The organism is Rodentibacter sp. JRC1 (assembly GCF_020521555.1).
Lineage (GTDB): Bacteria > Pseudomonadota > Gammaproteobacteria > Enterobacterales > Pasteurellaceae > Rodentibacter > Rodentibacter abscessus.
Window position 1 is genome coordinate 865,073 of record NZ_BPWA01000001.1, and the last position, 230,686, is coordinate 1,095,758.

A 230,686-nucleotide genomic window follows, 5' to 3' on the forward strand; every position below is an offset into this window, starting at 1 on the left:
AACTTTCATTGCTTATCCTTTTATATTAATCAGACAATTATTGTCCTAAACCTTTAAGGTTTGCTTTTTTCAACGCAGATTCATACTGAGAAGACATTAAGTGACTCTGAACCTGCACGATGAAATCCATAATTACAACGACAACGATCAAAAGAGATGTACCACCAAAGTAGAACTTAACATCCCAAGCCGATGTCATAATATAAGGAACCAAACATACAAACGTCACATAAAGACCACCGATTAAAGTTAAACGAGTCATTACTTTATCAATGTAACGCGATGTTTGCTCGCCTGGTCTAATTCCTGGAATAAATGCACCAGATTTCTTTAAGTTATCTGCCGTATCACGCGGATTATATTGCATCCCTGTATAGAAGAAACTGAAGAAAATAATTGCGATTGCATAAACAAGCAAATACAAAGGCTGTCCAGGATTTAGCAACATTGATAAATTATTCAACCATTCAAATTTATCATTTTGACCAAACCATTGTGTCAATGTGGCAGGGAATAAAATAATGCTTGATGCAAAGATTGCAGGCATTACATTAGCCATATTAACTTTTAGCGGTAGGTGTGTTGAATGTCCACCTAAAATCTGACGACCTTGTTGACGTTTAGCATATTCAATTCTAATTCGACGTTGTCCTCTTTCTACAAAAACAACAAAATAAGTTACCGCAAAAACAATTGCTGCAATTAGTAAAAGAACTAACGGATGCATTTGTCCTTGACGAGCTTGCTCAATCGTTTGCAAAATAGCTGAAGGTAAACCTGCTACGATACCGCCGAAAACAAGAATTGAAATACCATTACCAATTCCTCTTTCCGTAATTTGCTCACCCAACCACATTAAGAACATGGTTCCAGTTACTAAGCTTACTACTGAAGTAAAATAAAAACCGAATCCAACATTTGGAACCAGTCCCGGCAACATATTAGGTAAACCGGTGGAGATAGCAACTGCTTGAATAGTAGCAAAAACTACTGTCGCATAACGAGTATATTTCGTAATCTTTCGCTGACCCGCTGCACCTTCTTTTTTTAATTCAGCTAAAGCAGGAGAAACCGTTGCTAACAACTGTATAACAATGGATGCCGAAATGTATGGCATGATACCTAGCGCAAGAATCGATGCACGGCTTAATGCACCACCAGAAAACATGTTAAACATATCAATGATGGTGCCTTTTTGCTGTTCAACTAATTGAGCAAGTACGGCTGCATCAATACCAGGAACCGGAATAAACGAACCAATACGATAAATAATCAGCGCACCTAAAACAAAAAGCAATCTACTTCTTAGTTCACTTTTACCGCTATTAGTACTTCTAGTTTGATAACCTGGTTGTTTAGCCATATGCTAATTATTCCTCAACTGAACCACCGGCAGCTTCAATCGCTGCTTTTGCACCTTTAGTTACTTTTAAGCCACGAACGGTAACCGCCGATTTTAATTCACCTGCTAAAATAACTTTAGCAAATTGGATATCTTTAGTTAAAATATTCGCTGCCTTTAAAGCTTCTAGAGTTACCACATTACCTTCTACTTTGGTTAATTCATTTAAACGAACTTCTGCAGTTACCGCAGCTTTCATTGATGTGAAACCAAATTTTGGTAAACGGCGATATAATGGCATTTGACCACCCTCGAAACCACGACGGACACCGCCCCCAGTACGAGATTTTTGACCTTTGTGACCACGGCCACCAGTTTTGCCTAATCCTGAACCAATACCACGACCAAGGCGTTTAGCACTATGCTTCGCACCTTCAGCCGGAGATAGAGTATTTAAACGCATCTCTTACTCCTCCACCTTAACCATGTATGAAACTTGGTTAATCATACCACGTACTGCAGGCGTATCAATTAACTCAACAGTGTGGTGCATATGGCGAAGACCTAGACCACGCAAGGTAGCCTTATGCTTCGGTAAACGAGCAATTGAGCTACGAACTTGTGTTACTTTAATAGTTTTAGCCATTATTAATTACCCCAAAATTTCATCAACAGTTTTACCGCGTTTTGCAGCAACCATTTCTGGTGATTTCATATTTGCTAATGCATCAATAGTTGCACGAACAACGTTAATTGGGTTAGTAGAACCATATGCTTTAGAAAGCACATTACGTACACCGGCAACTTCTAATACGGCACGCATCGCACCACCTGCGATGATACCTGTACCTTCGCTAGCTGGCTGCATAAATACGCGGGAACCAGTGTGAACACCTTTAACCGGATGTTGCAATGTACCTTCGTTTAAAGCAACGTTAATCATATTGCGACGTGCTTTTTCCATCGCCTTTTGGATTGCTGCCGGAACTTCGCGCGCTTTACCATAACCAAAACCTACACGGCCGTTACCATCACCTACTACAGTCAATGCAGTAAAACTCATAATACGACCACCTTTTACGGTTTTTGATACACGGTTTACTGCGATTAGCTTCTCTTGCAGTTCACCAACTTGTTTTTCGATGTTTGACATCTCAATTTACCTCATTAGAACTGTAGACCAGCTTCACGAGCAGCGTCCGCTAAAGTTTGGACACGACCATGATATTTAAAACCGGAACGATCAAAAGCAACGGCCTGAACGCCTTTTGCCAATGCACGCTCTGCAACAATCTTACCAACTACTGCTGCAGCATCTTTGTTACCAGTGTACTTTACTTGCTCACGAATTGCTTTCTCAACAGTTGAAGCAGCGGCAAGCACTTCTGAACCGTTTGGTGCAATAACCTGTGCGTAGATATGACGCGGAGTGCGATGAATAACCAGACGGGTTACTCCCTGCTCTCTCATCATATGACGTGCACGAGCTGCACGACGGATACGAGCTGATTTCTTATCCATAGTGTTACCTTAATTATTTCTTCTTAGCCTCTTTCATACGCACAACTTCATCAGCGTAACGTACACCTTTACCTTTATAAGGTTCAGGACGGCGATAAGCACGAATATCTGCTGCAACTTGACCGATCAACTGCTTATCAGCACCCTTCAACACGATTTCGGTTTGAGAAGGACACTCAGCAGTAATACCTGCCGGTAAAGTGTGTTCTACCGGGTGAGAATAACCTAGACTTAATGCAACAACATTGCCTTTAAGCTGTACTCTATAACCTACACCAACTAATAGTAATTTCTTAGTGAAGCCTTCTGTAACACCGATAACCATTGAATTAACCAATGCACGAGCAGTACCTGATTGAGCATTAGCCTCAACAAAACCTTCACGAGGAGAGAAAGTTAGTTGACCATTATCATGTTTAACTTCAACTGAATTATGAATTGTGCGAGATAACTCGCCATTTTTACCTTTTACTGTTAATAACTGTCCGTCGAGTTTAACATCAACTCCGGCAGGAATACTAACAGGTGCTTTTGCAACACGAGACATCTTCCTACCTCTCTACTAAGCTACATAACAGATGATCTCACCGCCTAAACCCTCTTGACGGGCTTTGCGGTCAGTCATTACACCTTTAGATGTAGAAACGACAGCAACACCTAATCCACCCATTACTTTCGGTAACTCGTCTTTACGTTTATAAATACGAAGACCAGGACGGCTTACGCGTTGGATGCTTTCTACAACCGGCTTACCTTGGAAATATTTTAAAACAATTTCCAATTCAGGTTTTACGCCTTCTAAAACTTTAACGCTTTCAACATAACCTTCTTCAGCTAATACATTGGCAATTGCCACTTTTAGCTTGGATGAAGGCATACTGATCGCAACTTTGTTCGCAGCTTGACCGTTACGAATACGGGTCAGCATATCTGCGATTGGATCTTGCATACTCATTGTACTTTCTCTCCGATTCCAAAATAAAGTGGTTATTACCAGCTAGCTTTTTTAAGGCCTGGGATCTCACCGCGCATTGCAGCTTCACGAACCTTAATACGGCTTAAACCGAACTTACGAAGAACACCGTGAGGGCGTCCTGTTTGGCGGCAACGGTTACGTTGACGAGACGGACTGGAATCACGTGGTAAAGTTTGTAACTTTAACACTGCATTCCAACGTTCTTCGTCAGAGGCATTTACATCAGAAATGATGTTTTTCAACGCGACACGTTTCGCATAGAATTTTTCAGCCAATTTAACGCGTTTTACATCGCGTGCTTTCATTGATTGTTTAGCCATTATAACCTGCCTTATTTACGGAATGGGAAATTAAAGGCAGCAAGTAGTGCTTGACCTTCTTCATCATTCTTAGCAGTAGTTGTGATAGTGATATCTAAACCACGCACACGATCTACTTTATCGTAATCGATTTCAGGGAAGATGATTTGCTCACGCACACCCATGCTGTAGTTACCACGACCATCAAATGATTTCGCACTTAAACCGCGGAAGTCACGAATACGTGGAACAGCAATTGTAATTAAACGTTCAAAGAACTCCCACATACGCTCACCGCGTAGTGTTACTTTACAACCGATCGGATACCCCTGACGGATCTTAAAGCCAGCAACAGATTTACGAGCTTTAGTTACTAAAGGTTTTTGACCGCTAATTGCCGTTAAATCCGCTACTGCGTTGTCTAGCAATTTCTTGTCGGTCAATGCTTCACCCACCCCCATATTCAGGGTAATCTTTTCGATTCGTGGGACTTGCATGACAGATTTGTAGCCGAATTTATTTTTTAATTCGTTTACTACTTGATCTCTGTAGTAATCATGCAGTTTCGCCATCGCATTACTCCAGTTTGTTAGATAATTTCATTGTTAGATTTGAAGAAACGCACTTTTTTGCCGTCTTCGAATCTAAAACCTACACGGTCAGCTTTGTTTGTTTTCGGATTGAAAATCGCAACATTTGAAGCGTCAATCGCCGCTTCTTTTTTCACTAAACCGCCGGCTTTACCCAATGCAGGAACCGGTTTTTCGTGTTTAGTAATAATGTTGATACCTTCAACAAACACCTTACCATTTGGTAACACTTTAGTTACCTTGCCACGCTTGCCTTTGTCTTTACCAGCAAGCACGATTACTTCATCGTTTTGACGAATTTTTGCAGCCATTTCTCACTTCTCCTTACAGTACTTCTGGTGCCAAAGAAATGATCTTCATAAACTTCTCAGAACGAAGTTCACGAGTCACAGGTCCAAAAATACGAGTACCGATAGGTTGCTCGGTGTTATTGTTTAAAATTACACAAGCATTACCATCGAAGCGAATGACTGATCCATCTGGGCGACGAACACCCTTCTTGGTGCGCACAACCACTGCTTTTAACACATCACCTTTTTTCACTTTACCACGTGGAATTGCTTCTTTTACGGTAATTTTGATGATGTCGCCAATTGCAGCATAACGACGGTGCGATCCACCTAGAACCTTGATACACATTACGCTGCGAGCGCCTGAATTATCAGCAACATCCAGCATAGTCTGTTCTTGGATCATATTAGTGCTCCGTTAAGTTTAAAAAAACACCCTTTCGGGACGAACCTGCTTACATCATACAGATGCAAGAGGTTGCGGAATATAGCACAAAGCACTAGGTAAATCAATAAGATTTATGTACACAAAAGACGAAAAGAAAAATAATAGGAGAAAGCATTGGTTTATAAGGCGATTTGTGGAAAATATTGCTCGGTAATATCCACAAAATGAGATAAAGAAATTAATCTAATTTGGTTTCCTTTGGGTAAAAGTGCGGTTAAATTTCTTGCCAAAATATCTTGTTCCAAAGCAAAGCAATATCCTTTACAATTTTCAAAATATTGAGGTGATTTTATCGCCAATAGTACCCCATCTTGCCAAAGCACAACGGCATCCTTTTCAGTGATATGTGAAAAATAATCGGCCAGTTCATCATTGTTGTAAACGGCTTTAGAAAAGCAGTAGAGCATATCTATTCCTTAAAATGTCAGCAATTTTTCCGCTTGATTCAACTTCATCATCAACGAAGTGCGGTCAATTTTTTCTGCGGATATAATCAAATTCTCTTCCGCTATGCCTGATTTCTCAAGAGAATCTTGGCAAATAAAGCGTTGCTCAATTTCATACAAATCCAGCAACTTGAATGTACGAATAAAATCTTTTTGTAGCAAAAGCGCCGGCTGCTGCCCCTTTAGTAAATTAAAAACGCCATCATTAATAAAAAAGACACCGATATCTTGTTCATCACAAAAAGCCGTTGCCGCAAGCAAAGCATCAAGCCCTTCTCGTGAAACGGATGAGCCATGCGGTGCAGAATGAAATAAAAAAGCGATCTTCATAATGTTATCACCCTATCTGCTTTTAATGTTGCCGCAATAAACTCACCCAATCCTGAAATAATAAAACCTTTAGCCAAATTAAAATGCGCCGCTTGTTTTGCCGTTGCTGCATCCACCACGCCACGACGTTGTGAGGCTGCCACACACAGATGTAAGGGTACGCCATACTTCTGAGAAAACACCTGCCAAGATTGCATTAAATTTACTTCATCATTGGCTGGGTAAACAAAGGCATTACCGTTGCTCCCCCCCTCCTGAAAGAAAAAAATCTGTGTGACGGTATGTCCTTTTTTAATTAGGGCTTCCGCAAATTGATAAGCAAGATAAGCACCTTGCTTACCATAAACCGGACTTTTCACTGCAAGAACATAGTTCATTATTCTTGATCTTGTTTAATTTGACGAATATAGAGATAAACGGTATGGCGAGAAATATTCAAACGTTCCGCCACCAAATTGATCGCATCTTTAATATCAAAAATGCCCTTTTCATATAATGAAGTCACAATTTGGCGATTTTTATTATTATTTGCCAACGTGCGATCTACATTAATTTCTTCAATGGTTTTTTCAATCGTTTGAGAGACCAATTCCTCAACGGAACTCGCAAAATTAACCGAAGAAGTTTCATCACTCTCCACAACAGGCATAAAGGCTTGAATAAATTGAGAAACCGGCGCATCTAAATTTATGTTGATACAAAGCAACCCAATCATTCTCTGATTTTTATTGCGAATGGCGATAGTCACCGATTTCATCAGCACATTGCCTTTCGCCCGAGTAAAATAAGGTTTAGAGACGCTTTCACTTTGCATATTGCGCAATGAACGCAAAGCTAAATCGGTAATGGGTGAACCTACTTGACGATTGGTATTATGACCGTTTGCAATACAAATCGCCGAATGTTCAATATCTTCGAGGGAATGCAAAACGATTTCACAATGCCCGCCAATGAGCGCACTAACCCCATCGACCACGGCTTTGTAAGAATTCAGAATCGTGCGATCTTCATCCGTGAAAATATGCTTATCATATAACATGAATAGGTTCCAAATCTATGCTAAAAATAACCGCACTTTTGTGCCAAAGAAAAAATAATAAAGCACAAACCAAAGCCTGTGCTTTTATCAAATAGATTAATTTTTTACTTTAGGATTTACATCTAACACTTCAACTTCAAAATAAAGGGTAGAATTTGGCGGAATGGAAGCACCGGCACCTTGTTTACCATAGGCTAACTCCGGCGGAAGTACTAATTCGATTTTGCCGCCTTTTTTCACTAATTGAAGGCCTTCCGTCCATCCTTTTACCACTTGATCCAAACGAAATTCCGCAGGTTGCCCACGTTCAACAGAACTATCAAACACTTTGCCGTTCGGTAACTTACCTGTGTAATGTACTTTCACCGTATCCGTAGGTTTAATAACTTCACCTTTCCCGGCTTCAACAACACGATATAACAAGCCTGATTGTGTTGTTTTTACACCTTCTTTTTTCACAAAATCCGCACGATATTTATCGCCTTCATCTTGCGCTTTTTGAGCAATTTCTTTCATTTTTGCCTGCTCACGCGCAATCATTTTCTGTTCAAACTGCTCTAAAGTCTTCGCTAACTCACCGATTTTTTCTTCATTTAATTTACCGCTTAATACATCCGAAACCGCTTTATTGACTTGCGTTTCGTTTAATTTAACCTCGCCTTGTTCCGCCATTAATTTTGCTTGTGTGATCGAATAAGCCGCCAACGCATAAGAAACATCGTCATTAAATTTTTTATCCGTTTTCTCATCAGCCAAAACACTACCGGAAATAACCGCACTTACCATAAACGCAACGAATGATAATTTTTGAATTTTTAACATTTTTATTAATCCTTTATAATAGAGACACGCCGGATAGATTAAATCGGATTTAACCTATTCTCAACTTTTTTTTAAAATTTAGAGAAAAATTATGCAAATTCAACAAGTGTTAGAAAATCGCATTGCCGAACTTGAAACAAAAGTCACATTCCAAGAACAACTTTTAGAGGAATTGAACCAAACATTAGTTCAACAACAATTTGATATGGATAAGATGCAAATGCAATTACGTTACATCGCAAGTAAATTAAAAGACATTCAACCTTCAAATATTGCAAGTCAAGCGGAAGAAACACCGCCACCGCATTACTAATAAATTAACAACAAGGGGAATTTTCGGTTCTTCCCCCGCCTCAAATATTTGTAAAAATCAACCGCACTTTACTGCACGATCATGACACCAATACAGCCCATATCCGCTAACATTAAATTGGATGAGCCGAAAATGAATGGGTAGGTATTCGAAGAAAGTTGGTCAAAGCGCACTAGAATTTGCGTTTTACCTCGCACCCACACCGTATCTTTCCACGCCAATTCACTTTCTTTTGATGCGCCGTTTTCATCGCTTTCAACAATAAACTTTGCACCTTGAATACTAAAACCAACGGGTAAAGAAGCACTCAAAGTCCAGCGTTCTACCGTCCCTTGTCTTGCTACAACGTCCACTCGACGCGGATCAAAACGTTTTTGATTAATCAGCCCGTTGGTGACATCCAACACAAATTCTCGCTCTTGCACTATATGTGCTTTTAGCATAGAAACCGCATCGGTATCAAACTGTATATTCATTTTTTGCGTAAATACGGAAAGTGCCCCTTGAGGGCGCAATTCAAGCACGGTGTTATCCGCCAATTCAGCAGAGGAAGAGAAAACACTTTTAATTTTATCGAAGACACCGCGTTTATGTCCGGCAATGAGCGAAGTGCCATCACCTTCACTTAAATCAATCAAAATTTCCGTACGTTCTCCCGGAGCCAATACAAAAGATTTCACAACCTTGCCTTGTGGAAGAAAGCCTAAATCTTTGGCTATAACGGTTATGTCTTGATCGTTATCCAAACGCAAATCATAAGCTCGCGCTAAAGAGGCATTTACCAAACGCAAACGCACCCAGCCGCGGGGCACATCCAAATAAGGGGCTTCCACCCCATTCACTAACAATCGGTTGCCGACAAAGTGCGGTTGATTTTGTTTGAATAATTGCAAACCATCGCCATTCAATTCCATATCTTGCAGAATTAACGGAATATCATCTACACCGTATTTTCGAGGGAGAGATGATTTTAGGCTTTGTTCATCGTCAATTAACCACATTCCCACTAATCCACGATAAGTTTGATAAGCGGAATTTGCCAATGTTGCAGAACGATACCAACAAGTTGCCGCAGGTTGGTCAATCGGTACAATCGGAGCCCAAGATTCGCCCTTTTTCAGTATGCGTGCCGCACCGCCGAATAATTCACCGGAAGCCTGTAAACCTTGAATGGAAAGCGAAACATGCTGAGGTAACTTATTGTGATAATTCAATTTTGCAAAACTACCTGATTTTATCTTGATTGTCGGGCCTAAATAATTACCGTTAAAGCCCCAAACGCTCACTTGATGCTGACCATCCAACTTATAACCCATCTCTTCCATCGTCAAAATAATCGGGCGACCACGGCGTGCCTCTATTAAAGGCGGTATAACCAACTGAGGGCGAGAAGCTGCCATTAAAGGTATAGGCACAGCCGCAAGTGCGGTCGAAATTACCGTTGTTTTTAATAATTGACGGCGGGAAAGTTTAGGCATTTCGGCTTTCCTTAGAAGTTTTTGCTATTTCCGCGTCTAACTCCGCAATGCGTTTTTCCATCAAATCATGGCAATACGCCGCTAAGTCACGTACCGTTTCTTTCGTGTAGTCGCTTGTATCAATGGGCTGCATCATTTCACAAATGACTTTACCGTTATCCCAACGGTTTAAATTGATTTTATTATGGGTTGTTGAACATACCACCGGAATAATAGGCACACCCGCTGCCACTGCGGCATAAAACGCACCGGTTTTAAAAGGCAATAAACCGCGCCCGCGACTGCGTGTTCCTTCCGGAAACATCCAAATAGAAAGGTTATCTTTATTGATACGTTCTGCTAACTGTGTCATCGTACCGTGTGCTTTAGAACGATTCTCACGATCAAGAAAAATATTACCCGTGACCCAATATAAAATCCCGAAGAAAGGTATCCAAATTAGGCTTTTTTTGCCCACGCTCACCGTGCGTGGCAACACCATATAAGAAATCGTCACCATATCGTAATTATTTTGGTGATTGCCGATATAAATCGCACGTCCAAGATTTTCTTTATTTTCCGGAAAACGATGTTCCACCTGCAATCCGAAAAGCGGATACAAACGCCCGAACCAGCGTGCCATCACCCCTACATTGCTCGGATTTTTAAAGCGAATAAAAGAATAAATTGTGCCAAGCACACAAATGAGAATACAGCAAATCGTTACGATGATAATTCTAGCCAGTTTTAACATATCAATACCTATAATAAAATTTCGCCGAAGTATAGCAAATAAGAGGGAATTTTGTGCTAACCTAGGCAAAAAATTACGGAAATTTTATGAAAAAAACCTATTTCATTTCAGATCTTCACCTCAGTGAAACACAGCCGGAATTAACCGCACTTTTCTTGGATTTTATGCAAAATCTCGCACCAAATGCTGAGCGTGTTTATATTCTTGGTGATTTATTTGATTTTTGGATTGGTGACGATGAGCAATCAAGATTAATCGAAAAAGTAAAACTCGCGATAAAAAACATCACAAAAAAAGGCGTGCTTTGCTATTTTATTCACGGCAATCGAGATTTTTTGATCGGTAAACGTTTCGCCCAAGAAACCGGCATCACACTACTTCCGGATTACCAATTAATCGATCTTTATGGAACGTCAACCCTACTTTGCCACGGTGATACCCTCTGCACGGACGATGTAAAATACCAACGGTTTCGTCAAAAAGTGCATCAAAAATGGCGTCAATGGATTTTCTTGCATTTACCATTAAAAGTGCGGTTAAAAATCGCCGAGAAAATTCGAGCTAAAAGCAAGCGGGACAAAATGAGTAAATCAAGTGAAATAATGGATATCAATCTCCCCTTCACATTAGATACTATGCGGCAATTTCACGCCCCGCTTTTGATTCACGGACATACTCACCGTGAAGCGATTCACCAATATGAAAACAAAAAACGCATTGTACTTGGTGATTGGCGAACCGATTATGCCTCTATATTGGTTGCGGAAGAAAATGGTGAGTGTTACTTTCTGAAGTGATTTCAAAGTGCGGTTGAAAATATGGTTAATTTTTCAATTGCACATTGCTCCATTTACCTTTTTTAATGACTTAGATCTATTATGATAAAGCGACTCATCAATTTGACAAGTAAATTTATTCCGCCAAACCATAGCGCAAACGTTTTCGTTTTTGGCGTTTTCCTTTATAATGGCGCACAATTTTCGTTTCCATTCAAACTCAAAGGAAATCTTTATGTTTCAAATTTTTCGTGGCTCTCCTGCCCTTTCTGAATTCCGTATTAATGGTTTAATGCACAAGTTCCGACAAAATGATGTGCCGGTGCAATCCGTCTATGCCGAATACGTGCATTTTGCGGAACTCAATACGCCACTTTCCGCCGAACAAGAAAGCAAACTTAAAGCCTTACTCCACTATGGACCGACCCTCACAGAACACGAAGCAAAAGGTGAAACTTTCATTGTGATTCCGCGTATCGGTACGATTTCCTCTTGGTCGTCAAAAGCGACTGACATCGCACATAATTGCGGCTTAAAAGAAGTGGCTCGCATTGAGCGGGGATTGGCGTATTATTTCGAATTTAGCCAAAAGTTAGATGAAAAAACACAAGAAAAATTAACCGCACTTTTACACGACAGAATGATGGAAACCGTTATTCGTGATGCAAAAGAGGCGGAAATTTTATTCCGCCATCAAGCGCCAAAACCTTTCACCACGGTGGATATTTTAGGCGGCGGTCGTAAAGCATTAGAAGCGGCGAATATTGAATTGGGTCTCGCATTGGCAGAAGATGAAATGGATTATTTGGTGGAAAATTTCACCGCACTTGGACGCAATCCGAACGATATTGAACTTTATATGTTCGCCCAAGCCAATTCCGAACACTGTCGCCACAAAATCTTTAATGCAGACTGGGTCATTGACGGCGAAAAACAAGATAAATCCCTGTTCAAAATGATCAAAAATACCTTTGAGAAAACCCCCGATTTCGTACTTTCAGCCTATAAAGATAATGCGGCGGTGATGGAAGGCTCAAAAGTCGGTCGCTTCTTTGCCGATCAAGACGGGCAATATCGTTACCACAACGAAGATACCCACATTTTAATGAAAGTCGAAACCCACAACCATCCGACTGCAATTTCTCCATTCCCGGGAGCGGCGACAGGTTCCGGTGGTGAAATTCGTGATGAGGGCGCAACCGGTCGCGGCGCAAAACCAAAAGCAGGCTTAACCGGCTTTTCCGTATCAAATTTAGTGATTCCAAACTTTGAACAACCTTGGGAAAATCCTCTTTCCAAACCGAATCGAATTGCTTCGGCATTAGATATTATGCTCGAAGGCCCACTCGGCGGTGCGGCTTTCAACAATGAATTCGGTCGCCCGGCATTACTCGGTTATTTCCGCACCTACGAAGAGAAAGTAAACAGTTTCAACGGTGAAGAAGTTCGCGGCTACCACAAACCGATTATGTTGGCGGGTGGTATCGGTAATATTCGTGCCGAACACGTGCAAAAAGGTGAAATTCCTGTCGGCGCGAAACTGATCGTATTAGGCGGTCCGGCAATGAATATCGGTTTAGGTGGCGGTGCCGCTTCTTCAATGGACAGCGGCAAATCCAAAGAAGATTTAGATTTCGCCTCGGTTCAACGTGAAAACCCTGAAATGGAACGCCGCTGCCAAGAAGTGATCGACCGCTGTTGGCAACTAGGTGATGACAACCCGATTTTATTCATTCACGATGTGGGCGCCGGCGGTTTATCCAATGCTATGCCGGAATTGGTGCATGATGGTGAACGTGGCGGTAAATTCGATTTACGTTCTATCCTTTGCGATGAAAAAGGAATGTCGCCGCTCGAAATTTGGTGCAATGAATCGCAAGAACGCTATGTACTCGCCGTTGCACCGGAAAAACTTGAATTATTCACCGCACTTTGCGAACGCGAACGTGCGCCCTTTGCAGTAATCGGTGAAGCGACCGAAGAAAAACACTTAACCTTGCATGATAGCCATTTTGGCAATGATCCGATTGATTTGCCTATGAACGTATTACTCGGTAAAACGCCGAAAATGACCCGCAACGTGCAATCAAGTGCGGTCAAAAATTCCCCTGTTTTACAAGACGACATTGAATTAAAAGAAGCCCTTCACCGCGTGTTACGTTTACCTGTCGTAGCTGAAAAAACCTTCTTAATTACTATCGGAGACCGTTCGGTAACCGGTATGGTGGCACGCGATCAAATGGTAGGCCCATGGCAAATTCCCGTATCTGATGTGGCGGTAACCACCGCAAGCCTTGATAGCTATCACGGTGAAGCAATGGCAATGGGAGAACGTGCGCCGGTCGCATTACTTGATTTCGGCGCATCGGCTCGTTTGGCTGTCGCAGAATCCATCACAAACATTGCCGCGACAAATATCGGTGATATTAAACGTATCAAACTTTCTGCAAACTGGATGTCCGCCGCAGGACACGGCGGTGAAGATGCCGGTCTTTACGAAGCGGTGAAAGCCGTGGGCGAAGAACTTTGTCCTGCACTTGGACTTACCATTCCGGTGGGTAAAGATTCGATGTCGATGAAAACCAGCTGGATTGACAATGGCGAGAAGAAAACCGTAACGGCTCCGCTTTCCTTAGTTATCAGTGCATTTGCCCGTGTAGAAGATGTGCGTAAAACAATCACTCCACAACTTCGCACCGATAAAGGAACATCCCGCTTATTATTAATTGATTTAGGCGAAGGAAAAAATCGCCTTGGTGCGACCGCACTTGCTCAAGTTTATAAACAACTCGGTGACAAACCTGCCGATGTCGTGAATGTAAACAGCTTGAAAAATTTCTTCAATGCGATGCAAACCCTTGTCGCAGAAGGTAAATTATTGGCTTACCACGACCGCTCGGACGGCGGTTTAATTGCCACCTTGGCAGAAATGGCGTTTGCCGGTAACTGTGGTGTGGAAGTAGATATTTCGGCACTGGGTGATAACGATCTTGCCGTGTTATTCAATGAGGAATTAGGTGCTGTAATCCAAGTAGCGGAAAACGAACTAAGTTCGGTACGTGAAATCTTAAAAAACCACGATTTATTGTCTCTCACGCACGAAATCGGCACAGCCACTAACGATAATCGAATTGAAATCGCACGCGGCAACAAAAAATTACTCAGTGAAAAACGCTCCGAATTACGTGGTATTTGGGCAGAACTCACTCACCAAATACAACGATTACGTGATAACCCTGAATGTGCCGATCAAGAATTTGAAACGAAAAAAGATCAGGAAAACAAAGGCTTATCCGCATTCTTAACTTACAATCCGAATGAAGATATTGCCGCCCCTTACATCGCCAAAGGAGTGAAACCTAAAGTCGCCGTATTACGTGAACAAGGGGTAAACAGCCACGTAGAAATGGCAGCGGCATTTGACCGCGCCGGCTTTGCGGCGATCGATGTTCATATGAGCGATTTAATGGCTGGTCGTTATCATTTAAACGACTTTAACGCAATGGTTGCTTGTGGCGGCTTCTCTTACGGTGATGTACTCGGTGCGGGTGGCGGTTGGGCAAAATCAATTTTGTTCAACCCACAATTACGCGATCAATTCAGTCAATTCTTCGCCAATGAAAACACCCTTTCATTGGGCGTGTGTAACGGCTGTCAATTTATCTCAACCCTTGCCGAAATTATCCCCGGTGCAGAAAACTGGCCACGTTTCGTTCGCAACAAATCCGAACGTTTTGAGGCACGTGCGGCGATGGTGAAAATCAACGACACCGACTCCTTATGGTTCCAAGGTATGGCAGGTTCACATATGCCGATTGCCGTATCTCACGGAGAAGGGAGAGTAGAATTTAAAACACCGGAAAATTTAACCGCACTTCAAACCCAAAACCTGATTGTGGCACAATACATCGATAGCCGTTTGAACGTTACCGAAACCTATCCGGCAAACCCAAATGGTTCCGTTTTAGGTATTACTGCAATCACGAACGCAGACGGACGCATCGCCGCTATGATGCCACACCCGGAACGCGTATTCCGAGCCGTAAGCAATTCTTGGTATCCGGAAGATTGGAGCGAAGACGGTGCTTGGATGCGGTTGTTTAGAAATGCGAGGGTCGCATTAAAATAGTGATAAATATTATTTATTGTTAAATTCAACTTACTGAAAAAGGGAAAGCCAACATTTAATTGGTTTTCCCTTCTTATTTAGATAACTTATATTCGGTGTAATGGACAAAATCTAACCGTTCTCTAAAAATTTAACCAAAACATCAAGGTTCATTTTCGATACTTCATTGAACCCAGCTATTCTAATTGTAGGCATCGCCCAACTTATGAGAGCAACTCAAAGTGCGGTCACAAATCTTTAAATTTTGAATACCGGCTTGCCAACATTGTCGTGAACATAACAATCGTTCAAAGTGATTGTGTATAATTTTCTGAACGTTTTAATTCACCATTTTCTTTAACTGATACAAATAAGCCAAAGCTTGTTTTGGGCTGAGTTCATCGGGATCGAGTTTTTCAATGGCTTCACGTAAAGCATCATTTTCTTGTTCAAACATTAATTCCCCTTGATTTTGATTGGTTTCACGCAAAGCTTGAATTTGCTGATCCGCCGAATGTCCTGAGATTTTCTCTAGGTGAGTTAATCTTTGTTTTGCCAATTTAATGACGGATTGTGGCACGCCTGCCAATGCCGCCACCGCCAAACCGTAGCTTTTGCTGGCTGCCCCTTCTTGTACCGCATGCATAAAAGCAATGGAGTTGTTATGTTCTAAGGCATCCAAATGCACATTTTTAATGCCTTCAAACTGTTCCGGTAGGGCGGTGAGTTCAAAATAATGCGTGGCAAATAAAGTGAGGGAACGAATTTTTTTCGCCAACCATTCCGCACAGGCCCAAGCAAGAGAAAGCCCGTCATAGGTGGAAGTTCCACGCCCTATTTCATCAATAAGAACAAGGCTTTGAGCCGTAGCTTGATGAAGAATATTTGCCATTTCCGTCATTTCCACCATAAAAGTGGAACGACCGGAGGCGAGATCATCCGAGGCACCGATACGGGTGAAAATGCGATCGATTATGCCGATTCGTGCGCTATCTGCCGGCACAAAACTGCCGATATACGCCATCAGTGTGATCAATGCGGTTTGGCGCATATAAGTGCTTTTTCCCCCCATATTAGGGCCGGTGATAATCAACAGATGGCGATCCGAATTTAATTCAACGGGGTTCGCAATAAACGGTTCTTTTAGAACCTGTTCAACAACAGGATGACGACCGTTCTCAATGCTTACACGAATGTCATCACTGAAAGTCGGCATCACGTAGTTTAAGGTATCGGCACGCTCTGCCAAGTTCACCAATACATCAAGCTCCGACAACGTCAGGCTGGCTAGCTGCAATGCACCTAAATGCGGTAACAATAAATCAAACAATTCATCGTAAAGTTGTTTTTCCAATGCCAATGCCGCTCCTTTCGATTTCAGTACCTTGTCTTCATATTCTTTGAGCTCGGGGATAATATAACGCTCGGCATTTTTCAACGTTTGGCGGCGTACGTAATGAATCGGTGCTTTATGCGCTTGACCTTGGCTGATTTGAATGTAATAACCGTGCACCGCATTAAAGCCGATTTTAAGCGTATCGATTCCCGTACTTTCGCGCTCACGTTTTTCAAGATTTTCAAGATATTGTGTTGCACCGTCAGAAAGGGCCCGCCATTCATCCAATTCACTATTGTAGCCTTCTGCAATCACGCCGCCATCACGAATTAATAAAGGCGGTGTCTCGATAATCGCACGTTGGAGCAGATCGTATTGCTCGCTAAAATCACTAATTTGATTGAAAAGTGCGGTTAAAAACGGGGGTGTTTTTTGTTGAATAATAGAACTTAACTCAGGAATTTGAGCCAATGCGGTGCGCAAACGTGTTAAATCACGCGGACGTGCGGAACGCAATGCAACACGGGCTAAAATACGTTCCATATCCCCGACTTGTTGTAAATAAGGTTGCAATTCACCAACAAGATCAAAGTTAAGAATTTCCGCAATAGTTTGTTGCCGTTGTTGTAATTTTTGCATATTGCGAATAGGTTGATGAATCCAACGTTTCAACAATCGGCTCCCCATTGGGGTAACACATTTATCCAATACGGAAGCCAAGGTATTTTCTGTTCCGCCGGCAAGGTTTTGTGTAAGTTCTAAATTACGGCGTGTTGCCGCATCAAGTTGAACACAGTCTTGATTTTGAATCACACTGATACTTTGAATGTGCGGTAATGCCGTGCGTTGGGTTTCTTTTGCGTATTGCAACAGGCAGCCTGCCGCACTCAAACCAAGCGGTGATTTTTCCACCCCAAAGGCGTGCAAATCTTTTGTTCCAAATTGACGGTTTAACAAGGTGATCGCGGTGCTGAGTTCAAATTCCCAAATAGGTCGGCGACGCAAGCCTTTACAATGTTCAATCGCTGCCATTTCACTGAAATCTTCACAGTAAAGCAGTTCAACCGGCGCAATGCGTTGCAATTCTGCCCGTAAGGTTTCTTTATCTGAAGGCTCACAAAGTTGAAAACGCCCGGAAGTCATATCCAATGTCGCCAAACCGAATTTATCTTTTTCTTGGTACACGGCGGCAATCAGATTATCCTGCCGTTCCGGTAATAAGGCTTCATCACTCACTGTGCCTGGTGTAACAATGCGTACGATTTGACGTTCAACAGGCCCTTTACTTGTAGCAGGATCACCTACTTGTTCACAAATAGCGACAGGTTCCCCCAACTGCACCAATTTCGCCAAATAGCCTTCCACCGCGTGATAAGGCACTCCCGCCATAGGAATTGGTTGCCCTGCCGATTGCCCTCGCTTCGTTAAAGAAATATCCAATAGTGCGGCGGCTTTCTTCGCATCATCATAAAACAGCTCATAGAAATCCCCCATTCGATAAAACAACAAAATATCCGGATTCTCCGCTTTAAGCTTGAGATATTGCTGCATCATTGGGGTGTGTTGAGAAAAATTTTCTTCTGAAATCATTAAGTTACCTGTTTTAGACTAAGAAAATAGACAAAAATATGATGAATAAATGTAGGGTATTTTAGGACTTGAGAAAGAAAAAAGCCAATAGCAATCAAGAACAAATTCAAATTATCCCTTTTCAAAAAATTGAGTTATTTGGTTCATCACTTTTGATCTTAACTCATCCCGTTCAAATAAAATCTCGTGTTTCGCGTTCTGTACCGGTTCACAATGTGCATTGGGGAAAAGTGCGGTCAGTTTTTCTAAAGTTTTGTTATCTACGATTTTTTCTTTTTCCGATTGTAGTATTAACACCGGAATTTCAATACGCGGGAGAACGGTGGGTAATCGCTTAATCGCATTGAGACATAAATGTACCCAACGAAAAGTGGGGCCGCCGAGGTGAAGCTCGGTATATTTTCGATTTATCCGATTCATCCACTTCATTCGGGTTTTACAAAAACTGAGTTCGTTATTCTCTAACTGTGCTGGCTTATAAGCGCCTTTGCCAAAAACATAACGGGTTCCCTGCCCAAGCAAATTCATTGCCGCGACAATGAGTTCATCACGAATCGGATGTTTTAGCGGTACACCGAAAAACGGGGAAGATAATACGACTTTTTCGATGTGATGATCACAATTTGCCAAATAATAGGTAGCAATTAACGAACCAAGAGAATGGGCAAGCAAATGTCGAGTTTGATACTCAAAAAGTGCGGTCGTTTTTTCAATCACTTTTGCCATATCATCGACATAGAAACGAAATTCATCTAAATGCCCTTTTTCCGTATCTTTTAAAAGTCTTCCCGAATAGCCTTGTCCGCGGTGATCAAAAAGCAGAACGTCATAGCCTTGATGATAAAAATCATAGGTAAGCTCCGACCATTTCAACATATTCTCCGCTCTGCCATTAACTAAAACCATCAATTTTCTGACCGCACTTTCGTTGTGTGTGAAATGACGATAGGCAATGTTGATGTTGTTTTTTCCCACTAGAAATTGCGTGGGAAATTGCTCGAAGAAAGGCAAAAGTTCGACTAAGGCAAATTGGGTAAACTTTGGTTCTCGGATCATAAATACTTCAAAAAAATCTCGATAAAATAATATTCGGAGATGAGAAAGGTGCATGAAATTTCGTTTCACACACCCGATGATTTATGCCACCAATTGTTTTAAAATACGGCGAACCGGCTCTGCCGCTCCCCATAATAATTGATCGCCCACAGTGAAAGCCGCCAAATATTCCGATCCCATCGCCAATTTGCGCAAGCGACCGACTGGTACGCTTAATGTACCGGTTACTTTTGCCGGAGTTAATTCGCGCAATGTGGTTTCTTTATCATTTGGAATCACTTTAACCCATTCATTATGTGACGCAATAATTTGCTCAATTTCTTCCAATGGTAAATCTTTTTTCAATTTGATGGTAAATGCTTGGCTGTGGCAACGTAATGCCCCGATACGTACGCACAAACCATCAACAGGAATCGGGTTGTCACTTAAACCCAAAATTTTGTTGGTTTCGGCATAACCTTTCCATTCTTCTTTGGTTTGCCCTGTTTCAGGAAGAAGTTTGTCGATCCAAGGAATGAGACTGCCGCCTAACGACGCACCAAAGTTTTCTGTCGGGAAGCTATCGGAACGCATTTCTGCCGTTACTTTACGTTCAATCTCTAAAATTGAAGAAGCCGGGTTTGCTAATTCCTCTTTCACAGCATCACGTAATAATCCCATTTGTACAAGTAATTCGCGCATATTTTTCGCACCCGCCCCCGAAGCGGCTTGGTAAGTTGCTACAGAGATCCATTCTACTAAGTTTTTCTCAAATAAACCGCCGATTGCCATTAACATTAAACTCACCGTACAGTTACCACCCACGAAAGTTTTTATGCCGTTTTTCAAGCCTTCGGAAATCACGTGCTGATTCACCGGATCTAATACGATAATCGCATCATCTTTCATACGTAATGCAGAGGCTGCATCAATCCAATAACCATCCCAACCGGTAGCTTTTAATTTTGGATAAATTTCATTTGTATAATCACCGCCTTGACAAGTAACAATGATGTCTAATTTTTTTAGTTCTTCAATATCAAAGGCGTTTTTCAATTCACCTGCATCTTTGCCACCGAATACCGGAGCTTTTTGTCCCGCTTGTGATGTGGTGAAGAAAATTGGGTTTATACCCACAAAATCATTTTCCTGCACCATACGATCCATTAATACGGAACCAACCATTCCGCGCCATCCGATAAAACCGACATTTTTCATAAATTTTTCCTTTGTTATGTTGTGTTTGAATGGTTCTATTAATTACAAGATAGAGTAATCAAAATCAAGTGTTTTTATCGGTAATATCAATAAATTTGTGAATTCATTAATTCCGGTCAATAAAATTCTCTTTCGGCGATTTTTTAAATAGGACAGCCTCTTCAGGAATTTTAACCGGTTATATCGGGTAAATTTTATTTGCTTTATGCCGCCCTTTTAGTAGAATCTTTCCAATTCACTAATTTATATTTTCCTACATTATTCAAACATGACTATAGCTCACCGTACTCTTCTAGGTTTACGTCCCCTAGCCTTTTATACTTCAATTGGACTTATTTTTACTCAACAAGCTTTGGCAGAAAATGCTCCCTCGCCCCCCCGCTCACTCTATCAATCAGCCCAGCAAGAGCTAAATGAACTCGAAAATCAGCTCCTCCAACAACGACTAAGCAAGCAAAAATACCAATCCACCACTGTCGAAACTGATACGCACACTTATAACCAAACCTGTTTGCCCTTTGATGAAATTGAACTGCGTGGTATTACACTGATTCCTACCGAGCCATTGCTCCCACCGCCGGGGAAATGTATCAATGAAGACTATCTGAACCAACTTAGTCAAAATGTCACAGCGGCGTATCTGAAAGCAGGTTATCTGCATAACCCATTTCAATTTCAAAGTGATGGTACACGCCGGCTGATTATGCAGGTAGTCGAGGGCAAGCTGACGAAGATTTCGGGTGAAAGTAGTATTGTGAATGCCAAAATGCTTTTTCCAAATTTAATCGGTAAACCCTTAAATGTGCGGGATCTCGATCAAGGGCTGGATCAAACCAATTCATTACTCGGCAGCACGGTAACGGTGGATGTCTATCCTGATTCACAAGGTAATATTGAATTGGCACTACACAATGCTTATCAACAACGACTATCGGGGCGGTTTTCAGTGGATAATGATGGCACTAAAAGTACGGGTGAGTGGATTGGACGTGGGTATGTCAATATTGATAGCCCTTTCGGGCTATCGGATAGTCTAAGCCTTAGTGGTAGCCATTCGTTACGTTCGGGGTTTTACCCTTACAATCGTAGCCTTGCTCTCTATTATTCCGTCCCTTATGGCTATTGGCGGTTTAGCACTTTTGGTTCGATGTCTCAATATAAAGCGGATTTAACCTTAAATCAGAACACTCTTGTCCAGCACGGGAAAACTTGGCAGTGGGGCATACGGGCAGAAAAGGTCTTTCATCGAGGGACGAATAGCGTAACTACCGCTTATGCCCAATTCGACCACCTCAATGCTAAAAACGGGCTGGCGGATGTGATTTATGAAATTCAAAGCCCAACCATAACGAGCGGTACAATCGGGCTAAATCATCTCCAACTACGGGAAAACGGGCTGATTTTAACCGATATTAGCTACGAATACGGTAAACCGTCCTATCGCCATAATCTTGAGCAATTCTATAAGCCTTACCATAAATTCAATGCAAGCCTTGACTACATTCAATATCGGTATTTTTTCGGGCAAACCTTTCGTCAGCAACACCGTTTGCAAGGACAATATAGCCAACGGCTTCTCCCGAGTCTAAAGCAACAAGATTTGCTTGATCGCTATAATGTACGGGGGTTTCGGACGTTTTCTTCTGCCACAGAGAAAGCCTTGAGCCTACAAAATACGCTAGTTTGGGTTAAGCAATGGAAGAATTGGCAAATTGAACCTTATGCGGGGATAGATATGGGGATACAGCGAAATGTATCGGCAAACCACGCTCAAGAGTTTACCCCAAGCCATTCAACTAAAGCGATTTCAGGCATAGTTGGGTTTCAACTCCAACAAAAAGATCGCTACACACTTCGCCTCGAATGGGCAACAGGTAAATACTTCGCTCCCAATGAGCAAAAGAAATCACACCGATTCAGCACGAATGTGAGTATTCAGTTTTAACCGTAAAAAAAGTTGAAAAAACAAGCGGTCAAATTTCTTGGCAAATTTGACCGCTTGTAAACGTTTATAGAGGAGGAAAAACCATTTTCCTCCTATTTTTCAGATCAGCAATTATCTACGTCTCATAAAACGCTGGCGACGTTTTATCATTTCTAGGCGTTTTTTCGCTTCTTGTTCTAAGCGTTCTTTCACATTCGTGGTTAATTTCACATCGGTTTTCACCTTTTGATCTTTTACCACTTGTGGTTTTGGTGGGTTGATTCCACCTTGTTTGACCGTCTCTTTTTTGGTGGCATCGACTTTCACATTGACATCGGCTTTTACGCCTGCAATGGTGCCATTATTCCAGTCTTTTTTGACACTTTCTTGCCAATTATTCGCAGGATAAGGGGTGAATTTACCACTGCCGTTAGCGGAAAGATGTACGCTGGTTTCGTTGATTTTATCTGTAACAGATGTGCTACTCACGCTACCTGTTAGCTGATTTTTCACATTTTGAGCGTTAATGCTGCTGCCGTTAAAGTGAGCGTTGTTGCCTGAAAGGGTCGCATTTTGGGCGGTTAAATCTGTGGTGGTATGGGTTTCATTACGCACAACATCAACATTTAACTTGCCTGAACCACTACTTGGCGTCCAAGTGTTGCCACTTAAACCGCCGTTTAAGCCTAAGCCCGCTTCTACATCGGTTTTATTGACGTTATTTTTGGCGGCATTTAAGTGGAGATCCCCCTTGCCTGCATCGAGGGTAAGGTTGGTGCTATTTGAGCTAACTCCTGTTAAGTTCACCCCATTTTCGGCTTTGATATGGACGTTTTTACCGTTAATAGCGACACCTTGATGTGTTGTGCTATTTTCGTGATGCACCTTCACATTGCCATTAATGCCTAAACTCGCACCGTTCGCACCGACATTTACGCCCCCCCCAACACTGACATTGAGGTCTTGCACGTTGCTATGCCCAGGTTGCACATTGACGGTGTTTCCACTAATCGCCACATTATTGCCTGCTTGAACATTCGTGCCTTGAAGGTTTACCTCGCCTTTGCCGTGAATGCCGACATTATTGCCGCCTTGAACATTATGTAATACCGCATCAAGACGGTTGCCTTTATGCCCATTAGCGGTGAAATTGACATCGACAGAAGGGGTTGCCGCTCCAGCAGACGGAATGACTAAAGCACCCACGCCAACATTTAAGGTGAAGCCACCGCCTTTATGGGAGCTTGTATTTTGGGATTGTGTGAAATTCGCCGTGTTGGCAGTGATATTCACATCATTTTTCGCCGAAATATCTGCTTGGCTATTCAGTTTGCCCGTGTTGATATTGACATTATTACCTTGTACGTTAGCAATATGAGCCGTTGTTGAGTTACTTTGATCTTTTTGGAAATGGATTCCAACATTGACCGCCGCATTGGCTGTGGCTAAATCTTTGGAGCTCGCACTCACACCAATGGTTAAGCCACCACTGACTTTTTCATTTTGCTTGGTGTTTTGAGCCGATTGGATACGATGCTCTTGTGAATTTAAATTCACATTTTTGCCTGCGGTATATTGTGTGCCAACATCAGTGAGTTTGTCTGCATTCACGTTGATATTTTGACCCGCTTGTAATGCCGTACTCTGTGCATTCGTTTGTGCATTATTTTCACGACCTCCCGAAATGCCTAGCACTAGGCTACCACTTAAGGCTTTATTTTTATCCACTGAGGTTGTCAAAGATAAACCTAAATCAAAGTGTTTTTGCTTACTTTCTTCAGTGCTATATTCAGGCGTGTGGCTGACCTTTTGCCCATTTTGGGCAAGATTTCCGCCCGCAGTGAGGCTTGTGCCTTTGTGCTGAATCTGATTGTTCGCCTTGATTATTAAATTATTTTGAGCGGCTAATTGGCTTCCTTGTGGCGTACTACCTTGTTTAAGAGTATTTTTGTGGGTAATCCCTAAATCAACTTTATTTGTAACCGCACTTTCTGTTACGGTTACGGTGTTGGTGATACCAAAAGCGGTATTCACATTTGAGTCATAACCACTATTATGCTGTGCTGAGGTGGCGACATTATTTGCGTTGATGTTAAGATCGCCCGATGTCGCACTAATTTTACTGCCACTGACCTTAACATTATTCGCAGAAAGTTGGGTTGTGCCGCCACTGACTTCTGAAGGTGTGTGCGTGGTTTCGCCAACGGATTGGGATTTGTTATAAAAACCTAAGGTCGCACTGGCTTGACCTTTAAATTTCAGATTATCTTTCACATTATCCGCAAGACCTTGAGCCGCTTGATCCATATTGATCTTGCCCGTAATCAAATTTTTCGTGGTTTCAAGCGTGGATTTAGCAACACCCTCATAATCTAATGAGAGTGTAGGTTTCTCCACTTTGGTGCTAAACCCAATCCCAGATTGATGTAAAACTTGTCTAAGTTCGTTTCGGCTTCCTCGTACATTGATATCTCCTTTTGCAGAAATATCTAATAATCCGGCCGCTTGAACACGGCTACCGATAATATTGACATTTTTATTGGTAACAAGCTGTAAATTGGATTGGGATTTTAAATCTGAACCTTTTGACGTATAGGTGGTTTTAAAGCCTCGATGACGTTCTTTAGTAATATCGAAAATGATACCTTTACGCCCTTTTTCTGAGTAGGAATGATAGTCTTGCACCGTATCTAAGGTTACACTGCCGTCATTGGCTTTGACTAACGCATCTTGACCGGAAATCACACGGCTACCAGAAATTCTTACCCCTTGTTGAGCATCCGCTAGAATGGTCCCTTTTACGGTAAAATCCGAACCTTGCTGTTCAAAATCATTACGGGTCGAGGCTAGTGCTTTTGAACCTGCTAAACCGCCCCAATACTTCTCTTTATCATCAACAACGTGGGAATTTTTCACTTCCTCAGAAACGAAAGAGAGTTTGCCTTTATTCTCAATGACTAAATCGCCATCAATCCGCCCAATAGTACCGGCAAAATCAACGTGATGACCTGAAATCACTAAATCATTTTTCACATTCAGCTCGCTGGCAACATATTTATTAGCAATCGCCGTTTGGGTACTTATCCCCGTTTTACGCTTTTTAGGTTCATTACGGAAATTAGCGATGGCATCATATACATTAATTTCTTGATCGCCTTTAAAAGAGACCCCTTTTTCGCCGTGTAACGCTACGCTATTGGCATTGATTTGTAGTGCTGTTCCACTTAATTTCTCTTTTGTCGCAACCAGTTTAACGTTATCGGCATTGACCACTGTTTTATGGGCGGTTTCTATTTTGCTATTGTCTTCCTCGTGGCGTTTGAAGTTCCCCTTAAACCGACTTTCAGTTGATGAGTGGCGATCTACGGTTTTCGTTGAACCTAAGTGGGTATTCTCTCCTACAATTACCACCTCTTTAGCATTAATCTCTGTGCCTTTAATTTCTGCCTGATGAGAAGCGACAATGGCAACGTTATCCGCCTTTATTGTCGTTTTTTGGAAAAGCTCCTTATCTGCCCATTTTGAATTAGAACCCACGACTTTATTTGGCTCTTTAATCTCCCGATGGGTATCCGTTGATTTTTTCGTGATTGTTCCGTTTAACTTGGCATTTCCGGCAGTAATCACAACTTCTTTCGCACTGAGATCGCTTCCATTAATGGCTAAGGTTGCTCGCTCATCGGTGGAGTGAATACGAATCCGCCCCGCTTGGATACTGCCTGCGACTTTACCGTCTAACACTTGCCCTTGCTGTGGCGAAACTGTTACGGTTAATTGCCCGCTTTCATCACGTTTAACCTGATTACGCCCCATCAATACATTGACATCCCCCTCGGCATTGAGCTTACCTGAAACACTCACCGTTGGGGCAATTAAATCAATATTTTCACCTGAAATCGCCCCTTTGGCTGTTAGGCTCTGATTACCTTCTATTTGATAGCCCGTTAATTTACCGCTTTCAACGGTGGCTTTCCCCACCACTAAAGAGGCTCTTGGCGTATTAATAAAACCACCACCGTCAACCGAAATCCCGTTTGGGTTAACCAAAACATAATCGGCTCGCTGCCCCACAATTTCTTGTTTACCTGCAAGGTGTGAAGGATTACGGCTGACGACTTCATTTAAAATGACTGTCGCCGATTGCTGACGCAAATTAGGGTTTGCCGCAATCTGACCCGCTAATTGAGATTGGCTTGCTTGACGGGCATTGTTTAGCACAGCCCCTGCCTTATCAACATTAAACTTATTATATTGGTTATGGGATAAACCCGCGTGGCTTGGGGTGGCAATATTGACAATTTCTACCCCTTTTTGGGTTGAAATTTGAGTATTGCCGTTAGCAACTTGAATATCAGCATAACTATAAGAGGCGTAGCACACAGACAAGGCTATCGCTATTTTTGAAAGTGTCATTTTTCGCATAGAAAATCCAAATGAAGAGAGAAACATTAACCGGTAAGCACTAGTTCAAGCTTATCCGCTACGAATTGTTGGTTTTTGTCTACACTGACAAACCAAACCATTGAGCCGTAATACACAATCATCTGTTAAATAAGAATGATTATCTCGCATCAAATGCGTATTCTATGCGAAGAATGTGAAAAAATTATGAATTATTTTTGTGAAAATTGTAAAAATGTGAAATAAATCACAAAATACAAGCAAATTTGTCCAAGCTCCTTTTACTTATCCACAAAATTTTTTTGGTTTATTTTTAACCTCTAAAATTTGACTATTACGAAGAATGAAGCAAATTCACATTGCTGACAAATTCATATTTTTCAAACGACTCAATTAAAGTGGAATTTATTCCTGATAGTAACCAAATAACTGTCGACATAATTTTGTACAAGCACGGGGAGCAACATCAGGGTAGACAGCCACTCTAAAAGAATGAAAGTACGGATAAATTCAAAGATACTCAATCTGATTCTAAAAGTAGTTTTCGGGATAGGTGATTAGATTACTCATCATCTAAAGAACATATTAGAAATTTATGGACATTTCTTACACCGATATTTCCTTTAATACATCAATAAAAAACCCCTAGACAAATATCTAGAGGTTTTATCAACGATGCGAAACCCCTTTTAGGGATTTTTAACTATTTTCCGGTTTCTTCGTGGTTTTCCGGAATTTTTCTTTTCCGTAGATTTACCTTCGGATTTGACCGCACTTTTTTACTTGTGGTTTTCGCCTCAGCGGTTTTTTTTGTTGTTGTCTTCCTAGCCACCGTTTTTTTCTTCGGTTTCTCACCTAAATTTGCGACTTTCCACTCCTCGAATTTTTCCAATAATACTTTACCCATTGGGCTTGGATCTCCGGTAAAGAGTGTTTTCAAACCATTGGTTTCAATAATATGACGGCGTAAAGCTAAACGTTCTTCGTGATTTTCAGCCAAGCGTATTGCACGTTCTACATATTCATCAACAGTGTTTGCAATTAACCATTCCGGCAAACCTAAACGTTTAAATAAACCTTCATCAATGTGTTCATGTACTTCCGGACCGGTTTTACAAACACCCACTAAACCAAGGGTTACCATATCGATAATGCCATTAGTATTGCCAAATGGGAACGGATTCACCATCATATCGCAATTATGTAAAATTCTGAGATATTCGTGATATGGAGAATGGGCATGTGCGGTTGCATCATTGCCTAAATAAGTTTTAATAAAACGCTCAACATACGGGTGTGTGATACCGCTTGATTGACCCAGAGCAAAGTGAAAATGCACTTTTACTTTTGCACGATCACGAATTGCTTTTAATGCTTCCAAGAAATACGGATTTAATTTCATCGTTGTCGAAGCAATACCGATATTCACTACTTCAGGATTTTCACGCAAGCGATACTCTACATTTTGTGGAGCAAGAGCAGACGGCACATAAGGAAGCGCATCTTTTGGCAGACGTAATAGGGTTTCACTAAAACAATCTTCAGAACCGACATAATCATCCTCTACGATAACATATTCAATGAAATCGGAATGTGTTGTTGCCGGATGACCTAATGCAATCACTTGAATCGGCGCAAGTCTTGTATTACTTGCAAAAATGGTGGTGAGATCCATACCGATACTCGGCATATAAAACACCGCAGCTCCATTTTCATTACAAATATTCTTTATAAAGTGTAGTTTATCAAAGATATTACTACCCTCTAATAAATGAAATTCATCAAATACAGCTCTGCCCGCTTCATCTACCGCTTGACCACCAATACCAATTAAATGGAAACGATCACGTGCCGCAATCATTGAGGTTGAATGCGTACGATAAATAGAATGCGCAGAATGGAAATGCTCAAGCAATACCACCATCACCGGTTTGCCGTTCCGAGTATCTATTTTGGTCACATCACGATCTTCCCAACCTAATTCAAGCAAATGACGACGAATAACTTGATTTAGTGCTTTTTTCACTAAATGTTTATTTGAATTAATATCATAACTACAATGCATATACACATCGTGAGAGATACCACTAGGAAGATTATTTAAGTTATTAATCTGAGCTAATTTTTCAGGGAACCATTGTAATAAAGCACCGCGTTTACCGAATGATTGTTGCGTCCCGATAAAACGAGGAGACTGCAGTGCAAAGCAAAGGGAGGCGCAAAGTTCCGGATCAATATCCCATAACGCATCCAAATTCAGATTAACGTTTGATTCCGGTAAATATAAAATACAGAATTTAATTACTGCGGATTTTGAAGAATCCAAATGAATATCCAATGGGTTTTCCGGGGCAGGATTACGATTATACGTTTGTAAAATATGATCTGCATTCACGAAAGGCGATGCAGCAAAAATCAGGTTTAACCAGCGTTGTAATGTTAAGAAACGTTGTGCACCGGAAAGAGAAATTTCTAATTTCGGATCACTAAATAACTGAGTAATCGCCACTGCCATACGTGTACAAAAATAAACGGTTTTATCTTGCGCAAGTGAATTTAGTTGCTCAGGGCAATCAAATTCAATATCTTGAATATCACCGAAATTCGAATCAATTTTACCAAGAATCTCAAGCAATTCTACACAGGCTTCTTCATAATTTTTAGCCGCCACTTCTTTTTCAAAACGAGCAACGCTCGGTTTTTTAACTTCAGACATTTTATTTACCTTTTACTTTTAATTAACAAGTTCCCCAAAGATCGTATTCATCCGAATGGGTAATATTTACTTTAATGATGTCACCAACTTTTATATTGATACCACTTAAATTATCAACATAAACTAAACCATCGACTTCCGGTGCATCGGCTTTAGAACGTCCGATAATGCCGTCATCATCAATTTCATCGACTAAAACATCAATGACCTTTCCGATTTTTTGTTTTAAGCGATTAGATGAAATTTCTTGCTGTAATTGCATGAAACGGTGGAAACGTTCTTCTTTTACTTCCTCCGGTACTTGCTCTTCCATATCGGTGGCAGGCGCACCTTCAACAGGGCTGAATTTAAAACAGCCTACTCGGTCAAGCTGTGCTTCTTTTAAGAAATCAAGCAATAATTGAAAATCTTCTTCCGTCTCTCCCGGAAAACCCACAATAAAGGTTGAACGCAAAGTTAGATCCAGACAAATTTCACGCCATTTTTTAATACGCTCTAAAGTGCGGTCAATAGCGCCCGGTCTTTTCATCGCTTTAAGAATTTTCGGGCTGGCGTGTTGGAGAGGAATGTCCAAATAAGGTAATAAAATACCTTCTGCCATTAATGGAATTAAATCATCTACGTGCGGATACGGATAAACATAATGCAAACGTACCCAAATACCAAGTTTTCCCAATTGTTTACAAAGGGTCATTAAATCATTTTTAATTGGCATTCCATTCCAAAAGGCGGTTTTTGCTCCCCCTTCTTGACGTTTAACATCCATAGCATAGGCGGAAGTATCTTGCGAAACAACAAGCAACTCTTTCACTCCCGATTCAGCTAAGCGTTTGGCTTCGTCCAACACCTGTGTGATAGAACGACTTTCCAAATCACCACGCATAGAAGGAATAATGCAAAACGTACAACGGTGATCACAACCTTCAGAAATTTTTAAGTAAGCATAATGTTTTGGTGTGAGCTTTACACCCTGTTTCGGCACAAGGCTAATATAGGGATTATGCGTAGGTTTCGGCACATATTTGTGCACTTGTTCCATCACGGCTTCATAGCTATGCGGCCCGGTAACTTCTAACACTTTCGGATGCACTTCGCGGATGCGATCTTCTTTTGCGCCCAAACAACCGGTTACAATCACACGTCCATTTTCTTCCAGTGCTTCTCCAATAGCTTCTAAAGATTCTTGAACCGCGCTATCAATAAAGCCACAGGTGTTTACAATTACTAAATCGACATTTTCATAGCTCGGTACGATGTTATAGCCATCGCTGCGTAATTCCGTCAAAATACGTTCGGAATCCACTAAATTTTTTGGACACCCAAGACTCACAAAACCAATGTTTGGAGTAGAAGTTTGCATAAATTCTATCTCTCTGCTTATTTTTAACGCGCGATTCTACTCAACTTCCTATCTAAAGTCGAACAGATAAACGTAAAATATTGTAAATTTGAGTATATTTTCATTTTTCAAATCGTTAGAATTTCCCCCATTATCATCAAGCAATCTTACATTATGGAAAATCCACCTCTTATTTTGACCGCACTTTTAGCGTCTCTTCACTTAACCATTCTCGGAAAAATGTTTTTGGCGTTAATCTTAGGTAGTATTATCGGGTTAGAACGTGAACTAAAACACAAACCGGTCGGCATTAAAACCTGTGCTATTATTGCTATCACAACCTGTACACTCACTATTGTTTCTATTCAAGCCGCGGAACATTATGCCCAAGTATCCGAAAATATTCGCACCGATCCAATGCGTCTTGCCGCTCAAGTCATCAGTGGTATCGGTTTCTTAGGTGCCGGAGTGATTTTACATAAAAAGAATGATGCTATTTCAGGTTTAACGACCGCAGCAATTATTTGGGCGGCAGCAGGTATCGGGATTGCTACCGGAGCAGGGTTTATTTTTGATGCCTTTATTGCCACGGCAATGATCCTAATCGCCATTCGCTTTAGCCCGCTGGTACAGCGTTTAATCCGCCGAAAAGGTCGCAAAAAGAAAACCAAAATTAGTATCCATCTCCGTTCATCCGGTGCGATAGCTATCATCGCAAATTTATTGATCCAAAACGATTACCGTATTGAAAATCTTGCGGTAAAAGATTTGGCAAATGGCGAAGTACGCGTACAAATTCGGTGTTTCGCCATTGATAATACCATAATCAAAGATGTTTACTCTTTACTCAAAACGGAAGAGGATGTATTAAGTGTGGAATTGTTTGAAAACTAACTGCCTCCTCCCCTTTTTCCTACTTGTAATAAAATAGGGTAGAACCTTTATCGTTTTACCCTATTTGGCTTAAAAATTATGGTGAAACCCGATTTATGCCCAGTATTTGTCTATTTCCGCACGAATCGCTTCAGCGGTAGCTTTACCTTTTTCACCGACCAAAGCACGTCCTGCAATAAAGGCTTTGGCGTTTTTGATTTCTTTAAATAAATGAATATCTTCCGGTACGATACCGCCTGTAATGGAAAGCTCTAAACCAAGTGCGGACAATTTTTTCATCAATTCTACATCTTCTTCAGTCCAACCTTTACCGGCAAGTTCTGCATCACGAGAACGATGATAAATAGCTTGTTTAACGCCCAAATCAATCCATTCTTCGGCATCTTTTTCAACCGTCCAGTTGCCATAAATTTCAATTTGAATTTCTTTTTTCACTTTAAGTTCCGGGTGAGCGGCATTAAACTCATCCGCTACTTTTTTACAAGCGGCTTTCGTTGCAGGATGAGCGGCTGCGGAAACGGTAAGCCAGTCAGCCCCGGCTTCAAATGCCATTTTAGCTAAAATAGCACCGCCATCCGTTGTTTTTAAATCGCACACGATAATATGATTCGGGTGTAAAGCACGCAATGTACTCACTGCTTTCATTCCCTCTGCACAAGCCAAAATGGTACCAACTTCAATAATTTCCACTAAGGATTCCGCTTGTTTGGCATCGGCAACGGCTTTTTCAAGACTTAATGAATCAAGGGCGATTTGGAGTAATGGTTTAGACATAGTATGTTCTCTCTTAAAAGTTTGGAATAAATCGGTAGGATAAAACAACCCTACATCTCGTTGTTAATTAAGCATTTAGTGCTGTATCAATGACAGCAAATACATCTTCTTTGGTTTTGCAATCTAAGAATTTTTGAATGTTAATACCGTCATCATTATCGGGATCATCAAAAACTTGTGTGATTTCCATAATACCTTGCATATGGGTGTCGGAATCACTACCGGCGAGCGTAACAAGTACAGAAATCATTTCACCATCAAAATCTACCGGTTCTGCAAGAGTGGTTAATGCAAATGCTGTACGGATAACGCCTTCTTCAGGGCGAGCGTGCGGCATTGCAAGTCCCGGGGCAAGCACGATATAAGGTCCCATTTCTTTAATTTTACTGACAATATTGTCGTAGTAACGAGGTTCAATCGCCCCTGATTCCACTAATAAATCCGTACCGATTTTAATGGCATCTTCCCAGTTAGTTGCATGCTGATTAAGTTTGATTGAGTTATTTTCGATAAGGGATTGTTTTAACATTGTTTACTCCTTCGCTATGAGTTTTGTCCCGAATAAGTGCGGTCAAATTTAACTGAAAACTGACCGCACTTTGGGTTATTTATTTTGGAATTTATTAATCAATTCGATTAATTCATCACCAAATGAATTTGGATTGAGCATATTTTGTACGCCTAATACATATTTGCCGTCGCCCACTTGGATTTCACCGGCCAAATGTTTTGAGGATACAATGATATCTGTACCATCTAATTTACCTTTATAGTCGGTAACCGCACAGGAATCCATCACATTCGGAATGCCACGTTTATCTAAATAACCTTTAATCTTCATTTTCATCATCATTGATGAACCTTGACCTGAACCGCACACCGCAAGAATTCGGATAGGTTTCACGGCTTCAGAAACAGCGTTATTTTCGACCGCACTTTGCTGTGCATTTTGTGTTGTATTTGCCATAACAGGTTCATCTGCAACCTCATCAACACCGTAACCGTCCATTTGCTCAAGAGTTTTGCCCGCAGCAGCGGCAGCAGCTTCGGCAGCACGTAATTTTTTCGATGCAAACGCCATATAAACGAATGCGGCAGCTAAGATAACAAAGAAGAAGAACGGAATGCTTACGATACCTTGTAATACCGGAGGGAAGAATAACGCCCAGTCCGCCATGCCCATCCAACCGTTAAAGGTTGCACCTTGTGTTGATAATAAGTGAATGACCCATGCAGAACCTAAGACTTCTACAATACCCATAACGAAACAGATTTTCATTACGGCTTTCCAACCACCGAAATGGTTAGCGAATACACCGATGGTTGCATTAGAGAAGAACATTGGAATAAAACCAGGAATGATAAGAACAGAGGCATCAAAACCAAGTAATAAACCAACTGCCACGAACTGACCGATCGCCCCCCACATAAAACCGAATACCATTGCATTTGGTGAGAAAGCGTAAATTGCCGCACAGTCAATGGCGAGTACAGCATTTGGAATAACACGCTCAGAGATCCCTTTGAACGCTTCGGAAAGCTCAGCAACGAACATTCGCACACCGATAACGATCACTTGAATGGCAACAGCAAATTTTAAGCCTGTTTCAAAAATATAGATCGCCCAATGGGTTTTGCCCGCCATTGTTTGCAGATTATCTAAACCGAAAGAAAGTAAGATAATACCGAAGAACACAGTCATCACTAGCACGGTTGCGGAGATGCTATCGTGGAAAATATGTAACCATTTTGGCAACTTCATATTATCAACGCTGTCTTCTTTATTACCGAGTTTCGGAGCAAGTTGAACGGCGATCCAAGAGGCGATTTGTTGTTGGTGTCCGATAGAAAAGCCCGCTCCGCCTGTTACCGCTTGAGTCGGTTTATACATAATATTAGAAGAAATACCCCAATATAACGCCATAATGATTGCGGTATAAATGATGGTTTCCATCATCGAAGCACCGATTAACATATAGAACACTGCAACTAATCCTGCTTGTTGGAACATAATATGTCCTGTAAGCATAATGGTGCGGATACCGGTAAAACGTCTAAACATCACCAATAAGATATTCAGTGCCAATGCTAGTAGCACCGCATAACCAACCCAAGCATAATTATCCGCCATAGTTTCAATGGTCGCCTGCATACTGGTGTAAGGATCAATCACTGCACCGGTTAAACCGTGATATTCGGAGAGTTTTTCAATGATAGGTTTGAAGCCTTTAACTAATTCACCCGCCCCTACTTGAACCAACATAAAGCCAACAATAGTTTTAATTGTTCCTTTGATGACGGTTGTGGTGTCTTTACGTAAAAGAATATAACCGATACAGGCAACAATCCCCAATAAAAGCGGTGCTTTATTGAGTACCTGATCTCTGAAGATGATAAATAGATCTAATAATGTTTCCATAACAGAACTTCTGTTGCATTGTTTAAAAACGGCTTAGGAGTTGGTTTCTCTAATGGGTGAGAAATCAAAACAGGCAAATAATAACAACTCCATATGAATAAAAAAGATTATTTTTGATATTTTGTGAGATTGATCACAATTTATTTTCATTTTTCACAAAATCTCAAAAACTCACTTAAAAATGACCGCTCTTTACTATCTTTTTTATTAATTTTTAACAAAAAAATATAACCGATTGAAAATACTATCTTTATTTTTTGGGTAAAAAAATAAAGCATGATCTAGATCACAAAATTAAAAAAAATCATTTTACAAAACAAAATGATTATATATGATTAATTTTGATTATTTAGTTCCTCTATTTCTACTAACAGGAGTTTACAATGAGCAAAATCCAAGAAATTACCCGTGAAAGCTGGATTCTTTCTACTTTCCCTGAGTGGGGCACTTGGTTAAATGAAGAAATTGAGCAAGAAGTTGTGCCGGAAGGTAACTTTGCCATGTGGTGGTTGGGCTGTGTAGGTGTTTGGATTAAAACTCCCGGCGGAGCTAACCTTTGTATGGATTTATGGTGCGGTCGTGGTAAATCTACGAAGAAAGTAAAAGATATGGTGCGTGGTCACCAAATGGCGAATATGGCGGGTGTACGCAAATTACAACCTAACTTGCGTGCTGCACCAATGGTGCTAGACCCATTTGCAATCAACGAAGTAGATTTTATTCTTGCTTCTCACTACCATAGTGATCACATTGATGTAAACGTGGCTGCAGCTATCGTGAATAATCCAAAATTAGATCACGTGAAATTTGTTGGTCCTTGGCATTGTGCGGAATTATGGAAAAAATGGGGTGTGCCGGAAGAACGCATTATCATTGTAAAACCGGGTGATGTGGTGAAATTAAAAGACGTAGAAATTCACGCTTTAGATTCTTTCGACCGCACTTGTTTAGTGACTTTACCTGTGGAAGGTGCGGAAGAACAAGGTGGTGAATTAGCGGGTCTTTGTCCTTCTGATGAAGAAATGGGACGCAAAGCAGTGAACTATGTGTTCAAAACCCCGGGCGGTAATATTTACCATGGTGCTGACTCTCACTTCTCAATTCAATTTGCCAAACACGGCAAACAGTTCGATATTGATGTAGCATTAAATAACTACGGGGAAAACCCGGTCGGTATCGCCGATAAAATGACTTCGGTGGATTTATTACGAATGGCGGAAAGTTTGCGTTGTAAAGTGATTATTCCGGTTCATCACGATATTTGGACAAACTTTATGGCAAGTACTGATGAAATCATTGCATTGTGGAAAATGCGTAAAGAGCGTTTGCAATACAAATTCCACCCGTTCATTTGGGAAGTGGGCGGAAAATATGTTTATCCACGTGATAAAGATCTCATTGAATATCATCATCCGCGTGGCTTTGATGATTGCTTTGAACACGAACCGAATATTCAATTCAAATCAATGCTATAACAACAAAAAAGCCACCTTTGCACTTGAAGGTGGCTCATTTTTTGTTCATTATTAGCAGTCATAAAAATAGCAAGGAAAATATAATGAACGAAAATTACCGCCACCGGCGGCTTTTACAATTATTATTTGAAAAAAAAGCACTTTCCACGGCTGAAATTATTGAATTGCTAGAAGTTTCTCCGGCAACAGCGAGACGTGATATTAATAAATTAGCAGAACAGGGACGTTTGAAAAAAGTGCGTAACGGTGCGGAGGCGCTCCCCCCCTCAACCCCAGTTAATCCCTATAATCGAACAATTAACAATCTTGATGAAAAACAACGCATTGCAATGGCAGCGAGTCGTTTATGCCAAGATGGAGATTCGATTATTTTGACCTGCGGATCAACAATGCAGATGTTGGGGGAACGGTTATGCGGCAGAAAATTACAAATCATCACGAATTTTCTACCATTGGCAAACCAACTGATTGCAAATAACCACGAGGATATTGTCATCATGGGGGGACAATATAATCGCAATAAAGCTATTACCCTTTCCCTTAACCAAAATGAAAGCCCTTATGCAGCCAATATTATGTTTACCAGCGGTAAAGGTTTTACGATAGACGGGCTATATAAAACGGATATGATTATTGCCAATTCAGAGCAACGTTTATCCAGTAAAGCCAGCAAATATGTCGTGCTGTTAGACAGTACCAAATTGGGGCAACAAGTAGGAATGTTATTTACCGACCTAAAAAATATTGATTTATTAATTACAGGCAGGGAAGCTGATTCCAATATGATTAATGCCCTAAAAGAAAAAGGTTTAGAGATAATATTGGCATAAAAGTGCGGTCAGTTTTTACCAAGAATTTGCAACAACACAAGAAGAATTTAATGAAATAAACGATTGGGTAAGTGGGTACCCAATATCGCTGTAAAGAAACACTAAGGAGTTTCCCGTGAGAAAACATAAACTAGGTATTTATGAAAAAGCCTTACCTAAGAATATTAGCTGGCAAGATAGACTTTCTATTGCCAAAGCCTGCGGATTTGATTTTGTTGAAATGTCTATTGACGAAACCGATGAACGTTTGGCCCGTCTTGATTGGAGCAAAAAAGAACGCTTAAAATTAGTGAAAGCGATTGTGAATACAGGGGTTACCATTCCGTCAATGTGTTTGTCAGGGCATCGCCGTTTTCCATTTGGTAGCAATGATAAGCTAACCCGTCAAAAAGCCTATGAAATTATGGAAAAAGCCATTCAATTTGCGGTAGATACGGGGATTCGTACCATTCAATTGGCCGGCTATGATGTCTATTATGAAGAACAAGACGAAAGCACGATTGAGCGTTTTCAGCAAGGCTTAGAATGGGCGGTGGAATTAGCGGCTAGCAATCAAGTTACTCTCGCAGTAGAAATTATGGATACGAAATTTATGAGTTCAATTTCCCGTTGGAAAAAATGGGACGAGATCATCAAATCCCCGTGGTTTACCGTTTATCCTGACTTAGGAAATCTCTCCGCATGGAATGATAATGTTGCCGAAGAACTCAAATTAGGCATTGACAAAATTTCCGCTATTCACTTAAAAGACACTTACAAAGTAACCGAAACCTGCAAAGGTCAATTCCGTGATGTGCCTTTCGGTGATGGTTGCGTGAATTTCCCGGCCTGTTTCAAAACCTTAGCGGAACTAAATTATCGTGGTGCGTTTTTAATTGAAATGTGGACAGAAAAAGCAGACGAGCCTATCGCAGAAATTATCAATGCACGCCGTTGGATCGAACAAAAAATGCAAGAAGGAGGATTTACCCTATGAGCCAATTAACCGAATTAACCCCTGCATTGTTAGCAATGCGTGAACGTGTTTTTAAAGCAAATTTAGAATTACCTAAATATAAATTGATCACTTTTACTTGGGGCAATGTAAGCGAAATTGACCGTGAAACAGGCATTGTTGCAATCAAACCTTCAGGGGTTGAATATGACACAATGAAAGTAGAAGATATTGTTTTGGTCGATCTGCAAGGCAATCGGGTATATGGCGATAAAAAACCGTCTTCTGATACCCCTACCCACTTAGAGCTTTATCGCCAATTTACTGATATTGGCGGTGTTGTGCATACCCATTCCCGCCACGCTACCGCTTGGGCTCAAGCAGGGGAAGATATTTTGGCTCTGGGCACAACGCAAGGAGATTATTTCTATGGTTCGATTCCTTGCACCCGCAAAATGACTCCTGAGGAAATTGCGGGCGAATATGAATTAGAAACCGGGAAAGTGATTGTCGAGACGTTCCGTAAACGCCGGATTGAACCAAAATCCGTGCCTGCGGTACTGGTTCATTCACACGGACCGTTTACTTGGGGCAAAGATGCTTTTGATGCCGTACATAATTCTGTCGTGTTGGAAGAAGTGGCTTATATGAACTTTGTAAGCCACCAAATTCGCCCGAATATCGGTTCAATGCAACAGGAATTATTAGATAAACATTACCTACGTAAACACGGTAAAGATGCCTATTATGGGCAATAATTAAGTAACAGATAGACTAAAGAGGCAGTATTTACTGCCTCTTTCAACAAGAAGGAATGAGAATATGAATTATAAAGTGGTCGCCTTTGATCTTGATGGCACATTACTCAATGGACAAGGTCAAATTTTGGCTGAGAATAAAAAAGCAATTCAAACACTACAGGAAAAAGGTATTCAAGTAATTTTAGTAACAGGCAGACACCACACCGCCGTCAAACCTTATTATCGGGAATTAGGGTTAACCACACCGATTATTTGTTGTAATGGCACTTATGTTTATGACGTTGAAACCGATAGCACACCTTTTGCCAATCCCCTTTCCAAACAACAGGCACAACTGATTTTTGATGTGGCGGAAAAACATCATTGTCATCTCTTAATGTACTCAAGAGATTCAATGAATTATGCCGAACTCAACCCGCATATGACAAAATTTATTCAATGGGTAGAAAGTTGCCCGCCTGAAGTCCGCCCTGATGTGCGTAAAGTGGCGAGTATTCAAGATGTGATTGATCACGATCAGCCAATTTGGAAATGTGTTATTTCCGCCCCTGATAAAAATATAATGAATGCCGTTGTTGCAGACTTACCACAGGACGAATTTAGCTGTGAATGGTCTTGGGTTGATCGCATTGATATTGCAAATGCAGGCAATACCAAAGGAGGAAGATTGTTGGCATTATTAGCAGAGTGGGGAATTGATCCACAGCAGGTTATTGCCTTTGGTGATAACCATAATGATATTAGTATGCTTAAAGCCGTAGGACTAGGCGTTGCAATGGGCAATGCAGAAGATGAAGTGAAACAGCAGGCAAAATTAATTACTCGTAGCAATAATGAAGCGGGTATTGCCGATGTATTGAAAACGTATTTTTCGATTTAATTCAATAAAATAAAAAACCGACTAAACACTAAAAGTCGGTTTTTTAATATCGTTTTCAGCGAAAATCTTTCGCGTAGTTCTTCTAAGCAAAAGCGACCAAAAAATCCGGTCGCTTAAATTTAATTCGCTCTATTACGCTAATTTTTCTTTTAAGAAATCTAATAATTGTTCTTTTCCAATCATTTCTTTCCCACCGCTACGGCGATTTTTATATTCAATTTCGCCGTTCGCAAGATTTTTCTCACCAATGACGATCATATGCGGCACACCGATAAGCTCCATATCCGCAAACATTACACCCGGGCGTTCTTTACGATCATCAAAAATGACATCCACACCTTGAGCCTGTAAAGTGCGGTACAATTCTTCGGCATATTGTTGCACGCTTTCGGATTTATGCATATTCATCGGCACAATCGCTACGGTAAAGGGTGCGATTTCATCTGTCGGCCAAATAATGCCGCGTTCATCATAATGCTGCTCGATCGCCGCCGCCACAACTCGGGTTACTCCAATACCGTAGCACCCCATAGTAACAATCATTGGGCGACCGTCTTCCCCCTGAACCGTAGCATTCATCGCTTCTGAATATTTTTTTCCCAGCTGGAAAATATGCCCGACTTCAATACCGCGCTTAATAAGCAACGTACCTTTTCCATCAGGGCTTGGATCACCTTCCACGACATTACGAAGATCGGCGACTTTCGGTAAGGCGACATCACGTACCCAGTTAATATTGAAATAATGTTTGCCATCAATATTCGCACCGGCACTGAAATCGGACATCAATGCCACCGAGCGATCAACAATCGCCGGAATGGTCAGATTTACCGGTCCTAACGAACCTACGCCTGCGCCGATTTTTGCCTTAATTTCCGCCTCATCGGCAAATTCCAACGGCGAGGCAACTTCCGCTAATTTTTCCGCTTTGATTTCATTTAACTCGTGATCGCCACGAATCACTAACGCCACAAGAGGCTGTTCTTCACTAGCCCCCTTTACAATCAAGGTTTTCACGGTTTTTTCAATCGGTTGATTAAATTGTTCCACTAATTCCGCAATCGTTTTTGCATTCGGCGTATCAATAAGTTCCATCACTTTGGTTGGTTCGCCACGCTCACCGATAGCAACCGCTTCGGCAAGCTCAATATTTGCCGCATAGTCCGATTCTGTGGAGAAAATCACATCATCTTCACCGCTATTTGCCAACACTTGGAATTCATGAGACGCACTACCACCGATAGATCCCGTATCTGCTTGAACCGCACGAAAATCTAAACCTAAACGATTGAAAATATTGCTATAAGTTTGATACATCACATCATAAGTTTGTTGTAAACTTTCTTTATCAGTGTGGAAAGAATAGGCATCTTTCATTATAAATTCACGACTGCGCATCACGCCGAAACGTGGGCGAACCTCATCACGAAATTTAGTCTGAATATGATAAAGATTAATCGGTAGCTGACGATAAGAGGTGATTTCACGTCGCATTAGATCCGTAATAGCCTCTTCATTTGTCGGTCCAATAACAAAACCACGCTCGCCACGATCGGTAAAACGCAATAATTCCGGACCATATTGATCCCAACGACCGGATTCCTGCCAAAGTTCCGCCGGTTGCACAACCGGCATTTTAATTTCAAGTGCGCCGCTTTTATCCATTTCTTCGCGAATCACTTTTTCGACTTTACGAAGCACCCGCCAACCGGTCGGCATCCAGTGGTATAAACCTGAAGCCAGAGGGCGAATCATCCCTGCACGCAACATCAGTTGATGGCTCACAATCGCCGCTTCGGCCGGTGTTTCCTTTAATGTAGAGAATAAATATTGACTTGTACGCATCGAATTAACCTTAAATACTTTAAATTGAGAAAAAATCGGTATTATGTAGCGCTTGCACAAGGTGAAAAGTAGGGTGTGTTAGGCTTGCCGTAACGCACCGTTAAACCCAAGTTTGGTGCGTTACGGCAAGCCTAACACACCCTACTTTTCACCTTGTGCAACGATACATAATAATGGAAAAAATTGGCGAGAGTATAACAAAAAGTGCGGTCATTTTTAACCGCACTTTTTTGAAAGAAGAAATTAATTGGTTTTCAATTTATTCCAATATTTTTCGTAAATATCAATCGCTTCGCCCACATCTCCTTGCATAATGCCCTTTTCCACCTGCTCAGGAGGAGGAAATAAAGTCGGATCATTGGCAAGTTCGGGATTCAATAGCGCTTTCACACCGTTATTCGGCATCGAAAAGCCCATACGTTCTACCACTACTTTTGCATTTTCCGGACGAAGTAAAAAATCAATAAATTTATGCGCACCTTCTACATTTTTTGCAGTTTTTGGAATTGCGTAATTGTCCATCCAAAAAATTGCCCCTTCTTTCGGATAAATAAATTGTAAACTTGGATTTTCTTTATGCGCCAAATACGCAGAACCGTTCCAAATCATACCGATTGCTGCTTCGCCTTGTACATAAGGCACTTCCGGAGAATCCGAATTAAAGGTTACCACGTTAGGTAATAAATTAACCAAACGTTCATAAGCGGCTTTGATTTCGTCCTCATTTGTGGTGTTCGGTGATTTACCATCTAATAATAAAGCGATATGAAAAACTTCGCGTGCGTCGCTGGTCATCAATACCTTGTGCTTAAACTCCGGTTTCCACAAATCCGCCCAACTTGTAATCTTGTTCGGTTCGATCTCATCCGAGTTCACCTCAATCCCGGTTAAACCATACACATACGGCAAAGAATATTTATTTTCTGGATCAAATTCCTTGTTTAAAAGATGTGTCGGCACTTGTTTTAAGTTACTCAGTTTACTGTGATCTAAAGGTTGCAACATATTCTCTTTGATCATTTTATTAACGTAATAACTCGATGGAAAAACCAAGTCGTAGCCTTGTCCGGCATTTTCCGTTAATTTTAATTTTGCATACATTTCTTCATTACTTTCAAAGGTGGAATAAATCACTTCCACACCGGTTTCTTTAGTAAATTGAGCAACAAGATCGGAAGGCACATAGTCCGTCCAGTTATAAACATAAAGTTTGTTGTTGGCAAAAGCTGATGTCGCAAAAACAGCGATTGCCGAAAGGAAAAGAGATTTGATTGAGAGAACAAAGGATTTTTTCAATTTATTGACCTCCGAAGGAATAATTAATAATCAATGCGCCAAATTCACGCAGACGGAAGTATAACATTTTTTCGCAAAGGGTTTGACATATTTACCCATAGGGGTAAGATTTCGCCAACTTTTATTCACGAGATTTTTTATGCTGAATTTTGCCCATCAAGAACACGTACCTTCTTATTATTTCGATTCACGCAATCAAGATTTCCAACTTCCCGCTTTAACACAGGTTGAACAAGCGGATGTGTGCGTAATCGGTGCCGGTTTCTTCGGTTTATCCGCCGCATTAGAACTCGCCGAAAAAGGAAAAAAAGTGATCGTACTGGAAGGTGCGCGCATAGGATTCGGCGCTTCAGGTCGAAGCGGCGGACAAGCAATTAACGGCTTTGAAGAAGGCATTGATGAGTACATCAAAGAAGTGGGCTTTGATAAAGCCCGCAAATTATGGGAAATGTCCTTAGAAGCCATCGATATTATTGATGAACGCATTGCCAAATACGGCATCCAATGCGATTGGAAAAAAGGTTACGCCACCCTTGCGCTGAATGATCGCCGTATGGACGATCTCATCGCAAACGAAAAAGCCAGCCATGAAAATTTTGGCTATAAAAATATGCAGCTTTGGGATAAAGCTAAACTCAAACAACATTTGGGCAGTGATATTTACGTGGGCGGTTTATACGATAGCAACTCAGGGCATTTGCACCCGCTTAATTATTGCTTAGGGTTGGCAAAAGCCTGCTTGGATCTCGGCGTACGGATTTTTGAGCAATCACCGGTCGTGGATCTGATTGAAAAAAACGGCAGTATCGAAGTAAAAACCACACAAAGTGCGGTCATTTCTCAAGATGTTATTTTAGCAACCAATGCCTATATTGATGTGCTACCCAAATCAATTCATCACGGTATTAATCGCAAAATTATGCCGGTAGAAAGCTTTATCATTGCCACCGAACCTTTAAGTCAAACCCTTGCCGATTCAGTGATTAATAATGGTATGTCCGTGTGTGATAATAATTTATTACTCGATTATTATCGTCTAAGTGCGGATAATCGCCTTCTTTTCGGCAGTGATTCCAGCTCGGAAAAAGATATGGTTGCCGTAATGCGGCAAAATATGCTGCACGTATTCCCGCAACTTGAAGAAGTTAAAATCGATTACGGCTGGGCGGGGCCAATCGATATGACGATGAACTCTACCCCACATTTTGGTCGGATTTCTCCTCATATTTATTTTGCTCACGGCTATTCCGGACACGGCGTTGCATTAACGGGGCTTGCCGGTCGCATTATCGCTGAAGCCATTTTAGGCGATGATGAACGCTTACGAATTTTCGAGGAACTGAAAGTGCCATCCGTTTATGGCGGAAAGATCGTAAAAAATTTAGCCACTAAAATCGGTGTGCAATATTACAAATTTTTGGATCGTTTTCGCTAGAAATTCACTCAAAATAACACGCAATCGCTTGAAGCGATTGTTATATCTTAAGGCACGATTGGCAAATCTAAAGGTTTTTTGACCGCACTTTAAGGCGTTGTATTTTAATTTCACCAATAATCGGAAAGTCCATTATTGGTGAAATTAGATACCTAAAACACCTAAGGTTTAATATCCCTCAAGATAGGATTTTGCATTGAAATCAAAGTCTCGGTAGATTGAATTTCATCAATTAATTGAATTTTTGTCGCTAATACCGAGTGTAATTCGGCAATAGTGTGCGTCATCACCTTAATGAAAATCGAATAATTTCCCGTCGTATAATAGGCTTCGACCACTTCATCAAAAGTTTCCAGTTTCTTGATAACCTTCTCGTAATCTTTCGCGCTCTTCAAAATAATACCGATGAAACAACATACATCATAACCAAGTTTACGTTCATCAATAATCACTTTTGTCCCTTCAATAATACCTGATTGACGCATTTTTTCGACACGAACGTGAATCGTACCGGGACTAACACCAAAATTTTTCGCCATTTCAGCATAGGGCGTACGGGCATCTTTGGTGAGAACGCGGAGAATTTGTTGATCCAAATTATCGATATTGTGCATAAAACATCCTCCTTTATAAATCATCTAAAAAACCATCATTTAATTAGATAATATTTAAACTTAATGGAAAAGTAAACAAAATACTTGAAATATAATCTGATTTTATTGAATAATACCTAAAAATTTCACTTAGTATTAAAACAGGCGGAAAATATGAAGAAAACATTTATCTTACAACAACAAGAAATTAGCTTTGTAAAAAACACCTTTACACAAAACTTAATTGAACAACTTGGCATCATTGAAGTGCAGGGTCCTATTCTTAGCCAAGTGGGAAACGGTATGCAAGACAACTTATCGGGAATTGAGAAAGCGGTTCAAGTAAACGTAAAACAAATTCCGAATGCCGTATTTGAAGTGGTTCACTCTTTGGCGAAATGGAAACGCCACACCCTTGCCCGTTTCCATTTTAAAGAGGGAGAAGGATTATTCGTTCATATGAAAGCATTGCGTCCGGACGAAGATTCATTAGATTCAACCCATTCCGTTTATGTGGATCAATGGGACTGGGAAAAAGTGATCCCTGCCGGTCGCCGTAACTTTGCTTACTTAAAAGAAACCGTAAACTCAATTTATCGCGCAATTCGTTTAACCGAACTTGCCGTAGAAGCCCGATTTGACATTCCTTCCATTTTGCCAAAACAAATTGCCTTTGTTCACAGCGAAGACCTAGTCAAACGTTACCCCGATTTAAGCAGTAAAGAGCGTGAAAATGCAATTTGTAAAGAATACGGTGCCGTCTTCTTGATTGGTATCGGCGGAAATCTCTCCGATGGAAAGCCACACGATGGTCGCGCACCGGATTATGATGACTGGACAACAGAATCTGAAAACGGCTATAAAGGTTTAAACGGCGATATTTTGGTGTGGAACCCGGATCTTGAAAAAGCTTTCGAACTTTCTTCAATGGGGATTCGTGTTGATGAATCGGCACTTCGCTTGCAAGTAGGTTTAACCGGCGATGAAGCCCGCCTAGAAATGGATTGGCATCAAGAATTGCTCAACGGCAAATTACCGCTCACGATTGGCGGCGGCATAGGTCAATCCCGTTTAGCGATGTTCTTATTACGTAAAAAACATATCGGCGAAGTGCAATCAAGCGTATGGCCAAAAGAAATGTTAGAGCAGTATCAACACATTCTTTAATCTTTTTAAACAAAAAGTGCGGTGAATTTCACCGCACTTTTTTTCGTTTCAACGATCTTAATACAACACGCGCGCGCGAATCGTGCCGTCAATTTCACGTAATTTTGCCAATAGTGGTGCAGTATCTTCCGTTTCCACATCCACCACAACATAACCTATTTTCGGATCGGTTTGCAGGTATTGCGCAGCAATATTCACATTTGCCTCTACGAAAACTTGGTTAAGTTTATTAAGAATACCCGGGCGATTTTCGTGAATATGCAATAAACGTTTAGTGCCTTCGTGTTCCGGCAAAGAAACTTCAGGGAAGTTTACGGAAGATAAGGTTGAACCGTTATCGGAATATTTCACAAATTTACCCGCCACTTCAAAACCGATATTTTCTTGTGCTTCCGCCGTTGAACCGCCGATATGCGGCGTTAAAATCACATTATCAAATTCACGCAACGGAGAAACAAATTCTTCATTGATCGATGCCGGCTCGACAGGGAAAACATCAATTGCCGCACCTTGGACTTTTCCTTCTTTTAACGCTTTCGCCAATGCGTCAATATCTACCACCGTACCACGTGCCGCATTAATTAAAATGGAACCCTGTTTAAGTTGCGCTATACGTTCTGCACTCATTAAATTACGGGTTGACGGCAGATCCGGTACATGTAAGGAAATCACATCACAAGCCCCAAGTAATTCTTCCAAATCACGAATCTGTTTTGCATTCCCTAACGGTAATTTGTTTTCAATATCATAGAAATACACATCCATTCCAAGTGACTCTGCAATAATACTTAATTGAGAACCGATATGACCATAACCGACAATCCCCAATTTTTTACCGCGTACTTCGTGAGAGCCTGCTGCAGATTTATTCCACACACCACGATGTACTTCTGCATTTGCTTGCGGCACATTACGCATAAGTAGCAAAATTTCACCGAGTACTAATTCCGCCACAGAGCGTGTATTTGAGAACGGCGCATTAAATACCGGAATACCACGCGCTTTTGCTGCATTCAAATCAACTTGATTAGTACCGATACAAAAACAGCCTACCGCAATAAGTTTTGGAGCGGCTTCTATCATTTCCGCAGTTAAGTGCGTACGCGAGCGTAACCCAATAAAATGCGCATCTTTAATCGCCGCTTTAAGTTCATCGCCATCAAGCGCCTTTTTATAATAATCAATATTTGTATAACCTGCCGCATACAAGGTATCTAGTGCACTTTGATGTACACCTTCCAGCAACACAAATTTGATTTTTGATTTATCAAGTGAAACTTTGTTTGTCATATTTGCATCCTTATAATTTATATTATGAATTAATCGATAACCTTCGCACCTTCAGGCGTTCCGACAATCACGACATCTGCACTACGTAAAGCGAATATGCCGTTAGTCACCACACCGGCAACGTTATTTAATTCTTTTTCCATTTCCACCGGATTTAAAATTTTAAAGTTATACACATCTAAAATCACATTGCCGTTATCGGTAACCACACCCTCACGATATTCCGGCGAGCCGCCAAGTGCAGCCAATTTTCTACCGACTTGCGAACGCGCCATCGGGATCACTTCCACCGGCAATGGGAATGTAGAACCCAATACATCTACTTGTTTACTGGAATCAACGATACAAATGAATTTTTTCGCCAATGCCGCCACGATTTTTTCGCGAGTGAGTGCCGCACCGCCGCCTTTAATCATCATTTTTTGCGGATTGATCTCATCAGCTCCATCAACATAAATATCTAATTCGGAAACCTCATTAGCACCGAATACTTCAATACCTTGTTTGCGTAACAACTCTTCCGAAGCTTTTGAAGCAGCCACCGCACCTTTTATTTGGTTTTTCATTGCGCCTAATGCTTCAATAAAACAGTTCACCGTTGAACCGCTCCCGACCCCCACAATCGTATCCGCTTTCACATATTGTAATGCGGCTTGTGCCGCAAGTTTTTTCATTTCTAACTGATCCATTTCTTTTCCTTACTTGAATTAAGTATAGTGAATTAAATTTAAAACAGACACAAAGCCGCAAGCCGAAGACAGTACAAGTAGTACGGCGAGGCATAGCAATGCAGTAGATATTTTAAATTTAATTCAATATAAACGATTGCTTTACTTTAATACGACTCATTTTGATAAACAAGTGCAAATATCATTCTTCCGTTAAAAATAATTCCAACAATTCATTTAAGAATAATTTCCCTCGTTCTGTGATTTGCCAAGTTTGAGAAGTTTCTATAAGGTAGCCTTGTGTGAGCGCAAAATCGATTTGATTTCTAACCGCACTTTGCGGCAAACCGGTGTAGACTTCAAACTCAGTTTTCGGTACGGCTTCTAATAAACGAAATCGGTTCATAAAAAATTCAAAAGGGCGGTCGATTTCGGGGACGTTTTTTTCCTCATATAAATATTCGCCGCGCAAATAACCTTTCGGATGCTTGGTTTTAGAAAAACGCAAAATTTTTCCCTTCGGAAAAGTGAGTTTTCCATGTGCGCCACATCCAATCGCCAAATAATCCCCAAAACGCCAATAATTTAAATTATGTCGGCATTGAAAACCCGGCTTAGCATAGGCTGACGTTTCATATTGTTGATAACCGGCTTCCGTCAACAATTTATGCCCTTGTTCAAAAATATCCCACAGTTCGTCATCATCAGGTAACTTCGGGGGACGATAAGCAAACATTGTGTTGGGTTCGATGGTAAGTTGATACCAAGAAAGATGCGGAGGAGAAAGCGCAATCGCTTGGCGTAAATCATCTAAGGCTTCATCTAACCTTTGGTTTGGCAATCCGTGCATTAAATCCAAATTGAAACTTTTTAAGCCGGAAACGCTTGCTAAATTGACCGCACTTTTCGCTTCAAGACAATTATGAATACGTCCTAAACGCTGAAGTTTGTCATCGCTAAAACTTTGAATCCCCATGGAAATACGTGTTATTCCGGCTGAAACATAACCTTTGAAACGTTCCGCTTCCACCGTGCCGGGATTGGCTTCAAGTGTTATTTCAATATCATCTTCAAAAGGAATACACTTTCTGATTTCATTCAACAAAGTGGCAATGCTTTCTGCTGAAAATAAACTCGGTGTGCCACCCCCGATAAAAATCGAATGTAATTTACGATCTTGAACGGAGTCTTTAAAGCGCACTAAATCCAGCTGTAAATCTTGTAGTAAATGATAAATGTAGTCGCTTTCCGGAATGTTACCTTTCTGAGCGTGTGAATTGAAATCGCAATAGGGACACTTTTGTACACACCAAGGAATATGAATATAAAGCGAAAGTGGGGGAAGTGTAAGCATGATAATTGATAGATTAAAAAAATATATTGCGCTATTCTATGCCATTATAAAATACAACGGAAAAAATTTTAAAAGAGGAAGTCTTTAGCTATCATCTTAATTTTAAGTAAGTTAAAGGCGGAGAAACGATTTATTAGGGAAAATAATAGGCTCCACATTGAGAGCCTATTACGTCTATACCAACATATTGTTTAGTTATGGAATTGAAAAATAAGTTAATGAGCCCGGCCCAACAGGTAAACCAAACGCAAAAACCCAAAGGTAGAAAAGTGTTATCCAACCAATGATAAAAATAAATGAATAAGGAATCATCATTGCCATTAGCGTCCCCACCCCCGTATCTTTCTTATAACGAACCGCCACAGCCATAATCAAGCCAAAATAACTCATCATCGGTGTAATAATATTCGTTGTTGAATCACCAATACGATATGCAGCCTGAATTACTTCCGGTGCATAACCGACCAACATCAGCATCGGTACAAAAATAGGTGCGGTTAATGCCCATTGTGCTGAAGCGGAGGAAATCATCAAATTAATAAATGCACAAACCAAGATGAAACCGATAAAAAGCATCGGACCTGTTAAACCAAGATCAATGAGTAGATTAGCCCCTTTTACAGCAATAATTGAGCCTAAGTTCGTCCACTTAAAAAATGCCACAAACTGTGCTGCAAAGAATACCAACACAATGTACAGCCCCATTGAGGCCATACCTTGCGACATCGCTTTTACGATATCTTGAGAAGATTTCATTGAACCGGTAACCCGTCCATAGATATAACCGGGAATAGCAAAAAAGATAAAAATGAAAACAACAATTCCCTGTAAGAAAGGTGAACCAGCCACTAACCCTGTTTTGGGATTACGCAAAATGCCATCTTCGGGAACAACTGTCCACGCAAGTAACGAGGAAAAAATTAACATTGCAATTCCGGCCCACATCAACCCTTTTTTCTCATTAGGTGTTAGTTTCTCCACTTTATTTTTAAGAATTGAAGAATCATCCGCATCTTTAGGATCATATTTTCCTAACTGTGGTTCAACGATTTTTTCAGTAACCAAATAGCCTAAAATACTTACTAAAAACGTACTGACAAACATAAAATACCAGTTTGCTTCAGGCCCAACCACATAATCTGAATCAATTAAACGGGCCGCTTCTTGAGTAATTCCCGATAAAAGCGGATCCACCGTACCTAATAGCAAATTAGCGCTATACCCGCCGGAAACACCGGCAAATGCGGCTGCAATCCCTGCGAGCGGATGACGACCAAGTGCGTGAAAAATCATCGCAGCAAGAGGAATTAACACCACATAACCAAGTTCTGCGGCTGTATTTGAAATAACCGCAGCAAATACAATAGTGAAGGTCACTAATTTTTTCGGTGCACCAACAATTAAGCCCCTCAACGCCGCAGAAATCATACCCGAGGATTCAGCAATAGATACCCCAAGCATTGCTACTAAAACTGTACCAAGTGGCGCAAAACCGGTGAAATTTTTTACTAAACTACTGACCATATAAGAAAGCCCTTCTTGGCTAAGTAGGCTTTTCACGATAATATCAGCAGAATGATTAGGGCGAGGATCCAAGACTCTCACATCAAAATAATGCAAGATTGCTGAAAGTATGATCAAAATACCACACATCAACATAAACAAAATGATAGGGTGCGGCAATAAATTTCCAAGCCACTCTACCCCTTTTAAAAAATGCTGAATTCGGCTGTTTTTTTGAGAAACGGTTGATGACATGCGCATATCCTTTTACTTTGGTTAAAAAATAGGCTTCATATTCGCATATTTTTTATCAAACTCAAAAATAAAATTCCATTTCTGCAACAATAACGTTACATTTTTTTCACAACTTTGCTTGAATCATCAAAAAATTAGAATTTAAAGATACAAAAAAGGCTTGTTTCACAAGCCTTAAAAAATATTCAATTAATTGACCGCTCTTGTCGTTTTTGTTGTTGATTTGCGACGTGGCGCTTTCGATTTAGCTTCCACTTTCACGAATTCAACTCCTTCCGGAGGATTTTCCAAAGCCAAGCCAAGCACTTCATCAATGGTTTCAACGGCGTGAATGGTAAGATTTTCTTTTACGTTATCCGGAATTTCTTCCAAATCTTTCACATTCTCTTTTGGAATCAACACGGTTTTAATTCCACCGCGATGTGCTGCCAATAGTTTTTCTTTTAAACCGCCAATCGGCAAGACTTTACCGCGTAAGCTGATTTCCCCCGTCATCGCCACATCGGCACGAACAGGATTACCGGTTAAACAGGAAACAAGCGCCGTACACATTGCGATCCCAGCACTCGGACCGTCTTTCGGGGTTGCGCCGTCCGGTACGTGAATGTGAATATCGCGTTTTTCGTGGAACTCTGGATTAATGCCGAGTTTATCAGCACGAGCGCGTACCACCGTCATTGCTGCTTGGATCGATTCTTTCATCACATCACCAAGAGAACCGGTAAAGGTGAGTTTACCTTTACCAATAACAGAGGCGGTTTCAATCGTTAATAAATCCCCACCCACTTCTGTCCAAGCCAAGCCGGTAACTTCCCCTACTCGATTTTGAGTATCCGCTTTGCCAAATTCAAAACGTTTTACACCGAGATAATCATGAAGATTATCGGCATTCACGGTGATTGATTTCAGTTTTGGATTAACCAGTAAGTTTTTCACTGCCTTACGACAAATTTTAGAAATTTCACGTTCTAAATTACGCACACCGGCTTCACGGGTGTAGTAACGGATAATGTCTAAAATCGCACTTTCTTCCACCACCAATTCGCCTTTTTTCAAGCCATTACGTTCCATTTGTTTTTCTAACAAATGACGCATCGCTATATTGAGTTTTTCATCTTCCGTATAACCGGAAAGACGAATCACTTCCATACGGTCAAGCAATGGCCCCGGAATATTCATCGAATTTGAGGTTGCCACAAACATCACATCCGACAGATCGTAATCCACCTCTAAATAGTGATCGTTGAAAGCGGTATTTTGTTCAGGATCAAGCACTTCTAATAAAGCGGAGGCGGGATCACCACGCATATCCGATGCCATTTTGTCGATTTCATCAAGCAGGAATAACGGGTTCTTCACGCCCACTTTCGCCATTTTTTGGATCAATTTTCCCGGTAAAGCGCCGATATAAGTCTTACGATGACCGCGAATTTCCGCCTCATCACGTACGCCACCGAGCGCCATACGCACATATTTACGACCGGTCGCATTGGCAATAGATTGTCCCAATGAGGTTTTCCCCACTCCCGGAGGGCCTACCAAACAAAGAATCGGTCCTTTTACTTTATTCAAACGAGCTTGTACCGCAAGGTATTCCAAAATGCGCTCTTTCACACGCTCCAAACCATAATGATCCGCATCTAATATTTGTTGTGCTTTTGTAATATCTTTTTTTACTTTAGTGCGTTGATGCCAAGGCACTTGAAGCATCCATTCCACATAACTGCGCAACACTGTGGCTTCCGCCGACATTGCGGACATCATTTTGAGTTTTTGTAATTCGTTTTCTACTTTCTCACGAACGTCCGCAGGCATTCCCGCCGCCTCAACTTTTTGACGAAGTTGTTCAACTTCATCAAGCGTATCTTCACTTTCGCCCTCTCCCATTTCTTTGCGAATCGCTTTAATTTGTTCGCTCAAGTAATAGTTACGCTGGCTTTTCTCCATTTGTTTTTTCACACGGCTACGAATGCGTTTTTCCACTTGTAGAATATCCGCTTCCGATTCCATCATACCAAGCAAATATTCTAAACGTGCTTGCACATCAGCAAGCTCTAATACGTTTTGCTTATGGCGAACCGTTACCGGCAAATGCGCTGCCATCGTATCCGCTAAGCGATCCGCCTCTTCAATACGTTGAAGCGCACTTAATACATCAGCGGGTACTTTTTTATTTAAGGTAAGATAGTTTTCAAACTCTGCCAGTACCGCTGTTTTCACCACGTTTACTTCTTGTTCATCGCCATAGGTGGACTCAATCGGAGTAATTTGGGCAGAAAAGAAATTTTCGCCTTCTTCCAAACTGTTAATTTTTGCGCGTTGTTGACCTTCCACCAATACTTTCACCGTACCATCCGGCAATTTCAATAACTGGATAATATTGGCAATCGTCCCCACATCAAATACGTCATCAACCGTCGGTTCTTCTAAATCCGCTTGTTTTTGTGAAACTAAAAGGAGCTGTTTATCTTCATTCATCGCCTCTTCAAGTGCATTGATAGATTTTGCCCGCCCCACAAAAAGCGGCATTACCATATAAGGGAAAACCACGACATCGCGTAACGGCAATACGGGCATCGTGCGTTGTGTTTTTTTGGCTTTCATATTTTCTCTCTAATCTGTCTTCGTAATTTGGGGATATATGGGGGTTGGGTGAATAAATTCAAGGGAAACGAGCGATAAAAGTGCGGTCAAAAATAACCGCACTTTTGTTGAAAAGCTAAAGAATTTCCAGTAATTTGCCAAAATCGTCAAATACCCAATCCGGGTCGGATTCGTTGATAGGAATATTATAGTTATAGCCATAGGTTAACCCCACCACCGCACAACCCGCCGCATGTGCGGCAATAATGTCATTTTTGGAATCACCGACAAATAACACTTGGCGTGGCTCAAGCCCAAACTTTCCGCATAAATAATAAAGCGGCCCCGGATGCGGCTTAATTGCAGGTAAAGATTGACCGCCTAAGGTTTCGCTAAATAAGTGATCAATACCAAATGCGGATAACACCGGTTGAACGTGTTTAGTCGGTTTATTGGTAACAACGGCAAGAGTATAACCTTTAGCTTTTAAGGCTTCTAGGGTTTCTTTTACATTAGGATATAAATGACTGATATTACAGAGGTTTTCACCATAATAGTGACTAAAACGAGCTTTTACCGTTTCGATTTCCGCCTCGCTTAGCGTTCTACCTGTTTGCTCATAAGCCCATTCTAAAGCACGTGCAATAAGTACCGGTGCACCATTGCCGATCCAAGTTAATACCAATGCTTCTGAGGCTTGCGGTAAATCCAACTCCGCTAAAGCGGAATTCACGGACAAGGCTAAGTCCGGCAAGCTATTAACTAAAGTACCGTCCAAATCAAAGCCGATAAGTTTAAATTGTGTGTTCATTATTTTTCTATTTCCTTGTAAATCAGTCAAAAAAGGCGTGATATTTATTCACCACAAACCGTTTCGAGTTGTTGTCTCATTTGATCAATCACCTGTTTGTAATCAGGTTGGTCAAAAATGGCCGAACCGGCAACAAACATATCTGCACCGGCTGCTGCAATTTCCGCAATATTGTTGATTTTTACGCCGCCATCCACTTCAAGACGAATATCTAAGCCGCTATCATCAATTATTTTGCGTACTTGTTGTAATTTTTTCAGTGTGGACGGAATGAAAGATTGCCCGCCAAATCCCGGATTTACCGACATCAATAAAATCAAATCCACTTTATCCAATACGTAATCCAAATAGCTCAACGGCGTTGCCGGATTAAACACTAAGCCGGATTTACAACCGTGATCTCGAATAAGCTGCAATGTACGATCAATATGTTCTGAAGCTTCCGGATGAAAACTAATATAATTGGCACCGGCTTTCGCGAAATCAGGAATAATTCTATCCACCGGTTTTACCATTAAATGAACGTCAATCGGTGCGGTAATTCCGTAATCACGCAAAGCTTTACACACGACGGGGCCGAAAGTGAGGTTCGGCACATAATGATTATCCATAACATCAAAATGAATCACATCCGCACCGGCATTCAATACATTTTGTACATCATCACCAAGGCGGGCAAGATCGGCAGAAAGAATTGAGGGAGCAATAAGATAAGGTTTCATAGTCATCTCCAAAAGATAGTAATCACTCTAGTTTACTACGTTAAGGTATAAATTGCCTTGATTATTTCTTGGAAAACACCGAAAAAAACAACCGCACTTTGTTTCCTTTCCGAATAAAACAAAGTGCGGTCGGTTTTTTAAGAAATTTTATTTATTCACTTGGCTGCCAATCAAACCACCTAATGCCGCCCCACCTAATGTTGTTGCCGCATTGCCTTTAATCATATAGCCGGCGGCACCACCAATTGCAGCCCCCACCGCGGTATTTTTTTGGCTACGGCTCATATTTCCGCAAGCTGCTAATGAAACGGCCGTCATACCAATAATCAACGATTTTGTGATTAACTTCATAGGATTTCTCCGTGTAAAACTAAAAACTATCAACAGCGATAGCGTTCTGTAAGACAAACCCGACCGAATAAAAGTTCATAAAAATAATCTCATCGTGATGAGAGCAAAATAGGAGAGGAATTTCAATGATCTAAAATTACCGTGATCACTTTTAAATATTCAATGGCAAGACGCTGCTGATCGGCACTCGCATTAAAAATAAGATCTTCCGAAAGTACGCCGCAAGGTTGATCTTTGGGAATTTTACCTTGCTCATAGGCTTCGTAATCATCACGCCAATCGCCGCTAAAATAATATTTTTCCAAGAATTTCATTTTCGGTAAGAATGTTTGCCATTTTTCAAGAAACCATTGTGCTTCCGCAAGAAAATCCGTTGATTCATTCAAAATAGCTTCCATTTCGACAATTTGCGCTAAACGTTCTTTGGGTAGCATTATTCTCTCCAAAACTTTCTAAAAATAAACCGCACTTCCGGTTGAAAGTGCGGTCAGTTTACAGCGTATTTTTACAAACTACACATCATAAGTGGTTGATGCCGTATTACCGCCACGCCCTGTCCAATTGGTGTGGAAAAACTCGCCGCGTGGTTTATCTGTACGTTCATAAGTATGCGCACCAAAATAATCACGTTGTGCTTGCAATAAGTTTGCAGGTAAACGAGCGGAGGTATAACCATCGAGGAAAGTGATGGCTGATGCCATACAAGGCATTGGAATACCGATTTCGATAGATTTCGCCACAACTTTGCGCCAATCATCCATGGAATTTTCCAAAATTCCCTTGAAGTAGCTGTCTGAACCTAAGAAAATTAAATCCGGATTCGCTTCATAAGCATCACGAATATTACCTAAAAAACGACTGCGAATAATACAGCCTTCACGCCATAATAGTGCAGTGTTGCCGTAGTTGATATTCCAGTTGAAATTTTCAGAAGCCTCACGAATCAACATAAAGCCTTGTGCATAAGAAATGATTTTGGAAGCCAACAATGCTTTGCGTACGGCTTCAATCCATACTTTTTTATCACCTTCGACTTTACCGATCGTTTTGTTGAATAATTTGCTTGCCGCAACACGTTGATCTTTAAATGCAGACACACAGCGGGCGAACACGGATTCGGTGATTAAGGTCAATGGAATACCAAAATCTAACGCATTGATTCCCGTCCATTTACCCGTCCCTTTTTGACCTGCCGTGTCTAAGATTTTATCAACCAAACGTGCACCGTCTGCATCTTTATAACCTAGAATATCAGCAGTAATATCAATCAGATAGCTATCTAATTCGGTATTGCGCCACTCATTAAAAGTTGCTTGCAATTCATCATCAGATAAGCCAACGCCCTCTTTTAAGAATTGATAAGCTTCGCAAATTAATTGCATATCGCCATATTCGATACCATTGTGAACCATTTTCACAAAATGGCCTGCGCCATCTTTACCCACCCAATCACAACAAGGCTCGCCTTGTTCGGTTTTAGCGGAAATCGCTTGTAACACAGGTTTGACGAATTGCCATGCTTCTTCGTTACCACCCGGCATAATTGAAGGCCCGTGGCGAGCGCCTTCTTCTCCACCGGAAACGCCGGTACCGATGAAACGAATCCCTTTTTCACGCAACGCTTCTACACGGCGATTGGTATCAGGATAGTTGGAATTACCGCCGTCAATGATAATATCGCCTTCTTCCAAATGCGGGAGTAACGCATCAATAAATTGATCCACCACCTCTCCGGCACGCACCATTAACATGACTTTGCGCGGTTTTTCTAATTTAGCGGCTAAATCTTCTAACGAATACGCACCGATAATGTTCGTTCCTTTCGCTGCGCCTTCCAAAAACTCGTCCACCTTAGACGTGGTACGGTTATATGCCACCACTTTAAAGCCATGATCATTCATATTTAAAATGAGGTTTTGCCCCATCACGGCTAAGCCGATGACACCGATATCGCCTTTTACTGACATTTTTTTCTCCTGTTGGTGAGGCGCAACTTACTTGCACCTTTTTAATTAAAACTTCTTACATAGTTAAAAGCATATGGGAAGAATAAACGCACTTTATCTACTAAAATTGAAAACTACGTAAATATAAAATTTTGTTTTGCACGCTCATTAACCCTTCCCTCAAATATCATCAATTCACAACAAATTCTGCAGCCATTTGTGAATGTAATTTTGCCGTATCAAAAAAAGGTAACGGAGAATCACTTTGATTTACTAATAATCCAATCTCAGTACAGCCTAAAATCACCCCTTCCGCACCTTGTTTCTGCAATGTTTCAATCGTATCTAAATAAAACGCATTTGATTGTGATAAAAATTTACCTACACATAATTCATCAAAAATAATACGGTGAATTTCATTTTGAATTTCTTCATTCGGCACAATAGGGACAATTCCGCGTTGAATAAGTCCATCACGATAAAAATTATCACTCATAGTAAATTTTGTGCCTAGTAACGCCACTTTTCTGATGTTTCTCGCCTTTATCGCATTTGCCGTTGCATCCAAAATATGCAAAAAAGGAATAGAGATTGCCTGTTGAATTTGAGTTGCAACTTTATGCATCGTATTCGTTGCCAACACAATACCTTGAGCACCAACTACTTCTAGCCTTTTGGCTGCCTCTGCTAAAATCTCTCCTGCTTTTTTCCATTCACCCCGTTTTTGGTATCGTACAATTTCCTCAAACTCTACACTTACCATCACGATAGGTGCTGAAGTATTGCTACCTTTTCGTTGATTAACCAAGCGATTAATTTCCGTATAATAGGTTGCAGTGCTTTCTGGGCTCATTCCTCCGATAATACCGAGCGTTTTCATTTATTCTCCTTTCTTCATAGAGATACGCAAAATTTCTCTGCTTATTAAAGGGATATAGTAAGTACAAATCAGCACACCTAGAACGACATTATCTTGCTCCCTCATAACCTATGTTATTGGAATTTCTAATTAATTCAAATTCATTTTTCTCTCAACCACTCAGGTAAACTTTTCAACCTCAGTAATCGTTGCTGATAGTCCAAGCATTGTCTGCTAAAGTAATTCTGCAAGCTATAAGTTTCAATTCTCAACGCTATCGGGACAAAAAAAGCATCAACCGCAGTAAAGGCTTCACCTGTAAGAAAATCACTACCGAATTGGCTTAATCCCTGCCGCCAAAGTTGATCCAAACGAGCCAATTCTTGTGCAAGTGCGGTAGAAATTGACGGTGTTTTTAACCGTTCTAATGGACTGAAATCACAAATTTCCCTCAATTGTTCAAACCCAGAATGCATTTCTGCACAAGCTGATCTTGACCAAGCTCTCGCCGATTTGTCTTTTGCCCAAACTTGTGGAAAGATTTCGGCTAAATATTCAATAATAGCAAGACTATCCCAAACGGTCATACCGTTATGTTCCAACACTGGGATTTTACCTGTGGGGGAAAATTGTAAAAAATGTTGACGTTGCAGTATTTTATCTTGCAAATAATGCACATTCACTTGTTCAAAAGGAATATTAAGCTGCTTCATCAAAATCCACACACGCAAAGACCAAGTAGATTTTGGCGGATTAACATAAAGTTTGAACATTTTCCTTCCTCTAGCATTTACGGTCAAAAGATTTTAACCTTAGTTCCAAAAACTACAAAAAATAGGCAGCAAACGCCAACACCGCCGGTAATCCCTGTTTAAACAAAATCCCTTTGTTCGCCGTAATTGCGCCATATATTGCCGCAATGATAACGCAAATAAGGAAGAAATAGGTTAGCGCAACTTGCTGAACCGACAAGGAAAACACTAGACCTGCGGCAAGAAAGCCATTGTATAACCCCTGGTTGGCAAACAAAACTTTGATCTTAGGATTAGCAAGGTCTTGTTCGGTTAATTTAAAAATTCGCCGTGCGACAGGGCTATTTAAAGCGAACATTTCCAAATAAAGAATGTAAAAATGTTCCAATGCCACAAGTGCGGTCAAAATAGAGGCTAAAATTTCCATTAAATTTCTCGAATTAATGAGTTGCCCTGTTCAAGGCTATCCAACCACTGCCATTTTTCATTGCCGATTAATTTTCCTGCATTGATAGAAAAAGTCGTACAACAACGCCCAAATCTGTTTTCTAAAGATTGATTTAAATGCTGATAAGTAAATTCAATCTGCATTTCACCGGTCTTTTTTCCAATTAGAAAACCTTTTAGAATTTCACCACCACTATACTCAGCCCAAACCATCTTTCCTTGTTGGTGGTAATGAAATTGGGTTTGGCAACCCACTTCACCATTTTCAGTATTCTCTACCGCTACAAACTTTTTGTTATTTAAATTCAACATTAAAGTAACTTCGCCGCCGCTTTATCCAAATACCATTCCGTTATGCCGTTCTTGGCGTGAATTTTAGCTGCCGGATAAGGTAATTTTTCCGCAGATGTGGTTTGAATTTCCTTAAGGATTTCCGCTTTACCTTCGCCTGTTACTAAGTAAGTAATACGTTTTGCCTGCTCAATGAATTTGGCGGTTTTGGAAATGCGGGTTTGTCCTGTCTCGGGGTGTTTCGCGATCACTGCAAGATTTTCATCATCAAAATCGGTTTGGTTCGGAAATAACGAAGCCGTGTGTCCGTCCGCGCCCATACCTAAAATAATCCAGTCAAAAACACCGTCAAAAATGACCGCACTTAATTCTTCTTCAAAACGTTTCAATTCTAAGATCGGCTCGTTTTCACCACGGATACGGTGAATATTTTCTGCCGGGATATGAATATGATCAAACAGCAATTTTTGTACTTCACCATAATTACTTTCAGGATTCTCAGGGCTCACCATTCGCTCATCGCCCCACCAAAAATGCAAATTTTTCCACTGCACTTGTGAAGCATAAGGTTCCGTTGCTAAGGTTTTAAATAATAATTTTGGGGTGGAACCGCCCGATAGGGAAATATGCACAGGACGATTAAACTCGCTATAAAGTTGAAATTCTTGAGCGATTTTTTCAACCGCTTGTTGAGCTGTTTTAAAGATAATCGTATTCATCGTTTTCCTTAGTTTGGGAGGGCAAAACAACCTTTGCCCACTTCAATCACATTGCCTCCCACGAAAATCGTGTTTTCGTGATCTACTCGAATAGTCAGCCTATTTGGGCGTTGCATTTTATCGCCCTGATGAATGACCCATTCAAGCGGTGTTTTTTTACGTAAAATTTGCAAGCCCGCCAGATTTGCCGCTGCCGAGCCGGTACCGGGGTCTTCCAATATCGCCCCGGATTGAACGAAAAACATTCTTGACGTAACCTGCTCATTTTCACGATGCCATAAATAGCATTGAGAGGGAGCAAAATCACTTTTTGTTTTCGCTAAAAATGAGGCGCTATTTGGCACGGCATTATGTACCGCCTGTGAGTGGGTTAATTCCGCTAATAACTGCCACGTCCCAGTATTGACCCACACAGGCTCATTTTTTACCTCTTGTGGCGTTAAGCCGAGAAATTCCGCTGTTTCCGCCACGCTCAAATGAGAGGGTTGCGTTTTCACGCCATTTTTTAAGGCGAATTCCACGCCTGTTCCTCTATGTGAAATATCAACCAAACCGGCTTGAGTTTCGATGGTGTAGCGTTTTTCCGCTGAATAATGGCTGTGCAAAATAAAACTCGCCCCTATCGTCGGATGTCCTGCAAACGGCATTTCATAATCGGGGGTAAAAATGCGATATTTTTTGACCGTTTGTGGCTGCTTGGGTGGCAGAATAAATACCGTTTCAGACAAATTAAACTGGCGAGCAATCAACTGCATTTGCTGATCGCTTAACCCCTCAGCATCAGGAAATACCGCCAACGGATTACCGCCGAAATGGCTTTCAGCAAATACATTCACGAGGTAAAAATCGTAATAATTCATCTGTACTTCCCTAAAGTGAGCTACACTTTTTTCTTCATCAAACCGCTTGGTTTACGCCATACACGACCACTTTTCGCAATAAGTTTCTCTGCGGCTGTCGGCCCCCATGTACCTGCTTCATATTCGTGGATTTTGCCCCCGTTCGCTTTGTAATTTAAAATCGGTTGTACAAAACGCCACGCCGCGTGAACTGCATCGGTACGGGCGAACAAGGTGGCATCGCCTTTCATTGCATCAAGCAATAAGCGTTCGTATGCGGTAAGTACTTGCGAACCGGCAAGATCGGCATAACGAAAGTCCATAGAAACTTCCTTAGCTTCAAAACCCGCGCCCGGTTTTTTCAACCCGAAACGCATAGAAATACCTTCATCCGGTTGAATGCGAATAATAAGTTTATTTTCCGGTGCATCTTGGCTAAATACAGGATGCGGAGTCGTTTTAAAGTGAATCACAATTTCCGTAACGCGAGTCGGTAAGCGTTTACCGGTACGGACATAAAAAGGCACGCCAGCCCAACGCCAGTTTTCGATTTCACAACGCAACGCCATATAGGTTTCAGTCTGAGAATCTGCCGGCACACCTTTTTCTTCCAGATAACCTTTCACCGTTTTACCGTTAATTTCTGCAGCGGTGTATTGCCCTAAAACAAGGTTATGTTCCACATCTTCTTGCGTTAACGGGCGTAAACTGTGCATGACTTTTGCCACTTCATCACGCATAGAATCGGCATTAATTATCGCCGGTGGTTCCATCGCCACCATTGCCAGCACTTGTAATAAGTGATTTTGGAACATATCCCGCATTGCGCCGGAACCATCGTAATAACCGCCCCGCTCCTCAACACCGATAGATTCGGCACCGGTGATTTCTACATAATCAATGAAATTGCGATTCCAAAGCGGCTCGAACCAACCGTTAGAAAAACGTAATACGAGCAAGTTTTGTACCGTTTCTTTACCAAGATAGTGATCGATACGATAAATTTGCTGCTCTTCAAAGAAACGGTGAATTTGCACGTCTAATGCCTGTGCGGTTTTTTCATCATAACCGAACGGTTTCTCCACAATGATACGTTTCCAACCGTATTCTTCGGTATTCAGACCGTGTGCGGCCAAACATTCCGGAATCACACCATAAAGACTTGGCGGCGTGGACATATAATAAAGCGTATTGCCGCAGGTTTGATATTTATCATGCAGTTCGTCCAAACGAGGAACAAGTTTGCCGTAATCGGCGGCATCCGAAGTGTTGATAGCTTGATAGTAAAGATGCTGACAAAATGCGTCTAAAGTTTCTGCAGTAGTCTCTTCATTATGAAGTAAGGTTTCACGCATTTTTTCACGGAAAGTTTCATCATTTAAATCGGAGCGTGCGACACCAAGCACCGAAAAATTCTCACTCAATCGTCCGATTTTATACAAATTATAGAGTGCGGGAATGAGTTTACGGTGCGTTAAATCACCGGATGCGCCAAAAATGACGATACAATTATTATCAGTTTGCATAATGATTCCTTATTAAAATACCCGAGCGTTGCGAAATGATGCGCTATTCTAACGAAAATTGCCAATCGAACCAATCAATTAAATTGAAAGATCGATTGCCAATCCGCCGATTTATCCGCCACCATGACAAAATGAGGGTTAATCAACGTTTCACGCCGATTATAAGTCAGTCGCCCAAAGTGCGGTGTGAAAATCGCTCCGCCTGTTTCGCCCAGTAAAACTTCCGCACCTGCCGTATCCCATTCTCCGGTTCTCCCAAGACGGACATAGCAATCTACAACGCCCTCTGCGACCAAACTGCTTTTCAGGCTACTTGAGCCTACTACCACAAATTCACAATCAAAATCTTTCGATAAAATTGACCGCACTTTTTCCTGTGAAGTGGTCGCCCCCACTGCAATGCGTAAAGTGCGGTCGAAATTGAGGGTGTTTTTTGTCAGCTTTTTCACTTGCTCATCTTGTTTTTTGTATGCACCGAAATCCTTCATTGCATAATAAGTAAGGGATAAAACAGGCGCATGAATCACGCTCAATACCGGCTCGTTTTTGCGAACAAGTGTGATTAAAACTGAAAATTGATCCGTACGATTTATAAATTGTTGCGTACCATCAAGGGGATCAATCAACCAATATTCTTCCCAGGTTTGGCGTTCTTCAAAAGGAATATGGCAATTTTCTTCGGAAAGGACTGGCGTGTTCGGGAAAAGTGCGGTCAATTTTTCCGTTAAAAATTGACTAACAAAAAGATCGGCTTCTGTAACGGGCGTATCGTCTTCTTTCATTTTTACATCAATATGCTGCCGATAAAAATGCAGGAGATGATTGCCTGCTTGATAAGCAATCAAGAGAATCTGGTTAAGTAAGTGTTCATTCAGCATCAGCATACAGCCCCCTTATGATTGTGATGATTTTTCTTTCGGCAACAACCACGGTATCACAAACAACGAATAAAATATCATACCGCACGTACTTAATAATCCCAATGACAACCCACCTTCGCTCATCCATTGCCAAAATGTGGGCTCTTCTTCGCTCATCACTAATAAATAAAAATAGGAAGCGACATTACAATAACAGAAAGTAATCAATGACGAGCATAGCACGATTGCGGCGATATTATGCCGAACATAACGAAATTTCATCGCCACTAAAGCGATCAAAAACGCAGGAATCGTGGCAAGAAAAAAAGTGGTAAGCAAATAACGACTAAACGGAACCGCATCAAAATCCGCATCTAAAAACCAAAGTAATGCGGTTGCCAGCAATTGCAAAATCAAGGGAAATAGGATAAGTGTTTTGAGATAAGGTTTCATAAAAAGCAGGTGATTGGGAAAGATGGCCTATTTTATAGGAAAGTCGCACGCTTTTACAGAATCATTATGTTGATGTTTTGGAGGAGCGTTGAGACATAAGGTTACTTAGGATAGAATGGGAAACAATAGCTTTTTTAGAGAGGAAAAGAAATGAAAAACTTAAAATTATCCGCTTTATCTTTGGCATTGGTAAGCTCATTTACGATAAATGATGTAATGGCTGTAGCAAACGAAGAAATAACAGATGAACATTCTACAATCAACGGAAGTAGAGCTTCTTACAGCTATTTCTATACAAATCCTTCCCTAAGCCTTTCTACAAGTTTCCGTAGGGTTGAAAATGGAGCACTAAATATTATTGATTCTTTAATTTCACTAAATGTTGCTGCTAACTCACCAAGGCAGGATAGTCTTTACTCATATTTTTACGAACTCAATAATTCAACGATAAATTTAAAGGATAGCTCTACTATTTATCACCTACACCCAAATTCAAATGGTGTTTTTTTATTAAAAAATTCCACTGCAAATATCATAGATTCAAGTGTTATTTCTAAGGGGGAATTGGGAGCAATCGAATTTACACAAAGTACCGTTATTTTAAATAATGCCTCCATTTCCGCCCCCAAAGAATCCTCAGCATTCATGTATTCTGATAAAAATAATGTAGTGAAAATTGAAAATAACTCGACTATTTCTTCAGGTGAGTTTCTAGGGAGTAATTGGCTGGTAGATGATATTCAACAAGGAAACATTTCTTCCCAAGAAGGAAATATTAATATTGAAATAGCAAATTCAAAAATTATTTCTGATGTATTCGCCTACCTTACTCCAAGTGACGATGAAGTAGGTAAAATTAAAGAGGCGATTACTATTACTGCCGAAAATTCCACTTTATCAGGGCTAACGAAAGCTGTTGATGCCCCAGATTCAACATTGAATTTAACCTTGAATAATTCTGTGTGGAATACTTCACAAACGGAGATTGACGGTAAAACACTATTGGATAGTAGCCTCACGAACCTATCTTTGCAGAAAGGTTCAGTAAATTTTGTCAATACTCTCGGGTTTCAAACTCTTACAATCACTGGCGATTTATCAGGCTCAGGAAATTTCACCCTCAACACTAATCTTGCCAACCAAGAATCCGATAAGATCGTAGTACAAGGCAAAGACAGCGGTCAATTTGGCTTAGATATTCGTAATAGTGATGATGAACCCAACGCCCCAAACGGCAAAGTAACCCTTGTTGAAACACAAACAGGCGAAGCACAATTTAGCTTGCTGAATCGTGAATATGTCGATGCAGGAGCGTATCGTTATCGCTTGAATAAAGAAGGGACAAACTGGGTACTTTCTAACCGTGCAGGAGAAAAGACAACTTCAACACCTGTTGCGCCAACAAATCCGCCTACACCGAAAATCCCAACCAAGCCTACACCATCTGTAGAGGATAACATAGCAGTTCAGCCAATCCCCCCAACAACTCCAAGTGAAAACACGGCACCACAACCGCCGATTATTCCGCCGGTGATTGTACCACCAACAACCACCGAACCGGCTAACCCACAACTTGCCTTAAGTGAAAAATCTAACGCACTGGTTTCACTCCGCCAAGCTCAATTACACCTTGTTGAACAAGGCTTAACGGATTTACACCACCGCCTAGGCGAATTAAAACGTGGCGAACAAGGCAATGTATGGGTGAAAAATGTAAATTCTCGTTCAAAACTGACCGCACTTTCAGTTTCCTCAAATAGCCAATCATCGGGTTTTGAACAAAATATTCACAGCCTACAACTGGGGGCAGATGTTGCATTGAGCGACAATTTCCGTTTGGGCGGATTTATCGGCAATGCCCGTTCCGATGTGGATTTTAATCACGATTATGGTTCAGGCAAAGTTAAAGGACAATCATTCGGGATCTACGGAACCTATCTCGCCGACAACGGTTTCTATTGGGATAACATCGCCAAATACGACCGCTTGAAAGCAGAAAACCCTGAAACAGGCAAACGCAAATATCACGGCTACACCCTTTCCAGCGAAGTGGGGCGGATTCACACACTCGGTTCAGGTTGGACAATCACACCACAACTTCAACTTGCGTGGACAACCCTTTCAGGACAAAGCGATGAAGATCGCCTGAATGCCTACACGGGACGAGCAGGTGTGCGTGTTGCCAAAACGATTGAATTCAACGGCTGGAATATACAACCTTACGCCGAAATTAATGGCGTAAAAACGAAAACCCGCCACAATCAAGTACGTGTCAATCAATACGCATTTGATGTTGCTGAAACAGGTAGCCGTTTTGAAAGTGCCTTGGGTTTAAATGCCCAATTCGGGCAACACCGATTCGGACTTGAAGGCGGTTTCACAAGCGGTAAAAAACTCGACCAACCTTACAAAGTGCAATTGACGTATCGGTATAGTTGGTAGCTACAAACACGTTTAAAAAAATCCCCCTGCTGTTGTACAGGGGGATTTTTCTTTCCAGCCAATCTTATTGTTATCCTAGCATTGCCTGTTTAAATCTCGTAAAATTTCGACCGCACTTTTGCCGATAAACAATTTCCCTTTGGCAACCGCACCCGATAAAGTCGTGTCACCACCGCTGGTGAGGCTGATGGTTTCACTGTCTAAATGGCTGTTGTTTTGAATTGTATGGCGTTCGTCTTATTTGCCCTTGCTAAAACCACCTTCAGGCGGATTGTTTAAATCATGAAACAAACTTATGATCCTCATACTCCCATTCAAAATATTTTCTTAATTTACGCAGTATATCCTCCCAAGTCTCACCTTCAATAGAATTGACTAGAATTTTCAGTTCTCTTTCTAAATCATCAAAATCATCAAAATCAACAATAATTGTTTTTTCTCCTAATAATATCTTGTCTTTTTCTATCCAGTGTTTTACCCAATTAAGATTAACTACATGAACTAAAAAATAATCTGCCGAGATATTATCTTGCTCACCTATAGATAAAGATAAGGTTAAGCAGTATGTAGGTTCTAACATTGCTAATTGAGCTTCATATTTATTAGAAACAGTGTAAAAATAAATATCTTTTAAATCAGCTCTTAACATAACTAATCCTTAATATTAATATGCAAATTACTCTCTGAAATGAATTTTCCTTTTTCATTTGTATATCCCCTTTCAAAATTAGCTTGAATACCTGTTTTGGCATAAGGAGAATTAAGCTTGCTATTTGCAGGTCTATATCTCCTTGTTCCATCTAAACTTGTCAATCCACCATCACTATTGCGAATTGCACCATCACCAACCCATTCTGATGCCAATCTCTCCGTCTCTTTACGAGTAAATATTCCATTAACAGTTAAATTCCCTTTTCCAAACGCAGCATGATCCAATACAGGATTTTTAGTTACCGTATTCTGGAGATTTTCCTTAATCAATTGTTCTTTCAACTTCGGATACAACGCCACATTTTCAGCCCCTGACGGATAATCACTATCCCCAACCATCTTACGCTGATGCTTATCCATTCCTGAAGCAGGGTAAGCTTTATTTTTCTCACTGACTAAGTTTTTGACTTTATTAAATCCATCCTTAGCCAAACCACCTACCGCACCAATTGCAGAGCCTGCCTCTATCGCCGTTAAACCTAACTTTGTTGCGCTAGAAAGTTTACTGAAACTTTCCGCATTTTCTTTATCCACCAAGTTTGATAAGGTTATGCGATTCGCTGAATTGAGGTCATTCGGGTAATACACCATCATACTACTGAAAAAACCTAGGTTGTTCTCTAACTCTTGGGCACCGGTATTCATTTGATATAAATGCGCACTTTCACAAAGGACATTACCTTTACAAGCGATTAATTCCTTACGATTTTTTTCACTGAGTCCTTTGTATTTTTCAAAAATCGGCTTAGTATCCCGACCTTCTTTCTGCGCTTTATCCAACTCCCGAATGAGATTTTCTACATCAATATTACTAAAGTAGTTATTCTCCACCGCACTTTTCGCCGTTCTCATACCTTGTAGCGTGGAAGCGGTATTACCGCCTGTCACATTGCCCGCTAATGCCCCCGAAAGCTGTCCTGCTAGTGAAAGAAGATTGCGCTCTTCTTCCGTCAGTTGACTTGCCGATTTGTTAAACACCATCTCAGAAAGCAACATCGCACTTGCCTCACCTGCTACACCGGAGGCTGCTCCGGCAAAGGCATTGTTTCCGCTCGCTTTGGCTTCAAGTGCGGAAAGCGTGGCGTGTGCCAGTAAATTCGCCAGTCTGCTGTCTTTAGTGTATTCGTGAATTTTGGCATTTAGCTCCGGAGAAAGGGCTGATACTGCTGCTTCGCCTGCACTACCTCCCGATAAAATCGTACCCAATGTCATCACCGCCGCATCAAGTTTGCGTTTTGACGAGCCACCTGTCTGCCAACTTTCGGCTTCCGCTTTTGCTTGATTGTATATGTGCGTTAAGTTTGATAATTCCTCTTTTGACGCGTTTTCGGCTTTTGCTTTAGTCAGTGCTTTTTCTGCCTTTTTAACTTCTTCTTGAGCCGCTTTTTGTTTCTGCTCAGAATAGGTCGTAACCGCTTCCGACATATCTCCCACAGCTCCCGCTATGACTTGCTGCTCTTTAAGCTTTTGTTTGATATCAAAGGTTGTTTTCACTTGGCTGTTGGCTTGGCTAAGCTCGGTGTTTATCCCCAATGCCTTCGCGGTGGTTTCAGTCGGTTGGCTATCCTTATTTAAGATAATCTTGCCTTCCGTTAAGGTCGCTTTGGTGATGCTGCTATCACTTTCACTAGCATATAACGGGATTGCCGGGTTAATACTGTTGCTTTGTGGCGTCCCCGTAAGCTTGGCAACTTTTGCTTGTTGCTCTGCTTCCTCAGCGGTTTAAATCTCGCAGAATTTAGACCGCACTTTTGCCAATAAATAATATGTGCTTTTGGCAAAAGTGCGGTCAGATTGAGCTGATTCTTTAACAAGATCAGAAATCTAATTTTATAAATGGAAACTCCTTTTTAAACCTTTCTAATATATGAGGATTTTTTTCTAAAGCTGATAAAGCTTCTTTTTTTGATACTGGACTATCAAACATACTTCCGAAACGCTTTATTGCTATTCCATATATTGAATTATACTCCTTATCATTTAATATTGGATCGGGTGTAAACCCGATAATCTTTAATAAATCATAGAAAGAGCCATCAAAATCAATTAAATCGAAAATATATAATGGTAATTCTTCTATACTACTATCATTTATAACTAAACTAACCCACTCTCTAAATTCGATTCTATTAATTGCTCCAGTAATTAAACAGGATTTAACAAATCCAATATCTTCACTGGACTCCCGTGTTAATTTAAACTTATTTACCATCTTTTATTCCCTCCCATCCTATGTGACCTGTATTTTTATGAATATCAGAATCAATTAATTGCATCTTTCCTGTATCCTGATTGTGATGCCATGTAAATCCTGGTATTTTACTTTCTCCTCTGTAAATAGCTTCTAATTGAGACGGAGTAAATTTATTTTTACTAACATATCCATTATTGATAGCATTTGCTAAATCTCTACTAGCCATCCGCATTTGCTCTTGATAAGAAGTATTCCTGAAATCAGTAATATCTAATTTTTTGCTCGGCGTGATATTTTTCAGTGTTTTGACGGCTGATAATCTCAAGCCCTTTAAGGTCGGCTTCCCAACGCTCTGCCTTAAGGTTGGCTGCATCCAAAGTCAGTTTGCCATCTGGGCTATTGGTTATAATCGTGCTGCTGTGTAATAAGCTGTTTTGCCAAGTATTCATCTTAAAAATCTAATTTTATAAACGGAAACATTTTCTTATATTTATCCAAAATATAAGGATGTTTATTTAAAGCTATAATAGCATCATCCTTAGAAACACAAGGGTCATATAATACTTTAAATCTTTCATATGCAATATAATATAATGCATAATCCTCTTCTTTAGATAAATCATTATTAAATTCAAAGCCAATTACATCATATATTTTAAATAGCGAATCATTAAAAAATAATAAATCAAACATAAATAATGGTATTTCATCACTCTCTAAGTCATTAATCACTAGTTCTACCCATTGTTTAAATTCATCTAAATTGACCGCTTGATTGTACAAGCAAGATATTGCAAAATTTAGATCACTTGCATTATTTTTATATATTTTCCACATAATTATTTTCCTTTTTGGATACTGTCACCACCAATATGCCCTGTTTTTGAATGAATTCTCTCATTTATAAGTTGCATTCTCCCCGTATCTTGATGATGATGCCATGTTAAATGAGGAATTTTACTTTTTCCTTTCTTGATTGCATCAAGTTGCTCTATGGTAAATTTATTTTTATCAATATGCCCTTTTTCAATAGCTTTAGCTAAATCTTGTGTTGCGAGCTTCATTTGCTCTTCATAAGATATAGATTTGAAATCTGAAATTCTAATTTTAGTATCATACTTCGCTATATCATCAAAAATAGGAAAACCTTTATTATCAAATGGAACATCTGTCACAGGATGTTTTTTACCTGCAAGTTTCACATTTTTGGAATTTAAAGGCGGAACCGTTGTTGATTTAACATTAGATTTACCATAAACCTCTTCAAAGCCTTTTCTAAGCTCCTTAGAGTCATAAATCCCATTGACCGAATTATTTATATAACGAGCCGCTTCTTGTTGATGTTTAACGACTTCCGCTATATTCCCTACTTTTTCTGCAGCCTTCGCCTTTTGAATTGAAACCTTCGCTGCTTTAAGCGGTTTGGTAACAAAATCTGCCCCCGGAATAATCCCTATTGTCGCTAACGCATAATCAATTCCATCTTCTGCTTCAACAAAGGATTTCGCATCACCAACAACCGGTGTTAAATCTGCAATAAAACCTGCAATATTACCCGTTGTTTTAAGGTTTTCGATAAGCTCAGGATGTGCTTTTTCAAATTTCTCAATAGCGGCTTTTTCTACATCTGTAGCGATTTGTTTTGCTTGCTCTGCTTGAGCTAGGCTATTAAGAACCTCTGGTGAATAACCAAATAAATTATTCTCCACCGCATTCTTCGCTATCGCTGAACCCGTGCTGACTGCATTCAAGGTTTCTGCACTGTTACCTTTAGTTGCCGCCCCTGCCGCTACACCGGCTAAGGCTTTGGTGATTTCAAGCACTTGCTCTTTTTCTTCAGGGGTGAGTTCGCTCGGGTCTTTTTGGTAAATGCCTTGGGTTAAGGCTCTTGCACCGAGCTCTGCCGTTGCCGCTGAAATCGCCCCCGTACTCGCTTTACCGCCCGAAAGCTCTGCTTCGATTGCGCCCCATAATACATGCGCCGCAATATTCGCCGTTTCGCTTTGTGCCGTGAGCGTTTTTATCGCTTGGTTTACATAAGGGGAGGCTGCGCCCGCCGCAATAGCTTCGGTCGGTTTACCTGCCAAGGCAAGGCTAAGTGCGGTCGTTACCGCCTCCACTTTGCGTTTATGTTCTCCCGAGGTTTGCCATTTCTCCGCTTCTTGTTTCTTCTGAGCTGCCTCTGCGATTTTTCCTGCTTTAGCCAGTTCTTCCGCTTCTTCATTCAGTGCCTTCGCTTTACTTTCCGTATAAGCCTGAGCCGCTGCGCCGATTTCCCCTATTGCATTACCAATCACCTGCTGTTCGCTAAGTTTTTGTTGGATATCAAAGGTTGCTTTCACTTGGCTGTTGGCTTGGCTAAGCTCAGTGTTTATCCCCAATGCTTTCGCCGTGGTTTCAGTCGGTTGGCTATCCTTATTTAAGATAATCTTGCCTTCCGTTAAGGTCGCTTTGGTTATGCTGCTATCACTTTCACTAGCATATAACGGGATTGTCGGGTTGATACCATCACTTTGTGGCGTCCCCGTAAGCTTGGAAATTTTTGCCTGTTGTGCCGCTTCTTCCTCAGTTTTGGCTTCTACGCCGCCGAGTTTATTGAGATTGGCTGAGCCACTGATGCTGCCACTGATGGCTCGGCTTTGGCTTTCGTTTTTAATGTCGCTAAAGGTCAGGGTATTGGTTTTCAGTTCACTGTTATTTGGGTTGGCGCTGGCGATTGCTCCGCCTTTAAGTTGAACGTGGTTCGCATTAATATGGTAACCGCCTTCTTCTGTAAATAAGCCCGACTGCTCAGCCACTTGTTTGCTGCTTGACTTGCCGCTTGAGGCATTGCCGTAACCGCTTGCTCCCCATCCCGTTCCCAATGACACCTGTATTCTTCCGCCGAAGCCTGCGCTACTGCTTTGGCTGTGATGTTCATCTTGGCGGCTTTCTATCTTCAAGGTACCGCCCACATCGGTGTGAATTGTCTTGGCTTTCGCTACCGCACCCGCTAGAGTCGTGTCGCCACCGCTGCTGAGGCTGATGCTTTCACTGTCTAAATGGCTGTTGTTTTGAATAAGATGACGTTCGTCTTGTTTACTATTGCTAAAGCCGCCTTGCGCATAAACGTAAACGCCTGTTTGAGCACCGATGGCGACACCCGCACCCACTTCCACTCCGCTACTTTGTTGTCTGCCTTTTTGCGTTGCCGTACTTTGACTTGATTCAAGCACGAGCTCTTTTGCCGCATTTAAGCGAATTGAGCTGTCCGCTAACCGCTTGCCTTCCGCATCTCGACTCGTGAAATCCGTCTGTTTCGCACGAATATCACCACGGCGGGATTTGATGTCGATATGTTGTGCATTAAGCAGATTGCCTTGCGCTTCTGCCTGTTTCGATTCAAGTCGTTCTCGGCTGTGGCTATAGCCCGTCCCCGCTTCCACCCGTAATAATGCACCGCCGGCGGCCGCATTGGCGTAGGTGGAGTAGGCTTTCGCCGCCACATTTACATCTCTTCTAAGAGTACCAATTTGAATGCTCACTCTATTTTTTCTTATTTTTCATCACCCTCTCTGCATATTTATTTAACTTTTTTTTTCCTCCATATTTATATAAACATAAATTTATTATAAACCAAGGGGTACATATTATAATAGTAGTTTGGAACGCTTCTAATAATGAGAAGTTTATATAGAACTCATCATAATATATATATATACTAACAAATATATCCCTAATTAATAATAATAAAAAAATACCTAAAAAATACCCCCCCCATGATATATAAAAATTTTTTTTCATTTTAATTCCTGATCCTTAATTAAAGCTTTCTTCCTAAAATCCTCTACATTAGATTTTATTTCATCTTTATTACCTAAATATTCACTGACAGTCTGAGAAAGTACTGGTTTGAATAGTATATTTCCGTAGGATGAACCAAAGTTTATTCTTGATACAGATTTAGAGCCTAATGTACTTAAAACTGCCCCTGCCGCATTCCAACCATAGTCATTATGATCTGTTGTTCCCAATGTACTTATCCCCACATTGATACTCACTTGCTGGCTTAATGACCTGCCTCTTGTGAGTACCGTGGAAAGCTCGGCTTGAAGTAGGTTGTAAGGATCGTATTTATCATTTTTGGAAAGTTGATAACCCGTATTAGCGACTGCTGTAACAGCAATATCGGAAGCAAGTGGATATTTCTCCGCGGCATTCGCTAAGCTTTTGCCTATAAGTGGGGCTTTACTTAATACTGAGGCACTTGTGACACCAACGCCTCCTGCTAACGTTAATCCATCCATTACAGAGCGGCTTAACTGTCCGTGGAATGAGTTATTATGCACATCTACAGTATTCAGATCTTTACTCACTGAATAATAGAGATTTTCTAATTTCGATTTATTTTCATTACGCCAGCCTAAAGCATTTTTATGCTCCGCAGATAAATTATCGACATATTGTCGTTTCATTAGACTACTTCCCGCATAAGGATAAGAATAATCTTTCTGATAATCACCTTTCAGATAATTCTTCTCAAATTGCTTTATCGCATTATCTTTACTCATTGATTGAGCGAGTTTTACTCCCGTTGCGGTATTACCCGTCATGGTTTCTTTAATATAGCGGTTTAGATAGCTATCTAACGCTTGTTGTTCTGGTGCGGATAATTTGCCTCCTTTCTTAACGATATCCAGTAGTGCATCGCTAATTTGGTCCGATTGGGTTAAATGAATAAACTCACGCTTTTCTTTTTCTGAAAGGCTATCAACGCCTTGCTCTAAGGCTTTATCCCTTAATTGATTAAGACGTTTTCTTGAAGCATCGCTTAGGAAATTATTCTCCACCGCATTCTTCGCTATCGCTGAACCCGTGCTGACTGCATTCAAGGTTTCTGCACTGTTACCTTTAGTTGCCGCCCCTGCCGCTACACCGGCTAAGGCTTTGGTGATTTCAAGCACTTGCTCTTTTTCTTCAGGGGTGAGTTCGCTCGGCTCTTTTTGGTAAATGCCCTGCGTTAAGGCTCTTGCCCCTAATTCAGCGGTTGCTGCTGAAATAGCACCTGTACTCGCTTTACCGCCCGAAAGCTCCGCTTCGATTGCGCCCCATAATACATGCGCCGCAATATTCGCCGTTTCGCTTTGTGCCGTGAGCGTTTTTATCGCTTGATTCACATAAGGGGAGGCTGCGCCCGCCGCAATGGCTTCGGTCGGTTTGCCTGCAAGCGCCAGGCTAAGTGCGGTTGTTACCGCCTCGACTTTACGTTTATGTTCGCCTGAGGTTTGCCATTTCTCCGCTTCTTGTTTCTTCTGAGCTGCCTCTGCGATTTTTCCTGCTTTAGCCAGTTCGTCCGCTTCTTCATTCAGTGCCTTCGCTTTACTTTCCGTATAAGCCTGAGCCGCTGCGCCGATTTCCCCTATTGCATTACCAATCACCTGCTGTTCGCTAAGTTTTTGTTTGATATCAAAGGTTGTTTTCACTTGGCTGTTGGCTTGGCTAAGCTCGGTGTTTATCCCCAATGCCTTCGCGGTGGTTTCAGTCGGTTGGCTATCCTTATTTAAGATAATCTTGCCTTCCGTTAAGGTCGCCTTGGTGATGCTGCTATCACTTTCACTAGCATATAACGGGATTGTCGGGTTAATACTGTTGCTTTGTGGCGTCCCCGTGAGCTTGGCAATTTTTGCCTGTTGTGCCGCTTCTTCCTCAGTTTTGGCTTCTACGCCGCCGAGTTTATTCAGGTTGGCTGAGCCACTGATGCTGCCACTGATGGCTCGGCTTTGGCTTTCGTTTTTAATGTCGCTGAAGGTCAGGGTGTTGGTTTTCAGTTCACTATTAGTCGGGTTGGTACCGGCAATCGCGCCGCCCTTAAGTTGAACGTGGTTCGCATTAATATGGTAACCACCTTCTTCTGCAAATAAGCCCGACTGCTCAGCCACTTGTTTGCTGCTTGACTTGCCGCTTGAGGCATTGCCATAACCGCTTGCTCCCCATCCCGTTCCCAATGACACCTGTATTCTTCCGCCGAAGCCTGCGCTACTGCTTTGGCTGCGATGTTCATCTTGGCGGCTTTCTATCTTCAAGGTACCGCCCACATCGGTGTGAATTGTCTTGGCTTTCGCTACCGCACCCGCTAGAGTGGTATCACCACCGCTGGTAAGGCTGATGTTTTCACTCTCTAAATGGCTGTTGTTTTGAATTGTATGGCGTTCGTCTTGTTTCGCATTGCTAAAGCCGCCTTGCGCATAAACGTAAACCCCTGTTTGAGCACCGATGGCGACACCCGCACCCACTTCCACACCACTACTTTGTTGTCTGCCTTTTTGCGTTGCCGTACTTTGACTTGATTCAAGCACGAGCTCTTTTGCCGCATTTAAGCGAATTGAGCTGTCCGCTAACCGCTTGCCTTCCGCATCTCGACTCGTGAAATCCGTCTGTTTCGCACGAATATCACCACTGCGGGATTTGATGTCGATATGTTGTGCATTCAGCGTATTGCCTTGCGCTTCTGCCTGTTTCGATTCAAGTCGTTCTCGGCTGTGGCTATAGCCCGTGCCGGCTTCCACCCGTAATAATGCACCGCCGGCGGCCGCATTGGCGTAAGTAGAGTAAGCTTTTGCCGCAATGCCTAAGGCTTGTGCCGCTTTCACCCGGTCGTTCGCTTCTTTATTGCCTACGGTTCGTTCCACCGCTTGCACCAAATCAATTATCGGGGAAGCCACGCGGGCAAATGTCCCCATTTTTAAATCGCTTTGGTGGCTGGCGCTTTCGCCCGTATTGTGTGCCACGTCAAAGGTGACGTTTTCCGCTTCAATGTCGATGCGTTTTTTCGCTAAAATTTGACCGCTCTTTTGGTTAAAATCTTTGCCGGCATTAATCTCGACATTGCCGTTAAGACTTGCCACCATTGCACCGCTGTGGCTGACGCTTTCTGCATTTTCACTGTTTAATTGACGGTGATAACCCGAGAAACGCTCCGTTTCCGAAACCACCGCTTCACCGATACGGTGTTTTTCACCGGAAGTCGACTGCCCCGTCCGTTTTTGTGCCGTGCTTAACACGACATTCCCACCTGCGGAAATGCGGTTATCCTCCTCACTCACCAATTGCGTACCCATCAAACGCACATCACCTTGTTGTGCACTGAGTTGGCTATTGCCGCCAAAGGATAAAACGCTCGCCCGTTCTATCAGTGTATCCCCCGCACCCAGCTCTTTTTCACTAAATACCCCTGCCGCGGAAGTCGCCCCTTTCGAACTGTCAAACGACACGCCTTTACGGCTTGAACGGTTATTTTGTGTCGTGGACGAGCGAGCAACATCCAGCACGATGTCCTTCTTCGCCCATAAGCTGCCGTCACCTTTGGCTGAAAGTTGCGTACCTTATCAGCAAAGCGAACTCTTTGTACTTATCTCTTAAACCAAGAAAAAAAGCCTTTTTTCTTGGTTTTTTCTTCCTGCTCTTTGGCTATTCGCATTCTCTCGTGCCACATATCTATCCATTCTTGATGTGGGCGAGAAAAATCATATTCCTTCATAAAATCATAAGGATCTTCATATTTATCCAAAGGCTTATATTCAATCAACTCTTTTGGGGCGATTGGGCTGTCGATACCTAAATCAAATCCGTGGATCGCTGCTATTTTTGCATACATAACCACTTGCATTTGCAGATAAAAATCAAACCAAACATTGTTATCATACACCGCCCTTCTAGCGAGTTTCGGTTCTAATAATTTATTTAATGCAGTTCGCATTTCATCAATAGATTGATTACAAAGCCCTACATAAAACTCGTGATCGGGAATTCTTTTTTCATCCGCTTTTTGTTTTTTGGGATCGTTTAAAAATAATAAAGCTCTTTCTTTTAAAAGTTCCCAATCGCCAGCTAGTGCTAATAAAGTATTTCTTAAAAAGAAAGAATAAGTATCTGTATCCTTTTTTTCATACAATATGTCAGCTCTATAACTATCTTTACATTTCTTCAAGTAAGTAAGTAATTCTGGACTATCCGACATAATTGGTGTAAAAAAACAACTCGTATTATACCCCCAAATCCAAGCATTATATTCTTCAGATCCTAAAATATAAAGTTTAGATGCAATGTAAGCATTATACTTAAAGCTATTAATATCTGAATTAAGTAACAAATTAAGTGATGATTGAGCAACATAATAATTTGCGATTCCAGTCATACAAGCAAATGGATTTCCTAATCCTGTGTGTATAATATTCAATTGTTCTTTTAGTGTGTTTTTAGCTACTTTTCTTGGCATGGCTATATTTCTTTTAAAATCATAGTCATATAAATCACAATACCCTATACCTTTAAGGTAATTTGCACTATTTTTAACATGTTCAACACTTTCTTGATAATTTCTTTTTGCTGAACTTATTAAATAAACACTATAATTTTTACTCATTATAAACAATCCCCTATTTATTATTAACTTTAACTGGTATTAATTTTATTGTTGAATCAGACCGATCAACTCCAGTTATAATTGTTCTAATAGGTTTATTATTATAATATGCATTAGTTATAGCAATCTTAATAGGATCACCATCTGGTAATTGGTTAGATACTGCATTGATCCAATTTTCAGATAATTGAGTAGTTTTTTCACCACCAAAACTTGCTCCTTTATTACTTAACTGAACTCTTCCATTCCTAATTTGCTTACTATCAATAATGACAACTGTTCCGTCTTTTCCTAATAAGACATGATCAAATCCATTGTTATTACCATATTTTCCCCCTTTTAACGGGGTATAACCTGAACGTCTTGCAAGATCGCCAATTAATTGTTCTGTTTTAACTCCTTTCGGGTCTCCATTCTTAACAATATCATTAATTAAATCTCGTTCTTTCGCACTCGTTGGTTTTAGCTCACAAGCAGCTCCACACACTTTTGATTTACTGATAAAACCTTTATCTGTTGAAATGGCTACATTATCAACTTCATCTATCACTTTATTTAATACCGAGTAATTTTTTACTCGATTAACTTGATGACCAACATGTTGAGGAAGCACTTTTGACACTTTCGCAACCTGCTGAATACTTTTTGCCAAAGCACCGCCAACAACCAAACCAGAAGCAGGCACGCCACTTATATTGCCGTCCAGATAGCCCAGCATTTCTCCTGCTAAAGCTGGATCGTTTTTCATGGCATAATTGAACGTTTTTTTCCATTCTTCTACTGAAAGCGAAATACGTTCCACAGTTTCAGTCGGGTGAGTAACAACATAAGCCAGATTTTTTACGGTTTCATCTAAATGAATAATGCTGTCAAAGGTATCTACAACACTATTAATTATTCCTTTTCCATCACCTTTTCTATAGCCTTGTAGGAAAGCAACGGCTTCTTCATCAGTAAATCCATACATTGCTTTTATAATGTCTATTTTTTGGGATTCCGTAAATTTATCATTATCAAATGCTAATGCATTATTCTCCACCGCATTCTTCGCTATCGCTGAACCCGTGCTGACTGCATTCAAGATTTCTGCACTGTTACCTTTAGTTGCCGCCCCTGCCGCTACACCGGCTAAGGCTTTGGTGATTTCAAGCACTTGCTCTTTTTCTTCAGGGGTGAGTTCGCTCGGCTCTTTTTGGTAAATGCCCTGCGTTAAGACTCTTGCCCCTAATTCAGCGGTTGCCGCTGAGATTGCACCGGTACTCGCTTTACCGCCCGAAAGCTCTGCTTCGATTGCGCCCCATAATACATGCGCCGCAATATTCGCCGTTTCGCTTTGTGCCGTGAGCGTTTTTATCGCTTGGTTTACATAAGGGGAAGCAGCTCCCGCCGCAATAGCTTCGGTCGGTTTACCTGCCAAGGCAAGGCTAAGTGCGGTTGTTACCGCCTCCACTTTGCGTTTATGTTCTCCCGAGGTTTGCCATTTCTCCGCTTCTTGTTTCTTCTGAGCTGCCTCTGCGATTTTTCCTGCTTTAGCCAGTTCGTCCGCTTCTTCATTCAGTGCCTTCGCTTTACTTTCCGTATAAGCCTGAGCCGCTGCGCCGATTTCCCCTATTGCATTACCAATCACCTGCTGTTCGCTAAGTTTTTGTTGGATATCAAAGGTTGCTTTCACTTGGCTGTTGGCTTGGCTAAGCTCAGTGTTTATCCCCAACGCTTTTGCCGTGGTTTCTAGCGGTCGGCTGTCTTTATTTAAGATGATTGTGCCTTCCGTTAACGTGGCTTTGGTCACACCGCTATCGCTTTCGGCTGCATACATCGGTATGCTTGAGTTGATGCTGTCGCTCTGTGGCGTCCCCGTCAGTTTGGCAATTTTTGCCTGTTGTGCCGCTTCTTCCTCAGTTTTGGCTTCTACGCCGCCGAGTTTATTCAGGTTGGCTGAGCCACTGATGCTGCCACTGATGGCTCGGCTTTGGCTTTCGTTTTTAATGTCGCTGAAGGTCAGGGTGTTGGTTTTCAGTTCACTATTAGTCGGGTTGGTACCGGCAATCGCGCCGCCCTTAAGTTGAACGTGGTTCGCATTAATATGGTAACCACCTTCTTCTGCAAATAAGCCCGACTGCTCAGCCACTTGTTTGCTGCTTGACTTGCCGCTTGAGGCATTGCCATAACCGCTTGCTCCCCATCCCGTTCCCAATGACACCTGTATTCTTCCGCCGAAGCCTGCGCTACTGCTTTGGCTGCGATGTTCATCTTGGCGGCTTTCTATCTTCAAGGTACCGCCCACATCGGTGTGAATTGTCTTGGCTTTCGCTACCGCACCCGCTAGAGTGGTATCACCACCGCTGGTAAGGCTGATGTTTTCACTCTCTAAATGGCTGTTGTTTTGAATTGTATGGCGTTCGTCTTGTTTCGCATTGCTAAAGCCGCCTTGCGCATAAACGTAAACCCCTGTTTGAGCACCGATGGCGACACCCGCACCCACTTCCACACCACTACTTTGTTGTCTGCCTTTTTGCGTTGCCGTACTTTGACTTGATTCAAGCACGAGCTCTTTTGCCGCATTTAAGCGAATTGAGCTGTCCGCTAACCGCTTGCCTTCCGCATCTCGACTCGTGAAATCCGTCTGTTTCGCACGAATATCACCACTGCGGGATTTGATGTCGATATGTTGTGCATTCAGCGTATTGCCTTGCGCTTCTGCCTGTTTCGATTCAAGTCGTTCTCGGCTGTGGCTATAGCCCGTGCCGGCTTCCACCCGTAATAATGCACCGCCGGCGGCCGCATTGGCGTAAGTAGAGTAAGCTTTTGCCGCAATGCCTAAGGCTTGTGCCGCTTTCACCCGGTCGTTCGCTTCTTTATTGCCTACGGTTCGTTCCACCGCTTGCACCAAATCAATTATCGGGGAAGCCACGCGGGCAAATGTCCCCATTTTTAAATCGCTTTGGTGGCTGGCGCTTTCGCCCGTATTGTGTGCCACGTCAAAGGTGACGTTTTCCGCTTCAATGTCGATGCGTTTTTTCGCTAAAATTTGACCGCTCTTTTGGTTAAAATCTTTGCCGGCATTAATCTCGACATTGCCGTTAAGACTTGCCACCATTGCACCGCTGTGGCTGACGCTTTCTGCATTTTCACTGTTTAATTGACGGTGATAACCCGAGAAACGCTCCGTTTCCGAAACCACCGCTTCACCGATACGGTGTTTTTCACCGGAAGTCGACTGCCCCGTCCGTTTTTGTGCCGTGCTTAACACGACATTCCCACCTGCGGAAATGCGGTTATCCTCCTCACTCACCAATTGCGTACCCATCAAACGCACATCACCTTGTTGTGCACTGAGTTGGCTATTGCCGCCAAAGGATAAAACGCTCGCCCGTTCTATCAGTGTATCCCCCGCACCCAGCTCTTTTTCACTAAATACCCCTGCCGCGGAAGTCGCCCCTTTCGAACTGTCGAATGATACGCCTTTACGGCTTGAACGGTTATTTTGTGTCGTGGACGAGCGGGCAACATCCAGCACGATGTCCTTCTTCGCCCATAAGCTGCCGTCACCTTTGGCTGAAAGTTGCGTACCTTGCGCAGTTATTGAACCCTCTCTTGCTTCAATGGTTAAATTACCGCCCGCATTGACTTCTCCTACAACCGCTGTGTGCGCTTCACTGTTTTTATTCAATGTGCTTTTCTGTGCTTTCAGATAAGGACTGCCCGGGCTTGCCATTTGATTGGTGGTTTTGCCCACGGCTTCCGCCGCAGTTAAAATTTTGCCGATAATCCCGACAGCAGAGCCTTGATTTGCTTGCTCTCCAAAATTATCTTTTGCCACTTGGAGCGGGTTATAAACTGCACTTACCCCGAATCCGGCAGATTTTACCTGATGACTGAATTGGTTAGTCTGATGTTCTGTCATCGCATTTAACCGAACGTTATTACCATCGATAATGACATCTTTTCCAGCATTGATTTGGGCAGCATTGCTGATAACATCGCCATTGCCGGCAGAGATGATAAGGTTACCGGAGGCGGCATTTAAAACGGTTGTCGCAACACTCGTTGCCGCATTGTTATCCCGCATATCCGATTTATTTTTTGAATAACCGACAGAGGCGATTCCCCGACTTGCCGAAGCAGACAGCCCGCTCTTTTTACGGATTTCTTTTGAACTGTTCGTCTCACGATTCACCGCAGCATCTAATAGGATATCTTTCTGTGCAAACGCACTAATATCATTTAACGCCACAATCTCCGCCGCCGTTAAATGAATATTGCCTTTGCGTGAAGCCAAGTAAACATCGTTACCCGCAATCACTGTACCTTTATGCTGTGTCGTCTCTTGAGTTTGTTTCTGTTCTAAACTTGAGGAACCAAGCACATTGCGCTTTTTATATTTATGATATTCCTCATATTCACGAGAACCTAATGCCGTACCTAGCACCAACTCATTTTCAGCCAACGCAGTTAAACGTGCTTTTGCGCCTAACTCCGCCCCTTCCGAATAAAGATTATTCGCCGAAAGCACAACATCTCCTTTACCCGACACTCGGCTAACAACCACATCATCCACTTTTTCATTACGATAGTGATTGCCACCGCCCATCTTCTCATCAAAGCCGACGGAAAGTGCGGTCAAATTCAGGTTATTTTTGGCAGACAGATAGGTTTGTCCTTCGCCGTCATTAATGATATCTGCACCACTAATATCAATGTTATTCGCCCCGATTTGTAACACGCCGTTTTCACCTTTGACGTGTAACAGCCCTTTACGACCAATCCTTGTATCTGTGCGTTGGTAGCCTTTTTCATTCACATTGGTCGTGTGTAAAGTGCTTTGGTGGGTGAAATTGCCGGCAACATCCAACAAGATGGCACGGTCGGCTTCAATCGTGCCGCCGATATTTTCAACATCACCTGAAATATTTCCAACAATCGCACTGCCGCTTAATGTGCCGGTGTTACGAATGGCTTCACTGTCAAATTTCACCAATTCACGCCCTGAAACCGTGCCGCTATTGATAAACTCTCTGCCCTTATGAGTGATTTTATTGGCTGAAAGTAGCGTGCCGTTGCCGGTGATGTCGCCTTTTTTCGCTAACGCATAAATTCTAGGCGCAAGCACTTGGGCAGCAGCTCCGTTAGGCAATCTTACCGATTGCGGTTCAAACCACACAATATCGGTGGTGAGTTGGGCAACTTGGCTTGGTGATAAGGCAATGCCCGGGCGTAAATTAAATTTTTGTGCGAAAGTCACCCCCGCATCCATTAACCCACGGTATTGGCTATCAAAATCCCGATAATCCCCCACAAAGTTTCGACCTGTTAAGCGGTTGATTTGCTCACGCACTAATCGCTGTTCATAAAACCCATCGCCCAAGCGTTTTTGCATTTGATTCGGCTCATAACGCAAGGCGTTGAACATATAATCACTGCTTAACCAACGTTTTCGGTTGGTGAAATCCGGGTCGGTTTCGATTAATACGTGACTATTCGGATCAGGATTTACTCGGTAAAGCACATTTTGCGGCACGGCTAGGTTCGGCTGAATACTGCGTACTTCAATATTATCCGCCAAACTAATGCGTTCTAACTTGCGTGTTGAGGCATCACTGGTATTCACCGGTCTGTTATCACCGTTTAATTCTGTAAATAATGCCGTATCTTTCTTCTCCAACTGCCCTAACGACTGTGCATTGGCGGCGGATAATGTTTGGTTGCTGTGATTTTCCACCCCGGTTAAGCGCAGTTGATGGGGCGTACGGGTTTTAATGCCATCATCGGTACGTTTGTTGTCTTGGTAACTGACGTTTTCTTCCTTACGCCAAACGTCCATCTCAAATGGGGTTTCGATGATGCGTTTGTAAGGACCGCTATTTTCCCATTTACGTTGATGGTAACGTTTGAAGCCGCCACGCCATTTTTCAAAGGTATAGACTTTGTCACCCGTATCGGTAATTCGATGTAACCCTCTTTCCCCTATGTTTTCAATATCCTTTTTTAAGGACATTGCTTGACCGGCAATCACATTACTACGCTCATTGATAAAGGATTGGCTATCAGAAGTGATCTGCCCTCCTGCAAGAATCTGCCCCGGCACAGTTTTCAGCACGGTGCTTTCATCAACGCGATGATTGCTAATGTGTAAACGCCAAAAATTGCGATAATGTATCCTTTGAAGATCCCCTAAACGTGCTTTATTGTGCTTTTCAATTTCTTTATCGAGAGGATTAATACTTTCGCTGTATTTCGCTTCCCAATCTTCTAACGGCTTAATATTTTTGACATAGTAATCCCATTTGATTTTTTGTTCTTGATACTTCGATCTATCTATAAAAGGGTGTGGTCTGCGAGGTCTTTTAAATTTCCCTTCTTCATCAAACCAGTCCTTTTCAACAAACCAAGGTTGTTCAGCTAAATCATCAAAAGGGAATGGAGGTTGTGCTTCTGCCGGTGCGGTGATGTTAAAATACGCCCAAATCGGGTTATCCGGACCATACTGACCGGCCTCCGTATAGCTACAGCTTCCTTTTCCGGCAACATAATCACAAACCATTTCATTGCGAATCGCAAGCGGCGTATCTTTGGTGATCTCATCGCCCAGTTTTAACACAACAGGCTCCGCACCATCACTTTTATACACTAATTGACCGGCACGGCTCCATCCTTCCCAACGCAGCAAATCCATTGAGATGTGAGGATCGTCCTCATTAATTGTTGATTTATCGCCGTTTAAAGGATTGGTAAACTCTGTTTTTAAATTACCACGCTCATGTTTCCCCATTGGCACAATATAGGTTTCATTTGTTTTTTCATCTAAGCGTTTTGTTATTTCCGTCGGCGCTTCACCCGTTTTCACATGCTCAACCTCAAAGAGCGTATTATTATTGTGAATGCGGTTGATATTGAAGTGAATATGTTGTTCGGATTCCAGTACGCTACTGTTATTGCGTAGCACCTCGGCATTGCCTTGTGCCCGATTTTCTGCGTTTAAGGTACGTCCGAAGGTCATATTGCCGACACTAAAGAGGGTTGCACCGACTTGATGGTCGGATAAATAATGTGCCGTGTTGTTTTCAATTTCTCGTGCGGCAATATCCAAACGCCCACGGGAAGCCACAACGGCAGATTTCATCTCACCATTGCCGTAATCTTTATCGCTGTTTTCAATTTTATCCGCTTGCAGCGCAACATTATCGCCGTAAATACGCCCCTTGCCCGTATTAAGCAGAAGCCCACCGGCTTTCACCACCGTTTGGGCATCCTCTGTCGGGCTAATACTGTTAATCAGTCCTTCATTGATGAGGTTGCCGTTAGCATGAATTTGCGTATTTGCACTACTTATTCTTCCATCACTATTGTTGGTAATATGGTTTGCCGTTAATGTGACGCTTTCATCGGCATACAAATTATGCTGATTAATCAGATTTCCTTTTGTTGTCACTGAAAGATGGTGATTCGCATTAATGTGGTTGCCGGTAACAAAGTCTTTCTGTTGGGTAATTCGGATTGTTTTACCTTCGATATGCCCATTGGTGGTCACTTCATCGGCGACAATGGATAAAGTATCCCCTGCTTGCAAACGCCCGTTTTGGTTATCAATATGTAATTTTTCACCTTTAATCGAAACAAGACCATTTCCCGTCACTTTACCTTGGCGATTATCTAAGTTTTGTTGTACCCTCAAGTGGCTTTCTTTGTGGCTATGAAGTTGCCCTTGTCGGTTATCAATCGATTGCGCAGAAATGTTCAATACCGCTGCTAAAATCCCTTGCGTCATTTTTTTTGATGTCGCTTGGGTATCGCTGTTATCAAGTTTTCCGGTGTTTAAGGTTAAAGCATGACCACTTTCAATAAATGAACCCGTTGTCCCCACTTTTTGATTATTGATACTTGTTGTTACATCTAAAGTAAGCTGATCTTTTGTGCGAATCTCTCCGCCACGGTTATCCACGCTATTCGCTTGAATAGACATTTCACCTAAACCGTGAATTTTACCCTGTTGTCGGTTATCAATCGCGCCGATAACTTGAAGGTTGCCCTGTTTCTCTGCATAAATCGCCCCGTTGTGATTCGTGATTGCCCCACTTTCAACCAGTAGATTCTTTTTACTAATCACTTTACCTTGTTGATTTTCCAGTGCTTGTTGTTTTAAGTTGAGGTGAAGTAAGCCTTGCTCGTTATACAGGGTACCTTGATGATTATTGATGCCATTGGCAAGGAGGGTAATATTTTGTTTAGCCGTGAGATAACCAAAGGCGTTATTGAGTTTTTCTACGGTTGAAAGCAATAAGTTTCCTGTAATGGCATTCACATTTCCTTTTTGGTTGTTTAGGTTATTTGCTTGGATTTCAACTTTATCATTGGCATGAATCCGTCCTTCTTGGTTATTTAAATCACCTAAGGTTTGGATACTAAGTGATGAATTGCCTTGTAACACCCCCGATTGGTTATCAAGAGAAGTGGCGGTAATAGTTGCCGATTCCCCACTGATTCTCCCCTGTTTATTGCTAATTTCTTGATTGACCGTAACTTTTTGAGAACCAAGTGAGGACAACACACCCGAATCATTTTGTATAGATTGTGCCGTGACGGTTTGATGCTCTTGGCTTAACACGTAGCCCTGTTTATTCAATAATTGTTGTGTATTTACAATCAATTTGCCTAAGGAAATGATTCCTTTGTTTTGCGGTTGATCCGTAGATTGTGATTCACCTTTCGTTTCTTGATTATTTAAGTTGCCTTGGTGAGTGTTAATCAACATATCCTGACGACTTTGGATTAAGCCCTCTTGGTTATCTAATTGACCGCTTTGAATCGTAAGACTCGCCCCGGCGCTTAGTTTACCTTGTCGGTTTGCGAGTGCCTGCTTGCGAGTATCTATATTAAGATGACCTTGCTCTGCAATAAGAGTCGCATTGGTATTATTTAACCGTTCACTACGAATAACGGCATTATTTTTGGCAACAATTTCAGCTTGCTGATTATCTAATTGCCCTGCAGCCGTAATATTAATGTTTTGTCCGACCAATTGGCTATGTTGAGTGGAAACAATCTCACCACTTGCTAGAACATTTAATGATTGTTCCGCTTTAACGGTACCCTTTTGTTGGTAAAGATGGGTAATAGTGGCATTCAAGTTATTTTTCGCAACAACCGAAGCATTATTATTATTTACAATGCCTGTACTGATGTTTAAATCCGTGCCGGCATAAATGACGCCGTCCTGATTGGTGAGTTTTTGTCGGTGTGTATCAATCGTTACCTTATTTTGTAAACTACTGATTTCACCTTCTGTATTATCAATCGCCTGACTTGAAATCGTTAAAGAATCCGTATCCGATTGAATAAGGCTATTGATGTTTTCTAATTGATGAGCAACCGTTAAGGCTATGCTATTTGCAACGATTTGGCTTTTATCCGTACTCTTAATATTTTGGGCTGAGAGCGTAACTTTATCCGCATTAATAACGCCATTTTGCTGATTTAAGTTACCGGACAATGTAAATTCCGCCGGTTTAACGGCATAGATTTGACCTTGGCTATTCGTAAGGTTAGCCGTCTTTAAAGCGAGATCTTGTTTCGTATAAATTAAACCTTGTCTGTTGTTAATCTCAGAGGTCATTAAATGTTGTTTACCTCGACTCACAATCCGACCTTGTTGATTTGATAGATTCGCCGACTGAATATCAAGTTCACCAAGTGCCACAATCCCTTTATCTTGTGCTTTCGTTAAGGTTTGTTGGTTAGAAAGGTTTTTTCCCTGAGTATTAATCGTTATATTTTGATTTGATTGGATCAAACCGCCGTCATTCAGTAATTCCCCTGAAGTAATTTCAACACCTTGATTTGCAAGCATAACCCCTGAAGTTGAATCCACTTTACCTTGGGCGGCATCAACCTGTAGTTTACCCTTGGCAATGAAACGCCCTTGTTGGCTATCTATACCCTGCGCCTTTACGGTTAAATCACCTTGGTTTTTAAACGTACCGCCTTGATTTTGGAGTTTATCCGCAACTTCGAGTTTTAACTCGCCCGAACCTGTTTGCTCCCAGGTCGCTTTTCTGGTATTGAGTGAAGATTGTGTGGTTGTTATCCGTTCTGCTTTTAAATAGCTTTCCTGCGTTTCAAGCAATATCGGCGTCTTCAATTTTAAATCTTTCTCTGCAATGAGTTCGGCTTGATTGGCTTGGATTTTACCTTGAGAAGCATCAACGGAAATTGAGTGGGCTAACGTGCGACTATGATCTAAATCGGCTTCTGAAGCGGCAACATCGATTTTACCCGATGCGATATTTTTACCTTGTAAAGTCGCTTTCTGTGAGGTCTTAACCCTGATATTTTTACCCTGTGCGGACATTTTCTCGATTGTTCGCGCTTCACCTTTTGGCGTATCTTTAACATCAACATCCGCCGCAATCAATGAACCGGGCGAAGCATTCACATTTTTTGCTTGGTAGATAACTTCGCCACGTGCAACGGTTTCACCACGTTGAGTAATGTCTTGTTCCGCATTTTTCAGAATATTGCCGCCACGAGCTACAATAGAACCGTCATTTTGAATATTTGCCGGGGTCTTCAGCTGAATATCACCTTGTTTATTCTCTATTTTTCCTTTGTTCTCAATATTTTGGCTTGCCGTAAGCGTGACAGGTTTATTCGCATTAAGCGTTCCTGTATTTACAATACGTCCTTGGCTATCAATTTTTAAGGTTTCAGCACTCGCACCAATATGCCCTGCATTACGTACTCCAACACCTTTTTCCGTACCAATAAGATGGATTTTTCCTGAATACATTCCTCCTAATTCACCGACATCTACGGCAAATTTAGGTTGATTTTCCTCGGCAAGCGTTTGGGAAGTATGAATAATTTGTAGATCTTCCGTATTATTTGAACGCTTGATCGTATTCTTACCGGTGATAACTTTCGTTTCTTTCTTAGACCAGATCCCCGCATTGACTTCCATCTCTCTTGCTAGAATTTCCGTATAATCTACACGGCTGTTATCTAATCCTTTACCTAAAACTTTAACTTTGCCTTTTTCCACCACAAAACTTTCAAGGTTGCCATTCTGAATTTGTGGTTTACCTGTGGTAAAGGTAGTTCGATCAGAATTAATTACACCACAACCTTCACAATGAATGCCGTTAGGATTTGCGATAATGACATCCGCTTTTTTACCGGCCACCTCCAGGTAACCTTTTAATTGACTCGGATTATTGGAAGTGACTTCATTTAAAATTACCTTGGCTTCACCACGTGCAAGATAAGGGTTGCCCTGCACCCAACCACCCTGTTGGGTTTGGGTGTTGGTACGGCTATTGTTTAGAATCGCCCCTTTGGTATCAACATTAAAGTGATTGTATTTATTATGGGAAAGTCCTTTATCATTCGGGGTTTGAATATTGACTTGCGGTAAACCATTGGCGGTTTGCAAAACAATAGGTTGTTGGTTTTTCGGTGCGGTTTTATCCGCTTGAATAATCAATGTTTCCGCCAATACATTATCAGAAAATGCGACAAAGCCTAATGCACAAAAGAGGCTAAAACTAAGGGGCTTAAGTGCAGCAAAAAGTGCGGTCATTTTTGAGCAAGTTTTTTCACCCTGAGCCTTATTCTGCGATTTGGCTAACTCCGACACCACTACAAAACGTTGTAAGGTTTTACTGAAAATGACACGGAAACATTGTTTATTCATATTTAATCCTATTTATTGCTATTGTTAATAAGTAAGCAGCATCATGTAGCACTTGCACGAATCATCGTATCGTGCCGTTAGGCGAAGCCGTAACGCACCGATAGAGGGTTTAATGATGAAATGGTGCGTTACGCAAAGCCTAACGCACCCTACCTCCGATAAATATCGGATATAAAATCCTCTTTGTGCAACTGCTACATAATACTGTAACCAAGGGCAGCTTGTCCGATATTAGAAAGCGTAATTTAAACTAAAGCCGGCAACGGTATGGGATGTTTTAAATCCATTCGGTTTACTGAGAGGTGTACCGATGAAAACATCATAAGATAGATTGCGAATATTCCCACGTAAACCTAATACCGCCCCCATCAAATGATGTCCTAGCCGTTGTTGATCAGATTGCCCCATCACTCGACCTCCATCTAAAGCAGCATAAAGTTGATGACCAAGACTATTCACATTCCAAGCCAATTCATTTCGCCATAGCCAACCACGTTCACCAGAAAGCGTTAATTCTCCATCAAATCCACGTACGGTGTAACGCCCACCGATACTAAACCTATCTTGCGAAATAAGCGGTGTTTTATTCCATTGACCGTTCCAACTTGTATTGAATTGCCATGGCTGTTTTCCCCATATAAAAGGCTGGGTAAAATTAATCGAGGCCGTAATAATACGTGGGCGTGATGTCCCCTCATTCCAGAGTTCTTCAGGTGCAGATAATGCACCTCTAGCACCTGTTCCCCGTTTATAGTTTCCTGACAATTCAAGTGTTGCATCGCCCATATATTCTTTATGAGAGAAACCGGCTTCCCAACCGGCCATACGGCGTTTTTGTACATCAATTTCACCACCATCGACATAATTTCGAGATTGACGAGACCAAAAGCTCCCTGATACTGACGTTTTACGTTTACTATCCCGATAAAGTAAATAGGAAAGTGTTGCTTTGGTCGTGTTGCTTTTACCTGAATACAGATAATTATTATCAAAGGCACCAAAAACAGCTTGATGATAGCGGCTATATGTTTGTGAAGCGGATAGCGTCCAATAACCAAAAGGAACAGAATAATAGAAGGTGAGATTTTTATTGGCTCGGCTACCTTTATCATCATTGTTCGTTTTTAAGCTATGAGTGAAAGACGTATAGAAAAGATCATTCGCTGAGAAAATATTATCAACGGATAACGTACCGCTGGCTTGAAACTTCCCTGTTGAGGTAGAACCTGCATCATCTATCCCTAAATTTAGTCGAAAAGGAAATTGTTGTGTATAACTTATTTTTAGATCGCTTTCGCCTACCAAAGCAGAATCGTCTTCACTTGGTAAAATTTCAATATTTGCATCGACAGTTGGCACTCGTTTCAAATTTTCAAGAGTTTGCTCAATATCACGTACATTTAAAAGATCACCTTTTCCAAAAGTAAAACCCGTCAAAGCACGAAGTTTGGTAAACGGTGAGATAACGATGCTACTATCGGCAACAATCGTATTACGCACTTTTCCCAAAATCACGGTTAAATTCAGCTTACCGCCACGCAAGTCCTGTTCCTCGGTAACGACTCGCGTTGTCACATAACCTTTTTCAATAATATTATTTTGAACTTGCTTCATTAAAATACCTAATCCTTCACCGCCAAAACAGTGGGGTAAGGTTAATTTTAAGTCACGTGAAGCTTTATCTAATGCCCATTGGAATCGGCTTGTTGATGATGTTGAGCCGTAGTCGCTCAAAGAAATGTGTGAAATAGGATAGCAAGGAGATTCTTGTTTTAAAAACGAGAAGGGTTCTTTAACATCAGTATCTAACCGAACATCGGTCTGCCGCTGTAATTGTTGATCTTTCGATTGTTGATATTGCTGTTGCCTCTGTTGCTGGCTTGCATCAAGTCTATTTAATTCTGATAAACTCGGGGGCTGATTTGCCAAAACGGTAACGGAGATAACGCTAAATGTTATACTGAGGAATTTTTTTTGAAAGCCCATAAATTTTTATATCCGATTCACTTAATCAATGTGATCCGGATTCTATATGATTATTCGTGGCATATCAAATGAGAAACATATAAATAACAGATTGTTTTTGTTATATTTATCCAACCGTATTGTTCAAAATATGTCATACTCTACCTATTTCCCATAATTACATTAATCACTATCTTGTAATTGACGTTATTTATGTTCATATCCTTAAATAGTTTAAAGAGGATGATTGATTAGTTCTATAAATATACTGATTATGATAAAAAATATAAAAAAATAAGCGTTTCCTATTTAACTTTAATTAGGAAACGCTTATTTTATATATTGTAAAAGTTAGAATGTTCTACTTGCTTCAATAAATACCTGAGATTTATCATAACTATAAATTGGAATATTACTATCGGTTTTTGTATAATTCCAAGTAATTCTCGGGGTAAAACCGGCATAGTGAAATTCTTTATGCCACAAAGATAGTGATGATGAAAATTCATTATTTCTTTGCTTATTCCCAAAAATAAAAATATCTTTGTATTGGCGTTTTGCAATCCCTAAAGTAAAACTTGATGAAACACCCAAAGGCCACTCTTGCCCCCACGTTAATCTTGTTCCATAGCGGTAATAGGCGTTTGTTTTATCTTTAGCATCCTTATTAATATAATCTATAGAAACATTCCAATATTGTCTAGGGCTGGTAAAATACATTAATGAATTTGTTATTTGATGCAATACACCATCATATAATCGGCTTTGTAGTTTCTTATCATACTTTTCATAACCATAGTTATAGAATAATGAATATTTTAGTGTCGGTGTAATCCAATAACTACCTGAAAGCAATGAACCAAATGTCTTGGTATAACGTTTTAGGGAATTAGAACCATTTAAACCACCACCATACCAACGTTGTTCAATATAAGGTGTAAATTCAATATTAAATCTTGCCGTGGAATATCCCATACCAAAATCAAAATGTGCATTTACATCATTGTATTTCTTATTATTCCAATAATATTTGCTAGAGGTATTTAAATGAGTAATTAAATATTTCCCATTTGATAACGCCCATTGTTTATCTACTCCAAACCATAAAGAAAGCCCTTTACCTGATTCTTTTTCTGTATCATAACTTAGCACTCTACCATTAGGTAATGTTACTGTTGTGCCTTTATCCGCTGAATTTCCGAGGTTAGGATCATTTAAAAATCTAGCTCCAAAAGAAAAATTCCACTTATTTCTATTATTAATTGCCTCAATATATCGATCAAAAACCACTATATCTTGTGGCATAACCACTGAACTTGATCTGAGCTTTTCAAACTGATCTTTAGCCGCTTCATATTCTTGATTAATAAATAATGATTCTGCTAATTGAAAGCGAATAAAATTATTATCTGGAAAATGAGAAATCAGTTTACGATATAAATTCACCGATTTATCCACATTTTTATCTTTAGCTAAAATAGCATTTCCCCAATCAATTAATGAATGATCTGGATTTGGTGTTAATTCATAAATCTGAATATAAACGGGGAGTACCGCTTTATTTTGTCCTATCAAGGCATCTACAAATAGCTTTTCTAAAATTTGAGGATTTTCTCTTAACTGTTTTCCAGTATAACGAATTACTGATTGTTCCTGAGATTTTACAGAAGGAAGGGATTGATTTCTTAATTGAGCTTCCTTTAATTCATTAGCATTAACGGTAGAAAGTGGGTTTACCTCTGTTTGGATAGGATCTCTCTCAAAACTATGCTCTGGCACTGATATACTATTCGCATATACTGACGGAATAAAACCACCGATCATTATTGCCAAAGTGACTTTGTTTAACATAAAACTTTCCTCTTAAAGCAGATTATAGATTTTAAAATACTCAGATATAAATATTTTAAAAACAATAATAGGCAAAAAATAGCCCACAAAAGTGGGCTATTTAAATTTAGCACGATAAACCTAAATTATTTAAGTGGGTTATTCGCATTATTTTGGTCAGTAGACTCTTCCCAAGAATATGTTGGAGCCTCTGGAGTTGGTCCATTTGGTTCTACATTTTGAAGTTTAGCACCGAATGAAGCACCCCAGTTATTTGTAGTATCAACACTTGCAATTGCACCACCTAATTCAGTTGCTTTTGCACCAAATAAACTTGCATTAAATGTTCCTGCAGCACTATCTACCGTACGAGTAGAGGTACCAGAAATACTACCATTATTTGCTAAGTTACCGTTGAAACTCGCTAATTCAACTTTTGCGTACTCTTTGCTACCAGAAACACCGTGTTCCCAAGTATTGTATAAGTTACCTGTAACTTGTTTTGTTGCAAGATCAATGTTTGCATTAACGTGTGTACCACTCACTAATTGTTGCTCATAACCAATAGCGTTTGGAATTCCACCTGCTCTTACAAAATCACGATCAAGATTGTAGGTTACCGCATGACCACGGTAGTTTAACGTACCGCCAGTTGCATCTTTACCAAAGTAAGTATCCTTTAAGGTATTTGCTAAATTAGCATCGTAGCTAGTTCCGTTCACGCCACGGTAGAAGTAGTTATCTTCTGTACCCTCATTACCCTTGCTACCGAAACTTGCAACAACGGTACCATCAGCACCAATTTTCTTACCTTCTTTTAAGTTAGCCGGGTTTACATCACTTAAGCTAGAAGTTACACGACCATATTGAACATAGTGAAGTTGTGAACCAGCAACAAAACCTTCATTTTGGCTGTTTGCTGCTGCTGAAGTTGTATCTTTTGCAGTAAATGGTGCATTTGCTAATGTAGCATCTTGACCTGTACCCTCATTTTTAAGTTCAGAATCGCCCGCTAAGAAAGTTCTGAAACCATAAACTTCTGCTACAGAACCTTTTAATTTCGCATCTGTACGAGCCGCTTTCGTATCTAGAACATCGTCGCCTTCTTGTTTATGAGTGTAGTTTACACGGTCCTGCTCATATACATAAGAAAGCCCTGTATCTTCACCTTTTGTTGCAGTTTTAGTTTCAGATTCGCCATCCGCACGAGCTGTACCTACATTGAGGGTTACTTTTTTATCTTTATAGATATGTTCTAAAGTATGCTCACCTGATGTGTTATCAACATTTCCACGGAAATCAAAATCTTCTAAATAAGCTTGTTTTGCACTACCTTTTACACTTGGTGTTGCAACAACAATTGTATCTAGACTTGGATGAAGCTTAACTGTCATTCCAGTTACTTTATCTGAAGAAGTGCTATCTTTAGCTGTGCCATGACCTACATTTAAGTTAGAGTCATTTTTCTTAACAAATTTAGCACCAACATCTTCTGTCGCTTTAACTAGAGCCTCAGCTTCTGCTGCTGCTTTTTCTGCTGCTGCTTTTTCTGCTGCTGCTTTTTCTGCTGCTGCTTTTTCTGCTGCCGCTTTTTCTGCCGCTTGCTGTTGTGCAGCCTTTTCTGCTTCTGCATTATTGCTTGAACCGCCTGATGAACCACAAGCAGCTAAAATACCTGCAGCAACAAGAGTTAAGCTAAATTTAATTAAATTGTTCATATAAGGTACCTATATTAAATCATAGTTAATTAAAAACTGTGCCTACTGTGACCTAAACAATTGAAAGTAAAGCACGTATTCTTATTTTAGAAAAAGAAAAATCCATATTTCTCTTAATCTTTCTTGATATTAAAGATTCGTTAACTTAAATGACATTAAACCTTGCTGCTCCAGCACACAGTTCCCCATCCGATCGAAATACGATCAAACAGATCTCGTTGCCTAAAGCTAAAAATAGCCATTAACTCATTGAAATTACGAAGTTTTAATACCATTTCCTCACCCTCAGATATTCCTTAAAAAAAGTTTAGCAGAGGGTGTTGTTATCTCTGTAAAGAGATAACAACAAAGAGTATACTCTTTGGGATTTTTTAACTTTTTATATAAAAAACCTTATATAAAAGAAGAACTACCTGTTTAAAATTGTCTTTCTTAAACTAAGGGAACACGATATGGATAAACCTTATAAATAAATTTAAGTATGATGAAAGAAACGTGATATAGATACCTTGAGTAAGGTTTGTTTATAACGATTATATTGGGAAATAATAAGTACCTAGCGATAGCAAAAAATCCACCTTCTACGAAGGTGGATTTTTTGCTGAAATTTAGCCTAAACCTAGGCTAAATATAAATAGTAAGAAACATAATACTGAAGGTTTAAAGTTTAGTGTTGCATAACATCACGGATTAATCGGATTTTTTCGCACGTAATACACGAAGTGCAAAAATCACGATACCGATGATAAACACGATCAAACCTAATACTTCGCCGATGGTGTCCCAGTTCTCAAGATTGAGTGCAAGTGGTGCTTCAGAACCACCGGAAGTAACGGAAGCGGCAATAACGAAAGCCAACACCACGCCCATTAAGCTTTCTCCCACAATTAAGCCTGCGGAAAATAACGTGCCGAAACGCTCCGCTTTGGCGGAAATAGCTTTATTGCCTTGTTTAGCAATATGTCGATTGATAAACCACGCTAAGAATGCGCCTATAACCAACGGCATATTAATAGACGGAGGTAAATAAATACCGATTCCAACCGCCAATATCGGTAATGCAAAAGCATTACGGCTTACTTTTTTCAAGAAAGCATCAATCACGATCAAGCCGGCTCCTAACCCTACACCGGTTAAAATATAGGTCCATTCCAATTGATTTGTGAAAATACCTTGTGAAATGGTTGTCATAATGGTGGCTTGAGGTGCCGAAAGTACTTGGCTCGGATCCATATCCGGACGCGGTAATGCACCGCTAAAACCGTAAGCGTGGTATAAGATTTCCAATACCGGTGCAATCACAAGCGCTCCCACAAAGCAGCCGATGATCAAGGCGACTTGTTGACGCCACGGAGTTGCCTCAACCAGCAAGCCTGTTTTCAAATCTTGTAAGTTATCATTAGAAATGGTCGCTGTCGTAAGTACGATTGAGGCGGTAAAGAGAGTAAGTGCGGTCAAAAATTTCTGCCCGTCTACGCTCTCAAACAAGCCTGAAGCATTGCCGATAGAGACCAGTACAAGTGAAATGACGATCACAGAGATAATTCCAATACCCGAGATAGGACTGGATGAAGAACCGACTAAACCAGCCATATAACCGGATGCCGCTGCCACAAAAAAGCCGATAAACACAGCTAAAAATGTACAAACCACCACCAACAAAATAGAAAGCTCAGGTGAAATCGGGGCGGCTGCAATAAAGTGATGTAAAGAAATCACAATCAATACAACCGTTGCGATTAAAATATAAATCATCGTTTTCGGAGAAAGATCGATATCAATACGATGTTCGGACTCCGTATGCTGTCCTTTCAACATACGGAATGAATACAACATTCCTTCTACCATTGGCTTCATTAACACCAGCAATGTCCAAATTGCCGCAATCCCAATCGTTCCTACACCGATAAAACGCACTTTCGTTTTCCAGATACTCATAGCGAAATCAATCAAACTCATACCTGTAGGTACATCGCTCGATACCATAAAAAACGGCACGGCAACGCCCCAAGTCAACATTATACCGACTAATATTGCGATACCGCCGACAATACCGACAAGATATCCTGCGCCAAGCAATGCTAACGAGAACCCCATCGGCAATTGAAACGCCACTTTAGTTGTTTGAATCCATGCGCTTGCACCATCTGCTATAACTCGTAAACCATTTGTTAAAAATGCCGCTAAACCGGCTAACACACCGCCATAAGCAATATCTTTTACGCCGCTGTCACCATCTTCATGATTGCCGGCTTTCAGAATTTCAGCCGCCGCAACACCTTCAGGATAAGGTAAATCGCTATTTACCACCATTGCACGGCGCAATGGAATGGTAAACAATACACCCAACGTACCGCCGGAAGCACAAATCAGCATTGTTTGCCAGAATGGGAAATCATTCCAGTAGCCCATCATTAATAAACCGGGCAACACAAAAATAACGGAAGAAAGCGTCCCTGCTGCGGAAGCTTGGGTCTGCACCATATTGTTTTCCAAGATACTGGAATCTTTAAAGAATTTCAGCACTGCCATAGAAATAACTGCGGCAGGAATGGAGGAAGCGAAAGTCATTCCGACTTTTAAACCTAAATAGACGTTAGAGGCGGTAAAAATCACCGTAATTAACGCCCCGAGAATAATCCCACGAAGCGTGAGTTCTTTTAAATTTGAATGAGGCATAATTTTTTCCTAGGTTAAATAAAGATATAACCTTGGCAAAAAATTATGAAAAATTCAAGAATTGTTTAAGGTTTCTTTGATTTAATTAAAAAATATTAGAAAATATTCAATAAATAATCGGTTTACTGAAAATTATTAACTAACACGAAGCTCGGTTGTTTAAATAATCCCTTAGCATATAAAGTGCGGTCAAATTTCGGGCTTCATTAAAATGAGGCTCGGCAAGCAATTCATCTAATTTCGTTAATGGGAAACGTACTATTTCCAGTGGTTCGGGTTCATCTCCTTCAAGTTTGCAAGAGTAAAAATCCTCAGCAATAACAATGTTCATAACACTTCGCATATAACTTGGGTTGGTGATGATTGTACGTAAAAAATGAATCTGTTTCGCACCAAGCCCGATTTCTTCTTTCAATTCACGATTTGCCGCCTCTTCCGGGGTTTCCCCTTCATCCATTCCACCTTTTGGAAATCCTAGTTCATAACGCTCCGTACCAACCGCATATTCTCTCACCATCAACAAATCTTCCCCATCAATCGGGATTATCATTACCCCTTGGTGGATACTCGGTTTAAAGCGCTCATAAATACGTTGTTCACCATTGGCAAATTCTAACCCCACCGATTGAATTTCAAATAAACATGATTTTGCCACCGTACGCTGAGACAAAATTTTGGGTAATGCTTTTTGAATATTGGATGACATAGGCTTTCCTTATTTTGTGATATTATCAACACAAACTTTATCATAAATTATAGTGAATTAAATTGAGAAACGTCTACTGCATTGTTGCCTCTCGCTATACTTTGAACAGCCTTCGGCTTGCAGTTTTGTATCTGCTTTAATTCACCCTCTACAAAGAATCATCTCAAATGGAAGAAAAAGAAGTTAGACTTGATAAATGGCTTTGGGCGGCCCGCTTTTATAAAACACGCAGTATCGCAAAAGCGATGATTGAAGGCGGAAAAGTGCATTACAACGGACAACGTGCCAAAGTGAGTAAACTTGTTGAAGTGGGCGCAACCCTAAAATTACGCCAAGGCAATGAAGAAAAAGAAGTGGAAATATTGGCAGTAAGCGATCAACGTCGTGGCGCACCCGAAGCGCAACAGCTCTATCGTGAAACGGAACAAAGCGTGAAAAAACGTGAGCAAATAGCGTGGGCAAGAAAAAATAATGCACTTTCAATGCCTCACCCCGATCGTCGCCCAAATAAAAAAGAACGGCGGGATCTATTGAAGTTTAAGCATCAGGAATAACGGAAAGTGCGGTTGAAAATTTCGATATGATGTATCACTTACATAAAAGTTTTTTTATTCAAATGTAGGGGTGTTAGGCTTGCCGTAACGCACCAAACTCGGGTTGAACGGTGCGTTACGCCTTTGGCTAACACACCCTACTCAGTTTTGTGCAACTTGCTACATAATAATAGAAAATTTAACTGTTTTTTCAACCGCACTTTTTGTAACTGATTTTACGAATTGCTTAAACAACAGATTCCAACACCCAAAGTTCTTGTAAACTTTCGCGACGACGGATTAAATGGGCTTTATCACCGTCCACCAATACTTCTGCCGTACGCGGGCGGGAGTTATAGTTGGAAGACATACTTGCGCCATAAGCACCGGCGGAACATTGTGCAATATAATCCCCTTCGGCAATCGCCAATTCACGTTGTTTACCCAAAAAATCCGAAGTTTCGCACACAGGGCCGACCACATCATAAACGGCTTTTTCGCGCTCTAAAGTGCGGTCAATTTCCACAATATTCATATAGGCTTCATACAACGCAGGACGAATCATATCGTTCATTCCGGTATCAGTGATAGCAAAATGACGGCTTTCATTGCTTTTGAGGTATTGCACTTTTGCCACTAAAATCCCTGCGTTAGCGGAAATCGCTCGTCCCGGCTCAAGAATAATTTCGAGATCTTTATAATCTTTCAATTTTTCTAACAATGCCTTTGCATATTCGCTCGGATGAGGCGGATTTTCGTCCATATAAGTTACCCCTAAGCCACCACCTAAGTCTAAATGCGTTAATACAATACCATCTTGCTTAAGCTGTTCCATCAATACGATCAAACGATCAGCGGCATCTAGAAACGGTTGTAATTCAGTAAGTTGTGAGCCGATATGGCAATCCATACCGATAATTTTCACATTTGGTAAATCGGCTGCCAGCCTATAAACATCCCGAGCTTCATCTACACTTATTCCGAATTTATTTTCTTTCAACCCTGTGGAGATATAAGGGTGAGTGTGTGCATCAACATCAGGATTTACACGCAAAGAGATCGGGGCGACTTTGCCCATTTCACCTGCAATTTGATTAATATGTTTGAGTTCGGAAACCGATTCTACATTAAAGCAGCGAATCCCCACCGCCAAAGCTCGCATAATTTCTTCACGGGATTTCGCCACACCGGAAAACACCACTTTTGAGGCATCACCGCCTGCGGTAAGCACGCGCTCCAATTCTCCCTGAGAAACAATATCAAAACCCGATCCCAATTTTGCCATTACGCTCAATACACCAATATTGGAACAAGATTTCACCGCAAAACAAATTAAATGCGGATGATTTCCTAATGCCGAATCAAAAGCATGCCAGTGGCGTTCTAATGTTGCGCGGGAATAAATATAAAGCGGTGTACCGAATTGTTCCGCAAGTTGCTGAACCGGCAATTGCTCGGCATAGAGTTTTTCATTTTGATATTGGAAGAAATTCATTACTCGTCCTTCTTAGGGGATACTTCTGATTATTGATTTTTCTGCGCCTGTTCTTTTTCAGGGAAATATAACGGCCCTTTTACGCCACAGCCGGTCGCTAAGGCACAAATTGCACTTAATACTAAAACAGATAGTAATTTTTTCATTTTGAGCTCTCGATTCAGGTAGGGGACAATATTTATCTATAAAATTTGCGTAGATTTATAATCTGATCACCCTACGGGATTGTTGGAAAAAGCAGCCGAAAGGCTTTATAATCCGCTGCATTCTATCAGATTTACAAGGAAAAACTTTATGAATGTTGCAGAATTTCACCAAAATATTGAACAAATTTGGCAAAAAATCGAAGAAGAATTAGAAGAACAAGGAGCTGATGCGGATTGTGAAATCCAAGGCTCGGTATTCACCATCACTTTCGGCAACCGCACCCAAATTGTGATTAACAAACAAGAACCCCTACTTGAGCTTTGGCTTGCCGGCAAATTAGGGGGCTTTCATTTTTCTTTCCAAAACGGAGAATGGATTTCTAATGACGGAAAACGTTTTTGGGATCGTTTAACCGAAACTTGCTCAGCTCACGGTGAAAACATTCAATTCTAAAATGACGGCCTCTTCCCCTTCACTAAAAACACCTGAAAAATCGACCGCACTTTCCGTGTTAAATTCGGTATTTGGTTACCAATCTTTCCGTAAAGGGCAAGAAGAAGTAATAAATGCTGCGCTGGATGGGCAAGATACGTTGGTGGTAATGGCGACGGGGAATGGGAAATCGCTTTGCTATCAAATTCCCGCTCTCTGTTTTGACGGGCTAACACTAGTGATTTCACCGTTAATCTCTTTAATGAAGGATCAAGTGGATCAGCTTCAAGCCAACGGTATCGAAGCTGATTTTCTCAATTCAAGTCAAACGCAGGAACAACAGCAGCAGGTACAAAATAAACTCATCTCAGGACAACTAAAACTTCTTTACGTCTCCCCTGAAAAAGTGATGACGAACAGTTTTTTTCAATTGATTTCCTACTGCCAAGTGAGTTTTATCGCCATTGATGAGGCTCATTGCATCTCCCAGTGGGGGCACGATTTTCGCCCGGAATATACGCAACTTGGTGGTTTAAAATCCAGTTTTCCGAATGCGCCGATTATGGCATTGACGGCGACGGCAGATTATGCCACACGGCAGGATATTCTCACACATCTCAAACTCAAAAATCCGCATAAATATATCGGTAGCTTTGATCGTCCGAATATTCGTTACACTTTAGAAGAAAAATTCAAACCGATGGAGCAACTCACCCGTTTTGTGCTGGCGCAAAAAGGCAAAAGCGGAATTGTGTACTGCAATAGCCGTAGTAAAGTAGAAAGAATTGCAGAAAGCCTACGTAACAAAGGGGTATCTGCCGCCGCTTACCACGCGGGAATGGAAAGCTCTCAGCGTGAACGGGTACAACAAGATTTTCAGCGCGATAACGTACAAATTGTCGTAGCGACAATTGCTTTTGGTATGGGAATTAATAAATCGAATGTGCGCTTTGTCGTACATTTTGATTTACCGCGCAGCATTGAATCTTACTACCAAGAAACCGGCCGTGCGGGACGTGATGATCTACCGGCTGAAGCCGTATTATTTTACGAACCAGCAGATTACGCTTGGCTACAAAAAATTCTGTTAGAAAAACCGGAAAGCGCACAACGTCAAATCGAACAACACAAATTAGAAGCTATCGGTGAATTTGCCGAAAGCCAAACTTGCCGCCGTTTGGTACTACTCAACTATTTCGGTGAACAACGCCAAACGCCGTGCAATAATTGCGATATTTGTCTCGATCCGCCGAAAACCTATGATGGCTTAGTGGATGCCCAGAAAGTGATGTCCACGATTTATCGCGTAGGGCAATGTTTCGGTGCACAATATGTGATTAGCGTACTACGCGGAATGCATCACCAAAAAATTATCGAACGCCAACACGACAAACTCAGTGTCTATGGTATTGGTAAAGATAAAAGTAAAGAACATTGGCAATCCGTGATTCGCCAACTTATTCATCTTGGTTTTGTTCACCAAGTTATTGGTGATTTCAACGCCACATTGCAGCTCACAAAAAGCGCAAAAGCAGTACTAAAAGGTGAAATAACATTGAAACTCGCAATGCCACGTATTTCTGCAATTCAAAAAATCGCTCACAGCCCACAACGCACAACATTGACAAATTACGATAAAGATTTGTTTGCCCGCCTGCGTTTTTTACGTAAGCAAATCGCCGACAAAGAAAATATCCCTCCTTACATCGTGTTTAATGACGCAACTCTACAAGAAATGGCACAATATATGCCGATCTCCAACATTGAAATGTTGCAAATTAATGGCGTCGGTTCGATTAAACTCGAACGTTTCGCTCAACCTTTTATAACATTAATTAAGGAGCATAAAGCGATTTTGGAAAAGGCACAAAAGAATAACGGTGAATCAGCCGGTGAAAATGAATTAATGCTTAATTAAACCATTAGAAAGAAGATAAAAAAATCCGATTGATTCAACATCAATCGGATTTTTATAAGTAGTGCGGAAAACATCAAAAATATTGACCGCACTTTAAAGATTAGAATTTCCAACCGACTGCTGCGCCACCGGCATAATCACCGGAATTATTCGCACTACCTCCAATCTTAATGACAATTCTACCATTGTCAGTTACACGGGAGTAGCCAACGGCAACAGCCGATGCGCCACGGTAAGTACCTCCCCCTACGCTCACGATACTTTCGCCGGCACGGTAGGATTGTGGTAGCAAGCTCATTGCTACTGCAGAAGCAATACCACTACGTAAACGACGATCCACCTTATGAATTCGATTATGTACTTCACCTAAACCTAATGAAAGTTGTTTATTGAAGAAACCTAAATTCACTGCATCATTTGGTGCGATCGGATCGGCTACATTGGTCAAACGTACCGGTTTATCTTTATCTTGACCATTCAAGCCGACAACATTGGTACGGGTTCTGGAAACATCTCCCTTATCATCAATATAGAGTAATGGACCGGAAATTTGTAACTGTGTTAACGCATCAGTTAATTTTTTCTTACTATCATCACCATAAATATCAAAGTTACCTTCAATATCTGAATTGCCTAAATCAATTTTTGCATTTTCAGATAAGGTTAGCGATTTGTTAACTACCACATCACCTAAAGTTGTCGTACCGTTAATCGTCACATCTTTCTCAAAGATTGCATTACCTTTGGTTAAACTATCACCTTCAACGGTTGAGTTACCTTTAATTAGGTTATCTCCTTCAACTGTCGCGTTACCTTTCGTTAACGTATCTTTCTCGAAGGTCGCATTGCCTTTCGTTAGGCTGTCGCCTTCAACGGTTGAATTACCCTTAATTAGGCTATTACCTTCAACTGTCGCATTCCCTTTCGTTAACGTATCTTTCTCAAAGATTGCATTACCTTTCGTTAGGCTGTCGCCTTCAACGGTTGAATTACCCTTAATTAGGCTATTACCTTCAACTGTCGCATTGCCCTTCGTTAACGTATCTTTCTCGAAGGTTGCATTACCTTTCGTTAGGCTGTCGCCTTCAACGGTTGAATTACCCTTAATTAGGCTATTACCTTCAACTGTCGCATTGCCCTTCGTTAACGTATCTTTCTCGAAGGTCGCATTGCCTTTCGTTAGGCTGTCACCCTCAACGGTTGAATTACCCTTAATTAGGCTATTACCTTCAACTGTCGCATTCCCTTTCGTTAACGTATCTTTCTCGAAGGTTGCATTACCTTTCGTTAGGCTGTCACCCTCAACGGTTGAATTACCCTTAATTAGGCTATTACCTTCAACTGTCGCGTTACCTTTCGTGATCGTGTCTTTCTCAAAGGTTGCATTGCCTTTCGTGGTTAAATCACCACCAATGGTTGCATTGTCCGTCACATTCAACGTTTTCGTCGTCGTTGTGCCATTAACCGTCACATCTTTCTCAAACGTTGCATTACCTTTCGTTAGGCTATCGCCTTCAACTGTCGCATTGCCCTTCGTTACCGTATCTTTCTCGAAGGTTGCATTGCCTTTCGTGGTTAAATCTCCACCTATGGTTGCATTTTCTGTGACATTTAACGCTTTGGTTGTTGTCGTTCCGTTAACCGTTACGTCTTTTTCAAAAGTTGCATTACCTTTCGTTAAGGTGTCTTTCTCGAAGGTTGCATTGCCTTTCGTTAGACTGTCGCCTTCAACGATTGAATTACCCTTAACCGTACTGTTTCCACCCACACTGAGATCTTTTGCGATACTAGCGTTATTCGTAACATTTAGGTCCTTGGTTGTGGTTGTACCGTTTACAACTAAATTGCCACCAATACTTGCATTACCTGTCGCTGTTAAATTATTAAATACCGGATTTTTTGACATCAAAATTTCAATAGCTCCGGTCGTAATATTGGAAATCGTACGAATATTACTACTATCGGCGTCCTCTGTATCGGCAAGACTACCTTTAATCGTTAAGGTATCACCCAATTTACGATTAACGATTTCACCATCATTACCTGTAAAATTCATCCCTTTATCTGTCATATTGTTAAAGTTTTGAATTGTGGTATAAAGCTGTCCGCCGGTTACCGCATCAGAACTGCCACTTGTGATATTTCCTTCGCCAATATTGCTAATAACATTGCCACCCATATTGACTTTTGTGCCATTAGCGATAGTAAAGCTGCTATTAACCCCTCCAAGAGTCGTATTGCCTTGAACTGTCAAATCTTTACCAATAACTGCGCTATCTGTTACGTTTAAGTCTTTAGTTGTAGTTGTGCCATTCACGGTCACATCTTTCTCGAAAGTAGCGTTACCTTTGGTTGTTAACTCACCATTGATTGTTGCGTTTTCTGTCACATTCAACGTTTTCGTTGTCGTTGTTCCATTTACGGTCACATCTTTCTCGAAAGTAGCATTACCTTTCGTTAACGTATCTTTCTCAAAGGTCGCATTGCCTTTGGTTGTTAACTCACCATTGATTGTTGCATTTTCTGTCACATTCAACGTTTTCGTTGTCGTTGTTCCATTTACGGTCACATCTTTCTCGAAAGTAGCGTTACCTTTCGTTAACGTATCTTTCTCAAAGGTCGCATTGCCTTTGGTTGTTAACTCACCATTGATTGTTGCATTTTCTGTCACATTCAACGTTTTCGTCGTCGTTGTGCCATTTACGGTCACATCTTTCTCGAAAGTAGCGTTACCTTTCGTTAACGTATCTTTCTCAAAGGTCGCATTGCCTTTGGTTGTTAACTCACCATTGATTGTTGCGTTTTCTGTCACATTCAACGTTTTGGTTGTCGTTGTGCCATTTACGGTCACATCTTTCTCGAAAGTAGCGTTACCTTTCGTTAACGTATCTTTCTCAAAGGTCGCATTGCCTTTGGTTGTTAACTCACCATTGATTGTTGCATTTTCTGTCACATTCAACGTTTTCGTCGTCGTTGTGCCATTTACGGTCACATCTTTCTCGAAAGTAGCGTTACCTTTCGTTAACGTATCTTTCTCAAAGGTCGCATTGCCTTTGGTTGTTAACTCACCATTGATTGTTGCGTTTTCTGTCACATTCAACGTTTTGGTTGTCGTTGTGCCATTTACGGTCACATCTTTCTCGAAAGTAGCGTTACCTTTGGTTACACTTTCACCTTCAATTGTTGAATTACCTTTAACCGTACTGTTTCCGCCCACAGTGAGATCTTTCGTGATATTAGCGTTATTCGTAACGCTTAAATCTTTGGTTGTGGTTGTGCCATTTACGGTCACATCTTTCTCGAAAGTAGCGTTGCCTTTGGTTACACTTTCACCTTCAATTGTTGAGTTACCTTTAACCGTACTGTTTCCGCCCACAGTGAGATCTTTCGTGATATTAGCGTTATTCGTAACACTTAAATCTTTAGTTGTCGTTGTTCCATTTACGGTCACATCTTTCTCGAAAGTAGCGTTGCCTTTGGTTACACTTTCACCTTCAATTGTTGAGTTACCTTTAACCGTACTGTTTCCGCCCACAGTGAGATCTTTCGTGATATTAGCGTTATTCGTAACGCTTAAATCTTTAGTTGTGGTTGTGCCATTTACGGTCACATCTTTCTCGAAAGTAGCGTTGCCTTTGGTTAAACTATCTCCTGCAACAGTTAGGTTTCCACCGATATTTGCGTTTCCCGTTGTATTTAAAGTTTCAAACTCAGGATTTTCTGCAATTTGAATTTCTACTTTGCCATCAGTCACAACGGTTTTCACATTTTTCGAACTGTAGCTACCCGTAGTCGTTCCATTGCCTGAAATATTTAGGGTTTCACCTAATTTACGGCTTGTATTACCTTCGTTACCAACAAAAGTTAATGGGTTATTAGTTAAGTTGCTTAAATTCTTTGATACCGCATCTAACTGACCTTTATTAACCGCATCAGTTGAATTTGTTCCATTTGCTACACCACCAACAACATTATTTCCCATATTAATGGTTGTACCATTCGTAACAGAGAAGTTTTTACCCGCTCCACCGATAGTGGTATTACCGGATAATGTTGTTTCACCTCTAGAAACTAGAGTTGTATTAAATGTGCCATTATTTGCCACAATATCTTCAGCATTGAGCTTAGTAATATTGGCATTGGTTGAATTTAAGTTTGTGATCGTACCATTAGTTGAATTCAAGTTAGTGATCGTACCGTTAGTAGAATTCAGGTTGGTGATCGTACCATTGGTTGAATTCAAGTTAGTAATTGTACCGTTCGTTGAATTCAAGTTAGTAATTGTACCGTTCGTTGAATTCAGGTTGGTGATCGTACCGTTGGTTGAATTCAAGTTGGTGATCGTACCGTTGGTTGAATTCAAGTTAGTAATTGTACCGTTCGTAGAATTCAGATTAGTAATCGTACCGTTGGTTGAACTGATATTAGTTGCATTAGTCGTTGCATTTGTGATCAAGCCTTTAACATCAGCCAAAGTTGTCGCATCATTATCATTTTGAGCTTTACCAATATTGCTTAAAACAACGCCATTGCCGTCAAATCTACTTCCCGTTTCTAATTTGATAGTCTTGCCCGAACCACCTAAAGTTACATCACCTTTCGCAATAAAATTGTTCGTAGTTAATGTTCCGGTAACTTCAGCATTCTTCGCTGTTAAGTTATTGGTGACATTCGCATCTTTTGCAGTTAATGTTTCCGTAACATTTGCGTTCTTCGCTGTTAAGTTATTGGTGACATTCGCGTCTTTTGCTGTCAATGTTTCCGTAACGTTCGCGTTCTTCGCTGTTAGGTTGTTGGTGACATTCGCGTCTTTTGCTGTCAATGTTTCCGTAACGTTCGCGTTCTTCGCTGTTAGGTTGTTGGTGACATTCGCGTCTTTTGCTGTCAATGTTTCCGTAACGTTCGCGTTCTTCGCTGTTAGGTTGTTGGTGACATTCGCATCTTTTGCTGTCAATGTTTCCGTAACGTTCGCGTTCTTCGCTGTTAGGTTGTTGGTGACATTCGCATCTTTTGCTGTCAATGTTTCCGTAACATTTGCATTTTTTGCCGTTAGGTTGTTGGTGACATTCGCATCTTTTGCAGTTAATGTTTCCGTAACATTTGCGTTCTTCGCTGTTAAGTTATTGGTGACATTCGCGTCTTTTGCTGTCAATGTTTCCGTAACGTTCGCGTTCTTCGCTGTTAGGTTGTTGGTGACATTCGCATCTTTTGCTGTCAATGTTTCTGTGATATTCGCATTCTTCGCAGTAATATTTTCAAATTCAGGATTGTCTGCAATTTGAATTTCTACTTTGCCATTAGTTACAGCAGTTTTTACATTTTTACCTGAATATGAACCGCTTGTTTTACCTTCACCAGTAATAGAAATTGTGCTACCTAAAAGTTGCTTAGCCGTACCGTTATTCCCAGCAAATGTAATACCATCGTTTTTTAATTTTTCATCTAGTCGATTAGCTGTCGCATTAGCAGTATTCGCTGTTGTATTCGCATTATTAGCTGTGCTATTTGCCGCATTCGCAGTGGTATTGGCGGTGTTTGCCGTGGTATTTGCTGCATTCGCAGTGGTATTGGCAGTGTTTGCTGTACTATTTGCCGTATTCGCCGTAGTATTGGCATTATTTGCTGTGGTATTTGCTGCATTCGCAGTGGTATTGGCAGTGTTTGCCGTGGTATTTGCTGCATTCGCAGTTGTGTTCGCTGCCGTTGCAACAGTATTCACCGCATCTAACTGGACTTTATTAACCGCATCATTATTTCCCGTACCATTCGCAACATTGGTAATGCGGTTGTTACCGGCATTTACTGTTGTTCCCGAGGCGATAGTTACGGATTTACCGCTGCCGCCTAAATTCACATTACCGCTTAAATTCGATGTGCCGGTTGCAGTTAAATCGGTGAAAGACGGGCTATCTACCGTTTTAACAGTGATTGTGCTACCGTTACGGCTAACATTAATATTCTTCCCTTCTTTAATAGTCAGTGTTTTATTTCTTGAGATCTTCTCTCCATTGGTTTCACTATTGGCTTTTAATGTGAAACCACTGTTATTTAATGCGCTATTAACGGCGGTTGCAACCGTGCTTGCCGTTGTAAGACCTGCTGTACCACTTGTTGAGGCGTTACCATTGTTATCAACAGTAATACCTTGTGTAACAGTATTGATTTTAACCGTTCCTGAATTGCTTACACTTGTTGTGGTATAATTGCCATTCGCAAAATTCACCACTTTATTATTACTAATACGACTTTTATTTGCTCCATTTTCCTGAACATTAAAACCACTATAAGTCAATACCGCATATAATTGGCTACCATTTACAGCATCGGTTGAATCAGCCGTCACAGCACCCGGTGCAACATTAACAATTTGGCGAGTTGCCGTGTCATTTCCGACAGAAACAACCCCAACAGCTGTTCCCTGATAAGAAGCTGTCTGATTCTGTCCTGTGTCATTACGATAAGTGAATCCCGTCACTGTCGAAGCTGCTTTTGTCGTAGCATTTGAACCTAACGCAACGGAATCTTTATGACTTGCTATCGCTTTATAACCAAGTGTGGAGACATATTCTGCTTTCGCCTCACTCATATAACCTGCTACGATAGAACCTCTTTGATCCGCCTTACTACCGGCGCCCAGTGCGGTAGACCAACCTACTGAAGCGCTTGAACCTTGACCGATTGCTGTCGTTTGTCCACCAGCAGTTCTAGTATCAGGGCCTATAGCCAAAGTTAATTCACCTGCTGCGGTAGAATTAGGACCTATCGCTATAGTCGCCCTTGCCGTACCATTTGCTACCGCACCATTACCTATCGCAACACCACGACCTGCCGTGGCATTCAATCCCATTGCGACACCGCCATAGGCGACTACACTCGTATTAGTACCAAAAGCTGCGCCATTCCCACTAATTACATTTGAATTATTCCCAATTGCAATAGCTCCGCCAGCCAGAGCTTTACTGGATGTCCCGATACCAATACCACCTTCTTCGGTAACATTCGCCTCACGACCAATCGCAACCGAGGCACTGCCAGCCGCCTTAGCTCCACTACCAAATGCAGCTGAATCAGTTCCCGTTGCCTCGGCGTTTGAACCTATTGCCGAGGATGACTCATTTTTTGCCTTAGCTTTATAACCCAATGTTATACTCGTTCTTCCTTGAGCATGGGCCCCTGTACCAATCGCAATTGCCCCAGCACCTGATGCAGTTGCCCTATTTTCTCCCAAGTCAGCTCGTCCTTCCGCTCCAATAGCTAAGGAATTAGAGTCAGATTCCCCATTCGTCCGGCCACCAGCAATAGCAATTCCTTTTTGTTGCCGATCTCGAATTTCAGACTTAATTTGAGTCCGATCAGCATCTACAGCCCAAGTATTCTGTGTAATAATAAGTGCTATTCCACCGGTTATCGTTCCCAAATGTAATAATTTTTTCAATCCTAAAGTTGGCTTTTTCTCAGACTTGGTAGAGGATTTCACATGCCCCTTTGCTAACTCAGATACAACCACCCAACTTTGGGTTGCGTGACTAAAAATGATTTTGAAGATTTTATTCATAATGAAATACCCTCTACTAAACTAAAATTAATAATTAAGATGAATACTACCGAAAAGAGTTATTAACATAACTTTAGCAAAATATAGAACTCAGTTCCCAGAGATTTTAATAGATAATTTTTTGACAAACAATTAATTTTAAAAGCCCTTAAATGTCATTAATCCTTATATAACGAATGGAGATACGTTCACACTACCACGAACAACTGGTCTGATCTCTACAAATCTGTATATAAAAACAACAAGAAAATTCCGTATCGCTTAGGCGATATTGCTGCTTCAATACCGGTCCGCAAGAATTAGAACCTATACCGCTCATTTTATAATCCACGCAAAGAATCGTTGAAGTACATTCCTGTAAATTATAACAATGCGTTTTTTGCGTCATTTCCTCTTGAGTATAAGGTGAAAGATTAAAACTAAACGGTGCATCTGCGGTAATCATTAAATCTTCTAATGAAACAAAATGCGTACCATAATGGCTTCCATTTTCTTGTGGCTTGATATATGGCATTTTGTAATTTGATACCTCCACAACATAATTGCCAAGCCGAGCGAGATGATGTTTATCAATATAACTTTCTTGTTCACCATAGCCGAAATACTGCGCTTGGGTGCAGTCTTTAGGCAAGAAAAACCGTAAGCCGAAGCGTGGTAAATAAGGTAAATTAGCGGGGCGTTTTGCATTTATTTTAATGCTCAATTTTCCCTCTTTTGAAAGTAAATAACATACGGAAAGCTGCAAAATTCGCATTTTTGCTACGGCAACAATGCCGATTTCAGCATCAATTTGTACCTGCTCTCCCAAAGGTTTCCAGCTTACCTGATATGCTCGGCTGAATACGTTGTCATAACCCGCGTTTTGCCAAAATTCCCGAATCAAGCGATCGTTATCCGTTGGCGCACGCCATATATTGAAATCCAACGGCTGTTGAATTATTGCCTGTCCATTTTTATGAATTTCAGTAAAAATGCCTTTGCTTTTATCTAAAACAAATTTAAATCGGTTGTTTGTTAAATATAAATGCGTGTTCGTCTCTTCTATTTCAAAGGCTGAAAGTGCGGTCAGATTTATCGATGTTTTTTGCGGACGAACGAGATCTTGCCCGTAAATAATCAGTTGATCAAAACCCAAAGAATGATCTTTTGGTAGCAGTTCACTTGGTTTTCGGTTGACATAATGTAAATCCAACGTCAAAAATCTTCCCCGATAAGAGGGAATGGTAAGAGGTAAAAACACAGTATTTTTCGGCGGACAAGAAATCTCAAGTTCACCTTCTTCAAAGATTTCACCATTCTCGATAAAGGCGTATCGAATATGGAGATTATCTTTAAGATCCGTGAAATCCCAATAGTTTTTTATTTTTACCTGATGATTAATAAATTCCGCCCGTACGGGGCGATTCACATTTTTTAATTCCAGCAAATTACTATGAGGTATGCGATCTTGTGATACCAAACCATCCATACAGAAATTGCCATCATTCGGCGTGTCACCGAAATCCCCACCATAACCCACTTTACCAGATCCATCCGGTAAATAAGGGGCGTGATCACACCATTCCCATACAAACCCGCCGCAGGATTTTTCATTACGTTCAAAGGCTTGCCAATAGTCTTCCGCATCGCCATTAGAATTTCCCATTGCGTGAGAATATTCGCACAATACATAGGGTTTAATTGCGGGGCTTTGATTGTAGCTATCCAAGGATTGTGTCGGCGCATACATCTCACTGTAAAAATCAAGATTGCTCAGGTTATTTTGATGGTTTTGGTGTTGATAAATCGCACTTTCATAATGCACCAAACGACTTGTATCACGTTGTTTAATCCAAGCGGCGGCAGCTTCAAAATTTTCTCCGTAACCACTTTCATTACCAAGCGACCAAATGACGATGGAAGTTCGATTTTTATCGCGTTCCACATTCGCAAAAGTGCGGTCTAAAATTGCCGATTTATAATTCGGCGAGCGTGCAAAATAACAGAAGTTATCAATTGTTTGTCGACGAATTTCTTCATCTTGGTTGATGCGCTTTTCATTTAAGAAAATACTCTGTTCCGGCAAGGCGACATATTGCATTGCCGCACCGTGGCTTTCAATATCGCTTTCCGAGATAAGATAGAAACCGTATAAATCGCATAATTCACTAAACCAAGGCGCATTAGGATAATGAGCGGTACGAATGGCATTGATATTATGTTGTTTCATCAATTTCAGATCGATCAATGCTTGCTCGGGCGAAATCGCATAGCCTGTTTTGGGATCACTATCGTGCCGATTTACCCCTTTAAATTTTATCCCTTGACCGTTAATTTTTAAGACGGCATTTTCCACATAAATTTTTCGAAAACCGATTTTTTGTTCAATTACTTCATTGTCGGTTTGCAATGTTAAGCTATAAAGTTGTGGGTTTTCCGCATTCCATAAAACCGGATTCGGCAAATCAAGTGAAAAATCAACCGCACTTTTCCGAGTTATTTCATTACCTTGGGGATCATAAAGCACGAATTCTATCGCTTGTTTTTCACCTAAGAATTGGGTTTCAACATTTAATGTTGCTTGGGTGAAATCACGGTTTAATTCGGTTTTAATAAAGAAATCTTGTAAATAATTACTCTCACGTTCCAGCAAATAGACATCACGGAAAATACCCGACATTCGGAATTTATCTTGATCTTCCAAATAACTGCCGTCACACCATTTCAATACCACCACATCAAGCTGATTTTTACCGGCACGGAGATTCTCGCTAATATCAAATTCATTCGTGCTGTGGCTGATTTGCCCATAACCGACAAATTGTTGATTAACATAAACAAATAAACAGCTATCTACCCCTTCAAAGTTTAGTAAATAACGTTTGCCTGATTTTGGGGTGAAATCAAATTGATGTCGATAATGCCCGCAAGGGTTTTCTTTTGGCACAAAAGGGGGATCAAAGGGGAAAGGATAATTGATATTGGTATAGTGATGATGATCAAAGCCGTGATTTTGCCAATTGGCGGGTACCGGAATTTGCGTTTCTAGCGGACGGGTTAAAAACGCTTCGGGTAAATCCTGCACACTATTGTAATAGCTAAAATCCCAGTTTTTCCCCGAAAGTGCGGTAAAAAATCGGGACGTTTCCCGTGCAAGCTGATCAGGTTTTTGATCAATTGCAAAGGGTACAAAATAAGCGTGATGGGGCTGGCGATTGACCTGTAAAATCTCAGGATTCTCAAAATATGACGGTAAAATCATCGTTGTTTCTCCTCTGCAATTTCTTAACGTGAACGTAAATTACTTTTATGTAACCGATAACGTTCATCAATAGGCATTTTTCCGGTTAACGTGAACATAGAAATGATGGTAAATATTATGGCGATACAACCAAGAATAAAATAAGTGTGCTGAAAACCATATAAATCATAACCTGCGCCAACAATTGGTGAAACAATCATATTAACCGTAAAGCAAGCCATCGAACAACTAATATCTCACCGTCCGAACGCCATTATTATTGCGCGCAATGGATTAAAAACGATAAAAATTCCTAAAAAGTTACATCAATTTCCCATTGCTCTGGCAAATTGTGTAACGGATGATTTACCGCTTGCCAGCTACATTCCCGATGATTTCCAAGGACAATATAAAATTGGAAAATTATTAGCGGAAAAAGGATATAAAAAGCCACTATTTCTTCATATTCCACGCAATTATATTGCGACAAAAGCACGTAAAGAAGGGTTTGAACACGCATTTCTTGCTCAAGACTTAGAGGATAAAATAAAAATTGACTACTATTTTATGCAGGAAGATGGGGAAAATTATTTTGAAGGTGCTAAACCACTAATGGAAATACTGCAACATAAAAAAAAGTTAGACTATGATGTCATTGTTTGTGGAAATGACCGAATCGCTTTTGTGGCGTATCAATTACTATTAAGACATGGATATCGTATCCCCGAAGATATTGCCGTAACGGGATACGATAATACAATAGGGATCGCACATTTGTTTATTCCCCCACTCACAACTGTCGAATTACCACACTATGCAATGGGCGAACAAGCCGCTTTACATTTAATTGAGGGACGTAAAGATGTAGATTGTCATAAATTACCCTGTCCATTAATTATGGGAGATTCTTGCTAAATAAAAATAGGTTGTATGAAATTTAACAATAATATATAAAGCCGAAACACCAAGTATGGTGTTTCTTTTATAGAATAAAACAAGACTAATATAGAATAAGATAGCAGTGTTCGGCTGAATATCTAACAAATTAAACGCAGTTCGGGCGGTAACTTCGGCAATAAAGAATTCAAGTAGCTTTAGTCGCTTACATTCACTTAATTTACAATGGGTTATATTCATTTTTGTAATATAACATTTTTTACTAATCAACTAAATCCCCTAAAATAAATCTAGAATCAGTAAAACTTGCAGATAGCATCACTTATCCCCCCTCACAAACCATTGACATACAGAAAACGCTTTGCAATATCTTATAATCGCAAAAAATAGCTACATTCCTCATTGAATTAAAATACAAAAATAGCAATAACTGACTTAGAACAGTAATACTTTGTACCTTTATTTAGCTAAATAGGCAGTCAATTTTGTGACATATCTCAAATTTTGAACAAAAAATATACAAATCTAATTGACAACAAACCACATAATAATAATGATTTTCATTATTCAAACAACAATTGTTACTAACCAAAAACCTTAAAGAGGTGTATATGAAAGAATTAGCACTAAAAGACTTAGTCTATGTGTCCGGTGGTAGTTGGTGTGAAGAATGTAATGGTCCTGATCCTAGCAAACAAAATAAATCTGATTACAAATATGAGAACCCTGTCAATTTTGGTCCTATTGGCGGTCCGGGAACAACGGTAGGGTCATTAATTGGAGGTAGATTAGGATGGGCTGGTTCCGTTGCAGGGAGTGCTGCCGAATATGTTTTATACGATTCTATTGATTATAACAAAGTAGGAAATAATTATGTAGGATATGTTACGTCTGAGTTAAAAAATGGTAATATCCCGGCGGACTAATTATGAAAATATCAATTTGGCTTTTAAATACATTTAGCCTTCTTATTGCTCTAAGACTTTTATCCTTTATAAGAGATACATTAACTTTCACTGTTCATCCATTAATAGATGTTATTTTTTCTTTACTTGTTATTAGTTTATCAGTGAAGTTTATACCTATATTTATTTTATTTTGTTTTTCAAAGCTAAAAGCTATGCGTGAAAAAAGATAAATATAACAGGGGATTAATATTAGGCGCTGTATTAAATCTACACCCAAAATTCTAACTCATGGGTGCAGATTTTTTGTCTATAATCATCCTTATTTAGTAAGTTGAAAATTTTTTGTGACAAACATCACAAAAATGAAAATAAATTATTTCATATTTTTACCGGTATAGTAAACAGTCGTAAATTGATATTTATTGTAAGGATGGGAGTTGACGGAAATTAAATATATAATGCGAGCAATTGAAATAGTAGCTTTATTTTTATCTATTATCTTATCAAACAAATATGGTCCATTAATTGCTTTTTTGGGCCGCTTACCATTAGGCATTTTATGGAATCTAATAAGAAAATACGGAGAACAAAATGAAAGAGGTAAATAATCATGAAGTTCAAAATATAAGTGTTTTTTCAGTAGTATCATCAAAACTATTGACTTGGTTGTATGGTAGAGGACTAATTGATAAAGTAATTAATATAACAAATTAGTTATATATTTAAATTTTTAAAGGGTAAAAATGGAAATTATATTAAAATATATTAAGATCATCATAAAACAATTATTTTTTATTTCGTCATATACACCATATCGTATATATTATCATCTATTTTCAATATCCATGTTGCTTATTTCTATATTGCATTAGTATTATTAGACTATTTTTTGGAAAGAAATAATTTTTTTTCAAAATTCAAGAAAAAAAATGAAAGAACTTAAAACTAATGACTTATCTTTAGTTGTTGGCGGTAATCCCATACTTAAAACAGGTATAACAGTGGCGGACTACATTGCAACTCGTGAGGTTATAGCCCATTTATGATTAGAATTAGAGAACATATTGTAAATTGGCAGTTAGCTTATATTGGGATATTAAATTTGAGTTAACTTATGTTATTTAATGACACCACTATTTATTCTCATAACAATAGAGAAGTAAAAAGGAGGATAAAATCAGTAATAGTAAACGAATGTTAAAAACTACCATTGGCGTTATAGCATTTATCATTGCCTTTATGTTGAAGGATTTTGCAAGACCTTTCAGTATGTTTGCTATATTCAGCATTATGGTATTTTTATGGCATTGTATTGATAAATATAGAGGGGAAGATTAGAAAGAATTAATTTCTCAAGAAATCCCAAATTCTCTTTATGGATGAAGCGACCAGCCATTTAGATGAAGAAAACGAGAAAAAGACCAATCAAGCTATCGCTCAATTAGCGATAACCAGAGTGATTGTCGCTCACAGAAAATCAACTATTGATAGTGCCGATAGGTGTGTGAATTTATAAGCCAAGTACTCAACAATTAGCCTCCCTACAAAAAGTGCGGTCAAATTCAACCGCACTTTTTTAGATACACTAAGCCTCCATTGACATACAAAGCAAGGTTAGCGGATGGATACAGGTTACGTTAGATGACATATCAATTTGCCATTTACAGGTTTGGCATTCGGAAATCACGAAATCAAACCCACCGTCGTTAATATGATCGAACAAATGCTTACCAATGGATTGGGAAACATCATAATTTTCCGCTTTGAAACCGTAAGTACCGGCAATGCCGCAACATTGAGACGGCAGCATAATGATTTCCAAATTCGGAATTTGTTTTAGCACTTCAAGGGTATAAGGCGCCCAACCGGCTTTCTCCACGTGGCAAGCGGTATGATAGGCTACACGTAATTTCAAAGGTTTGAGCGGTAAGGTTTTGCCTTCTTTAAATAATTGATACAAGAACGGCGTTACCATATGAATATGCGGACGCACTTTTGCATTATTAATGCCTAAAATATGATGATATTCATCACGTAAATTCAAAGTGCAGCTCGAGGCTTCGCTAATTACCTCCAAGCCGTTTTCATCCACCATTTTGCCGATGTAATCCGTGTTGAACTGTGCAATGCTACGTGCACGTTTAGGAAAGCCGTTTACGCTTAAGGGTAGACCGCAGCATTTTTCTTTTTCCAACAACATTACGCCGATGTTCATCGCATTAAATACTTTCAAAAAGGCTTTGCCCAGTTGCGGATTATTATAGTTTACGTAACAGCCGTGAAAATATGCCACTTTACGTTCAAATTTTTTCTGCTCGTCCAACGCATTTTTCATATACCAGCTACGAAATGTGCCGAAGGAATATTTCGGTAACGTTCGTTGTTTACTAATATTAAGCGTTTTTTCTAACACAAACTTTGTGGCACTCAATCCTGTAATCGTATTTACAATCGGCGCAAGCGGTGTGTTGAGTTTGCCCATCATATCCGTATTGCTCAAAATGGCATCACGCAATTTGTGCATTAACGGTTTTTTCTGTTGCGCCAAATGATTGTTGCGCGCACGCACGATCAGATCGCCGATTTTTACATCGGACGGGCAAGCCACTTCGCAACGTTTACAGTTAGTGCAATATTTCAGCGCTTCGTCATAAAGCTCGGCAGATTTTAAACGTAAACGTTCACCGTCCGGCCCGGATTGTTTTGGGCCCGGATAAAGCGGATTATTACGTGAAACGGGACAGACGGCAGTGCACGCCGTACATTTAATGCAACTTTCAAAACTTTCATCGATATATTGATGACTTGCCGGTGAATTGAGAGATTGTTTTGCACTATCGATTAATTGCTGAATATTCATAGCCGTATCTCCCTTTACTTCGTCAAAATTTCATCCGCAACGGAAAGTGCCGTGACCACCGCTACTCCGGAACCGCAACCGAGTTCTAATGCATTAAAACCGCCAATCACATTGCCGATAGCATATAAATTCGTTAAAAATCGACCGCACTTTTGCACTTGGCAATAGCGGTTAATCGCCACACCGGCGGATTGATAAGGCTGAGGGTTAGAAAAACGGGAATCCGTCCAGCTAAGACGATCTTTATCGTTGAAACCCTCCACGCCGATAATATCGGCTTCAAACACCGGTTCATAAATTTTATCAAATTCAGCCACTAAGCCTTTACTGAAGAAACTGCCTGATGCCAACACGAAATTGTCGGCAGTGATTTCTTCATTTTCGTGTAAACGTGTCATAATACCTCGTACACGATCCCCTTCAAAACGGGCTTCTAATGCGCTGTCGCCGTTCATCATTAAGCCGCCTAGCGATTCAAATTGACGGCGCAATTGAATACGTTGGCGCATACCAAGTAATGAGGGCGGCAAAGTCGGTAATTCAAAAAGGGCAAGTTTGGTCGCGCTACGAAGTGCGGTCATAAATTCCTGATTTTCCAAGCCGAAACAGGCCGGTAAGAATACCGCTTCCGCACCTTGAGCAGATTCCACAATTTCTTTTACTAAATCGTCAAAGGCGAGTTTGTGCTCTAAAAGTTGAGCGATATTTACACTACGAAACTCGCGTGCATTTTGACGAAGTTCGTCTAATTGCGGAATATTCAAAAAACCGCCGTTCACTTCACAATGCGTAAATTGCGGATTAAGCACAAGGTTTGCCGCTAATAACTGCGGTTGGAAATCGTGATAGCCTTCAATACCAAGAACCGCAATACGTTTATGTGGAAAGGCATTATTTCCTTGCACCATCGGCACGCTATTAGGCGAAAGCCACGAACCGCGTAAACCGCCTAAGCCGGTTACACGCAAGTGGTTTTTTTCACAAGAACCGATTAAATCTAAATTAAGTGATTCCGCCAATACTTGGAATGCCCCTGCTTTCTCAAGCACTTTTTCTGCGCCCAATAAACTATAAGGATGTGCCGGCAATATGTTGCAAAGTGCGGTGAGATTTTCTTTTAAATTTTCGACCGCACTTCCTGAAGGCATACGGCTTAATAAATCAAGAGAACCGGAGGCAAAATCAATTGCAGCCTGACCGTTATTGATAATCACGCAGCGTTTGCCACGTTGTTGAAGGGCGATGCCACAGGTTAACCCCGCCAATCCGCCACCGATAATGACTACATCAAAATTCATTGCTATCCGTCCCTTGTTGCACTTGTTTTTCGAGTGGTTTTACATCATTTAAGCCTAATACGCTACCATACATCCAAGAGGTAAATTCGGCTTCACGAATCGCTTCGCCCCAAGCAATCGGCTCAATACCACGCCAGCGTTCTTCCATAAAGGAGGAAAGTTGAAGGGTGGATTGTCGAGCTGTCGCCACTTCAAAACGATTCATTAAACCGGCGGCCCGACAAGCACAAAGTTCCGCTTGGCAGGTTCCCATTCCCACACGGGTGCGGCGGCGTAAATCCACTAGATTGTTTACGTCTAACTCATCTACGGCATAGCGAATTTCTCCCGCCGTTACCGCTTCGCATTCACACACCATAGAACGATCTAAACGTGTTTTATCAAGCAAACGGGTGGCTCGTGAGCCGTGACGATACACAGCAGAATAACGAATGGTACTTGGCAATGAAATCACTTTTTGGTTGGTTTCTTGACGACTTTCATTTGAACCGGGCAATGATTGCTCAGCCGTTACACAACGGGCGGTTTTATTGAGTTTCTTACAAATGAGATCTGTCGCCCATTCCGCCATTAAACGATAAGTCATCAGCTTACCGCCGGTGATGGTAATAAAGCCGTCTAATCCATCGCGTTCCGTGTGATCCAGCAATACAATACCACGGCTCACATTACGTCCGGACGGATCATCATCGCTGGCAACCAACGGACGAACACCTGCATAAGCACGTAACACGCGGGTATGACGCAAACTCGGGGCGAGTTTCTCGCCCTCACGGAAAAGAATATCCACTTCTTCCGGTGTAACTGACATATTATCGATTTGATCGTAAGGAATACGGCTAGAGGTTGTTCCGATAACAGAGATGGTATCGCCCGGCACGAGGATATCCGCATCAGCCGGTTTACGGCAGCGATTAATCACCATTCTATTAATTCGATGTCCCATTACAAGCAATGCACCTTTTGCCGGGAACATTTTGATTTTAAGATCAGCATATTCGGCGATACCTTGTCCCCAAATTCCCCCTGCATTTACCACAAGGGGGGCGAAAAACTGACGTTCCGCTTTATTTTTATGATCATAAACTTTCACGCCAATAACTTTTCCACCTTCACAAATCAAATTTTTGACTTCGCAATAAGTAAACATTTTTGCGCCGTTTTCCGTGGCATCAAGCATATTAGAGGCGGTTAAACGGAAGGGATCGATAGAGCCGTCCGGCACAACCACTGCACCGACAAGGTTAGGATTGACGGACGGTTCCATTATTTTGGCTAAATCAGGCTCAATTGCCACCGCTTCAATACCGGATTTGGCACAGCTTTCAAGAAAGGTTTTTTGGTAATCCATGGAATCTTCGGGAAGCGTAATAAATAAACCTTCCGTTTCATCCACACAGTGGCGCGCAATATTCCGCAAAATACGGTTTTCTTTAATACATTCTTGCGCGGATTCTTGGTCGTTCACCGCATAACGCGCGCCGCTATGTAATAAACCGTGGTTGCGCCCTGTCGCTCCGGTTGCGATATCACGGCGTTCTAATAAAATGCAATCAATACCACGTAGGGCACAATCGCGCGCAATACCCGCACCGGTAGCACCACCGCCAATAATAATCACATCCGTTGATAAGGGAGAAAGATCTCCGACATTTCGATATAAATTAGGCGATAATCCCATGTTTACCCCCAACTCCCACAATATATAAAAGAAAATACAAAATCAGATTGATTGTAGAGAATAATGCTTAAATTAACAACATTTTGAGCGAAAAAGAAAATGATTTTGTGAAACGGATCACAGAATTTTCAAATTCACTCAAATTAATATCGAAATTTTGTGAATTAGTTCACATTTTTGAATAATCCTTCTTTCTTATTTTTTATTTTCTTTTATTATCCCCCGCTAAGCTCCTTTCTTTCTGACCGATGTAAAGGAGAGACTATGAGTAAAAATGTTGGAGAAAAATTATGTTCGGACCATTTAAACCCGCCCCGCACATTGCGGAACTTCCGGCGGAAAAAATTGATTCCACCTATAAGCGCCTACGTTGGCAAGTATTCGCCGGAATCTTCTTCGGCTATGCCGCTTATTATTTTGTGCGGGCAAACTTTGACTTAGCACAGAAAGGGTTAATCGAGGCAGGAATGTATAACAAGGCGGAATTAGGTCTTGTGGGTACGGCTGCCGGTTTGGCTTACGGTTTGTCAAAATTCTTTATGGCGATGCTTTCAGATCGTTCTAACCCGAAAGTATTCTTACCATTCGGTTTGTTGCTCTCTGGTTTATGTATGACGATGATGGGGTTATTCCCTTGGGCGACATCCGGTATCGTAATAATGTGGATTATGATCTTCTTAAACGGTTGGTTCCAAGGTATGGGTTGGCCTCCGTGTGGTCGCACTATGGTTCACTGGTGGTCTAAATCCGAACGCGGAACGATTGTTTCTATTTGGAATACCGCTCACAACCTTGGTGGTATGGTACCAGGTGCAATGGTGCTGTTAGCCGGCGCAATTTACTTCAGCACACATGGCGTGGAAGCTACCGCCAAAGATGTATGGCAACAAGCACTATACTATCCGGGTATTGCAGCGATGATCATCGCAATTCCGATTTACCTTGTAATGAAAGATACGCCACAATCTTGCGGTTTACCACCGGTTGAAAAATGGCGCAACGATTATCCTGATGACTATAACGAAAAAACCTATGAGCATGAACTTTCTACTAAAGAAATTTTTATGACTTACGTGTTAAAAAACAAATTGTTATGGTACATCGCCATTGCTAACGTATTCGTTTACTTAATCCGCTACGGCGTGCTGAAGTGGTCGCCGGTTTATTTGGGCGAAGTAAAACACTTCAATATTAAAGGAACGGCTTGGGCATATACCATTTATGAATTAGCGGCAATTCCGGGAACATTATTATGCGGTTGGGTATCCGACCACGTATTCAAAGGTAAACGAGGCTTAACCGGTTTCATCTTTATGATTTTAACAACCCTTGCTGTTGTTGCGTTATGGAAAAATCCGGCAACACCTGAGGCTGAAATTGCAAACTATTCGGCCTGGTATCAAAACCCATATCAATTAACGGACTTTATCTTAATGACCACAATCGGTTTCTTAATCTATGGTCCGGTGATGTTGATTGGTCTGCACGCGCTTGAACTCGCACCGAAAAAAGCGGCGGGTACGGCTGCCGGTTTCACCGGTTTATTCGGCTACTTAGGCGGAACGGTGTCAGCTTCTGCGGTTGTCGGTTGGGCAGCTGAATATTACGGCTGGGACGGCGGTTTCTACGTGATGATCGCAGGCGGTATCTTAGCGGTGTTATTACTTCTTAACGTAATGATTGAAGAAGGTAAACACAAAGCAAAATTAGGTGATACCTACGGCACGAAATAATTAACTTATGAAAAGGCGACAAGTTAGCTTGCTCGCCTTTTTTGTCATCTAAATTTAATAAAGGCATGGTAGGATTTACTCCGCCTTGCAAATTACTCTAAAAATTAACCGCACTTTCAAGGAGAATAGTGATGAAACTCAAAACATTAGCCCTTTCTTTATTCACAGCAGGTGTATTAGCCGGCTGTAGTAACCAATCTTCAATGGTAGCAACCGATATGAAATCAGAGAAAATTATCATTGCTCATCGTGGTGCAAGCGGCTATTTACCGGAGCATACGCTTGAATCCAAAGCACTTGCCTTCGCACAACAAGCCGATTATTTAGAGCAAGACCTAGCAATGACGAAAGACGGACGCTTAGTGGTCATTCACGATCATTTCCTAGACGGCTTAACCGATGTGGCAAAAAAATTCCCAAATCGTCATCGTAAAGACGGTCGTTATTATGTGATTGATTTCACCTTAAAAGAAATTCAAAGTTTAAATATGACCGAGAACTTTGAAACCAAAGACGGTAAACAAACCGCCGTATATCCGAACCGTTTTCCGCTTTGGAAATCACACTTCAAAATTCACACATTTGAAGATGAAATCGAATTTATTCAGGGCTTAGAAAAATCTACCGGTAAAAAAGTCGGCATCTACCCTGAAATTAAAGCCCCTTGGTTTCATCATCAAAATGGCAAAGATATTGCGCTTGAAACTCTTAAAGTGTTGAAAAAATACGGTTACGATAAGAAAACCGATAGCGTCTATTTACAAACTTTCGACTTTAACGAACTCAAACGTATTAAAACCGAGCTTCTCCCTAAAATGGGTATGGATTTAAAACTTGTTCAACTTGTCGCTTACACCGATTGGCATGAAACAGAAGAAAAAGATGCGAAAGGCAAATGGGTAAACTACGATTATGATTGGATGTTTAAACCGGGCGCGATGGCAGAAGTGGTGAAATACGCTGACGGCGTAGGCCCCGGCTGGTATATGTTAATCGATAAGGAAAAATCCAAAGCGGGTAACATTGAATACACCCCTTTAGTAAAAGAATTGGCACAATATAATGTGGAATTACATCCGTACACTGTGCGTAAAGATGCACTACCGGAATTTTTCAGCGATGTAAATCAAATGTATGATGCTTTATTGAATAAATCCGGCGCAACCGGTGTATTCACAGACTTCCCAGATACCGGTGTGGAATTTTTAAAAGGCAAAAAGTAATTCTCTAATGTAAAAACACAGAACCCAATTTTTATCAAATTGGGTTCTTTTTCTATCAAAAGTGCGGTTAATTTTTACGTTGTTTTTTCATCGTAGAAATTGGTACTATGCTTGTTATCCTCACATCACAGCCGCATAAACCGCTGCTGCCAATAATGAGCCGATCACAGGGCCTACAACAGGAACCCAACCATAACCCCAATCCGCTTTGGTATTTAATTTACGGCTTAAGAAAATTCCTAACGTTAAGCGCGGGCCTAAATCCCGAGCAGGATTAATGGCATAACCTGTCGTACCGCCTAAACTTAAACCGATTGCCCAAACAAGAATTGCGACGGGTAATGCGCCGATAGAGCCTAAGCCAATAGGTGTGGTTTCATTTGAACCCGGGAAAGTAATATTTGCACCGGCAAGATAGAAAATAACGAAAACAAGTACAAAAGTACCGATAATTTCACTGATAAGGTTACTTGAATAATTACGAATCGCCGGTTCAGTACAAAAACAAGCACGTTTTGCCCCTTCATTTTCGGTGGCAAGGAAATGATCACGATACATCACGTAAACTAAAAACGCCCCCGTCATACCACCTACAATTTGTGCTATAACATAACCCGGAACGGATAGCCAATCAAAAGCACCTTTTGCCGCAAGCCCTAATGTTACTGCCGGATTCAAATGCGCACCGCTATAAGGCCCTGTTACAACAACCGCCACATACACGGCAAACGCCCAAGCGGTAGTAATAACAATCCAACCGGAACTTTGTCCTTTCGTTTTATCAAGACAAACGTTAGCAACCACACCGTTTCCTAAAAGAATCAACAGTGCGGTGCCGAAAAACTCTGCGAAATAAGCATTCATAAGAGAACCTCCATACAATGAGTATTTGAAAACGGTTTTATACTGGCAATTATGTTCGTTATTCAAAAATATGAAATACTCAATACGAGCTCAGCCATTATCTTCCAAAAACCCTACACTTCAAGTAGGTATTACAACTAAATTTCAGAAATGAGAAGCAGATCACATAATTTAGCGAAAAAGAAAAAAATTCCGTGACACCCATCACAAAACCGCAAAATAGGTATTTTCATTTGAGTTAATTTTTATTAGGTTGGGCGCGCAATTTGTTCGTTTTAAGTTCAAAATATTCGTTTACAACTAAAAAGCGTACCGCTAAGGAAGGAGTGTTTCTATGACCGGCAAAAAATACATCATTGCTTTAGACCAAGGCACAACCAGTTCAAGAGCAGTATTACTCGATCATAACGCAAATGTGGTCGAAATCGCTCAACGCGAATTTACCCAAATTTACCCTCAAGCAGGCTGGGTGGAGCATAATCCGATGGAAATTTGGGCGACTCAAAGTTCTACATTAAATGAAGTGGTGGCAAAAGCCGGCATTACATCAGATGAGATTGCAGCAATCGGGATCACCAACCAACGCGAAACAACGATTGTTTGGGAAAAAGCCACCGGTACACCGGTTTACAACGCGATTGTTTGGCAATGTCGCCGTACCGCTAATATCACAGATAAGCTCAAAGCCGATGGTTATGAAGATTACATTCGCCACACCACAGGGCTTGTGGTGGATCCGTATTTCTCCGGCACAAAAGTGAAATGGATTTTAGATAACGTAGAAGGTGCGCGTGAAAAAGCGGAGCGCGGCGAACTCTTATTCGGTACGGTGGATACTTGGCTTGTGTGGAAATTAACTCAGGGCCGTGTGCATGTTACCGATTACACCAATGCTTCACGCACAATGTTATTCAACATTCACACGAAACAATGGGACGACAAGATGCTTGAAATCTTGAATATTCCACGTTCAATGTTGCCGGAAGTTCGTAATTCTTCCGAAATTTACGGACAAACCAACATCGGTGGTAAAGGTGGTGTGCGAATTCCTGTTGCGGGTATCGCAGGCGACCAACAAGCAGCACTTTACGGTCATTTATGTGTACATGCAGGGCAAGCGAAAAACACTTACGGTACGGGCTGCTTTATGTTACTTCATACCGGTGATAAAGCCATTACTTCAAAAAACGGCTTACTCACCACTATTGCCTGTAACGCCAAAGGCGAGCCTGAATACGCCTTAGAAGGCTCAGTATTTATCGCCGGAGCTTCCATTCAATGGCTGCGTGATGAGCTCAAAATCGTTCACGATAGTTTCGACTCCGAATACTTCGCCCAAAAAGTACCTGATAGCAATGGCGTGTACGTTGTTCCTGCTTTCACCGGCTTAGGTGCGCCATATTGGGATCCTTACGCTCGTGGTGCAATCTTCGGTTTATCTCGCGGAGCTAATCGTAACCATATCGTACGTGCGACTCTTGAATCCATTGCCTATCAAACCCGCGACGTATTAGAGGCAATGCAATCGGACTCTGGTGAACGCTTACAATATCTTCGTGTAGATGGCGGGGCAACAAACAACAACTTCTTAATGCAGTTCCAAGCGGATATTTTAGATGTGAATGTGGAACGTCCTGTCGTGAAAGAAGTGACCGCACTGGGAGCTGCTTATCTTGCGGGTCTCGCAACCGGATTTTGGAAAGATTTGGATGAACTCCGCGATAAAGCACGTGTAGAACGCACTTTTACGCCGGATGATGACAACGAAAAACGCGAACGCCGTTACAAAGGTTGGAAAAAAGCAGTAAAACGCTCCTTAGAGTGGGCGAAGGAAGAGGAAGAATAAATAAGGCTTATTAATTCCTAAATATAAGTAAAAGTGCGGTGAATTTTCACTGCACTTTTTATTTACACACTACTAATTTTGTTTTTGTGCTTTGTAAATATTGGTTAATTGAAGGAGGAACATCATCCGTAAACAGATATTCCACATCCTTTAGTTCTCCCAAGCGCACAATCGCTTGCCGCGTAAACTTTGAATGATCGGCAACCAATAAGGTTTGGCGCGAACTTTCAATAATCGCACGTTTAACTTGTACTTCATGGAAATCATAATCAAGTAAAGAACCATCGGGATCAATAGCACTAATCCCTAAAATCCCAAAATCCAAGCGGAACTGAGAAATAAAATTCACGGTGGCTTCGCCGATAATCCCGCCGTCCATACGTAATGATCCGCCGGCCATAGTGATATCAAAACTTTTATTTTGACGCAATAAATGGGCGGCATTGAGATTATTCGTTACAATGCGTAAATATTCATGATTAAGTAACGCATTTGCCACCGCTTCCGGTGTCGTACCTATGTCGATAAATAACGATGCACCATTTGGAATGAGCTTTACGACTTCTTGTGCAATACGATTTTTTTGAGAAGAAAAGAATTGTTTGCGATCGACATAATCGGAATTTTCTACTGAGGAAGGCGAAGCGGCACCACCATGGTGACGGCGGATTAAATCAAGTTCGGCGAGAATATTTAAATCTCGGCGAATCGTTTGAGGACTTACTTCAAGTTGGCTAACTAAATCGTCCGTACTTAAATAACCATATTGGCTCACCAACTCAATAATTTTTTGATGACGAATAGATTGTTTCATATTTTGTTCCTTAAGATTTGGTGCGTTACGGCAAGCCTAACGCCCCCTACGCATCTACATATCTAATTGTTTGTAACCGACAAGAAAAGAACAGTTAAAACCCGGTATTATGGCGTTGTTACAACAATGTAGGTGCTGTTAGGCGAAGCCGTAACGCACCGTTAAAACCTTACTCTACCCGATTGAAATAAATTTTACTATCGACAAATCCCCAAATTAATCCCACCAATAAGCCTGAGATATGAGCGGCATTACCGATATAAATATCAAACAAAGGGCTAATAAATCCAAATGCCAAGCCGACTAATAACATTGTGAAAAAACCTTTCGGTAAATCAAAAAGATTGGCGTTAAGCTTATCCATCACGAAAACATAACTCAACACGGCATACACCACACCGGATAAACCGAAAAAATCAGGGCCGGAAAAATAATTCTGCACAACTCCGCTAATCACTGCAGAGACAAAAAACAATAAGAGTAATTTAAAACCGCCAAAATAGCGTTCAATCACACCGCCAAACAACCAAAACCACGATAAGTTTGCAATAATGTGAATGTTCGATAAATGTACTAACGAATGTGTTATATAACGCCATAACTCTCCGTCTTGGTTGGGATAAATAGGATAATGGAAGGCTTCCATAATGTCTTCTTCAAATCCCAGCTGTTGCAGGATATATACAACAATACAAATCGCAGTGATGAGGTGTAACGGCGTGAGATAACGGGATAAATTCAGATTCTGCATAAAATAAACTTCTCTAAACAAATTCTTAATGATAACGGTGCAACTTATTGCAAATCTTTCAGCGTATTAAAATTCACAAACGTCCCCTCATTGGGGGCAAATTTCACTGCGACACCGCCGTTTTCTTGCATAAAGCGTAATAAACGGCGTTCTCCAGAGGCAAGATAATCACGGAGTTTGTCTTTTAATGAAGCGGACATTAAACAAAAAGTCGGATGTTCACGTTCTTCATTGCACGCATAAGCAATCAAAGTGCGGTCATTTTCGACCGCACTTTTCAATTTTACGAGGAGATTTCCCGGAAAGAAAGGGCTATCACAAGGCGTAAACAATACGAAATCGGTGTTTGCTTTTTCCAGAGTTGTCAGCATTCCGCTTAACGGGCCTTGGAAATCCGGTAATTCATCAGCAAAAACGGGAAAACCAAATTTCTCGTATTCTGAGTGATTGCGATTGGCATTGATCGAAATTTCTTGAATTTGCGATTGTAAATTTTCAATCATATGCAAAATTAAAGGTTTTTCATACAAAAGTTGTAAACCTTTGTCACGCCCCCCCATTCGACGCGCTTTTCCTCCGGCTAAAATAACCGCACTTATTGTGATCGCCATATTTTATTCCATTTTTATTTCCAGTATTATGTACCAATCGCACAAAGAGATTTTATATCCAATATTTGTTATGGTAGGGTGCGTTAGCTTTGCGTAACGCACCCTACCGTGTTTTGTTCAACGGCTACATCATAATACCGCTCACTTCAAGTATGATTTAGCCTTATTTTTCTACATAGGAAAGGAAATAGCAATGAAATGTAAGCGTTTAAATGAAGTTTTGGAACTTTTACAACCTTATTGGTCTAAGTCGCCTGACTTAAGTCTAATGCAAATTTTGCAAAAAATCGCTGATGAATCGGGTTTTAACAAACCGCTCAACGAGTTAACCGATGAGGTCATTATTTATCAGTTAAAAATGGACGGTACGGATAAACACGAACCGATTCCGGGCATCAAAAAAGATTATGAAGACGATTTTAAAACGGCGATCTTAAAAGCGCGCGGTATCATAAAATAAGGAGATCAAATGAAAAAATTTTTATTCGCATTAGGTGCATTCATTTCCATCAATGTGTTCGCCACAGATTTAAAAGAAGGTAAACAATACGTTCAAATCAGTCAGCAAGCTTCCCCGCAACAAGAAGTAATCGAATTTTTCTCTTTCTATTGTCCGCATTGCTATACTTTTGAGATGGAATATAAAATTCCACAACAGGTAAAAGAAAATTTACCTAAAGACGTTGCCTTTAAACAATATCATGTGAATTTCTTAGGTCGTCAATCGGAAAATTTAACCCGTGCTTGGGCATTAGCCATGGCATTGGGGGCAGAAAGTAAAGTAAAAGCGCCATTATTTGAAGCGGCACAAAAAGATCGTTTAGCCTCTATGGAGGATATTCGTGCGATTTTCCTAGATAACGGCATTAGTGCAGAACAATTCGACGGTGGCATTAACAGCTTCGCCGTCAATGGCTTAGTGAATAAACAAGTAAATGCAGTGGATCAGTTCGGTGTACGCGGCGTACCGGATTTTTATGTAAACGGTAAATTCCGTGTGAATCCGGAAGGATTGAATTATGATGATTTTGTCAAAGATTATGTGGAAACCGTAAAAGGTTTATTGCAAAAATAATGAAAAATTGGTTTAATGCCCGCCGTTTTTAGTAAATGAAAAAAGAGAGATGATCATGGCTGCAAGTTTCAGTGTTACCCGTCGTTTTTTTGACGATAAAAACTATCCGCGCGGATTTTCACGTCACGGTGATTACACCATTAAAGAATCGCAAGTGCTTGAACAATACGGTCAAGCCTTTAAAGCGTTAGATTTAGGCGAACGTGAACCTGCGACAAAAGAGGAAAAAGAGTTTGTTGCGTTCTGTCGCGGTGAGCGGACACCGGAAACTTTCTTTGAAAAAACATGGAATAAATACCGCACCAAAATCAATACCACCAAGCGCGTCTATACTTTATCAAGTGATGTGAGCGATGCAGCCTCCGGCGGTGAAGATTATTCCGGCGAATAAGAAAATAAGCAAGGCAGGCAAAGGTCTGCCTTTTGTTTTAATACGTAATTCCAAATTATTCACGCCTTACAGAATACAATCAAGATGCAACTACCCGTTTCCCAATACACTGAACTTCTTCAAAAAAAACAGGAAAAACTGACCGCACTTTTACAACCGTTTAATGCGCCTGAAATTCAAGTTTTCGATTCGCCGACATCTCATTATCGTATGCGTGCGGAATTTCGTATCTGGCATGATAAAGACGATTTCTATCACATTATGTTCGATCAAACTACGCATCAACGCTATCGTGTGGATACGTTTCCGATTGCAAGCCAACTCATTAATCGAATGATGGAAGCCTTGCTCCCTCTGCTCAAAAAACAGGAAATCCTACACAAGAGATTGTTCCAAATCGATTACCTCAGCACATTAAGCAATAAAATCATTGTTAGTTTGCTCTATCACAAATCCCTTTCGGAAGAATGGCAAAAAGCGGCACAAACCTTGAAAACACAGCTAATCGAACAAGGCTTTGAAGTGCAGATTATCGGGCGGGCAAGCAAGCAAAAAATTTGTTTGGATCAGGATTATATCGATGAAATTTTACCTGTTTTGGGGCGTAATTATGTGTATCGACAAGTAGAAAACAGTTTCACCCAGCCGAATGCGGTGGTGAACTGCAAAATGCTGGAATGGGCGATTAATTGCACTCGAAATAGTACGGGCGATTTGTTGGAACTCTACTGCGGCAACGGTAATTTTTCTATCGCATTGGCGCAAAATTTCCGCAAAGTTTTAGCTACTGAAATTGCCAAACCTTCCGTGGCGGCAGCGCAATTTAACATTGCTGAAAATGCTGTGGAAAATTTACAAATTATCCGAATGTCGGCGGAAGAGTTTACCCAAGCCATAAACGGCGTGCGTGAATTTAATCGTTTGAAAGGCATTGATTTAAGTGCTTACCAATGCAACACGATTTTTGTCGATCCGCCACGTGCGGGTCTTGATCCCGACACGGTGAAATTGGTGCAAAATTATGAGCGTATTTTATATATTTCCTGCAATCCTCATACATTGTGCGATAACTTAACGGAACTCTCTAAAACCCACCGCATTGAAAAAGCGGCGTTATTTGACCAATTCCCTTACACTGATCATATGGAAAGCGGCGTATGGCTGGTTCGCAAGTAAAAATTCAACTGATTTCTGAATCCACGGAAAAAACGTTGCAGGAATTGACCGCACTTTGCCTTCCTCTTGGCATTGAACATTACCACGAAAGCCCGCTTGCTTTAGTGCAAACTAACGAACGTTTAGAACTACGTAAACTTGATGAACCCAAACTTGGTGCGGTATATGTAGATTTTGTCGGCGGAGCGATGGCTCATCGTCGAAAATTCGGCGGTGGCAGGGGGGAAGCGGTGGCAAAAGCCGTCGGCATTAAAGGCAATGAATTACCCACCGTGATTGATGCCACCGCAGGGCTTGGGCGTGATGCATTCGTACTGGCAAGCCTCGGTTGCCAAGTTCGTTTGGTGGAACGACACCCCATTGTACATTTATTATTACAAGACGGCTTGAAACGTGCCTATCAAGATGAAGAAATCGGTACAATGTTACAGCGGAATTTGCGTTTGTTGAAGGTTCGTCATATTAATGAACTCAATCCTAAAACGGATTGTGCGGATGTGGTATATCTTGATCCGATGTATCCACATAGGCAAAAATCCGCTTTGGTGAAAAAAGAAATGCGTGTATTCCAGCATTTGATCGGTGCGGATCTAGATGCAAATGCATTACTTGCTCCGGCACAACAATTAGCCAGAAAACGGGTTGTAGTGAAACGCCCTGACTACGCAGAATTTCTCTGTGAAAAACAACCGCACTTTAGCCGCGAAACAAAAAATCACCGTTTTGATATTTATATGGGAGAAGCTCGATGTTAAAAGAAAGTGCGGTCGTAATCGGTTATGAAAAAGGTATGGCGCGCGTAAAATGCCAATCACAAAGTGCTTGCGGCCAATGTGCGGCAAAAAATAGTTGCGGTACATCCGGTCTTTCCGAACTCAATGGCAAACGCGGCGAACATATCTTCAATATAGAAACGCTAATGCCGTTACGGGAAGGACAAATAGTGGAAATCGGTTTGGAAGAAAAATCGGTGCTGTTTTCCGCTTTATTAATGTATATCGTTCCACTGTTCACTTTACTTTTCTCAACTTTGCTTTCCGATTACATCAGTGAAAATGAAATCATTCGTGCCGGATTAATTTTCCTTGTTACCGCGCTCTCTTTCTTCGTGGTTAAAAATTATACGAGAAAGTTAGGACAACAAACGGAATTTCAACCTGTTTTGTTGAGAGTGTTGTCTTAAATGTTCGGTATTATGGTAGGGTGGGCAACATTTTGCCTACCCTACACGACTTTTATTATTTTTAGGGTCATTGTGATGAAAACTTCCATTCCTCTATTTGGTATTACCGGTTACAGCGGTAGCGGTAAAACCACATTATTAGAAAAACTGATCCCCGAACTTATTTCACGGGGAATTCGTGTTTCGGTGATAAAGCACAGCCACCACAATACACAAATAGATAAAGAAGGCAAAGACAGTTGGAGAATGAAAGATGCCGGTTCGGCACAAGTGATTTTAGCCTGTGATAATCGTTGGGCTATGATGACAGAAACCACAACATCCGTATCACTTGAGTACTTGGCGCAGCAGTTTGATCACCGATTAACCGATTTGGTATTAGTGGAAGGTTTTAAGCAAGAACCGATTCCCAAAATACTTTTACATCGCCAAGAAATGAATAAATCATTACCGAACATTGATGAAAACGTTCTGGCTATAGCCGCCGATTATTCCCTTGAAACCGACCGCACTTTGTTAAATATTAACCACATTCCTCAGATTGCCGATTTTATTGAACATTGGTACAGACAAAAAACCAACGGTAATTATTCATAGGGAATTAAATCTTAGATCAATTTGTTATAATCAAGACGATTTTTTTATTTAAGAAAAAGCGGATTTGCTTATATCTTAATGGCATTTTAGTTGAGTAAACTTAATCCAACATTCATTATCACTGATAGGATTAATCGGTTATTATGTAGTACTTGCACAAAACATTGTAGGGTGCCGTTAGGCGAAGCCGTAACGCACCGCTTCATCATTAAATCTTGTTGTTGGTGCGTTACGGCTTCGCCTAACGACACCCTACCCCAAGAAATTATTGGAGATAAAATTCTCTTTGTGCAACTGCTACATAATATCGGATTAATCCTGTCTTATGCAATTCAAGGAGCGAGAATGAAATTAAAAGCAACCCTAACCCTTGCCGCGGCATCATTATTTTTAGCCGCTTGCGACCAATCCGGTTCTGCCGATAAAAACACGCAAACCACCAATAATGCAAAGCAATCAAATAAAACCTTCGTTTACTGTACGGCAAAAGCGCCGTTAGGTTTCAGCCCGGCACTCGTGATGGAAGGCACTTCTTACAATGCGAGTTCACAACAGGTATATAACCGTTTAGTGGAATTTAAAAAAGGTTCTACCGATATTGAGCCTGCGTTGGCAGAGAGTTGGGAAATCAGTGATGACGGTTTAACTTATACTTTCCATTTACGCAAAGGGGTGAAATTCCATACCACCAAAGAATTTACACCAAGCCGTGATTTTAATGCAGATGATGTGTTGTTCTCATTCCAACGTCAGCTAGATCCGAATCATCCGTATCACAACGTTTCAAAAGGGACTTATCCGTACTTCAAGGCAATGAAATTCCCTAGTTTATTGAAATCCGTAGAAAAAGTGGATGACAACACCATCCGTATTACCTTAACCAAAAAAGATGCCACTTTCTTGGCAAGCCTTGGTATGGACTTTATTTCCATTTATTCCGCAGAATATGCCGATGCCATGTTAAAAGCAGGTAAGCCAGAAACCATTGACAATCGCCCGGTGGGAACAGGTCCGTTTATTTTTGTAGATTATAAAACCGACCAAGCGGCGCAATATGTGGCGAATGAAAATTACTGGAAAGGTCGTACTCCTCTCGATCGCTTAGTGATTAGCATTGTACCTGACGCCACCACACGCTATGCCAAACTACAATCCGGTTCTTGTGATTTAATCCTGTTCCCGAACGTGGCGGATCTCGCCAAAATGAAAACCGATCCGAAAGTCCAATTATTGGAGCAAAAGGGTTTGAATGTGGCATATATCGCATTTAATACGGAAAAAGCCCCATTTGATAATGTGAAAGTACGCCAAGCATTGAATTATGCGGTAGATAAAAAAGCTATCATTGAAGCGGTTTACCAAGGCGCGGGAACGGCAGCGAAAAACCCATTACCACCAACAATCTGGAGCTATAATGATGAAGTTCAAGATTACCCGTACGATCCGGAAAAAGCGAAACAGCTTTTAGCGGAAGCAGGTTACCCGAACGGCTTTGAAACGGATTTTTGGATTCAACCGATAGTGCGTGCATCTAATCCGAATCCAAAACGCATGGCAGAGCTTGTGATGGCAGACTGGGCGAAAGTGGGCGTAAAAGCGAATCCCGTTACCTACGAATGGGCAGATTACCAAAAACGAGCAAAAGCCGGTGAATTGACCGCAGGAATTTTCGGTTGGTCAGGAGATAACGGTGATCCTGATAATTTCCTATCACCATTATTGGCAAGTGTTAATGCAGGGAACTCAAATTTCGCCCGTTTCAAAAACCCGGAATTTGATGCTTTGTTAGAAAAAGCATTAAGCTTAACCGACAAAGAAGAACGCGCAACACTTTATAAACAAGCGCAAGTCATCGCTCACGAGCAAGCTCCATGGATTCCGGTGGCTCACTCCGTTGGCTTTGCACCGCTTAGCCCGAGAGTGAAAGGCTATGTTCAAAGCCCATTCGGTTATGATGCCTTTTATGGTGTGAGCGTTGATGAAAAATAATAAATTTCTGCAAAGTAGTATATACATATAATCGATATGAAATCGGTAATATCAAAAATGATATATCACAAGTCTCATTGACGAACCCCTTTGAAGGTTTGTGTAGGGTGGGCAAATTTTTGCCCACCGTTTCCAACCGCTACATTTTGGTGGGCAACAGTTGCCCACCCTACATATCTTAACGTACAATTCGATTATCACCCCTGTAAATCGGTGCGTTACGTCTTCGCCTAACAGCACCTTACCGATGATTTGTGCAACTGCTACATAATCATGATTTTTCCCTATTTTTAAGGAGGAAAAATGGATCTTCACAATATCCGAGAAGAATACCGTAAACGGGCACTCTCACAACATGATTGCAATGAAAACCCTATTTCACAATTTGAATTATGGATGAATGAAGCCATTACAGGTCAAGTTAATGAGCCCACTGCAATGAACTTGGCGACAGTAAATCAAGATGGAAAACCAAGTAGCCGAATGGTGTTATTAAAAGAAGTGAATAAACAAGGTTTTGTATTTTTTACGAATTATCACAGCCACAAAGGGCGAAATATTGAACATAATCCTTATGTCGCCCTCACTTTCTTTTGGGCGGAATTAGAACGCCAAGTACGCATTGAAGGCAAAGCAATAAAAATACCTGCCGAACAATCCGATGAATATTTTGCAACCCGCCCTTACACCAGTCGTATCGGAGCTTGGGCAAGCGAACAAAGTGCGGTTATTTCCGGCTATAAATCTTTACTGGCGAAAGCCGCACTGATTGCCGCCAAACACCCTATCAGCGTACCACGTCCCGAGCACTGGGGAGGTTATTTAGTCGAGCCGGATTGCATTGAATTTTGGCAAGGCCGCCCAAGCCGTTTACACGATCGTATTCGTTATCGTTTGGAAAATAATGATTGGATTCGTGAACGCCTTTCACCTTGATATAGTAAATTAAATTTTAAAATATTGACGATCATTGCTTCGCCTTACCGTGCTATCTGCACTGTGTTCGGCTTGCGGCTTTGTATCCATTTAAATTTAATTCACTATAAAAATAAGAAAAATGACCGCACTTTCTAAACTTGATCATCTTTATGTACCGCTGCACCGCCTTATTCCTTTTTCGAATGTGGAAGGACAAGGCAATCGTACTAGTATTTTTCTGCAGGGTTGTAAGCTTAATTGCCTGTATTGCCATAATCCGGAAACAATTCCACGCTATGCCGAAGGGGTGAAACAAGTGAGCCTTCGCTATCTTTACGATCAAGTAATGGAGGCCACGCCTTTTATTCGTGGCGTAACGATTTCAGGCGGAGAACCTACGCTTCACTATAAAAAACTTCTCCCTCTCTTTGAAGCATTACGCTTGCAAGGTTTAACCTGCTATCTCGATAGCAGTGGTTTTTTTGATTTCGAAAAGATCCTCCCGTTGATTAATGTTACCGATAAATTTCTGTTCGATCTAAAAGGCGAAGGCTTAGGCTTACAATCCCTTTGTTTTGACAGACAAAATCGTAGCGGTATGGTTTATCATCAAATAATTCCGACGGAACAGCGAATTAAAACGGATAATCTTACGCACAACTTAACCAACCTTTCAAAACTACTTTCCCTCAATAAGGTGGAAGAAGTGCGGTTGGTTTTTATAAAGAATTTTTTTGATGCTTTCAAACTCATTGAGCAAACCGCTCGGTTACTTAAACCTCACCCACAGATTCTGCTAAAAATTATTCGTGTTCACACTAAAGGTGTGCGTGATGAAGAAGGATTGAAACCTTTTGTACCGACTCAGGCAGAAACGGATCAACTGGCTGATTACGCCAAAAAATGTGGACTCAATCACATATTGACAATTTATTAGAGGATTACATTACATTTTTTGGAAAAAGTTCACACAATTTAGAAAAAAAACAGTAAAATTACGCCGATTTTTATCTTTAGCGATTGTGAGGTGTATATATGAGTGTTTTAATGAGTATTCTTGGTATGGTGGTATTAATTGCCATCGCATTTTTGTTATCAAATAATCGTCGATCGATTAATTGGCGAACCGTATTAGGGGCGTTTGCAATCCAACTTGGATTTGCCGCCCTTATTTTATATGTGCCGGCAGGCCAAAAAGCATTAGGTGCAACGGCAGATGCGGTGGCAAATGTTATTGCTTACGGCAACGAGGGAATAAACTTCGTATTTGGCGGACTTGCCGATCCAAGCAATCTTGGTTTTATCTTTGCCGTAAAAGTACTTCCTATTATCGTCTTCTTCTCCGGCTTAGTCTCTATACTTTATTATTTAGGCATTATGCACGTAGTAATAAAAATCATCGGTGGCGCATTACAAAAACTATTAGGTACGTCAAAAGCGGAATCGCTGTCTGCCGCTGCAAATATTTTCGTTGGTCAAACCGAAGCGCCATTGGTGGTAAAACCTTATGTTAGCCGAATGACCGAATCTGAGCTTTTTGCCATTATGGTGGGCGGAACCGCCTCCATTGCAGGTTCAGTAATGGCGGGTTATGCCGGAATGGGCGTGCCTTTGACTTACTTAATCGCCGCCTCATTTATGGCTGCGCCGGCAGGTCTATTATTTGCGAAAATTCTTTACCCTCAAACGCAGCAATTTACGGATATTCAACCTGAATCGGATAATGAAGCAAAACCGTCTAATGTCTTAGAAGCAATGGCCGGTGGTGCAAGTGCCGGTATGCAATTAGCATTAAACGTCGGCGCAATGCTTATCGCCTTTGTGGCATTAATTGCGTTAATTAACGGCATCTTGGGCGGTATCGGTGGCTGGTTCGGTTATGGCGAACTCACCTTACAGTCTATCTTCGGTTGGATCTTTAAACCTCTCGCTTACTTAATCGGCGTATCTTGGGAAGAATCCGGTATCGCAGGTCAAATGATCGGAATGAAATTAGCGGTAAACGAATTTGTCGGTTATCTTGAATTTGCTAAATATTTACAACCGGATACCACTGTCGTATTAACAGAAAAAACCAAAGCGATTATTACTTTCGCACTTTGCGGTTTCGCCAACTTCAGCTCTATCGCAATCCTCATCGGTGGTTTAGGCGGTATGGCACCGAATCGCCGTGGCGATATCGCCCGTTTAGGCTTAAAAGCCGTTATTGCCGGTACGCTTGCGAACTTAATGAGTGCAACCATTGCCGGTCTTTTCATAGAATTAAGTGGTGCCGTACTCTAAAAGTGCGGTCAAAATTCGGACTGTTTTTGCACCACGGTTACACGTGGTGCCTTTATTTTAATTCAATCAAAAGAGGGAAATACAATGACTCCACATATTAACGCACCTGAAGGCGCATTTGCTGATACCGTACTAATGCCAGGCGATCCGCTTCGAGCAAAATATATCGCAGAAACATTTTTAGAAGATGTGAAAGAAGTGACGAATGTACGTAATATGCTTGGTTTCACCGGCACTTACAAAGGCCGCAAAATTTCGGTGATGGGACACGGTATGGGTATTCCGTCTTGCTCTATTTACACAAAAGAATTAATCACAGAATACGGCGTAAAAAAAATCATTCGTGTAGGTTCTTGCGGTGCAGTAAAAATGGACGTGAAAGTTCGTGATGTAATCATTGGTTTAGGAGCTTGTACCGATTCTAAAGTCAATCGCATTCGTTTCAAAGATAACGACTTTGCGGCGATTGCCGACTTCGGTTTAACCAGCGCAGCGGTTGAAGCGGCGAAACAAAAAGGCATTGCAGTAAAAGTGGGCAATCTTTTCTCTGCCGATTTATTCTACACACCGGATGTAGAAATGTTCGATGTAATGGAAAAATACGGCATTCTCGGCGTTGAAATGGAAGCTGCCGGTATTTATGGCGTTGCCGCTGAATTTGGCGCACGAGCGTTAACCATTTGTACGGTTTCCGACCATATCCGCACACACGAACAAACCAGCCCTGAAGAGCGTCAATTAACCTTCAATGAAATGATAGAAATCGCGTTAGAAAGTGTGTTAATTGATGATAAAAATGCCTAATTTGTGCAACTAAAGTACGGTATTATTTAGCGCTTGCACAAAACAGAGTAGGGTGTGTTTTAGCCAAAGGTGTAACGCACCATTAAACCCAAGTTTGGTGCGTTACGGCAAGCCTAACGCACCCTACATTTGAATTAAAAACAGCCTTTTGTGCAACCGCTAAAATAGAGAAAGAGCGGTCAAATTTGATCTGCCCCCCAAAAGTTGGACAAAATAAACCAACTTAGTCAGGGGCAGATTTTATGACCAAATACAATCAAACATTCAAACAACAAGCCATCGATTTTTATCTTAAAAATCACTTAGATGTTTCACTTACAAAAAAACAATTTCAACTTTCCGACACCACCTTAAGACGTTGGATTACCCAATATCAACATTCAGGCAATGCAGGGCTTGCCCTATTGCCCGGCAAACGCATTTATTCCGCTGAATTTAAATATCAAGTCATCCTTGCCGTTCAAAAAGGGGATTTCTCTGCAAGGCAAGCGACAATCCATTTCGGCATAAGTAATTCAGGTCTTATCAGCCAATGGTTGAAAGCCTTTGAAAAAGACGGTATAAACGGTTTACACCCCAAACCGAAAGGAAGACCGACAATGTCCCCGAAAAAACCAAAATACGCCAAAATGCCACCGCCGCCGAAGACCGAAGAAGACCGCTTACGGTTAAGGATTTTGGAGCTTGAAGCGGAGGTGGCATTTCTAAAAAAGTTGGACGAAGTGATACGGGAGGAAGAAGCCGAACGGCGGCGATTATCCAAAGATTGAGAGGGACGTTTCCGCTTAACATCTTGCTTTCATTGGCAAATTTGTCTCGTAGTGTGTTTTTCTATCATTTAAAGCCGAAGGCGGATAAAAATACCGCACTTAAAGCGGAAATCAGGCGGATTAAAGCAGAAAATCCGGCGTATGGTTATCGCCGAGTAAGTGCGTTATTGAAAGGCGTTAATCACAAACGGGTACAACACTTAATCCAACAAATGGGGCTACAGGTGAAGGGCAAAAAAGCGAGAAAGTACGCCGCCTATCGCGGTGAAATCGGAAACATCGCCCCAAACCGCTTACAACGGGATTTCACCACAACCCGACCAAACGAAAAATGGCTTACCGACATCACGGAAATCAAAGCCAAAGACGGCAGTAAATGTTACGTCTCACCGATTTTAGACTGCTTCAACTCGGAAATCATCAGCGTTGCTATCAGTCGAAGCCCGAATTGGCAACAAGTGAAAGTAATGTTGCAACAAGCGGTCGAAAAATTACCCAAAGAGGCGAAGCCGATACTGCATTCGGACCAAGGTTGGCAATATCAAATGTGTGCGTATCAACGCATCTTACAAGAAAACGGCATAGTGCAGAGTATGTCAAGAAAGGGAAACTGCCTAGATAATGCGATGATGGAGAGCTTTTTCGGGCGGATGAAAACGGAATGTATCTATGGTAAGCATTTTGACAATGCCGAGGAGGTTGCACAAGCGGTGAGGGAGTATATACGGTATTACAATGAGGAACGAATACAATTAAAATTAAACGGCTTGAGCCCGATACAATATCGAACTCAAACCATGTGTTAAATGGTCTAACTTTTTGGGGTCAGATCAATTCGACCGCTTTTTCATATCATTTTATCGTCTTGGTAAATAACGAACCGGATCCACCGATTTACCTTTGTAACGAATTTCAAAATGGAGTTTCACACTATTGGTACCCGAGCTTCCCATTTTGGCAATTTCTTGACCCGCTTTGACTTCTTGCTGGTCGCTGACAAGGATTCTATCGTTATGCGCATAAGCACTCAAGAAATCATCATTGTGTTTAATAATGATCAAATTGCCGTAACCGCGTAATGCGTTACCGGCATACACAACACGCCCTGCCGCCGCCGCTTTCACCGCTTGTCCGCGCGAACCGGCAATATCAATCCCTTTATTGCCGCCGTCCGAGTTAGAGAACCCTTGAATAATATTGCCACTTGCGGGCCATAACCATGAGATGTTAGAAATAACCGGAGCCGCTACATTTGCGTTTACCGGTGTGGTATTTCCTGTCGCTGCAGGCGTTGTAGGAACATTTGCTGGTGTGTTATAAGCCGGTGCAGAGGAAGGAACGCCTGCACCGGATTTAATTGGCCCTATAATCGTACCATCAGAGCCTATTTTCGTACCATTTGCACCGGCGGTATAAGTCACCGCTGGTTCAACAGGTTTTGCCGTAGAAGCAGTTTCCGTTGCATTAACCGGCACAGTAGTTGTTACCGTTTTAGTAGTACATTTACCGATTTTTAAAGTTTGACCGATACTTAAACTATAAGGCTCTGACATATTATTCATTGCCGCAAGTTCTTTTACATCCATTCCTGCCAAGTAAGCAATAAGGAACATCGTATCGCCTTTATTCACTTTATAAGTGCCGCCTTTGTAAGAGCCTTTTTGAATTTGGCTATAATCCGGCGCATTGGTATTCGGATTTCTCGGCACATTGATTGCAATGGAATTGGTACAATCCGAAACGGTCTTTGTAATGGTTTTGGTTTGTGACTGTGTTGGCGCAATCGGTGCTGTTACTGTCGGAGCCGTAGGCTGAACCGGTTGATAAGTCGGCTGAAAATTCGGTTGCGGTGTTTGCGTTCCAGTTGGAACATTACTACCTACGTTGTTTGAACCCATCGTATTCGGCATATTACTTCGTTGAATCTCAGGCTGCCAACTTCCGTTACGGTTTCCATCAACCGGTTGCATAATTCCCGGAGACAGTGTCCCATCGGCATTTTCAATAGGTGCTTGCGTGTTTGATGAACACGCAGTTAAAATCGCAGCACTCAGGGGTAATAATAAAAACGATTTTTTCATTTATTCTTCCTTTTTATTTCATTGTATTTGGCATAGCTTGATGTTCGATTTCCGGCATAAAACTGCCGCCTGCGACAGCGCCCGTCCCTTCCACCGGCTGCATAATACCGTTCGGTAACGCATTCGGATCTTTCACCTCAGGCGAAGAGCAAGCTGCTAAAACTAACGTCATAGACAACGCAAATAAATATTTATTCATAACATATCCTATTATTTCAAAATGAGGTAAGCGGCCACAGCAAGGGCAACAACCGACCAACCGATAACTTCAATCGATTTACGTAATTTCGCTGCAAATTTTTCGCCTCCCCAAGCAGCCAATTTCGCTACAAGTAAGAAACGTGCCGCACGGGAAACAAATGCCGTGATCACAAACGGAAAAAATGCCATTTGCATTACACCGGCGCAAATCGTAAAAACCTTATAAGGGATCGGGCTGAAACCGGCAACAAAGACAACCAACACGCCCCATTGTTCAAACCAACTCACCGCTTTTGCCCAATGTTCGCCGTAGCCCCATTGTTGAACGATACCTTGTACCCAATCCGTTGCAAAATAACCTATGCCATAACCTACGATACCACCAACGGCAGAAGCAATAGCCGTATAGAGCGCAAATCTGACCGCACTTTTCGGCTTTGACATCGACATAGGGATTAACATCACATCAGGTGGAATCGGAAAAAAAATGGCTTCAATAAAACTAACAAAAGACAACCAAAATGCCGCAAAGCGATGTTTTGACCATTCCATTGTCTTATCGTACATTGCACCAAAAATATTCATTCAATATACCTTATGTCCTAAATTTAGCCAAAGCGCCACATTATTCACGCTCCAACCAATCTTGTAAAGATTGAATTGAGTGATGCGCCGTCATATCCGCCTGAATTGGCGTGATTGAAACATAACCGTTCTTCACTGCGTGAAAATCCGTCCCTTCTTGTTCATTTTCAGGCAAGCCGGCAGGCCCGATCCAATAGATTCGTTCGCCACGGGGATCTTCTTGCTTAATCACTTCCGCCGCAGAAGAGCGATAACCTAAATGACAAACTTTGTAGCCTTTAAGTTCTTCGAAAGGTATATCAGGAACATTGATATTAATGATTTCACGTGGGTTTAATAATTGATGGTGTAATTTAGGAATCAAATCTACCACGACACGTGCCGCCGTTTCATAATGTAAACGTCCGTCTAAAGACACGGCAATTGAAGGTAATCCCAAATGGCGACCTTCTAATGCCGCGGCGACCGTGCCGGAATAAATCGTGTCATCCCCCATATTACAGCCGGCATTAATTCCAGAAACCACCAAATCAACTTGTCCGGATAAAAAACCGTTCAATGCCAAATGCACACAATCGGCCGGTGTGCCGTTAACACAATAATCACCATTATCCAAATGACGAGGGCGTAACGGCTCAACTAAAGTAAGGGCGCTTGAAGCCGCACTGCGATTACGATCCGGTGCTACAATCACGACATCGGCGATTTTGCGCAATTCCGCCGCTAAAATTTGAATACCTTCTGCGTGAAAACCATCATCATTACTTAATAAAATTCGCATTATATTTCCCTCTAATTCAATTCACTATAATTCACTAATTCTCGAACCAATGCCGTCGCATAAGAACCTGCCGGCAAATAAAAATACAGTTTTAAACCGACATCGGTAAATTGCCAATGAAGATCCTGCGCCTGCATTAATAACGGGCGACGTGCCGCTTTCATTTTCTCTTGTTTCATTAAAGATGAAAAAACATTGTGTTGTTCCACAATGGCGTTTTCAACCGAGGAAGCCATCAAATTTTCTTCGCCGATCAAAGGCGCGGTGAGTAAAATATCCCGTTGTGCCAATCGAGTTTGCAGCGCAGCCAAATCTTCCGATTCATCGGCTTTAAACCAACTGTGGGAACCGGTTAACTGCACAATATCATTCGGCAGAACTTCCTCTGTTACACCTTGTTCAATACGTGCCGCCACAACCAAATTAAAAATTTCACTGCGTGCGGCTGAAAGATAAAAACTGCGTTTTTTACGATCTTTCACTTTAATTTCGCCTTGCGCCCAACGCAATGCCTGCGTGAGATTATGACCGTCACGTCCAAAGCGTTGTTCCGTAAAATAATTAGGAAAACCGACATTTTTCACAAAATCTAAGCGCACTTTTAATTCATCGGTTTCTTCCGCACCACGCAGTAAAATTTCAAAATAATTACCTTGCAGACTACCGGTTCGGATCTTCCGATTATGGCGCGTAACCTCTAAGATTTCTACACCTTCCAATTGAAATTGACTAAAATCCGGCGTTGCTTTTCCCGGCATTTGTAAGCAAAACCATTGTTCCGTAACGGCTTGGCGATCTTTCAAACCGGCATAACCCATATTTCGTTCCGACACACCGGCGAATTTTGCCAGTTTTTCCCCCACAAATAAGGTGTTACAGCCTGTTTTTCTTATTTTTAACGCCACAAATTCCCCCTCACCCGACATTTCATAGCCCAGCACTTCTTTCACAATGAAATCGGCACATTCCAGCTTTAAAAGTGCGGTCGATTTTGGTGGCGTTTTTAAGGTGAGATAAGGAAGTTGTTCAAGCATAATTTTGAGGTGTTTTGATAGAAAATAGCCGTGCGAAATTTTATGCGACTTTTGGGGATTTATCCACTAAAATAACCGCACTTTTATTTCAATTAAGGAATTAATTATGACAGATTTTGCCGAACTTCAAGCGGAAACCCGCGATATTATCAGCGATTTATTAAACGATGGTAGTGATCCGACGGCACTTTATATCATTGAACATCATATCGCTCACTATGATTTTGATTTATTAGAAAAAATTGCGGTAGATGCGTTCAAAGCGGGCTATGAAGTTTCTGAAGCCGAAGAATTTGAAGATGACAACGGCAAAGCGATCTTCTGTTTCGATATTATTAGCGAAGTGGAATTAAAAGCGGAAATTATTGATGCACAACAAAAAGAATTGTTGCCGCTCATTGAGAAACATAAAGGCATTTATGACGGTTGGGGCACGTATTTTGAAGATCCGAACGCTGATGACGATGAATATGGCAATGACGGTGAATTTTTCGATGAAGATGAGGTCGAAGACCCACGCTTACACTAATCTAACCGCAATGAAAGTGCGGTCATTTTTGAGAGAAATTATGAAATTAAAAACACTTGCTCTTGTAGTTTTAGCTCTACCTTTCAGCACGGCGACATTAGCTGAAAATACGACAACCAAACCCGCTCAAATCGTTTCCTTTAACACGGAAGTTGAAACGGAGATTGAACGGGATTTATTACAGGTTCGACTATTCTATCAAGTTGATGGTAAAAACTTAGCCGACTTAAATAAAACCATTTCCGAACGCTTAAATAAAGCAGTGGCAATCGCAAAGGCACAAAGTGCGGTCGAAATTAAAGGCAATTCCCGTAATACCTCCGTTCGTTATGATGCACAAGGCAAGAAAAACGGTTGGATTGCTCGTGCCGAATTGGTATTGGAAAGTAAAGATTTCCAAGCGATTTCTAACCTCATATCCACACTAGATGATGTAATGGCTGTGGAAGATATAAACGCCTCTGTTTCTTCCGAAAAACTAATGAGCGTAGAAAATGATTTAACACAAGCTGCGATTGAAAAATTCAAAAAGAAAGCCGATTTGATTCAAAATTCGTTGAAAATGAAAGATTACCGAATCTTAGATTTAGATATTTCCTCTGTAAACGAACAATCGCCGATCCGTGCTTATAGTGCAGCACGTGCTGCAAAAGTCTCGATGTTATCTGCGGACTACGCCGAAGCAGATCAAGCATTCCTAGAAAATGGGAAAGAAACCGTTCGCATACGGGCAAATGCACGAATCGAATTACTCAAAGACGATACAGTGAATTAAATTAAAATGGATACAAAGCCGCAAGCCGAAGGCAGTGCAAGCAGCACGGCGAGGCGTAGCAATGCGGCAGGCATTTTTAAATTTAATTTACTGTAATTCCTATACAATTCTTTTTTATTCTATACAATGACAACATTTTTTACACTGTAAGGAAACCTCAATGAATGTAGCAAAAAATGTGGTGGTGAGCATTGCTTACCAAGTCCGCACCCAAGATGGTGTATTAGTCGATGAAGCACCGGCAAATCAACCGTTAGAATATTTACAAGGACACAACAACTTAGTCGTAGGGCTTGAAAAGGCCCTTGAAGGCAAAGCGGTTGGGGATAAATTTGAAGTTCGCGTACAACCGGAAGAAGGTTATGGTGAGTACAACGAAAATATGGTTCAGCGCGTACCAAAAGAAGTATTCCAAGGGGTTGATGAACTTGTTGTAGGTATGCGTTTCTTAGCGGATACCGACATAGGCCCTGTTCCTGTGGTGATTACCGAAGTTGATGGGGATGAAGTGGTTGTTGATGGCAACCATATGTTAGCCGGTCAAGAATTGCATTTTACCGTTGAAGTTGTAGCAACACGTGAAGCGACTTTAGAAGAAATTGCACACGGCCACGTTCACGGCGCACACGATCATCACGATGAAGAGGGTCACGGTTGTGGTTGTGGCGGTCATCACCACCATCACGATCATGAACACGAGGGCTGCTGTGGCGGTGGTCATAAACAGGGTCACGGTGGTTGCGGCTGCGGCGGTCATTAATCACTAAAAGGAAAACAAAAAAGGCAACGAAATGTTGCCTTTTGTTATTAAACAATGTTTCCACATAACAAAAATGCCACTTTTCGGTGGCATTTTTATTTAATCATTATTCGGTTGCGTCTTTTAATGCAACTTCAGGATCAGGTTGACCTGTGATTCGGTTACGTAAATCACGGCGAATCACTTCAATCGTCCAGAACCAGAAAATGTGTCCGACTAATTCGGAAATATGTTCATATGGTGGCCACTCGCCAACCGGTGGGGTTAAGCCTAACAATGGGAAAGAGATGTAATGTACAGCGATATTAGCAAGAATACCTGCGCCAATCCCTTGCCAGAATTTGATTTTCGGAAAACGCTCCGCTACCACACAGTAACCGATGGCGAATACCAATGAGAAAAGTATATGGGTTACACCGATCCAGTTAAATCCGTGGTCGGCAAAGGTAAATACCGCTTCAGTCGGGTCAATACCAATATAATCACGTAAGAAAACGTGTGGTGGGTTTAAAAACGCACGTGAACAAACTTGAAGAATTTGATCTTGCGTTAAACCGCTGATATCCACTTTACACGCCGCGGCGAAGAAATCAATCGGGCTACGTGGAGGGAAAGGATGTTCCGCCCCCCATTTTACAAAGGCGGAAATGATACCTGCGATAATACCGACAAAAACAGCCACGCCATAACGACGACGATTTGCCGGAGTTTGAGTGAAAATACCTGACATATTTTGCTCCGAAAATGTTGAAAAAATTACCCGCACTTTTTACATTACAAAATGCAGTGCGGAACTCTATTACCTCTTATACGATTGATGATCCCACTTCGCAATAACTAAAGAGAAATTATCTGCAATCCAAGGTAAACATCGGGATAAATTTTTCCCTAATTTGGCTACCCCGTCAAGATTTAAATTCTATTTTCTTTCGAAAATAGCAAGAACTTCAGTGCTAAAAAAACGGTTGTTATTTGATGTAAATAACAACCGTTATGCTGATGATATTTAGGGAATTATAATTTAGCCGCAAGCATTGCTTCTAATTTTTCTTGATCCACGGCAAATTTGCGGATACCTTCCGCTAATTTTTCCACTGCCATCGGATCGCTATTGTGTTGCCAGTAGAACTCCGCTTCGGTTAACGCTTGAGGTTTCGCTTTCACTTCGCCTTTAAATTCAAGTTTACGCACAAGTGCGGTTGAATTTTCTTGTAATTCTTTCAACAATGGAGGAGCAATAGTTAAGCGGTCACAACCTGCAAGCTCGGTGATTTCTCCGACATTACGGAAACTCGCCCCCATCACAACGGTGTTGTAACCGTATTCTTTGTAGTAATTGTAAATTTTAGTGACGGAAATCACGCCCGGATCTTCTGCCGGTGCATATTCTTTTTTATCGGAATTCGCTTTGTACCAATCTAAAATTCGACCCACAAACGGTGAAATTAAATAAACACCGGCTTCTGCACAAGCACGTGCTTGCGCTTCGGAGAATAATAAGGTTAAGTTACAGTTGATACCTTCTTTTTCAAGAATTTCCGCTGCACGAATCCCCTGCCAAGTTGAGGCGATTTTAATCAGAATACGATCGTTAGAAATACCTGCAGCATTGTAAAGTGCGATGAGTTTACGTGCTTTTTCAACAGTGGCTTGCGTATTGTAAGAAAGGCGGGCATCTACTTCCGTTGAAATACGTCCCGGTACGATTTTTAAAATTTCTAAACCAATGTTTACCGCTAACTTATCTTCCGCATCAATAAGTTGTTGGGCTTTGTCATTACTTTGTGCTTTTGCGTAAGCCACCGCTTCATCAATGAGTGGGGCGTATTGCGGAAGAGCGGAAGCACTGAGGATTAATGAGGGGTTAGTAGTTGCATCTTGTGGTTGGTATTTTTTAATGGCATCAATATCGCCGGTATCCGCTACCACCACAGTCATATTACGAAGTGAATCCAATTGAGTTGTCATAATGTTCTCCTTGTCTCTATTGATAAACGTTACCATACCATAAATTGAATTCTAAGTGATAGTGAGAAATCGAAATATAGCGAATAGTTTTTATCAAAATGCGATGGTTAACCGGTCTAAATCAAACCTTATGTGAGAGGTTAAGTAAAATCATATCTTGCCTACCTTTTTACATCATTAAATATCAAAAGTGCGGTTGAAAAATGAGATATTTTTCCGATATTATGTCGCCCAAATTGATGCCGAACGATAAAATGTTCAAGCAATCATCACGTAATATTTAATAAATCATACCGTTTGATCATTATGACAGAAAACAATCTTGCTCTCAGGCTTTGTGCCGATGAGTTTATACAAGAGCATTTTAAAAAAGAATTCTTAGATACCTTAACGATTATCCCATGGGCTAAAAATCACGGTGCGAAAAATAGACTTAATTTTATTCAAATGAATAGCCTTAATGTGCTTTTTGTTGGCTGTGATCTTTTTTATTCCGATGAAGCGATTTTATGTTGGTCAAGAGCATTAAAAAGCAATGGTATATTGATTTTAGAAGCAACGACAGAACGTAAAATTGAGCAAATTGCTTTACAATTCTCACCTATTTTTACATTCGTACCGAATGGCAATGCAAATGTATGGATTTTACAAAAAGAGATAAAAGAAAATGCCGATCAATGCTATAACCAACTTCGCCGAACAGTTCTAGAAAAGCAACCGTTAGAATCCGTTTTGACGGCAATCAAGAATTTTGAAATGGTTGAGCCGAATCACACCATCTCTTTCTTTACTCGGCATAAATTAAAAGCACAAGGATTCCAACAACCTGCTTACGATATCTGGAAAACCTATGCAGGAAGAGTCTCTACAAATTTAGGTCTGTTGTATCAGGCTTTAGGTTTATTGGCTGATGGAGACTACCAACGAGGATTTAAGGAACGGGAAATGTTACTTGGCGATCAACATACCCGTAGAACGAAAGTACCGCCTAAGGAAGAATGGCTGCCAAAACGTTGGAAGGGGGAATCACTTACCGGAAAAACATTAGTCGTGTGGAGTGAATTTGGCTTGGGCGATGAAATTATGTTCGCTCAACTGGCGCATTATTTAAAAATACAGGGGGCTATAACAATATGGATGGTACAAACTCCGATTTTATCGTTGGTTAAAACCCATCCTGATATTGATCAAGTTATCGGAATTGATGAACTTGAAAAATTAGGGGAATTTGACTATTGGGTTTATCCTCACGAAATACTGGCATATATTGATACGCCGTTTCAGGATTTACCTAAACGATTACCTTATCTGTCCGTACCTTCGCAAAAAATGGCGGATAGTGCGAATTTATTCCATCAGACCGAAAACCTAAAAGTCGGCATTGTTTGGCGCGGTGATTCCACGCACGAAAATGATAAATACCGTTCTATTCATAATCTAGAGTATATTGAAAGGCTATTTAAGCTAAAAGGGATTGATTGGTATTGTGTACAAAAAGCCTGCAATGATAATGAAACGGCGTTGTTGGAAAAATACAATATTCCGAATATGGCCAAAAACAGTGGTGATTTTCTGGATACCGCCGCCATATTAAAACACTTTGATCTTCTTATTGCAGTCGATACTTCGGTTGCACATGTTGCCGGCGCATTGGGTGCGCCCACATTCTTAATGTTACCCTATATCGTTGATTGGCGTTGGGGCATGACGGAAAAAACCAATATGTGGTACAAGGATATGGTTTCTTTCAGAAATAACTGGCCATCAATGGAATGGGACAATGTCATTGAAGAAATCAGCCAAGCCTTAGAAGAAAAAGTGAAACTTAAAAAAGCAAAAGATTAGGGTAAATCAGGTAATAAACAGCACACTCAAAAGAAAATGGGTGGGCTGTTTTATTTTTATCACAAAAAACAAAAAAGCCGGCATAAGCCGACTTTTTATTCAGAGAGAAGAACTATTTTTTCAATAAATCACGAATTTCAGTAAGTAATTTTTCTTCATTTGACGGCTCTGCCGGCGCTTTTTCTGCCGGTTTTTTAAGTTTATTAATGGCTTTCACCATTAAGAAAATAGCAAATGCAATGATAACGAAATCAAAGACGTTTTGAATGAACATACCGTAATTCAACGTTACTGCCGGAATATCACCGTTTGCAGGTTCTAAAACATATTTTAAATCTTTGAAATCCACACCGCCGGTTAAAATACCCAATACAGGCATGACAACATCACCAACAAGTGAGCTGACAATTTTGCCGAATGCACCACCAATGATCACACCGACAGCCATATCAACAACATTGCCACGCATCGCGAATTCACGAAATTCCTTTATAAAGCTCATAAAATTTTCCTTCTTGTTTAAATATTACGCGCTAAGCGCGCGCGTCATTATATGACCTTCCTTTAAAAAGTAAACCTTTAAATGAAGAATGAGCTCGGTTGGAATAATTTTTCTATTTCAGAAACTGCCTTTTTATCACTCAAATAGATGAGTACGTGATCACCATCTTGAATTTCTACATTTTTATGCGCAATGATTACCTCATTCTCCCGTAAAATCGCACCGATGATACACCCTGTCGGTAGACGGATATCACGAATGGCTCTTCCCACAATATTTGAGGTATTTAAATCCCCATGTGCCACAATTTCAATCGCTTCGGCAATACCATGACGCAGACTTGCGACATTTTTAACATCTCCTTTACGCACGTGCCCCAATAATGCCGAAATCGTAGCCTGTTGTGGAGAAACCGCAATATCAATTGTTCCGCCTTGGATAAGGTTGATATACGCCATACGCTGAATCAGCACCATGGCTTTTTTCGCTCCCAAGCGTTTTGCCAGCAATGCAGACATAATATTGGCTTCATCATCACTGCTTAACGACAAAAAAGCATCAATGTTCTCAATGTGTTCCTCAAATAATAAATTTTGATCCGAAGCATCGCCGTGAAAAACGAGGGTTTTAGAAAGTTTTTCGGCTAAAACTTGCGCACGCTCCGCATTACGTTCAATGAGTTTAACGGAATAAGAATGTTCCAACTGTTTCGCAACCCCGGCCGCAACATTGCCACCACCGACAATCATTATGCGTTTATAGGGCTTTTCAAGGCGTTGCAGTTCGCTAATGACGGCTTTGATATGCTCCGTTGCGCAAATAAAGGTGATTTCATCACCGGCTTCAACAATAGTCGAACCCTGAGGGCGGATAATTTTATCGTTACGTAAAATAGAGACAATACGGCAATCGATATGCGGCATATGTTCTTTAAACGCCGATAACGCATACCCGACCAATGCACCGCCATAGTAGGCTTTCACCACCACCACACTAATACGATTCTTCGCAAAATGCGCGACTTGCAATGCTCCGGGATAAGTAATCAGACGGGTGATTTCTTCCGTAACGAGATTTTCCGGCGAAATTAAATGATCGATAGGCACATTTTCATCATTAAATAATTTATCTTTTTCACGTAAATATTCCGAATTACGGATACGCGCAATACGTGTCGGCGTATTAAATAAGGTATAACCCATTTGGCACGCCACCATATTAATTTCATCAGAAGCCGTTACCGCCACCATTAAATCCGCATCCGCCGCACCGGCATCACGCAACACTTTAGGCGAAGAAGGCGAACCTTGCACAACCCGTAAATCGTGTTTTTCCTGTAATGCGTGTAATTGCGGTGATTGTTCATCTACTAAGGTAATATCATTATCTTCACTCACAAGATTTTCTGCCAAGGTCGTCCCCACTTGACCGGCTCCGAGAATCATAATTTTCATCCCTCACTCCTTGTTAATGTCAAAGGGCGAATACCAACATTCGGCGAATTTAGACCGCACTTTAAAGCTTCAATTTGACGGCAAATTTCGTCTGTTACCGCATTCGCCTGTGAGATTTTTTCTTCCGTAATACATTGTGGTGATTTTTGGAACAAAACGGCATCTAATAATCGTTCGGCGTGCATTCCATCACGGCAATAATGTAGTACACCGACCTCATCAAATAAGGTCGCCACTTTCGCAATTCTTGTTGTCGCAATACCTAATGCGCCGTCTTCACCGCCTAATTCACGAAATAGCGCATCTTGCGGGAAACCACCGCAAGCTAAAAAGAACGAACGGCGGAATACAATATTACCGCCACAAGTCATTCTCATATGTTGCCACGCAAAATCAAAATTCGGATGCTCCGCATAACGTGCCGACAAACCGATAGGCTTTAATGCCAAGCGCACCACTGAAGTATCGGGTTGAAAATGAAAAGTCGCCGCAGCCACTTCCAGTGCGCCGGGTTCATAAGCATCGTCCGCATCTAAAAAAGCAATAAATTCATTACCGGATTGCAATGCACCCCAATTTCGTGCCTTTGCCACTCCGCCATTTTTCGGCATAGATTCCACATAAACCCGCTCCGGATATTTTTCCGCAAAAGCTTCCAAAAGAGCAAGGGTATTGTCTGTCGAGCTGTCATCAACTAACCAAATATTACCTAAGCAAGGTTGATTTAGCACGGATTCCACTGCACGAGCTAATGTTTTCTCAGCATTGTAGCAAGGGATAATAACATCAATATTCGGGAACATCATTGCCACCTTTAGGTACGCTTACGCAGTTTTGCATAATAAAACCCATCTCCACCGTTTTCTTGCGGAATAAACTGAAAACCAACCGCACTTTTATCATCAGTAAAGGGTAACGGCAATAACTCCGCATCTTCTTGTTCAGTCAAAAAAGTATTGATTTGGTCAAGATTTTCATCCGGCAATACGGAGCAAGTGGCGTAAAGTAAAATACCGTTTGGTTTCAATTTTGCCCACAGTGCTTTTAGAATTTTCTTTTGTAATTCGGCAAGTTGGACAATATCCGTTTCTTGGCGAAGCCATTTAATATCGGGATGACGGCGAATCACCCCGGTGGCTGAACAAGGCGCATCTAATAAAATGCGGTCAAATTTCACCGCACTTTGCCCGATCTCAGCCAGCCATTCATCCGGTTGGCTTGCATCTCCACACACAACAATAGCCTGTTGATTTAAACGATCAAGATTTTCTTCCACCCTTTTTAAGCGATGCGCTTCCACATCCAAAGCGATCACCTTAGCTTGCGGTGCAAGTTCTAAAATATGAGTGGTTTTGCCACCCGGTGCGGCACAAGCATCTAAAATCCATTCTCCGTTTTGCGGTTCAAGTAAGGTTGCAGCCCATTGGGCATTCAAATCCTGCACCGTTACCGCCCCTTCCATAAATTGCGGTAATTTTTGTACGGCAATCGGTGAAGTTAAACGAAGCGCATTGAGAGAGGCGCTACTTTCTGCGGAAATCGCCATATTTGTCAATAAAGTGCGGTAGTTTTCCGTGCTGTTTTTTTGAGAATTAACACGTAACCACATGGGTGGTTTTTGATTGTTGGCATTGATAATGTCGCGCCAATTCGGGTAGGCTTTTTTCAATTTATTGACAAGCCATTCCGGATGAAGTGTTTGCCAATGTTTATCCACCAGCGCCAAAATTTCTTCTTGTTCACGCAAAAAACGGCGCAACACGCCATTTACCAGCCCACGGAAACTATCTACTTTTAAAGGTTTAACCGCATTCACCACTTCATCTACCGCGGCATGTGGCGGCACACGCATATACAGTAGTTGATACAATCCCACCAGCAACAAGCAATGCACGATTCGCGTTTTTCCTTTGAGCGGTTTATCCACAAGGCGTTTGATAATCTGCTCCAAACGCGGCAATACACGGCAAACACCAAAACAAATTTCCTGCAATAATGGTAAATCTTGCGCTTTCACGCAAGATTGTATTTCCGGAATCAGCGATGAAAGTGATTTTCCTTCGTCTAACACTTGCAAAATCACTTGCGCAGCCATTGCTCTGGTTGAAAGTGCGGTCGATTTTGACGGTGTTTTTGCTATCGTTTTTTTAGGCGAACGTCGATTTTTCATTAAGCCAGCACCTTACCGATTTGAAACCATTCGGCACGACCATTAAGTAAATCCTGCGCCGACATCGGCTTTTTGCCTGCCGGTTGCAGTTGTTGCAAATTCAACACGCCTTCTGCCGTTGCAATTTGAATACCGCTTTTATCTGCACGTAAAATCGTACCTACCGGTTTATCTTGATGAGGCAATACTTCCGCTTGATACACCTTCAAGGTTTGGCTATTGCCGTCTTTGTCTTCCGTGTTGAAATAAGCGATCGGCCAAGGATTGAAGGCGCGAATATTGCGTTCAAGTTGTGCTGCAGAAAGTGACCAATTTAATTTTGCTTCCTCTTTAGAAAGTTTTTCTGCGTAATTACTTTGGCTGTTATCTTGTTTTTCAGCTAAGAATTTGCCGTTTTCTAAACCGTTTAACACTTCGATGAGTGCAGGCGGCGCAATTTCTGCCAATTTTTGATAAAGATCGGCAGAGGTTTCTTGCGACAAAATATCACAATACACTTTATGTAGCATATCACCTGTGTCTAAGCCTTCGTCCATTTGCATAATAGTAACGCCGGTTTGCTTGTCACCAGCCCAAATTGCCCGTTGAATCGGCGCAGCACCACGCCAACGCGGTAAAATAGAGCCATGTACGTTTAAACAACCTAAACGAGGGGTATCCAATACGACTTTTGGCAAAATTAACCCATAAGCCACTACCACCATCACATCAGCATTAAGTGCTTTCAATTCGGCTTGAGCCTCTTCCTTGCGTAAAGATTTTGGTTGATAGATCGGAATATTGTGCACGCTAGCAAGCTGTTTTACCGGACCGACTTGTAATTTTTTGCCCCGCCCCGCCGGCTTATCCGGTTGCGTGTAAACGGCAATCACTTTATGTTCGGAATCTAGTAAGGCTTGTAAATGTTTTGCTGCAAAATCCGGCGTACCGGCAAAGATAATATTGAGTGGTTTCATCATGTTCTGCGTTATGGTTAAAAAGAGGAAAAGTGCGGTCGAAATTAACCGCACTTTGCACCTTAGTACCGTGAATATTTCCTCAGTTGGACGCATTACACGGACTGGAAAAAGCACATTATTATGTATCTGTCGCACAAAGAAAATAATATTATCCAATATTTATTTGGGTAAGGTGTGTTAGCCATAGACGTAACGCACCTTTCTGTCAATTCATCAATAAATTTCATTACGGTGCGTTACGGTTTCGCCTAACAGGGTCCTACAAGGATTTGTGCAACAGCTACATAATATCGCGTAAATCACTTACTGTTTTGCAATCTGTTTTTTATATTTCACCAATTTTTCTTTAATACGTTGGCGTTTGAGCGGGGAAAGATAATCTATAAATAAAATGCCGTTTAAGTGATCGATTTCGTGCTGAATACAGATTGCGAGCAAACCGTCAGCGTTTAGAGTAAATTCTTTACCTTCACGATCTAATGCTTTCACCGTCACCTTTTCTTTACGTGGTACCAAAGCACGAAAGCCCGGGATAGACAAACAGCCCTCTTCAATACCGGTTTCCCCCTCAGAAGCCAAAATTTCCGGATTAATAAGTACCAGCTGATTTTGTTTATCACCTTCAATATCAATGGTAATAATGCGTTGTAAAATATCCACTTGCGGTGCAGCTAAACCGATGCCTTCTTGCTGATACATCGTATCGAACATATCATCTATAATTTGACGAATATCATCATTTACTTCGGCAACAGGCTCACAAACTACTTTTAAATGCTCTTCAGGATAAATTAATACATTAAGTGCGGTCATAATTTCTCTTATTTTTAATTACAAATTGTGGCGGGATTGTAGCACAGGAAGTGAAATCTCACCAAAAAATCCTACTCGTTCAGACATCGACAACTATTACGGGAATAAGTCATCTCAAAAATTCAAATAAGTCATATTAGTTATAACAACAAATTGACTTTCCCCCTATATAAACACAGCCTCGATTATTTGATTATACGGGGCTGTGTTTAATGAAAGGAATGTGGCTTTTAATATTTTATTAGAATTGGTAGCTTAAACTAATTTTTGCAGTACGGCCTCGAGCAAAATTATTCATTACGGCCAGATCACCCAATTCCATTAGATAATAGCGTTGGCTTGCTGCATCATTACTACTATCTAGAGGATCAATATAACGTTTATCAAATGCATTTATCAGTTCTGCTTTGATAATAAGATCTTTTATAGGCTCATAACTAACATAAAAATCAAAGATTATAGGTTGTTTAGCAATTTCTTCCGTTTTCTTGGTTCTTACATTATTAATACCGTGCAGATGATCCATCCCATAAATGTAATCATGTTCTAGCGTTGCCCGTTTACTTTTTCCGTAATAGCGGGCGACAGTTGCCAAAGTTAATCTTTGATCAAACCAACGTGTGCCTAATTCCAATCTGCCATAGTCTCTCGGTAAAGTAGAAATTTTACTTAGACCATAAATTTGCTCTAAATCCTCATTGTCGATATTGTCCGGACCTGCATCACTGAAATTAGTCGGCTGGTTGCTTTTCTGATAAGCATAGGATAAATTTGTAAAGAATCGACCATTATCGTAACTTAGCTCTAACTCCAACCCTTTCTTTCTTACCGGAAAACGATAATTTTGAAAATGCACCGTATAAAGATAACCGTTTAAATGAGACCATTCCGGTTGCTCTCCTCCCCAAAAACTATACACATTATGGATATAATTTTTAATTTTGCTACGGTAAAAGACTAACTTTAGACCAAGTCTATCATTATCGGAAATAACCCCTTCTTTTGCACTATTGAAACCGATTTGATACGTTTGTGCTTGTTCAGGTTTTAAGTTGGTATTTACGCCGACATTACCTATTTGAGAAAAATACATTTCTTGAATATTTGGCATTCTGTGCGTTTTAGAATAACTGATAAAGGGATTAAATAATTCATGAATATCGACATTCAACGCCAAAGAATGATTGATAGCATTTCGTTTACCGCCCTTTTTCATAATCGGTTCATGTAATTCGCAAGCATAACCATTTTCTCCCTCAAGATCTTCGTCTTTATTGCAGAATCTTCTCAAAATTTCATCTTGAGAGTAATGTTTTATATAATCTTTATACTCACTAAAGTAGCCTGCATATTCTCCATTAAATCGATAATCTACAAAATTAACACTATAATTCAAATTGAAAATATCTTTTGTAAAACGATTATCTATATAGAAAGTTGTGAATTTTTGTTTTCCTGACGGCTGAAAAATAGAAGAAGTTCTTGGTAAAATATCTTTAGGTCCAAAAAAACTTTGACCATAAAATAATCCAAACTCTTCCGGAAAACGGTTTTTACTGTATTTATTTATAAATAAATTTGCTCCCAAAGTTAAATCATACTTTGTATTCTTAGGCAGGAAGAATGAAAAATGGTTATTTATATCTAAAGTATCGGATGTATTATTTGCCTGTAAATATTCCTTTACCTCTTTACCTGAAAATAAACTCCCTTTAGGGTATTTTTGTTTGCCGGAATTATGGGAATATAATAGACTTAAATCAATGAGATCACCGGAGGAAAAATTATAATTAAGTTGATATGTTTTATTCTCAATTTTTCTTCCTGCAATCATATTATTAAATATGCGGTACTGTAAATTAAGAATATTATAATTATCCACGTATTCAATTTTTGCTAAATGGCTTTGTGATTTCTGGCGTAACGCATTCGCATCAAAGGGGGTGGTGTCATATTGTCCGCTCGTTTCGTTCCATACGTCTTCGGCACGTTCCCCGCAGCTTTTACCCCATTTTCTTAAACATTTAGTCTCTTCTTCAGGCGTATCAACCCATCTACCGTCAGGGGTTTCTTTTAACCCTCCAAAAAGAAAATCTTCACGTTTAAGCCGATTTAAAATATCTACCCCAAGTTCAGTAATTCTTTTTCCTCCTCCGACTTTATAATTCTGTGAAACCTCACGTTTACTTGCACCATAAAGAATGCCTAAATAGCCTCCATTATTAAGCTCCTGCCGGTAAGCCGCCGTTGCCATATAGTCATATTTCGACTGATTATTTCCAATAGTACCTTTTGTCAAGATACCGAATTTATCACCGACTTTTACGACATCATTTACCCCTAAAGTGCGAAAATTAGCTGAACCACTAAGGGAATTTCCACCACTTTTGCCATCAAAAGTACCTTTAGTCAAATCAATCCCGGCAATAAAATTGGGATCCAATACCGCACCGAATTGTGATGATCCTCCGGAACGATTATTACCATCCGTTGCAGAGGCATAAAAAGTTTGAGCGACGCCATCAACCATTGAATTAACTCGTCCAAAACCACTGTCACCACGAATATTCAAAGATACGATACCCGAACTTTTATCCTGCTGAGTAAATGCGCCGGGCATACTTCTTATGGTTTCATCAATAGTTGTTGTAGATTTATAAACCTGTTCTTTACTACTTGATGCGGTAGGTTGTTTAAAAATCTTATAATTTGATGTTTCCGTGTTTTTCGCTTCAACATTAATCTGCTCAAGCTGCAAAGGTTTTTCATCTTCCGCAGAGGCAAAATTAAACAGCAACAGGGCAAGCAGAGTGGAATAATGTATTGTTTTTTGTATGTTCTTCATAATAATCTCCTTCTAATGCAATAAAAAAGTAAATGATTATAATTCTCATTTATTAAAAAGCAAGAAAAAACTTAAAAGTAAGTTTTGTTATAGTTTAAAGTTAAGAAAATCGTTTTATGATGTTAAAACGATAGTAACACTCGGGTAAAACCTCCCCATTTTTATCTTTTTCTAATTTTACCCCTTCCAAATTTCACCCAATAAAAAAGGGCAATTTCCAAAAAAGCCCTTTTATCTTTTTCGACCACTTAATTCCACATAATCCAATTAAAATCCTATTTTCTTATAATTTAGTATTTAAATTATTATCCGAACTCCAATTCAACCGCACTTTCCCCCAGCATATTCACCAATTCAGTGAGAATATCATCTGTTGGTGTAATCGACCATTGAACGCCAAGACGCAATAATGCTCTGCCTTTCGGACTTTGATAATACACATTGATGGGTAATGTGCCACCACTAGCCGGCGCAAGCATATCCTTTAATTGCTTGATAAATATTGGTGTAATTTGTTCATCGGAAAGGCTAAGTGCAAGCGATTTGGCATAACGTGAGCGAGCTTCGTCTAAGGTCATCATATCGCGTACCGTCATTTTCAAACCGCCGGAAAAATCATCCTCACTGACTTGCCCTGAAACCACGACAATAGTGTCTTTCTGCAACTTTTCGCCAAATTGCTCTAAACTTTCGCCAAACAAAGTAATATCCAAACGTCCGGAGCGATCATCCAAAGTGGCAATACCAAGCCGATTTCCTTTTTTGGTCATCGCAATACGCGAAGACACAATAAGCCCCGCTGCCGTACTAGTTTGCCCGCGGCGATTCGGCACAAGTTCTTTTAATCGGGTTGAACTGTAGTGAGAAAGCTCTTTTAAATAACGACTTACCGGATGGCTACTCAGATAAAGCCCTAAGGTTTCGCGCTCGCCATCTAAAATTTGTTTTTCCGTATAAGCCGGCGTGTTCGCATAGGCGTTTTCCACCTCTTCGTGAGATTCGGTCAGCACGCCGAACATATCCGATTGTCCCATGGCTTCATCTTTGGCGTGTTGATCCGATGCTTTGAGTGCATCTTCCAAATTCTTGGCAAGGGCGGCACGGTGCGGTCCGAGTTTATCAAATGCCCCCGACATAATCAGGCTCTCAAAGGTTCGGCGATTGATTTTTTTCAGATCTACTCGCGCACATAAATCAAATAAATCTTTAAAAAATCCACCCTCATTACGCGCACTAACCAATGCTTCAATCGGGCCCTCTCCCACGCCTTTAATCGCACCGATCCCATAAACGATTTCACCATTTTCGTTTACACTAAAATGATGTTTCCCCACGTTAATATCCGGTGGCGTAACTTTCAATCCCATACGTAAACATTCGTCATACAAGCCAACGATTTTATCGGTGTTATCCATTTCCGATGTCATTACTGCCGCCATAAATTCCGCCGGGAAGTGGGTTTTCAACCATAGGGTTTGATAAGATACCAAGGCATAAGCGGCAGAATGGGATTTATTGAAACCGTAACCGGCAAATTTTTCCACCAAGTCGAAAATCTTCATGGAAAGCTCACCGTCAATACCGTTTTTGATCGCTCCTTTCTCAAATACGGAACGCTGTTTTGCCATTTCTTCCGGTTTTTTCTTACCCATTGCACGGCGTAATAAATCAGCGCCACCCAAAGTATAACCGGCAAGTACCTGTGCAATTTGCATTACTTGCTCTTGATACAAAATAATGCCGTAAGTCGGTTCTAAAATCGGTTTTAGGCTTTCGTGTTGATAATTGGCATCGGGGTAGGAAACCTCTTCACGTCCGTGTTTACGATCAATGAAATTATCCACCATACCGGATTGTAACGGCCCCGGGCGGAATAACGCGACCAATGCGATAATATCCTCAAAACAGTCCGGTTGAAGGCGTTTAATCAAATCTTTCATACCGCGCGATTCCAACTGGAAGACGGCTGTCGTTTCGGCACGTTTTAATAAATCAAAAGACGGCTGATCGTCCAATGGAATAGAAGCAATATCGACCATCGGTTTGCCTTCACGCACCATACGCGCATTGATCATATCCAACGCCCATTTAATGATAGTAAGCGTGCGTAACCCAAGGAAATCGAATTTTACCAAGCCGGCATACTCCACATCGTTTTTATCGAAATGGGTGACGGGATGTAAGCCTTCGCTATCACAATAAAGCGGCGCAAAATCCGTAATGAGTGTCGGCGAAATCACTACACCACCGGCGTGTTTACCGGCATTTCGCGTTACCCCTTCCAGTTTACGCGCCATATCGATAAGTGCTTGCACCTCTTCATCACTGTCATAAGCCGTTTGCAACTGCGGTTCTGCTTCGAAAGCCTTAGCAAGAGTCATTCCCGGATCAGGAGGAACGAGTTTTGAAATGCGATCAACAAAGCCGTAAGGATGTCCCAGTACACGCCCAACATCCCGAATCACCGCTTTCGCCGCCATCGTACCGAAAGTAATAATTTGCGATACCGCCCCACGACCATAGGTGTCCGCCACGTGTTCAATTACGCGATCGCGCCCGTCCATACAAAAATCCACGTCAAAATCGGGCATCGAAACCCGTTCAGGATTTAAGAAACGTTCAAAAAGCAAGTCAAATTCTAACGGATCAAGATCGGTAATTTTCAAAGCATACGCCACGAGTGATCCCGCTCCCGAACCACGCCCCGGTCCCACGGGAATATCGTTATCTTTCGACCACTGAATAAACTCCATCACGATCAAAAAATATCCGGGGAAGCCCATTTGGTTAATAACATCCAATTCAACTTGTAAACGTTGATCATATTCCCCGCGTCTTTCCGACCGCACTTTTTCATCAGGAAATAAAAACACCAAACGTTCTTCTAACCCTTCTTTGGATTTCTTTATCAAGTATTCTTCGGTACTTAATTCTCCCGTTGGAAATTGCGGTAAAAAATATTCTCCAAGGCGTAATGTTACGCTACAGCGTTGGGCGATCAATAAGGTATTTTCAAGGGCGGAAGGAATATCCGCAAACAGTGCACACATTTCGTCTTCACTGCGGAAATATTGCTGTGCGGTGTAAAGTTTCGGACGTTTCGGATCATCTAAAGTATAACCGTCGTGAATCGCTACACGGATTTCGTGTGCTTCCGCATCGTCCGCTTTTAAAAATACAACATCATTAGTTGCCACCAAAGGTAAACCTTTTTCTTCTGCAAGATGGCAGGCTGCTTTGATGTAACGTTCTTCGTCAGGCTTGCCGGTGCGTGTTAAGGCAAGATAAAAATGATCGGGAAAAAATTCTTGATAAAATTTGACCGCACTTTCCGTCTCTGCGGCATTTTCTTTCAACAATTTTTTGCCTACATCGCCTTTTGTTCCACCGGATAAAATAATGACCCCTTCACGATGATCAATCAGCCAATCCTGATCGATATAAGGCAAATCCTCGTACCCCCGCTGATAAGCTTTCGATAGCAATAAAGTGATGTTCTTATAACCGACATTATTTTTTGCCAACAAGGTCAGTTCAAACAATTCATCACCGCATAACGCACTGCACACCCGCACATCCGCACCGATAATCGGCTTAATACCGGCGGAAAGGGTTTCACCATAAAAGCGTACCACGCCGCAAAAGTTGGTGAAATCCGTCAACGCCATCGCCACCATATTATTTGCCGCACAAGCCTTTACCAATGGTTTCACTTTGGCGATCCCATCGATCATAGAGAAATCACTGTGTGTGCGAAGGTGAACAAAACGAGGTGTGGTCATTTGAAATCCTTACTGTTTAAAGATTAAAGTGCGATCGATAGTGAATTAAACGCTATTATGTATTCATCGCACAAAGAAAACTTTATATCTAATATTCATTGGTGCGTTACGGCTTCGCCTAACAGCACCCTACAGTGACTTGTGCAACTGCTGTATAACGCCGTATTTTAATGGTATTTTTTTCGCAGCTCAATCAAACAAAAATGCGGTGAAAAATCACCGCACTTATGGAATTACTCGGTATTATGTAGCAGTTACACAAAGGAAATTTTATATCCAATATTTATCAGGAGTAGCAACTGTGTCTAACATAAAAAATTAGACCTTGTTTAATCCACCTTAACAGTGGACAAATGATAAGACGCATCCCATTTTTCATGACGTTTAACCAACGCATTCATAATGGTCAACAACTTACGCATACAAGCCGTGAGAGCCAACTTTTTGGCTTTACCTCGTGCAACTAATCGGTTGTAAAAAGCTTTAAATACGGGTTCGTGCCGTACGGCGGATAACGCCGCCATATATAAGGCATTGCGTACTATCGCACGACCTCCTTGGCAAAAAGATTTTCCTTTCCATTGTCCGCTTTCTCTGACATGGGGTATCACGCCAACGAGCGAAGCAATGCGTTTTGAGGACAATTTACCAAGCTCGGGCAATTGGGACATCAAGACGGCTACACAGTTTTTGCCTACGCCTTTGATGTCAGTGATAAGTTCGGCTTTATCCTTAAAATGTCGAGTATTATCGTCAATATCTTGGTCGAGTTCGGCAATCATTTTGTCCAACATTTCAATATGTTGTGAAATATTTTTCTGCTGTGTTTCGTGGCTTTGCTGTAAGCGATTCAATTCCGCAACCCGCATATCGACAAGCTGACGGCGGCGTACCACAAGGGCTTCAAGCCGTTCTTCCGCTTCGGTGAGCGGGGTGTAAAGTAATTTCTCCGCTTCGCCTTTGATATCAAGGTTTTGACCGTAAAAAGCGAGGTTAATCGCATCCTTGGCATCGGTTTTCGCCGTACTTTGCGAACGGGCATATTGTGCGGCTTTTTGCGGATTGGCAACCAATACCCGATAACCTGCTCGCGCGAGGGCTTTAGCCACGGGGATTTCTAAACCACCGGTTGCTTCAAGTGTCACCAATGCAATATCAAAACGGCTCAGATAATCCAATAAATGGGCAATGCCTTTGTGATTATTGGTTTCCGTTTTGGTTTTCTTGTGATTGGAAAGTCCAATGACAAGGGATTTTTTAGCCACATCAATGCCACAATAAAGAGGGATAGTGTTCATCATTAACCTGCCTTGTATTCGGGTTTGAAGTTCAACATAGTCAACTGTTCGGTTTTCCTGATGATGGTTATCCACGCCTACGCTACGAAACGAGTTTTTACTCTAGGGTGCACCAAGCTGTGGATAACATTGTGTTGTTTGTTGCGAGTTTATCAGAGTTTTAATATACAAGGGTGCGTTAGCCATAGGTGTAACGCACCTTTCTGTCAATTCATCAATAAATTTCATTATGGTGCGTTACGGCTTTGCCTAACGGCATCCTACTTTGTGCAAGTGTTACATCATACTGGCATTAATTCGTTATATTATTTTCTTGCGAGAGGTGGAACGAACATTAAACCCAAATCCCAAGGTTGTTCAATCCAAGTGTTTTGCGGAATGTCGATCACATAATCGTCCACCAATTCCGCACCTGCCGGTTTGGCGAAAACGGTGACGAATTTTGCATTCGGATACATTTCACGAATCGCACGTGCCGTATTGCCGGTATCCACTAAATCATCAACAACGATAAAACCTTCACCGCCATTTGGCACTTCGGCTGCATGTAAAACCTGAAGTTCGCCTTGACTGGTGTGATCATGATAGCTGGCGATACAAACGGTTTCTACATGACGAATGCTCAATTCACGTGCCAATACGGCTGCCGGAAATAAACCGCCGCGGCTTACCGCAATAATGCCTTTCCATTGAGAGGCGGGAAGTAAACGTTCTGATAATTTACGGGCATGCATTTGAAACATATCCCAAGTCACCACATATTTTTCGCTCATAGTTAAACCTTACAATTTGTCAGTAAATAAAAAATGCATAAGGATAACCTGAAACGGGGTTTTATGCTATTATTTCGTGAAATTTTTCAAAAAAAGGAGAGAATATGTCTGAAATTACCACATTACAACCGCAATTATTATGGAAATGGTTTGATCAAATTTGTGCAATCCCCCACCCTTCTCATTATGAAGATACGTTGGCTAACTTCATTGTAAATTGGGCAAAAGAAAAACAATTTTTTGTGGAACGTGATGAAGCCGGCAATGTGCTGATTCGTAAACCTGCCACGCCGGGTATGGAAAATCGCACACCGGTTGCACTCCAAGCGCATTTGGATATGGTGCCACAAGCAAACGAAGGCAATCCGCACGATTTCACCAAAGATCCGATTCGCCCTTACATTGACGGCGATTGGGTGAAAGCGCAAGGCACAACATTAGGGGCGGACAATGGAATCGGTTTGGCTTCAACCCTTGCCGTGTTAGAAAGTAACGATATTGCACACCCACCTCTTGAAGTCTTGCTGACGATGACGGAAGAAACCGGTATGGACGGTGCGTTAAATCTCCGCAGTAACTGGTTACAATCCGAAATTCTTATTAATACGGATACGGAAGAAATCGGTGAGATTTACATCGGTTGCGCCGGCGGCATTAACGCCAATTTGGAAATGCCGATTCAACGCGAAACCAATACCTTTGAGCATTGCCTTCAACTTACTTTAAAAGGTTTACGTGGCGGGCATTCCGGTTGTGATATTCATACCGGCAGAGCCAACGCGATTAAAGTACTTGCCCGAGTATTGGCAAAACTTTCGCAAAATCAACCGCACTTTCAGCTTGCCGAAATCCGCGGCGGTTCAATTCGTAATGCAATTCCTCGAGAAGCGGCAGCCGTACTCGCCTTTAATGGTGAAGTAAAATCCCTTGAAAGTGCGGTCAAAAATTTGGAAGTTTTACTCAAAGAAGAACTAGCCATTGCCGAACCAAATTTAACCCTTTCTATTGAAACCTCAAAAAAAGCGGAAAAAGTTTTCACAGCCGAAAGCACACAAAGCGTGATTCATCTTCTCAACGCTTTACCAAATGGCGTTATTCGCAATAGTGATGTGATTAAAAACGTAGTGGAAAGCTCATTGAGCATAGGTGTGTTAACAACCGAAAATGATAAAGTAACAGGCACAATCTTAGTGCGTTCATTAATTGAAAGCGGCAAAGATTACGTGACGGAACTCCTCAACTCCTCCGCAATCTTAGCCGGTGCAAAAGTCGAATTCTCCGCCCCTTATCCCGGCTGGAAACCGGTAAATGATTCCGCCATCGTCAACCTCACCGCCAAACATTATGCGGAGCTTTTGGGCAAACAACCTGAAATCAAAGTGATCCACGCCGGTCTCGAATGCGGTTTATTAAAAGAACATTATCCGCATATTGAAATGGTTTCCATCGGACCGACTATCCGCAACGCCCACTCACCGGATGAAAAAGTGCAAATTTCGGCGGTGCAGACTTATTGGGAAGTGTTGGTGGGGGTGTTGGAAGTATTACAGTTAAGTAAGATACAAAAATAACTGAGTATAATTGCTCTAAATAATATAAAATATCAGAGTTAAGTTGAGTATAAATGAAAGGAGCTACTAATAATATGGCTAAAATTGATGGTTTCCGCATAAAAAACTTTAGATCATTAAAAGACATAACCTTAGGTAAATTGTGGAATCAAAGAAGTAATATTCCTTTAACTCCACTAACTGCCGTAATAGGAAAAAATGGTGTTGGGAAAAGTACTATTTTTGACGCTTTTGGATTCCTCTCGGATTGCCTAAAATTTGGAGTTGAAGAAGCGTGTGATAGAAATGGAAGAGGAGGATATCAACGTCTATTATCAAAAGGACAAGAGGGACCAATAGAATTTGAAATTTATTATAAAGAAGATGGAAATGCCCGTCCGATTACTTATGAAGTAGCTTTTAGTATTGACAGTTCTGGTCGTCCATTCGTGTCAAGAGAAAGGCTAAGACAAAGAAGAAAAGGACAAAGCAAAGGATGGCCTTTTTCTTTTCTTGTGCTAGAAAATGGTAAAGGGGTTGTTTGGTCTGGAGAACAAGCAGGAAAACAGATTGATGATTCGGTAAATTTCAATGTTCATGATTTGATTGATTCATTAGATGATAGCAACGAAGAATCTAAAGAAACAGAGGTTGTTGAATTAAGCGATAAAAGAAGACTTGGGATAGCAACTTTAGGCTCCTTAAAACAACACCCAAGAATTTCAGCTTTCCGTCAATTCATCGAGGGTTGGTACTTAAGCTATTTCACCCCAGATGCTGCCCGTAGCCTACCACTAGCTGGTCCACAACAACACTTAAATATTCATGGGGATAATCTTGGTAATGTAGTTCAATATATGGAACGAGAGTACTCTAAAAAATTTCAACTTATCTTAAATAAAATTACTCAAAAAATTCCTGGCATAGAAAAAATTTCAACTGAGAAAACTAATGATGGCCGCCTACTACTGAAATTTAATGACAGAGGGTTTGAGGATCCATTTTATGCTCAACAAATGTCTGATGGAACATTAAAAATATTTGCATATATGTTGTTATTAGAAGATCCTAATCCTCCACCTTTTTTATGTATTGAGGAACCAGAAAATGGTTTATATCACAAATTACTAGAATCTTTAACCAAGGAGTTTAGAGAACACGCAAATGGTAAAAAAGGAGGATCACAAGTATTTATAACAACCCATCAACCATATCTTGTAGATACATTACTTCCAGAGGAGCTATGGATTTTAGAAAAACAAACCGACGGATTTTCCTATATACGTAGAGCTAGCGATAAAGTTCTAATAAAAGAGTTAGTTGGAGAAGGTTTACCACTAGGTAGCCTTTGGTATAGCGAATATTTAGATGAGTAAAATTTATTATGCACTTTGAAATTCTAGTCGAAGATAGCTCTGGAAAAGAAGCTTTAAATATTTTGCTCCCGAAAATCCTTAATAATGAACATACATTTAAAATACACTCATATAAAGGAGTAGGCCACATTCCTAAGAGCTTAAAAATTGCAGACGCTAAAACTACAGCTCTCTTAAATAAATTACCTAGATTAGTAAGTGGATACGCAAAGTCATTTAAAAATTATCCAGCTGTTCTTTTCATTATTTGCGATCTTGATAACAAAAATCTAAAAAAATTTAACCATGAATTAACTACATTAGTTAATAAATATAAGGGGCAACTAAACACAGAAATTTGTTTTGCAATAGAGGAAGGAGAAGCATGGCTATTGGGAGATATATCTGCAATAAAACAAGCGTATCCAAATGCTAATGATTCTATCTTATGTAGCTATAAAAATGATGCAATTTGTGGGACATGGGAAACTTTAGCAAATGCAATATATGACGGTGGTGCAGGTAAATTAAAGACCAAAGGATATCAAGAGATTGGTACTATGAAATCTGAGTGGGCAAAGAAGATCTGCCAATTCATGGATATCAACAATAATCAATCTCCCAGCTTTAATTATTTCCTAAAAAAATTAACGCAGTATATAAATTAGAAAAGTTCATTGCCCCCTTAAAAGGGGCTTCTTTTATTAATCAAAAAATTAGTAGTATCTAATTTAATTTCTTATATAACTATGAAAATCTTTAGCTATTAACTAATTAACAAATCAATATGTTACTTAATTCTAAATTCTTCCTTTATCAACTTCCACAATGTCATCACCCCAAGCAATCCAATCATCAAATTTGCAAAAATAAAGGCTGCAATGGCAACACTGCTCAAAATATGATTGTGATAAAAGGAAATCGCACTATTCGCCATTGAAGCTAAACCGAATGAAAATGCCCATAAGCCGATATTTAAGCCTTTTTCGATAATCCATGGGAAAAGGCGTAGTAAAAAGAAAAGCTGTAAAAAGCCGTATCCCCATAGAATTTTAACAAAAGTATCAACCTCCCCTTGATTTAGCGATAAATAAGCCGAGGCACCTACAAAAGCGGGGGCAAGAACAATTCCCATGGTCGCACGGAACGGCGGTTCTAAAGATGAAATACGTAAATGTTGGAGTAGAATCGGCTCAAAAATAATCCACGCAATCAAGCCTGCTCCAAAGAATAAATAACCAAGATCCTGATAGCCGAGTAACGCAAGGGAGCTTCCGGCAGTGAAATTCGCCGCAACGGCAGGTAAATAAAACGGAGGGCGGGTCGATTTCTGTTCAAAAACACCGCCTTTCCAAAGCTCACTGATTCTTAAAGAAGAAAACAATAATTGCCCGATAACACCAATCCAGATCATTATTTCTGCGATAACAAGATTCCAACGATAAATAATATCTCCTGCCAGCATTGTCGTGATAGGAATCAATGCAATAAAAGAAAAACGCACAGGGCATTGGTATTCTTCCCTCACTTCGTGGAAGTAATAACGAAGTTTATATCCATACATCGCAATAAATATTATCCAAATCACCACTGCGATAATGCCTAAACTATCACTGATATTTTCCGCCCAAGGGAAGAAATGGCTCAAGTGCCACCAAGCTAAAGACAATGCGGATAAGCCTAGAGGGATACCGAAATAGCCGGTAGGTAAAGGAAAGGGTTTGGTTGTACTCATTTTTTATTATCCTGTTGAAAAAATTGTTAGTAAGTCTAACACAGTGTCAACAAATACACTTTCCCAAAAGTATCAAACTTTTGTCAAAATACTCAACATCAAATAGGATTTATTTGTTCAACCTGATTCGTTAACAAAGTGCGGTCAAAAATTCATTAGATTTTTCGGTATTATGTAGCAGTCGCACAAAGAGAATTTTATGATCAATGTTTATTGGAAGTAGGGTGCGTTAAGCTTTGCGTAACGCACCATTTCATCATTAAACCCTCTATATGGTGCGTTACGTCTTCGCCTAACGACACCCCACGATGATTTGTGCAAGTGCTACATAATACCGAGATTTTTAACCGCACTTTTCGCCAAAACTAAGAAAATCAAGCAAACAAAAAAGCCCCATTCGGGGCTTTTCATTTTATCTACTTTGCAATATTAATCTTCCATTTCGGAATTTAATAATGCGGCAAGACTTTGGGTTGCATCGTCAGCGACAAATTCAAATTCCGCTTCGATGTCCGCATCTGTCACAAAAGATGAAACCGGTGTTTCTTCAATCGCTTTCACTGATGACTCCAATGCTTTTTGGCGGTTTTTAATGCGATTTTGGTGATACGCAAAACCGGTACCCGCCGGAATCAAACGACCTACTATGACGTTTTCTTTCAAGCCGCGTAATTCATCACGTTTACCTGCGACCGCCGCTTCCGTCAATACGCGGGTTGTTTCTTGGAATGATGCCGCAGAAATGAAGGATTCCGTCGCAAGAGAAGCTTTGGTGATACCCAATAGCTCACGTTCGAACTCAACAGGTGGTTTACCCTCTGCAACACGTTTACGGTTCACGATTTTCACGCGCGCAACTTCTACTTGTTCCCCTTCGAGGAATTCGGAGTCATAGGCATTGGTAATAATCGCTTTACGCAACATTTGGCGAACGATAACCTCAATGTGTTTATCGTTGATTTTTACCCCTTGTAAGCGGTAAACATCTTGTACTTCGTTCACGATATACTCGGTTACTGCACGTACACCGCGTAAACGTAAGATATCGTGTGGGGTTTCTGCACCATCGGAGATCACATCGCCACGCTCTACCATCTCACCTTCAAATACGTTAAGCTGACGCCATTTAGGAATCATTTCTTCGTACACTTCACCTTCAATCGGGGTGATCAGTAAACGGCGTTTGCCTTTGGTTTCTTTACCGAATGAGACGACACCCGAGATTTCTGCCAAAATTGCAGGCTCTTTCGGTTTACGGGCTTCAAAGAGATCCGCTACGCGTGGAAGACCACCGGTAATATCTTTCGTACCCACAGATTCTTGCGGAATACGTGCCAATGGTTCACCCACTTTCACTGCGGCGCCATCATCTAAGCTGACGATAGCTTTACCCGGTAAGAAATATTGCGCAATAACATCGGTTTCAGGCAAGAAGATGTCATTGCCCTTCGCATCAACCAATTTGATGGTTGGACGCAAATCTTTACCGGCAGTCGCACGTTCACCTACATCTTGTACCACAATAGAAGAAAGACCTGTTAATTCATCAGTTTGACGTGTTACGGTTAAACCATCCACAATATCAATGAATTTCACAAAACCTGCCACTTCGGATACAACCGGCATAGTATGCGGATCCCAGTTTGCAACCGTTTCGCCTGCATTTACTTCTTGACCGTCAGCTTTATTCAATACTGCACCGTAAGGCACTTTATAATGTTCTTTGGTACGACCGAATACATCTGTAACCGTTAATTCGGTGTTACGTGAAGTTAAGACCAATTTGCCTTCATCATTCGTTACGAATTTTGCGTTAGCTAAATGTAAAGTACCGGTATTTTTCACCTGTACGCTAGATTCTTTAGCCGCCGCAGATGCCGCACCACCGATATGGAACGTACGCATGGTTAACTGTGTACCCGGTTCACCGATTGATTGTGCCGCAATAACACCGATAGCTTCACCTTGGTTGATCAAATGACCACGAGCCAAGTCACGACCGTAACATTTCGCACATACACCGAAGTCGGTATCACAGGTTACAACCGAACGTACTTTTACGCTATCTACGGAGTTTTCATCTAACACATCACAGAGTTTTTCATCTAATAATGTGTTACGTCCAATTAAAACTTCTTCCGTACCCGGTTTGTAAATATCTTCAGCCGCAACACGACCTAATACTAACTCGCGAAGTGGTACTTTTTCATCACCACCTTCGATTAACGGGGTCATTACAAGACCTTCGTGCGTGCCACAGTCGTCTTCAACGATCACTAAATCTTGTGCTACGTCAACCAAACGACGGGTTAAATAACCGGAGTTTGCCGTTTTCAATGCGGTATCCGCCAAACCTTTACGCGCACCGTGAGTGGAAATAAAGTATTGTAATACGTTCAAACCTTCACGGAAGTTTGCGGTGATCGGCGTTTCAATAATCGAGCCGTCCGGACGAGCCATCAAACCACGCATACCGGCTAACTGACGAATCTGTGCCGCAGAACCACGCGCACCGGAATCCGCCATCATAAAGATGCTATTGAATGAAGCTTGTTTTTCAGGATTACCTTCACGGTTGATAACTTCTTCCGTTGAAAGGTTTTCCATCATTGCTTTTGCGACGCGTTCATTCGCAGCAGCCCAAATATCGATTACTTTATTATAACGTTCACCTGCGGTAACAAGACCCGATTGGAATTGTTCTTGAATTTCCGCCACTTCTTCTTCCGCCGCAGAAATAATTTCGTATTTCTTCTCAGGAATCACCATATCGTCAATACCGACAGATGAACCTGAACGTGCTGCGTAAGCAAAACCGGTGTACATAATTTGGTCTGCAAACATTACCGCTTCTTTTAAACCTAAACGGCGATAAGCCTCGTTAATCAATTTTGAAATGGCTTTTTTACCTAAGGTTTGATTGAATAATGAATACGGCATACCTTGTGGTGCAATCATCCACAAAATTGCACGGCCGATAGTGGTATCCGTCAATGTGGTTTTCGCATCAAATTCGCCTGCTTCATTTTTCACATATTCGGTAACACGTACTTTTACACGAGAATGTAATTCCGCCTGACCGGTGCGGTATGCTTTTTCCGCCTCACGTGGGTCTTGCAATAGCATTCCTTCGCCTTTACCGTTCACTTTTTCACGGGTCATATAGTAAAGACCCAACACCACGTCTTGTGACGGAACGATAATCGGATCACCGTTTGCCGGTGAAAGTACGTTGTTGGTTGACATCATCAACGCACGCGCTTCCAGTTGTGCTTCCAAGGTTAATGGAACGTGAACCGCCATTTGGTCACCATCGAAGTCCGCATTAAACGCCGCACAAACAAGCGGGTGTAATTGAATCGCTTTACCTTCGATCAAAATCGGTTCAAAGGCTTGGATACCTAAACGGTGAAGTGTCGGCGCACGGTTCAAAAGAATCGGGTGTTCGCGAATAACTTCCGCAAGAATATCCCATACGATAGCGTCTTCACGCTCAACCATTTTCTTCGCCGCTTTAATGGTAGTTGCATAACCACGGCTTTCTAATTTCGCATAGATAAACGGACGGAATAATTCCAGTGCCATTTTTTTCGGCAAACCGCATTGGTGTAAATGTAAGTATGGACCTACAGTGATTACGGAACGACCGGAATAATCCACACGTTTACCAAGTAAGTTTTGACGGAAACGACCTTGTTTACCTTTAATCATATCCGCTAATGATTTCAGCGGACGACGGTTAGAACCGGTGATTGCACGACCACGACGACCATTATCCAACAACGCATCCACAGATTCTTGTAACATACGTTTTTCGTTACGTACGATAATATCCGGCGCGATTAAATCCAATAAACGTTTTAAACGGTTATTACGGTTGATAACACGGCGATACAAGTCGTTCAAATCTGAAGTGGCAAAACGCCCCCCATCAAGTGGTACTAACGGACGCAAATCAGGTGGAAGAACCGGTAATACGGTCATCACCATCCATTCCGGTTTATTGCCGGATTGGACGAAGGCTTCTAATAATTTTAAGCGTTTAGTGATTTTTTTACGTTTGGTTTCGGAATTGGTTTCTTGTAATTCTTCACGTAATTTTTCACATTCCACCTCAAGATCCATACCTTTTAAAAGATCTTGGATAGCTTCCGCACCCATTTTCGCTTCAAATTCATCTTGCCAACGATCTTCTGCTTCAAGGTATTGTTCTTCAGTTAACAATTGACCACGTTCCAAGTCCGTCATGCCCGGTTCGGTAACGATGTACATTTCAAAATAAAGTACACGTTCAATATCACGCAACGGCATATCAAGTAATAAACCGATACGGGACGGAAGTGATTTTAAGAACCAAATGTGTGCCACAGGTGAGGCTAACTCAATATGCCCCATACGTTCACGGCGAACTTTGGTTTGGGTAACTTCTACACCACATTTTTCACAAATTACACCACGATGTTTTAAACGCTTATATTTACCACATAAACATTCGTAATCTTTTACCGGCCCGAAGATACGCGCACAGAAAAGACCGTCACGTTCAGGCTTAAATGTACGGTAGTTAATGGTTTCAGGTTTTTTCACTTCACCGAACGACCATGAACGAATCATATCCGGTGAGGCCAACCCAATTTTAATCACATCAAAATCTTCACTGGTTTTTGATTGTGCTTTTAAAAACTTAACTAAGTCTTTCACAAATGTTCTCCTGTCGGAGTTAAAGGTTTAAAGTGCGGTTGAAAATCTCGGAGAATTTTGACCGCACTTCGGCGATTTTCTTTCGTAGAGAGGATATTTACATTCCCTACTTCTTATTACTCTTCGTCTAACTCGATATTTAAACCAAGTGAACGGATCTCTTTCATAATTACATTGAAAGATTCCGGCGTACCCGGATCCATGTGTTGGTTACCGCCTACGATGTTTTTATACATCTTCGTACGGCCGTTCACATCATCGGATTTAACGGTTAACATTTCTTGTAAGGTGTAAGCCGCACCGTATGCTTCAAGTGCCCATACCTCCATCTCACCGAAACGTTGACCACCGAATTGTGCTTTACCGCCCAATGGTTGTTGCGTTACAAGGCTATAAGAACCGGTTGAACGAGCATGCATTTTGTCATCAACCAAGTGATTCAATTTGAGCATATACATATAACCTACGGTTACCGGACGCTCAAATTTTTCACCGGTACGACCATCATACAATGTGATCTGACCTGAAGTCGGCAAGCCGCCGAGTTTTAATAACTCTTTGATTTCCGCTTCAGCCGCACCGTCAAATACAGGTGTCGCTACCGGTAAACCTTTACGTAAATTTTCGGCTAAACGTAATACTTCTTCGTCAGTGAAGGTACTTAAATCCACTTTTTGCGAACCATTACCCAAATCATACGCTTTTTGAATATAGCTGCGTAATTTTTCCACTTCTTGTTTTTGTTTGAGCATCGCATTGATTTGATCACCAATACCTTTTGCCGCTAAACCTAAGTGGGTTTCGAGAATCTGACCGATATTCATACGGGACGGTACGCCCAGTGGATTCAACACGATTTCAACCGGCTGACCGTTTTCATCGTATGGCATATCTTCAACCGGGTTGATTTTTGAAATAACACCTTTATTACCATGACGGCCCGCCATTTTATCACCCGGTTGAATTTGGCGTTTCACCGCAAGGTAAACTTTCACCACTTTCAACACGCCCGGTGCAAGATCATCGCCTTTGATGATTTTCTTACGTTTCACTTCAAGTTTATGTTCAAACTCTTTACGAAGTTCTTCGTATTGCTCTGCAAGCTGCTCTAATTGGTTTTGTTTTTCTTCATCAGCAATGGTTTGTTCCAACCATTTAGTGCGATTCAATTTATCTAATTGCGCTGCATCCGCACCACCTGCGATAAGAAGATTGCGTACACGTGCGAATAAACCTGCTTCCAAGATTTCCAATTCATCAGAAAGGTCTTTCTTCGCTTCTTTTAATTGCATTTCTTCAATTTCTAACGCACGTTTGTCTTTTTCCACGCCATCACGGGTAAATACTTGCACATCAATAACCGTACCGGTTACGCTATTTGGCACACGTAATGAAGAATCTTTCACATCAGATGCTTTTTCACCGAAAATTGCACGTAACAATTTTTCTTCCGGCGTTAATTGGGTTTCACCTTTAGGGGTCACTTTACCCACTAAGATGTCGCCGCCTTTCACTTCAGCACCTACATAAACAATACCGGATTCGTCCAATTTGCTTAATGCGGATTCACCAACGTTCGGAATATCTGCGGTAATTTCTTCCGCTCCCAATTTCGTATCACGAGCGACACAAGAAAGCTCTTGAATGTGAATTGTTGTGAAGCGATCTTGTTGAACGACACGCTCAGACACTAACATTGAGTCTTCAAAGTTATAGCCGTTCCAAGGCATAAACGCGACACGAATATTTTGACCCAAGGCTAATTCACCTAAATCCGTTGACGGACCATCAGCCAATACTTCACCGCGATTAATCGGATCACCTAAATTTACACAAGGGATTTGGTTGATACAGGTGTTTTGGTTAGAACGGGTGTATTTGATTAAATTATAAATATCAATACCCGCTTCACCGGCAATCGTTTCATCTTCATTTACTTTGATAACAATACGTGAAGCATCAACATATTGCACCGTACCGCCACGTTTTGCAACAACCGCTACACCGGAGTCAAGGGCGATTGGTTTTTCCATGCCCGTACCCACTAACGGTTTATCCGCACGTAATGTCGGCACTGCTTGACGTTGCATGTTCGCACCCATTAAAGCACGGTTCGCATCATCGTGCTCAAGGAACGGAATTAATGCTGCCGCCACAGATACCACTTGCTGGGTTGAAACGTCCATATAGTGAATGTCTTCCGGTTTATATAAACCTGATTCACCACGCTCACCACGTGCTGTGACAAAGGCATCGGTAAAGCGGTTGTTTTCGTCTAAATTTGAGTTTGCCTGCGCAATAATATAGTTTGCTTCATCAATTGCAGATAAATATTCGATTTCTTCCGTAACTTGACCATTAATAACTTTACGATACGGCGTTTCTAAGAAACCGTAATCATTAGTACGCGCAAATGCAGAAAGTGAGTTGATCAAACCGATATTCGGACCCTCAGGGGTTTCAATCGGACACAAACGACCATAGTGGGTATTGTGTACGTCACGCACCTCAAAGCCGGCACGTTCACGGGTTAAGCCGCCCGGACCCAATGCAGAAATACGACGTTTGTGCGTTACTTCAGATAACGGGTTGTTTTGATCCATAAATTGCGAAAGTTGTGAAGAGCCGAAGAACTCTTTTACTGCCGCAGAAATCGGTTTCGGGTTAATTAAGTCCTGTGGAGTAATCGCATCTAAATCGCCTAAAGATAAACGCTCTTTAACCGCTCTTTCCACACGAACCAAACCAATACGGAACTGGTTTTCCGCCATTTCACCCACAGAACGGATACGACGGTTACCTAAGTGGTCGATATCATCTACTTCACCACGGCCGTTACGAATATCAATGAGCTTACGCATTACGCCGATGATATCTTCATTGCTTAAAATACCGCTACCCACACCTTCAGGAATACCTAAAGAGCGGTTAAACTTCATACGACCTACCGCTGATAAATCATAGCGTTCCGCAGAGAAGAATAAGTTATTGAATAAAGCTTCTGAAGATTCCGGTGTCGGCGGTTCACCCGGACGCATCATACGGTAGATTTCGTATAAGGCACTGATTTTATCGTAAGTCGGATCAACACGTAATGTCTCGGAAATATACGGACCGTAGTCTAAATCGTTAGTAAATAATGTTTCTATGATGTTGTAGCCGGCTTGTGCTAATTTTGCCAAAATTTCTAAAGAAATTTCACCATTAGCAGAACAGATGACTTCACCGGATTCTAAATCCACATAATCTTTTGCTGCCACTTTGCCGACAATATATTCGGTCGGCACAACAACCTGAGTAACTTTATCTTTCTCTAACGCTTTGATATGACGTGCGGTAATACGACGACCGCGTTCAACATATACCTTACCGTTCGCTTCAATATCGAAAGAAGCGGTTTCACCACGTAAACGTTCCGGCACAAGCGCCATTAATAATTGATTATCGGCGATCTCAAAAGTAACTTTATCAAAGAATAAATTTAAAATTTCTTCTGTGGTATAACCTAATGCACGAAGAATAATCGTTGCCGGCAATTTACGACGACGGTCGATACGTGCGTATAAATTATCTTTCGGATCAAACTCGAAATCTAACCAAGAACCACGGTAAGGGATAATACGTGCGTTATAAAGCACTTTACCCGAAGAATGTGTTTTACCTTTATCGGAATCAAAAAATACGCCCGGACTACGGTGTAGCTGTGAAACGATAACACGCTCGGTACCATTGATTACAAAAGTACCATTGTCAGTCATTAATGGGATTTCCCCCATATATACTTCATTCTCTTTAATATCTTTAACTGCGCGTGAAGATGATTCTTTATCATAGCTCACTAAACGTAATTTTACCCGTAAGCCTGCCGCATAAGTTGAACCTCGGATTTGACACTCCCGTACATCAAATTCAGGATCCTCTAAACGGTAATCGACATATTGTAATTCGGTATAGCCATTATTGCTAACAATTGGGAAGACTGAACGGAAAGCGGCTTCTAAACCTTGCTGACCTTCAGGATCTTTTTGAATAAATTTATCAAACGAATCTAATTGAATAGTTAATAAATAAGGTACATTTAAAACTTGCGGACGTTTGCCGAAGTCTTTACGAATTCGTTTTTTCTCAGAATAGGAGAGACCCATTGGTTGGTTTTCCTCTATCAATTTTAGTGAGACTGAGTTGATACAAGAAAAAGTGCGGTCATTTTTACTGACATTTTCTTACATCAAAGTATGGACACCGTTTTCAGAAACCGCACTCTGAACCTTACTTCTGTAGTGGGTTACTCAAATTAAAACCTTTATTTATTCTTTAAATTTGAGTGGAAACAGATGCTATTAAACGGAAAATAATCACCTGTTTTTTTATGCTATTTTGATAGCACAAAATGGCTGATGGTAAACCACCAGCCATTAAGCCTGAAGAACAGGACATAAGCGAATCAAAAATTATTTGATTTCTACTTTCGCGCCTGCTTCTTCTAATTCTTTCTTAAGCGCTTCAGCTTCTTCTTTAGAAATGCCTTCTTTTAAGTTAGCCGGAGCAGATTCAACTAAGTCTTTAGCTTCTTTTAAGCCTAAACCGGTTGCACCACGTACTGCTTTGATTACTGCTACTTTGTTAGCACCTGCTTCAGCAAGAACTACGTCAAACTCAGTTTTCTCTTCTGCTGCCGCTGCCGCACCGCCTGCTGCCGGAGCTGCTGCTACTGCCGCTGCTGAAACACCAAATTTTTCTTCCATTGCTGCGATTAATTCAACAATTTCAGTTACAGATTTAGAAGCAATCGCTTCAATGATTTGTTCGTTAGTTAATGACATAACAATCAATTCCTAAAGTAAATAAAGTTAAATGAAGTAAGAAACGCTTAACAATTAAGCCGCTTCTTGTAATTTGTCGCGTAATGCCGCAAAAGTGCGAACAAGTTTGCCTGCCGCAGCTTCTTTCATTGTGCCCATTAAACGTGCAATCGCTTCTTCGTAAGTTGGTAATGTTGCCAAGAATTCAACATCTTGGATTTTACCTTCAAAGGCTGCACCTTTAATTTCAAACTTATCGTTTGCTTTAGCAAACTCTTTGAACAAACGTGCTGCTGCACCCGGATGTTCGTTAGAGAACGCGATAAGTGTCGGACCTACAAACGTATCTTTTAAGCATTCGTAATCTGTGCCTTCAACTGCACGGCGTAATAAAGTATTACGAACCACGCGCATTGTCACACCTGATTCACGAGCTGCTTTACGTAACTCAGTCATTTTATCAACAGTTACACCGCGAGAATCTGCGATTACTGCTGAAAGTGCACCTTTGGCTGCTTCATTTACTTCAGCAACAATTGCTTGTTTGTCTTGAAGATTTAATGCCATTGGCTTTTAGCTCCTGAATACACTCCGATTTCTCGGAATTAATTTACCTAATACTAAGATTAGGGCGACTTCGGTGCCCAGAAGCAAGAAAAATTCTTATTCTGTACACCATCTACGTAGGATTATTAAGATATCCATCCCCTACGGTCTTGGACGGGGCTTGAATAGGTCAAGCACCAACCAGAAATTAGGTTATAGTCTATAAGCTATAACAAAGACGCAGAATTATAGAGTGAATCCATTTTCTTGTAAAGCTATTTGTCGGAAAAAGATCCAAAAACAATACCTTATATTATTTTCTTACTGCGATGGCTTCGATTTCTAAACCGACATCTTTTGGTAAACGAGCCACTTCTACGCAAGAACGAGCGGGGAAATTAGGGTGATTATTTTCTTTGAAGAAACGTTCATATTCTGCATTTACCGCCGCAAAATCACCTAAATCTTTCACAAAAACCGTTGTTTTTACGATATCGGCAACCTTTAAACCGGCTTGCTCAACAATCGCTTTTACATTTTCCAAAGATTGGCGGGCTTGCGTGACAATATCAGCGGGCACTTCACCGGTTGCAGGATTGACGGGAATTTGACCTGAAGTCAGCACCAAATTACCTAAATCCACCGCTTGAACATAAGGACCGATTGCCGCCGGGGCTTTTTCTGTATGAATAATTTTTGTCATTGTTTTCTCCTTCTTTGAAAAGTGCGGTCAAAATAACCGCACTTTTTATTAGTCAATTTCTTTTAACACGTCATCGGAAAGCTCTTTTTGAGAACTTTCTGTTACTTTGCCGTCATTCACTTTAAATTCTAAGTTTTGGAAGTAAGCCTCACGGAATGTCACATAAGGATCTTGCGCTTGACGCAGTAATTCCGCATTATCCAAGTTCTTCGCACGGGAATCCACCGCTTGGACACCGTATTTTACTAATGACCACGGACCACCAACCCAATCCCAAAACGGATACATATAAGCTGCATCCACCACAGCACCGCTTAATTGGCGAGGGGTCGTTGCGTTATAAAGCGGCAATACCATATAAGCCCCGGCATCAACGCCATAACTCCCCAATGTCTCACCAAACCCACGTTGCTCGTAAACTTGTAATTCTTTGCTCGCACTGGCGAAATCAAATAAACCACCGATACCGAATACGGTATTTATCCAAAAGCGGTTGAAATGCACAAATGCTTTTTTCGGCTCACCTTCAATCATACGGTTCACAAAACTTACCGGTTCGTCTAAGTTATTCGCTACATTAGAAAGCCCCTTTGTTATCGGAGTCGGTACATAATCACGCCAACCTTTTGCCGCCGGTTCTAACACATAACGATCTACCACATTGTAATTGAAATTCCACATGGTACGATTAAACCCTTCCATCGGATCATTACGTTCACCATTTGATTTTGTTGCACAACCGGCTAATGTCATCACTCCTAAAAGTGCGGTCAAAATTACCTGTTTTTTCATAAGTATCCCGTATAAACAATTGTGTATAAATAATAGATCAAAGCTTATAGACTATACGCCTTAATATAAGGTAGTTTACCTTTTTCAAGCATTTCCTGAATACCGCTTTGGTGATCATTGTTGCCTAAACCGCGCAACTCGAAAGTCACTCCGATACTATGATCATACACAATGTCGTCTTGTTTTTGATTTTGACGGCTGGTGACATAACGTCTTGCGCTAATACCAACAGCCCAACAACAACTGTTATATTGCACACCGATATATTGTTCCACCGGTTTTTTCAATGCTAAATCTTGATAGTATTTTCCGACAATCGCCCAATTATCCGACACTTCCCATGCGGCAACCACTCCCAATTGTTTAATATCTTGGTTGTAAGCATTTAATGAACGACCTAAATTTTGGTCGATATAAGCCTGGCTTGCATAACGGTAATTCAACTGAATCAAATTATTTCTTGCCGGATTATATTCAATACCGGTATTTGCCAATGAGGTTTTCTTAAGCTGAGTATCATATTGATAACTTCCGCGCCAATTCCAATTATCATTGAGTTTCCAGTTAGATTCCAACGCCCAAGAGGAAGAAGAGCGCTGAGTGCTATTTGAAGGATTATTATCAATTCGGGAATCCGTTAAATAATAGATTTGCCCCGCAGATAAATTAAAACGCTCCGTTGAATGTCTGTCATAAAAGCGTGTAGTCCCTCCCACTGTGACTTGATTTGCGGAAGAAATTCGGTCTAAACCGCTATAACGACGATCGCGAAACAAGGAATAATAATCTTGTTGAACTAAGGCTGAATCATAACCAAAGCCTAAATAATCATTGGTTAATTTTGATCCGATACTGCTTTGATCGCGATATGGACGATACAAATATTGCACACGAGGTTCAAAAGTTTGAGTGTAGTTTTTTAAGAAGGTCGTATCACGCGCCAACACAGTTTGTAAATCAACTTTAAGCTGTGGAATAACGCGATTGACCGTACGCTGAACATCCTCGGCTCCTACACCGTGACCTTTTTTCTGATGATAACGGGTCGCATAAAGTTTGGTTTCAATATTCAGGCTTCCGTATTTATTTGACATTGAACTCGCCAAACTCGGTTCTAGGTGAAAACGCCATGCTGTCGGCATAAGACTACTGTCGTTATCAAAACGAACGGCTTGTGAGAACAATTTAAAATCTAACCGACCATTTGCTAAATCATTTTTGTAATAATTAAAATCGATTTGCGGTAAAGCACGGTAAGGCCCCACCGAAACTTCATCAAAAATTTGGAATTGGCGTGCCGAAATTGAGAAATTGTAATGAGGTTGATAGTACGCAATTTTGGCATATTGGTCAGCATAACCATCCGTACTATTTCCATAATCAGAGGTAAAATCCGTAAAATAACGCTTATCGCTTACACGGGTGTAATCCACATTAAAACGCCAATTTTGAAGGAAAGAAGAGCTATGATTCCAATAGAAAAGATGGCGTTTGCGATTATCGCCATAATATTCATCATAACGATCCCGTCCTAAATATTCACCGGCGATTTTGCCTTCACCGATGGGAGTTAAATAACGAAATTCGCCGTTTAATTGCCAACCTCGGTGAGACATATATTTCGGCGTGATTGTCGCATCATAATTCGGCGCAATATTCCAATAAATCGGTTGGGCAAACCAATAACCGTCACGGCTAGAACTCCCCGCACTTGGCATTAATAAACCGGAGCGGCGGCGATCACCGATTGGTAATTGCAAATAAGGAGTATAAAAAATCGGTACACCAAGTACTTTGAAACGGGCATGCCACATTTCCGCATATTCTTCTTTTACATACTGACGAATTTCCGAAGCCTCTACCGCCCAAGCCTTATCCCCCGGCAAACAGGAAGTAAAAGTTGCATTTTTCATCACACGCATATCATTATGCAATGCAATATGCTGTGCTTTTCCTCGCCCCTGACGACCTACTAATTGATAATCCGCCTCAGTCACATTACCGTCTTTGGAATCAAGATTAAAATCGGCACTTTGTCCCAACATATTGATTTGATCGTCTTTATAATCAAATCCTCCGTTTACATAAGCAAAACGTTGAAGTGCCGTACCTTCACCGAGTTGTTTTACTTCCACTGAATCCGCTAACAAATGGCGATTGCCTTGTTTAAGATCCGCCTTTCCTTTGTAAATTGCGCTTGTCGGCTGATTGATTTCCGCCTCATCCGCTTCAATGTAAACCGGTAAATCGTTCTGATTACCGGATACCGCTTCACCGGAAAATTTCGGCACGCCCGCTAAACATTGTAAACGCAAATCTGCAAAGCTCATTTGGCTATAAAGTGCGGTCAAAATAGAAAGCGAAATTAAAGTATATTTTTTATTCATAATTCAATTTTTTCATTGACGAAATTGGAGCGATTATACTGGAAGATCATTTGCAACAACAACCATTAATATGGTCGTTAACTAATCCCATTGATTGCATAAAGGCATAGCAGGTGGTTTCGCCGACAAATACGAACCCTCGTTTTTTTAACGCTTTTGACATCGCTTTAGAGGTTTCGGTTTTTGCAGGAACCGCCGATAGATCCGGTATATCATTGACGATAGGCTTATGATTGACAAAGGACCAAATAAAATCGCTAAAATTTTCACCGCACTTTTCCATCTCAAGAAATGCTTTTGCATTTTTCACAATGGCTTCTAATTTTGCACGATGACGAATCAGCCCTTCATTTTTCATACATTCATCAATATCAAGTGCGGTCATTTTCGCCACTTTTTTCGGATCGAATTGATAAAATGCTTTGCGATAGGCATCACGTTTTTTCAAAACGGTAATCCACGAAAGCCCGGCTTGCTGCCCTTCCAGACAAATTTTTTCAAATAATTTTCGGCTATCGAATTCAGGCTTGCCCCATTCATTATCGTGATAAGCAATATAAATCGGCAATTCACCAGCCCATGGACATCTTGTCATAGCATCTCCTTTTTAAGTTGTGCATAAACAGTGGCAAAATCAGGCATTACACCACGCCACAAGTAAAAGGAATGCGCCGCTTGCGCCACCAACATACCAAAGCCATCGCTTACCTTTGTCAGCCCCAAACTTTTGCAGAAAGCAATAAAGGGCGTATCTACCCCTTTAGCATATTGCATATCATAAAAGGCATTGCCGAGTTGCAGAATTTCCGGCGAGACCGAAGCCGTATTTCCGCTTAATCCGGCAGAAGTCGCGTTAATAATGAGATCATAAGATTTCGGAGGAATGCTATCCATTGCCACGGCTTGAATATCGCCATAAGGTTGAAATTTATCCGCAAGGGTTTGCGCTTTGGCTAAAGTGCGGTTGGCCAGCACGATGTTTTGCTGTGCTTGTAATAAAGGTAACAGCACCCCCTTTGTCGCCCCCCCTGCACCTAAGATAAGAATACAGCGGTTGGGTTTTATCCAATTTAAGCGTTCCAAATCCGTTACCAAACCCACACCATCCGTATTATCCGCATACAATCTGCCGTCCTCTAATTTTTTCAGGGTATTACAGGCTTCCGCCAGTTTCGCCCGCTCACTCCGATCATCGGCAAGTTGATAGGCGCGCTCTTTGAAAGGAGAAGTGATATTACAACCTTTTGCGCCTTCAGCGAAAAAAACAGTAAGTTGTTGCTCAAAAGTATCAAGATCGCCTAATTTCGCAACATATTCTAGGTTTTGTTGCGTTTGTTTCGCAAATTTGCTTTGAATTAACGGTGATTTACTTTGTGTAATGGGATTACCCCATACAGCATAACGATCCATAAATTATCCTTGTCTAAAAAGTTGGTTGGTGAGCAAATCCCGAATCTCGGAGGGATTTTCTGCATGACCGACCGCTTCATTCAATACGGGGAAATTCTCGCCGAATTGCAACCGCACTTCCTCTGCCGTACGGCAAGGTGAAGCCCCTGTCAAATTCGCACTGGTGGAAGTAAGCGCAAAACCGGTTGCTTCACAAAGCGCTTTCACCGCAGAATGATGGCATAAACGCACCGCAATGCTATCGAATTTTCCGGTCAGAAAGTTTGGTACATCGGCTTTTGCCGGCACAACCCAAGTTGTAGGGTTGGCGTACTCACCTTTTAATAAAGCAATATGTGCCTCATTTAAACGGGTAAAATCAATAAACGGCAAAAAATAAACCAAACTTGGCGCAACCAAAATCAAGCCTTTTTCCATTGGTCGTTGTTTTAAATCAAGCAATTTTTTGACCGCACTTTCACTTAACGGATTGCAACCTAAACCGAATACCGCTTCGGTTGGGTAAGCGACAACTTGATTTTGCAGCAAATATGTAGCGATTTGTTGTAAATTCATTTGGAAATCTCAAAAATATGGCGACAAGTTTTTTTTGCACATTGCATAACCTTCCGTTCCTCATTCTCAGTTTTCACTAAAGCAAGGGGAAAATAGCATTTCGGGCAAGGGGATTCACAGGGTTTCGCCGGAAGAGAAAATTTACAATGGGGAAAATTATCACAACCGTAGAAGGTTTTTCCTTGTCGCCCACGGCGTGCGACTAAATTCCCCTTTTGACATTCCGGACAAGCCGTTTGCGCTTCCGTTTTCTGCTCTTCGTGTACGACAAAATCGCATTCCGGATAAGCACTGCAACCGATAAACATACCAAATGCGCCTTGTTTCAATTGCAAAACCGAGCCACATTGAGGACAAGTTTCGTTCAGTTCCTTCAATACTTTATTTTCCACACGCTGCAAGGGGCGTAAATAATCACATTGCGGATAGGCACTGCAACCTAAAAACAGCCCTTTTTTGCCTTGTTTTATTTGCAAAATCGAACCGCATTGAGGGCAATATTGTTCTTGTTTTGTGTGCTGAAAAAGGGATTGACTCATCTTATTAATATCCACGTCTTAGGCATTCAACATTTCTTCTAAGCTTTCTTGCGATGCCATCCATTCTGTTTCCACGTCTTCTAACGCTTTTTTGGTCTCCACTTGTTGGCTCAAAAGTGCGGTCAATTTTTCTTTATTTTCTGTCTGATAAAGCGCCGAATCCGCCAGTTGATTTTCCATTTCAGCCAATTGCTCGGAAAAACGGGTCATTTTTTCTTCCAATTGGGCAATTTTTTTACGCAATGGTGCGCTTTGTTGGCGTAATTCGGCTTCACGGCGTTTTTGTTCTTTACGGTTGAGATAAGCGTTAGGCTCTGAGTTCCTGCTTTCTGTGTACGTATTTTCTTCCTTTGGCTTTGCAGAAGAGAGATTATTTTGCTCCATTAACCACTTTTGATAATCTTCCAAATCACCCTTAAATTCTTCTACTTGTTTATCATGCACTAAATAAAACTCTTCCACGGTATTGCGTAATAAATGGCGATCGTGCGATACAACCACCAGTGAGCCTTCGTAATCTACCAAGGCTTCAGTGAGTGCTTGGCGCATATCAAGATCTAAGTGGTTGGTCGGTTCATCAAGCAACAGTAAATTAGGACGTTGCCACACAATTAAGGCTAAAACCAAACGGGCTTTTTCACCGCCGGAAAAAGATGAAACGGGCTGATTGACTTTATCGCCGTGAAACGCAAAGCTACCGAGATAATCACGAACTTGTTGCTCCGTTTGTTCCGGTGCAAGTTTTTGCATATGCCATAAGGCGGATTCTTCGGCACGCAACGTATCCAGCTGATGTTGCGCGAAATAGCCGAGTTGTACGCCTTTAGCAAGCTGAACCGTGCCGGAAAGTGCGTCCAATTCCCCGGCTAAAAGCTTAATCAGGGTGGATTTTCCCGCACCATTTTTTCCCAGTAAACCAATGCGTGAACCCGGCACGAGATTAAGTTTAATTTTACGCAAAATTTCAACCGCACTTTCACCACAGCCATAACCTGCACTTGCTTGTTCAAGCATCACTAAAGGATTCGGCAAGGATAACGGCGGTCGAAAGGAAAAAGTGAACGGGTTGTCCGCATAAGCAGGCGCAATCAACTCCATACGCTCCAAGGCTTTCACTCGGCTTTGTGCTTGTTTTGCCTTGGTCGCTTTAGCTTTAAAGCGATCAATGTAACTTTGCAAATGGGCGATTTTTTGTTGTTGCTGACGATACATTGCCGCTTGTTGTGCCAACTTGGTTGCCCGTTGCACTTCAAAAGAGGAGTAATCTCCCGTGTATTCATTCAATTTTTGCTGCTCAATATGCAGGATTTTATTGACTATCGGATCAAGAAAATCACGGTCGTGAGAAATCAATACCAATGTGCCTTGATAATTCACCAGCCAGCGTTCCAACCAAATTACCGCATCCAAATCCAAATGGTTGGTCGGTTCATCAAGCAATAATAAATCCGAGGGGCAAAGCAATGCTTGCGCCAAATTCAATCGCATTCGCCAACCGCCTGAAAACGATTTCACCGCCTGCATCGTTTCCGCTTGTGTAAAACCTAAACCGTGTAGCAATGTTTCCGCGCGTGATTGAATCGTCCAAGCATTAATGGTATCAAGCTTGTCGTGAATATGCGCAATCGCATTGCCATCATTGCGTTCATTTGCTTTCGCAAGCTCCGTCTGTAAACGGCAATATTCACGATCTCCTTGAATTACGTAATCCAGCGCAGAAATTTCCAACGCCGGAGTTTCTTGATTCACCCACGACACCGCCCAATTTGACGGATAGCTGATTTCTCCACCTTCCGGTTGAAGTTCTTTTTTTAACAAAGCGAACAAAGAGGACTTACCACAACCGTTTTTTCCCACCAAGCCTACTTTTTGTTTCGGATTAATTGTTGCCGTTGCATTTTCAAGCAATTCGGTTTGCCCGCGTTTTAAAGAAATATTATTAAATATAATCATTTTATTTCAATTAAAGCCAAAAACTAATATGCCGTATCCACCGGCAATTCTGCTTTCATCCAACCATCAAACCCACCAATCACACTATATAAATTATCATAGCCTTGTTCTGCTAAGAATGTTGCTACACTGCGACTACTTACGCCATGATAGCAACTAATAATGATTGGCGAGTCAAAATCCACCCGTTCTTCAAATTGTAAAAAACTTTGATTAGTTAGGTGAAACGCACCTTTAGGGTGAGAATAAGCATAACGTTGTTCATCACGTACATCGACAAGCATTGCGCCTTGTTGCGCCATTTCCCAAGCTTGTTGCGGGGTGATTTCTTTAAATGACATTATAAAGATCCTTTTGCGTGCTGTTTGTACACGCCATCAATAATCACAAGGCTCATCGCCAATACTAAACAGATAAAAAGCGGATAACTTTCCACATCAATTTTTTCACCGATAAAAAATGAAACAAACACCATCATAATGGTTTCGACATAGCCCAAAAGCCCAAGCAAATTCATCGGCAACATATTACTGGCGATCACATAGGCAATTAGCGCCGTACCACTGATAAAACCAAGCATAACCAGCAATCCCCAAATATTCGGGTTACTTTGTTCAACCGTCACAAAATTTGTCTGCAAGGCAAAATAAATACTTATCGGCATTAAACAGAGCATTTCAAGACAAAAGGAAGCAAGATCGGTATTTTTCAATGCTTTTCGGATAGAAAAATAAGTGGTGTAGCCCACGCAAACGACAATAGCCTCCCAAGATAATCCGCCTTTCATAATGATATTTGAAATCACACCAATCGCTGCGATGATGACAGCAATAAATTTAAAGGTGGAAATGCGTTCTTTAAAAATTAATCTTCCTGCCGCAACCATCACTATCGGCAATAATAAATAACCGAAAGAAACACTCATTGAGCTACCGTTATTCGGCGCCCAAAGAAAAAGCCACATTTGAAAGCCCATTAATGCGCCACAAAACAAATAAGAGAGGGCAAAGTGCGGTTGTTTTTTAAGATGTTTTAGGCGGGTAATTAATGCCTCTTTCTGTTTAAATATCAATACGGCGAACACAACAAACGGAAAGGTAAAAATCATTCGATAGCCAAAAATATCCGTTCCACTTAAAGGTTTGAGCAGCGTGGAAAAATAATACATATAGCCGAATAAAAAAGAGGCTAATAATGAAACGAGAACACCTTTGAGCATAGACCCCCCTTAATTTGAAGATTGCTATCCATTCTATTCCAACATTGCCCAAAATGCACGGATTAAGGGGAGTTCTAAGTTCCTTTTCTGAGTACAAATTCCCAATTCAAAAGGTTCAATCGGTACATCTAAATTTAAACGGGAAATTTGGTTATTCATCGGACTGTTATTAATTACTTCATCGGGCAACATCGCCAAGCCGAATCCTAACCCCACCATAGGCACAATCCCTTCGTGTCCGGCAACAGTGGCATAAATTTTAGGATGCTTAATTTTTTTCTCATGTAGCCATTGTTCAATCCGCTGCCTCGCATGACCTTCCACGGGAAAAATAAAAGGCATTTGTTGCCAATTAATCGGTTTTTCTTGCAACAACTGTGTTGCTAAGCAAGCGACACGCGGTGCAATCAAAGAAAGTTTAATCTCATCAATTTTATGAAATGCAACGCTTACCGGCAGGTTATTAGGCTTTCCTGCAAGGGCGAGATCCGCTTGTTGGGTTTGAATTAACTCTACCGCTAATGCCGGATCGCCGGTGGTGAGTTGAATTTCCACTTTCGGATAACGCTGACGAAACTGTTTTAATATCTGTGGCAAATGACTGTAAGAAGCGGTTACGGAACAAAAAAGTTTAAGTTCGCCGCAAAGTTCATCGGATTCATCATTAAGCTGTTGTTTAAATTGCTGCCAATTCTGCCATTCATTTTTGGCAAATTGATAAAACTTTTCCCCTTTTTCCGTTAAACATACTTGGCGATTATCACGAATAAAAAGCCTGTGCCCGATCTCTTCTTCTATTCGCTGAATTTGGCGTGAAAGCGTGGAGGGAGACATATGGTTTTGATTGGCGGTTTTGGCGAAATTTTGGGTATCGGCCAATTTGATGAAAAGGTAGAGATCTTGAAAATTCATACAATCATTCTCTTAAATATCGTTATCAAGGTTTCGTTCAATACGTATAGCACAATTTAAAGCAAGTGATTGCAAAAAATGCAACATAAAATACCAATATTATCACTTTACGCAATAACGAAAAATCTTATAATTTCAACTAAAGTAAAAAATATGCAAACACAACATCATACAATTATTCACCCTTACATAAAGGAAAATATATGGCTAACTATTTCAATACGTTGAATTTACGTCAAAAATTAGACCAATTAGGTCGCTGTCGTTTTATGGATCGCGAAGAATTTGCCGATGAAGCAAACTTCTTAAAAGGTAAAAAAATCGTGATCGTAGGTTGTGGTGCGCAAGGTTTAAACCAAGGTTTAAATATGCGTGATTCAGGCTTAGATATTAGCTATGCATTACGTCCTGAAGCAATTGCCGAAAAACGAGCTTCGTTCCAACGTGCGACTGAAAACGGCTTCAAAGTAGGCACTTATGAAGAATTAATCCCGAGTGCAGACTTAGTAATTAATTTAACGCCGGATAAACAACATTCAAAAGTCGTGGCTGACGTGATGCCGTTAATGAAAAAAGACTCTGCGTTCGGTTATTCTCACGGTTTCAATATTGTCGAAGTTGGTGAGCAAATTCGTAAGGACATCACCGTTGTAATGGTTGCGCCAAAATGCCCGGGTACAGAAGTGCGTGAAGAATACAAACGTGGTTTCGGTGTGCCGACATTAATCGCAGTTCACCCTGAAAATGATCCGAAAGGTGAAGGAATGGAAATTGCGAAAGCATGGGCTGCAGCAACCGGAGGCCATCGTGCAGGCGTATTGGAATCTTCATTCGTGGCTGAAGTTAAATCCGATTTAATGGGCGAACAAACTATTCTTTGCGGTATGCTCCAAGCAGGCTCTATCGTATGCTACGACAAATTAGTGGCAGACGGTAAAGATCCGGCATATGCGGGTAAATTAATCCAATACGGCTGGGAAACCATCACCGAAGCCTTAAAACAAGGCGGTATCACATTGATGATGGATCGCTTATCAAACAGTGCAAAATTACGCGCATTCGAGCTTTCCGAACAGATCAAAGAAAAATTAGGTTTCTTGTATTTCAAACATATGGACGACATCATCAGCGGTCATTTTTCCGAAACAATGATGGCAGACTGGGCGAACGGAGATAAAGATTTATTAGCATGGCGTGAGGCGACAGGTAAAACGGCTTTTGAAAATGCACCGAAATACGACGGCAAAATCAGCGAGCAAGAATATTTTGACAACGGTGTATTGATGATCGCTATGGTAAAAGCCGGCGTTGAACTTGCTTTTGATGCGATGGTTGCAAGCGGTATCTACGAAGAATCGGCTTACTATGAATCACTCCACGAGTTACCGTTAATCGCAAACACCATCGCGCGTAAACGCTTATACGAAATGAACGTGGTAATTTCTGACACTGCCGAATACGGTAACTACTTATTCTCTAACGTGGCTACCCCGATTTTGGCAAAAGAAATCATTCCGAACCTTCAAAAAGGCGACTTAGGCGAACCGACTCCGGCAATTGAAATCGATAACATCACCTTACGAGATGTAAACGATGAGATCCGTAACCACCCGGTGGAATTAATCGGTCAAGAATTACGTGGTTATATGACGGATATGAAACGTATCGCCGTTGCGGGTTAAGGTTGAATTAAACTAAATAAAGGCGTTTTGGATTTTCAAAACGCCTTTATTTTTAACCGCACTTTCTAGCTATTGGCTCTCGCAAAGGCCGCTGCTTCAGCCACTAATTCATCACTTGGGCGGTGGTGTGTGTAGCGTTCAAATTGTTCCACCGCTTGCAAAACAATAACTTCTGCACCGGAAATAATTTGTTTACCTAAACTTTCCGCATAACGAATAAAAGGTGTTTCCGCAGGAATCGCTACTACATCAAAAGCGACATTGGCAGCCTCAATCATTGATTTAGGAAAGGCTAAATCATCTTCCTCTTTTCCGCCTTGCATACCGATAGGTGTAACATTAACTAAGATTTCAGCCTGTTGGTTTTCAATGGAATCAATATATTCATAGCCATAAAGTGCGGCTAAATATTGCCCTGTTTTTGCATTGCGGGCATACACTTTCAAATGTTTAAAGCCGCTATTCTTAAATGCGGCAACCACGGCTTTTGCCATACCGCCACTTCCATATACAATCACACTTGAGTTTCTATCTAATTGATATTTATCAATTAATTTCATAATTGCAATATAGTCGGTGTTATAAGCACGTAAAAAACCATCATCATTTACGATCGTATTCACAGACTCTATCGCTTGTGCCGAGGGGTGAATTTCATCTAAAAACGACATACAGCTTTCTTTAAAAGGCATAGATACCGCACAACCACGAACACCCAATGCGCGTATGCCCTTTATTGCACATTCGATATCTTGTGTTGTAAAGGCTTTATAGATAAAGTTTAGCCCTAGTTTTTGGTATAAATAATTGTGGAACATCGTGCCGAAATTACCCGGTCGAGCGGAAAGGGACATACAGAGTTGTGTATCTTTGTTGATCATTTTTCACCTTAAATATTCAAATTCACACCATCGTCAATAAAATATTGGTTCATTTCAAATGCCGGTTTCGCTTCTTTATCTTTTCCGATAATGCGTGCAGGTACGCCGGCTGCGGTTGCATACTCGGGAACCGGTTGAAGTACTACGGAATTTGCTCCGATTTTTGCATATTTACCCACTTCAATATTACCTAGAATTTTAGCGCCTGCGCCGATCATAACTCCCTCACGAACTTTCGGGTGACGATCGCCGGATTCTTTACCTGTTCCGCCTAAAGTTACACCTTGTAAAATCGACACATCATTTTCAATAATGGAAGTTTCTCCCACGACAATACCTGTTGCGTGATCAAACATAATGCCGTGACCGATTTTCGCCGCAGGATGAATATCTACATCAAAGGCTACAGAAATTTGATTTTGTAAATAAAGAGCAAGTGCTTTGCGGTTTTCTTGCCAAAGGTAATGAGTAATACGATAGCTTTGAATGGCATGAAAGCCTTTTAAATAGAGCAAAGGTGTAGACCATAGCGCCACCGCGGGATCACGCTGGCGCACGGCTTTGATGTCGTAGGCGGCACAATCAATAATAGCGGGCTCCGCTAAATAAGCTTCTTCAATAATTTCACGTAAGGAAATTGCCGGCATAATCGGGTTTGCCAGTTTATTTGCAAGTAAATAGCTTAATGCTCCACCAAGATTTTGATGTTTTAAAATCGTGGAATGAAAAAAACTTGCGAGCATTGGTTCATGCTCGGCGAGATCTTTTGCTTCTTGACGAATGTGTTGCCATACTTCTAACATCATCTTTTCTCCTTATTCACCTTTGCGTTCGCGTCCTAATAAGCTATGTGCGACATCCTGTGCGGATTTGCCACAGAAGAGTATTTGATAAATTTGTTCCGTAATCGGCATTTCTACGCCTTGTCGTTTTGCAAGTAAATAGGCTTCCTTGGTGTTATAAAATCCTTCCACTACCTGTCCTATTTTGTCCATTGCCGTTTGAGTATCCAAACCTTCGCCAAGCATTAAACCAAAGCGGCGGTTACGTGATTGATTATCGGTACAGGTAAGCACTAGATCGCCTAACCCGGACATTCCCATAAAAGTATGAGGATTTGCACCAAGTGAAGCCCCTAAACGGCTAATTTCGGCAATACCTCGAGTAATCAAAGCAGTACGGGCATTCGCACCAAAACCCATTCCATCGGAAATTCCAGCCCCAATCGCAATCACATTTTTAATTGCGCCACCAAGTTGAACACCAATCATATCCATATTTATATACACACGAAAATGTTTACTACAATGGATTCGCTCCTGAAACTCAAGGGCAAATTGTTCATTATTAGAAGCCAAGGTGATCGCAGTCGGTAAACCTTGCGCGAGTTCTTTCGCGAAAGTCGGGCCTGAAAGTACGGCAAGCGGATAACTTGTACCAAGTTGTTCTTCCACTACCTCTTGTAAAAGTCTCCCTGTATCGCGTTCTAATCCCTTCGTTGCCCAAATAAGTCGATGGTGAGGCTGTAAGTGCGGTTGAATTTTACTGAGAATTTCATTGAAAGCGTGACTTGGCACAACAATGAGAATATCTCGCGAACGATTTAGGGCTTGGACAAGATCCGATTCTAAATACAGTTCATCAGGGAAAGGAATATCAGGTAAAAAATGACGGTTTTGGCGTTCAGCCTGCATTTGTCGAATGTGCGTAGAATTATGCCCCCAAAGATAGGTCGGCGAACCGTTACGTGAAAAAGAAATCGCTAACGCTGTTCCGTAAGAGCCTGCGCCAAGTACAGTAATCGGTGATTGAGGTGTCATAGAATCTCCTCAAAAACAAAGGGCAAGCCCAAGACTTGCCCTTCTTTGTCAAAAAATTAATGTTGGGTTTCTTTTGCTTCTTCAGCAGGTGCGTTTTCCGCCGCTTCCTGCTGACGATTCATATATTCAATGAATAGAGCATCAAAATTCACCGGAGAAAGATTTAATGCCGGGAACGTACCACGGTTCACCAGGCTTGAAATCAATTCACGGGCATAAGGGAATAACATATTTGGGCATTGAGAAGTTAGACAATGCGTCATTTGCATATCTTCCAACCCGCTAATTGTAAATACGCCCGCCTGTTTTACTTCACAGATAAAAGCGAGATCCCCGGAATCTTCCATCGTTGTTTCAACGGTGATATTTAAGGTTACTTCGTATAAATCATCACCTAATTGCACGGTTTCCGTGCTTAGATCAAAACCCAGTTTAGGTTTCCATTCTTGATGAAAAATATGCGGAAGATTCGGTGCTTCAAAAGAGACATCTTTTACGTAAATACGTTGAATTTGTAATACGGCTTGTGATTCCTCTGACGCTACTTCAGGTTGTTGGTTTTGTTCTGACATAAATCAATTCCTTATTATTTGTGTTTTTTAACAATCGGTAAATTTGCCCCCATCCAAGCGGCAATACCTTCTTTTAATACATAAACGCGCGAAAAACCCTGCTTAGTTAATAATGCCGCAGAAGTTGGCGCAGAAATACCATTCACATCAACTAAAATTAATGGTTTTTCTTTATGTTGCTCGATTTTACCTAAATTTGCATTTTTAATATCGGTTGGAAGAAGGTTAATACTGTTAATGATATGACCGCGTTGATATTCATCTAAAGTACGAAGATCGATAACCACCGCGTCTTCATTATTTATTAAACGAATAGCTTCAGGATGTTGAATCGTTTTAAATTTCTCAGTCGCAGATTTAAAAAAGGTGTAAATCACTACGGCAAAAATAGCAAACCAAGAAACCGTTAATAAAGTGTGCTTTTGAGCAAATTGAATTGCATCAGGTAGAAATTCTTGCATTGTTGTTCCAATAATATGTCAATCAATATTCGGCTGAAATAGGGGCTAAGTATAACCGCACTTGCGTTATCTTTCAAAAAAATTCTTATTTTTATATCCAAACTACAAGTCAGATTATTTCAGTTCTGTGTAACTGCTACCATGATTTGTGCAACTACTACGAATTTAAGGCATTATGTCGCATAACTCCAAAAAGTTCGGTCAAATTCGACCGCACTTTTCACATTACTAGACGAAAAATGAGTTGTTTGCGTCATTTCAAAAATCGGCATTTGCTCCATCTTCACTTAGATTAGGTTAAGATTAATACAACTTTATTTGTCGCTAAAAAAATAACCCGGTTATACTAACAATGACGCTTAGAAAATATTTTGTGATCGAGATCATAAATTTAATTTTTAATGATTCCATACAGGACTATTTAGGTAGATGATAGCCCAAATTTTATCTCAAGGAGTCTTCAATGAAATTAAATAAATTAGCATTTTCTTTATTTTTAGGAGTTTCAATGGCAAATGCCGCCGAATTACCGAATATTACGATTCTAGCGACCGGCGGTACGATTGCCGGTAGCGGTCAAAGTTCGGTTAATTCTGCTTATAAAGCGGGGCAACTTAATGTTGATACTTTAATTGAAGCCGTACCTGAAATGAAAAATATTGCGAACATTAAAGGTGAACAAATTGTGAAAATCGGTTCGCAAGATATGACGGATGAAGTATGGTTGAAGCTTACAAAAGCTATCAATGTGCAATGTAAAAACACGGATGGGTTTGTTATTACACATGGTACGGATACGATGGAAGAAACCGCCTATTTTTTAGATCTGACCGTAAAATGTGAAAAACCGATAGTATTGGTGGGCGCAATGCGACCGGCAACGGAAAAAAGTGCCGATGGTCCATTAAATTTATATAACGCGGTGGTTGTTGCTACGGATAAAAAATCCGCCGGACGTGGCGTATTAGTCGCAATGAATAACGAAGTGCTTGGCGCTCGAGATGTAACAAAAACCAGCACAACTGCGGTTCAAACTTTCCATTCACCAAATTTTGGTTCGTTAGGTTATATTCATAACAGCAAAGTAGATTATGAACGTTCTCCGGAAAGTAAACATACCGTTAATACGCCTTTTAATGTTGAGAAATTGGATAGTCTTCCGAAAGTAGGCATCATTTATGCCTATTCTAATGCACCGATTGAACCGTTAAATGCACTTTTAGATGCCGGTTATCAAGGCATTGTGACAGCCGGTGTCGGGAATGGCAATGTGAACGCGACTCATTTAGAACGCCTAGAAAAAGCCGCAAAAGATGGCATTGCAGTCGTACGCTCTTCCCGCGTGCCAACCGGTTACACAACCCGTGATGCCGAAGTAGATGATTCTCAATATGGCTTTATCGCTTCCGGCACATTAAATCCGCAAAAAGCACGTGTGTTATTACAACTCGCTTTAACACAAACCAAAGATCCGAAAGTGATTCAACAATATTTTGAGGATTTCTAAATAACGAAAATAAAGTCCAAAATTGACCGCACTTTTATTTTATAGCTAGGTTCGGTTTTTTATTGATCTAAATTATAGAATCGGCACCTATTTGTTGCTATATTAGCGCGCAATTTATAATAGCAGAATAACAATTTCTTTTTATCAAACTTAGGGGGCAGTATGTCTGCAATGTTTTTATTACAATTTGCCATCGTGCTATTGTGTATTCTTGTCGGTGCACGGGTTGGTGGTATCGGTTTAGGCGTATTTGGCGGTTTAGGCCTTGCCATTCTTTCATTCGGCTTTGGATTAAAGCCCGCCGGTTTACCGATCGATGTAATGTTTATGATTATGTCAGTCGTTGCCGCAGCATCGGCAATGCAAGCTGCAGGCGGCTTGGATTATATGATTAAAATCGCAACCAAAATTTTACGCCGTAATCCGAAGCACATCACGTTTATCGCACCGGCGGTCACTTGGTTATTTACATTCTTAGCCGGTACCGGTCACGTAGCCTATTCGGTATTGCCGGTTATTGCCGAAGTAAGTCGTCAAAATGGCATCCGTCCGGAACGCCCGCTTTCAATGGCGGTTATCGCCTCTCAATTTGCAATTGTTGCAAGCCCGATCGCTGCTGCTGTGGTTGCAGTAGTTGCCTACCTTGAACCTCAAGGGATTCATCTTGGTGATGTATTAATCGTTACTATCCCGGCAACCCTTTTAGGCATCTTTCTAGCCTGTATCTTTGTGAACAAAATGGGAAAAGAACTTAAAGACGATCCGGAATATCAACGTCGTCTAAAAGATCCGAATTACGCCGATGCACTTAGTTCTTCTACAAACGTAAAAGAACTGGAAGTCAGTAACACGGCAAAAATTTCCGTAGCATTGTTTTTATTCGGAGCACTACTCGTCGTGTTAATGGGTGCAATACCGAGTCTACGCCCTATGTTTGACGGAAAACCAATGGGAATGGCACATACGATTGAAATCATTATGCTCTCCATCGGCGCATTAATCATTCTAACCTGCAAACCGGATAGCACGGAAATAACCAAAGGTTCCGTCTTTCACGCCGGTATGCGTGCCGTTGTTGCCATTTTAGGTATCGCTTGGCTAGGGGATACATTAATGCAAGCACATATGGCAGAAGTAAAAGAAATGGTGAAAAACTTAGTAGAGACCGCTCCTTGGACATTTGCGCTTGCGTTATTCGTCCTTTCCGTACTGGTGAATAGCCAAGGTGCAACCGTTGCAACGTTGTTCCCATTAGGGATTGCATTAGGCATTCCGGCACCGGTCTTAATCGGGGTGTTTGTTGCGGTGAACGGTTACTTCTTCGTGCCTAACTACGGTCCGATCATTGCTTCCATTGATTTTGATACCACCGGTACAACAAAAATCGGTAAATACATATTCAACCACAGTTTTATGTTACCGGGCTTATTAAGTATGGTATTTAGTGTGGTTATCGGCTTACTATTAGCCAATGTACTTCTCTAATAAAACCGGATAGTAAAAAAGCGGTGCATTATGCACCGTTTTTATTTATCCTGAACCTATTATTAAAATTTGTCTCTAAAAACATCATTTCTTTCAAAATAAGGAACATCAATGAAGTTATTCAAAATCCTTTTTGCGACACTTATGATCTATATTCCGACCGCCTGGTCGGCCGCTGATTACAATGTTAAATACAGCTCAAATTATTTAATGCCGGCCTATGTTCACTTCAAAGCAGACGGATCGCAATATTCCGTTAATGCAAAAATCAACATTCCGCTTTACAATATCGTGTTCTTTTCCCGTGGAACACAAACTCCGACCCAATTCAAAATGGTAAATTATCAAGACACCCGAAATGGTAAGCCTTACGCTATCTCAAAAATTTCTCCAAGTACCATTGAATACGGCAAAGTGAAAAATGGATTGAAAACGGAGCCTTTAACACTCCCAACTTTTGACTTATTTACGATGGCATTTCAACTGAGCTATTACGATAAACTACCAAACAGCTTCCAAATCACCAATGGTAAAAAATTATACCCAATGGAAAACGTGAAAGTGAAGAAAAGTGAAAAACAAATTGATGAAAATAAACAAAAAGTTACTGAAATCACTTATACCTTCAAAACGGGCAATAAGGATATTATGGTGAAAAAATTCGCCGGTGAACAATTCCCCCGCTATATCAAATATTCCCGAGACGGCGATGATTACGAATTGAAATTTAGTGGGTTTGTGAAATAAAAGAGAGCAAAACGACCGCACTTTCCCCCATAAAGTGCGGTTATTTTTAGGATTGTTTTTAACGTAAAAAATAGCGATAAGATTTGCTTTCCGTAACGTCTTCATACACATAATTTAACTGTGCTAAAACCCGTTCAAATTCTAGCTGTTCGGATTCATCAAGATGAAAGCCGGCGAGAATGTTGCCATAGTCCGCGCCATGGGCGCGATAATGGAATAATGAGATGTTCCAACGGTTTTGCAAGGTTTCTAGGAATTTCAATAATGCGCCTTTTTGTTCCGGAAATTCAAAGGTGTAAAGACGTTCACTATGGCTTGCAACACGACCGCCCATTAGATAGCGAACATGGGTTTTCGCAATATCATCATCAGACATATCTTCCACATCAAAACCGTTTCGTGTGAGATCAGCGATAATATCCGCTTTTTCTTGTTCGTCTGTGGTACGCACCCCCACAAAAACGCAGGCGCGTTTATCATCGGCATAGCGATAGCTAAATTCCGTTACGGCACGGCTGCCTAATACTTGAACAAATTTTAAGAAACTGCCCGGCTGTTCCGGCATTGTTACCGCAAGCAAAGCTTCTCGATTTTCACCGATTTCGCAACGCTCGGAAACGTAACGCAAAGTATGAAAATTCAAATTTGCACCGGATAAAATCGCTGCCATATTTTTGCCTTGAATATTGTGCTGTTTCACGTATTTTTTTAACCCCGCTAACCCGAGTGCACCGGAAGGTTCTGAGACGGCACGTACGTTTTCAAACAAGTCTTTCATTGCTGCGCAAACTTCATCGCTTTCCACCAACACCATATCATCAAGATATTGCTGACATAAACGGAAAGTTTCATCACCAATGCGTTTCACCGCCACACCATCGGCAAATAATCCTACGTGGGCAAGATCGACCGGTTCGCCTTTATCCAATGCTGCGTTTAAACACGCCGAATCTTTGGATTCCACACCGATCACTTTAATTTCAGGCATAAATTGTTTTAGGACTAACGCTACGCCGGCAGCTAAACCACCACCGCCGACTTGTACGAAAACATAATCCAAATCCGCCACTTGCTGTAACATTTCCATAGCAAGCGTTCCCTGACCCGCAATCACAAGAGGGTGATCAAAGGGCGGAATAAATGTCATTTGTTTTTCTTTGGAAAGTTCAAGGGCTTTTGCTTTGGCTTCGTCAAAATTTGCCCCGTGTAGCAGTACTTCGCCACCAAAACCACGCACTGCGTCCACTTTAATGCTCGGCGTATTTTGCGGCATCACAATCAAGGCTTTCAAACCAAGTTGTTTTGCAGATAATGCCACACCTTGGGCGTGATTGCCGGCAGAGGCGGCAATCACGCCCGCCGCTTTTTGTTCCGGTGAAAGACTAGAAATCATTGCGTATGCGCCACGCAATTTAAAACTGTTTACCGGCTGGCGATCTTCGCGTTTTATCCAAATATTGTTACGTATGCGTTCTGATAATTTACCCATTTTTTGCAATGGTGTAACGGTTGCGGCTTCATAAACACGTGAGCCAAGTTTTACCACCGCATTAATATAATCGTTTTGAGTCGGTTGAAGATTGGTAAGTAGGTTTTTCATAATATTGCTCGTAGGCAGAGATTGCCTGTCATTAATATAAAAAGATTATTGGTGGGCATTGCCCACTTACGAAAAGTGCGGTCAAAATTTCCGGTATTATGTAACGGTCGCACAAAGAGAATAATGTTATATCCGATATTTTTGGGTAAGGTGCGTTGGGCTTTGCGTAACGCACCATTTCATCATTAAATCTTGTTAACTGTGCATTACAGCTTCGCTTAAGGCATCCTACAATGATTGTACAACTGCTACATAATATCGAAAGTCTCAGGTATAAAAAATAAGAGAAAAACAACCGCACTTTGTAGGGGGTGAACGTTGTTGCACGCACGAAGAGGGAGATTTATATATCGTGCGTGGATTGTTATTAATCCACTCCCTATAATTTTATTTTAAAAGCGTTTTATCACGCACCGCACCTTTATCCGCAGAAGTTGCAAAATGACCGAATACTTTCAGAGCAAATGACACTTCACGTTGGCGGTTTGCCGGTTGCCAGCCTTTTTTATCTTGTTCCGCTCGGCGGGTAGCAAGTTCTTCATCGCTGATTTGAAGGTTAATTGCACGGTTCGGAATGTCAATATTAATGATATCGCCATCACGTACTAAACCAATCGCACCACCTGAAGCCGCCTCCGGCGAAGCGTGTCCGATAGACAAGCCTGAGGTACCGCCGGAGAAACGTCCGTCCGTTAATAAGGCACATTTTTTGCCTAATCCCATAGATTTTAAGTAGCTGGTCGGATACAACATTTCTTGCATTCCCGGCCCACCTTTTGGCCCTTCGTAACGAATGATGACCACATTGCCCTCTTGTACTTTACCGCCTAAAATGCCGGCAACGGCATCTTCTTGGCTTTCAAATACGATTGCCGTACCGGTAAATTTCCAGATAGATTCATCTACACCGGCGGTTTTTACAATACAACCGTCTTTCGCAATGTTACCGAATAGCACTGCCAAACCGCCTTCTTGTGAAATGGCGTTTTCTTTATTGCGAATACAACCGTTTACACGGTCATCATCCACGCTATCCCAACGGCAATCTTGTGAAAAGGCTTCCGTTGTGCGGATACCGGCCGGACCTGCACGGAAAAACTTATGCAAGTTTTCGTCTTGGTTACGGATAATATCGTATCGGTTTAATTGTTGTTCTAAGGTCATACCCAATACGGTATTGGTATTACGGTGAATTAAACCTGCGCGATCAAGTTCCCCTAATAGCCCCATAATGCCCCCGGCACGGTGAACATCTTCCATATGATATTTGTTGGTATTCGGTGCAATTTTACTTAAACAAGGCACTTTGCGTGATAAGCGGTCAATATCTTCCATTTTGAAATCGACACCTGCTTCTTGCGCAGCCGCAAGTAAATGTAAGACGGTATTACTTGAACCGCCCATAGCAATATCTAAACTCATCGCGTTTTCGAAGGCTTCAAACGTACCTATCGCACGTGGCAATACGCTTTCATCATCTTGTTCATAATAACGTTTGCAAAGTTCTACAATTTGACGACCGGCTTTTAGAAATAATTCTTTACGATCAGCATGAGTCGCCAGCATTGAACCGTTGCCCGGTAAACTCAAACCAAGCGCTTCCGTTAAACAGTTCATTGAATTTGCGGTAAACATTCCTGAGCAAGAACCGCAAGTCGGGCAGGCGCTACGTTCAATCGCATCAACCCGTTCATCAGATACATTCGGATTCGCACTTTCAATCATTGCATCAACTAAATCCAAACGAATCAGTTGATCGGAAAGTTTGGTTTTTCCCGCTTCCATCGGCCCACCGGAAACAAAGATAGTCGGAATATTTAAACGCATCGCCGCCATCAACATTCCCGGCGTAATTTTGTCACAGTTGGAAATACATACCATCGCATCGGCACAATGGGCGTTGACCATATATTCCACGCTGTCGGCGATTAAATCACGGCTTGGTAGGGAGTAAAGCATTCCGCCGTGCCCCATCGCAATACCATCATCCACCGCAATGGTGTTGAATTCTTTTGCCACACCGCCTGCTTTTTCGATTTCTTTGGCAACAAGCTGCCCCATATCTTTTAAATGCACGTGCCCCGGCACAAATTGGGTGAATGAGTTCACCACCGCAATAATCGGTTTGCCGAAGTCCTGCTCTTTCATTCCCGTAGCACGCCATAATGCGCGTGCGCCTGCCATATTACGACCTTGTGTACTGGTCGCTGAACGTAGTTTTGGCATTGATAATCTCTCCAAGTAAATTTTTTAGATTAATTCATTTCGTTATTTAGATAGCATATCTACAGCTTGGAATGGTAGCGATATTATTGCAAAAGGAATCATAATAATACCAACTCCTCCCCAAACAACCCCCATTGCAAGCCCCTCTTTAGTTTCCTTGAAATCAAACTTTGTTGAAGTTTTATACTCAATAAAATTTGTTCTTAATGGCGTTGATAATTTTCCCTTAGACAAAATTTCATCTCTATTTTGGAGTTTCAAAATTTCACCGTTAGTTATTTCAAAATATAGATCAGGGTTTCCTTGTGTAGATTTATACACATCATACCTAGTGGATATTTCTTCTTTTTTTGATTCGGCTAACTTTTTATTATCAAGTTCAATAGATATAGATGCTTCAATTTTATTATCTTCAATATTTCTTTCGATGCTACTTATACGAGCACTTTTAAAAGCTTTCATATATTGAGAATTCAAAAATTCTATAAAAAATTGAACATCTGAAGATTTAGAAGAAGAAAATTGGTAGCTATTTAAATCCCCTATTGCATAAACACTATTATTTGCAATAAAAAATGCTCGAATAACTTCTGTTTGTTTTGATACCTCTTTTCTATCCGTTGTTGTGCAACCGAATAGAAGAAAACTTAACAACCAAAGCGATACTAACTTTCTCATTTATTTATTATCTCCACCATGTCCGGCAACTTCACCAACTGATTGACCAGCAAATCTAAAGTGCGGTCGGATTTTACGGTGATTTTTAACCGCACTTTTTGTTCGATGAGTGCCATTTCCATTGCTGTTACGGTAAAGCCTCGGTGGCGTACCACACGCAAGATGCGTTCTAACACTTCGGGGCGATGGTTGGCGGTGAGTTCAATTTGATATTCATTCATTTATATTTCCTCCACCATATCGGCATTGCATGCACCCGGCGGAACAAGCGGCCAAACACAATCATCCGGCGGAATACACACTTGTAATAAATACGCCGTGTCGCTTTCTAGCAATCTTGTAAGTGCGCCGTCCACTTCTTCCGCCCGTTCGATTCGCTCGGCAGGAATGCCAAACGCATTGGCGAGCATCACAAAATCAGGGTTGTCTTCTAAGATGGTTTCAGAACGGCGTTTGTTCCAGAATAAATCCTGCCACTGGCGCACCATCCCCAAACGCTGATTATCCAATAACAAGATCTTCACCGGTAAATTGCCGCGTTTAATTGAACCCAGTTCTTGCACGTTCATCATAAACGAGCCGTCCCCGCTGACTAAAATCACTTCATCTTGCGGTCGGGCTTTTTTCGCCCCCACAGCTGCCGGCAAACCGAAGCCCATTGTGCCGAACCCTGCCGAGGTGATGTAATTTTCCGGTGCGAAATGTTGCATATGTTGTGCCGACCACATTTGGTGCTGCCCCACATCGGTACAGATCACGGCATTTTTCGGTTTGCGATTAGAAAGGGTATTGAGCAATGCCCAAGGATCTATCGGGCGATCACCTACGTTATCAACATAAGTGAAATCCAGTTTTGCCTTAAGATCACGAATGTGCGCACGCCAAGGTTCAATATCAAGCGGCTGCTTGAGTGCATTTAACGCTTGAATTAAATCGCCTTGCAAAGCGATATCAGCCTGACGAAGTTTATTAATTTCCGCTACATCAATATCGCAATGAATCACTTTGGCATGAGGGGCGAAAGTATCGAGTTTGCCGGTGACACGATCATCAAAACGCGCACCGCATACAAGCAATAAATCACATTCTTGTACGGCAAAATTTGCCGCTTTTGTGCCGTGCATACCGATCATTCCCATATACACATCATCGGTAGGATTAATCGCCCCCAGCCCTTTTAAAGTTGAAACAGACGGCATTTGGGTTTGTAGTAAAAACTCACGTAATGCCGGCACGGCTTTTGCCATTCCTACGCCGCCGCCTACATAAAGCACCGGTTTTTTGGCGTTTTTTAGCAATTCATTGGCTTGTTCAAGCGTACTTTCGGAAAGTGCGGTCGGTTTTGTCGGTGTTTTTACGTAGGCTTGAATATGAGCCGGCACTTCGCCTGCTTGGATATTTCGTGGTACATCAATTAACACCGGACCCGGACGACCGCTTTGAGCGACTTCAAAGGCTTTAGCAAAAACATCGGCTAATTCATCCACACTTTGCACGATAAAACTGTGTTTGGTACAGGCTAAAGATAAGCCCAGCACATCCGCTTCTTGAAAAGCATCGGTACCGATTAAAGGCGCAGCAACCTGACCGGTAATGGCAATAATAGGAACGGAATCCATCATCGCATCGCCAAGACCTGTGATTAAGTTGGTCGCCCCCGGGCCAGAGGTGGCAATACATACGCCGACGTTGCCCGTAGAACGAGCATAGCCGATAGCCGCCATCGCCGCCCCTTGTTCGTTACGGCAAAGTAAATGATCTAAATTTGCATCATAGAGCGCATCATAGGTGGGCATAATCGCACCACCGGGATAGCCGAAAAGCGTTGTAACATGGTGTGCCTTTAGGCATTCCATAATGAGTTGTGCACCGGTCATGTTTGCTAATCCTAATTTGTTTAATTTTTATTAAGTAGGACTTTGCATTGTAACGAAATTTTCTTGTATTGGTAGGGGGAAAAAGGGAAAAAAACGAAAAAAGCACGACAAATTATCTTGTCGTACTTTTATAAGTGAAAAGTGCGGTTAAAAACCCGCTTGTTTTTCTAATTGTTCAACAAGCGTTTCATCTAAACCTAAGGCTTCGGCAAGGTTAGCGAGGAAAATGATCTCTTTACGTGATAAGTCTTTACTCACTAACCGTGCGGCAAGATAAACGTTTGCCGCCAGCGCCGTATCATCACCCACTTGGCGTGCGATTTCACTAATGCTAATCGGATTTGTCATTTCCATTTCAATCCATTGCGCAAGCTCTGCATTATCACCGATTTCATTGGCAATCGTTTGTTTTTCCTCTTCGGTAATTTCACCGTCTGCCGCCGCAGCTGCGATCATTGTTCGCAAAATTAACGCACTGTTATCTTGTTGAGCGGATGAACTTAGCACATCAAATTCGCTTTCTGACATAACCGGTTGTGTCTGTTGGCTTTTCTGATAATTTTGGTACGCCTGATACGCCAAATTACCAAGCACGGCTAATGAACCGAGTTTTGCCAAACTTGCGCCTCCTGAACGCCCTAAAATCATCGAAAGAATACCGGCAACCGCTGCGCCACCTCCCACTTTAGTCACCTTATCCAAGGTCGGATTACCGGTTTGTAAATTACTTGCGGAATTTTTCGCAATGTTAACGACTTGATTTAGAATTTGATTAAAATCCATAAAATGTTCCTTGTTGTTAAAAAATCTTCTTATAGACTGATCTTTTTTTAAAAAATTCCCTAAATTTAACCGCACTTTTATCAATTTTATTGACTAGATAGAAGATTTCATTATATTTGAGCTCTTTTTCATTTTTTATATAGGAACAATTTTATGGCGAAATCTACTCAAAAGCGAGAAACCTTCTCGGGTCGCAAAGCGTTCATTTTAGCCGCTATTGGCTCCGCTGTGGGCTTAGGCAATATCTGGCGTTTCCCCTACACCACTTACGAAAACGGCGGTGGTGCATTTATTATTCCTTATCTTATCGCCTTACTAACCGCAGGGATTCCTTTATTATTCTTAGATTATGCGATCGGTCATCGTCATCGTGGCGGTGCGCCGTTGTCTTATCGCCGTTTTAGTCCGCATTTTGAAGTCTTCGGCTGGTGGCAGGTAATGGTGAATGTGATCATCGGCTTATATTATGCGGTTGTTTTAGGTTGGGCTGCAAGCTATACCTATTTTTCCTTCAGTGGCGCTTGGGGAGATAAACCGATCGATTTCTTCATCGGTGAGTTTTTAAAAATGGGTGATATTGCCAACGGTGTGAGTTTTGAATTTGTCGGAATGGTAACCGGTCCTTTAATCGCCGTATGGGTGATCGCATTGCTCGTACTTTCTATGGGCATTCAGAAAGGGATTGCGAAATCTTCATCAATCTTAATGCCGGTACTTGTGGTAATGTTTATCGCATTAGTGATCTATTCTCTCTTTTTACCCGGTGCGGAAAAAGGCTTAAATGCATTGTTTACACCTGATTGGTCTAAACTTTCCAATCCAAGCGTATGGATTGCCGCCTACGGACAAATTTTCTTCTCGCTTTCGATCTGTTTCGGGATTATGGTGACTTACGCTTCATATCTCAAAAAAGAATCGGACTTAACCGGTAGCGGTTTAGTGGTGGGCTTTGCAAACAGTAGCTTTGAACTGTTAGCCGGTATCGGCGTATTCGCCGCATTAGGTTTTATCGCCACCGCTCAAGGTCAAGAGGTGAGTGAAGTGGCAAAAGGCGGGATCGGCTTGGCATTCTTTGCATTTCCAACCATCATTAACAAAGCACCGTTCGGGGAAGTACTTGGTGTCTTGTTCTTCGGTTCATTAACCTTTGCCGCATTAACTTCTTTTATATCCGTGATTGAAGTTATTATTTCCGCAATTCAAGACAAACTTCGCATTCGCCGTGCGAAAGTCACCTTTATCGTGGGCGTGCCGATGATGTTTGTTTCCGTCATTTTATTCGGCACGACAACCGGCTTACCGATGCTTGATGTATTCGATAAATTCGTGAACTATTTCGGTATCGTTGCCGTGGCATTCGTGTCGCTTATCGCCATCGTTTCAAATGAAAAATTAGGACTATTAGGCGATCATTTGAACGAAACCTCATCTTTTAAAGTCGGCTTTTTCTGGCGTTTATGTATCGTACTTACGACAGGTATTCTTGCATTTATGCTATTCAGTGAAGGGGCTAAAGTTTTCTCTGAAGGCTACGAAGGCTATCCAAGCTGGTTCGTCAATGTCTTCGGCTGGGGAATGGCGGTTAGCTTACTCGTTGTCGCATTCATTCTTTCCCGTTTAAAATGGAAAAGCGAAACCAAACTTACAATAGAATCAAAAGGAGAATAAGATGAGCTCTAGTGCAATTATTATGATGGTCATCGCACTTGGCGTAATTTGGGGCGGCTTCCTTTATGCTCTCCTTCGCCTACCAAAAGAAAATAATTAGTTTGATTATGTATCGGTGCGTTACGGCTTCGCCTAACTGCACCCTACGGCAATTTGTGTAACCGCTACATAATAATGTTAATTTTTCGACCGCACTTTTAAAGTGCGGTTATTTTTTCCGTATTTTGTAATAAAACCGATTTTACCTTGCGTCACACAATATTAACTTTTAGAATACCCTCACTTGTCGGAGTGCCGTTGGCTGAGATCGCAATGCGAGATCCGTTGAACCTGTGGGTTAAAACCTGCGTAGGGAACAAGGTTGCAAAACACCTCATAAAAATTACCGCTTGTTAATCAAACAAGTCGTCGCTTCAGGCAAGAAATTTACTTTTCACTTTTGGAGTATTTTTCGATGTCAAACCTTTCTTCTTCCTTTCCCGATTATTGGCAAACCCTAAACTGGGACGATTTAGCGTTACAGTTACGAGCCAAAACCGCCGCCGATGTGGAACGTGCCTTACAAAGTGCGGTCAGAAATTTGGACGATTTAATGGCGTTGCTTTCACCTGCAGCCGAAGCCTACTTAGAACCGATGGCACAGCTGGCTCAACAACTCACCCGTCAGCGGTTTGGCAATGTGGTGTCGTTTTACCTTCCGTTGTATTTATCTAATCTTTGCAAAAATGATTGTACCTATTGCGGGTTTTCAATGAGCAATCCGATAAAGCGTAAAACTTTGAATGAAAAAGAAATTTTGGCGGAATGTGAAGCCATTAAAGCAATGGGCTATGAGCATATTTTACTGGTGACGGGCGAGCATCAACAGAAAGTGGGAATGGATTATTTTCGACAAAATCTCCCCAAAATTCGACCGCTCTTTAGTGCGATATTGATGGAAGTACAACCGCTCAAATGTGAAGAATATGACGAACTGAAAACGCTCGGGCTTACCACGACCAAACCCTCCCACAAGAATCAGGCAAAGTCGCCCATTTCTGCTCAATGTGCGGACCAAAATTCTGCTCAATGAAAATCACCCAAGATGTGCGAGATTATACCAAAACCTTAGAACAACAAACTGGCTTAGAGCAAATGGCAGAAAAATTTACCCAATCGGGTGGGGAGATTTATCTTTCGACAAATTAATTGTAAAGATAGTTGAAAAGTAAGAAGAAACATTATATAAACATTTTTGTAACATTTTTTACTTTTAAGTTACATACGGAGTTCATTATGCACAACATAAGATCGCCTGTAGTTTTCTTTTATGGCTCGCTAATATTGCTATATTTTACTGATATGGGAATGATGATCGGTATGATTTGGGCATCATTAGCAATTACAAATAGTCCTTTTTTTCTTGGTTTAACTTTATGTTTAGGAGCAAGTGTACCCTATATTTTTAAGAAAATTTTCTCAAAAAAATATATGAAGAGTTTAACTTTAAAACGCTTGTATATGATGAGAATTATACTTTATGTTCTTATTTTAAGTTTAATCTTTATTAATATTGCAGAAACTTTTTATGGTCTATTTATAACAATTATTTTATTTGGAATTGTTAATGTATTTACATTGACTACTTATGAAACCTATAACTCTTATTTCGTTAATCAACAAGATATTTCATCAGACATTGCCTCTCGAGTAATGCAAACAGTATTACAATCAGGTGCATTTTTAGGGGCTGTAATAGCCGGATTAATCATTAAGAGATTTGGTTACCTAAATCTAATTTTATTCTTATCATTGTTTGAATTATTAATAAATTTCGTATTTTTATATAATAAATATTTTGACGTACAACTATCACCTGTCAATAAAATTTCTTTATTAAAAGATAATAAAGAAAAACCTACTAAACCACTCTATTTATTTAGCTTATCTTTGGCTTTTATTGGCGTTCATATTTCAGCTTTTAATTTACTTTCAACCATCATTTTCCAAGATCTAAATCAATGGGATTCCGAAATATTTGGTTATGCCAGTGGAATAGCAGGTATTGGGGCATTTATAGCTTCTTTTATTACGCTAAAAAGAATACCTATATTTGCTTTTATTTTAGCATTACTTAGTATGGATTATATTTATAGCTACGCTTCTTCTATCACTATAGCTATAACTTCTAGCTTCTTCATTGGTTTTTGTATTAATACTGTCAGGATTTACCTTAGAAAAATAATGTTGGATTATGCAAAAACACCTTATTTATCTCATAAAATGGGAGAAATCAGCACTTTCTTTTATGTATTCTTTCAATCTCTAGGTTCTGTAATCATTGGGTTAATTATTTCAGAGAACATTATTGAATTAAATACTTCTAGAATAATATTATCTATTATTGGTCTTTTTATTCTTATTTCATTTGTTTTTAATAAATTTTTTACTAAACAGGAGCAATTATGAAAACCTATATTATTGTTGACCCATTTTCAACAGGTTCTTTAATCGCCCCAGCTTTAAAGAAACAAGGGCATAAAGTTTATTCAGTGCTTTCTAGCGAAAAAATCTCAAATTATATGAAGTCATCTTATACTGGTGAAGGATTTGAGAACAAGTATCTTATGTCAATAAATGAAGTAAAGGAACAATTTCATCAAATTGATGGGGTAATTGTTGGTTCAGAAGCAGGAACTATTACTGGTGATTTGTTATCTGAATATTATGGCGTAAAAGGTAATTCTAGTAATAGTAGTGAACTAAGGAGAGATAAATATACAATGCAACAAGCATTGAAAGAAAATAAATTAGATTATATTGAAACATATAAAATTAATATAAATAATTACCATAAAATTGTTAATCAATTACCTGAAGATAAATCATTCGTTCTTAAGCCATTAAAATCAGCTGGTAGTGATAATGTATTATTTTTTCAAAATAAAATATATTTGCTTGAACATTTGATGAAAGAACAATGGAAAAGCAATGATTTATTTGGTAATCAAAATGATCATTTTATCATTCAGGAATACATATCTTCACAAGAATATGTTGTAGATATGATTGTAAATCAAAATGAGATCTTTATCGTTTCATTATGTAAATATGAAAAAGGTATTTTCAACCAAAGTAAATTTGTTTATAAATCACTAAACATCTTAGATCCTAATAATTCAAACTACCAATCATTAATAGATTATGCCAAACAATGTGTCAAAGCATTAAAAATAAATTATGGTGCCGTTCATATGGAACTATTTCATAACGATGAGCGTACTGTGATGATTGAAGCAGGAGCAAGGCTGCATGGAGGTGTTGCACCATTGCTATTTAAACAATGCTATCAACCTGATTTATTAAATAGCTTAGTGTATCTTTACACAAATGATCGGTTGAAAGTTAATGGCAAATCTAAGTTAAAAACTAATGGAAAAATTGTATTTTTAATCAATACTCATTATGACACATATATTCAAAATAGTGATTTATTGGAAGCTGAGTTTTCTCAAATATCAACCTTCTCTGGAGGTAAAATCTTCTTTGAAGAAGGAAAAAAATTACCACTAACAAAAGATCTTACTAATATTATAGGTATTGTCTGGCTTGTCGCTGATGACTTAGAAAAACTTAATCAAGATGAAAGAAAGGTAAGAGCAATCTTTGAAAAATATTTAATAGTAAATGATGAAGATAATAAATTATTATCTAGAAAAGAATTAAAAGGGTTAAAGTTAGATAAATGGCAGGATATTGTATTCAAATAACTAGAAGCTAGTTTTATGAATAAAGTTAGACCTTTTCCTTGCGTTTTTGGTGTAAAAGGATTTACCAAAGATCAAATTAGATATGTATTTCAAGAAAATATTGAGCCAATATATTTAGCAAATGTTTTAAGGGATTATCTGAAATATTGTAAATCTTATGGTAATTATACTTCGTTAGTTATTTTTGAAAAACCTAATCAAATTAGTACACTAGAAGAATATCATTCAAAATTTTGGGGGATTTTGAAAGAATTATCTGATTTAGATTATGCCAAGCCTGTAGATAGTATTCCTGCAGAATTAGATACGCCAATGTGGGAGTTTTCCTTTAATGGTGAATTAATTTTTGTAGTGTGTACAACACCAGCACACCAGAAACGACAAAGTCGTAGAAGCACAGGGTTTATTTTAACTTTTCAACCCCGTTGGGTTTTTGATGATTTATTAGGTAGTGAAGAAAAAGCAGAAGTTGCATTTAAGACCGTAAGAGAAAGACTTGAAAAATATGATCTTATTTCTCAATCTCCTTACTTGGGTAAGTATGGAGATAAAAATAATAGAGAATGGAAACAATATTTTCTTGATGATACTAATGAAATCAATATTAAATGTCCATTTCATAAACTAAAGTAAGGAGCTTATTATGACCATTAAATTTAAGCATATCGCATTAAATAAAGATTATTCATTTTTTATGAATTGTCTTCCTAATCAGGGCTGTGTCGAATTACAGCAGGATCAGCCTTTTAAAGAACATATTTGGCATAAACACGAAAATAGTGAAACCCTAATAATATTAGAAGGTTCTATGGAGTTTTATTATGAAAATGAAAGTAGGATATGTAAATCAGGAGATGTGATATTTTTACCCCAAAATGTGTTACACGGTTCAAAAGCTCTTGAAGAAGGATGTCGTTATCTTATTGCTTTTGAAATATTAGGACATATCTAGTAGCAGAAATTTACCTAATCGTAGGAGTTAGTTGTAAGGTGGGCAATTTTTTGCCCACCTTGAAAAAGTCTTAATATAGGGTAAATATAATGGATATTAGCTTACTAGGTTATTTTTTCTTATCAAGTTTGTTAATTGCTGCCTTGCCCAGCCCTGCAATGATGCTGACCATTCAAAGTGCGATTAACAATGGATTAACTAAAGGGATTGCCGTGGCATTCGTATCATTGATCGCCATCGTTGCCAATGAAAAATTAGGCTTATTAGGCGATCATTTGAACGAAACCTCATCTTTTAAAGTCGGCTTTTTCTGGCGTTTATGTATCGTACTCACGACAGGTATTCTTGCATTTATGCTATTTAGTGAAGGTGCGAAAGTTTTCTCTGAAGGTTACGAAGGTTATCCAAGCTGGTTTATCAATATCTTCGGATGGGGAATGGCAGTCAGCTTACTCGTTGTCGCATTTATTCTTTCACGCTTAAAATGGAAAAGCGAAACCAAACTTACAATAGAATTAAAAGGAGAATAAGATGAGTTCTAGTGCAATTATTATGATGATTATCGCGCTTGGCGTAATTTGGGGCGGCTTCCTTTTTGCTCTTATTCGCCTACCGAAAGAAAATCATTAATTTTTCGACCGCACTTTAAAAGTGCGGTTATTTTTTTCTCTTTTTAAAAGTGTGAAGCCCTTATCTAACATTCTTCCACAGTTGCTACTTTTCACTTTGTGCAACTTTACCTTGCTTCACATACCATTAGCTTTTAGAATGACTTCTCTTGTCGGAGTGCCGTTGGGCTGAGATCGCAATGCGAGATCCGTTGAACCTGTGGGTTAATACCTGCGTAGGGAACAAGGTTACAAAACCTCTCACAAAAATTACCGCTTGTTAGTCAAACAAGCGTTCACTTCAGACAAGAAATTTACTTTTCACTTTTGGAGTATTTTTCAATGTCAAACCTCTATTCTTCCTTTCCCGACTACTGGCAGATGCTAAACTGGGACGATTTAGCATTACGACTGCGAGCCAAAACTGCTGCCGATGTGGAACGAGCCCTGCAAAGTGCGGTCAGAAATTTGGATGATTTAATGGCATTGCTTTCCCCCGCCGCCGAAACTTACTTAGAGCCGATGGCACAGCTCGCGCAACAGCTTACCCGCCAGCGGTTCGGCAATGCGGTGTCGTTTTATTTACCCCTGTATCTGTCAAATTTATGCAAAAATGATTGCACCTATTGCGGTTTTTCGATGAGCAATCCGATTAAACGGAAAACCTTAAACGAGCAGGAAATTTTGGCAGAATGTGAAGCGATTAGGGCGATGGGTTATGAACATATTTTACTCGTTACCGGTGAACATCAACAAAAAGTGGGAATGGATTATTTTCGGCAAAATCTTCCCAAAATTCGACCGCACTTTAGTGCAATGCTAATGGAAGTACAACCACTCAAAAGTGAAGAATATGCAGAGTTAAAAACACTCGGGCTAGACGGTGTGCTGGTGTATCAAGAAACCTACAATGCGACTGAATATGCCAAACATCATTTGCGGGGCAATAAACAGGATTTTCTCTACCGTTTGGAGAGCCAAGACAGATTAGGGCGGACTGAAATTGATAAGATTGGATTAGGTGCGTTAATCGGGCTTTCTCACGATTGGCGAACGGATCTCTATTTCGTTGCCGAACATTTAAATTATCTACAAAATCGCTATTGGAAAAGCCGTTATTCTATTTCATTCCCTCGTTTGCGACCTTGTGTGGGCGGTGTACAACCGGCTTCCACAATGACGGATAAACAACTTTTACAAGCAATCTGTGCTTTTCGTTTGTTTTCCCCGGAAGTAGAGCTTTCCCTTTCCACTCGTGAATCGCCTTATTTTCGCGATAATGTCGTTCCGATTGCCATCAATACCCTTTCCGCAGGATCAAAAACCCAACCGGGCGGCTATGCCAATACAGAAAAACAACTCGACCAATTTTCGCCCTATGATGAACGCCCCCCTTTAGAAGTGGCAAAAGCCCTGCTTGCCAAAGGGCTACAACCCGTTTGGAAAGATTGGGATAGCTATTTAGGACGGTGAAAAACAGTTATAAAAAGTTGAATGATTCCCTTGCTTCACAAAAAGTTACGCTCTAGAATAGAAAAATCTTGTCGGAGTGCCATTGGCTGAGATCGCAAAGCGAGATCCGTTGAACCTGTAGGTTAATACCTGCGTAGGGAACAAGGTGTAAAACATCTCACAAATATTACCGCTTGTTAGGTTTAACAAGCGGTCGCTTCAGACAAGAAATTTACTTTTATCTCAAGGAGTGATTTCTATGTCAAATTTACCGAACAATCCAAATCCAAGCCGCCGTGAAAAACGCCGGTCGGCACAGCAATTTATCCACAGCCTTAAACCGCAACAATTTCCTAACTCAAAACGAATTTATTTGCAAGGCTCTCGTGCCGATATTCAAGTGCCAATGCGGGAAATTCACCTTAGCCCAACCTTAATCGGCGGCACAAAAGAAAATCCGCAATATGAACCCAACGAGCCAATTCCTGTTTACGACACCTCAGGCGTTTATGGTGATGAAAGCCAAACCATTGATGTTACACAAGGCATTAAAGCCCTTAGAGCCAACTGGATTGCCGAACGTGCTGATACCGAAACTCTCTCCCAAGCCAATTCCGCCTACACACAAGCCCGATCGAAAGATATTACCCTTGATGATCTACGAATGAAAACCACCCGCCCGATTTTGAAAGCTAAAGCAGGCAAGCGTGTAACCCAAATGTACTACGCCAAGCAAGGCATTATCACGCCAGAAATGGAATTTATCGCTATACGGGAGAATATGGGGCGGGAGCGGATTAAAAGTGCGGTGCTTTTACAGCAACATTTAGGCAACGGTTTTGGAGCGGTAATCCCCGATAAAATTACCCCTGAATTTGTCCGTCAAGAAGTGGCAGCAGGACGTGCGATTATTCCGTGCAATATCAACCACCCCGAAAGCGAACCAATGATTATCGGACGACATTTCCTCGTGAAAGTCAATGCCAATATCGGCAATTCAGCGGTAACCTCCTCGATTGAAGAAGAGGTAGAAAAACTCCTGTGGGCAACCCGTTGGGGAGCGGATACGGTAATGGATCTCTCCACAGGACGTAATATTCACGAAACCCGTGAATGGATTTTGCGTAACAGCCCCGTGCCAATTGGTACCGTTCCCCTTTATCAAGCCTTAGAAAAAGTCAATGGAGTAGCAGAAAATCTCTCGTGGGAAGTGTTTCGAGATACCCTGATTGAACAAGCGGAACAAGGGGTAGATTATTTCACTATTCACGCAGGCACACTCCTTCGCTATGTGCCGATGACCGCCAATCGCCTCACGGGTATTGTCTCTCGAGGAGGTTCGATTATGGCGAAATGGTGCTTGACCTATCATCAAGAAAATTTTCTCTACACCCATTTTCGTGAAATTTGTGAAATCTGTGCCGCTTATGATGTGGCATTATCCCTTGGCGATGGCTTACGCCCCGGTTCAATCCAAGATGCCAATGATGAAGCCCAATTTAGCGAACTTTACACCCTCGGCGAGCTCACCCAAATAGCGTGGGAATATGACGTGCAAGTGATGATCGAAGGGCCGGGACATATCCCAATGCAGATGATCAAACGTAATATGGACGAAGAGCTTGAACATTGTGCCGAAGCTCCCTTCTATACACTCGGGCCACTCACCACCGATATTGCCCCCGGTTACGACCATTTTACCTCCGGTATTGGAGCGGCGATGATCGGCTGGTACGGCTGTGCAATGCTCTGCTATGTTACCCCGAAAGAGCATCTCGGCTTGCCCGACAAAGAAGACGTAAAACAGGGCTTAATCACTTATAAAATCGCCGCCCACGCCGCCGATCTCGCCAAAGGACACCCTTCCGCCCAAATTCGGGATAACGCAATGTCCAAAGCCCGTTTTGAATTTCGTTGGGAAGATCAATTTAATCTTTCTCTCGACCCAGAAACAGCACGGGCTTACCACGACCAAACACTCCCACAGGAATCAGGCAAAGTCGCTCATTTCTGCTCAATGTGCGGCCCGAAATTCTGCTCAATGAAAATCACTCAAGATGTGCGGGATTACGCTAAAGAACTTGAACAAAAAGCAGGGCTAGAGCAAATGGCAGAAAAATTTACCCAATCGGGAGGGGAGATTTATCAGAAGGTGTAGATCGCAAGGTGGGCAAAAAATTTGCCCACCACAAGCGGTCAGTTTCAATCAAACATTTGAAAAATAAACAGAAAAGAATATGAAGACCAAAATTTTATGGACAGTCGCAGGCTCGGACTCCTGTGCAGGGGCGGGATTACAGACGGATTTACACACCTTTCGAGATTTTGAGGTAATCGGCAATTCGATTGTAACAAGTGTTACCGCTCAACACCCAAAGGGCGTGCTATGCGTTACCCCTGTTGATGATGATACTTTCCGCCAACAGTTTGAAGCCTTGCTAGTACAGGGCTACCCAGATGGCATTAAAATCGGCTTGCTGTGCAATGCTAATCAGGTACAGATTTTGGCGAAATATATCGCTCAAATTCGGGCCAATTCCCCCAAACCGCTAGTGGTGGTTTATGACCCTGTGGCGGTCGCCAGTTCAGGGCAAACCCTTTCTGATAGCGTATCCTTACCGTTGGTTCAAGCCGTGCTGTATCCGCAAATTGATCTCATCACTCCTAATGGGACGGAGTTGGAATTACTCTCGGGGGTGTCGGTAGAAAACGAAAGTGCGGTCATTTCTGCCTGTAAAATCTTGCTCAAACAAGGCATAAAAGCGGTATTAGCAAAAGGCGGACATTTTATTTGGCAGGGTGAAATTGTGGTGGATTATTTGGTTACACCAAAAGAAACTTACCACTTCCGCCATTCTCGCCTTGAAAGTATCAATTCACACGGCACTGGCTGTACTTATGCGTCCGCTTGCTGTGCAATGCTCGCAAGGGGCTTTTCCCTTGAAGATGCAATCACGGTCGCTACTGCCTATTTACAGCAAGGGCTGGCAGAAAAAACAAGCCGTGGACAGACCGCACTTTGCTCGCTTAAACACTTAGGCTATCCTAACAGGCTGTCAATTTTCCCCGATACCGTACTTGCTTCAGCACCGCTCACCCCTTCTGAAAAAACTTTTGCTAAAACCGAGCTTAAACTAGGATTGTACCCTGTAGTCGATAGCCTAGAATGGATCGAGCGGTTGATTTCCGCTGGAGTGAAAACAATGCAGTTACGTCTGAAAAATCTCACCGCTGAACAAGCCGAGCCCTTGATTATGCAAGCGGTCGAATTAGGCAAAAAATTTGCAGTTCGGTTATTTATCAATGATTTTTGGCGGTTGGCGATTAAACATCAGGCATACGGTGTGCATTTGGGGCAGGAAGATTTAGCTACAGCAGATTTAAATGCCATCGCTAATGCAGGCTTACGGCTCGGCGTATCCACACACGGCTATTTTGAAATAATGCGAGTTTTACCGCTCCGCCCTTCTTATATCGCACTTGGACATATTTTCCCAACCCAAACGAAGCAAATGCCAAGCCAACCACAAGGGCTTGCTAATCTGGCTCGATATGCGGAATTACTCAACGATACCCCCTTAGTGGCGATTGGAGGGATTAAAGCCGAGCATTTTAGCCCTATTCGAACCTTAGGCGTGGGGAGCATTGCGGTTGTTACCGCCATTACCCAAGCGGAAAATTGGCGAAATGCGGTAAATCATCTTCAAGGTTTAATGGAGCAAAAATGTTAAACGATCAGGATTTTTTGCGTTACAGCCGCCAAATGCTGCTCGAAGAATGTGGCGAATGTGGACAAGCAAAACTCGCTCAAAGCACCGTATTGATCGTAGGACTAGGCGGACTCGGCTCGCCTATCGCCCGTTATTTGGCAGGATCCGGCGTAGGCAAATTATTACTTGCCGATCACGATAAAGTTGAAATCAGCAATCTCGGGCGACAAATTTTATTTACTGTCGCAGACATCAACCAACCGAAAGCGACCGCTACGGCTAAACGCTTAACAGCGGTTAATCCAACGGTACAAGCGGTAAAAATTCCCGAAAAATTGACCACTTGTAACTTACCCAAATGGGTTGCTCAAGCCGATTTAGTTCTAGATTGCTCGGATAATATGCCAACGAGACATGCCGTTAATCAGGCTTGTGTACAAGCAAATAAACCGCTTATTTCGGCTTCCGCAGTAGGTTTCAACGGACAATTGCTCGGTATTTTACCACCTTACGATCAAGGCTGTTACGCTTGCTTATTCCCCGAAACGGAGATCCCTTCCCTAAACTGTAAAACCTCAGGTATTTTACCGCCTATCGTCGGCATAATGGGCAGTATCCAAGCCTTAGAAGCCTTAAAATACTTAATCGGTTTGCCTATTTCTTGTGAGGGGATATTGAGATGTTTTGACGGAAAAACACTGGAATGGCAAACCTTTCGTTTACAAAAAAATACAAAGTGCCATATCTGCAATCTAAAAAAGGAAAAATAATGCAAATTCACTTAAATGAAAAAACACTGGAAATTTCTACCGCACTTTCATTAGCCGATCTTATTAGCGAACATTACCCTAATCAAAACGGTTTGGCGGTAGCGGTGAATCAGCAAATTATCCCGAAAAACCAATGGGAGGATTATTTACTGCAAGCACAAGATAAATTGTCAGTATTTCGAGCAATTGCGGGGGGCTAAATTTGCGATCTAGATCGTAAAATTAAACAAAATACCTGTTTATAAAAACAGTGAAATGTATAATATTCCTGTTTTTATGGAAAAAGGAATCTGATAATGCCGAATGAAATTAAACTTTTTGAACAGAAGAATATCCGTTCCCACTGGGACGAAGAACAAGAAAAATGGTATTTTTCCATTGTAGATGTTATTTCAGTTTTAACAGAAAGCAGCGATCCCACCGCCTACTGGCGAAAGCTCAAACAACGCCTAAAAGCTGAAGGGAATGAAACCGTGACAAATTGTCACGGTTTGAAAATGTCTTCCAAAGACGGAAAAATGCGATTAACTGACGTGGCAGATGTGGAGCAATTGTTGCGACTTATTCAGTCTATTCCTAGCCCAAAAGCTGAACCGTTTAAATTATGGCTGGCGGAAGTGACACGCCAAGAACAGGAAAAACGCACAGGCAAACAAGTGGTGAGCAAAGATAACACCAAAGCCCTGCAAGCTCAAAAACGATTAAAGAAATAAAAGAGCGGTCAGATTTTGGGATATTTTGCAACTTAAGGAGAAATAAAATGAATAATCAAATCCAGATTTATACCAGCCAAGATGGGCAAACTGAAGTTGAAGTGCGTTTTGAACAAGAAACCGTTTGGCTTTCACAAGCACAAATGGCGAGCTTATTTGGACGTGACCAGTCTGTCATTTCTCGTCATATTCGTAATGCTTTAGGCGAAGGAGAAATCACTGAAAAAAGCAATATGCAAAAAATGCATATTGCAAATTCTGATAAACCCGTTGTGTTTTATGATTTAGATAGCATTATTTCAATTGGCTATCGGATTAAATCTCCACAAGGTGTAGCATTTCGTCGTTGGGCAACGGCTCGTTTGAAGGATTATCTTCTCAAAGGCTACGCAATCAACCAAAAACGATTACAAGAAAAAGGCATTGAATTTCAGCAAGCGATCAATTTATTAAGCCAAACACTTTCAAACCAAGCCCTAGTCAATACCGAAGGTCAAGCTGTGATCAATGTCGTGCAGGACTACGCCCGCAGCTGGTCGTTGTTGCAAGCCTATGATGAGCAAAGTTTAAACGCCAATTTGCAGAAACAGACCGAAATGCGACCGCTTATTTATGCTGATGTGTTGCAGGCGATTGCCCAATTAAAGCAAACCTTGATCGAAAAAGGCGAAGCGACCGAGCTTTTCGCTAATCCGCGTAATGACGGCTTACAATCGGCAATTAACACCATTGAGGCAGGCTTCGGTGATGAACTGTTTTATCCGAATATTGCTGCCCGAGCCGCCCATTTACTCTATTTTGTGATAAAAAATCACCCACTCACGGACGGTAACAAACGCACAGGATCATTTCTATTTTTGTGGTATTTACGAATCAACCAAGGACTACTCGCCAAACCTGTGGAACAACTGATTAACGATAACACGCTGGTAGCGTTGGCATTGTTAGTAGCGGAAAGTTTACCCGAACAAAAAGAGTTGATGATTAAATTGGTGGAGCATTTTATTTTATTGAGAGCATAAAAGAGCGGTCAAATTTCGACTTAAATTTACAAACAAAAGGAAAAGATAATGACAGATACACTAAAATTGGGCGATTTTGAATTTCACTCTAGACTTTTTACCGGTACAGGCAAATTTGCAAACGCTCGGCTTATGCAACAAAGCATTGCAAAATCAGGCTCACAGTTAGCAACAATGGCGATGAAACGAGTCAATCTTGCAACGCAAAATGATGATATTTTACAACCGCTTGTGGATATTGGCGTGAAATTGTTACCAAATACCTCAGGGGCGAAAACGGCTGAAGAAGCGGTATTTGCCGCTCAACTTGCACGAGAAGCCTTGCAAACCAACTGGATCAAGCTCGAAATTCACCCTGATGTGCGTTATTTGTTGCCTGATCCGATTGAAACCCTCAAGGCAGCGGAAATGTTAGTCAAACAAGGTTTTATCGTACTCCCTTACTGCTCTGCCGACCCTGTTTTATGCAAGCACTTAGAAGAAGTCGGCTGTGCTGCCGTAATGCCGTTAGGGTCGCCAATTGGCTCAAATAACGGCTTGAAAACTCGAGATTTTTTACGCATTATCATTGAGCAAGCTCGAGTGCCTGTAGTTGTGGACGCAGGTATCGGCAGCCCAAGCCACGCGACTGAAGCAATGGAAATGGGTGCGGACGCAGTGTTAGTGAATACCGCAATGGCAGTGGCAGGTGATCCGATTTTAGTGGCAGAAGCCTTTAAGCTCGCCGTTGAAGCAGGGCGAAAAGGCTATCTCGCCGGTTTAGGTAAACCGAGTAATCACGCTGTGGCAACAAGCCCATTGACCGAGTTCTTAGGTAATTGACAGGATATAAGCGATCAATTTTTGTGAACTATTTGCAACAGCTTCATTAAATATGATCGCTTGTACACTTTATTTTCCTTACAACATTTTAGGATACGATACATAAACCTCTAACCGGCTCTCCCGAGTATTGACAAACTTTAGATTGAGATGATTTCACCTTATGATAAACGCCCTTTCCCATGACAAAACTCTTGATAGACAAAAAATTGAAATAGGGTATTAGCGAACATACTCATTTAAAAAATCAATTTAACTACAAACTAAATTCTTCTATTTTCTCTCACAATTCAGCCCATTATCTCTCGATAAAGTTTCAATTTATTTTCCAAATAAAGCCGGTGTTCTGCTAATTTTTGCTGTTGCAATTGCAGTTTTTGTCGCAAAAGAAGTTTTTAATAATCAATGTGAAAATTGACCGCACTTTCAATTAAACCCTGCAACTCACAATTAAAAAGGTGGGAAATGATCTGCCCACCTTGTTTTCATTACTTGGATAAATCAATCCGATACACAGCAAACCCCACTTCATCAACGTCCACTTGTTGCATTGGATATTGTGCTTTTTCGGCGATAAATTTCGCTGCCTGCTCACTTGGGGAGGTTTCAAAACGAACATCTAGTTTATCGTTGCCAATGATTGGCATAAAACGCCAATTTTTATCTGCGCTTGGATTTACACTGCCTGCTTTTTCACTTGTCGCTTTGATGTAATCCGCTAAAATTTGGCGGTTTTCATCCGGTGATGCATACACGATATGTTTATCACCCGTCCCCGGGAATTTATTGCTATATGCACGGTAGTTATTCGTTGCGATTAAAAATTCCGCTTTTGGATCAACCGGTTTACCCTGATAAATGAGGTTTACAACACGATGTGCGTTCGGGTTGATTAACTTGCACTCACCATCGTAACGTGCCGGTTGGGTCAGATCATATTCATAATTCACACCGTCAATCACATCAAAGTTATAAGTACGGAAACCTTCCCAATCAAGTAAAGATTGCGGTTTGTCGCTGGTCGGATCAATTCGCTTGAACATTCCCGCACTGCATTCGAGCCACTCTTTAAGCTGTTCGCCCGTCACTTTCACGACTACAAGGGTATTCGGATAAAGGTATAAATCCGCTGCATTGCGGAAAGTCAATTCACCTTTATTCACCTCGGTGTAGCCTGACGGATCATTTTTACGCCCTCCGGCTTTGAACGGTGCACCCGCACTTAAAATCGGCAATCCGGCCATAGACGGCACGTTGGATGCCACTTTTTCCACATACGCCTTTTGGGCTTGATTTACGATTTGAATTGTCGGATCGTCTTGTACCAATGCCAAGTAGCTGTACATATTATCGCTCGCCTTACCGATCGGCTGCGCTACAAATTTACGTGTTGCTTCGTGAACAGGCTGTAAAAGTGCGGTCAATTCCGGATCATTTTCTACAAGGGATTTTTTGTTTTCCGCATCAAAAATCGGGCGAAGTACCGCTTTGCCGGAAGTAACAATCCATTTGCCGTTGTGTTCGGTCAACCCTAAATCAACGACACTGATATTATTCGCCCAGTAACCCGCCATACTCTCCGGCACACCTTTTACTGTGCCGTTTACAATATCCGCATTAGGGGACTTCGCAAATTCTTTATTCGGAAATAAACGATGTGAATGACCGAAAATCACCGCATCAATGTGCGGTATATCCGCCAAGTAGAAAGCCGAATTTTCCGCTCCTTCTTTATAAGGTTCATCAGAAGGGCCGGTATGCGCCAAGGCAATCACTATATCCGCCCCTTTTTTCTTCATTTCCGGCACGTATTTTTGTGCTGTTTTCACAATATCCCGGGTTTCCACTTTGCCCTGTAAGTTCGCTTTATCCCAAACCATTATTTGCGGTGGAACAAAACCGATATAACCGATTTTCAATTTATGTGCTTTGCCTTTGTTATCCACCACTTCTTTTTCTTGAATGATATAAGGCGTGAAGTAAGGTTCATCAGTGCCCGTTTTCACTACATTTGCATTAATGATCGGAAATTTAGCCTGTTTCATTGCATCGGCTAAATAATCCAAACCATAATTGAACTCGTGGTTTCCGAGCGTGCCTACGTCATAATTCATCGCATTCAAACAATCCACCGCGGGGTTGGATTTACCTTCTTTATAACCCAGCGCGGCTTGATAATCTGCAATCGGATTGCCTTGAATTAAATCCCCGTTATCCACCAACACGCTGTTTTTTACTTCGGAACGAGCCTGACGAATTAAGGTTGCAGCGCGCGTAAAACCAAATTTATCGGTCGGGGCATCTTTGTAATAATCAAAATCCGTTAAAAAACTATGAATATCGGTGGTGGCGATAATACGCAAGTCCACATCACTTTTTCCTTTTGCCATCACAAAACGGTTTGTACTTAACGTAAGAATACTTACGGCACCGATTTGAATAAAATGACGTCGTTTCATAATGAAATCCTCAGTTGGTTAAATTTGGCGATATTGTAAAAAAATGAAAAACACTTTGAAAGAAGTGCGGTTTAATATTGCGGTATTATGACTGACTAAAATAGGCTATCCCATCTAAACAACCTACCGTCCCCAAATTACCCCAATTTCAGGAAAACGGTGAAATTCACGACGCCAGTGAATGAGTTGCTGTAGATCTAAATTCATTTTTTCTTCCTTAAAAAGTTTGGTGAAAACGACCGCACTTTACTTTAAAAGTGCGGTGAGATTTTGAGTTGTTTTACAGCATAAATAATGCGAGAAATAAAACCGCAAGCACCATACCCGGCGCAGTGCGTTTTACTATTTCAACCGGACTAACCATTGCGAGACCTGCGCACACTATCGTTACACCGGCGATAGGTGAAGCCGTACGCCCTAATGCACCGGCAATGGCAGCCGCCATACCGAGATTAACATGGGTATAGCCAAGTTCAATCGCGTGCGGGGTAACGGCACTATTAAATGCAATAGCGGCGGCATCACCCGATCCGGTGATTAACCCCATTAAAAAAGGCCCGATGGTTGCCCCCCAACGTACAAATTCGTTGGATTCTTTTAAAAATGAAATTGCACTATCCACCGCACCTGTCGATTTTAAACCGGCGACGAATACGCTTGCGGCAATAATAATACCAAGTACGTTAGCGTAAGAATTGCCCATTCCGTTAAAAAATTCTTCGGTGATTTTTACCGGTGAAATTCGAGTGACGATAATGCCGTAAATAGCCCCAATGAGCATTGCTTGCGGTACGCCCATTTTGCTCCATTCAAGCCCAGGCAACTCTTGCAAGGACGTTCCGCCAACAACCAAAATCACTAATGGCAATAACGGCGCAAGGGCATAAAGCATATTTACATCCTGAACGGTTTGAGTTTCGCTTTCTTTTTGTTCTGCAAGGTAAGCCTCTCTGTGTGCTTTTCCATAATCTTTGAAAACAAGGGCTAAAATCGTCAATACAATCGCACCGATAGCACCGGCAATCATATTGTAAGGCGCGTGAGAAAGATTGACTTCCGTGATGGTTAAACCGGACATTTCACTGATCATTGCAGAATGGGAAGAACCCGGGCTCATCATCGAGCCGAAAGTCCCGGCTAAGATTGCCGCTCCGGCAGTGGCAGGGCGAACACCTGCACTTTTTAGCACGGGAATCAAGGTTGCCCCTACCGCCGCCGCACAACCCGCCGCAGAGGGAATAGCAATATTAATGAAAAAGGTAATAATGGCGGCAATCGGAATTAAGAAGAATTTTAATCCGCTTAAGGGTTTAGTCAGTAAATGTACTAAATGCGTATCGCATTGCGTGTATTTCATCACATAAGCAAAACCCATACTGGAACAAATCGCCATAATCAAGCCGCTTGATGTCATACTTTTGGCAAACGCATCAAGCGCTCCCATTGGATTTAGCGTTAAAATCGACATCAACAAACCTATACCGATTAACACGGTTCGTGTTTCCGATTTTTTTATAAGAAAATAAACTGTGGCAAAAATACCAATGATCGCCACAATAGATTTAAATAACTCCATAAAATATTCCTTTAGGTTAATAAGAAAAAGTCGTATTTACTGCAAACGTCTCACATCGCATTCCTTCACTGAAACGCAGAATAGGTGCTTCACCCAGCACAGTAGCAGACGCACCTTGAATGTGTAATGCCGTACCTTCCGGAAGTGCATAGACAAGTGCGGTCGGATTGACAAGTAAAAATTCCGCTAAACGTTCTTCACGACTTTCACCGTTATGACCTTGCATTTTGCCGGAAATGAAATGTGGGTTGATTTGATGGGGGAATAATTGCAGTGCAGAAAAAGAAGGGGGATAAGTAATTGGCATATCGTTCGTCGTCATTATCGAGGCTCCTGCTACATTTGCCCCCGCACTCCAACCAAAATAGGGGATGCCGGCATTGACTTTCTCTCTAATCACTTCAATTAAATGATGTTCATAAAGTTGTTTCAACAAGCAAAACGTATTACCACCACCAATTGCGATCACATCGGCTTGCTCAATAATATCGCAATGCCGTTTGCCGTGATGCACAGAAATTATTTCTATATCAAGTTCTGCTAATGCGGTTTGCACCGTTTTTTCATACTCATCGTAAGTACGACTCACTCCGGCATAAGGTACAAAGGCAATTTTTTTACCATGATAATCTGCCAAAAATTGTTTTAATAAAGGTATCGTATGTACTAAATAGCCACTTTCCTTATATTTTGAACTACTGAATAATAATACATTTTTCATATTTTTATCTCCTTTTAATTTATGATCTATTGCATTATACTTAGATAAAATTAAAATAGATACAAAAATTATTTAAATAAAAAACAAAAATAAGAAAATTTAATGTTAAATAAATGTTACTAAAAATAAAAAAACAAATTTATTTTGACCAAGATCACATTTTTTAATATTCATTATTGATTCCAGTTTTAGGAAGGCGCAGAATAATAGTGAAGATAAATTTGTTGAATTGTATAGATATAGGGAGGATTCTATGCAAGTAAATACATACATACATACATACATACATACATACATACATACATACATACATACATACATACATACATACATACAAGAATTGTACGCCTTTTAACGCTTAATCCAATAAAAGGTCGTTCTTTAATGGCACATATTCGCCGAACAAGACACATTATGATGCCATCACATCGTTCCTGTTTTTCCTATTCTGTTTTTACATCTCAAAATAAACCATCCTTTTTACTCTCTGAATAACCTACCACTATTCAGAGAGATCTTAGCTTTAAAAATAAATATAACTTGATAAAGGTTATTGTTTTAACTTTAAAGCTAATTAATTCATTTTAAATTAATAAGAATAAATTACTAATATTTTTATATTAGTGATGCACTCTCTTGTTATTTAAAAAGTAAAACCATGCATTATTTTTATAGTGCTAGGGTTATTTTTCTCAAAAAATAAATAAGGAGTTAATTATGCCTAATTTAAAAATTGCATATAGTCCGACAATCACTAAATATTTCTTTACGGAAAGAGATATGGTGGAAATCACACAAACAGATTTCACTGACGTTGGTGCTATCGTATTAAGTTCAATGGACGTTGCTCAGTTTATTAAACCAATTAAAGCAACAGAATTTAATATACCTGTTTTTGTTGTCCAGACGACCGAACAGCCACTTTCAACTGAATTTTATAATTCGGTTTACCATATCCAAGATTTTAATGGTTATGATATTCAACTTTATAGCCGCCAAATTGAAACCGCAGCCAGACTTTACGAAGAAAAAATGCTTCCACCTTTCTTCAAAATGCTTAGCGAATACGTGGAAATGGGGAACATTGCTTTCGACTGTCCGGGGCACCAAGGCGGTCAATATTTCCGTAAACATCCGGCAGGTCGCTTCCTTTATGACTTCTACGGAGAAAATATTTTCCGTTCGGATATTTGTAATGCTGATGTGAAATTGGGTGATTTACTCATTCACGAAGGCGCGGCTTGTGATGCACAAAAGCATGCGGCACAAGTGTTTAATGCGGATAAAACTTATTTTGTATTAAATGGTACATCATCTGCAAATAAAGTGGCATTGAATGCAATTTTAGCGCCGGGTGATCTTGTTTTATTCGATCGCAACAATCATAAATCGAACCACCACGGTGCATTAGTTCAAGCCGGAGCAACACCTATTTATCTCGAAACGGCACGTAATCCGTTTGGGTTTATCGGTGGTATTGATAACCATTGTTTTGAGGAAAGTTATTTAAGAGCTTTAATTAAAGAAACCGCACCTGAAAGCGCAGATAAAAAACGCCCGTTCCGTTTAGCGGTTATTCAATTGGGAACTTACGATGGTACGATCTATAACGCTCGTCAAGTCGTGGATAAAATCGGTCATCTTTGTGATTACATTTTATTTGATTCCGCTTGGGTAGGTTACGAACAGTTTATTCCAATGATGAAAGATTGTTCTCCGCTCTTGCTGGAACTAAATGAAAACGATCCCGGTATTATCGTGACACAATCCGTTCACAAACAACAAGCCGGTTTCTCACAAGCTTCTCAAATTCACAAAAAAGACAAGCATATCAAGGGTCAAAGCCGCTATGTCAACCATAAACGCTTTAACAATGCCTTTATGCTACACGCATCAACCAGTCCGTTCTACCCACTATTTGCAACGCTTGATGTGAATGCAAAAATCCAAGGTAGCGCAGCCGGTCGCCGTTTATGGCATGACTGTGTAAAAGTAGGGATTGAAGCCCGCAAGCTTGTTTTGAATAATTGTGAACTTATTCGTCCGTTTATTCCGACAACGATAAAAGGTAAAAAATGGCAAGATTACGATACGGAAGAAATCGCCACAAACCTTGAATTTTTCAAATTCCATCCAACCGATACATGGCATAAATTTGAAGGCTATGAAGACGAACAATACTTCGTTGATCCTTGCAAATTCTTACTAACCACACCGGGCATTAGCTTGGAAACCGGCGAATATGAGTCTTTCGGTATTCCAGCCACCATCTTAGCCAACTATTTGCGTGAAAACGGTATTATTCCGGAAAAATGCGATTTGAACTCCATCCTATTTTTGTTAACGCCTGCTGAAACCTTAACAAAAATGCAAACCTTAGTCGCCCAAATCGCATTGTTTGAGAAACATATCAAACAAAATTCCCTATTACAAGACGTATTACCAACGGTTTACCAAAATAACGAAGAACGTTACAGAGGTTATACCATTCGCCGATTATGTCAGGAAATGCATGATCTTTATGTAAGTCGAAATGTAAAACAATTACAAAAAGATTTATTCCGTAAAGCAACCTTACCAGAATATGCGATGAATCCTCGCGATGCCAATATTGAGCTAATTCGTAACAATGTGGAATTAGTCTCACTAACAGACATCGTGGGCAGAATTGCAGCTGAAGGTGCGCTTCCTTATCCTCCGGGCGTTTTATGTGTCGTACCGGGAGAAAAATGGAGTACCACCGCTCAACAATATTTCTTAGCGCTAGAAGAAGGGATTAATACCTTACCCGGTTTTGCACCGGAAATCCAAGGGGTCTATTTACAAAAAGATCCTGACGGACGAACCCGCGCATACGGTTATGTATTAAATGAACATTAATAGCTAAAAAAGTGCGGTCATTTTTCTCTGAGAATTTTGACCGCA

190 protein-coding genes, 3 pseudogenes and 3 riboswitches (1 of these 196 only partly in view) are annotated in these 230,686 nt (G+C 41.0%); of the genes and pseudogenes, 66 read left to right on the forward strand and 127 right to left on the reverse strand.

The features are described from left to right. The 17 genes from rpmJ to HEMROJRC1_RS03965 all read right to left on the reverse strand — a co-directional run. On the reverse strand, positions 1 to 9 hold the beginning of the coding sequence (gene rpmJ, locus HEMROJRC1_RS03885; RefSeq protein WP_005625868.1) for a 50S ribosomal protein L36. 105 nt of this gene lie to the left of the window's left edge; the window shows 9 of its 114 coding nt (coding positions 1-9); its start codon is at positions 7 to 9; its stop codon lies off the left edge, out of view. Positions 10 to 37: 28 nt separating this feature from the next. Then, on the reverse strand, positions 38 to 1,363 hold the full coding sequence (gene secY, locus HEMROJRC1_RS03890) for a preprotein translocase subunit SecY (protein ID WP_226691710.1): 1,326 nt from the start codon (positions 1,361 to 1,363) through the stop codon (positions 38 to 40). Positions 1,364 to 1,370: 7 nt separating this feature from the next. Next, positions 1,371 to 1,805, reverse strand: coding sequence for a 50S ribosomal protein L15 (gene rplO / locus HEMROJRC1_RS03895; RefSeq protein WP_226691711.1), 435 nt, complete (start codon positions 1,803 to 1,805; stop codon positions 1,371 to 1,373). Between the two features lie 3 nt (positions 1,806 to 1,808). Continuing rightward, positions 1,809 to 1,988 carry a 50S ribosomal protein L30 gene (gene rpmD, locus HEMROJRC1_RS03900; RefSeq protein WP_005543631.1) on the reverse strand — a complete coding sequence of 60 codons (180 nt, stop codon included), beginning with the start codon at positions 1,986 to 1,988 and terminating at the stop codon, positions 1,809 to 1,811. 6 nt (positions 1,989 to 1,994) lie between these two features. Continuing rightward, complete coding sequence (gene rpsE / locus HEMROJRC1_RS03905; protein ID WP_005625871.1) at positions 1,995 to 2,495, reverse strand: 30S ribosomal protein S5; 501 nt, start codon at positions 2,493 to 2,495, stop codon at positions 1,995 to 1,997. Between the two features lie 14 nt (positions 2,496 to 2,509). Further along, positions 2,510 to 2,863: a 50S ribosomal protein L18 gene (gene rplR / locus HEMROJRC1_RS03910; RefSeq protein WP_226691712.1), complete on the reverse strand. Its 354-nt coding sequence runs from the start codon at positions 2,861 to 2,863 to the stop codon at positions 2,510 to 2,512. Positions 2,864 to 2,876: 13 nt separating this feature from the next. Continuing rightward, complete coding sequence (rplF, locus tag HEMROJRC1_RS03915) at positions 2,877 to 3,410, reverse strand: 50S ribosomal protein L6 (RefSeq protein ID WP_226691713.1); 534 nt, start codon at positions 3,408 to 3,410, stop codon at positions 2,877 to 2,879. A gap of 15 nt (positions 3,411 to 3,425) precedes the next feature. After that, the gene (rpsH, locus tag HEMROJRC1_RS03920; RefSeq protein WP_226691714.1) at positions 3,426 to 3,818 is read right to left on the reverse strand and encodes a 30S ribosomal protein S8; all 393 of its coding nucleotides are present in this window, start codon (positions 3,816 to 3,818) and stop codon (positions 3,426 to 3,428) included. A gap of 35 nt (positions 3,819 to 3,853) precedes the next feature. Further along, positions 3,854 to 4,159 carry a 30S ribosomal protein S14 gene (rpsN, locus tag HEMROJRC1_RS03925; RefSeq protein WP_226691715.1) on the reverse strand — a complete coding sequence of 102 codons (306 nt, stop codon included), beginning with the start codon at positions 4,157 to 4,159 and terminating at the stop codon, positions 3,854 to 3,856. An 11-nt stretch (positions 4,160 to 4,170) separates the two neighbouring features. Then, positions 4,171 to 4,710, reverse strand: a complete 540-nt coding sequence (gene rplE, locus HEMROJRC1_RS03930; protein WP_018356926.1) for a 50S ribosomal protein L5 — start codon at positions 4,708 to 4,710, stop codon at positions 4,171 to 4,173. Between the two features lie 17 nt (positions 4,711 to 4,727). Then, complete coding sequence (rplX, locus tag HEMROJRC1_RS03935) at positions 4,728 to 5,039, reverse strand: 50S ribosomal protein L24 (protein ID WP_139990357.1); 312 nt, start codon at positions 5,037 to 5,039, stop codon at positions 4,728 to 4,730. A 13-nt stretch (positions 5,040 to 5,052) separates the two neighbouring features. Beyond that, positions 5,053 to 5,424: a 50S ribosomal protein L14 gene (rplN, locus tag HEMROJRC1_RS03940; RefSeq protein ID WP_005548786.1), complete on the reverse strand. Its 372-nt coding sequence runs from the start codon at positions 5,422 to 5,424 to the stop codon at positions 5,053 to 5,055. Between the two features lie 161 nt (positions 5,425 to 5,585). Beyond that, positions 5,586 to 5,873, reverse strand: a complete 288-nt coding sequence (locus HEMROJRC1_RS03945) for a DsrH/TusB family sulfur relay protein (RefSeq protein ID WP_226691716.1) — start codon at positions 5,871 to 5,873, stop codon at positions 5,586 to 5,588. Positions 5,874 to 5,882: 9 nt separating this feature from the next. Beyond that, positions 5,883 to 6,242, reverse strand: coding sequence for a sulfurtransferase complex subunit TusC (gene tusC, locus HEMROJRC1_RS03950; RefSeq protein WP_226691717.1), 360 nt, complete (start codon positions 6,240 to 6,242; stop codon positions 5,883 to 5,885). Then, positions 6,239 to 6,619, reverse strand: coding sequence for a sulfurtransferase complex subunit TusD (tusD, locus tag HEMROJRC1_RS03955; protein ID WP_226691718.1), 381 nt, complete (start codon positions 6,617 to 6,619; stop codon positions 6,239 to 6,241). The genes tusC and tusD overlap by 4 nt, the downstream gene beginning before the upstream one ends. Further along, on the reverse strand, positions 6,619 to 7,281 hold the full coding sequence (locus HEMROJRC1_RS03960; RefSeq protein ID WP_226691719.1) for a transcriptional regulator: 663 nt from the start codon (positions 7,279 to 7,281) through the stop codon (positions 6,619 to 6,621). Before HEMROJRC1_RS03960 ends, tusD begins: the two co-directional genes overlap by 1 nt. Before the next feature lie 96 nt (positions 7,282 to 7,377). Beyond that, positions 7,378 to 8,103, reverse strand: a complete 726-nt coding sequence (locus HEMROJRC1_RS03965; RefSeq protein ID WP_226691720.1) for an FKBP-type peptidyl-prolyl cis-trans isomerase — start codon at positions 8,101 to 8,103, stop codon at positions 7,378 to 7,380. A gap of 91 nt (positions 8,104 to 8,194) precedes the next feature. Between HEMROJRC1_RS03965 and HEMROJRC1_RS03970 the strand changes: the two genes are divergently transcribed. Beyond that, the gene (locus HEMROJRC1_RS03970; RefSeq protein ID WP_226691721.1) at positions 8,195 to 8,416 is read left to right on the forward strand and encodes a SlyX family protein; all 222 of its coding nucleotides are present in this window, start codon (positions 8,195 to 8,197) and stop codon (positions 8,414 to 8,416) included. A gap of 68 nt (positions 8,417 to 8,484) precedes the next feature. On the opposite strand, the gene HEMROJRC1_RS03975 is transcribed toward HEMROJRC1_RS03970, so the two are convergent. Both HEMROJRC1_RS03975 and HEMROJRC1_RS03980 read right to left on the reverse strand, forming a co-directional pair. Continuing rightward, entirely contained in the window at positions 8,485 to 9,894 is a 1,410-nt protein-coding gene (locus tag HEMROJRC1_RS03975; RefSeq protein ID WP_226691722.1) for a multicopper oxidase domain-containing protein, read from the reverse strand. After that, on the reverse strand, positions 9,887 to 10,627 hold the full coding sequence (locus tag HEMROJRC1_RS03980) for a 1-acylglycerol-3-phosphate O-acyltransferase (protein ID WP_226691723.1): 741 nt from the start codon (positions 10,625 to 10,627) through the stop codon (positions 9,887 to 9,889). The genes HEMROJRC1_RS03975 and HEMROJRC1_RS03980 overlap by 8 nt, the downstream gene beginning before the upstream one ends. 86 nt (positions 10,628 to 10,713) lie before the next feature. Here HEMROJRC1_RS03980 and lpxH point away from each other — a divergent pair, with 86 nt between their 5' ends. Both lpxH and purL read left to right on the forward strand, forming a co-directional pair. Continuing rightward, positions 10,714 to 11,424 carry a UDP-2,3-diacylglucosamine diphosphatase gene (gene lpxH, locus HEMROJRC1_RS03985; protein ID WP_226691724.1) on the forward strand — a complete coding sequence of 237 codons (711 nt, stop codon included), beginning with the start codon at positions 10,714 to 10,716 and terminating at the stop codon, positions 11,422 to 11,424. Between the two features lie 214 nt (positions 11,425 to 11,638). Next, positions 11,639 to 15,532, forward strand: coding sequence for a phosphoribosylformylglycinamidine synthase (gene purL, locus HEMROJRC1_RS03990; protein WP_226691725.1), 3,894 nt, complete (start codon positions 11,639 to 11,641; stop codon positions 15,530 to 15,532). 319 nt (positions 15,533 to 15,851) lie between these two features. On the opposite strand, the gene mutS is transcribed toward purL, so the two are convergent. The 3 genes from mutS to asd all read right to left on the reverse strand — a co-directional run bounded on the left by mutS (position 15,852) and on the right by asd (position 20,690). Next, a complete protein-coding gene (gene mutS, locus HEMROJRC1_RS03995; protein ID WP_226691726.1) occupies positions 15,852 to 18,437 on the reverse strand; it encodes a DNA mismatch repair protein MutS in 2,586 nt (861 codons plus the stop codon). A 111-nt stretch (positions 18,438 to 18,548) separates the two neighbouring features. Continuing rightward, positions 18,549 to 19,493, reverse strand: coding sequence for an alpha/beta fold hydrolase (locus HEMROJRC1_RS04000; RefSeq protein ID WP_226691727.1), 945 nt, complete (start codon positions 19,491 to 19,493; stop codon positions 18,549 to 18,551). Positions 19,494 to 19,574: 81 nt separating this feature from the next. After that, positions 19,575 to 20,690 carry an aspartate-semialdehyde dehydrogenase gene (asd, locus tag HEMROJRC1_RS04005; RefSeq protein WP_226691728.1) on the reverse strand — a complete coding sequence of 372 codons (1,116 nt, stop codon included), beginning with the start codon at positions 20,688 to 20,690 and terminating at the stop codon, positions 19,575 to 19,577. Between the two features lie 268 nt (positions 20,691 to 20,958). On the opposite strand from asd, the gene HEMROJRC1_RS04010 reads away from it, so the two are divergent. After that, positions 20,959 to 22,635 carry a ShlB/FhaC/HecB family hemolysin secretion/activation protein gene (locus tag HEMROJRC1_RS04010; protein ID WP_226691729.1) on the forward strand — a complete coding sequence of 559 codons (1,677 nt, stop codon included), beginning with the start codon at positions 20,959 to 20,961 and terminating at the stop codon, positions 22,633 to 22,635. A 111-nt stretch (positions 22,636 to 22,746) separates the two neighbouring features. Here HEMROJRC1_RS04010 and HEMROJRC1_RS04015 read toward each other — a convergent pair whose 3' ends face one another. The 3 genes from HEMROJRC1_RS04015 to rimO form a co-directional block, all read right to left on the reverse strand. Continuing rightward, a complete protein-coding gene (locus HEMROJRC1_RS04015; protein WP_226691730.1) occupies positions 22,747 to 27,036 on the reverse strand; it encodes a hemagglutinin repeat-containing protein in 4,290 nt (1,429 codons plus the stop codon). A gap of 682 nt (positions 27,037 to 27,718) precedes the next feature. Then, positions 27,719 to 29,731, reverse strand: coding sequence for an adhesin (locus HEMROJRC1_RS04020; RefSeq protein WP_226691731.1), 2,013 nt, complete (start codon positions 29,729 to 29,731; stop codon positions 27,719 to 27,721). A gap of 22 nt (positions 29,732 to 29,753) precedes the next feature. Beyond that, positions 29,754 to 31,091 carry a 30S ribosomal protein S12 methylthiotransferase RimO gene (rimO, locus tag HEMROJRC1_RS04025; RefSeq protein WP_226691732.1) on the reverse strand — a complete coding sequence of 446 codons (1,338 nt, stop codon included), beginning with the start codon at positions 31,089 to 31,091 and terminating at the stop codon, positions 29,754 to 29,756. Positions 31,092 to 31,244: 153 nt separating this feature from the next. On the opposite strand from rimO, the gene HEMROJRC1_RS04030 reads away from it, so the two are divergent. Next, positions 31,245 to 31,964 (forward strand): MgtC/SapB family protein, encoded by a 720-nt coding sequence (locus HEMROJRC1_RS04030; RefSeq protein WP_226691733.1) that lies wholly within the window; start codon positions 31,245 to 31,247, stop codon positions 31,962 to 31,964. A 93-nt stretch (positions 31,965 to 32,057) separates the two neighbouring features. On the opposite strand, the gene HEMROJRC1_RS04035 is transcribed toward HEMROJRC1_RS04030, so the two are convergent. The 3 genes from HEMROJRC1_RS04035 to HEMROJRC1_RS04045 all read right to left on the reverse strand — a co-directional run bounded on the left by HEMROJRC1_RS04035 (position 32,058) and on the right by HEMROJRC1_RS04045 (position 35,157). Further along, entirely contained in the window at positions 32,058 to 32,738 is a 681-nt protein-coding gene (locus HEMROJRC1_RS04035; protein WP_226691734.1) for a 3-keto-L-gulonate-6-phosphate decarboxylase UlaD, read from the reverse strand. Between the two features lie 67 nt (positions 32,739 to 32,805). Next, complete coding sequence (locus HEMROJRC1_RS04040; protein WP_226691735.1) at positions 32,806 to 33,267, reverse strand: PTS sugar transporter subunit IIA; 462 nt, start codon at positions 33,265 to 33,267, stop codon at positions 32,806 to 32,808. A gap of 75 nt (positions 33,268 to 33,342) precedes the next feature. Beyond that, the gene (locus tag HEMROJRC1_RS04045) at positions 33,343 to 35,157 is read right to left on the reverse strand and encodes a PTS ascorbate-specific subunit IIBC (RefSeq protein ID WP_226691736.1); all 1,815 of its coding nucleotides are present in this window, start codon (positions 35,155 to 35,157) and stop codon (positions 33,343 to 33,345) included. 383 nt (positions 35,158 to 35,540) lie between these two features. On the opposite strand from HEMROJRC1_RS04045, the gene ulaG reads away from it, so the two are divergent. The 5 genes from ulaG to HEMROJRC1_RS04070 all read left to right on the forward strand — a co-directional run bounded on the left by ulaG (position 35,541) and on the right by HEMROJRC1_RS04070 (position 40,037). Further along, positions 35,541 to 36,632: an L-ascorbate 6-phosphate lactonase gene (ulaG, locus tag HEMROJRC1_RS04050; protein WP_194811261.1), complete on the forward strand. Its 1,092-nt coding sequence runs from the start codon at positions 35,541 to 35,543 to the stop codon at positions 36,630 to 36,632. An 83-nt stretch (positions 36,633 to 36,715) separates the two neighbouring features. Then, the gene (ulaR, locus tag HEMROJRC1_RS04055) at positions 36,716 to 37,462 is read left to right on the forward strand and encodes an HTH-type transcriptional regulator UlaR (protein WP_226691737.1); all 747 of its coding nucleotides are present in this window, start codon (positions 36,716 to 36,718) and stop codon (positions 37,460 to 37,462) included. A gap of 115 nt (positions 37,463 to 37,577) precedes the next feature. Beyond that, complete coding sequence (locus HEMROJRC1_RS04060) at positions 37,578 to 38,438, forward strand: L-ribulose-5-phosphate 3-epimerase (protein ID WP_226691738.1); 861 nt, start codon at positions 37,578 to 37,580, stop codon at positions 38,436 to 38,438. Further along, positions 38,435 to 39,154, forward strand: a complete 720-nt coding sequence (araD, locus tag HEMROJRC1_RS04065; RefSeq protein WP_226691739.1) for an L-ribulose-5-phosphate 4-epimerase — start codon at positions 38,435 to 38,437, stop codon at positions 39,152 to 39,154. The genes HEMROJRC1_RS04060 and araD overlap by 4 nt, the downstream gene beginning before the upstream one ends. Positions 39,155 to 39,218: 64 nt before the next feature. Then, positions 39,219 to 40,037, forward strand: a complete 819-nt coding sequence (locus tag HEMROJRC1_RS04070; RefSeq protein ID WP_226691740.1) for a pyridoxal phosphatase — start codon at positions 39,219 to 39,221, stop codon at positions 40,035 to 40,037. Positions 40,038 to 40,169: 132 nt separating this feature from the next. On the opposite strand, the gene proS is transcribed toward HEMROJRC1_RS04070, so the two are convergent. Then, a complete protein-coding gene (gene proS, locus HEMROJRC1_RS04075) occupies positions 40,170 to 41,882 on the reverse strand; it encodes a proline--tRNA ligase (RefSeq protein WP_226691741.1) in 1,713 nt (570 codons plus the stop codon). Between the two features lie 243 nt (positions 41,883 to 42,125). Beyond that, complete coding sequence (locus HEMROJRC1_RS04080; protein WP_226691742.1) at positions 42,126 to 43,178, reverse strand: extracellular solute-binding protein; 1,053 nt, start codon at positions 43,176 to 43,178, stop codon at positions 42,126 to 42,128. Positions 43,179 to 43,317: 139 nt separating this feature from the next. Here HEMROJRC1_RS04080 and HEMROJRC1_RS04085 point away from each other — a divergent pair, with 139 nt between their 5' ends. Beyond that, positions 43,318 to 44,613, forward strand: a complete 1,296-nt coding sequence (locus HEMROJRC1_RS04085; RefSeq protein WP_226691743.1) for an FAD-binding oxidoreductase — start codon at positions 43,318 to 43,320, stop codon at positions 44,611 to 44,613. A 161-nt stretch (positions 44,614 to 44,774) separates the two neighbouring features. Here HEMROJRC1_RS04085 and asnC read toward each other — a convergent pair whose 3' ends face one another. Then, the gene (asnC, locus tag HEMROJRC1_RS04090; protein WP_018356952.1) at positions 44,775 to 45,227 is read right to left on the reverse strand and encodes a transcriptional regulator AsnC; all 453 of its coding nucleotides are present in this window, start codon (positions 45,225 to 45,227) and stop codon (positions 44,775 to 44,777) included. Positions 45,228 to 45,380: 153 nt separating this feature from the next. Here asnC and asnA point away from each other — a divergent pair, with 153 nt between their 5' ends. Beyond that, a complete protein-coding gene (gene asnA / locus HEMROJRC1_RS04095) occupies positions 45,381 to 46,373 on the forward strand; it encodes an aspartate--ammonia ligase (protein ID WP_226691744.1) in 993 nt (330 codons plus the stop codon). Positions 46,374 to 46,430: 57 nt separating this feature from the next. On the opposite strand, the gene serA is transcribed toward asnA, so the two are convergent. The 19 genes from serA to HEMROJRC1_RS04190 form a co-directional block, all read right to left on the reverse strand. Beyond that, a complete protein-coding gene (gene serA / locus HEMROJRC1_RS04100; protein WP_226691745.1) occupies positions 46,431 to 47,663 on the reverse strand; it encodes a phosphoglycerate dehydrogenase in 1,233 nt (410 codons plus the stop codon). 29 nt (positions 47,664 to 47,692) lie between these two features. After that, entirely contained in the window at positions 47,693 to 48,352 is a 660-nt protein-coding gene (gene rpiA / locus HEMROJRC1_RS04105) for a ribose-5-phosphate isomerase RpiA (protein WP_226691746.1), read from the reverse strand. Between the two features lie 181 nt (positions 48,353 to 48,533). After that, on the reverse strand, positions 48,534 to 49,685 hold the full coding sequence (gene hemW, locus HEMROJRC1_RS04110; RefSeq protein ID WP_226691747.1) for a radical SAM family heme chaperone HemW: 1,152 nt from the start codon (positions 49,683 to 49,685) through the stop codon (positions 48,534 to 48,536). A gap of 195 nt (positions 49,686 to 49,880) precedes the next feature. Continuing rightward, a complete protein-coding gene (locus tag HEMROJRC1_RS04115) occupies positions 49,881 to 51,443 on the reverse strand; it encodes an AbgT family transporter (protein ID WP_226691748.1) in 1,563 nt (520 codons plus the stop codon). A 189-nt stretch (positions 51,444 to 51,632) separates the two neighbouring features. Beyond that, positions 51,633 to 54,047: an endopeptidase La gene (lon, locus tag HEMROJRC1_RS04120; protein ID WP_226691749.1), complete on the reverse strand. Its 2,415-nt coding sequence runs from the start codon at positions 54,045 to 54,047 to the stop codon at positions 51,633 to 51,635. Positions 54,048 to 54,162: 115 nt separating this feature from the next. Continuing rightward, a complete protein-coding gene (locus tag HEMROJRC1_RS04125) occupies positions 54,163 to 54,837 on the reverse strand; it encodes a phosphoglycolate phosphatase (protein ID WP_226691750.1) in 675 nt (224 codons plus the stop codon). A gap of 44 nt (positions 54,838 to 54,881) precedes the next feature. Further along, on the reverse strand, positions 54,882 to 55,559 hold the full coding sequence (gene rpe, locus HEMROJRC1_RS04130) for a ribulose-phosphate 3-epimerase (protein WP_226691751.1): 678 nt from the start codon (positions 55,557 to 55,559) through the stop codon (positions 54,882 to 54,884). Between the two features lie 147 nt (positions 55,560 to 55,706). After that, on the reverse strand, positions 55,707 to 55,910 hold the full coding sequence (locus HEMROJRC1_RS04135) for a hypothetical protein (protein WP_194811245.1): 204 nt from the start codon (positions 55,908 to 55,910) through the stop codon (positions 55,707 to 55,709). A 122-nt stretch (positions 55,911 to 56,032) separates the two neighbouring features. Next, a complete protein-coding gene (locus HEMROJRC1_RS04140; RefSeq protein ID WP_226691752.1) occupies positions 56,033 to 56,344 on the reverse strand; it encodes a DUF4298 domain-containing protein in 312 nt (103 codons plus the stop codon). Positions 56,345 to 56,422: 78 nt separating this feature from the next. Beyond that, entirely contained in the window at positions 56,423 to 57,877 is a 1,455-nt protein-coding gene (gene gnd / locus HEMROJRC1_RS04145) for a decarboxylating NADP(+)-dependent phosphogluconate dehydrogenase (protein ID WP_226691753.1), read from the reverse strand. A gap of 169 nt (positions 57,878 to 58,046) precedes the next feature. Beyond that, complete coding sequence (locus HEMROJRC1_RS04150) at positions 58,047 to 58,736, reverse strand: aspartate/glutamate racemase family protein (protein WP_226691754.1); 690 nt, start codon at positions 58,734 to 58,736, stop codon at positions 58,047 to 58,049. A 140-nt stretch (positions 58,737 to 58,876) separates the two neighbouring features. Further along, positions 58,877 to 59,488 carry a glutathione S-transferase family protein gene (locus HEMROJRC1_RS04155; RefSeq protein WP_226691755.1) on the reverse strand — a complete coding sequence of 204 codons (612 nt, stop codon included), beginning with the start codon at positions 59,486 to 59,488 and terminating at the stop codon, positions 58,877 to 58,879. A 52-nt stretch (positions 59,489 to 59,540) separates the two neighbouring features. Then, positions 59,541 to 59,894 (reverse strand): DUF1304 domain-containing protein, encoded by a 354-nt coding sequence (locus HEMROJRC1_RS04160; protein WP_226691756.1) that lies wholly within the window; start codon positions 59,892 to 59,894, stop codon positions 59,541 to 59,543. Beyond that, positions 59,894 to 60,226, reverse strand: a complete 333-nt coding sequence (locus tag HEMROJRC1_RS04165) for a n-acetylglutamate synthase (RefSeq protein WP_226691757.1) — start codon at positions 60,224 to 60,226, stop codon at positions 59,894 to 59,896. Before HEMROJRC1_RS04165 ends, HEMROJRC1_RS04160 begins: the two co-directional genes overlap by 1 nt. Next, a complete protein-coding gene (gene pgl / locus HEMROJRC1_RS04170) occupies positions 60,226 to 60,924 on the reverse strand; it encodes a 6-phosphogluconolactonase (RefSeq protein ID WP_226691758.1) in 699 nt (232 codons plus the stop codon). The genes HEMROJRC1_RS04165 and pgl overlap by 1 nt, the downstream gene beginning before the upstream one ends. A gap of 8 nt (positions 60,925 to 60,932) precedes the next feature. Continuing rightward, a complete protein-coding gene (locus HEMROJRC1_RS04175; protein WP_226691759.1) occupies positions 60,933 to 61,784 on the reverse strand; it encodes a PhzF family phenazine biosynthesis protein in 852 nt (283 codons plus the stop codon). A gap of 20 nt (positions 61,785 to 61,804) precedes the next feature. Next, positions 61,805 to 63,289, reverse strand: coding sequence for a glucose-6-phosphate dehydrogenase (gene zwf, locus HEMROJRC1_RS04180; RefSeq protein WP_226691760.1), 1,485 nt, complete (start codon positions 63,287 to 63,289; stop codon positions 61,805 to 61,807). A 74-nt stretch (positions 63,290 to 63,363) separates the two neighbouring features. Next, positions 63,364 to 64,173, reverse strand: a complete 810-nt coding sequence (gene cysQ, locus HEMROJRC1_RS04185; protein ID WP_226691761.1) for a 3'(2'),5'-bisphosphate nucleotidase CysQ — start codon at positions 64,171 to 64,173, stop codon at positions 63,364 to 63,366. Positions 64,174 to 64,182: 9 nt separating this feature from the next. Continuing rightward, entirely contained in the window at positions 64,183 to 64,602 is a 420-nt protein-coding gene (locus tag HEMROJRC1_RS04190) for a hypothetical protein (RefSeq protein ID WP_226691762.1), read from the reverse strand. Between the two features lie 150 nt (positions 64,603 to 64,752). Here HEMROJRC1_RS04190 and HEMROJRC1_RS04195 point away from each other — a divergent pair, with 150 nt between their 5' ends. Continuing rightward, the gene (locus HEMROJRC1_RS04195) at positions 64,753 to 67,044 is read left to right on the forward strand and encodes an autotransporter outer membrane beta-barrel domain-containing protein (RefSeq protein ID WP_226691763.1); all 2,292 of its coding nucleotides are present in this window, start codon (positions 64,753 to 64,755) and stop codon (positions 67,042 to 67,044) included. A 75-nt stretch (positions 67,045 to 67,119) separates the two neighbouring features. On the opposite strand, the gene HEMROJRC1_RS10915 is transcribed toward HEMROJRC1_RS04195, so the two are convergent. The 17 genes from HEMROJRC1_RS10915 to nudE form a co-directional block, all read right to left on the reverse strand. Beyond that, positions 67,120 to 67,266 carry a hemagglutinin repeat-containing protein gene (locus HEMROJRC1_RS10915; protein WP_226692926.1) on the reverse strand — a complete coding sequence of 49 codons (147 nt, stop codon included), beginning with the start codon at positions 67,264 to 67,266 and terminating at the stop codon, positions 67,120 to 67,122. A 58-nt stretch (positions 67,267 to 67,324) separates the two neighbouring features. Continuing rightward, positions 67,325 to 67,693 (reverse strand): Imm8 family immunity protein, encoded by a 369-nt coding sequence (locus HEMROJRC1_RS04205; RefSeq protein WP_226691764.1) that lies wholly within the window; start codon positions 67,691 to 67,693, stop codon positions 67,325 to 67,327. 2 nt (positions 67,694 to 67,695) lie between these two features. Continuing rightward, positions 67,696 to 69,288 (reverse strand): VENN motif pre-toxin domain-containing protein, encoded by a 1,593-nt coding sequence (locus HEMROJRC1_RS04210; RefSeq protein WP_226691765.1) that lies wholly within the window; start codon positions 69,286 to 69,288, stop codon positions 67,696 to 67,698. Positions 69,289 to 69,571: 283 nt separating this feature from the next. Further along, complete coding sequence (locus tag HEMROJRC1_RS04215; protein WP_226691766.1) at positions 69,572 to 69,967, reverse strand: hypothetical protein; 396 nt, start codon at positions 69,965 to 69,967, stop codon at positions 69,572 to 69,574. Continuing rightward, positions 69,957 to 70,274: an HNH endonuclease gene (locus tag HEMROJRC1_RS04220; protein ID WP_226691767.1), complete on the reverse strand. Its 318-nt coding sequence runs from the start codon at positions 70,272 to 70,274 to the stop codon at positions 69,957 to 69,959. Before HEMROJRC1_RS04220 ends, HEMROJRC1_RS04215 begins: the two co-directional genes overlap by 11 nt. Further along, positions 70,210 to 70,398, reverse strand: a complete 189-nt coding sequence (locus HEMROJRC1_RS04225; protein ID WP_226691768.1) for a hemagglutinin repeat-containing protein — start codon at positions 70,396 to 70,398, stop codon at positions 70,210 to 70,212. Before HEMROJRC1_RS04225 ends, HEMROJRC1_RS04220 begins: the two co-directional genes overlap by 65 nt. Before the next feature lies 1 nt (position 70,399). Further along, positions 70,400 to 70,786, reverse strand: coding sequence for a hypothetical protein (locus HEMROJRC1_RS04230; RefSeq protein ID WP_226691769.1), 387 nt, complete (start codon positions 70,784 to 70,786; stop codon positions 70,400 to 70,402). 2 nt (positions 70,787 to 70,788) lie between these two features. Then, positions 70,789 to 73,473, reverse strand: coding sequence for a hemagglutinin repeat-containing protein (locus tag HEMROJRC1_RS04235; protein WP_226691770.1), 2,685 nt, complete (start codon positions 73,471 to 73,473; stop codon positions 70,789 to 70,791). A 1-nt stretch (position 73,474) separates the two neighbouring features. Next, complete coding sequence (locus HEMROJRC1_RS04240) at positions 73,475 to 73,732, reverse strand: hypothetical protein (RefSeq protein WP_226691771.1); 258 nt, start codon at positions 73,730 to 73,732, stop codon at positions 73,475 to 73,477. Then, the gene (locus HEMROJRC1_RS04245) at positions 73,729 to 77,256 is read right to left on the reverse strand and encodes a hemagglutinin repeat-containing protein (protein ID WP_226691772.1); all 3,528 of its coding nucleotides are present in this window, start codon (positions 77,254 to 77,256) and stop codon (positions 73,729 to 73,731) included. The genes HEMROJRC1_RS04240 and HEMROJRC1_RS04245 overlap by 4 nt, the downstream gene beginning before the upstream one ends. A gap of 80 nt (positions 77,257 to 77,336) precedes the next feature. Next, the gene (locus HEMROJRC1_RS04250; RefSeq protein WP_226691773.1) at positions 77,337 to 78,350 is read right to left on the reverse strand and encodes an Imm49 family immunity protein; all 1,014 of its coding nucleotides are present in this window, start codon (positions 78,348 to 78,350) and stop codon (positions 77,337 to 77,339) included. Positions 78,351 to 78,363: 13 nt separating this feature from the next. Beyond that, positions 78,364 to 90,036, reverse strand: coding sequence for a hemagglutinin repeat-containing protein (locus HEMROJRC1_RS04255; RefSeq protein WP_226691774.1), 11,673 nt, complete (start codon positions 90,034 to 90,036; stop codon positions 78,364 to 78,366). Positions 90,037 to 90,267: 231 nt separating this feature from the next. After that, positions 90,268 to 92,022: a ShlB/FhaC/HecB family hemolysin secretion/activation protein gene (locus HEMROJRC1_RS04260; protein WP_226691775.1), complete on the reverse strand. Its 1,755-nt coding sequence runs from the start codon at positions 92,020 to 92,022 to the stop codon at positions 90,268 to 90,270. A 330-nt stretch (positions 92,023 to 92,352) separates the two neighbouring features. Further along, positions 92,353 to 93,852, reverse strand: coding sequence for a surface lipoprotein assembly modifier (locus HEMROJRC1_RS04265; RefSeq protein WP_226691776.1), 1,500 nt, complete (start codon positions 93,850 to 93,852; stop codon positions 92,353 to 92,355). 125 nt (positions 93,853 to 93,977) lie between these two features. Then, on the reverse strand, positions 93,978 to 95,549 hold the full coding sequence (locus tag HEMROJRC1_RS04270; protein WP_226691777.1) for a transferrin-binding protein-like solute binding protein: 1,572 nt from the start codon (positions 95,547 to 95,549) through the stop codon (positions 93,978 to 93,980). Positions 95,550 to 96,239: 690 nt separating this feature from the next. Next, positions 96,240 to 98,228, reverse strand: coding sequence for an OPT family oligopeptide transporter (locus tag HEMROJRC1_RS04275; protein WP_226691778.1), 1,989 nt, complete (start codon positions 98,226 to 98,228; stop codon positions 96,240 to 96,242). 139 nt (positions 98,229 to 98,367) lie between these two features. Beyond that, complete coding sequence (gene nudE, locus HEMROJRC1_RS04280; RefSeq protein WP_226691779.1) at positions 98,368 to 98,934, reverse strand: ADP compounds hydrolase NudE; 567 nt, start codon at positions 98,932 to 98,934, stop codon at positions 98,368 to 98,370. Positions 98,935 to 99,101: 167 nt separating this feature from the next. Between nudE and hslR the strand changes: the two genes are divergently transcribed. Continuing rightward, positions 99,102 to 99,488 carry a ribosome-associated heat shock protein Hsp15 gene (hslR, locus tag HEMROJRC1_RS04285; protein WP_226691780.1) on the forward strand — a complete coding sequence of 129 codons (387 nt, stop codon included), beginning with the start codon at positions 99,102 to 99,104 and terminating at the stop codon, positions 99,486 to 99,488. A 226-nt stretch (positions 99,489 to 99,714) separates the two neighbouring features. Here hslR and lysA read toward each other — a convergent pair whose 3' ends face one another. Beyond that, positions 99,715 to 100,962, reverse strand: a complete 1,248-nt coding sequence (lysA, locus tag HEMROJRC1_RS04290) for a diaminopimelate decarboxylase (RefSeq protein ID WP_226691781.1) — start codon at positions 100,960 to 100,962, stop codon at positions 99,715 to 99,717. A gap of 29 nt (positions 100,963 to 100,991) precedes the next feature. Then, entirely contained in the window at positions 100,992 to 101,108 is a 117-nt protein-coding gene (locus HEMROJRC1_RS04295; protein ID WP_226691782.1) for a lipoprotein, read from the reverse strand. Positions 101,109 to 101,256: 148 nt separating this feature from the next. Between HEMROJRC1_RS04295 and cyaY the strand changes: the two genes are divergently transcribed. Both cyaY and recQ read left to right on the forward strand, forming a co-directional pair. Next, entirely contained in the window at positions 101,257 to 101,562 is a 306-nt protein-coding gene (gene cyaY, locus HEMROJRC1_RS04300) for an iron donor protein CyaY (protein WP_226691783.1), read from the forward strand. A 1-nt stretch (position 101,563) separates the two neighbouring features. Continuing rightward, complete coding sequence (recQ, locus tag HEMROJRC1_RS04305) at positions 101,564 to 103,459, forward strand: DNA helicase RecQ (protein ID WP_226691784.1); 1,896 nt, start codon at positions 101,564 to 101,566, stop codon at positions 103,457 to 103,459. Between the two features lie 100 nt (positions 103,460 to 103,559). Here recQ and HEMROJRC1_RS04310 read toward each other — a convergent pair whose 3' ends face one another. The 3 genes from HEMROJRC1_RS04310 to HEMROJRC1_RS04320 all read right to left on the reverse strand — a co-directional run bounded on the left by HEMROJRC1_RS04310 (position 103,560) and on the right by HEMROJRC1_RS04320 (position 114,455). Next, complete coding sequence (locus HEMROJRC1_RS04310) at positions 103,560 to 111,014, reverse strand: ESPR-type extended signal peptide-containing protein (protein ID WP_226691785.1); 7,455 nt, start codon at positions 111,012 to 111,014, stop codon at positions 103,560 to 103,562. A gap of 193 nt (positions 111,015 to 111,207) precedes the next feature. Beyond that, positions 111,208 to 114,255: a glycoside hydrolase family 2 TIM barrel-domain containing protein gene (locus HEMROJRC1_RS04315; RefSeq protein ID WP_226691786.1), complete on the reverse strand. Its 3,048-nt coding sequence runs from the start codon at positions 114,253 to 114,255 to the stop codon at positions 111,208 to 111,210. Between the two features lie 23 nt (positions 114,256 to 114,278). Continuing rightward, complete coding sequence (locus HEMROJRC1_RS04320) at positions 114,279 to 114,455, reverse strand: MFS transporter (RefSeq protein WP_255618267.1); 177 nt, start codon at positions 114,453 to 114,455, stop codon at positions 114,279 to 114,281. A gap of 19 nt (positions 114,456 to 114,474) precedes the next feature. Between HEMROJRC1_RS04320 and HEMROJRC1_RS04325 the strand changes: the two genes are divergently transcribed. Further along, a complete protein-coding gene (locus HEMROJRC1_RS04325) occupies positions 114,475 to 115,149 on the forward strand; it encodes a substrate-binding domain-containing protein (protein WP_226692927.1) in 675 nt (224 codons plus the stop codon). 90 nt (positions 115,150 to 115,239) lie between these two features. On the opposite strand, the pseudogene HEMROJRC1_RS04330 reads toward HEMROJRC1_RS04325, so the two are convergent. Further along, positions 115,240 to 115,371 (reverse strand): annotated as a pseudogene (locus HEMROJRC1_RS04330) (IS1595 family transposase); the annotation flags it as partial. 371 nt (positions 115,372 to 115,742) lie between these two features. Here HEMROJRC1_RS04330 and HEMROJRC1_RS04335 point away from each other — a divergent pair. The 3 genes from HEMROJRC1_RS04335 to HEMROJRC1_RS04345 all read left to right on the forward strand — a co-directional run bounded on the left by HEMROJRC1_RS04335 (position 115,743) and on the right by HEMROJRC1_RS04345 (position 117,555). Continuing rightward, positions 115,743 to 116,057, forward strand: a complete 315-nt coding sequence (locus tag HEMROJRC1_RS04335; RefSeq protein ID WP_226691788.1) for a hypothetical protein — start codon at positions 115,743 to 115,745, stop codon at positions 116,055 to 116,057. 419 nt (positions 116,058 to 116,476) lie between these two features. Beyond that, a complete protein-coding gene (locus HEMROJRC1_RS04340) occupies positions 116,477 to 116,647 on the forward strand; it encodes a hypothetical protein (RefSeq protein ID WP_226691789.1) in 171 nt (56 codons plus the stop codon). 767 nt (positions 116,648 to 117,414) lie between these two features. Further along, positions 117,415 to 117,555: a secretion ATPase gene (locus HEMROJRC1_RS04345; RefSeq protein WP_226691790.1), complete on the forward strand. Its 141-nt coding sequence runs from the start codon at positions 117,415 to 117,417 to the stop codon at positions 117,553 to 117,555. Between the two features lie 69 nt (positions 117,556 to 117,624). Here HEMROJRC1_RS04345 and glpC read toward each other — a convergent pair whose 3' ends face one another. From glpC to glpA, 3 genes are read right to left on the reverse strand one after another with little or no spacing between them, the layout of a single operon-like run. Continuing rightward, positions 117,625 to 118,899 carry an anaerobic glycerol-3-phosphate dehydrogenase subunit GlpC gene (gene glpC, locus HEMROJRC1_RS04350; protein ID WP_226691791.1) on the reverse strand — a complete coding sequence of 425 codons (1,275 nt, stop codon included), beginning with the start codon at positions 118,897 to 118,899 and terminating at the stop codon, positions 117,625 to 117,627. Positions 118,900 to 118,913: 14 nt separating this feature from the next. After that, positions 118,914 to 120,197, reverse strand: a complete 1,284-nt coding sequence (glpB, locus tag HEMROJRC1_RS04355) for a glycerol-3-phosphate dehydrogenase subunit GlpB (protein ID WP_226691792.1) — start codon at positions 120,195 to 120,197, stop codon at positions 118,914 to 118,916. Then, positions 120,187 to 121,878, reverse strand: a complete 1,692-nt coding sequence (gene glpA, locus HEMROJRC1_RS04360) for an anaerobic glycerol-3-phosphate dehydrogenase subunit A (RefSeq protein WP_226691793.1) — start codon at positions 121,876 to 121,878, stop codon at positions 120,187 to 120,189. The genes glpB and glpA overlap by 11 nt, the downstream gene beginning before the upstream one ends. Positions 121,879 to 122,168: 290 nt before the next feature. Here glpA and glpT point away from each other — a divergent pair, with 290 nt between their 5' ends. Both glpT and glpQ read left to right on the forward strand, forming a co-directional pair. Next, positions 122,169 to 123,611 carry a glycerol-3-phosphate transporter gene (gene glpT, locus HEMROJRC1_RS04365; protein WP_226691794.1) on the forward strand — a complete coding sequence of 481 codons (1,443 nt, stop codon included), beginning with the start codon at positions 122,169 to 122,171 and terminating at the stop codon, positions 123,609 to 123,611. 131 nt (positions 123,612 to 123,742) lie between these two features. After that, a complete protein-coding gene (gene glpQ / locus HEMROJRC1_RS04370; protein WP_226691795.1) occupies positions 123,743 to 124,834 on the forward strand; it encodes a glycerophosphodiester phosphodiesterase in 1,092 nt (363 codons plus the stop codon). Positions 124,835 to 124,954: 120 nt separating this feature from the next. Here glpQ and HEMROJRC1_RS04375 read toward each other — a convergent pair whose 3' ends face one another. Further along, complete coding sequence (locus HEMROJRC1_RS04375; RefSeq protein WP_226691796.1) at positions 124,955 to 125,698, reverse strand: MIP/aquaporin family protein; 744 nt, start codon at positions 125,696 to 125,698, stop codon at positions 124,955 to 124,957. A gap of 334 nt (positions 125,699 to 126,032) precedes the next feature. Here HEMROJRC1_RS04375 and glpK point away from each other — a divergent pair, with 334 nt between their 5' ends. After that, entirely contained in the window at positions 126,033 to 127,544 is a 1,512-nt protein-coding gene (glpK, locus tag HEMROJRC1_RS04380) for a glycerol kinase GlpK (protein ID WP_226691797.1), read from the forward strand. Positions 127,545 to 127,602: 58 nt separating this feature from the next. On the opposite strand, the gene HEMROJRC1_RS04385 is transcribed toward glpK, so the two are convergent. The 3 genes from HEMROJRC1_RS04385 to mobA all read right to left on the reverse strand — a co-directional run bounded on the left by HEMROJRC1_RS04385 (position 127,603) and on the right by mobA (position 129,720). Further along, positions 127,603 to 128,358: a DeoR/GlpR family transcriptional regulator gene (locus HEMROJRC1_RS04385; RefSeq protein ID WP_226691798.1), complete on the reverse strand. Its 756-nt coding sequence runs from the start codon at positions 128,356 to 128,358 to the stop codon at positions 127,603 to 127,605. Positions 128,359 to 128,527: 169 nt separating this feature from the next. Continuing rightward, the gene (locus tag HEMROJRC1_RS04390; RefSeq protein WP_226691799.1) at positions 128,528 to 129,109 is read right to left on the reverse strand and encodes a rhomboid family intramembrane serine protease; all 582 of its coding nucleotides are present in this window, start codon (positions 129,107 to 129,109) and stop codon (positions 128,528 to 128,530) included. 44 nt (positions 129,110 to 129,153) lie between these two features. Further along, the gene (gene mobA, locus HEMROJRC1_RS04395) at positions 129,154 to 129,720 is read right to left on the reverse strand and encodes a molybdenum cofactor guanylyltransferase MobA (protein ID WP_226691800.1); all 567 of its coding nucleotides are present in this window, start codon (positions 129,718 to 129,720) and stop codon (positions 129,154 to 129,156) included. 193 nt (positions 129,721 to 129,913) lie between these two features. On the opposite strand from mobA, the gene HEMROJRC1_RS04400 reads away from it, so the two are divergent. The 13 genes from HEMROJRC1_RS04400 (at position 129,914) to HEMROJRC1_RS04460 (ending at position 141,712) form a co-directional block, all read left to right on the forward strand. Continuing rightward, positions 129,914 to 130,180, forward strand: coding sequence for a YihD family protein (locus HEMROJRC1_RS04400; protein ID WP_194811203.1), 267 nt, complete (start codon positions 129,914 to 129,916; stop codon positions 130,178 to 130,180). 9 nt (positions 130,181 to 130,189) lie between these two features. Continuing rightward, positions 130,190 to 130,795: a DsbA family protein gene (locus tag HEMROJRC1_RS04405; protein WP_226691801.1), complete on the forward strand. Its 606-nt coding sequence runs from the start codon at positions 130,190 to 130,192 to the stop codon at positions 130,793 to 130,795. 55 nt (positions 130,796 to 130,850) lie between these two features. Continuing rightward, a complete protein-coding gene (locus HEMROJRC1_RS04410; protein ID WP_226691802.1) occupies positions 130,851 to 131,186 on the forward strand; it encodes a DUF413 domain-containing protein in 336 nt (111 codons plus the stop codon). Between the two features lie 84 nt (positions 131,187 to 131,270). Then, positions 131,271 to 132,362 (forward strand): tRNA (uridine(54)-C5)-methyltransferase TrmA, encoded by a 1,092-nt coding sequence (gene trmA, locus HEMROJRC1_RS04415; protein ID WP_226691803.1) that lies wholly within the window; start codon positions 131,271 to 131,273, stop codon positions 132,360 to 132,362. After that, on the forward strand, positions 132,344 to 133,117 hold the full coding sequence (locus HEMROJRC1_RS04420; protein WP_226691804.1) for a class I SAM-dependent methyltransferase: 774 nt from the start codon (positions 132,344 to 132,346) through the stop codon (positions 133,115 to 133,117). Before trmA ends, HEMROJRC1_RS04420 begins: the two co-directional genes overlap by 19 nt. Continuing rightward, positions 133,111 to 133,545 (forward strand): SoxR reducing system RseC family protein, encoded by a 435-nt coding sequence (locus HEMROJRC1_RS04425; protein ID WP_226691805.1) that lies wholly within the window; start codon positions 133,111 to 133,113, stop codon positions 133,543 to 133,545. Before HEMROJRC1_RS04420 ends, HEMROJRC1_RS04425 begins: the two co-directional genes overlap by 7 nt. A 75-nt stretch (positions 133,546 to 133,620) precedes the next feature. Continuing rightward, on the forward strand, positions 133,621 to 134,142 hold the full coding sequence (gene mobB / locus HEMROJRC1_RS04430) for a molybdopterin-guanine dinucleotide biosynthesis protein B (protein WP_226691806.1): 522 nt from the start codon (positions 133,621 to 133,623) through the stop codon (positions 134,140 to 134,142). 345 nt (positions 134,143 to 134,487) lie between these two features. Then, a complete protein-coding gene (locus tag HEMROJRC1_RS04435; protein ID WP_226691807.1) occupies positions 134,488 to 136,131 on the forward strand; it encodes an ABC transporter substrate-binding protein in 1,644 nt (547 codons plus the stop codon). Between the two features lie 303 nt (positions 136,132 to 136,434). Beyond that, positions 136,435 to 137,067, forward strand: a complete 633-nt coding sequence (gene pdxH, locus HEMROJRC1_RS04440; RefSeq protein ID WP_226691808.1) for a pyridoxamine 5'-phosphate oxidase — start codon at positions 136,435 to 136,437, stop codon at positions 137,065 to 137,067. Positions 137,068 to 137,188: 121 nt separating this feature from the next. Continuing rightward, a complete protein-coding gene (locus tag HEMROJRC1_RS04445) occupies positions 137,189 to 137,986 on the forward strand; it encodes a 4Fe-4S cluster-binding domain-containing protein (RefSeq protein ID WP_226691809.1) in 798 nt (265 codons plus the stop codon). Positions 137,987 to 138,084: 98 nt separating this feature from the next. Then, positions 138,085 to 139,332: a NupC/NupG family nucleoside CNT transporter gene (locus HEMROJRC1_RS04450; RefSeq protein ID WP_226691810.1), complete on the forward strand. Its 1,248-nt coding sequence runs from the start codon at positions 138,085 to 138,087 to the stop codon at positions 139,330 to 139,332. Positions 139,333 to 139,416: 84 nt separating this feature from the next. Beyond that, a complete protein-coding gene (gene deoD, locus HEMROJRC1_RS04455) occupies positions 139,417 to 140,136 on the forward strand; it encodes a purine-nucleoside phosphorylase (RefSeq protein WP_226691811.1) in 720 nt (239 codons plus the stop codon). A 242-nt stretch (positions 140,137 to 140,378) separates the two neighbouring features. Next, a protein-coding gene (locus tag HEMROJRC1_RS04460; protein WP_226691812.1) for an IS3 family transposase occupies positions 140,379 to 141,712 on the forward strand; the annotation gives its coding sequence in 2 pieces (ribosomal slippage) (positions 140,379 to 140,883 and positions 140,883 to 141,712; 1,335 coding nt in all). A 51-nt stretch (positions 141,713 to 141,763) separates the two neighbouring features. Here the strand turns inward: HEMROJRC1_RS04460 and nlpD are convergent. The 5 genes from nlpD to truD are packed head-to-tail and all read right to left on the reverse strand — an operon-like array spanning position 141,764 to position 145,588. Next, entirely contained in the window at positions 141,764 to 142,987 is a 1,224-nt protein-coding gene (nlpD, locus tag HEMROJRC1_RS04465; protein WP_226691813.1) for a murein hydrolase activator NlpD, read from the reverse strand. 13 nt (positions 142,988 to 143,000) lie between these two features. Next, positions 143,001 to 143,186, reverse strand: coding sequence for a lipoprotein (locus HEMROJRC1_RS04470; protein WP_226691814.1), 186 nt, complete (start codon positions 143,184 to 143,186; stop codon positions 143,001 to 143,003). Between the two features lie 11 nt (positions 143,187 to 143,197). Beyond that, positions 143,198 to 143,773 carry a YqaA family protein gene (locus HEMROJRC1_RS04475; RefSeq protein WP_226691815.1) on the reverse strand — a complete coding sequence of 192 codons (576 nt, stop codon included), beginning with the start codon at positions 143,771 to 143,773 and terminating at the stop codon, positions 143,198 to 143,200. 40 nt (positions 143,774 to 143,813) lie between these two features. Continuing rightward, positions 143,814 to 144,554 (reverse strand): 5'/3'-nucleotidase SurE, encoded by a 741-nt coding sequence (gene surE / locus HEMROJRC1_RS04480; protein ID WP_226691816.1) that lies wholly within the window; start codon positions 144,552 to 144,554, stop codon positions 143,814 to 143,816. A gap of 11 nt (positions 144,555 to 144,565) precedes the next feature. After that, entirely contained in the window at positions 144,566 to 145,588 is a 1,023-nt protein-coding gene (gene truD, locus HEMROJRC1_RS04485) for a tRNA pseudouridine(13) synthase TruD (RefSeq protein ID WP_226691817.1), read from the reverse strand. A gap of 106 nt (positions 145,589 to 145,694) precedes the next feature. Between truD and rraB the strand changes: the two genes are divergently transcribed. The 3 genes from rraB (at position 145,695) to slyD (ending at position 147,652) form a co-directional block, all read left to right on the forward strand. After that, entirely contained in the window at positions 145,695 to 146,117 is a 423-nt protein-coding gene (gene rraB, locus HEMROJRC1_RS04490; protein ID WP_226691818.1) for a ribonuclease E inhibitor RraB, read from the forward strand. A 40-nt stretch (positions 146,118 to 146,157) separates the two neighbouring features. Then, positions 146,158 to 146,892, forward strand: coding sequence for an SIMPL domain-containing protein (locus HEMROJRC1_RS04495; RefSeq protein ID WP_226691819.1), 735 nt, complete (start codon positions 146,158 to 146,160; stop codon positions 146,890 to 146,892). Positions 146,893 to 147,052: 160 nt separating this feature from the next. Continuing rightward, positions 147,053 to 147,652 carry a peptidylprolyl isomerase gene (slyD, locus tag HEMROJRC1_RS04500; protein ID WP_226691820.1) on the forward strand — a complete coding sequence of 200 codons (600 nt, stop codon included), beginning with the start codon at positions 147,053 to 147,055 and terminating at the stop codon, positions 147,650 to 147,652. 106 nt (positions 147,653 to 147,758) lie between these two features. On the opposite strand, the gene HEMROJRC1_RS04505 is transcribed toward slyD, so the two are convergent. Then, complete coding sequence (locus tag HEMROJRC1_RS04505; protein ID WP_226691821.1) at positions 147,759 to 148,382, reverse strand: DUF1440 domain-containing protein; 624 nt, start codon at positions 148,380 to 148,382, stop codon at positions 147,759 to 147,761. A gap of 284 nt (positions 148,383 to 148,666) precedes the next feature. Beyond that, the gene (gene tal / locus HEMROJRC1_RS04510) at positions 148,667 to 149,620 is read right to left on the reverse strand and encodes a transaldolase (RefSeq protein ID WP_226691822.1); all 954 of its coding nucleotides are present in this window, start codon (positions 149,618 to 149,620) and stop codon (positions 148,667 to 148,669) included. Positions 149,621 to 149,926: 306 nt separating this feature from the next. On the opposite strand from tal, the gene HEMROJRC1_RS04515 reads away from it, so the two are divergent. After that, positions 149,927 to 151,465 carry a methyltransferase type 11 gene (locus tag HEMROJRC1_RS04515; RefSeq protein WP_226691823.1) on the forward strand — a complete coding sequence of 513 codons (1,539 nt, stop codon included), beginning with the start codon at positions 149,927 to 149,929 and terminating at the stop codon, positions 151,463 to 151,465. 112 nt (positions 151,466 to 151,577) lie between these two features. On the opposite strand, the gene mscL is transcribed toward HEMROJRC1_RS04515, so the two are convergent. From mscL to gpt, 10 genes are all read right to left on the reverse strand, one after another. Continuing rightward, positions 151,578 to 151,967 (reverse strand): large-conductance mechanosensitive channel protein MscL, encoded by a 390-nt coding sequence (gene mscL / locus HEMROJRC1_RS04520; RefSeq protein WP_226691824.1) that lies wholly within the window; start codon positions 151,965 to 151,967, stop codon positions 151,578 to 151,580. Between the two features lie 77 nt (positions 151,968 to 152,044). Next, positions 152,045 to 153,421, reverse strand: coding sequence for a Trk system potassium transporter TrkA (gene trkA / locus HEMROJRC1_RS04525; RefSeq protein WP_226691825.1), 1,377 nt, complete (start codon positions 153,419 to 153,421; stop codon positions 152,045 to 152,047). Continuing rightward, a complete protein-coding gene (locus HEMROJRC1_RS04530) occupies positions 153,418 to 154,227 on the reverse strand; it encodes a glycosyltransferase family A protein (protein ID WP_226691826.1) in 810 nt (269 codons plus the stop codon). Before HEMROJRC1_RS04530 ends, trkA begins: the two co-directional genes overlap by 4 nt. Positions 154,228 to 154,235: 8 nt before the next feature. After that, positions 154,236 to 155,591 carry a 16S rRNA (cytosine(967)-C(5))-methyltransferase RsmB gene (gene rsmB, locus HEMROJRC1_RS04535; RefSeq protein ID WP_226691827.1) on the reverse strand — a complete coding sequence of 452 codons (1,356 nt, stop codon included), beginning with the start codon at positions 155,589 to 155,591 and terminating at the stop codon, positions 154,236 to 154,238. After that, entirely contained in the window at positions 155,591 to 156,547 is a 957-nt protein-coding gene (gene fmt, locus HEMROJRC1_RS04540) for a methionyl-tRNA formyltransferase (protein WP_226692928.1), read from the reverse strand. Before fmt ends, rsmB begins: the two co-directional genes overlap by 1 nt. A gap of 306 nt (positions 156,548 to 156,853) precedes the next feature. After that, complete coding sequence (gene def / locus HEMROJRC1_RS04545; protein WP_226691828.1) at positions 156,854 to 157,363, reverse strand: peptide deformylase; 510 nt, start codon at positions 157,361 to 157,363, stop codon at positions 156,854 to 156,856. A gap of 241 nt (positions 157,364 to 157,604) precedes the next feature. Next, positions 157,605 to 160,208, reverse strand: a complete 2,604-nt coding sequence (locus HEMROJRC1_RS04550) for a TonB-dependent receptor domain-containing protein (protein ID WP_226691829.1) — start codon at positions 160,206 to 160,208, stop codon at positions 157,605 to 157,607. Between the two features lie 305 nt (positions 160,209 to 160,513). Continuing rightward, positions 160,514 to 163,990 carry a DNA polymerase III subunit alpha gene (gene dnaE / locus HEMROJRC1_RS04555; RefSeq protein ID WP_226691830.1) on the reverse strand — a complete coding sequence of 1,159 codons (3,477 nt, stop codon included), beginning with the start codon at positions 163,988 to 163,990 and terminating at the stop codon, positions 160,514 to 160,516. A 329-nt stretch (positions 163,991 to 164,319) separates the two neighbouring features. Further along, positions 164,320 to 165,288 carry a transposase gene (locus HEMROJRC1_RS04560; protein ID WP_226692929.1) on the reverse strand — a complete coding sequence of 323 codons (969 nt, stop codon included), beginning with the start codon at positions 165,286 to 165,288 and terminating at the stop codon, positions 164,320 to 164,322. Positions 165,289 to 165,593: 305 nt separating this feature from the next. Next, a complete protein-coding gene (gpt, locus tag HEMROJRC1_RS04565) occupies positions 165,594 to 166,061 on the reverse strand; it encodes a xanthine phosphoribosyltransferase (protein WP_226691831.1) in 468 nt (155 codons plus the stop codon). Positions 166,062 to 166,165: 104 nt separating this feature from the next. On the opposite strand from gpt, the gene HEMROJRC1_RS04570 reads away from it, so the two are divergent. The 3 genes from HEMROJRC1_RS04570 to HEMROJRC1_RS04580 all read left to right on the forward strand — a co-directional run bounded on the left by HEMROJRC1_RS04570 (position 166,166) and on the right by HEMROJRC1_RS04580 (position 169,634). After that, complete coding sequence (locus tag HEMROJRC1_RS04570) at positions 166,166 to 167,632, forward strand: aminoacyl-histidine dipeptidase (RefSeq protein WP_226691832.1); 1,467 nt, start codon at positions 166,166 to 166,168, stop codon at positions 167,630 to 167,632. A 74-nt stretch (positions 167,633 to 167,706) separates the two neighbouring features. Continuing rightward, on the forward strand, positions 167,707 to 168,987 hold the full coding sequence (locus tag HEMROJRC1_RS04575; RefSeq protein WP_226691833.1) for an AAA family ATPase: 1,281 nt from the start codon (positions 167,707 to 167,709) through the stop codon (positions 168,985 to 168,987). An 8-nt stretch (positions 168,988 to 168,995) separates the two neighbouring features. Continuing rightward, positions 168,996 to 169,634, forward strand: coding sequence for a DUF4276 family protein (locus tag HEMROJRC1_RS04580; protein WP_226691834.1), 639 nt, complete (start codon positions 168,996 to 168,998; stop codon positions 169,632 to 169,634). A 122-nt stretch (positions 169,635 to 169,756) separates the two neighbouring features. Here HEMROJRC1_RS04580 and tehA read toward each other — a convergent pair whose 3' ends face one another. The 16 genes from tehA to ilvY form a co-directional block, all read right to left on the reverse strand. Then, positions 169,757 to 170,701: a dicarboxylate transporter/tellurite-resistance protein TehA gene (tehA, locus tag HEMROJRC1_RS04585; protein ID WP_226691835.1), complete on the reverse strand. Its 945-nt coding sequence runs from the start codon at positions 170,699 to 170,701 to the stop codon at positions 169,757 to 169,759. A 429-nt stretch (positions 170,702 to 171,130) separates the two neighbouring features. Then, positions 171,131 to 175,402, reverse strand: coding sequence for a DNA-directed RNA polymerase subunit beta' (gene rpoC, locus HEMROJRC1_RS04590; protein ID WP_226691836.1), 4,272 nt, complete (start codon positions 175,400 to 175,402; stop codon positions 171,131 to 171,133). A 116-nt stretch (positions 175,403 to 175,518) separates the two neighbouring features. Further along, positions 175,519 to 179,547, reverse strand: coding sequence for a DNA-directed RNA polymerase subunit beta (gene rpoB, locus HEMROJRC1_RS04595; protein ID WP_226691837.1), 4,029 nt, complete (start codon positions 179,545 to 179,547; stop codon positions 175,519 to 175,521). A 306-nt stretch (positions 179,548 to 179,853) separates the two neighbouring features. Continuing rightward, the gene (gene rplL, locus HEMROJRC1_RS04600; RefSeq protein ID WP_049357197.1) at positions 179,854 to 180,225 is read right to left on the reverse strand and encodes a 50S ribosomal protein L7/L12; all 372 of its coding nucleotides are present in this window, start codon (positions 180,223 to 180,225) and stop codon (positions 179,854 to 179,856) included. 54 nt (positions 180,226 to 180,279) lie between these two features. Beyond that, the gene (rplJ, locus tag HEMROJRC1_RS04605) at positions 180,280 to 180,771 is read right to left on the reverse strand and encodes a 50S ribosomal protein L10 (RefSeq protein ID WP_226691838.1); all 492 of its coding nucleotides are present in this window, start codon (positions 180,769 to 180,771) and stop codon (positions 180,280 to 180,282) included. A 292-nt stretch (positions 180,772 to 181,063) separates the two neighbouring features. Further along, positions 181,064 to 181,453 carry a RidA family protein gene (locus HEMROJRC1_RS04610; protein WP_226691839.1) on the reverse strand — a complete coding sequence of 130 codons (390 nt, stop codon included), beginning with the start codon at positions 181,451 to 181,453 and terminating at the stop codon, positions 181,064 to 181,066. A 48-nt stretch (positions 181,454 to 181,501) separates the two neighbouring features. Further along, positions 181,502 to 182,245, reverse strand: a complete 744-nt coding sequence (locus tag HEMROJRC1_RS04615; protein WP_226691840.1) for a VacJ family lipoprotein — start codon at positions 182,243 to 182,245, stop codon at positions 181,502 to 181,504. 44 nt (positions 182,246 to 182,289) lie between these two features. Next, positions 182,290 to 184,632, reverse strand: a complete 2,343-nt coding sequence (lptD, locus tag HEMROJRC1_RS04620) for an LPS assembly protein LptD (protein ID WP_226691841.1) — start codon at positions 184,630 to 184,632, stop codon at positions 182,290 to 182,292. Between the two features lie 46 nt (positions 184,633 to 184,678). Beyond that, on the reverse strand, positions 184,679 to 185,227 hold the full coding sequence (locus HEMROJRC1_RS04625; RefSeq protein WP_226691842.1) for a DNA-3-methyladenine glycosylase I: 549 nt from the start codon (positions 185,225 to 185,227) through the stop codon (positions 184,679 to 184,681). Next, a complete protein-coding gene (gene aroE, locus HEMROJRC1_RS04630) occupies positions 185,224 to 186,042 on the reverse strand; it encodes a shikimate dehydrogenase (RefSeq protein ID WP_226691843.1) in 819 nt (272 codons plus the stop codon). Before aroE ends, HEMROJRC1_RS04625 begins: the two co-directional genes overlap by 4 nt. A gap of 3 nt (positions 186,043 to 186,045) precedes the next feature. After that, positions 186,046 to 186,597 (reverse strand): Sua5/YciO/YrdC/YwlC family protein, encoded by a 552-nt coding sequence (locus HEMROJRC1_RS04635; protein ID WP_226691844.1) that lies wholly within the window; start codon positions 186,595 to 186,597, stop codon positions 186,046 to 186,048. Then, complete coding sequence (locus tag HEMROJRC1_RS04640; RefSeq protein WP_226691845.1) at positions 186,594 to 187,136, reverse strand: type I DNA topoisomerase; 543 nt, start codon at positions 187,134 to 187,136, stop codon at positions 186,594 to 186,596. Before HEMROJRC1_RS04640 ends, HEMROJRC1_RS04635 begins: the two co-directional genes overlap by 4 nt. A gap of 18 nt (positions 187,137 to 187,154) precedes the next feature. Beyond that, positions 187,155 to 189,089: an ABC transporter ATP-binding protein gene (locus HEMROJRC1_RS04645; RefSeq protein ID WP_226691846.1), complete on the reverse strand. Its 1,935-nt coding sequence runs from the start codon at positions 189,087 to 189,089 to the stop codon at positions 187,155 to 187,157. Positions 189,090 to 189,112: 23 nt separating this feature from the next. Beyond that, positions 189,113 to 189,430, reverse strand: coding sequence for a thiosulfate sulfurtransferase GlpE (glpE, locus tag HEMROJRC1_RS04650; RefSeq protein WP_226691847.1), 318 nt, complete (start codon positions 189,428 to 189,430; stop codon positions 189,113 to 189,115). Then, on the reverse strand, positions 189,430 to 190,308 hold the full coding sequence (gene rarD / locus HEMROJRC1_RS04655) for an EamA family transporter RarD (RefSeq protein WP_226691848.1): 879 nt from the start codon (positions 190,306 to 190,308) through the stop codon (positions 189,430 to 189,432). The genes glpE and rarD overlap by 1 nt, the downstream gene beginning before the upstream one ends. A gap of 33 nt (positions 190,309 to 190,341) precedes the next feature. Continuing rightward, the gene (gene ilvY / locus HEMROJRC1_RS04660; protein ID WP_226691849.1) at positions 190,342 to 191,220 is read right to left on the reverse strand and encodes an HTH-type transcriptional activator IlvY; all 879 of its coding nucleotides are present in this window, start codon (positions 191,218 to 191,220) and stop codon (positions 190,342 to 190,344) included. 203 nt (positions 191,221 to 191,423) lie between these two features. Between ilvY and ilvC the strand changes: the two genes are divergently transcribed. Further along, positions 191,424 to 192,902, forward strand: a complete 1,479-nt coding sequence (gene ilvC / locus HEMROJRC1_RS04665; RefSeq protein WP_226691850.1) for a ketol-acid reductoisomerase — start codon at positions 191,424 to 191,426, stop codon at positions 192,900 to 192,902. Positions 192,903 to 192,967: 65 nt separating this feature from the next. Here ilvC and HEMROJRC1_RS04670 read toward each other — a convergent pair whose 3' ends face one another. Genes HEMROJRC1_RS04670 through HEMROJRC1_RS04690 form a run of 5 tightly spaced genes read right to left on the reverse strand, consistent with a single transcriptional unit; the run spans position 192,968 to position 196,636 of the window. Beyond that, positions 192,968 to 193,783 carry a shikimate 5-dehydrogenase gene (locus HEMROJRC1_RS04670; protein ID WP_226691851.1) on the reverse strand — a complete coding sequence of 272 codons (816 nt, stop codon included), beginning with the start codon at positions 193,781 to 193,783 and terminating at the stop codon, positions 192,968 to 192,970. Between the two features lie 8 nt (positions 193,784 to 193,791). Further along, complete coding sequence (gene cysE / locus HEMROJRC1_RS04675) at positions 193,792 to 194,589, reverse strand: serine O-acetyltransferase (RefSeq protein ID WP_226691852.1); 798 nt, start codon at positions 194,587 to 194,589, stop codon at positions 193,792 to 193,794. A gap of 9 nt (positions 194,590 to 194,598) precedes the next feature. Then, positions 194,599 to 195,603, reverse strand: a complete 1,005-nt coding sequence (gene gpsA, locus HEMROJRC1_RS04680; RefSeq protein WP_226691853.1) for an NAD(P)H-dependent glycerol-3-phosphate dehydrogenase — start codon at positions 195,601 to 195,603, stop codon at positions 194,599 to 194,601. Between the two features lie 56 nt (positions 195,604 to 195,659). Beyond that, positions 195,660 to 196,175, reverse strand: coding sequence for a protein-export chaperone SecB (secB, locus tag HEMROJRC1_RS04685; protein ID WP_226691854.1), 516 nt, complete (start codon positions 196,173 to 196,175; stop codon positions 195,660 to 195,662). A gap of 14 nt (positions 196,176 to 196,189) precedes the next feature. Then, positions 196,190 to 196,636, reverse strand: a complete 447-nt coding sequence (locus HEMROJRC1_RS04690; protein WP_226691855.1) for a rhodanese-like domain-containing protein — start codon at positions 196,634 to 196,636, stop codon at positions 196,190 to 196,192. A gap of 463 nt (positions 196,637 to 197,099) precedes the next feature. Here HEMROJRC1_RS04690 and ansB point away from each other — a divergent pair, with 463 nt between their 5' ends. The 3 genes from ansB to HEMROJRC1_RS04705 all read left to right on the forward strand — a co-directional run bounded on the left by ansB (position 197,100) and on the right by HEMROJRC1_RS04705 (position 200,375). Next, positions 197,100 to 198,143 carry an L-asparaginase 2 gene (ansB, locus tag HEMROJRC1_RS04695; protein WP_226691856.1) on the forward strand — a complete coding sequence of 348 codons (1,044 nt, stop codon included), beginning with the start codon at positions 197,100 to 197,102 and terminating at the stop codon, positions 198,141 to 198,143. A 162-nt stretch (positions 198,144 to 198,305) separates the two neighbouring features. Continuing rightward, a complete protein-coding gene (locus HEMROJRC1_RS04700; protein ID WP_226691857.1) occupies positions 198,306 to 199,628 on the forward strand; it encodes an anaerobic C4-dicarboxylate transporter in 1,323 nt (440 codons plus the stop codon). A 111-nt stretch (positions 199,629 to 199,739) separates the two neighbouring features. Beyond that, on the forward strand, positions 199,740 to 200,375 hold the full coding sequence (locus tag HEMROJRC1_RS04705) for a hypothetical protein (RefSeq protein WP_226691858.1): 636 nt from the start codon (positions 199,740 to 199,742) through the stop codon (positions 200,373 to 200,375). Positions 200,376 to 200,433: 58 nt separating this feature from the next. On the opposite strand, the gene ilvA is transcribed toward HEMROJRC1_RS04705, so the two are convergent. The 6 genes from ilvA to HEMROJRC1_RS04735 all read right to left on the reverse strand — a co-directional run bounded on the left by ilvA (position 200,434) and on the right by HEMROJRC1_RS04735 (position 207,539). Continuing rightward, positions 200,434 to 201,975, reverse strand: a complete 1,542-nt coding sequence (ilvA, locus tag HEMROJRC1_RS04710) for a threonine ammonia-lyase, biosynthetic (RefSeq protein ID WP_226691859.1) — start codon at positions 201,973 to 201,975, stop codon at positions 200,434 to 200,436. A 387-nt stretch (positions 201,976 to 202,362) separates the two neighbouring features. Further along, entirely contained in the window at positions 202,363 to 204,201 is a 1,839-nt protein-coding gene (gene ilvD / locus HEMROJRC1_RS04715; protein ID WP_226691860.1) for a dihydroxy-acid dehydratase, read from the reverse strand. 42 nt (positions 204,202 to 204,243) lie between these two features. Then, a complete protein-coding gene (locus HEMROJRC1_RS04720) occupies positions 204,244 to 204,879 on the reverse strand; it encodes a hypothetical protein (protein WP_226691861.1) in 636 nt (211 codons plus the stop codon). Further along, entirely contained in the window at positions 204,876 to 205,100 is a 225-nt protein-coding gene (gene ilvM, locus HEMROJRC1_RS04725) for an acetolactate synthase 2 small subunit (protein ID WP_226691862.1), read from the reverse strand. The genes HEMROJRC1_RS04720 and ilvM overlap by 4 nt, the downstream gene beginning before the upstream one ends. Continuing rightward, complete coding sequence (ilvG, locus tag HEMROJRC1_RS04730; protein WP_226691863.1) at positions 205,101 to 206,756, reverse strand: acetolactate synthase 2 catalytic subunit; 1,656 nt, start codon at positions 206,754 to 206,756, stop codon at positions 205,101 to 205,103. Between the two features lie 147 nt (positions 206,757 to 206,903). After that, on the reverse strand, positions 206,904 to 207,539 hold the full coding sequence (locus HEMROJRC1_RS04735; RefSeq protein ID WP_226691864.1) for a tellurite resistance TerB family protein: 636 nt from the start codon (positions 207,537 to 207,539) through the stop codon (positions 206,904 to 206,906). 153 nt (positions 207,540 to 207,692) lie between these two features. On the opposite strand from HEMROJRC1_RS04735, the gene HEMROJRC1_RS04740 reads away from it, so the two are divergent. The 17 genes and pseudogenes from HEMROJRC1_RS04740 to HEMROJRC1_RS04820 all read left to right on the forward strand — a co-directional run bounded on the left by HEMROJRC1_RS04740 (position 207,693) and on the right by HEMROJRC1_RS04820 (position 223,005). Continuing rightward, a complete protein-coding gene (locus HEMROJRC1_RS04740; protein ID WP_226691865.1) occupies positions 207,693 to 209,207 on the forward strand; it encodes a sodium-dependent transporter in 1,515 nt (504 codons plus the stop codon). A gap of 1 nt (position 209,208) precedes the next feature. Beyond that, on the forward strand, positions 209,209 to 209,307 hold the full coding sequence (locus HEMROJRC1_RS04745; protein WP_226691866.1) for a methionine/alanine import family NSS transporter small subunit: 99 nt from the start codon (positions 209,209 to 209,211) through the stop codon (positions 209,305 to 209,307). 177 nt (positions 209,308 to 209,484) lie between these two features. After that, positions 209,485 to 209,579, forward strand: a riboswitch (TPP riboswitch). A gap of 262 nt (positions 209,580 to 209,841) precedes the next feature. Continuing rightward, a pseudogene (locus HEMROJRC1_RS10920) lies at positions 209,842 to 210,108 on the forward strand (radical SAM protein); the annotation flags it as partial. Positions 210,109 to 210,554: 446 nt separating this feature from the next. Further along, the gene (locus HEMROJRC1_RS04755; RefSeq protein ID WP_226691868.1) at positions 210,555 to 211,655 is read left to right on the forward strand and encodes a hypothetical protein; all 1,101 of its coding nucleotides are present in this window, start codon (positions 210,555 to 210,557) and stop codon (positions 211,653 to 211,655) included. Then, positions 211,652 to 212,956, forward strand: coding sequence for an ATP-grasp domain-containing protein (locus tag HEMROJRC1_RS04760; RefSeq protein WP_226691869.1), 1,305 nt, complete (start codon positions 211,652 to 211,654; stop codon positions 212,954 to 212,956). Before HEMROJRC1_RS04755 ends, HEMROJRC1_RS04760 begins: the two co-directional genes overlap by 4 nt. Positions 212,957 to 212,971: 15 nt before the next feature. After that, positions 212,972 to 213,589 carry a YqcI/YcgG family protein gene (locus HEMROJRC1_RS04765; RefSeq protein WP_226691870.1) on the forward strand — a complete coding sequence of 206 codons (618 nt, stop codon included), beginning with the start codon at positions 212,972 to 212,974 and terminating at the stop codon, positions 213,587 to 213,589. A 10-nt stretch (positions 213,590 to 213,599) separates the two neighbouring features. Then, positions 213,600 to 213,908 carry a cupin domain-containing protein gene (locus HEMROJRC1_RS04770; protein ID WP_226691871.1) on the forward strand — a complete coding sequence of 103 codons (309 nt, stop codon included), beginning with the start codon at positions 213,600 to 213,602 and terminating at the stop codon, positions 213,906 to 213,908. 89 nt (positions 213,909 to 213,997) lie between these two features. Then, positions 213,998 to 214,438 carry a hypothetical protein gene (locus HEMROJRC1_RS04775; RefSeq protein WP_255618268.1) on the forward strand — a complete coding sequence of 147 codons (441 nt, stop codon included), beginning with the start codon at positions 213,998 to 214,000 and terminating at the stop codon, positions 214,436 to 214,438. 1 nt (position 214,439) lies between these two features. Then, the gene (locus tag HEMROJRC1_RS04780; RefSeq protein WP_226691872.1) at positions 214,440 to 214,538 is read left to right on the forward strand and encodes a methionine/alanine import family NSS transporter small subunit; all 99 of its coding nucleotides are present in this window, start codon (positions 214,440 to 214,442) and stop codon (positions 214,536 to 214,538) included. Between the two features lie 142 nt (positions 214,539 to 214,680). Next, positions 214,681 to 214,776, forward strand: a riboswitch (TPP riboswitch). A gap of 82 nt (positions 214,777 to 214,858) precedes the next feature. Then, positions 214,859 to 215,989: a 2-iminoacetate synthase ThiH gene (thiH, locus tag HEMROJRC1_RS04785; RefSeq protein WP_226691873.1), complete on the forward strand. Its 1,131-nt coding sequence runs from the start codon at positions 214,859 to 214,861 to the stop codon at positions 215,987 to 215,989. 62 nt (positions 215,990 to 216,051) lie between these two features. After that, positions 216,052 to 216,146: riboswitch (TPP riboswitch) on the forward strand. An 81-nt stretch (positions 216,147 to 216,227) separates the two neighbouring features. Then, the gene (gene thiC / locus HEMROJRC1_RS04790) at positions 216,228 to 218,126 is read left to right on the forward strand and encodes a phosphomethylpyrimidine synthase ThiC (RefSeq protein WP_226691874.1); all 1,899 of its coding nucleotides are present in this window, start codon (positions 216,228 to 216,230) and stop codon (positions 218,124 to 218,126) included. A gap of 79 nt (positions 218,127 to 218,205) precedes the next feature. Next, complete coding sequence (gene thiE, locus HEMROJRC1_RS04795) at positions 218,206 to 219,699, forward strand: thiamine phosphate synthase (RefSeq protein WP_226691875.1); 1,494 nt, start codon at positions 218,206 to 218,208, stop codon at positions 219,697 to 219,699. Then, on the forward strand, positions 219,693 to 220,448 hold the full coding sequence (locus HEMROJRC1_RS04800; protein ID WP_226691876.1) for a HesA/MoeB/ThiF family protein: 756 nt from the start codon (positions 219,693 to 219,695) through the stop codon (positions 220,446 to 220,448). The genes thiE and HEMROJRC1_RS04800 overlap by 7 nt, the downstream gene beginning before the upstream one ends. After that, the gene (gene thiS / locus HEMROJRC1_RS04805; RefSeq protein WP_226691877.1) at positions 220,448 to 220,648 is read left to right on the forward strand and encodes a sulfur carrier protein ThiS; all 201 of its coding nucleotides are present in this window, start codon (positions 220,448 to 220,450) and stop codon (positions 220,646 to 220,648) included. Before HEMROJRC1_RS04800 ends, thiS begins: the two co-directional genes overlap by 1 nt. Positions 220,649 to 220,744: 96 nt before the next feature. Beyond that, a pseudogene (locus tag HEMROJRC1_RS04810) lies at positions 220,745 to 221,068 on the forward strand (Bro-N domain-containing protein); the annotation flags it as partial. Positions 221,069 to 221,208: 140 nt separating this feature from the next. Next, entirely contained in the window at positions 221,209 to 222,183 is a 975-nt protein-coding gene (gene rhuM, locus HEMROJRC1_RS04815; protein WP_226691878.1) for a virulence protein RhuM/Fic/DOC family protein, read from the forward strand. 48 nt (positions 222,184 to 222,231) lie between these two features. Further along, the gene (locus tag HEMROJRC1_RS04820; protein WP_226691879.1) at positions 222,232 to 223,005 is read left to right on the forward strand and encodes a thiazole synthase; all 774 of its coding nucleotides are present in this window, start codon (positions 222,232 to 222,234) and stop codon (positions 223,003 to 223,005) included. Positions 223,006 to 223,493: 488 nt separating this feature from the next. Here HEMROJRC1_RS04820 and cpdB read toward each other — a convergent pair whose 3' ends face one another. From cpdB to pepE, 3 genes are all read right to left on the reverse strand, one after another. Beyond that, entirely contained in the window at positions 223,494 to 225,467 is a 1,974-nt protein-coding gene (gene cpdB / locus HEMROJRC1_RS04825) for a 2',3'-cyclic-nucleotide 2'-phosphodiesterase (RefSeq protein WP_226692930.1), read from the reverse strand. A gap of 277 nt (positions 225,468 to 225,744) precedes the next feature. Next, complete coding sequence (gene dcuC / locus HEMROJRC1_RS04830) at positions 225,745 to 227,040, reverse strand: C4-dicarboxylate transporter DcuC (protein ID WP_226691880.1); 1,296 nt, start codon at positions 227,038 to 227,040, stop codon at positions 225,745 to 225,747. A 16-nt stretch (positions 227,041 to 227,056) separates the two neighbouring features. Continuing rightward, on the reverse strand, positions 227,057 to 227,761 hold the full coding sequence (pepE, locus tag HEMROJRC1_RS04835) for a dipeptidase PepE (RefSeq protein WP_226691881.1): 705 nt from the start codon (positions 227,759 to 227,761) through the stop codon (positions 227,057 to 227,059). Between the two features lie 339 nt (positions 227,762 to 228,100). Between pepE and speFL the strand changes: the two genes are divergently transcribed. Together speFL and speF are read left to right on the forward strand one after the other, a co-directional pair. Further along, positions 228,101 to 228,256 (forward strand): leader peptide SpeFL, encoded by a 156-nt coding sequence (speFL, locus tag HEMROJRC1_RS04840; RefSeq protein WP_308443646.1) that lies wholly within the window; start codon positions 228,101 to 228,103, stop codon positions 228,254 to 228,256. A gap of 222 nt (positions 228,257 to 228,478) precedes the next feature. Continuing rightward, the gene (gene speF, locus HEMROJRC1_RS04845) at positions 228,479 to 230,641 is read left to right on the forward strand and encodes an ornithine decarboxylase SpeF (protein ID WP_226691883.1); all 2,163 of its coding nucleotides are present in this window, start codon (positions 228,479 to 228,481) and stop codon (positions 230,639 to 230,641) included. Positions 230,642 to 230,686: the final 45 nt, after the last annotated feature.

Excerpts from the sequence above, each read along its gene's own strand:
- HEMROJRC1_RS04155 (WP_226691755.1), bottom strand. The coding sequence starts at position 59,488 with ATGTTCAAACTTTATGTTAATCCGCCAAAATCTACTTGGTCTTTGCGT.
- HEMROJRC1_RS04150 (WP_226691754.1), bottom strand. The coding sequence starts at position 58,736 with ATGAAAACGCTCGGTATTATCGGAGGAATGAGCCCAGAAAGCACTGCA.
- zwf (WP_226691760.1), bottom strand. The coding sequence starts at position 63,289 with ATGCAAACTGATAATAATTGTATCGTCATTTTTGGCGCATCCGGTGAT.
- asnA (WP_226691744.1), top strand. The coding sequence starts at position 45,381 with ATGAAGAAAACATTTATCTTACAACAACAAGAAATTAGCTTTGTAAAA.
- HEMROJRC1_RS04385 (WP_226691798.1), bottom strand. The coding sequence starts at position 128,358 with ATGAAACAATCTATTCGTCATCAAAAAATTATTGAGTTGGTGAGCCAA.
- hemW (WP_226691747.1), bottom strand. The coding sequence starts at position 49,685 with ATGCTTACACTTCCCCCACTTTCGCTTTATATTCATATTCCTTGGTGT.
- fmt (WP_226692928.1), bottom strand. The coding sequence starts at position 156,547 with ATGAAACCACTCAATATTATCTTTGCCGGTACGCCGGATTTTGCAGCA.
- HEMROJRC1_RS04755 (WP_226691868.1), top strand. The coding sequence starts at position 210,555 with ATGATGATCGGTATGATTTGGGCATCATTAGCAATTACAAATAGTCCT.
- HEMROJRC1_RS04700 (WP_226691857.1), top strand. The coding sequence starts at position 198,306 with ATGTCTGCAATGTTTTTATTACAATTTGCCATCGTGCTATTGTGTATT.
- HEMROJRC1_RS04745 (WP_226691866.1), top strand. The coding sequence starts at position 209,209 with ATGAGCTCTAGTGCAATTATTATGATGGTCATCGCACTTGGCGTAATT.
- HEMROJRC1_RS04070 (WP_226691740.1), top strand. The coding sequence starts at position 39,219 with ATGAATTATAAAGTGGTCGCCTTTGATCTTGATGGCACATTACTCAAT.
- HEMROJRC1_RS04615 (WP_226691840.1), bottom strand. The coding sequence starts at position 182,245 with ATGAAAAAACAGGTAATTTTGACCGCACTTTTAGGAGTGATGACATTA.
- dcuC (WP_226691880.1), bottom strand. The coding sequence starts at position 227,040 with ATGGAGTTATTTAAATCTATTGTGGCGATCATTGGTATTTTTGCCACA.
- HEMROJRC1_RS04160 (WP_226691756.1), bottom strand. The coding sequence starts at position 59,894 with ATGGAAATTTTAGCCTCTATTTTGACCGCACTTGTGGCATTGGAACAT.
- speF (WP_226691883.1), top strand. The coding sequence starts at position 228,479 with ATGCCTAATTTAAAAATTGCATATAGTCCGACAATCACTAAATATTTC.
- HEMROJRC1_RS03980 (WP_226691723.1), bottom strand. The coding sequence starts at position 10,627 with ATGTTAAAACTGGCTAGAATTATCATCGTAACGATTTGCTGTATTCTC.
- HEMROJRC1_RS04135 (WP_194811245.1), bottom strand. The coding sequence starts at position 55,910 with ATGAAGTTAATCACAAAATCGTTGATTATTGGTATGACGGCCGTTTCA.
- rplN (WP_005548786.1), bottom strand. The coding sequence starts at position 5,424 with ATGATCCAAGAACAGACTATGCTGGATGTTGCTGATAATTCAGGCGCT.
- HEMROJRC1_RS04230 (WP_226691769.1), bottom strand. The coding sequence starts at position 70,786 with ATGTGGAAAATATATAAAAATAATGCAAGTGATCTAAATTTTGCAATA.
- tusD (WP_226691718.1), bottom strand. The coding sequence starts at position 6,619 with ATGAACTATGTTCTTGCAGTGAAAAGTCCGGTTTATGGTAAGCAAGGT.
- HEMROJRC1_RS04040 (WP_226691735.1), bottom strand. The coding sequence starts at position 33,267 with ATGTTAAAACAATCCCTTATCGAAAATAACTCAATCAAACTTAATCAG.
- ilvY (WP_226691849.1), bottom strand. The coding sequence starts at position 191,220 with ATGAATTTTCAAGATCTCTACCTTTTCATCAAATTGGCCGATACCCAA.
- HEMROJRC1_RS04445 (WP_226691809.1), top strand. The coding sequence starts at position 137,189 with ATGACCGCACTTTCTAAACTTGATCATCTTTATGTACCGCTGCACCGC.
- pgl (WP_226691758.1), bottom strand. The coding sequence starts at position 60,924 with ATGAATACGATTATCTTTAAAACAGCTCAACAAGCGGTTGAAAAAATC.
- HEMROJRC1_RS04295 (WP_226691782.1), bottom strand. The coding sequence starts at position 101,108 with ATGAAAAAATTACTATCTGTTTTAGTATTAAGTGCAATTTGTGCCTTA.
- HEMROJRC1_RS04260 (WP_226691775.1), bottom strand. The coding sequence starts at position 92,022 with ATGGGCTTTCAAAAAAAATTCCTCAGTATAACATTTAGCGTTATCTCC.
- HEMROJRC1_RS03960 (WP_226691719.1), bottom strand. The coding sequence starts at position 7,281 with ATGTTATATGATAAGCATATTTTCACGGATGAAGATCGCACGATTCTG.
- mobB (WP_226691806.1), top strand. The coding sequence starts at position 133,621 with ATGAAAACTTCCATTCCTCTATTTGGTATTACCGGTTACAGCGGTAGC.
- HEMROJRC1_RS04550 (WP_226691829.1), bottom strand. The coding sequence starts at position 160,208 with ATGAAGAACATACAAAAAACAATACATTATTCCACTCTGCTTGCCCTG.
- rplX (WP_139990357.1), bottom strand. The coding sequence starts at position 5,039 with ATGGCTGCAAAAATTCGTCAAAACGATGAAGTAATCGTGCTTGCTGGT.
- thiC (WP_226691874.1), top strand. The coding sequence starts at position 216,228 with ATGTCAAATTTACCGAACAATCCAAATCCAAGCCGCCGTGAAAAACGC.
- HEMROJRC1_RS04205 (WP_226691764.1), bottom strand. The coding sequence starts at position 67,693 with ATGTTAAGAGCTGATTTAAAAGATATTTATTTTTACACTGTTTCTAAT.
- ilvG (WP_226691863.1), bottom strand. The coding sequence starts at position 206,756 with ATGACCGGTGCACAACTCATTATGGAATGCCTAAAGGCACACCATGTT.
- HEMROJRC1_RS04475 (WP_226691815.1), bottom strand. The coding sequence starts at position 143,773 with ATGAATATTTTTGGTGCAATGTACGATAAGACAATGGAATGGTCAAAA.
- HEMROJRC1_RS04575 (WP_226691833.1), top strand. The coding sequence starts at position 167,707 with ATGGCTAAAATTGATGGTTTCCGCATAAAAAACTTTAGATCATTAAAA.
- gpt (WP_226691831.1), bottom strand. The coding sequence starts at position 166,061 with ATGAGCGAAAAATATGTGGTGACTTGGGATATGTTTCAAATGCATGCC.
- rplJ (WP_226691838.1), bottom strand. The coding sequence starts at position 180,771 with ATGGCATTAAATCTTCAAGACAAACAAGCAATTGTTGCTGAAGTAAAT.
- rpmD (WP_005543631.1), bottom strand. The coding sequence starts at position 1,988 with ATGGCTAAAACTATTAAAGTAACACAAGTTCGTAGCTCAATTGCTCGT.
- HEMROJRC1_RS04215 (WP_226691766.1), bottom strand. The coding sequence starts at position 69,967 with ATGGTAAATAAGTTTAAATTAACACGGGAGTCCAGTGAAGATATTGGA.
- rhuM (WP_226691878.1), top strand. The coding sequence starts at position 221,209 with ATGAATAATCAAATCCAGATTTATACCAGCCAAGATGGGCAAACTGAA.
- rpsH (WP_226691714.1), bottom strand. The coding sequence starts at position 3,818 with ATGAGTATGCAAGATCCAATCGCAGATATGCTGACCCGTATTCGTAAC.
- HEMROJRC1_RS04410 (WP_226691802.1), top strand. The coding sequence starts at position 130,851 with ATGGCTGCAAGTTTCAGTGTTACCCGTCGTTTTTTTGACGATAAAAAC.
- secB (WP_226691854.1), bottom strand. The coding sequence starts at position 196,175 with ATGTCAGAACAAAACCAACAACCTGAAGTAGCGTCAGAGGAATCACAA.
- glpC (WP_226691791.1), bottom strand. The coding sequence starts at position 118,899 with ATGAATATTCAGCAATTAATCGATAGTGCAAAACAATCTCTCAATTCA.
- HEMROJRC1_RS04720 (WP_226691861.1), bottom strand. The coding sequence starts at position 204,879 with ATGAGAAAGTTAGTATCGCTTTGGTTGTTAAGTTTTCTTCTATTCGGT.
- HEMROJRC1_RS04010 (WP_226691729.1), top strand. The coding sequence starts at position 20,959 with ATGACTATAGCTCACCGTACTCTTCTAGGTTTACGTCCCCTAGCCTTT.
- HEMROJRC1_RS04045 (WP_226691736.1), bottom strand. The coding sequence starts at position 35,157 with ATGGAAACATTATTAGATCTATTTATCATCTTCAGAGATCAGGTACTC.
- rpsE (WP_005625871.1), bottom strand. The coding sequence starts at position 2,495 with ATGTCAAACATCGAAAAACAAGTTGGTGAACTGCAAGAGAAGCTAATC.
- HEMROJRC1_RS04610 (WP_226691839.1), bottom strand. The coding sequence starts at position 181,453 with ATGACAAAAATTATTCATACAGAAAAAGCCCCGGCGGCAATCGGTCCT.
- HEMROJRC1_RS04820 (WP_226691879.1), top strand. The coding sequence starts at position 222,232 with ATGACAGATACACTAAAATTGGGCGATTTTGAATTTCACTCTAGACTT.
- HEMROJRC1_RS04335 (WP_226691788.1), top strand. The coding sequence starts at position 115,743 with ATGAAAGAATTAGCACTAAAAGACTTAGTCTATGTGTCCGGTGGTAGT.
- ilvD (WP_226691860.1), bottom strand. The coding sequence starts at position 204,201 with ATGCCAAAACTACGTTCAGCGACCAGTACACAAGGTCGTAATATGGCA.
- HEMROJRC1_RS04435 (WP_226691807.1), top strand. The coding sequence starts at position 134,488 with ATGAAATTAAAAGCAACCCTAACCCTTGCCGCGGCATCATTATTTTTA.
- HEMROJRC1_RS04470 (WP_226691814.1), bottom strand. The coding sequence starts at position 143,186 with ATGAATAAATATTTATTTGCGTTGTCTATGACGTTAGTTTTAGCAGCT.
- HEMROJRC1_RS03975 (WP_226691722.1), bottom strand. The coding sequence starts at position 9,894 with ATGCCTAAACTTTCCCGCCGTCAATTATTAAAAACAACGGTAATTTCG.
- HEMROJRC1_RS04740 (WP_226691865.1), top strand. The coding sequence starts at position 207,693 with ATGGCGAAATCTACTCAAAAGCGAGAAACCTTCTCGGGTCGCAAAGCG.
- pdxH (WP_226691808.1), top strand. The coding sequence starts at position 136,435 with ATGGATCTTCACAATATCCGAGAAGAATACCGTAAACGGGCACTCTCA.
- cyaY (WP_226691783.1), top strand. The coding sequence starts at position 101,257 with ATGAATGTTGCAGAATTTCACCAAAATATTGAACAAATTTGGCAAAAA.
- tal (WP_226691822.1), bottom strand. The coding sequence starts at position 149,620 with ATGACAACTCAATTGGATTCACTTCGTAATATGACTGTGGTGGTAGCG.
- HEMROJRC1_RS04770 (WP_226691871.1), top strand. The coding sequence starts at position 213,600 with ATGACCATTAAATTTAAGCATATCGCATTAAATAAAGATTATTCATTT.
- dnaE (WP_226691830.1), bottom strand. The coding sequence starts at position 163,990 with ATGACCACACCTCGTTTTGTTCACCTTCGCACACACAGTGATTTCTCT.
- glpB (WP_226691792.1), bottom strand. The coding sequence starts at position 120,197 with ATGAATTTTGATGTAGTCATTATCGGTGGCGGATTGGCGGGGTTAACC.
- ulaG (WP_194811261.1), top strand. The coding sequence starts at position 35,541 with ATGAGCAAAATCCAAGAAATTACCCGTGAAAGCTGGATTCTTTCTACT.
- HEMROJRC1_RS04515 (WP_226691823.1), top strand. The coding sequence starts at position 149,927 with ATGACAGAAAACAATCTTGCTCTCAGGCTTTGTGCCGATGAGTTTATA.
- HEMROJRC1_RS03970 (WP_226691721.1), top strand. The coding sequence starts at position 8,195 with ATGCAAATTCAACAAGTGTTAGAAAATCGCATTGCCGAACTTGAAACA.
- slyD (WP_226691820.1), top strand. The coding sequence starts at position 147,053 with ATGAATGTAGCAAAAAATGTGGTGGTGAGCATTGCTTACCAAGTCCGC.
- HEMROJRC1_RS04780 (WP_226691872.1), top strand. The coding sequence starts at position 214,440 with ATGAGTTCTAGTGCAATTATTATGATGATTATCGCGCTTGGCGTAATT.
- HEMROJRC1_RS04165 (WP_226691757.1), bottom strand. The coding sequence starts at position 60,226 with ATGTTGAATTTAAATAACAAAAAGTTTGTAGCGGTAGAGAATACTGAA.
- aroE (WP_226691843.1), bottom strand. The coding sequence starts at position 186,042 with ATGGATCGTTATGCTGTATGGGGTAATCCCATTACACAAAGTAAATCA.
- nlpD (WP_226691813.1), bottom strand. The coding sequence starts at position 142,987 with ATGAAAAAATCGTTTTTATTATTACCCCTGAGTGCTGCGATTTTAACT.
- glpE (WP_226691847.1), bottom strand. The coding sequence starts at position 189,430 with ATGTCATTTAAAGAAATCACCCCGCAACAAGCTTGGGAAATGGCGCAA.
- ilvA (WP_226691859.1), bottom strand. The coding sequence starts at position 201,975 with ATGAAAAACCTACTTACCAATCTTCAACCGACTCAAAACGATTATATT.
- HEMROJRC1_RS04375 (WP_226691796.1), bottom strand. The coding sequence starts at position 125,698 with ATGAATGCTTATTTCGCAGAGTTTTTCGGCACCGCACTGTTGATTCTT.
- tusC (WP_226691717.1), bottom strand. The coding sequence starts at position 6,242 with ATGAAGATCGCTTTTTTATTTCATTCTGCACCGCATGGCTCATCCGTT.
- ilvM (WP_226691862.1), bottom strand. The coding sequence starts at position 205,100 with ATGAATGAATATCAAATTGAACTCACCGCCAACCATCGCCCCGAAGTG.
- HEMROJRC1_RS04250 (WP_226691773.1), bottom strand. The coding sequence starts at position 78,350 with ATGAGTAAAAATTATAGTGTTTATTTAATAAGTTCAGCAAAAAGAAAT.
- HEMROJRC1_RS04400 (WP_194811203.1), top strand. The coding sequence starts at position 129,914 with ATGAAATGTAAGCGTTTAAATGAAGTTTTGGAACTTTTACAACCTTAT.
- HEMROJRC1_RS04530 (WP_226691826.1), bottom strand. The coding sequence starts at position 154,227 with ATGATGTTCCCGAATATTGATGTTATTATCCCTTGCTACAATGCTGAG.
- HEMROJRC1_RS04570 (WP_226691832.1), top strand. The coding sequence starts at position 166,166 with ATGTCTGAAATTACCACATTACAACCGCAATTATTATGGAAATGGTTT.
- HEMROJRC1_RS04580 (WP_226691834.1), top strand. The coding sequence starts at position 168,996 with ATGCACTTTGAAATTCTAGTCGAAGATAGCTCTGGAAAAGAAGCTTTA.
- glpA (WP_226691793.1), bottom strand. The coding sequence starts at position 121,878 with ATGGGATTATCGCCTAATTTATATCGAAATGTCGGAGATCTTTCTCCC.
- HEMROJRC1_RS04450 (WP_226691810.1), top strand. The coding sequence starts at position 138,085 with ATGAGTGTTTTAATGAGTATTCTTGGTATGGTGGTATTAATTGCCATC.
- HEMROJRC1_RS04315 (WP_226691786.1), bottom strand. The coding sequence starts at position 114,255 with ATGATTTTACCGTCATATTTTGAGAATCCTGAGATTTTACAGGTCAAT.
- HEMROJRC1_RS04800 (WP_226691876.1), top strand. The coding sequence starts at position 219,693 with ATGTTAAACGATCAGGATTTTTTGCGTTACAGCCGCCAAATGCTGCTC.
- HEMROJRC1_RS04015 (WP_226691730.1), bottom strand. The coding sequence starts at position 27,036 with ATGCGAAAAATGACACTTTCAAAAATAGCGATAGCCTTGTCTGTGTGC.
- rplE (WP_018356926.1), bottom strand. The coding sequence starts at position 4,710 with ATGGCGAAACTGCATGATTACTACAGAGATCAAGTAGTAAACGAATTA.
- HEMROJRC1_RS04030 (WP_226691733.1), top strand. The coding sequence starts at position 31,245 with ATGGAAAATCCACCTCTTATTTTGACCGCACTTTTAGCGTCTCTTCAC.
- glpQ (WP_226691795.1), top strand. The coding sequence starts at position 123,743 with ATGAAACTCAAAACATTAGCCCTTTCTTTATTCACAGCAGGTGTATTA.
- rplR (WP_226691712.1), bottom strand. The coding sequence starts at position 2,863 with ATGGATAAGAAATCAGCTCGTATCCGTCGTGCAGCTCGTGCACGTCAT.
- ansB (WP_226691856.1), top strand. The coding sequence starts at position 197,100 with ATGAAATTAAATAAATTAGCATTTTCTTTATTTTTAGGAGTTTCAATG.
- thiS (WP_226691877.1), top strand. The coding sequence starts at position 220,448 with ATGCAAATTCACTTAAATGAAAAAACACTGGAAATTTCTACCGCACTT.
- HEMROJRC1_RS04345 (WP_226691790.1), top strand. The coding sequence starts at position 117,415 with ATGGATGAAGCGACCAGCCATTTAGATGAAGAAAACGAGAAAAAGACC.
- HEMROJRC1_RS04115 (WP_226691748.1), bottom strand. The coding sequence starts at position 51,443 with ATGTCATCAACCGTTTCTCAAAAAAACAGCCGAATTCAGCATTTTTTA.
- lpxH (WP_226691724.1), top strand. The coding sequence starts at position 10,714 with ATGAAAAAAACCTATTTCATTTCAGATCTTCACCTCAGTGAAACACAG.
- HEMROJRC1_RS04760 (WP_226691869.1), top strand. The coding sequence starts at position 211,652 with ATGAAAACCTATATTATTGTTGACCCATTTTCAACAGGTTCTTTAATC.
- HEMROJRC1_RS04255 (WP_226691774.1), bottom strand. The coding sequence starts at position 90,036 with ATGAATAAACAATGTTTCCGTGTCATTTTCAGTAAAACCTTACAACGT.
- nudE (WP_226691779.1), bottom strand. The coding sequence starts at position 98,934 with ATGTCATCCAATATTCAAAAAGCATTACCCAAAATTTTGTCTCAGCGT.
- recQ (WP_226691784.1), top strand. The coding sequence starts at position 101,564 with ATGACGGCCTCTTCCCCTTCACTAAAAACACCTGAAAAATCGACCGCA.
- thiE (WP_226691875.1), top strand. The coding sequence starts at position 218,206 with ATGAAGACCAAAATTTTATGGACAGTCGCAGGCTCGGACTCCTGTGCA.
- HEMROJRC1_RS04140 (WP_226691752.1), bottom strand. The coding sequence starts at position 56,344 with ATGCTACCCAAAGAACGTTTAGCGCAAATTGTCGAAATGGAAGCTATT.
- HEMROJRC1_RS04495 (WP_226691819.1), top strand. The coding sequence starts at position 146,158 with ATGAAATTAAAAACACTTGCTCTTGTAGTTTTAGCTCTACCTTTCAGC.
- araD (WP_226691739.1), top strand. The coding sequence starts at position 38,435 with ATGAGCCAATTAACCGAATTAACCCCTGCATTGTTAGCAATGCGTGAA.
- HEMROJRC1_RS04320 (WP_255618267.1), bottom strand. The coding sequence starts at position 114,455 with ATGATTGTTTCACCAATTGTTGGCGCAGGTTATGATTTATATGGTTTT.
- HEMROJRC1_RS04645 (WP_226691846.1), bottom strand. The coding sequence starts at position 189,089 with ATGATTATATTTAATAATATTTCTTTAAAACGCGGGCAAACCGAATTG.
- rpoB (WP_226691837.1), bottom strand. The coding sequence starts at position 179,547 with ATGGGTCTCTCCTATTCTGAGAAAAAACGAATTCGTAAAGACTTCGGC.
- HEMROJRC1_RS04265 (WP_226691776.1), bottom strand. The coding sequence starts at position 93,852 with ATGTTAAACAAAGTCACTTTGGCAATAATGATCGGTGGTTTTATTCCG.
- HEMROJRC1_RS04085 (WP_226691743.1), top strand. The coding sequence starts at position 43,318 with ATGCTGAATTTTGCCCATCAAGAACACGTACCTTCTTATTATTTCGAT.
- HEMROJRC1_RS04175 (WP_226691759.1), bottom strand. The coding sequence starts at position 61,784 with ATGAATTATTACGATTTTTACCTCGTGAATGTATTTGCTGAAAGCCAT.
- gpsA (WP_226691853.1), bottom strand. The coding sequence starts at position 195,603 with ATGACACCTCAATCACCGATTACTGTACTTGGCGCAGGCTCTTACGGA.
- HEMROJRC1_RS03945 (WP_226691716.1), bottom strand. The coding sequence starts at position 5,873 with ATGCTCTACTGCTTTTCTAAAGCCGTTTACAACAATGATGAACTGGCC.
- mutS (WP_226691726.1), bottom strand. The coding sequence starts at position 18,437 with ATGATTTCAGAAGAAAATTTTTCTCAACACACCCCAATGATGCAGCAA.
- asd (WP_226691728.1), bottom strand. The coding sequence starts at position 20,690 with ATGAAAAATGTCGGTTTTATCGGATGGCGCGGAATGGTTGGTTCCGTA.
- HEMROJRC1_RS04035 (WP_226691734.1), bottom strand. The coding sequence starts at position 32,738 with ATGTCTAAACCATTACTCCAAATCGCCCTTGATTCATTAAGTCTTGAA.
- HEMROJRC1_RS04190 (WP_226691762.1), bottom strand. The coding sequence starts at position 64,602 with ATGAAACCTTATCTCAAAACACTTATCCTATTTCCCTTGATTTTGCAA.
- lysA (WP_226691781.1), bottom strand. The coding sequence starts at position 100,962 with ATGAATTTCTTCCAATATCAAAATGAAAAACTCTATGCCGAGCAATTG.
- secY (WP_226691710.1), bottom strand. The coding sequence starts at position 1,363 with ATGGCTAAACAACCAGGTTATCAAACTAGAAGTACTAATAGCGGTAAA.
- hslR (WP_226691780.1), top strand. The coding sequence starts at position 99,102 with ATGGAAGAAAAAGAAGTTAGACTTGATAAATGGCTTTGGGCGGCCCGC.
- HEMROJRC1_RS04000 (WP_226691727.1), bottom strand. The coding sequence starts at position 19,493 with ATGATCCGAGAACCAAAGTTTACCCAATTTGCCTTAGTCGAACTTTTG.
- tehA (WP_226691835.1), bottom strand. The coding sequence starts at position 170,701 with ATGAGTACAACCAAACCCTTTCCTTTACCTACCGGCTATTTCGGTATC.
- cysE (WP_226691852.1), bottom strand. The coding sequence starts at position 194,589 with ATGATGTTAGAAGTATGGCAACACATTCGTCAAGAAGCAAAAGATCTC.
- ulaR (WP_226691737.1), top strand. The coding sequence starts at position 36,716 with ATGAACGAAAATTACCGCCACCGGCGGCTTTTACAATTATTATTTGAA.
- rarD (WP_226691848.1), bottom strand. The coding sequence starts at position 190,308 with ATGCTCAAAGGTGTTCTCGTTTCATTATTAGCCTCTTTTTTATTCGGC.
- HEMROJRC1_RS04640 (WP_226691845.1), bottom strand. The coding sequence starts at position 187,136 with ATGAGTCAATCCCTTTTTCAGCACACAAAACAAGAACAATATTGCCCT.
- rraB (WP_226691818.1), top strand. The coding sequence starts at position 145,695 with ATGACAGATTTTGCCGAACTTCAAGCGGAAACCCGCGATATTATCAGC.
- HEMROJRC1_RS04405 (WP_226691801.1), top strand. The coding sequence starts at position 130,190 with ATGAAAAAATTTTTATTCGCATTAGGTGCATTCATTTCCATCAATGTG.
- HEMROJRC1_RS03965 (WP_226691720.1), bottom strand. The coding sequence starts at position 8,103 with ATGTTAAAAATTCAAAAATTATCATTCGTTGCGTTTATGGTAAGTGCG.
- HEMROJRC1_RS04765 (WP_226691870.1), top strand. The coding sequence starts at position 212,972 with ATGAATAAAGTTAGACCTTTTCCTTGCGTTTTTGGTGTAAAAGGATTT.
- serA (WP_226691745.1), bottom strand. The coding sequence starts at position 47,663 with ATGACAAACAAAGTTTCACTTGATAAATCAAAAATCAAATTTGTGTTG.
- rpe (WP_226691751.1), bottom strand. The coding sequence starts at position 55,559 with ATGAAACCTTATCTTATTGCTCCCTCAATTCTTTCTGCCGATCTTGCC.
- purL (WP_226691725.1), top strand. The coding sequence starts at position 11,639 with ATGTTTCAAATTTTTCGTGGCTCTCCTGCCCTTTCTGAATTCCGTATT.
- rsmB (WP_226691827.1), bottom strand. The coding sequence starts at position 155,591 with ATGAAAAATCGACGTTCGCCTAAAAAAACGATAGCAAAAACACCGTCA.
- HEMROJRC1_RS04705 (WP_226691858.1), top strand. The coding sequence starts at position 199,740 with ATGAAGTTATTCAAAATCCTTTTTGCGACACTTATGATCTATATTCCG.
- glpK (WP_226691797.1), top strand. The coding sequence starts at position 126,033 with ATGACCGGCAAAAAATACATCATTGCTTTAGACCAAGGCACAACCAGT.
- HEMROJRC1_RS04240 (WP_226691771.1), bottom strand. The coding sequence starts at position 73,732 with ATGAAAAAAAATTTTTATATATCATGGGGGGGGTATTTTTTAGGTATT.
- surE (WP_226691816.1), bottom strand. The coding sequence starts at position 144,554 with ATGCGAATTTTATTAAGTAATGATGATGGTTTTCACGCAGAAGGTATT.
- rimO (WP_226691732.1), bottom strand. The coding sequence starts at position 31,091 with ATGCAAACTTCTACTCCAAACATTGGTTTTGTGAGTCTTGGGTGTCCA.
- pepE (WP_226691881.1), bottom strand. The coding sequence starts at position 227,761 with ATGAAAAATGTATTATTATTCAGTAGTTCAAAATATAAGGAAAGTGGC.
- rpiA (WP_226691746.1), bottom strand. The coding sequence starts at position 48,352 with ATGGATCAGTTAGAAATGAAAAAACTTGCGGCACAAGCCGCATTACAA.
- def (WP_226691828.1), bottom strand. The coding sequence starts at position 157,363 with ATGACCGCACTTAATGTATTAATTTATCCTGAAGAGCATTTAAAAGTA.
- asnC (WP_018356952.1), bottom strand. The coding sequence starts at position 45,227 with ATGCACAATATCGATAATTTGGATCAACAAATTCTCCGCGTTCTCACC.
- lptD (WP_226691841.1), bottom strand. The coding sequence starts at position 184,632 with ATGAATAAAAAATATACTTTAATTTCGCTTTCTATTTTGACCGCACTT.
- HEMROJRC1_RS04775 (WP_255618268.1), top strand. The coding sequence starts at position 213,998 with ATGGATATTAGCTTACTAGGTTATTTTTTCTTATCAAGTTTGTTAATT.
- HEMROJRC1_RS04195 (WP_226691763.1), top strand. The coding sequence starts at position 64,753 with ATGAAAAACTTAAAATTATCCGCTTTATCTTTGGCATTGGTAAGCTCA.
- HEMROJRC1_RS04425 (WP_226691805.1), top strand. The coding sequence starts at position 133,111 with ATGTTAAAAGAAAGTGCGGTCGTAATCGGTTATGAAAAAGGTATGGCG.
- glpT (WP_226691794.1), top strand. The coding sequence starts at position 122,169 with ATGTTCGGACCATTTAAACCCGCCCCGCACATTGCGGAACTTCCGGCG.
- HEMROJRC1_RS04275 (WP_226691778.1), bottom strand. The coding sequence starts at position 98,228 with ATGCCTCATTCAAATTTAAAAGAACTCACGCTTCGTGGGATTATTCTC.
- HEMROJRC1_RS04125 (WP_226691750.1), bottom strand. The coding sequence starts at position 54,837 with ATGAACACACAATTTAAACTTATCGGCTTTGATTTGGACGGTACTTTA.
- rplL (WP_049357197.1), bottom strand. The coding sequence starts at position 180,225 with ATGTCATTAACTAACGAACAAATCATTGAAGCGATTGCTTCTAAATCT.
- proS (WP_226691741.1), bottom strand. The coding sequence starts at position 41,882 with ATGCGTACAAGTCAATATTTATTCTCTACATTAAAGGAAACACCGGCC.
- HEMROJRC1_RS04690 (WP_226691855.1), bottom strand. The coding sequence starts at position 196,636 with ATGCAAGAATTTCTACCTGATGCAATTCAATTTGCTCAAAAGCACACT.
- mscL (WP_226691824.1), bottom strand. The coding sequence starts at position 151,967 with ATGAGCTTTATAAAGGAATTTCGTGAATTCGCGATGCGTGGCAATGTT.
- HEMROJRC1_RS04270 (WP_226691777.1), bottom strand. The coding sequence starts at position 95,549 with ATGAACAATTTAATTAAATTTAGCTTAACTCTTGTTGCTGCAGGTATT.
- rpsN (WP_226691715.1), bottom strand. The coding sequence starts at position 4,159 with ATGGCTAAACAATCAATGAAAGCACGCGATGTAAAACGCGTTAAATTG.
- HEMROJRC1_RS04505 (WP_226691821.1), bottom strand. The coding sequence starts at position 148,382 with ATGTCAGGTATTTTCACTCAAACTCCGGCAAATCGTCGTCGTTATGGC.
- HEMROJRC1_RS04625 (WP_226691842.1), bottom strand. The coding sequence starts at position 185,227 with ATGACAAGATGTCCATGGGCTGGTGAATTGCCGATTTATATTGCTTAT.
- trkA (WP_226691825.1), bottom strand. The coding sequence starts at position 153,421 with ATGAAAATTATGATTCTCGGAGCCGGTCAAGTGGGGACGACCTTGGCA.
- rplO (WP_226691711.1), bottom strand. The coding sequence starts at position 1,805 with ATGCGTTTAAATACTCTATCTCCGGCTGAAGGTGCGAAGCATAGTGCT.
- HEMROJRC1_RS04670 (WP_226691851.1), bottom strand. The coding sequence starts at position 193,783 with ATGATCAACAAAGATACACAACTCTGTATGTCCCTTTCCGCTCGACCG.
- rplF (WP_226691713.1), bottom strand. The coding sequence starts at position 3,410 with ATGTCTCGTGTTGCAAAAGCACCTGTTAGTATTCCTGCCGGAGTTGAT.
- HEMROJRC1_RS04225 (WP_226691768.1), bottom strand. The coding sequence starts at position 70,398 with ATGAATACTTGGCAAAACAGCTTATTACACAGCAGCACGATTATAACC.
- deoD (WP_226691811.1), top strand. The coding sequence starts at position 139,417 with ATGACTCCACATATTAACGCACCTGAAGGCGCATTTGCTGATACCGTA.
- HEMROJRC1_RS04020 (WP_226691731.1), bottom strand. The coding sequence starts at position 29,731 with ATGTCTGAAGTTAAAAAACCGAGCGTTGCTCGTTTTGAAAAAGAAGTG.
- HEMROJRC1_RS04735 (WP_226691864.1), bottom strand. The coding sequence starts at position 207,539 with ATGGATTTTAATCAAATTCTAAATCAAGTCGTTAACATTGCGAAAAAT.
- HEMROJRC1_RS04390 (WP_226691799.1), bottom strand. The coding sequence starts at position 129,109 with ATGCAGAATCTGAATTTATCCCGTTATCTCACGCCGTTACACCTCATC.
- truD (WP_226691817.1), bottom strand. The coding sequence starts at position 145,588 with ATGCTTGAACAACTTCCTTATCTCACCTTAAAAACGCCACCAAAATCG.
- HEMROJRC1_RS04635 (WP_226691844.1), bottom strand. The coding sequence starts at position 186,597 with ATGAATTTACAACAAATCGCTACATATTTGCTGCAAAATCAAGTTGTC.
- HEMROJRC1_RS04310 (WP_226691785.1), bottom strand. The coding sequence starts at position 111,014 with ATGAATAAAATCTTCAAAATCATTTTTAGTCACGCAACCCAAAGTTGG.
- HEMROJRC1_RS04420 (WP_226691804.1), top strand. The coding sequence starts at position 132,344 with ATGGCTGGTTCGCAAGTAAAAATTCAACTGATTTCTGAATCCACGGAA.
- mobA (WP_226691800.1), bottom strand. The coding sequence starts at position 129,720 with ATGGCGATCACAATAAGTGCGGTTATTTTAGCCGGAGGAAAAGCGCGT.
- trmA (WP_226691803.1), top strand. The coding sequence starts at position 131,271 with ATGCAACTACCCGTTTCCCAATACACTGAACTTCTTCAAAAAAAACAG.
- gnd (WP_226691753.1), bottom strand. The coding sequence starts at position 57,877 with ATGTCAGTAAAAGGCGATATCGGTGTCATCGGCTTAGCCGTGATGGGG.
- HEMROJRC1_RS04560 (WP_226692929.1), bottom strand. The coding sequence starts at position 165,288 with ATGAACACTATCCCTCTTTATTGTGGCATTGATGTGGCTAAAAAATCC.
- thiH (WP_226691873.1), top strand. The coding sequence starts at position 214,859 with ATGTCAAACCTCTATTCTTCCTTTCCCGACTACTGGCAGATGCTAAAC.
- lon (WP_226691749.1), bottom strand. The coding sequence starts at position 54,047 with ATGAAAGCCAAAAAAACACAACGCACGATGCCCGTATTGCCGTTACGC.
- ilvC (WP_226691850.1), top strand. The coding sequence starts at position 191,424 with ATGGCTAACTATTTCAATACGTTGAATTTACGTCAAAAATTAGACCAA.
- cysQ (WP_226691761.1), bottom strand. The coding sequence starts at position 64,173 with ATGCTGATGCTGAATGAACACTTACTTAACCAGATTCTCTTGATTGCT.